The sequence below is a fragment of the Photorhabdus thracensis genome (genome assembly GCF_001010285.1).
GTDB classification, from domain to species: domain Bacteria; phylum Pseudomonadota; class Gammaproteobacteria; order Enterobacterales; family Enterobacteriaceae; genus Photorhabdus; species Photorhabdus temperata.
In genome coordinates, this window is the sequence record NZ_CP011104.1 from 2,879,310 (window position 1) to 3,109,995 (window position 230,686).

The following is a 230,686-nucleotide window of genomic DNA, read 5'->3' on the forward strand; positions in this document are numbered from 1 at the left end:
GCTTCAATGGTATTTTTAATCAGCGCACTTAATTCACCGGCCATTAAAATAAAGTCAGCATCAAACCGTTGGGCATAATCTTCCCGATCGATATCGTCATTTTGTTCGCGCAGGGTATCACTGAATTTTATCCGTTTGAAAGCACCATCATCTGACAACATAAACTGAATACGCTCTTCCCAGTCGAGAGCCAGCTTGGTAACACATTTTCCGGCTTCAATATGGGTGGCGATTTCATCAGAAACCAGATCTTGTTTTTTACAGCGAATTACCCCACCTTCTTCCAAAATAGCTTTTAGTTCGGCTTCATCCATTAAAGCAAAGCCCGCCGGCAGATCACCGGAACGTACCCATTCTGTCAGGGTTAATTCTATTGGATCTTTAAATGTCAGAGGAACAACAGGTAAAGAACCGAGGCTTTTTCTCAGTAATGCCAAATTATCTTCGGCCCGTTTAGCACTGGCGGCGTCAACAATGATCAGATTATTGGCTATATCGATCCAGATATAAGTTTGGCTAAAACGGCTAAATGCCCGTGGCAGCAGGGTGTGCAATATCTCATCTTTCAGAGAGTCTTTCTCTGTTTTTTTAAGTTTGCGATGCTGCTCTCCTTCCAATTTTTCAATTTTTGCTTGTAGCGCTTGCTTGATAACTGGTGAAGGCAACATCTTCTCTTCTTTACGGGCACAAATCAGGATTTGATTATTCGCAACATGGGTGAAAGCGTCGCTGTGAGAACCCATTGGCGGTACCCAGCCTGTTTTCGCCATATCCTGACTGCCACATGGGGTGAACGCTAACGGACTTAATTGTTTTTCCAGTTCATCCGCAGAAAGTGAAATTTCCCGGTTTAAACGGTAAATCATTAAATTTTTGAACCACAACATTGAAGTTACCCCATATTTTTGCTCATTTAATCGGTGAGCATCTCAAACATAAGTCCGCATGATAACGAATCACAGAGGTAAGCCCTAGTCTCTTGTGTCAATTTATCCTGAATATAATCCAGGTAATCCAGCCTTGATTGTCTGTTTAACTCAGGCAATGATGCGGGTAATGAATTGTTTCAGCCAAAATATCAGAATAAAAGGTGAGTTAATGCGTATAGGTGTAGATTTGGGTGGCACGAAGATTGAAGTGATTGCTCTTGGCAAGCAGGGGAAAGAGCTTTTTCGAAAACGAGTTGATACCCCCAGAGATAATTATCAGAAAACATTACAAACTATTGCGGGTCTGGTGACTGATGCAGAGCAGGCAACCGGGCAGAAAGGTTCGGTTGGTATTGGCATTCCAGGCGTGATTTCTCCTTTTAATCAAAAAGTGAAGAATGCCAATTCTGTCTGGTTGGACGGGCAGGTTTTGGATAAGGATATTGCCGCTCTGCTTGGACGGGAAGTGCGGGTGGCGAATGATGCGAATTGTCTCGCAGTATCAGAAGCAACAGATGGCGCAGGGGCGGGATGAATAATGTGGATCGTCTCTATCAGACATTGCCGGATTTACTGAAAAAATGGGTGTTTGGTGATGAATGTGCTACTCCGATCAGGAAAGCGGTTCTTGACATCCTCCCCCACTTTCGCACTTCGTGACTCAAGAGGGGGATCCCCGTTAGTGGGCGACGGCTGATCGCTCTGCGTCTGGTTCCTGCTTCAACGGGCGGCCTGATTGCTCCGTCCCTCCACAGGCAAGCACGGCATGCCCTGCCGCTAAAATGTTACGAGCGCCGTTTACATCTGCGTTCGCGGTATATCCACACACCTGGCACACGAATTTACTCTGTGACAAGCGGTTCTCTTTTGCTGTATGACCGCAACATGCGCACCGCTGGCTGGTGTATGCCGGAGGGACTGCCAGTACCTGACCGCCGCGCCAAAGCTGCTTATATTCTAGCTGACGGCGCATTTCATACCAGCCCTGATCCCGTATCGCGCGATTTAAGCCTGATTTAGCCCGAACGTTCCTTCCGGGCTGTTCTGCCGTGCCTTTCGCTGACTTCGACAGGTTACTGACCTTCAAATCTTCAATCACGATCATCGCGTGGTTTTTGCTTATTTTCGTGGTGGTCTTATGAAGGTAATCGCGGCGAATATTGGCAATATGCGAGTGCAGACGCTGAATTTTTCGCTTCTGTTTCTGCCAGTTGGCGCTGAACTTAACTTTGCGGCTTAACTGTCTCTGGAGCGTCGCCAGCTTGTGCTGGCGGGTTTTAAAACTGTTGACCGGTTCATATATCGTACCGTCTGAGAGCGTCGCCAGTTTCGATATCCCGGCATCCAGACCCACCATTGTTGTTGATTCGTGGTGGGGCTCAGAGGCTTCTATCTCGACTTGAAACGACACATACCACTTACCCGCTGACTGGCTGATCGTGGCATTTTTGATTTTGCCGTTCACCTCCTGCGATTGCCGGAACTTTATCCATCCGAGCCCGGAAGGAAGCCTGACTCGGCGATTTTCAAGGAGACAATATTTTTCAAAATTGACGAACCGGATTGAATCCCTGCCGTCATTTTTTCGTTTCCATACAGGCGCTTTCGCTGCCAGTGTTTTATCGAAGCAACGCCGCCATGCCCCATGTAAGTCTTTAAGTTTTTGCTGAAGGTTATCGGTGTAAGCTTCCTGTAAGAAGGCGTATTCCGGTGTTTTTTTCCACCCCGTGAGCATGCGGTTTAGTTCAAACGCGGAGGGAAGTTTTCCGCCAGAATCCAGAATGTGTTTTGTTACCTGAAGTCCGTGATCCCAGACAAAACGAGCACACCCGCATAACTGCTGCAAACGCGGCGACTGTTCTTCAGTTGGCTCTAGTCTGAACTTGTAGGCCTTCAGTATTAGCATTATCATTCAGTATGTAGTAGGTTTGTTCTCTATTTTACTGTGCTTTCGGCTAACTTCAATGCAAAAATACAAAATTAATCGTTCACGACATGCCACCTTTCTTTTACATGTACATCTTGTGCTTGTGATCAAATACCGTAGAAAGATTCTTGGCGAGCGACACTCTGCCGCCTTTCATCAGTATGCAGGTGAAATCTGCCGTGACTTCGGCGCAGAACTTAAAGAGAGTCACAGCGATTTAGATCATGTTCATATGCTGATTGAGTATCCACCGACCGTTCAGCTATCGGTATGGGTTAACTCGCTGAAAGCAGTCACCTCCCGTCGCTTACGTAATGAGTTTCTGGACTTACGCGAAGCATACGGAAAGGCAGTTCTCTGGTCTCGCTCCTACTTTGCGGGTTCATGCGGTGGAGCACCGCTGGAAGTGGTGAAACAATACATTCAACATCAGCGTGGCTGATGATTCTACGGGCTTTTCAAACCCGTCCAAATTCCCCTCCCGCCTGATGTCGGCGGGAATACCCTTTGGAGGTAAAGATGGGGATTCGAGTGGTGTTCGAGGTGCTGCTTGGTTGTGGCCGCAAAAATAGCATCAAACTAGCTATTCTTTATAGCCGCAGAATAAAAAATCTCTGCGGCTTTATTCATAAATTAATATGATAGTTTATTGTGTTTAATTCTTATATTGGTATTTATTTAATTTAAATTTATTTAAATAATTCCAATTAATATTGTTGTAGATGATTTTTTATTAATTGTTATTTTCTTATAAAAAACATGAAATCTTTAGCCACTTTGATTGATTTACTAATCGTTTCAGGAACAGCGAATACAGTATTGGCCGCAGTCACTTTTGTCATGTTTTTTTAAACCAGAGAAAGCTGCACGATTTTCATGGCACTGAAATGGCATCGAAATTAGTGTGTGTGCGGGTTACTATCTGCGTGATAGAAATGCAAATACCTTTAACTATAAAAAACAGGCTTACGCCATTGGTTTAGATAAACGTTTTGCAGTCTAATAGCCGGCGTTTGTTCGTTGAAGTTGCATATGATGGCGCACACAGCGACAACCCAGCTTATGAGAATAAAAAACAGACTATTCTGGAAACAGGAGTTCGTCTGTACTTCTAAGTTGAAAGTGATAAGGAGAGCTGAAGTTCTCCTTAACTAGCCTAAAAAGGGGTGTGAAATGGTTAAGCATGTGTTGAAAATCTCCACATTAGCCTCATTGGTCGCATTTAATGTCAATGCTGCAACGGTTGACTTGCGGGTAATGGAAACATCTGATGTTCACAGTAATCTGATTGACTTTGATTACTTCAAAGATAAATCCACAGAGCAATTTGGTTTGGTACGTACTGCGAATTTAATTAAAGCGGCCAAAGCAGAAGCCTCCAACACTATCCTGGTCGATAATGGTGACCTGATCCAAGGTAGCCCGCTGGCAGATTACATGGCGGCAAAGGGACTTAAAAAAGGGGAATCTCATCCAGCACATCAATTAATGAACACAATGGGTTATACCGTGGGTAATTTCGGTAACCACGAATTTAACTTTGGTTTGGATTATCTGAAAAAAGTCATTGCTGGTGCGAAATTCCCTTATATCAATGCCAACATAATGGATGCTAAAACCGGTAAGAACTATTTCACGCCTTATATTATCGTTGATACGCCAGTGAAAGATCGGGAGGGTAAAGATCACACCATTAAAATCGGCTATATCGGTTTTGTACCGCCACAGATTGCTATTTGGGATAAGCCCAATCTGGATGGCAAAGTTGTCGTTAACGATATTACTGAAACTGCGAAAAAATTTGTTCCTCAAATGAAAAAACAGGGCGCAGATTTGATTATCGCTATTCCTCACTCTGGTTTTTCCAAAGAGCCTTATAAGGCAATGGCTGAAAATTCGGTTTATTACCTCAGTGAGGTTGAAGGCATTGATGCCATTATGTTTGGTCATGCGCACGGTGTGTTCCCAAGCGAGGAATTTGCAGACATTAAAGGTGTTGATGTCGCCAGAGGTACGGTTAATGGTATTCCGGCCGTTATGCCCGGTCAGTGGGGCGATCATTTGGGCGTTGTTGATATGGTTATCAACAATGATGGCGGGATCTGGAAGGTGGCGGAAGCAAAAGCGGAAGCACGTCCGATTTATGACAAAGTGGGTAAAAAGGCACTGGTTGGGCGCGATAGCGAGTTAGTGAAAATTATCGAGAAAGCCCATCAGGGAACCCGGGGTTTTGTCGGTAAATTGATTGGTAAAGCTTCTGCCAATATGTACAGCTATCTTGCCCTGATCCAAAGCGACCCGACAGTACAGATCGTGAATGATGCTCAGGCAGATTATACGCGGCGTTTCATTCAGGGGGATCCGGATTTAGCGGATATTCCTGTTTTGGCAGCGGCGGCACCTTTCAAAGTCGGTGGTCGTAAGAATGCCCCCGCAGATTTCGTTGAAGTTGAAAAAGGTGATTTGACGTTCCGTAACGCGGCGGATCTCTATCTATATCCAAACACACTGGCTGTTGTGAAGGTAACCGGTGCTGATGTGATTGAATGGCTGGAGTGTTCTGCCGGCATGTATAACCAGATCGATCCAAATTCAACCCAGCCTCAGTATTTGCTGAACTGGAGTGGTTTTCGTACTTATAACTTCGACACGATTAGCGGCGTGAATTATAAGATTGATCTGACTCAGCCCGCTAAATATGACGTTGATTGTCAGGTCATCAATCAAAGGGCGAACCGTATCAAGGAGGTGACTTATCAGGGTAAGCCTATCGATACTCAAGCTAAGTTTCTAATTGCTACCAATAATTATCGTGCATATGGCGGTAAATTTGCCGGTACAGGCGAAGGTAATATCGCATTCGCCTCACCGGATGAGAACCGCGCTATCCTGGCTTCTTATATTGTCAACGTGTCTAAAGAGAGGGGGATGGTCGTGACTAGGGCCGATAATAATTGGTCGATTATGCCAATCAAAACTGACAAGAAATTGGATATTCGTTTCGAAACCTCTCCAAGTGAGAAAGCGGCGAAATTCATTAAAGAGTTATCTCAGTATCCAGTGAAATATCTGCAAAACGATGATATCGGTTTTGCAGTGTATCAAATTGATTTGACTGGAAAAAAATAATTTTAATAGTCGCCTGCCCTTGTTTGGGCAGGTTTTTGTTTGCCATTCAACAGGGAAATATTTTCCCATGAGGAACGATGATGCGCTTTTCTAACTTATTACCGGCAGTATTTGTTTTATTGGTTATCAGCTGTGCGAAGCAACCAGAAGTGATTGATTCTTTTGAACCACAACCGGAAGACGCTATTTCCTGTTTATTGCCCGCTAATCCACCAGCAAATTATGACTACGTTGCTAAAAATGACCGTTATGGTCAGAACGCTAAAGCCTCTACAGATTACTTCAAACTGGCGATTAATTATTCTCCGGCATTTTGTAAAAACAAAGAGAATGAGATTAACAAACTGAAAAAAAATAACAAAATTGCCAAAGCGCAGAGGGAATATGAAAAGTCTGCATTACAATGTTTCTCAGAAAACAAATTTGGCTGGATAATTCATGGCCTGTGGGCGCAAACCTGTGATGGTAAATCAATGGATCAGTGTCGTGATTGGTCTGATATCCGTAAACATCCACGTTTGTGTAAGGGGGATTTGCCATCACTGGATTATCAGGTGATTAAACCTTATCTGTGTACTTCTCCAGGTGTAGATCTGCTGCAAGCCGAGTGGGAAAAGCATGGCGTCTGTGCGTTTGAAACTCCAGATCAATTTTTCAGTAAACAGCAAGAATTGTTTAATGGTTTGGTATTGCCGAATAGCCGTCCATCTAACGAACAGTTGATTAAGTTTCTCCAGGAAAATAACCCATCATTAAAAGGGAAAACTATTCAGATCAATCGGGATGAATTTTACATTTGCTACAGCAAAAATTTCGACGTGATTGACTGTCCGAAACGTGAGTTATAAACAAGCTCGTATTGTCGATATGAGTGAAAAATAATCAACAACCTGTTTCGTCGGGTTATTTTGTTAATAATGCCCAATGAGATAGATCTTAAATGAATTGCCTTTCTGGCTTATTGAGCGGGATGTGGAAACGGGGAGTCAATGTTCTACCGTACCACATCCCGATTCTCCCCGTTTTATCCGCAGATCCCTAAAATAAAAACATTAAAGTCACTTAAGCAACGAATTGATAAATAGTTTCAAGATCTGATGTTATAGAATATCACCAAATTTAAATTTTAAATTTAGCTGGAACCGACTTAACTAATTCAAACGTAGATCTATTATGACAGATAGAAATGTTATATGGTTAGTGAGACCTGTAAGTTATCAGGCCATTTTGAAACGTTGCCCTGGCTGTGAAATGAAAAAGGAGTTTTATCCAGCAGGTAAATAGCTTTCCATAATACTGATACACCTATGCCTTTTGTTTTCTTTTTGAACAACATTGGTTCTGTAGCCTATCTCATTGATTCTACAGACCACTTGGATGAAAAGGCTGTATATCTTGGTACACAAGGGCTGGTTGGAAGTGGAGCATAATTATGAAAACTTATTTACATTCAGGGTTAATGCGCAAAAAAAAGTGTTGGATGTGTGGAGCATCTATAAATGCGAAAAGTGCGATTACACTTGGAATATTGATATTTTTTCGAGGATTAATGTCAATAAATTGGATGGCGACTTGTATGAACGATTTTTACATAATGATCAAGATGAAATTCGACGATATGCCTTTGATTATCGGATATTGGCAAAAAACAGAGCTGAACTCGGCGGTTCCCCTGACTTTATTATAGAAGGTAAAGAACTTCAGGATATGGCTCAAACGCTAGCGGCACAAATCACAGTACAGCTTGAATATCCCATTCCTGTCAGACTTATTTCGATCCTGACCAAAAAGCTTTCGTTGTCACGTAGTCGAGTAACTAATCTTGTTAATCAAGGCGCTATTCAGGGGGTAACTACAATTGAATTAAATAAAAAGCTAAAGCGAAATATCATTCTTAGCATTAATGTTAACGATTTATTTTAGCATCAACGTTAACGATTTATTGTAAAAGTCTGATAGTAATTTTGTCTGAATTAATCTGGTTTCCCAGAGATGGCATATTAAAGTAAGAATGGATGAGTGAAATGAATATTATAAAGAAATGGTGGGTGCTCTCTACTGTTTCAGCTGCGTTATTACTGGTTGCTGTCGATATGACAGTGTTGTATACCGCGCTTCCGAGTTTGACCCACAGTTTGGGTGCGAGCACAACGGAAAAGTTGTGGATAGTGAATATTTACCCTCTTGTCGTCTCTGGGCTGTTATTGGGGGCGGGTACTTTGGGAGATCGCGTTGGGCATAAACGGCTGCTTGTTTATGGTCTCATGATATTTGGATGCTCGTCCTTGATGGCAGCCTACTCTTATTCATCGGAAATGTTGATTGTTTCCCGGGCATTACTGGGAATCGGTGCGGCAACGATGATGCCTGCCACATTGTCGATTATCGCTTTAATATTCGATGATGAAGACGAGAGATCATTCGCAATTGGAATCTGGGCAGCCGTTGCCTCTGGAGGTGCGGCAGTAGGACCACTTATTGGAGGCGTATTGCTTGAATATTTTTGGTGGGGATCGGTGTTCCTCATCAATGTTCCTATTGTGATTTTGGCATTAATTCTGTCGTGGTTGTTTGTCCCAACCTCTAAGACAGATTCGTCTCATCCGTGGGATCTTGTCGGCTCATTGCAGATCATGGTTGTATTGATCAGTTTTGCCTATGCCATCAAGGAGTTCGCCAAGAGAGAGCCTTCCTATATCGGGGTACTTGTGACTTTCACTTTGACGGTGGGGTTTCTGCTGTTATTCATTCGACGCCAGAAACGAAGTGTACATCCGCTGATTGATTTTGATCTTTTCAAAAGCCCGGCTTTTTCGTCTTCAGTCATCGCTGGATTAGTGGCTTCCGCCTGTTTGATGGGAATTAATCTGGTTTTAAGCCAGCGTTTGCAACTTGTATTGTCATTAACACCCTTGCAATCGGGGCTCTATTTCTTGCCATTCTCATTGGGCGCAATTGTTGCGAGTCCTGTGAGTGGTTGGGTTCTTCCTCGTTTGGGTAGTGCTCGATTGCTCATTACCTCTTTGTTGATATATGCCTTTGCCATACTTGCACTCATGGCTAGTTTTTCAGCTCCCTTGCCTTTGCAGGTAATTTGCTTCTTTGTGCTGGGAACATGTCTCGGGGCAACAATGACTGCCGCGTCCAGTACTATCATGCAGGCTACACCGCCAAATCGGGCAGGTATGGCCGCGTCAGTTGAAGAGGTTTCCTATGAGTTGGGTGGTGGACTGGGAATTGCAATAATGGGGAGTATCATGTCGGCTGTCTATAGTTATACCCTTGAGCTTCCGGCTGATTCTCCAGTTAATGATGCTGCCAGAGAGGGTATTGATGGCGCTTTGATAGCCGCGGAAGGAATGGCGCCTGATGCTGGTTTGGCTTTTGCAAACCTTGCCAGGTCAGCGTTCGACGGTGCAGTTTTTTCTGTGATGGGGGTTGCATCCCTGTTTCTTCTGGTGGTGGCTGCGTTGGTATGGTTCAATTTTCGCCGGTCCTCCTGAGTGACTCCTCTCATTCTTCGGTTTCGTAGTCGGTGTAATCGAATCAAAGCAGAGGGTGTGTAACTTGGTGAAATAGGTGCATAGATTGATTTCGCAGGTGCTTTTTAATGGGAAGCCACATTTTTGTGGCTTCTTCTCTTTTGATCGGTAAGTGCGCTTCGATGTATATGGGGTTTCTGACCGGCTGATTGGCTTATCACTCGTTTTTATTAATAAGAATACTTATTTGATAGTAATAATATTTTAATTATTTTGGCTCAGTTCAAATATCTGGATTGATTCGTGGAGGTTTCTTTTTTTATTGCTACTTTTAAAATCGTCACTATGTTGTTTATTATTGTAGCAAATGGCGCTAATTATCATTCCATACAGGGTAGGCAAGCTATCGCTTCTCATTTTTTTACTCTGCATGTTTGCTTTCTCCATTCCCTACCGTTTTCTGCCTGCTCTATTGGGGATTGGTTAATAGCTAGTTTGCTTGAATTGAGTTAATTCATGGAGTTGCGATGAAAAATCAAGTTTTCGAACAAACCTATGATGTTTTAGGCATGAAGATAAAAAATCCAATTATCGTTGGGTCGGGTCTGCTTTCTGATGAGGAGAAATATATTCGCCAGTTTATCGTTCACGGCGCAGGGGCGGTCGTGACAAAGACCATTTACCCGAATTCGGAAAAATTGCATACAGAAAAGACCCATTCCATCAGTACAGGGATGTTGAACAATACGACTTACTCGAAGAAAACAGTTGAACATTGGTTGACCATTCTCAGTGAGTTTAAGAGAGAACAGCTTCCGGTGATAGTCTCTGTCCATGCAGAATCGCCTGGGGAGCTGGGTTCATTGGCTGCTCGTATCTCAGAGGTAACCGATGCACCCTTGGAATTGGGCATTTCGTGCTTACATGCAGATGACTTTATAGAAGATACACCAGAACGTGTATTCAACTACGCGAAAGCGGTGAAAGAGCGAGTGGATACCTCTTTTTCTGTCAAACTCGCGCTTGGAGACAATTTGTATGGGCGTGTTCAAGCTGCCATAGAAGGTGGTGCTCATTCGATAACGTTGAGTGATACCATTTCGGGGATCGTATTTGACGGAGTGAGTGGCAAGGCTTTGCTTAATGGGGTTTGCGGATACTCAGGGCCAGGGATAAAACCGTTGGTGCTTGCTGCAATCTATAACCTGCGCAAGCGGGGGCTGACGATCCCGATACTTGGATCGGGAGGTGTACAGGATGGTAATGACGTTCATGAGTACATGCTTGCAGGTGCGAATACTGTGCAAGTTTACACTGCACTCCATCGGCATATGTACAAAACACTACGGCGTATCGTTCTTGAACATGCCCAAATCACGATGTCAAAATAAGGTATTAAAAAAGGGACAGTATCATGAGCAATCAAGTAAGAGAATTTGCAGAACTGACCAGTGAGCAGGTTTTAACTGCGGTTGAAGGTAAGACTTTGATATGGCCGATTGGCGGTATTGAGCAGCATGGGCCTCATCTGCCGTTGAATGTGGATGCCGTGATCCCGGAAGCATTTGCTCGCGTGTTGGCAAATGATATTGCTGGGTTCACATTGCCGGTACAGCCATTATCGGTAAGATCATTGCCACAGAGTGGGGGTGGACTTGAATTCCCTGGTACGATTTACATTGATGGACCAACATTTACAACTTATATGGGCCGGGCAATTAAGAGCTTATGTTCATTACCTTTCAAGCAACTTGTGATTATTAATGGTCATTATGAGAATGAAGGTTTTATTTTCGAGGCGGTAGATGAATTACGGACAGAGGGTCACTTTAAAGATCGTTCCGTTATCGTGTTTAGTTGGTGGAGTTTGGTATCTGATGCCTGGACTCGTGAACATTTGACCGATTTTCCCGGCTGGCACGCTGAGCATGCTGGGATAACAGAAACAAGTTTGATGCTTCATTTGCGTCCAGATTTGGTTAGAGCTGAGCGGGTTGACCATGATAAACCTCCGCGCGCAGGGGTTTATCAGATACCGATTAAAGAAGAATTTTCAACGAGAGGAGTTCTTTCTAAAACATCCGGTGCGAGTGCAGAGATCGGCTCACTCATTTTTGAACATGTCAGGCAACAAATATTGGAACTTGTTACTGCGGATTAACCCGCTGAATATTACTGCATTTTTTCGGTTTTACCCTGTCTGCCTGGAAAAGAGCTTACCGTTTTCATCAATGGGGGCTTTTTCCAGTAACAGCTACATATAACGGTATTCGTAGGTGGTGGAAACCCAGTCTGAATACTTTGATTTGCTTCATATCTTTCTTGACTCACTACATTAGCCAGTGCGGGATTCCACTTTGCTCATAATTCTGGTACCTCTGGGACATAAACCAAAAACAAATTTCCTGATACTTTTTGGGGTTCCGAATCACATTGATAATGCCTGTGACAATAGAATCACGGGCATTATCAAACATCTCTTAATCGATATTTTTTGTAGCTATCAGCTATATCTATGTTTAGGTTGATAGTTATCCCATTTAGTTTTAGAAAAGACTTCGCTATGGGCTACAGGCTTTCCTTCTTTCCAAAATTTTAGGTTTTGTTGAACTTCTGCTACGTCCTTATGCCGATATAACCAACGTAGCTCACTGGATGTTATACTTGCTCCATGACCACTTTTTGATATAACTGTCTTGATATCATCACCAATAGTATCAATCAGAAAATGAACAGGCGCTTTCCTCTGAAGTAGCTGATACTCTAATCCAGCTTTACTTGTTTTTTTCCAAAGAAGTTTTCCTAATTCCTCTATTCTCTTATTTTCGTATGGTTTTTCTTTCAATTCGGATGCTAATTCATCTGCCAGATTATCACCTGCAACATTATATTTATCATGTTTTGATAAAAACTTCTTAAACTCAATAACACGTTCGTGGTCATGTGTTTCTTTTTTTATATTTTCGTCATTAGAATAGACTTTGGGATTTAAATTATCCCAAACGGCATTTGTTATGTCATTTTGTATCAATATATTCCTTTTGATTTCATTCCTTCTGCCAAAAACTCTAGTTAATTTAGAAAGAAATCCCCCTGAAGCGGTTTTACGCTTATATCCTTTTTTTTCTAATTTCTCCAATGCATCTTTTCTGGGTTCGTCCAAACCATATAAAATATCCCCCTTTTTAAATACTTTTATCAGAGATTGATTTTCTTTCCGAGATTCAGAAGACAGACCTTTTGAGTCATTAAGTAGTACAGGGTTATTCCTCACCATCTGATACAAATTTAGCCCATCTACTGTCCCTGCTGGGTCGGCACCTAGCCACCGTCCTACCCACGGTTGATAATATCGATATCCGTAATAATACAACCCTGTAGCATCCCGTTCTTTGCCTGAGTAGCGGATAGTTTTGTAATTAGCTTCTGTTTGGCTGTTTGCCGCCCACAGCGCTGTACCGCCAAATGGATAGTACTCTTCCTCACTGATAATCTGTCCTTCGCTATCTAATTCAAGTTGACTGGAACCGATAAGATTATCGTAGCTGTAACGCAGCTGATTGTTGCTGATATCTTTTGGTTGACCGCTCTTCCAGTGTAACACCCGCACCTGTGCGCGGCCTGCTTCACCGACTGTAATGACTTGTAGATCCTCTGCTGTTTTACTGGTTGAGCCAGTAGTACGTAGCTCCAGACCCGGCAGATAAGTTACTCGTTGCTGTTGTGTACTGTTTCCGGTCTTCTGTTCACTGATTTTTAGCCTCCTCATGCCATCGCTGCCATAGTGATACCATTCCTGGTCATTATTGGTGCTACTGTCCCATGTCTCCTGTTGCGATTTTTCTGGTGGTTTTTTGCTTCTTGTTACCAGTGTCGCTTGTTGTAACTCACCCCGTGTATTCCAATTCAGGTTTTGTTCCCGTCCCCATATTGATGTATCTACTTGTGCCGGGTCACCAGCCGGTGAATTCAGTACTGCCGGGTTCAACGTCTTCTGATGACTGTCTGTATCGAACCAAGAATCCATTTCTGCCGGCTTATCAGTTAGTTTATTCCTTACCGCCCGGTGCAACGTCTTCTGATGGCCGCCCGCATCGAACCATGAATCCACTTCTTCCGGCTTATCAGTCAGTGTACTCAGCACCGCCCGGTTGCTGCGATTTGATACTGTGATAACTCTGGTGTGCCTGTTTTGGTTGGTAGATGAATGATGCTGGATTTTGGTCAGATTACCGCCATCGTCGTAAGTGTAATTGCGGGTATATTTGGCATAGGTGTTGTTATCAGAAGTAAGGGGGAGTATCGGAGAGGAGATGCTTTGCTGACGGATATTAGCCATTTCACGCCCAGTTGCACTGATAAGCTGATACAGGGAATCGTAGGTATAAGTGTTTTCCGGCACCACTTTCTGATTGTGCCAAAAGCGGGTAGCTTCTGCATCGTTACGGATACTGATGACATTGCCTACCGGGTCATATTCATAACGTAAGTCTTGTAACACTTTGGTGTCTGATGGCCGGTGGGTTTTGATACCGATCAGCCGTTGGGTTTCCGGTTCATAGCGATATTCAGTGATGACACCATTACCGTGCTCTTCACGTAATTTTTGCCCGGCGGCGGAATAGGTCAAGGATTTAACAATAATCTGCTCATACTGGTCTTTCACGGTCAGCCAGCTTGCTTTTAATTGCCCGGCCACATCATAGGCTAGACGCTGCTTGTTGCCTTTCGCATCGGTTTGAGTTAGTAGAGCGCCGGTGGCGTCACAGGTACTCTGGGTAGTATAGATTTCATTGGTTAGTGCGTTCTGCCAAGTGGTTTCGTTATCACCTGCCCAGTTAGCTTCTCCCTTGCTATACTTATCATCCAGTAATTGTTGGGACTGTGATAAAACGGTACCGGTCAGCGACAGGCTTTCTGGTCGGGTGACTCCTGCCGTATCGTAGTGGCGTACACATTGCCCGGCAAGGTTATGAGATTTTACCGTTGGCGTATTCTCGGCCCAGATAAGGTGTTCGGTGATGCGGGATGTTTTTTCCTCCGGTGCTTGTTCGGTCACTGATAACAGACGACCAGGCAGAGAAGGGGATTCATATTGTCGGGTTTGTCTGACGCCTGTTGCGGTTACGGTCAGTATTGGACGGCTTTCAATATCATTTAGTGTGACAGTGCGACCGGCATCGGTGCTTTCTGTACACAAAATATTACCGGTCAAATCATACTGCCAGAGAAAGTTAGGTTTTATCGTGTTGTCTTTCTGTCTGGCTTCATACAGGCGCGGGTCAATACTCTGGATCAGGTGCCCGCGGGTGTCATATAGATGGCGAGTGATAAGGGTATCGGTAGTACCGCTTGCGGTGGAACGGCGAAAGTTGATGTCACGAATAGTCAGGCCACGATTATCTTGGACGTTGACTGTAGGGGTATGTTGATAAAATTTGGGGTCAAAGTTTTCCATGATTTACCTCTTTTGTTGTGTTGTTGTGATATTCCCGTTATAGCGGGAGACAGAGGACTTCTTGTTGCAGCGAAAATCCTCCATTATTTTCCTCCCTGATGCATAAAAAGGCGACGCCAGAGCCAGTTCAGCCCGGTACTTCCCGTTGTGCCGAATAGCCCGGCAATTGCAAAAGTCATATAGATGCTGCTGCCGCTTTCAAAACTCAGTAATCCTCCCAGGATACCGGTAAAACAGGAGATGATGAGTTGGCATAGGACGTTAATCCAACTCCATTTGTATTGTTTGTTCTGTATATCAATGAGGTATCTTACTAATCCGCCCCAGGCCGCAATAAAACCAATGATCAACCAGATAACAAGTTGAGTATCTGACGGCATTTTTAACGACACTTTTCACCTCTATCTATGCTTCCCGCCCGTTAGCCGGGCGGGGCTTATCAAGTTATATTTTCACCTCAGCAGCTGTATCGTTTTCATCCTCACTGACAGTCAACCAAGGAGTAAACAAGGTTCGACGAAACCAGCCTTTTGCGGTGATAACCTTGATTTCCCGACCAACGGGATCATAAACGTGGGTATCTGCATAAGCTTCTTTTGCCTGCCGCGCGCTGTCATCACTGACATAACGCCAATCGTTGAGGAAATAGGGCTGATAGGTTCGTATTGGTTGTCCTTTATTGTCATACTCTGTTCGTCCAGTCACTGCCCAGCGGGTCTCCGTATGTTTGACATTTATGCTCAGGGAGCCGTCTTCATTACGTTGCCAGGCCATGCCTGCCTCATGCCGGGCGGCTGCTTGCAGCAAGCGGCCAAAGCCATCACTGAATACCACTTGTTGACGGATTTGTTGCTCAGGATCGTGGTCATAACGATCCGTGATCAGCGTGAGGCGATGAGGGGGTAAACGGGTGCTGTGGTTTAGCGGGCTGACCAACTGGGTGGCTGCATTTTGGCGTTGTACCCCGCGGCGATGGCCCAATGTGCAGATGTATCCGTCTTCAGTGATGATTCCGGACTTGTACAGTGTTTGCCGGTCTTGCTCTGTCAGCTTATTGAAGGTTAGCTGACTTAATACCGGCATCCAGCTTTCCGGTGCATAGACCTGACATTGTGCTACAGGAAGCGGTTTTTGCAGAGCAATAGCTATGTCTACTTCGGATGGTGGCGAAAATGATGTTTTTTCCGGTGATGAGTAACCAGTCGTCTTGCCGTTTTCAGTTCCCCAAAAGCGCTGTGCTATTGGGCGGCCCAGAGCATCCAGCGTGATAAGATGCTCATTGTCATTGATATCAGTGAGCTGCACGGGAGCCAGAAAACGCCAGTCATATTTGGCTGATGTTGTCAGGCCGGCCGCATCCTGCGTTTTTGTCACGACACAATAGTGTGCATCCCAGGTGAGTGTGATTTTTCCTGTAAGTTGTGTGTTGTTCTGCGTTTGTGGACGCCAGAACTGTGCGGCAGTTCCGTAATCGGTGTAGCCGTGACGGGCTGTCCAGACTTTGCCTTCCCCAGTGCGAGGGAACAGGTAATCCGTCTGTTGATATCCGGCTTTTGCCAGCGTTGTTGGCAAAGTATCAGATGTGATACTTCCATCAAACGCTGACAATGTGGACTCATCAAATATTGTTGTCTCTGTAAAGGCAACTAATGCCTGTCGTGTCGGTGCATTATTTTGCCCACCGGTATAAAACGTTCGCTGTTGGCCGAAGTATTTACGCAGTTTGTCATATGCAATCAGGATGTCTTTGTCACACAGGATTTCCAGGTTTAAACCGCGGTTAACTTCATCGTGTTTGATCTCATAAGTATCAGTGCGCGTGCCATCCGGTAATCCCAGTACCCGAACGGTGTCGCTGGTCAGATGGTGCCAACTGAACTGTTGATAGGTCAGTCGTAATTTGTGTTGCTGGTCATCATAGCTGTTGTCAAACAGCGTATCAGGTAATATATCCGGATACGGGCTGGTGTCAGGCTTCTTGCGGCGTGGGTACTGTACCGAAACTTGTTTTAGTGGCTGGCCGAATAGGTCACTGGATAGCGTGATATTTTGGCTGCACTGTGGGTCACTGGCGATACGTTCGTAGTGATAGTTACGACTTTCCGCTACCGATGGCCAAAGTACAGGATATTCGCTCTCTGTATTCTGTAATCGGCGTACCTGTGGACGGAATTCAGTGACTGTATAGGGAACCTCTTTTTGTGCGCTGTTATCCCGTCCGTACAGTTCACTACGCAGTGGCTGACCTTTCAGCGCCCGGTTGAACCAGTACCGATTGTTGTCATCTTCCGGCGTCAGCAGAACATCCTCGTTATTTGTCCAGACGGTAAAGCGCGGTGTAAAACCGGCAAAAGCCTGATTATCGCCACGCCAATATTCTGCCGATAATGCATCGTCTACTACGGGCAGTCCGGTGGCATACCAGTTTTTGGTCAAAGCGGGTGGTGTGTGTTCTGGTGCGCTGCCCTCAGATAATTTATGGCTATCTGTTTGTTCTACATAACCAAACCCACGAAATTCGCGTTCACGTCCGTCCCAAGCACCGTGGGCATAACGCAGGGTTGTCACTAATTTATTGCCACTGATTTCATCCGTTGTTTGCGTTTGCCAGAGGGTGTGTACTGGGAAGGGCAGATAGCCTACCGGTTTTGGTCTATCGGCTGGTGTTGAGGCTTTTTCATCCAGCCAGAACTGAGCAGAGCTGCGGTAACGCAGGGTGTGATGGGTGCCCATATTGTTATTCATTTCATTGAGCAGCCACGGTTTTGCGTTGGTCAGATCGCAGCGCCAGTGATGGGGGGCCATATGTGGCACGCTCAGTATCAAGCTAGCTACCCCCAATCCCTGCACATCGGCCACCTGTAATTGACAAGTATCATCAAAACGCAAACCATCTGGAAAGGTTAGTGTTACTGGTGCTGAAAAACCGTTGCCACTGTTATTCAGGAAGATATCCAGGCGGTTTTTGTGAACATAAATCAGGTCGGTTGGACCGCTGCCATCCAGGTCTGCCAGATAAACCTGAGTGGGATTAAACTCAATTGTTGGTTGGCTGAATCCCGGCAGGGTGATTGGCTGACCAAATCGTCCGTGCCCCAGATTCGGCCAGCAAGTGACTTTAGTCGCACTGACTTCAACCAGATGTGCTTGACCGGAACCCAATACATCACTAAAAGCCACTAACTTACGGGCGTCGGCACCCGGTACCGGCAGTGTTATGTCACCGGATTGCACCACATCCTGCCCTTTGGCAAAGCCGTCGCGGGTATTGGCATACAAGCGCACACTTTTAGGACCGATCAGTACCAAATCAGACAGCCCGGCTCCCATTAAATCCGCCAGTTGCGCACGGGGATGAGTGTATTCTACCGGCAGGGCGTTGAGCGGGGTAAAATGTGTCCAGCTGCCATCCGGGCGTTGGCTGTGGTATCCCCGTAACCCCGATCCGGTGATAACCCAGTCAAGTTGTCCATCGCCGTTGATGTCTACCAGTGATGCGTTGTTTTGTAAGGAAGGGATGACAGACAAAGGTTGTATTTTCCCCCAAATGACAGCATTTGGCTTATCTCCTATCTGACGCTGTGGCGCGCGGTACCACCAAGCGCTTTTATCTTGATATAGCAGACCAGGTAAGCCTTCGCCTTTCAGGTCAACTAACTGCCAGCGCTGGACGGTATTGAAGTTTGCCAGTACATCCATCGGTTCCCATTTATTGTTATGCGTCGGTGAAAAATCCTGATATGCCAGTTCCAGTGGTGGCAAGGTGACGGCAGTACCGTCTTGTTCGTGTCCCACCCGACGAACAAATACCAGCGTGCTGGCTATTGCGCTTTCGTCATAATTCAATATTAGGCGTGAAACCAGCGAAGGTTCATCGTGCTCTTCTGTCTGGTTATCCAACGCTTGCAGGTGATGATACATCAGTACCTGACGGCATAAGCGGCGGGTACGAATCTCAAAGCCATATTCATAACGAGAAAAACGGTCCTGACGACAAAGCCAGTTACCCGTTGCTGTAAATGCTGGTGGCATTTTCAGGTTGTTACTGCGTTCGCCATAATCAAATACCAGATAGAACAACCAGTTTTTTTGTGAGGGAACGCTGCCATCCAGACAGGGGAACGTTTCGCTGGCTGTCAGGTTGCCGTAATACACCATGTGTAGATAACGTTGCGCTGTGGCCTGTGGATGGGCTGTCATTTCATCTGCTTCGCAACTTGTGTCATCTTCGGCACGATATTGATAATAAATTTGTTCACCACGTGGTGACACGGAAGCTTCCAGTAACCATTGTGCTGTTTGTAAGATTTTTGATGGGTTGCTGATCCGCGCCTGAGGCGATTTACCCAGTAGATGTACCTGTCCATCTGGGCTATATATCAACCAAAAGTCTGTTTCGTTTTTTGTCTTAGGTTGCCAATACTCCAATCGGCTGAAATGGCTTTCCAAACGGGAACGGTAGCCGGTAACAGTAAAAGTGGCATCCAAGCTGGTATTTTTTAAGTAGGGATTTTTTAATATGGACTCATCGCGAGGTTGATCCGCGATGACCAGTACTTCACCTTCTGGCCCCAGAAAGGTATCGGTTTTGTCATAGTGAGGAACCCCAAAATGGGTACGGCGGCGGATAGTCATAACTCCACAATCCCAGCCCAGACCAAACGTGCTATTACCGGCGCCACTGTTGTAATTCAGCGTGAGTGAGGGGGCATAGCCACGTCCGGCTGAGATAGGTAATGGCAGAGACAGTGCAGCCATACCATCCGGTCCAGTGGGTGTTAATGCTTCACCCATACCTGTGATAGCACCTCCCCCTTTAGGCAATGATAGTTCCGTAATACTGAATTCTTGTGAATTTTGCATGAAAGACTCCTTGCAGGCCCCACTTAGGGGCCTGTTTTAGCACTGAGTTGAAATCGTTATTGGCGAATGGTGTAGCGAATATGCAGAATTATGTCGCTTAGACTCTCCAGCATGGTTTTTTGTTTACCGGTTGCATTCGGGAAACTCAGCGTTAATGTGCCTTGATCAACGTCAATCCCTTCAAACGGCAGGAATTTGCCATCATTGAAATCCAGTTGGAATTGGCCGCTGTCATTCATACCGTGGGAAACCGCCAGTGCTTCACAGCCTTTGGCTAACCCGGCTTCCTTGCAAGACAAGACTGCCTGAACATCCTGATATGGCCCTAACAAAGCGGGCAGGGTGACGCTGATCTGTTTAATACGCCGAACGTTGCCCACACCACTGTCCTCCGGGTAGTCTTTACAGATTTGCAAATCTGCTAACGAAATGGATGCTTCCAGGGAGGTTTTGGTATTGGCACCAAACTCCAGCTTATTATTGCCCTTGCCGGCACTGCCTGAACCTTTACTCACCAACTTCTCTATTTCCTGAGTCAGGGTAAATTTATCTTGCGGTAATTTGGCATAGATTTCGGCTAGCGAAATGGTTCGTTCCACTTCCAGCACGCGTTGATCCTGTCTCAAATGGGCATCTTCCATCTGTGCCAGATTCAACATCAAGGTTTCACCCGCGAGCAGACCAGCATGTGTTCCCTGCCAGGCACCAGGCTTAATGAAGCTTGTGTTGGTTTCATTCGTCTCCCAGCGATAGGCCATTTCAGCCATCAGACAACGCGATACGGCCAGGTCATAGAACTGAAAGTAAATGGCGGCTAGTCGGCCACGTAACCAGTTGAACAGAGCCTGATTACTGAACTTACGTTGCAGGAAGGTCAGTTGTGCATGGGTTTGTTCCTGCTGGGTTTTCAGGCTGGTTTTCTGCAATACTGCGGCTTCACGGCGCACTGTCAGAGAACCAAGTTGAGCGTCGATTTGTTTCAGCTCGGCTTGTGCATTATTACGCTGGATTTCCCATTCCTGACGGCGGCGGCGCCATATTTCAGATTGTGAGACTTTATCGGCTTCAATCAATAAACCGTCGGCGGCAATGCCTCCACCAATAGCAATCGCATTGGCGATAGCACCATAGTGTGATCCCCCGACGGCCATACCGTAGATATTCGGTACCATATCCAGTGCGGCAGCAGCCATATGCAGACCTTTCAATCCGGCGGTAATACTTTGGGAAGCTACTCTCATATCCAGCGCTTGACGTTCACCAGAGTTGATATTTTCATCATATAATTTGCTGTAGCTGTTAAAGCGTGATTGTGCTCCCAGGCGTGTTTTTTCCAGCACAGTTTCTTCAGCATCCAACTCTTCAATGGTTTTGTCTTGTACGCTGAGATTGGTCAATATCAGTTCTACCGCCTGATTTTGTAATAGCGTATTTAATGCCTCAGCATCCTGACGTTCGATAATATTTTGTAACGTGGAGCCGAATTGAATGAGCTGGCTTACCATGCCGCGTGCATTTTCCAGCATGTGTGGGAAACGCCACAGTGACATAAATTCCGGTGGCAGACTGCTTCCACCCTGTGAGCTGGCAACAGCAGCGCTGAGTAACGCTTTTGGGTCTGCCGGGGTGGCGTAAATAGGCAGGTGCAAGGGCTGACCGTCGATAGAGAGATTATGACGCAGGTTGTACAGCCGTTGTTCCAGTGTTTGCCAGTAGTTCAGCATCACTTCATTCGCTTGTGGCAGGAAAAGATCTGTCGGCTTGTCATGCTGCCCAAAATCATTTTTTTGCAGAGCGGCTATTGCGCGGGAGTGCTCCTTTTGTCTCTCAGGATTAGCGGCATCACTCAAACTTTGATCATCCCATGTTGAATTGAGTGACAGATGGGGTTTGTCGCCTAACAGATGCAGTGCCTGCATGTACCACATTTTGGCTTCGTTGAGGGTGTCCCGCTCCAACTGACGATAGGCGTAGTCTCCACGCGCCATCAGTAGGTCAAGGGTGCGCATAAACGTGGCGACTTTATAGTGCATTGGGTCGTGTTGCGCTATGGCATCAGGATCGACCGAATCTAGAGGATCATCGTTCCAGCTGGTGTCTTCCTGTAATGGGCGAACATTCCAGTGGTAATCCTGAATCTGATCATGCTTAATATAACCGGATGGGTTCCAGACATATTTCAGCCAACGATTAGCTTCATCGAAATTTTGCTCGTGTAGCAAACGTTGAGCAATTAACATCGGGGTATAGTAGAACAGTTCCCAGAAATAGAGGCTGTTAGCGCCGCTGAAATCCGTGGGTTCCATAGCATTAGGAGAGCTTTCCCCTAATTTGGGCTCCTGAATATTCTGGGTGTCCATACTTAAAATAGTATCGATCCCAGCATTGGCGCGACTAATTAATTTACGGGCAAACAGGGTATTAAGGCGAGTACGATAAACTCCCCATTGCATATATTGTGCTCCGTTTGCATCATGGTGAAGGGTCAGGACATCATCAACATTCGCCTTTTTGATAATACGAATACTGAAATGTTCTTCGCCTAGATGACGCTCCTTTTTATCCGATTCAGATGCCTCAGTATCAGTAGATGTCTTAAATGCCTCGGCAGATGCCGTAAAGGTGACATCAATGCTTGCCTCATTATTATGAAATGCCAGTTTGGAGATATCTATTTCAAGCTCTTTAAACTGATAATTCATTTCTTCAAAGCTAAGAGGCGGATTGGTGGGCACATTGTTGTTTTGGTCTGCTACAAAAGTTTCCTCTGTGATACCAGCTGCCTTCACTATTACTTTAACTTTTGAATGCTTAATGTCCGTATTGATAGACAATATCCCTGAAACATCGGTGTCAATACCACCGTGGTCATCCATATAGAAATATGCTTTAAATGGATCGTCGTTGCTATGTTTATTCTCAATATAACCATAATTACCACTAATGTTATCGCCAGTGGTTGTGGACATTTCTTGCGAACCAGAGGGAAGGTTAGGGAACCAGGCTCTTACAAAGTTAGTGGTACTTTCCCGATAAAATAGTAATCTTCCTTGACTAAGTTTGCTAGCCTCTCCTCCACTATATTGATAAACAGGGTAGATGAATTTTTTATTTGACAAGTTATTCGAGTTAATACCCAGCGTGGTGTAAATAATAAATTTATCACCTAGCTTACCGTATTTCTTCATCAGATTGCACTGATTACGTTGTCGGCCTACAAGTCCATTATGGATAATTCTTAACCTTGGTGAGAATTTGATTTTTAAATTGGATGATTGGGATTCGAGGTTAATAGCCGAAATATTTCCACCGTATACCATACTCAAGTAGTCCTTTCCCCAGTCATAACCATTATTACTGTTTACTGATGAAGGGATTTCGTAGTTTTCTGCATAGCGGTTATTTACTCTTATGACATTATTGGTATCAAACTGCTTATGAGAATTAGGTCTGTAATTTTCAGGTGTCATTTCCTCAGGAGACATATTGGAAGTGATATATAGCCCTTTTATTGGTGCTGTGTATCTTTTTTTTTCGTCTTTTTCTGTGTAGTTATTTAATTCCTCCTGTTTTTTATAAAACATAACCAGCAATTTATCTTTGCCTTGAAAGCTTGCACAATAGAGTCCTGGTGCTTCATTTTTTCCCAGTGTTAAATCAGATATTTTGCTATGCACATCTACTTTGCTATTCGCATCAAAGGTGATTGGTGTATTCCAAGTACCATCATAACGAATATGCGCCAGTTTCATTTCATAACGGAAACTCTCGGTCGTTTTACCGCCTTCATGTGTAGCAATCCTTTTTTCTTCCAGCCAGATTATATATAAACGGGATTGGTAGATTACCGGACGGATAGTGTCTTTGTATGGGTTAATTGGGCAGTCAATTTTGTGCCATTCACTCCAGGCATTAGCGGGGAATTTACTTTCGCTGAATTTATTGTGATCCACACTGCGCCAATAATATTGATTAACGTCTGTTTTACTGTGTCCGATAAAATAGGTTAATCCTTGGTCGTTATTAATGTTGTCATGATAGGCGCTGATAACTTCCAGATTAGCGACCTGTTCGAATGATGTTAGGTAAGACTTAAAGGCATCTTCTACTGTGTCGGTATTTAATTGACTCTGACTGATGGATTGCAACAGTGCATCCATCATTTTTGTCTGTCCGATACGCATCGTCGGATCGATGTAATTTTCAGGATAGTAAGCGAGCTTAGATATGCCGGCCCAGGTACTGTAGTGTTTGTTGTATTTATCCCAGTCTTTAAAGAATGGGCGGCTGGTGACACTCGTGACGATGCCCCCTTCCATGTTTTTTAATGCTCGGTTCACATACAGTTGAATACTGGCGATGGCTTCGGCAATCTCTGTGGTTTTGATAGCGGCGGAAACTTGGTTATCAATTAATAAGTATTGATATAGCTCATCACGGTTTTTAATTACAGCATCTTTTCTATCTTGTAGATCTTTTTGGTTATGAGCATAAATATAGTATGTACTTAATGCGGTGCTGCGAGACTCATCCAGAAACGCATGCAGGGCGTTGGCCTTTTGGGTGTCGAGCCCGGCGGTTAATATCGCCGCGACGTTTTCCCATTGGGTATAGTCAACGGGGGATTCTGCGGTCAGTACTTGCGCTAGTGTGGAAACGCCTTGTGGCGAGATGTTCAATTGATGCGTGATATTAACCCATTGCAGGATGGTGCTGAGAGATGTCCAGTTGGAGAAAGCATTCTCGTTGATAATCTGCGAGTCATGGGCTTGCGCTTGTGTCTTAGCTTGCTCCAGTAGCTTTTTATCAAGATTCATGACATCAGCCAGCTGTTTTACCTCTAATGTTCCCTTTTCAAATTCGGTTAGTATAGAAGAGGCTTTTTCACCCAGAGAATTAACCCAGTCAGCAAAACGTGTCAGCGTTATCAAGGTGGCATGCGTTGGCGCTGTTTCCGCTTTAATGCCAAAGAGTTGTGGTTTTGTTACAAACAAATGGAACATGTTTTCGCTAAGGCCGGTGAAACGGTAGATCAGTGCCAGTTGTGCTAGGTTCTGGCAATACTGGATGGCTGGTGCTGCCTGTGTCTGGAATTCAGGTTGAGCTGTAACGGGATTTTTCCGTAGCCATTGCCAGAATTTTTCCACTGTCATCTTTTCTTCACCAGCTAGCTTATCTGTCCAGATGAGCACAGAATATGCTACATTCTCAGACGGTAATTGCAGAGCGGCGGCGATATAAGGAGATATGGCTTTTGGCAGGTTTTCCTTGATTTTTAGCAAATTCTCTTTGATGGCCGGCAGATTTTCTCCGGCTTTCAGCAGATATTTCTCGTGTTCTTTCAGATTTTTTTCGTATTCCCCCTGATTTTTCTCGTATTCTTCCAGATTCTTCTTGACTTCCAGCGGATTTTTCTTGGATTCCAGCAGATATTTCTCGGCCGCTAGCAGATGTTTCTCGGCTTCCAGCAGATATTTCTCGGCTCCCGGCAAATTATCTTTGTCTTCCGGTAAACTTTCTTTGGCTTTCAGTAGATTATCTTTGATTTTTAGCAGATTATCCTTGTAAAAATTCTGCAAGCCATTGTAGATGGTATCCAGAAGGTTGTGTATTTCCGGGGTTAGGGTTTCGTTATATTTGTCGGTCGTCATCACAAACAACTGATATACACTCCATTTCTGTGTACGTAGCCAACTGGTGATGTCATAGAGTTTATCAATCAGAGTTGCCAGAGCAGTATTATTGATTATAGATAAATTGGTTTCTTTTTCACCTATGGCAACCAGCAGTAAACCTAACTCATCAATAGTTAACTGATGGATATCTGCTAGTAATTTTGTTCGATAGAGGTGAGAGAGATTCTCTATATCATTAGTTATTATTCCGGTAGTATCGACCGGATTGGTAATCTTTAGTAGTCGATTTAATGAGATATCATCAACATTGAAAGCACGTTTAAGCACTGCCTTACGCCAATCAGCAGGGCTGTCCGGATTCAAATTGATGTTGTTGCTCCCTATAGCAAAGTTTTGACCATTTAGTTTTGGGGAATTAAATAAACGATCAAACTGACTTGGATGGTTGTCATTGCTAGGTTGTGGTTGTGAAATTGGTGCCTTGCATAGTGTTAATGCAGTTTCAGCATCAATACCGTAGCGTTGCATATAGTATTTAACACGGAAGACTTTCTCTAATACCTCTGCGTCGATGTTTAATTCTGGATTAATACTGAGGAAGAGTGTTGGTGACAAGCCTGTAGCTTTGGATAGGAGGATCACTTTATTGAGTTTTAGTAGAAAAGGGTAGTCATATTCTTCGAAAGTAAATTTCGTGGAAGAAGTATGTTGATGAAAACTACCACTCTGAGGCGCTATAACTTCTATTTCTAGGGAGAATTCAATAGGAAGTTTAACAATAGTTGTACTTAATTTGATATTAGTAGTGTATTCTTCATTTTCCTCAAATGGATTACCTTCCCCTCTAAGCTTTTCTCCGTTCAATTTAATTAACAGACGAGAAATATTGAGAGGTACATTTTTTTTACAACTTAACTTATAATTCTCCCCGCCGAGAGGGAATAAACTAATATTCAGAACAGGCGTTTTAGGCTGTCTGGTAATCCGATAAGTTTTGATTTGGCCGTTGCTGTTGACTACCGAAGCGATGAGTTTATGGTTACTATATTCCTGTTGACTTATCTTACTACTAATAGTAAATAGACTAACTTCTTGATCCGTCAGGTTATAATAACTTTTCAGTTTTTCCGGCGTTGCCATCAGAGAAGGTTCAATATCACCAAAACTCTCCCTATAGAGCCTCTTAATTTCCATTTCGTCATCTGTAATCTTTTCCATCAGAATATTAAACAACTCAGGAGAAACAGAAGCATTAATTCCCAATAGAGAGGTTTGATACATTAGCTTAGCGATTTCTGGTGATTCACTGGATTGTTCAAACACCGGAGCCTGTAATTGAATAATCTTACGCATGCTTTCATAAGCATCGTGATACGGAATTGAACCAGAAGGGCGGAAGGCTGATAGCGTTTTCATCACGTCAGTATGGCTGTCTAGCTTGGGCGGGGTTTTAGTACCTTCCAGCAGCTTGTTCTTGGACAGAGTTTGAATACCCTCCAGCAACACCTTATTGGACAGAGAAAGTGCGGAAATCTCTGTATTCATATTCTCTTGGCGGAGCTTCAGTAATTTTAGATCAGGACGGCGTGTATCCAGATGATAATCGGAGTTTTCCTCATCATGTAAATCCCGTGCCTGACGATAAAGTTCGGTCAGATAAGCGGCGGGAGAGAACATGGAAGAGACTGCGCCTGGAGCTGCATATTTGCTGGCGCGATTGCCAAATTTACTGTTATAACTTTCCTGATCCTGTTCATCTTTCTCTTTCTTAGCTTGATCATTCTGAGACGTTTTCAGGGCACTATGTATCGCATTTTGTAACTGAGGATTGGCACGTTTCAGAATACGGGCTTCATGCAGGCGATTATCCTTTTGCACCTGTTGTGCTTCAAGATATAAGCTTTGGGTCTGTGACCACGAGAGTTTGTCCTTTACTTTTTTGCGAAGTTCCTCAAAAGAGAGGTGGCAAATATCAGTCAGATTATTAAAATCTTCTCCTAACGCTTGTTGATATTCGGGCTTGAGTGTGTTCATGTTTATTCCTTTTAAATGTTAAGTAAATAAAACACTTATGCTGCCCTGTATCGCTTGGATATATAGAAAGGTTATTTATATCCATAAAAGTAAAGGCAACACATATAACGTCCGATAGTGAGTTGAAAATAAACAACGAATAAAAAGGCATCATTCAACTATCAACTATTTCATAACGTTATTATCTATTATTTCTTTAAATGGCAGTGGTAATGCAATAACAAAATTTATAATTGCATAAGAAGTAATATATTTTATTGACAATAACAATATGAAATAATTGCATTTGTTGCGTATGGTGTATTATGAAAAATAAGGTGATGAATAAATAGCTTTCCATAATACTGATACACCTATGCCTTTTGTTTTCTTTTTGAACAACATTGGTTCTGTAGCCTATCTCATTGATTCTACCAGGGTGAGATCTCACATTTTTAATAAGGTTATTTTGGTTAAATAAAAATCAGAATATGACTTTTTATAGGCATTTCTCTCATTAAAACGTTAAGATCTCTCTCTTCCATAAAAAAGCGATCCTAATAATGAGTATTTTTAATTTTATCAGCAAGATAGAAGACCCCCGTTCTGACATCAATAAAAAACATGAGCTAATGGATGTGATTTTTTTAGCCTTCTCCGCTGTATTATGCGGCGCTTCTGGCTGGAAATCGATTCAGGAATTTGGGGAGTTACAGAGCGAGTGGCTTAAACAATACACGCATTTTACTCACGGTATTCCCCGTCGTCACTGTATTGCTAATATTATCAAAATGATAGAGCAAGATGCACTGGTTGAAGCCTTTTATGCCTGGATCAACCAGCGTCGGATCAGGGCAGGAAAAAGTCCAGGGCTAACGCATCAAAGCTCATTATATAAACAAACTCAAGGATTCGAATAAATAATCATCATTTAAACAACAGAGCCTGCGTTTATTTTCCATGCTTAACTTACGGGATTTATTCTGTTTCAGCATATTCAAAATCCATTTTCTGAGTACAGCTAAATTTTCACCGGCAAATCCTATCCGGGCCTGGAGTTTATCCTCTCGAAACGCAACATCAAGTGACCAGTGTAAATGATTCTCCACCGACCAGTGAGAGCGTGTTGCTTGCAAGGCTTTCTCCGCATTCATTGGCTGGCTACTGATATAAAATCGGACAAAATCATGCCCACGTCCTTTTTCTGTCCGTTCAGATTGGACTGCTATTATCGTCTTTGCTTTCCATTTCTGACAAATGGGCATCTGCTCACCAACAGGGAATTGCCAGCATCGGCGATGTTCCTGGCGACCATGCTGATTATCAAATTGTTCGTAGAAAGAGGGGCCGGCAAGATCTTTTGGCGTATTCGCCCAAAAAGCGTGAAATTGCGCGCTGACTTCAGCGGCCAGTGTCGGCTGATTATCTTTGACTGCCAGCAAATAATCCGCGGATTTTTCCAGAATAATCTCGGCGATTTTTGTTTGCGTTCCCGCAGCATCAATGCTCACAAGACATCCTTCCAGCGCCAATAATTGGAGAAGTTCAGGAATGGCTTTTATTTCATTGGATTTTTTCTCCACTTTTTGTTGCCCAAGGCAGAGTCCCAGTTCAGTTGACCAGACATTGACGGTATGGATACGATTAGCTCCCCGACCTTTTGCTGTTGCCCTTAACGCCTTACCGTCAACCGCCAGTTGCCCTGAAAGACCTTCCTTTTTCAAAATATGATCCACCCATTCCTGAAACAATGATTGCAGGGTACTGGCTGGCATAATGGCAAAAATCCGGTTAAAAGTGTCATGTGAGGGAACCCCATTTGCCAGGGTTAACCAACGCTTAAACCATTTTTCGCGTTCCTGAGCAAAGAGCGCAATTTCGGACCAGGTATCAAAACCACACATCATGGCACAAAGTGCCATAAAAATGACCTCAGATAGCACATGAGAACATTTTGCTTGTTGACGTGGGTCAGGTAAGGCTTCGAGGTAGTCAAACAGGGCTTTCTGAGTCATAAATAAGGCCATTATTACGGGAAGTTGTGGATAAATAACGGTAAACAGATAAGATTGCAACAAGAATAAAGCGTGGCTTATTTTGTACGGTTAATTCGTCATCTTATGGATAAAAAATGATCATGCGTTAGCCCTGGGAAAAAGTCTTATCGCCATTGATGGAAAAACCCTGAGAGGAACCTGTAAGGGGACATTATTTGAAGCCCTGCATGTGGTCAGTGCTTATGATGTTGAATCCGGTGTAGCCCTATACCATCAGGCAGCCGAAAGCAAAGGTCAGGAAGGTCCGGTTGCCAGACAATTGATTGAATTACTGGCGCTTGATGGCGCGATTGTCACTATGGATGCCCTGCATTGCCAGAAAGAAACCCTTGCGTTAATTACTCAGCGCGGCGGTGATTTTATTGTCGGTCTCAAAGGCAATCAAAAGACCCTCCATGAATGGGTCAAATCGTATTTTGCTTCGCATTATGAGAGTGATGAGCTTGTTGACTTTACGCAGAAAAATAGCGGTCATGGACGGACAGAATTTCGGCATGTCATGCAAATTCGTGCCGTATTGCCGGAGGTCCTTCGGCGGCAATGGCCTTCAATACAAAGTGTTATTGAAGTAGTCAGTGAACGAAGCGTAAAAGGTCAGCCTCCCCATCGTGATTCACGCTGGTATGTCAGCTCGCTACCGTTGGAGGCGGAAATCGTGGCTAAGGCAATAAGAAGGCACTGGTCGGTGGAAAACGAGCTGCATTGGGTATTAGATGTCACTTTTCGAGAAGATGCTATCTCACTCAAAGATCCTGATGGGGCTGCACAAATGGCGCTTTTTAACCGAATTGCATTAAATGTGATTAAACAGAATACCAGTATAAAAGACAGTCAGGCGGCTAAACGTCGAAGAGCCATTTGGTCAGGGGAATTCCGTAGTCAACTTATCTTTGATTAAATTAAATACAAAGTGGAATCCCGCCCTGTTGATTCTACAGACCACTTGGATGAAAAGGCTGTATATCTTGGTACACAAGGGCTGGTTGGAAGTGGAGCATAATTATGAAAACTTATTTATCACTAAATTCTCGTTTGAGATTTTGAAGCATTATGCTTGTGTCCTCTACTGTATCATGTAGCTAAGCTGCGGCAAGCGTTTCTTCTGTATGTGGCAAAAAAATGGCCAGCCTAGCTACTTCAGTTAGATGTAAAATATAAAGTTTGTTAGTATATTTTTGCCTTTTTATTTAGCGTTAAAAGGCCGTTATTATTTTCTTCTAACATTTTTTGCAACCCATGTGCTACTTGTATTGTCTGGCTCGAAATTCACGTTAATACCTATTTCGTGAGGTAAGTTCTTTTCATGATTTCCATGGGCATCGAGAACAAATAGATTACTTGGATGTTTAAATGCTTTTATTGAAACCACCTTACCTTCAACCTTTACAATTACACCATCCAATCTTGTTTCTGTAATGTTTGTATTATACCAAGCCTCTATATCTACTGGATGTACTTGATCAAAATCTTTGGCTGCCTGTTTGAATCTCTCAATAGTTTCCTTTTTACACAGTTGTGTTATTTGCTCTATACTTTCCATAATAACAATTGTTTTGAGATTAGAGGGGTTAATATATTTAATTAAGTTCAAACACATCTTAAAACTATTGAGTACTGTATTAATGTGACCTTCAACTGAAAAACTTTTCTTATTATGCCATATAGGCTCATGATGAGCGATTCTATTACGAAGAAAATTAAGTTTTTTTATGTCGTTGGTTATATGCTTGAAAGTCACTTTTTCACCTGGGAATGAAAAATCTATCATTTCCGGCCATATTTTAAGGGACCCTTGTTTATCAGATTTATGATGATTGGAGCAAATGTTACTCCATACACCAAATGTAAGCTTTGCAATCAATTCATCCGGAGTTACTTCTCTTTTTTCTTCTTGGATAGAAGAAAGGGCATTTTCCACTGCCTCACGGCTTTTTATAAATTTGTTGTCTTCTGTATTTAAATAGAAATGTTGAATCCAGTTTCTGTCTATTGCCATTTCAGCAGCGGCAGGGGGAAGCCCACTATCTATAAGTTTTTGCCGTTGATATGCTAAGTGACCATAGTATAAACTGTTTCTTAGCGAAACTTCTAAAAGTTGTAATACAGGAAAAAAAGTGGCGCAGAGCCTTTTATTCCATATATAGAGTCCTAAACATTCAGCTTCATCTTCTGTGTTAAAACCTCTTTTGTAAGTTGATATACGTCTTTCTGATATCGACATTAGAACACTTTTGACGGTCATTGTAATTCATATCCTTTTCTCACATGATTTAAAATAATATAATAATGATTGTGATATTTCACCTATACTTTTCACTTGCCTCTTTTCCATTCTTTGTGATTCATTACAGGCTGTTGTTTTAGCAGCAGGATGCTTGACGCTATCTGTTTGTTGCTGTAGTATTCCCCCTGCTGATCGCGGCTATTGCCGCTAGCAACGTGCTAGGGTCACAGATGATGGAAATCATGCTGCTGATGCCGAAAGATATTCGGGATAAACCCCTGTTGAGAAATCAACAGGGGTTTTCTCGTTTTTTTAATTAGAAAGGCAAAAATTAATATACGGAAATCCTAGCATGACCACGCGATTTTGTTCAGGGAAGCCCTCGGGGGGCTGAGGAATCCCCAGAAAATAGACAAGCATAGCGTTGTGTGATCTACTGATTGTTCCACCAAGTCAATAAGGTCACTGCTATGCCTGCACGTAAAGTATGTCACAACTTCTTCAAAGATGCCTTAGCACCGTTTCATAAATATCGCCAGAATGCATTAATCGATGCCACTATGGCTTTGATTAATGGCGCTTCTCTTACGCTAACCAGTATTGGACGTTTTTTGCCCGGACAGGCTCAGGTCAAAAACAAGATAAAAAGGGTTGATCGCCTGTTAGGAAACACCGCTCCTCACAACGATATTCCTGCGATTTTTAATAATATTACTGCCATGATAACTCGTCAGTTGCCTCTTTGCGTTATTGCTGTGGACTGGAGCGGTTATCCATCGCAGGAGTATCATGTGCTTCGTGCCAGCCTTCTTTGCGACGGTCGGGCAATGCCGTTATTGAGTTGGGTTGTATCCTCGGAAAAACAAAATAACACCTTAATACAAAATCAGTTTCTTGATTCCCTCGCTAAAGCCGTCTCTTCCGATGCCAGAGTCATCATCGTCACAGACGCAGGATTTAAGAGTCCATGGTTTCGACATATTACCTCATTAGGCTGGGATTTTATTGGGCGGATCAGGAATAACGTTCAATTTCACCTAGCAGATAGTCCTGAAATATGGCTGAAAATCTCTGACTGTCCCGGAACAATAACGCCGAAATACATGGGGGCGGGAACGCTGGTCAAAGAAAAGAAAAACCGTATTAATGGTCATTTTTATACATACAAGAAATTACCTAAAGGGCGGAAAAGTAAACGTTCAAAAGGCAGGCCAATGTATACTAAAACAGACAACGAGTATCGGCAATCAGCAAAAGAAGCCTGGCTTATTTTCAGTAGTATAGATGATTTAAAGCCACGGGAGATCATCAAGTTATACAGTCGTCGCATGCAGATAGAGCAAAACTTCCGCGATGAAAAAAGTGAGCGTTTCGGATTTGGTCTTCGTGCCAGCCACAGTCGCTCTGCGGGTAGAATGCGGGTACTGAGCTTACTGGCAACCCTGAGCACAATCGTCCTGTGGCTGATTGGTTATCACGTGGAGAATAAGGGATTACATCTGAGATATCAGGCCAACAGTATCAAATCACGGCGGGTCATCTCATATCTGACGTTAGCGGAGAACGTCTTACGACACTCCCCACTGATTTTAAAACAAATATCACTGAATGATGCTCTTAACCACTTAACAAGAGTCTACCGAAATATGGTGCTGGTTTATTAGCACCGATTTGTGGGGATCCCTCAGCCCAGCTTCCAGCCCGCGGTTTCCCGGCGCTGAACATCGATTTCAGTGTTATCAATAAAATTACGGGACGCCCGACGATAAATTTCACCGTTAAGCAAGGTTTTCTGGTCAGCATTACGGTGCAGCACCCGGCTAAGCTGGACCGCCAGGTTTTGGCTTTTGCCCCGGTATTGGATCGCCTGATTCAGCCCGGCTATTGTCTGGGTATAATCGTAATGACTGGCCGTCACGCTCGTCATCCAGTAGCCGAAGGGCACGGAGTAATAGAGCGTGTCGTTTTGGCTGCCTTTCCCGGCAGATGCGTGAATATCGCGTCCCCCGGAGAGATAGAACAGGTCGCTTAACGCCAGCGGGTTATCCAGAAAGAAGGTGAGTCCGCCCTGATAACGCCCGGTGCTCTTAGAGCCGGTATCATCCAGATACGTGGCGACTCGCCAGTGCCGTGACTGACGCCAGTTCAGCACAATATCGCTCTCCCCCGGCTGCTCTGCCGGGACAATGTTCATCTCCGCCTGCACGGTCGGGAAACGTTGCAAGTTTTATAATCCCTGCTCAATGTCCCGTAAATCCAGCAATTTGCCTTCACGCGCGGGAAAGGGGGTTATCCGCTGGATATCTTTCCCGCTGTCCGGGGTATAGCGGATATGCCGGATTTTTCCCGGTATCATCACCAGTTTTAAGGTGTGGGTACGTAAATCCTGGCGAGGAGCCAGAACCCGGCTGGTGACATAGCCGTGATTGATGAGCTGATTTTGCAATTGGGTCATCAGCCGGCTAATGCCTTTATCGCCCAGGCAATGGTTTTCGCCCTGTTGGGCGACACGCCTGAACGGCAACCAGTGCGGGAAATTTTCGGTGCCTGCCAGTCTGACGCGGGTGATAGGAAAACACGGGGTTTCCACCGGAAAGGCGGATGACGCCCCCGTTTCCGGTACAGACAGGCGAACCTCCGCAGGCGGCGGGGCTAATTGCGCCTCCAGGGCTTGCTGGCGGGCCTGTTGATGAATGAGTTGTTGTTCTGCGATGTCGGCGGCCTGACTGCCTGAAGCCACGCTACAAAAAACCACAAATACTAAAATACTTCTTTTCATTGACTTTCTATTCCACAATGCCGAAGCAGCATTAACCACAAATTTAGCTTAGCGATCAATATTTAGGGTTGATTATCAACTGGGCAACTAAAATAGGGGGTTGGTTAAGATAGCAGCAAAAACAAGGGGTTATATTGAAAAGCAAAAAACAGGCCAATGTGATTATTTTGTGACAATATTGTATAAAAAATAGATTAATATTAATCATTTAATAACCAGCATTAATAATTTCAAATAAATTTTATTGTTTTATTTTAATTATGTGATGAATATCACATTTATGATGATTTATTTCGGTATGAAATGACTTTAACTGTGACAGATGTTGTTAATGTGTGATGAAGTATGACCCTTTTTGATTAGGTTGGATGATGATTTTTAGCTCAGTTGGCAGAACTGACGCTATGCTATTTCGGATTGGGAGATAACCATCAGAAGCAGGTGTTCGTCATTAATTCACAGAGTGGAAAAAATCATGAATTCTAGGGAGACAAAGATCGCCAGTGCAGATTTATCTATGCCCGTCTTGCTTTTTGTCAACGGTTCGGCTTGTCATTTTGCTCACTTTTTGAAAAGCATAAATGATTATTCTATGCGGTATGAAAAGCTTTCTTGACGTTGAAATGGACCTTGATTAATTTAAGGTAGTATTCGTTGTCGCGTAAGCGATCGTTAATGTTCCCGCAGTCTGAGAGGAACGCCTTCGGGTGGCTGATCTCAATGCCATCATCGCCTGAGAGATGGCGTCTTCGGACGGCAAATCCGTTTATCCTTTGAAAACGGGTATCACTAACAAAGTGATGAAGGTGCAATTTCACAGACACTTTTCTGACTTGCCAGTATCCTCAGACAACAACCTGCGGGTTGATTTTGCTTTCTACGATTGGCTTGCCTGGGTGGTTTCGTTCAGCAGTCTGGATGACTGTTGCCAGATTGGACAGGTTATTGGCTATTTTGCGGACAACGCATGGGGTCCAGAAGAAACGGGCAGCGTCACTTGTTGGCGTGATAACGAAAACCAAGTGACGCTGCCAGCGTACAACCTGCCAAGCCACGTAATACAAGCTTTCCCCACGTCTTCTACCGTCTGATCGACACGTAGTACATTGGTCAGGATAGTTTGAAGACTGCCACTTACCCTAACGTCTTGAGTGAAAAACAATCATGTTGACGTTTTATATTCAGAAGAAGGAGAACAATCGACTCGATATTGATGGCGACGTCAGTGAAAACTGGCGTTGGAGGTAGTCTGACAACGGTCAGGACGGTGTAAACCGCGAACAGCTCAGAGAGCTGGGGTGCCTCGTAAGAACTCAACATTTCGCCACCCCGATGCACAGATATCAGTCGAGCCGCAGGAAGCGCAAATCAAACCGTGCCGTTGGGGTTGAGAGATGACATTCAGAATACCGTTTTGTATTGCTTGCCTCCGTCAGGTTACAAGCGGTGGTGTCGTGTGGGTTAAAAAGGAAATCGTTTGCATGTCAAAGTTGAGTAAACAGTTAGTCACATTGGCCCGTCAGGCTGGCGGCAGTTTTAAAACCGTTTCAGACAGAATGAAAATCGCCAAACGTCTGGCAGAAAGCATGGCGATATTAAATATTCAAATCCGTGATATTAAGAATATGAAAATGAATCATATTGAAAAATATATTGATAGCCGAAAGTCAGAGAATATTTCAAAGCGCACGTTACAAAATGAGATGGCGGCTGTTCGGGCGATATTCGCTATGGCGGGAAGATCTCAATTAGCTAACCCTCATCACAAACGGTTAAGTAATCATGCGCTCGGATTATCTGGCGCCAGCCGGGAGGGGACTAAGATGGCGATTTCGGATGAGCGTTATCACACGACGCTTGTTTTGGTCCGGGGGAAAGATGAAGGGGTAGCTGCGGCTATGCAACTTTCTCGTTATCTGGGACTGCGAACGGAAGAAGCGGTTCAGGCGGCAAAGTCATTAAGAACGTGGGAAAAAGCCTTATTGCGTGGGGATGAAAGAGTGAGGGTGGTGTTTGGTACAAAAGGGGGACGTCCCCGTGACACGACGGTGGTTGATCGGGATAAAGTGATCCAGGCAGTCAGAACGGCAATAAAGTATGCCAATAAAAATCAGGGTCGTTTGATTGATAAACCGAATTTACATTCGGCCATTGATCGTTACCGGAATATCGTCAGGGAAGCGGGATTAACCGGAAAGTCTTCGCCACACAGTTTGCGTTATGCTTATGCTGTTGAGGCCATAAATTATCATCTGTCGAAAGGATTCAGTCGAAAAGAAGCGGAAGCGATGGTTTCGATGGATTTAGGGCATGGTGACGGGCGAGGGCATTATGTTGCCCGTGTGTATAATAGACAGGGTGGCCATGATTAATCTGTTTTTGGATTTAGCTTGAATAAGAAAAGTATTCTGTTTAGCATAGATTGGCTTATTTGTTGTTTTTGAACAACTGTCAATGTTCTTGCAGTTTGAGAGGAACGCTTTCGGGTGACTGCTCTTAATGTCAGGGGGTCTGAGACTGACGCTTTCGAGTGACCTGTAATGCCACTGTAGCCTGCAAAGTGGCGCCTTTGGGCGGTACACCCGTTTATCCTTTGAAAACGGGTATCACTCATCAGTGATGAAGGTGCAATTTTACTGACCCAGTGGAGGCGTTTAGTTTCCCGATGGGTGACAATCTTCCTCAGTCATCAGGAGGATTGCTAATAGGAAATATAAAATGCGGCTTTGAGACTCACGAGTCTGCCCGGACAAGCGAACCACGTATAGGAAACCTGTTTGACCCCTGTTGACAGCAGTGATGATGATGACTGCGGTGACTGGCGTCATGAAATTTTCTACCTGCCGGATAAGCGGTTAATACCGTGATACCCATTCTGACTACCACCCTGACGGGGAAGACTTTTCCCTGATACAGGGAGAGTGTTCCTCGTTTTTTTCATTCGAGGAAATATGATGCAAACTTTATCGTTATCAACGGAAATATCGGTGAAATCTGTCCGGTTTGAAGAACTGTTTTCGACACAAAGCTGGCTTGAGGCGTTGTTAAAGAAAATGTTTTTTCGCCGGGCCATTCGGTTATGTCCCGGGTATCAGGGCGATTTCTGGGAGGGCCGTGTTTTGTCAAATGGCATTTTTTATGCCGTTCCGACGTTTCAACAACAATACCGTGTGTTTGTTGAGGATAATGGTTTTGAGGGGATCATGTCAGCGGAGGCTTTTGGCATCACGGTGACGCTATTCTCTCTGTATGAACTGGCAGATTTCAGTGAGCAGGACGACGATATTAAAGCCTTTCATGCTTTGTATGGTTATGCTCGTGGGCATTCAGAAGCTGAAAAAATACTCGCGGCTATTGATTAAATATTATCTGCTTATTCGAACTGAATTTTTATTTAATCCAAGTGAGGCGTGTTTCCCGGGTTGGCGATAACAGGGCCAGTTCCCGTATCTTAAAGGCGTCCTGATAAGGATTGACCTGACGGATTTATTCACTTTGTATGATGTTCTTGACGGACATCTTTTTTCACTTCCCGGGGCTTGTCCCCGTCAGGGGCGGGTTTCCGGTAACAGGAGCTGTTAATGCCTGCTTTTCATTCACCTTCTGATCCGATAATCCTGCCGGCTTCAGAGACATTAACCCCGAAACAACAATCCCTCATCCGCGATTTGATCCGTGATGAATGTGACTACCGTGATCGTGACGCATTCTTCAAACTTTTGAGCGTGATAACGCTGCTTAAATTTGCAGGGATCTTAACGCTGGGTGTGTTGTTACTGGTTTTCCGGTTGTTATGGGGATAAAAGGAGACGAACCATGCTAATGATCTTTGTGACAGTGCTTTGGGGCGTGATTCGCTGGATTTCGTTGTCGTTTTACCATGTGCTGTCCTGGTTGTTACGGCGAAGACCGGTGAGGTTACCGGCAGCTCATGCGCGAAGACACACGGTGTATGCCGGTAAATGGCAACTTTCTGATGACGCGAAGTTGTGCGGGAGACCGGTGGTGGTCAGAGATAGACACAGCTATAAACCGGGTGTGGAGTTGCTGTATTTCGGTTATGAGAGTCCGGAGCCGTTTTATGGCGAGCGGTACCTTATCGACGAGACGGAAGCGGTGGATTCGGCGCAACAGATGCTCACGCGTCTGCTGAGACAGCGTAGTTTATCGAAGGCTTATGATGAGGCCGCATAATGGTCAATAAGACGTTGACTGCCGTTACCCGGGCGGTGATGCCGGCCGTGGCGATTGAGGAGCCTGTCTGGCTGCGAATGGTAAGTTATCCGTCTGCGCCAGAATATGAAACAGAACGGTTTCATCAACTGATTTACCAGGCATTCAAAGCCTGGTCGGCAGCCAAGCCGGGAGTCTGTGAGGTGACGTTTGGTTTTTTCTGTTTGCCGCACGACGGCGACATGAAGGCTCCTTTGTGGCAAGTGCTGCGGCTTAAACATGAATCTGATCGGTTGCTGATTGCGTTGGACGCTTAATTTATTGATCACCCTGACGGGGAAACCCGTGAGGGTTAACTCCGTCAGTCATTTTTTTACAACAGGAGTTAACCCTATGAGTACAATGACGACTAAAGAACACATTCGGGAACCGTCTCAGTCTCTGTCAGTGCAGGCGCTGGCTGAACCGGAGATATTCAGAAAAACCCGTAGCCGGTTTAATCAGTGGCTGCAGGCGCAATTCGACAATCACTATCACACGCTGAGAAATCATGGTTACCGCTGTTTTCTTGCTCGCCATCATCCGACCGAGCTTGAGCGTTACGATGAGGCTTGTGAAGCCTTACGGCGTGAGGAATTTCACCGGTTCAGTGAGTTGCAGACGCTGGGGCTGTTCCTGTATCAACAGGTTCAGCTAAAGGAGAGAAAACTCAGGCAGCGTCGTCGCTGGCTGTTGACCGGGATAGCATTGACGTCGCTGGTGACAGGCGTGTGTTTGATGCTTCACGTTTACGAAGTTGACTGGTCAGCAGTTTATCACGGGCTGACCGCGTTACCGGCCAAAATAGCTCATTATTTCATGCGCTAATTATTTATCCCCCGGGGAGAGACGACTCCCTGTGGACGGGTCTCTTCCTTGATTTTAGACAGGAAAGATGATGACCCTTTCTTACCTACCGGATGATATCTGCCGGTTAATAACCCGACGTCTTACAGACAGCCTGGAAAGTGGATGGGCACCCTGGCAGCAGCCCTGGCAAGCGGCCAGTGAGTACGGTTTGCCGCAGCATGCGCTGACCGGACAACCGTTTAGCGGTATCAATGTGCTGTTGCTCTGGCAAACTATGTTGCAGCGGCAGTTGATATCTAACCGCTGGTTAACCGGTGATGAGTTAAGAGCGTTAGGCGGATGGGTGGTCAACGGTGAAAAACCGACAACCATCGTCCGTTACCAGCCTTCAATGTCGCTGATACGTGTCATTAATCTGGAACAATGTGAAGGACTGCCGACAGAACTTCAACCCGGTTGTCCTTTACCTCCCCGTCCGGCTCCCGGTTTTACTGCTGTTCAGCAACTGGTGACGGCCAGTGGGATCCCGGTGGTTCATCGGTCGGGCATCATGCCCGTTTACCGACCATGGCATGATCGTATTGAGCTGCCTGTCCGGCGGGACTACGTTGAAGATTCACAATACTGGCATGACTTGTTGCATCAACTGGTTTATGCCACTGGCCATCCGTCCCGGTTAAACCGCTTTGGCCTGACAACCCAAAGTGAGTTAGATGAAGCCCGGGAACAATGGGTGACAGCATTGGGCGCGGCGTTTGTGGCGGCATTAACCGGTGTTCGGGGTAACCCAGTATATCCTGATAATACAGTACCCTGGGAACACGCTTTGGGTTCAGATCCGTGGTGGTTATTTCAAGTGGCTAATGATGCCCGCCGTGCTATGGATTATTTGCAAGACCGCAGACAGCAGTTACCGACCCAGGTGGAATTGTGGCAGCAGATGGCTGCCGTGTTGCTCAGTGAACACTATGGTTTGCCGCTGAATGACACCATGCTGGAATATGATGAGGTGGTTCAGCGCCATATTGATCAGGGTATCACGCCGCTGATGGCTGTCAGTGCTTTAGCCCGAATATATCACTGGGAACGACATGACCAGCCAGAAGGCAGGTTGTTTCCGGAAGAGTTGGGGCAGGCCAGCGAGGCACTGGCGTTATTCGCCAGCCAGCCATCGTATCTGAACTATGCTCGGATCCCGGTGACAGAACCCGCTGATACTGGCGAACCGGACAGATCATCACATTCTGAATGGTTGTTGTTACCGCCGGTGGCGTCTGACCGTGGTTATGCGGATGAAGATAATGATCCAATTGACGATAACGTTGTGGAACTGCCATTGGCGGCAACTTACCGGGAACCGAATCCACATAAACAGGCTTTTATCAGACTGTTTAACCAGATTGCACCCCATGAAAATCGCTGGCAGGTGTTCTGTGATTTTGTGCATATGGCAGCCTGTTCATTGTATAACGCGCTGTTGCAAAATGAGGAATTTGAAGCGGACTATATGCAGCGGGTTAAACGTTATTCCCGTGAAGATGCATTCCGGCTGAGTCGTTTGCTGAGTGAAGTTATTATGGGTCTGGAGTATGAGGTCGGTGATTTTTTGGGGTCTATTTTCATGGCGCTGGAATTAGGTCATGACCAAGCCGGTCAGTATTTTACGCCGTTTCCTGTCAGCCATATGATGGCCAGAATGCAGTTCACTGAAGGCTTGACGAAGTTGGGATCCGGAGAGCATGAATATATCACGGTGTCTGACCCGGCTTGTGGTGCCGGCGGGATGATTATTGCGATGCATCAGACCCTGCTGGAAGCGGGGTTTAATCCTCAGCAGCAGATGTTGGCGTTTTGTGTCGATATCGACCCGGTTGCCGCGATGATGACGTATATCCAACTGTCGTTGCTGGGTATCCCGGCCGTGGTCACGGTAGGCAATTCACTCACTCATGTCATGTCTCAGCAAATGGTGACGCCAATGTACCATTTAGGCTTCTGGCAGTTCAAACGTCAGCGTCAGGAAGTTGAAGACGAAATAGTGATGCGCAAGGCTGGCTGACATACCTCTTTAATTCAAAGTCACCATTGGGTGGCATCACATTAACCCGATAGGGGATATCCCCTACAGGGCTGAGGGATCCCCACAAATCGGTGCTAATAAACCAGCACCATATTTCGGTAGACTCTTGTTAAGTGGTTAAGAGCATCATTCAGTGATATTTGTTTTAAAATCAGTGGGGAGTGTCGTAAGACGTTCTCCGCTAACGTCAGATATGAGATGACCCGCCGTGATTTGATACTGTTGGCCTGATATCTCAGATGTAATCCCTTATTCTCCACGTGATAACCAATCAGCCACAGGACGATTGTGCTCAGGGTTGCCAGTAAGCTCAGTACCCGCATTCTACCCGCAGAGCGACTGTGGCTGGCACGAAGACCAAATCCGAAACGCTCACTTTTTTCATCGCGGAAGTTTTGCTCTATCTGCATGCGACGACTGTATAACTTGATGATCTCCCGTGGCTTTAAATCATCTATACTACTGAAAATAAGCCAGGCTTCTTTTGCTGACTGCCGATACTCGTTGTCTGTTTTAGTATACATTGGCCTGCCTTTTGAACGTTTACTTTTCCGCCCTTTAGGTAATTTCTTGTATGTATAAAAATGACCATTAATACGGTTTTTCTTTTCTTTGACCAGCGTTCCCGCCCCCATGTATTTCGGCGTTATTGTTCCGGGACAGTCAGAGATTTTCAGCCATATTTCAGGACTATCTGCTAGGTGAAATTGAACGTTATTCCTGATCCGCCCAATAAAATCCCAGCCTAATGAGGTAATATGTCGAAACCATGGACTCTTAAATCCTGCGTCTGTGACGATGATGACTCTGGCATCGGAAGAGACGGCTTTAGCGAGGGAATCAAGAAACTGATTTTGTATTAAGGTGTTATTTTGTTTTTCCGAGGATACAACCCAACTCAATAACGGCATTGCCCGACCGTCGCAAAGAAGGCTGGCACGAAGCACATGATACTCCTGCGATGGATAACCGCTCCAGTCCACAGCAATAACGCAAAGAGGCAACTGACGAGTTATCATGGCAGTAATATTATTAAAAATCGCAGGAATATCGTTGTGAAGAGCGGTGTTTCCTAACAGGCGATCAACCCTTTTTATCTTGTTTTTGACCTGAGCCTGTCCGGGCAAAAAACGTCCAATACTGGTTAGCGTAAGAGAAGCGCCATTAATCAAAGCCATAGTGGCATCGATTAATGCATTCTGGCGATATTTATGAAACGGTGCTAAGGCATCTTTGAAGAAGTTGTGACATACTTTACGTGCAGGCATAGCAGTGACCTTATTGACTTGGTGGAACAATCAGTAGATCACACAACGCTATGCTTGTCTATTTTCTGGGGATTCCTCAGCCCTACAGGGGGAACCCCGTCAATCACGAGATTTCCCTTATGTCTTTATTACATTTTTATATCCGGCATCAATTCGCAGAGCGAATGGGGCTGGAGCTGGATGACGACGCTATTTTCTGTCTGTTTCATGAGAGCCAGGGAGATTACGTCAATACCCATATAAAGTTTACCAAAGAGTTACTTTTGCCCATCATGACTCATCTTTTGGACAGTTTGTCTGAGGATCCGGCAAACCGGGCCAGATGCAGAAATAGTGAGCGTATCCTGACGTTATGGATACGGGGAATGGATGCGATATCTCATGTTTATCAGGATCCGATGCTGATGCCTTATACCCATCCGGAAAGCAGTGGTCGTGTGGATGCGCTTATCCGGCCGGATACCGCCGTGTTACTGAATCTGACGGCAGAGCAGTTTTTGCATCTGACGGCGCAGGACAGCCTGCCGGAAGATGAGCAAATTGGGCTGGAACAGTTCAGAAAAACACGACAGTACTGGACACGTTTTATGGACTATTTGGATAAGCAGTTGACAGAAACGTGTCTGTATTGTTTTGAACGTTTGGGTCAATTTCTTCGTTACTTACAGGTTGAACCCCGTTTAATCCGGCGTTTTTCCTTCGCTATCGGTTACATCGATGTATTAATGGGGCCTCAGGATTTGCACAATATTGAGGCAGAGGAATTTGAGTCAGGGTATCTCGAAGACTATATCGATGCGGTCTCCGATGGATTTATGACACCCGTCCAGTTTCGGGTTGATGTGGTATACAAAAATGATCGTGTGATAGAGAGTTTTCGATCAGATGTAGACATTGAAGATGTTAACAACCCAACAGTCAGAGATTATCGGGATGTGGTGGATGAGGCAATCACCTGGGTAGATGAGCAGTTTGTGCTGAAAACCCGTTCAGTGAGCCTGTCTTTGCCAGTACAGAGGCTGGCAGCATAACTAAAATTTAACCCATTGGGGGAAATGTTCCCTCAAGGGGAACGTTTCTCCTCAGGAGAACGACGATGTTACTTTTTAAGGCTAAAGACCTGAAACCCGTGTTGCGGGAAGCGATAGCCCATCAGTGTGACGTGTTGCTGGTCAAAGATCAGGGCATTTATATCATGTCTGATATGGGTACGATGCAAAACGGCAGGTATCTTGTCGCTTATGCGTGCGGTTATCATCCAGAGAAGGACGAAGGCTGGTATGAACGTGCCCGGGAGGCGGTGGGCGGAGATGATTTTGCGGAAAAGCTGGGTTTCTCCGTATTGACACTCAACCGGTTACTGAATGACAAATGTGATCTGAAGGTGACGCTGACAGCCACACAAATTATCACACAATTTTATCCCTGATTGCCGGGATGCCGGCAGTCATTTTCACCCTGACGGGCGTTATTTCCCGTCAGGGGATAACGCCCGTTTTTATTTCGGAGCGTTACTGATGAAAAAGATTAAGACCAAAACAGCCCCAAAAACTGTCCGCAAGAATAAAGTCGCCCGTCGTCATGGCAGGCATTTCCGGCCTGATTTGTACCGGGTGATGACGGGCAGGATTATCGCGGCGTTTGGAAAAAGAAGGCGCCCTGATGTACAGGCCACAAAATTGTGGAGACCGGCTGTCCGGCTATAAATAATTCGGATAGGTCTATCCGAAAGCGGGATAGCCTTTTTTCACATCGCTGAACTTATCACTTGCCTGTGGGGGCATTACCTCCACAGGGTAAGCCCTGTTTCAGGTAAAAAAAGAGGATTTTTTACTATGCCGAAGGGGTACGCTAATCGTTTGCATATCACGGGTCAGCCTGACCAACTGGAGGCTCTGCAACAATGGGGATTGGGAGACGTCATTCCCTATTACGGGCAGGCTATCCATCAAAGTATTAAGCTGTTTGTCGCGGGCTGTGCCGGTCTCCTGCAACCCACTGAAACGACAGATTACCCACTTTATCCGGCGCTGGTAGCGAAAGGAACAGGGGTAGACTCACCGGAAAACCGGGCGTTTGAGCAATGGCTGGCCTTGTTAAAAGAGAATGTTGCGCTTGATGAAGTCACCAGCCAACAGATTGACAGGCTATACCAACAAAGTGGTCTGGCCGCGCGAAAATGGGAGACGTTGCTCCCGGTAGCGCAGGAAACCATCATAGCGTTGTTTAACCAAAAGTCCTGCGACTGGTTCGGTCTGGTTGACTGGAACGCAGAACGTGACACGGAAATGCTGTGGTCTCATCTTGATGACCGGCTGACAGAGACAGTTCCTTGTGACTTGTTTCTGCTGATACCGACCCGTCTTGCGAGTGAAATCAATGGATTTTGCGGTGGATTGTTAAAGGGTCATGAGACGACTCGCGAGTTGTATATCCGATTGTACGGTATGGCGCAGCCGCGAGGTTATGACATAGCCTGGAAGCACCATGATGATGGCAGTCTGACCGGGCATTTTGACAAAACACCCAGGGAGCCGTGGTATGAAAAAATCATAGTTCCTTTATCCACGCAATATCACTGCCGTATCACCCATTATTTTAAGGAGGTCTGTGGCTGTTGTGGTTACGACAAATACCGGAATGGGCAGTGGGAAGCGGGTATTATTGATGAACTGGAATTTGGTGAGGAAGATGAGGACGGTACCCGTAAAGTGGTCGGACCGGACTACATTCTCGGCAATATTTCACCTGACGGTTAGTGCACTGACAATGTTATCCCGCAGGGAAATTCCTTATGGTGAATTGACATAAAAAAACAGGTTCAGGTTTGCCTGAGCATCTGATAACACTGCTGCCGGCGGATATTACGCCGGCGATTTACCCACAAGGGGAATATATCCCTTAGTGGGACATGTTCCCCGTTTTCCAGGAGCATGTTTTGTCTGTCTTTATTGATCATAAAAAAGCGTTTATTACCTTGTTTAATGAAACTGCCCGTTATTATTATCGTAACCGAGTATTCGATGATTTTGTACAATGTGCGGCAATTAGTCTGCATAATGCAGTTTGCCCGGACAGTAAGCTGGAACAAGGATATCTGCAAATCATCAAACACTATAAGCCGGAAGATGCTAGCCGGTTTTCTCAACTGCTTGAACATGTCATGATGGGATTGGAATTTGAACCTCATGATTTTCTTGGCGGTGTTTTTATGCAATTGAATCTCGGCAACAAACATCTGAAGCAATTCTTTACTCCCTGGCCCATCAGCTTGGTAATGGCGAAAATGCAGTTGAGTGACGTCGAGCAACGCTTAACGAAGCAGCCCTTTTTCACCTTATATGAGCCAGCTTGTGGTGCGGGTTGTATGGTTATTGCGGCAGCGGAAGTGTTGAAAATGTCAGGTTATAATCCTGCTCAGCATATGTGGGTATCCTGTGTGGATATTGATGTCGTGGCGGCTTCGATGGCCTATATCCAGCTTTCTCTATTGGGGATACCTGGGGAGGTGGTGATAGGTGATGCCCTGACGAATGAACGTCATCGGGTCATGTATACTCCGGTACATTGGCTGGGAAACTGGCCTTGTCGTCTCAGGAAAAATCGTCAGCAGTATGAGGTTCAAACGGTTTGAGACACTGGATTAAGCCAATTCCGGCTCTTGGGCCGGAGTTTTTATCCAACAGGACGGAGAGGCAAAATAAACCAACTGAGGTTATTGGGTTCATCCCTGACGTGTTTTAGTCGGAATCGATAGTGCTTCCCAGATCCACTGGACACATTCTATTTTCCTCTTTAATCCTTTCTTGCATGATCCATCATTGAATAAAGTTCTTGCCTTTTGTACTTATCGTAGCGAATTCAACGAAATAACCGGATACACGCTTCGTTTACCCGTGACTGAATTGGAAACGTTTGAATCATTGCGTGCTGTTTTCATCGATTAATTTTTATTCCCGGAAAAAGAGTTTTGCCTTGTCCCTGTCAGAGGATGTATTAGGGTTTTAGGAAAAATAGGGGAGATTAATCGTGTTGAAAAAAATTAAAATCCTGCTGGCAGGAGCATCCACAGGAAAAAAGCCACTTCCACAATCCACCGCCATCCCACAAACGGTCAAAGCAGGCTACTTTTTGCCGTCTGAGTCCAGGCTATTGCTGGATACTTCCCGGCGACGACAGTATTTACAGTGTCTGTGGGACAATAGCACATTATCCAAAACACGCTATCAGACGCTGTGGCTGGCCCCATTACATGAGTGTGTGGCATTGATGCAACAACTTCCGGCGGCACCGCAGGGACCTTATGCCCGTTTGGGCGGATTAATTGATGTGACGTTGCAATGTACTGCATTTGCCGTACGTCTGGCGAAAGGGCAGATGTTACCGCCGGGTGTGGCACCTGAGACGCAGGCAGCACAAAGTGTGATATGGAACACGGTGGTGTTTTACGCTGCGTTATTTCATTTTTTACCTGTTTTGGCAAAGTTTGACGGAGAACTGGATGAAGGCCAACCTTGGTACCCAGGGCTGGCTGTGCCGCAGGGGTCGTATCGTTTCCGGTTCAAAACTTCCTCAGTGGAGACGATGGTTGCCTGTCATTTTGGGGTGTTACTTGCCGGGCGATTGCTGCCGGCTAAGGCATTGACCTGGCTGGCGTCGGTACCTGATGCCTTGCCTTCGCTGTTTTGTATTCTATCTGGTGAGATGAAGAAAGATAACGCAATAAATCAGATAATGACAGAAGCTTTGAATAAAGCCGGTGCACCGACAATATCAGAAGTATTATCTGTTATGGCTGCATCACCGCAAGTTATTGTTTCAGGAAATCCCGATGTTTCTGCTACGCCTTTATCAACCGCAATGGAAAATGTTCTGCCCTCTCAGATACGGCAGGAAGATAACACGATGACTAAAATTGTTTCATCAGCCGTGAAGTCTGTTGATGAGCCTCTCTTTACTGCTATGACAGTCACGCCGGAGAAGGGGAGGCAACCGGATGGAAGCACGCAGCAGCTATTGTCATTAATGGGGATGAATGTTGTCACCACAGTCACAGAACAAGTTATGGTGAGTGAAGCGGAAATCGTACCTCCAGACACGCCGGTGCCTTCACAACACTCGGTTCAGGCAACATTGCAGAACGAAAATGCGATTGAGACATCCTGTATTGGAGAGCAATTTTGGGACTGGCTGTCCGCTGGATTAAGGCATGGGGTGATGACCATTAATACGCCGAAAGCCCGGATACATCTGGTCAGTGGTTTTGTGTTTGTGAGTGCGCCGGCCATTTTCTTCCAGTTTCTCAGTGAGAAGAAGCAGGTGGATGGCAAAGAGGTTAGCGAAAAATGGAAACGGGTACAAACCGCATTTGAGCGGTTGGGACGACATCGAGTCAGTGGTGGAAAGTGTTTTTGTTGTTGTCATCTTTATGATTCGGCTGATCGGACTGGCTCCTATCAACGTATTCATGGCTACTTAATCAAAAACACGTTGCTTTATCGTGACCGTTCTGTACCAGAGGATAGCCCTTTTCTCATGATTTCATGAGAAAGCATCTTTAATAACAATATGTTATTTTCTGCGCCCCGCAATGGGTTTTTAAATTGATGAAGTGAGGAAGTAGAGATGGACAGTATGACCTGGGATAACCTGCTGGATGAGTATTTCTTTGCCAATAATGTTGCGGCCGGATACGGAGTCAAGTTATCGCAAGGTGGTGAATACCTTCCAGGTGTTTGCAGGTGTGGACAATCGGCCTGCTCAAGTGACCCGACAACAGGTGCTGGCGTGGCGCAGATATGTGTTGCATCAGTCCGGACGGAAAGGTGTGACCTGGAACAGTAAGATTGCGCATATGCGGGCGTTGTTTAATTTTGCGATAAAAGAAAAAATACTGCCTCAAACGGAAAACCCATTTAATGGTGTCGTGGTTAATGCAAACAAGAAGAAAAAGAAAACATTAACCAAAAAACAGCTGACAGCCCTGTATCTCACGATGGGGCAATTTGAAGAGCGGGAGCGACAGGCAGGGGATAACCATCGTGCCCGCTGTGCATTATATCCGACCTGGTATTGGCTGACGGTACTGGATACATTGCGTTATACCGGGATGCGGCAAAATCAGCTATTACATATTCGGCTTGGAGATGTTGATCTGAAAGAACGCCGGATTATTCTTTGCTCCGAGGGGAGTAAGAACCATTATGAACACTTGGTGCCGGTGGTGAAATGGTTGTATCCGCGACTGGAAGTTTTGCTGGAACGTGCCCTGGCGGCTGGGGCAAAACTGAGTGATCCTCTGTTCTGTGTGAACTATTTTACCGCCAAAATAGACAGAGGAAGTGAAACCGACCAGTTACAGACGATAAAATCATTCTTTCGGCGCTTATCAAAAGAGTGTGGATTTGATGTGGGTCCACACCGTTTCCGGCATACCCTAGCAACTGAACTGATGAAAGCGCCTGATCGTAATTTGCAAATGGTGCGCGGATTACTGGGGCATCGCAGTATTGCCACGACGATGGAATATATTGATATCAATCTGGATACTGCCGGGCGTGCGCTGGAGCGTGAGTTAATGCTGTATATCGATGTTGAACCAGAGAGAGGAGAAATGTTAATTGGATAAAGCAGAATATGCCTGCTATTGATTGAACTTGTCTTAATCTATTACAAATTCCCTGTTGCAAGATAGGGAATTTTTTTGAACTGATACCATCACCCATAATTAACTTTCTTCTGATCAATGAGGAAAGTTGAGTAACCAACATACAACATCGTGTTAATTAATTCATTGATTTTGGTTTGGATGGCTTGACAGCTGCAATAGAACTTGTAAGTATTGCACTCAAGCAAAAAATGGACGCCTAAGTTCTTAGGCATCCTAGCTTTGTAACCCTTATGTTCAGTTCAATATCGAAATACTGAAAAGCTAAACTAACCAAAGTCATACATTCGGGTTCTTGTATTGGTCGCCCGTTAAGTTTTTATCTCCCAACAAGCGCACTTTGAATTGGTGCCCGGAGGCGGAATCGAACCACCGACACGAGGATTTTCAATCCTCTGCTCTACCGACTGAGCTATCCGGGCAACGGGGCGCATTAAACCGTATTCAGCCTAAGTCGTCAATGCCTTTCTGATAAAAAATGATAAAAGACGATTGATTGCTGACTTTTTGCCCTAAATTTGTGTGGTTATTCATCTTAGGCTGATTTTTATTAGCTTAACGCACCATTTTTGCGGCATTTAGCGATAGCCAAAACATCTTCTGCCAGCAGTTTTGCTGTCGCTATATCATCAATATCCCGTTTGATCAGTAGCTTACTCAGGCAACCTTCCAGAATCAGTTCCATCTGTTTGGCAATCAGTTCACAATCTTCGATATCCAGTTGATGTAATAGCTCGGTGGTGTAATGGGAAGAACTCTGTTTTTGCAATTCAGCTAATTGATGGATAGGGTGGTCAGATTCAGGGAATGCACTACAGGCCGCGATAAACAGGCAGCCTGGATAGCGTTTCTCTTTTACTTTTTCACCAAGTGCTGCATAACGAGCCAGTAGCTTTTGCTCTGGTGTCAGATTTTCATCCAATAACATCTGTCGTTGCCAGACTTCAATCTGTTGACCGTGATAACGTAGGCTGTCATAAAGCAGTGCTTCCCGATCGGGCCAGAACTGCTTTAGATATTCCATATCTATGTTAAGTGAACCAAGGAGCATCTCAGTTGTGGCGGATAAGCCATGTTGCTCCAGCAAGTTTAAGACATGACTAAGAACTTGTTCTCGTTGCACGGTGTTCTCCTTCAGATCATTTTTGCAGATGTTGCAAATGCTTGTTAAAGCGGGTTGCGCTCATAAAACCATTTACCCGTGAATTAGTGATCTCTTTTCCTTGAGCGTCAAAAAACAGAATAGTCGGTAATCCCCGAACATTCAGTTTTTCCAAAAGCTGTTTTTGCTGTGGGCTGTTATTTGTGACATTTGCCTGTAACAGCAAGGTATCACGTAGTTGTGATTGGACCTGTGGATCACTGAAAGTATATTTTTCAAATTCTTTACAAGCGGTACACCAGTCAGCATAGAAATCAAGCATGACGGTTTTATGATTGTTTTGTGCCATTAGGTGTTCCAATTCTTGCCAGTTATTTATCTGGCGGAAATTGAGGCTGTGTTGTGATTGTTGTGTAACTGGCGTACCCCAAAACCAATCCTGCAATGGGCGGGTGGCTACCAGCATCAGAACTAACAATATCAGTTGCATGACTCTTATCCAGCCATTTTGGCTTCTGAGTGTCAGAGCAAATCCCCATCCCAGGAAACTGACCGTCAGCAGGCTCCATAACCGTATTCCCCATATATCACCGATAACTCTTTCCAGCAGGAAAACAGGCAGTGCAAGAATAATGAAGCCAAAAGCTTCTTTGACATATTGCATCCAAGGACCGCTGCGTGGCAGGAGTTTATGACCAAACAGGGTAACGGCAATAAGCGGTAATCCCATTCCCAAAGCATAAAGATAAAGGGTTACTCCCCCTGCCACTGTATTACCACTTTGGGCAATGTAGAGCAGAATGGCGCTTAAAGGCGCGGTAGTACAAGGGGAGCAAATTAATCCCGCTAATGCACCCATAGCGAATACACCGAAGAATGAGCCACTTTTTTGCTGATTACTCCAGCTGACCAGCCGGGTCTGTACAGAGGAAGGCAGTTGCAGGGAATAAAGGCCGAACATCGACAGTGCCAGTAGAATAAACAGTACTGATAAACCAATCAGCACATACGGATGTTGCAGTGCGGCCTGAAATTGTAAACCCGCAGCTGCGACAATCAATCCAAGTAAGGTGTAGGTGATTGCCATTCCCTGAACATAGCTTAGTGTCAACCAGAAGATCTGTTTCAGGTTTTTAGGGTGTTGGCTACCAAGAATAATGCCGGAAATCAATGGATACATTGGCAGTACACAAGGTGTAAACGCGATACCAATGCCAATCAAAAGCGCCCAAAGTGGTGAAAAAGGTAAATTTTTCTGGTCATTTGATGCGCTTTCTGGCGCTTTCTGAACAAGTTCGGTGGGTATTGCGTTAGCTCTTTTTGATGGGATAACCGTACTTAATGGAACAAGGCGGGTTTCCGGTGGGTAGCAGTATCCTGCCGCGGCACAGCCCTGATAAGTGACGACGATATTGGATTTATTATTCGCCTCTGTAATAGGAACATTGACCGTGAGTTGTTGGAAATAGACTTCAGTTTCACCGAAAAATTCATCCTGATGAGCCGTACCTTGTGGCAACGTAATTTTACCTAGTGTGGCCTGCTGTGGCTCAATACGAAGTTGTTTGCGGTAGAGGTAATAACCCGGTTTGATCTGCCAATTTAGTGTCAGTTTGTTGCCTTTTTGCTGAAAATCAAACATGAATGCCTGATCTGCCGGCAAATACAGGTTTTGCCCCGGTTGTTCAAACAGCGCATTCGCTGCCAGTGGGGTAAACATCGTACTGCAAAGCAGTAAAAACAATATCAGAGTACGTTTAATCATAAGGTTAATGATCGCTAATAGAATAGAAATATTCAGCACTATAACCGAAGGCTGTCAGACCAGAAAGTGTTCTGGTTAAGATTAAGACAATAATCAAGGGCTTTCAGAGAAGAGTTCAGGGGCGGTATACGCCCCTGAATTAGGTTGTTATTGACGGGATTAGAGGATCATACCGCCGAACAGGAAGCCGAAGGCGACAGCCAGAGCAACCCCGATGGTGCCGGGAATAAAGAACGGGTGGTTGAAGACGAAACGGCCGATACGGGTAGTTCCGGTGTCATCCATCTGAACTGCAGCAACCAGGGTTGGATAGGTAGGCAGAATAAACAACCCGGAAACCGCGGAGAAAGAAGCGATTGCCGTCAGTGGTGTGACGTTCAGAACCAGAGCCATCGGCATCAGTGCTTTTGCGGTTGCAGCCTGTGAATAGAGCAGGGCGGAACAGAAGAAGAAAATAACCGCCAGCAACCAGGGTTGAGATTGGATTAAGCCGCCGGCAGTGCCTTTGATCCAATCAATATTCGCCTGTACAAAAGTGTCACCTAGCCATGCAACACCCAGAATACAGATACATGCGCTCATTCCTGCTTTAAAGGTACTGGAATTCAGGATGGCGTCAGTATCAACTGAGCAGGACATCGTAGTGATAGTTGCGACACTCAGCATAATGATCAGAATAGCGTGAGTAGTGTTCATCAGTGGCTCTTCAACCAGACCGATACTTGGGCTATTGACGATAGCGTAAATAACAACACTGATAACGCCAGCTAAGAACAACAGGACAGAAGCCTTAGCCCTTGGTTTAACTTCAATCTGTTTGCTGCCACGCAGAGTCACCAGGTTGTCTGCCAGACGTTTCAGATAAACAGGATCATCAGACAGTTTGGAATTAAACATCCAGGAGACGATGAAGGACATCAGAACGATAGCCGCGAAAGTCGATGGTAATAGGACCATCAGCAGATGAATATAGCTGACACCGTGGCCTTCCATCAGAGAAGACATATAAACGACCGCAGCGGAGATTGGCGAGGCGGTGATACCAATCTGGGCTGCGACAACCGCAGTGGAAAGTGGACGGCATGGTTTAATGCCTTGTTCTTTTGCAACTTCAGCAATTACCGGCAGTGCTGACAGAGAGATGTTACCTGTACCTGCAAACAGTGTCAGGAAATAGGTAACGATAGGTGCGAGGATTGTGATGTATTTTGGGTTCTTACGCAGTAATTTTTCAGTTTGTTGAACCAAATAGTCCAGACCACCGGCAACTTGCATGGCAGAGATTGCCGCGATAACCGCCATAATGATGGAAATAACATCGAATGGAATATGCCCCGGTTTAACACCAATTGCTGACAGCACCAGAACGCCAAGACCACCGGCAAATCCAATGCCGATCCCCCCCAATCTTGCACCCAGGAAGATGGCCAGCAGAACGATAACCAATTCTACGGCTAACATAATATTTACTCCTTGAAATAATTAAAAATTTGAAAATTTTAGGTTAATACTTTGTGCATGTAGGGAAGTAAAAAGGCACGCTATCCGGTTGGAGTTGCGTGCCTTAATCGCTAAGAGCTATTTTTTATTATATTCAACAACTTAATCTTCAAAACGTTTTGCCTTATAAGCCGGGCGTTTTAGGTTTTCTACACAGAAGATATCATCCAGCTCGGTTTCGGTCAGTAAGCCACGTTCCAGCACAACTTCACGAACACTCTTACCAGTTTCAGCGCAGATCTTACCGACAATATCACCATTGTGGTGACCAATGAATGGGTTCAGATAAGTGACGATACCGATCGAGTTGAATACGAAACTTTCGCAAACTTCTTTGTTCGCCGTGATGCCGTTAATGCATTTTTCTACCAGGTTGCAACAAGCGTTGTTTAACAGGGAGATAGATTCAAACATGGCCTGACCAATAGCAGGTTCCATTACGTTTAATTGTAACTGACCCGCTTCGGATGCCATAGTAACACAAATATCGTTGCCGATAACCTTGAAGCAAACCTGATTCACAACTTCTGGAATAACAGGGTTAACTTTTGCCGGCATGATAGAAGAACCTGCCTGCAATTCGGGCAGGTTAATTTCGTTCAGACCGGCACGAGGACCGGAAGAGAGCAAACGCAAATCATTACAGATTTTAGACAGTTTAACAGCCAGACGTTTCAGCGCGCCGTGAACCATAACATAAGCGCCGCAGTCGGAGGTTGCTTCAATCAGGTCCTCGGCGGGTATGCAAGGTAAACCAGTGACTTCGGCCAGTTTTTCAACAGCCAATCTTTGATAACCTGGTGCGGTGTTCAGACCGGTGCCGATAGCAGTAGCACCAAGGTTAACTTCCAACAACAGTTGAGAAGTCCGATTCAGGTTTTTAACTTCTTCTTTCAGCAGGATTGAGAATGCGTTGAATTCCTGTCCCAGCGTCATAGGAACTGCGTCCTGTAACTGGGTGCGACCCATTTTCAGAATGTCATCAAATTCTTTGGCTTTTTTATCGAAGCCGGCGATCAATAGTTCAAGAGACTCGATCAGTTTCGTGATGGCATTATAAACTGCGATACGGAAACCGGTTGGGTAGGCGTCGTTGGTTGACTGGCTTTTATTCAGATGGTCATTAGGGTTCAGGTGCTCATATTCACCTTTTTTATGGCCTAACAATTCCAAACCGATGTTTGCCAGAACCTCGTTGGTATTCATGTTGAGTGAAGTACCGGCACCGCCTTGAAATACGTCAACTGGGAACTGGTCCATACATTTGCCAGTATTGAGCACTTCGTCGCAGGCTTTGATAATGATATCCGCAATTTTTTTAGGAATGGTTTGCAATTCCTTGTTAGCTAAGGCGGCGGCTTTTTTTACCATCACCATGCCACGGATAAATTCGGGTACATCATTAATGGTGTTGTTACTGATGTAGAAGTTTTCAATCGCACGTAAGGTGTGAATACCGTAATAGGCTTCAGCGGGGACTTCTCGTTTACCTAACAGGTCTTCTTCGATACGAATGTTGTTTGACATGAGAACCTTCTTATTAGATTACGTTTTTACTGTCTAATTATGCGCTTTTAAATAATTATGTTGCCAACAGCAATAGTTATGATAAACCCTTCATCACCAGATTGCTGGCGTGATCATATGCTGGTTAGCAATAAATGCATTGAAGCTGGATCACTTTATAGTGGTATTTGTTTAACGTGATTTGATATATGTGATATTCATCACAATTATGGGCCTGATCAGTAAGATTTTCAAAAGATTGAAAACGATGGCTGTGACCCCAATCAAATCTCTAATAAACTGAGAAAATGTTAATTTGGTTGTTCCTTGGATTCTGTTGATATGATTTATTCAGGACATAACCTTTTCATCCCAATCAATTGAAGGAGCACCAAGTGCGTTGGTTGCCATTGATCCTGATATTTTTGCTTGTCTACATTGAGTCAACCTTATTTGTACGTGTTGCCTCTGAATTAGGTGTGTTGTTAACTCTGCTACTGGTGCTGTTTACTTCTTGTGTTGGTATTTCTCTGGTACGTAATCAGGGAATAAAGAATTTTATCCAGATTCAGCAAAAGCTGGTTGCCGGGGAGAGTCCGGCGGCAGAAATGGTAAAAAGCGTCTCTCTTTTGCTGGCGGGTTTCCTATTACTATGCCCTGGCTTTTTTACTGATTTCCTGGGCTTGCTGCTGTTACTGCCGCCGGTTCAAAAAACATTAATGATGAAACTGATGCCACATATCAATTTCTATCGTCCTCATAATAGCGGTGGGTTCAGACGGGATAATAATACCTTTGAAGGGGAATACGAGCGCAAGCAAGATGATCCCTCCCGTAAATTGAACGATGCCAAACCTGATGATGACGAGCATAAGCCCTCTCGTTGACAAGAGGTTATCTTCTGAATGTTTTGTTAAATCATCGGTTTTTTTCTGTAGGTAAGAAAAAAGTAAAATATTTTTTTGCCTGCCCTTGAAGTATCATAAATAAGTCCCCATTTAATTTATTATGATACTGGTTTGATGAAAGCATACTGGTATCAATCCTCTTACCTGATATGGACTTTCTTATAGGAGAGCTATCAATGAATATTCGTCCATTGCATGATCGTGTAATCGTCAAGCGCAAAGAAGTTGAATCAAAATCTGCTGGCGGTATTGTGCTGACTGGCACTGCTGCGGGTAAATCTACTCGTGGTGAAGTTTTGGCTGTGGGCAATGGCCGCATCCTTGAAAGCGGTGATGTAAAAGCACTGTGTGTGAAAGTTGGAGATATTGTTATTTTTAACGATGGTTACGGTGTTAAGTCAGAGAAGATCGACAACGAAGAAGTGTTGATCATGTCTGAAAGCGACATTCTGGCAATTGTTGAAGCGTAATTGTTGCGCTTAGATCTTCTTAACTGAACGAATTTAAAGGAAAGAAACAATGGCAGCTAAAGACGTAAAATTTGGTAGCGACGCTCGCGTTAAGATGTTACGTGGTGTGAATATCCTTGCTGATGCAGTAAAAGTAACCCTGGGCCCTAAAGGCCGTAACGTTGTTTTGGATAAATCTTTTGGTGCGCCTTCAATCACTAAAGACGGTGTTTCTGTTGCCCGTGAAATTGAACTGGAAGACAAGTTCGAAAACATGGGGGCTCAGATGGTGAAAGAAGTTGCCTCTAAAGCGAATGATGCTGCGGGTGACGGTACAACCACTGCAACTGTATTGGCTCAATCTATTGTTACTGAAGGTCTGAAAGCCGTAGCCGCTGGCATGAACCCAATGGATTTGAAACGCGGTATTGATAAAGCAGTGATTGCCGCAGTTGCAGAACTGAAAAAGCTGTCCGAACCCTGCTCAGATTCCATCTCTATTGCTCAGGTAGGTACTATCTCCGCTAATTCCGACGAAACTGTAGGTAAATTGATCGCAGAAGCGATGAAGAAAGTCGGTAAAGAAGGTGTAATCACTGTTGAAGAAGGTACAGGCCTGGAAGATGAACTGGATGTCGTTGAAGGTATGCAGTTCGACCGTGGCTACCTCTCTCCTTATTTCATCAACAAACCAGAAAACGGTTCTGTTGAGTTAGAAAACCCATATGTTCTTCTGGTAGATAAAAAAATCTCCAATATCCGTGAACTGTTACCAGTTCTGGAAGGCGTAGCTAAGGCAAGTAAGCCTTTGCTGATTGTTGCTGAAGATGTTGAAGGCGAAGCATTGGCAACTCTGGTTGTTAACACTATGCGTGGCATCGTAAAAGTTGCTGCGGTTAAAGCGCCTGGCTTCGGTGACCGCCGTAAAGCTATGTTGCAGGATATCGCTGTTCTGACTAGCGGTATCGTTATCTCTGAGGAGATCGGTCTGGAACTGGAAAAAGCCACTCTGGAAGATCTGGGTCAGGCAAAACGTATCGTTATCAACAAAGATACCACAACTATCATTGATGGTGTTGGCGAAAAAGTTGCAATTGATGGCCGTGTTTCTCAGATTCGTCAGCAGATCGGAGAATCCACTTCTGATTACGACCGCGAAAAACTGCAAGAGCGTTTGGCTAAACTGGCTGGCGGTGTTGCAGTTATCAAAGTGGGCGCTGCAACGGAAGTTGAGATGAAAGAAAAACGTGCCCGTGTTGACGATGCTCTGCATGCAACCCGTGCAGCAGTGGAAGAAGGCGTAGTAGCTGGTGGTGGTGTTGCACTGGTTCGCGTTGCTGCTGCTATTGCTGGCCTGAAAGGCGACAATGAAGATCAAAACGTAGGTATCCGTGTTGCGATGCGCGCAATGGAAGCACCTTTGCGTCAGATCGTTGACAACGCAGGTGAAGAACCATCTGTTATCGCAAACAACGTGAAAGCAGGTGAAGGTAACTATGGTTATAATGCGACTACTGAACAGTATGGCAATATGATTGAAATGGGTATTCTGGACCCAACCAAAGTAACCCGTTCTGCACTGCAATTCGCAGCATCTATCGCTGGTCTGATGATCACTACTGAATGTATGGTGACTGACTTGCCTAAAGATGATAAAGCTGATTTAGGTGCAGCAGGCGGTATGGGTGGCATGGGCGGTATGGGCGGCATGATGTAATGTGACGAAAGTCGCACTGCTTTGATGTAGCTATACGTCTTGTGTGAGCAGGTTAATCCTGCTCACACGTCTTTTTATAGAAAACATGCCGCAACAAGCTGAATAGTTGTGTGATTCAAACTCAAAATAAGTCACTGGCTGTGACAATAGCGATTTTCCCCACCACGAAGTTGCAATCCACGATTTCGGTAAATTCTTGTGATCCGTCCCGTGTCAGATATATTGATACTTTTTTCTGGATCAGATGCTAAATTCAGATAGTAGTCGCTTTTCTCACTATGCCTCGTACAAATAATCCACCGATTCCCGCAGAGAATTTTCTCTTTTCTCAAAGCTAACTCCTATAGGAGGAAACTTAACAGGTCGATTTCCGGTGGTGAACCCCAAAATTAGACGTCTTTTGGAAAGAGTAAACACTGAAGTTGCCGAGCTGTCGTAGTAAAAATATATCTTTAACTTTAGAAAAAACGAGCTTATTAGACTAGAATTCATTTATTCATAGGATTTTGGAAAAAAATTCAAATATCTATGCACAAATTCAATAGATCTACAGAAATGGCTGTATTCGTTCAGGTAATTGAGTCGGAAAGCCTCTCTGCTGCTGCTCGCAAGCTCGGCATGACGCCATCAGCAGTCAGTAAGCTTATCAATCGACTAGAGATACGACTCGGTGTACGGTTGCTCAATAGAACAACACGTAAGCTTCAGTTAACACCTGAGGGTTCTGTTTTCTATGAGCGCAGTATTAGGATTTTGGAGGACATCGTAGTCGCTGAACAAGAAGCAAATCAGGGGGCGGTGCCTCGTGGACGAATACGCGTGCATTGCCATGTTGCGTTTGGAAAACACTGCTTGATGCCTTTGTTGCCGGATTTTCTGCAACGCTACCCGGAGATCACACTCGATATCTCATTGTGCGACTTGGTAGTGGATTTACTTGATGATCGCAGTGATGTGGCGATTCGCGTTGGTCCTCTGGACGACTCGCGTCTTATGGTGCGGTGGTTGGGTTCAAGCCGAATGGTTGTGGTAGGGGCTCCTTCATATCTTGAAAGGATGGGGATACCTTCTATGCCTGGAGACCTTGGTCGCTACAATCGGCTCGGTTTTGGCTTTACTCGTCATGTGAAAGCTTGGCCTTTCATCGATTCAGAAGAGCGGGTGCAACAACTGCCTTCAGGAAATTTGTTGCTGGGTGATGGAGAAACCATGCGTAAAGCTGCGATAGCCGGCCTTGGTTTAGCACGTCTGGCACGTTTCCATGTGAATGCCGATATTCAGGCTGGTTTGCTGCTACCTGTACTTGAAAATTATAATCCTGGTGATGAGGAAAAAATATATGCAGTTTTTGTTGGCTCAGGCCGCCAATTCCCATCACGAGTTCGAGTATTTCTGGACTATCTGACAGAGAATATCCACATTGGTGATGGGGAGTGATAATTGCTAAATATGACATCATGAAAATGCTTGGTTGAGTGTTATTATGGTGTCAATGGATACTATTTTCAATATTTCTACTGAAGGGGACAGCTCTTCTTTAGCTCATGTTTCTTGTTTGCGAGCGGCTGTTAATGATCACTTTTTCACTCGCTGTCGATAGTCCCTTTATAATAGTGTATCTAATATTTTCTATTGATTCAGTGATGTATCATCCCCGATATGTCAGTTGTTAGTGTGACAATTTAAAAATATAAAGTCTTCAGATAATTAATATAAAAAATACCATTATATTTAATCTCTTAGAGTAGTAATTAAAAAATTCGTAATTATTTAAATATAATAAAATCCATGTGAAATTTAGATGAATATAATATCTAAATTTTTTAATAGGTGAATTTCCATAAGAGGTAATATCATATATTTTCTCTATAGAAAAATGAAATAGAGTTAATTAAATTGGCACGATTTATGGTTTTTTTAACATTTTTATTAAGTTTTTGTGCTTACACTATTAATGGAACGTAACGGGTATCACTTATTTTCTCTATTTTTCGCTGAATTCATACTGGTGCAGAAAGTTTCTGGCTTAAATACTTCACCTTAAGGAGGGATTTTATAAATTATTTGTTTTGCGATATTGGTGTACAACAAGGTATATTGATGATTAGTTGTGAAATTTCCAACGATAAATGGGGAAAGACATGCGAATTAAAGTTTTGCTCAGTGCTTCAGCATTGTTACTATTAGCAGGGTGTACAGCCACAAATCAATTAACTTCCGGCGGTTCACAGGTTCGTTTTGTTGATACTAAGCCAGGCAGTGAGTGCCAGTTATTAGGTGAAGTGGCAGGTACTCAAAGTAACTGGATGACTGGCGTAAGTAATGAGAGTAGCTCAATGCGTGGTGCGGCTAATGATTTACGCAATAAAGCCGCAGCTATGGGCGGAAATGTGATCTATGGTGTAACCAGTCCAAGTGAAAGTTTGTTATCGAGCTTTGTTCCACTGGACAGTAAAATGATTGGTCAAGTCTATAAATGTCAGTAATTGTATTCTAGGTTTGAATGACATGCCCGGCTGAAAAGCATCCGGGCATGGATTTTCTGTTAATTTTGCCTGAGTCCCAAATCTAATGGCGTTTTACTCGGTTCTCCGCCGATCTCCCTTGCCAGACGTGGCACCAGATAACCTGAAACTTTTGTCAGTAATTCCCGGATAAGCCCTCTGGCTTCCTCATCACTGACCATAAAATGAGCGGCTCCTTGTACCTTATCCAGTACATGAATGTAATAGGGCAGAATACCCGCATCAAACAGAGCGTTGCTCAGATCAGCCAAAATAGCCGAGTGATTATTGACACCGCGTAATAGCACACTTTGGTTTAGTAACGTGACGCCTGTTTGTTTTAGCATCATCATACTATTCCGTAAGGGTGGGTCGATCTCATTGGCATGATTGATATGCGTCACCATGATCACTTGTAATCTCGATTGTGACAGCCGATCGCAAAGCGTTGTTGTGATCCGGGCAGGGATAACCACAGGCAGACGGGTGTGAATGCGTAGTCGTCTGATATGGGAAATTTTCTCCAGGTTGCTGATCAACCAGTCCAATTCATGATCTTTTGCCATTAACGGATCGCCGCCAGAGAAGATAATCTCATCAAGTTCAGGATGCTGTTGAATATAATTTAACGCTTGCTGCCAGTTGCGCTTATTACCTTTGTTATCCTCGTATGGGAAATGACGGCGGAAACAGTAACGACAGTTAACCGCGCATCCTCCTTTAACCAGCAGTAGTGCGCGGTTACGGTATTTATGCAATAAACCGGGAACGGCACTTCGCTGTTCATCCAGAGGATCGGTGGAAAAACCAGCTGTAAGCGTAAATTCCTCTGGTGTCGTTATGACCTGAAGTAGCAATGGATCATTAGGATCGTTTGCTTGCATACGGGCAGCAAAGGCTCTGGGTACTCGCAGTGGAAACAGGCGACGAGCGCCACTCCCTTTGGTTAATCCCGGGTGTTCATGTAACGACAGCAATTGTAATAGTTCGTCAGGATCGGTAATAACGTCTGTAAGTTGTTTCAACCAGTCTTCTCTGATGAGGATCTTTGGGGTTATAATATGCGCCATTTTTTGGCTAAGCCATTTTGTTTAAATTAGAGGGTCTCATGGCTACTTATAGTACCAACGAATTCCGTTCAGGTCTTAAAATCATGTTAGATGGCGAGCCATGCTCTGTTATTGAGAGTGAATTTGTTAAGCCGGGCAAAGGCCAGGCATTTGCCCGTACTCGTATTCGTAAGCTGATTTCAGGCAAACTATTGGAAAAAACGTTCAAGTCTACTGATTCTGTAGATGCTGCAGACGTAATGGATATGAACCTGACTTACCTGTATAACGATGGTGAGTTTTGGCACTTTATGAACAACGAAACCTTCGAGCAGTTAGCTGCTGATGAAAAAGCCGTTGGAGAGAATGCGAAATGGTTGGTTGAGCAGGCTGAGTGTATCCTGACTTTGTGGAATGGTCAGCCTATCTCTGTAACGCCACCAAACTTTGTTGAACTGGAAATCATTGAGACTGATCCAGGTCTGAAAGGTGACACCGCGGGTACAGGTGGTAAACCAGCAACTCTGAGCACTGGTGCTGTGGTAAAAGTGCCTCTGTTTGTACAAATCGGTGAAGTGATTAAAGTGGATACTCGTTCTGGCGAATATGTTTCCCGTGTAAAATAACCGCTGGTTGTATTCGGTAAAAACCGCTGTTTTGGCAACAGACTGCGGTTTTTCTTTAATTGATGTGGAAGGCAATAAGCTATTTTGTTTTCAGATCGCCGTAATATTATTCTATTGATACCACAATTTTACACGATTATAATCCGCCTTCATTTCTAATAAGTTATTCGGGACGACCTGGATATACTTTGGTCTTTCGGGGACGACCCCACAACTCTATGGGTGTTGATATGTCCTGGTTTATTCTTATTATCGCTGGTTTATTTGAAGTCATCTGGGCGGTTGGCCTGAAATACACTCACGGTTTTACCCGTTTGACACCAAGCCTTATTACTGCTGGTGCTATGGCTATCAGTGTAGGGATGCTCGCTTATGCAATGAAAGGCTTACCAGTAGGAACAGCCTATGCTGTTTGGACAGGAGTAGGCGCAGTGGGTACCGCCATTTTTGGTATTATGGTGTTGGGTGAGTCAGCAAGCCTTGCTAGAGTATTGAGCCTCGCCCTGATTGTTGCTGGTATTATCGGTCTGAAACTGTCAAGTTAATTTTAAACCGCACTCCAAAGGTCAAATATAGCGTCTTACCGGTTGGCAGTGCGGTTAATGAGATGGTCACTCCTCCTGTGAGCGGTACACTGGCCTTATAACCTTAAGCTCGTTACTGCTTGATTACAGGGTGAAAACAGCGATGATAGCGACAACACTCAGGATCGCTGCTAGGCCGTAGAAAACCCATTTACCTGCCGGGACATGAATTTTCAAGTCATGCATACCGTGATGAATACGGTGTAAACCGCACCATAGCGGCAGAGTAATCATTAGTAATAAGAAAGCACGACCAATCAAGCTCTGACAGAAAATCAGAATCCGTTCATAGCTTAACGCTTCCGGTGCGACTCCCAGTGGTAAAAGGATGGCTACCAGTAAGATAATGGCTGGAGCCACAATTGCGCCCCACATACCCCCGGCACCAAATAATCCCCAGAAAATCGGTTCATCGGAACGTTTAGGTATTTGATTCATCAGATCCTCCTTATTGGGGTTAAAGTAAGGCTATGCCTAAGATAATGGCGGTGACAATAATGGTGACGGTCCATAACAGCTTGATCACGGGTTCAGGCCCCATTTTTTCACCTTTTATCACTATGTTTGCTGCCTTTGGTGCCAGTTCAAACCACGTTTTGGTGTGTAGCAGAGCGCCCAGTAAAGTGACGATGTTAATCAGCAGAATAACTGGGTTTTGCAAAAACGTGACAAATCCATCCCAGCTTTGTGTACCACCTTTTAGAGCGAATACACCGTATATCAGCAAGATACTGAACCACACAGTGGTAACCGCAGTACTTTCACGCAGAATATAGAAGCGATAAAAGCCCAGTTTCTGCCACCAGTTGGGAGCCATGCTGCGAACATAAGGTTTACGTTTGGTCGTCATTGCGCTATTTCTCCCCTTATTGTGGTTTCAGCATGGCGATCATGAAGTCTTTTGCACTTTCGATCTTGCCTTGTTGAATAGCGGCAGCCGGATCGACATGTTTTGGGCAGACTTCAGAACAATAGCCGACGAAAGTACAGCTCCATACCCCATTCTGGCTGTTAAGTTGTGGCATACGTTCCTTCTTACCGTGGTCACGGTTGTCGAGATTGTAACGGTGAGCCAGAGTAATTGCTGCTGGTCCGATAAACTCGGGGTTTAAACCGAACTGAGGGCAAGCGGCATAGCAAAGGCCGCAGTTGATACAACCAGAAAACTGATGATATTTTGCCATCTGTGCCGGGGTTTGAATGTTCGGACCTTCAGAAGGTTTACGACCATTCCCGATAATGTATGGTTTGATAGCTTCTAGGCTTTCAATAAAGTGGGTCATATCTACTACCAGGTCACGCTCAATAGGAAAGTTAGCCAGTGCTTCAACTTTCATACCTTGTGAATAGTCACGCAGGAAGGTTTTACAGGCCAGTTTCGGCACACGGTTAACCATCATGCCACAAGAGCCACAGATAGCCATCCGGCAGGACCAGCGGTAAGAGAGGTCGGGGGCCAGATTGTCTTTAATGTAACCTAATGCATCAAGCAACGAGGTCTGTTCATCATAAGGAACCTCATAGGTTGTAGAATGGGGTTCAGCATCATTTTCCGGGTTGTAACGCATGACCTCCATTCTCAGCATTTTCATATCAGCCATTCGCCTGCTCCTTTTTTTCTTGTGCCGCCGCTTCACCGCCGTATACGCGTTTCGCTGGAGTGGACTTGGTGATTTTTACGTCACTGTATTCCAGACGAGGTGCACCTTCAGAGTTATAGAAAGCCAGCGTATGTTTAAGGAAATTTTCATCATCGCGTTCGGTACAACCTTTATCCAGACGTTGATGTGCCCCCCGGGACTCTTTACGGTTTATCGCAGAGTGAATCATACATTCGGCTACATCCAGACCAAAGCCAAGCTCAATGGTGTACAGCAGGTCAGTGTTGAAAACACTGGTGTTATCAGTGATCTTCACGTGTTTGAAGCGATCTTTCAGCTCAGCAATCTTATCAACCGTTTTCTGCATGAATTCAGGGGTACGGTAGATACCGCAACCTTCCTCCATAGAGGTACCCATTTCATCACGGATCTTCGACCAACTTTCCGTTCCTTCTTGTTTCAGTAAGTTGTTCAAACGTGCTGCTATATCACTTGCTTGGGCATCCAGTGCGCGGTTCTTGACAGGTTTGACTTGTTGAGCGTACTTAACTGCTTCTTCACCAGCCATACGGCCAAAGACCACCAGTTCAGCCAGAGAATTGGAACCAAGACGGTTTGCACCATGCAGACCAACAGAAGAACATTCACCGACAGCGAACAGACCTCTAATGCGGGTTTCACATTTCTGGTCAGTTTCAATACCGCCCATAGTGTAGTGTGCGGTAGGCCGGACCGGAATTGGCTCTTTAACCGGATCAACGCCAACATAGGCTTTTGCCAGTTCGCAGATAAAGGGCAGACGCTCAAGTAATTTATTCTCACCCAGATGGCGCAGATCCAGATAAACCACATCGCCACGCTGAGTGGAAATAGTACGACCGGCACGCCATTCATGCCAAAAAGCCTGAGAAACTTTGTCTCGGGGACCCAGTTCCATATATTTGTTTTCAGGTTTGCCCAGTGGGGTTTCAGGGCCGAGGCCATAATCTTGTAAATAGCGGTAACCATCCTTGTTGACCAGAATCCCACCTTCACCACGACAACCTTCGGTCATCAGGATACCGGAACCTGGCAGGCCGGTTGGATGATACTGAACAAATTCCATATCACGCAGTGGGACGCCATGACGGAATGCCATGCCCATACCATCACCTGTTACGATACCGCCGTTCGTGTTGTAACGGTATACACGGCCTGCACCACCGGTCGCCATAATAACGGCATTAGCCCGGATCTGAATTTTGGTGCCTTCCATCATATTCAGTGCAACCAAGCCACGTGCCTGACCTTCATCTACCAAAATGTCGAGGACAAAATGTTCATCAAAACGTTGGATTTGGGGGTATTTCAGAGAGGTCTGGAATAGGGTATGCAGCATATGGAAGCCGGTTTTATCCGCAGCGAACCAAGTGCGTTCTATCTTCATACCACCGAAACGACGCACGTTGACGGAACCATCTTCTCTACGGCTCCACGGACAGCCCCATTGCTCCAGTTGGATCATTTCTGTCGGACAATGTTCGACAAAGTATTCAACAACATCTTGTTCACACAGCCAGTCACCACCGGATACAGTGTCATTGAAATGGAAATCGTAGGAGTCGTGAGCTTGAGTGACTGCTGCTGATCCGCCTTCTGCTGCCACAGTATGGCTACGCATTGGGTAGACTTTTGAGATCAAAGCAATCTTCATTTGAGGATTGGCCTCAGCTGCGGCAATTGCGGCACGTAGACCTGCCCCCCCGGCTCCGATAATAGCGAGATCGGTATTAAAGGTTTGCACTGTGCTTCTCCATTGTTTAAGTGAAATGAGTCAGTAAGTAAAAGAGTCGTAACTTTCCTGAATGTTGTTGTTATTGTTTCTCATATAGCAGGATTCTATAGGTAAAATCCGGTACTTTAACGATTAAGGATAGTTATTTGCTACTTTTTGTATAGTATTAAGTATAGCGAATTGCAAGTGAGGGGAATTTGATATGAAAGGGGGTTTTGTCAGATTTGTTCGCTAAAACATGATCTGGGACAGGAATTAGTTGTTTTTTTATTCTTTTTGTGGAGTGATTGTTTAGATATTTTAATTGATACTGCTGTCGGAAATTAGTGGCAGAACCACTGCAGCGGGGAAATGGTATTATATTGTGGCACTTGATTGGCTATTTATTACATAATAAAAAAGTCTAATTGTTTTTTAATTTAAACATGATAATAACCTATGGTTATTGAATAAATGTAAATGAGAATTAAATTATAATTGGTTATATTATCCAGAATAAAGATAAAATATGTTTCATTGTTTAGTGATAATAGTATATATTCAACAAGGGCATTTTTTCAGCCATAGAGAATAGAGATGGTATTTAAATAATATTCTATAAATAATTAATTTAAGAAATTAAATATATTTAAACAGGAGGATATGATGGCACTACCAGATCACACTATCGCATTGCAGGCAGATAATGGAAAATATCTGAGCCGGATTAATATAAGTGGTCTTAATTATATTAAGCCGGATAAGACCGATATAGACGTTTTTTGCCAATTTAAATTGATAACATTGTTCGAGTAAATAGTGATTTTGGTTAGCATTAGTTTTGTCGTGATTAAGTAAAATCGACCATAACTTTAGTATTTATACCCGTAATCATTGAAACTGCTTGATTTTCGCCCAAATGAGGTTCATGGTATCTGTCATGAAAATATTCATTACCGATGAACAAAAAGCCGAACTTGAACATCTCCATCACACCTGCCGTGATAAGTGAGAGTGTGATCGCATCAAAGCGGTCCTCCTGGCCTCTGAGGGCTGGAGTTCTGTCATGATCGCTCAGGCCCTGCGTCTTCATGAAACGACCGTTCATCGTCATATCAGCGATTACCTTAATCACCGTAAAATCAAGCCCGAAAATGGCGGCTCTCAGAGCCATCTCAGCGAAACACAGACTCAGGAACTTATCGCCTATCTGACCGCAAATCTTCTGCCCACCACACAGGCGGTTATCCGCCTTGTCAAAGAAGCGTGGGATATCCGTTACACCGTTCCCGGCATGAATAAATGGCTGCACCACCAGGGATTCAGTTATAAAAAGCCGACCGGCGTGCCACACAAGTTCAACGCGGAACAGCAGCGGGCCTTTATAGAAACCTACGGGAAACTCAAGCAGGAAGCCGGAGACCATGAGCCCATCCTGTTCATTGATGGCGTCCATCCCACGCAGGGGACGAAACTGGCTTATGGCTGGATGCGAAAAGGCCAGAAAACCGCGGTGAAAACCACGGGAAGCCGTACCCGTCTGAACCTGATGGGGGCCCTTAATCTGGCTGATATTAGTAAAACGGTAGTACGCGAGTATGACCGTATCGACAGTTATCACATCGCAGAGTTTTTCATTGCTCTGCGTGAAACCTATCCGGTCAGTCAGAAGGTTCATATTATCCTTGACGGAGCTGGTTACCACCGAAGCAGGCTGGTGAAAGACTGGGCTTATGTGATGAATATTGAGCTTCATTACCTGCCACCGTACAGCCCGAATCTGAACCCGATAGAAAGGCTGTGGAAGGTGATGAATGAACAAGTCAGGAATAACCATTATTTCGCCTCGACGACCTTGTTCAAGCAGGCAATACATCGCTTTTTTACGGAAATATTACCGGAACTGGCCGGGAACCTGTCGTGCCGTATTAATGACAACTTCCAGGTTATGAATACTGCATCTTCAAGTTAAGCGGGTATATTTGACGGTAATATTTCGGCAGATAGCTAATAATGATATATCCGGTTGTAGCAAGTTTACTGTAGTCTTGAGGTAGGACAAGCTAAGTTGTTCTGGGATGATCAGACGGTAATAGTTTGTCTGATATGTGTGATGCAGGTAGACTGCATGTTTTGTTTTATTTTGGAGTCATTTACATGAGCGAAACAGCAAACTGGCAGCCAAGTGCACCTATCGCCAACTTGTTGAAACGGGCGGCTATTTTAGCAGAAATACGGCGCTTTTTCGCAGAACGCGGGGTACTGGAAGTTGAAACGCCTGCGATGGGCAAGTCTACAGTGACTGATATTCAATTGTTTTCTTTTCAGACAGAGTTTGTTGGTCCAGGCGTCGCAGATGGCATGACTCTATATCTGATGACAAGTGCGGAATTTCACATGAAACGCCTGCTGGCAGCAGGAAGTGGCCCTATTTATCAGATCAGCCGCTGCTTCCGTAACGAAGAAGCGGGTCGTTATCATAATCCTGAATTTACCATGCTGGAATGGTATCGGCCTCACTATGATATGTATCGTTTGATAAATGAGGTTGACGACTTACTTCAGCAGATTTTGGACTGTGAAAGTGCAGAGTCACTCTCTTATCAGCAGGCTTTTCTGCGTTATCTGGATATTGACCCGTTGTCCGCAGAGAAAGAAAAATTGCGTGAAGTAGCCGCTAAACTGGATCTGAGCAATATTGCTGATACAGAGGAAGATCGGGATATTTTGTTGCAACTTTTGTTTGCCGTCGGTGTTGAACCGCATATTGGTACTGAAAGGCCAACTTTTATCTACCATTTTCCCGCTTCTCAGGCTTCTCTGGCAGAAATCAGTAAAGAAGATCATCGGGTTGCGGAGCGTTTTGAAGTCTATTTCAAAGGTGTTGAACTGGCAAATGGTTTCCGTGAACTCACTGATGGTGATGAACAACGTCAGCGTTTTGAACAGGATAACCGTAAACGTGCGGAACTGGGTTTACCTGTCCGGCCGATTGATGAAAACTTGATTGGCGCCCTGAAGCAGGGGATACCTGAATGTGCAGGTGTGGCACTTGGTATTGATCGTTTGGTGATGCTGGCTTTAGGCGCAGAAAGACTCAGTGATGTCATTGCTTTTTCGGTAAATAAGGCATAAAACAACAGGGCGTTGATTAAGACGCCCTGCTTGCATCTATCTCACTTATGTTGATGCTGTTTTTGTAGGAATTTCACACCCAAATCAGGAAAATCGGTAAATACGCCGTCTACACCCGCCTGGTTATAAAGAATATCGAAAAGCTGATCGCTGTTGGTGGCATATTTAGGCAGTGCATCAACCTGAATGGTGTATGGATGGACTTTCATATTGTTAGCGTGAGCATCTTTCACCATACTGGTTAACTTAATATTGGTTGGTGTGGAATCTTCCGACACAATCATATGGTAATCAGGGCTAATGCCATCGGCATACTGCGCCACTTTTTTCATTGCACCTGGTTTGAACATCCAATCGTAGCTGTAATTTACCCATTCGCCGTTTGGTTTTTGTTCATAGGTTTCATTCCAGTCGGTATAGGCGATAAGTTGAACCAGTTTCAGATCCATGCCCAGCTTAGGTTCAAGCTTGTTTTTAATGCGTTTGAGTTCGTTGACATCAAAACATTGCAGATAAACTTTATCGCTTTTCTTGGTGTAACCATATTCTTTCAATACCTTCAGCACTTGAGTGGAAATATCTTTGCCCTCTTGCTGATGGAACCACGGTGCTTTGATTTCAGGATAGATGCCGATATTTTTACCCGTTGATTTATTCAACCCTTGAACAAACTCAATTTCTTCCTGAAAAGTGTGGATCCGGAAATCAGATTTCCACATCGGGAAACGGTTGGCGTATCTTTGTACCTGCCGGTTATTTTTGATATCAAAACCTTCCGTGAATTTCAGTGATTTAATTTCAGGCAGGGTAAAATCAATAGCATAATAGCGTCCGTCCTGACGGGCTCGATCGGGAAACTTATTTGCAACGTCAGTCACACGATCAAGGTAATGATCATGTAATACCACCAGCTCGTTATCTTTAGTCATAACTAAGTCTTGTTCCAGATAATCGGAACCCTCGGCATAAGCCATAGCTTTAGCAGGAAGGGTGTGTTCAGGCAAGTATCCGCTTGTACCGCGATGAGCGATAATAATCTTATCTGCCGCTTGCGCTATGCCTGATAGAGATGATGCTAAAATCATGCCAGTGGCTATTGTTTTTATTGGAGTTTGCATATGTGTTTTTTCTCCGTTTTAGCAATGAGATAAAAATCAATTTTACTAAGCTGCTTGTCTTATTATGTTAAAAAGGCTTACTGGTAACCTCTTAGCTTAGTTTAAAAATTAAAAAAGCCACGGCATAAATATAAGTAATGTCGTGGCTTATTATATTATCAGTGATATATCACAGTTTAGTGACAATGATTAATCATACTGACGAGCTAATTCTTGTTTATGTTTGTTTTCTGTGATCATGACAATCAGTAATAGAATAACGGCCAGGATACTACCGCCAATCATCACTATAAAACCGCTGTCCCAGCCGAAGAATTCAACGGTGTAGCCGACGATAGCACTTGCCGCAACGGAGCCACCTAAGTAACCGAATAAGCCGGTGAAACCGGCGGCTGTACCGGCCGCTTTTTTCGGTGCCAGCTCAAGGGCGTGTAAGCCCGTCAGCATAACTGGGCCGTAGATAAGGAAGCCGATAATCAACATACAAGCCATGTCTACAGTTGGATTACCGGCTGGGTTCAGCCAGAATACGACAGTTGCGATGGTGACTAGTGTCATAAAGAATACGCCTGTTGCACCACGGTTACCTTTAAATACTTTGTCTGACATCCAGCCACACAGTAGTGTACCTGGGATACCAGCATATTCGTACAGGAAGTAAGCCCATGAAGATTTATCCAGTGCGAAATGCTTGGCCTCACGTAGATAGGTTGGTGACCAATCAAGAATACCGTAACGTAGCAGATAAACGAACACGTTAGCTATAGCGACCATCCACAATAGTTTGTTCGGTAATACATACTGCATGAAGATCTGCTTAGCTGTTAATTCTTCTTCATTTTTCTCTGTGTAATCAGATGGGTAGTCGTTTTTATACTCTTCAATTGATGGCAAGCCACAGGATTGTGGTGTGTCACGCATTAAAGCAAAAGCGATCAGTGCAACGAGAATTGCAGCGAAAGCTGGCATATAAAGTGCGGCTTTCCAGTCATTAAACCACGCCATGCCTAGCAGGAACAGCAGCGGAGGTAAACCACCACCGACATTATGCGCACAGTTCCAGATAGAGACGATCCCGCCACGTTCTTTCTGTGACCACCAATGCACCATAGTACGGCCGCAGGGAGGCCAACCCATACCCTGGAACCAACCACACATGAACAGCAGCACAAACATAACAGTGATACTGGAAGTCGCCCAGGGTACGAAGCCCATAAACAGCATGACAGCCGCCGCGAGAATCAGACCAGCAGGCAAAAAGACCCGCGGGTTAGAACGGTCGGATATGGAGCCCATGATGAATTTGGAGAAGCCATATGCGATAGAGATCCCTGATAGCGCGAGACCGAGCTCACCCTTGGAAAAACCTTGTTCAACCAGATAAGGCATTGCGAGTGCAAAGTTCTTTCTCACCAAATAGTAAGCGGCATAACCAAGGAAAATCCCCATAAAAATTTGCCAGCGTAGGCGGAGATAGAGTGGATCTATCTGTTTTGCTGGCAACCGGGGCTTATGAAGCGCCGGCTTGAAAATACTTAACATATTTTGCCTCCGATGGCTTTTTTGGTTATGTAAACAGCTCACCGGTTGACTAATGCCACCGGATGGAAAAGTGAGAGGTTTTATAAGTGATTATTTTCCATAACGAAAATTATGATAGTCGAAATAACCCAACCTATCTGTGAGACAAGACTCAGTTGTTAAAATCGTTTTGCCCTGGCGATAATTTTGAGTGATTTGTTAACTTTTTAAAACGTACTTTACCAATGAAATTGTGACTACTGTCACAATAACGAGCTTTACTTAATTATTGGTGAGCGTTTTTAGTTCGTTTTTATTCCTTATTAAACAAAAAACCAGTTTTTGCACATATTCTATTTAGGATAAGAGCATTATTAGTAATCGATTTTAACGATGATATACGGCTTTGACGATGTGGCTGTAATTTGACAGACTAATCAGTTATGCAATTGTATATCTGATATGCCAATGGAGGAACCATGACAACACGTTATGACCGTGACTTTTATGGCTGGACGCAGGAGCAGGCAAGTTTGCTTCGTTCCGGCAACTTGAGCCAATTGGACATGAAAAACCTTTCGGAGGAAATAGAAAGTATGGGAAATAGCCAAAGAAACGAGCTGGAATCTCGTCTTGAGGTGCTGTTTCTTCACCTTCTAAAATGGCAATTCCAATCCGAACGGCAAGGTCGAAGCTGGAAACTGACGATTGAAGAGCAGCGAAGGAAAATAGCTCGCCGCCTTAAAAAAAATCCTAGCTTAAAGTCAGAACTCAGCGAAATTTTCTCTGATGCTTATGGTGATGCTATTATTGCCGCAGAGAGGGAGACTAATATTAGACGCAGTGTATTCCCTGAAACTTGTCCTTGGACGTTTGAGCAAATAATGGATGAGAATTTTTGGCCTGAATAACGCCGACGAATTTGTCTATCTTGACGCACTGGCTTTGGTCAGTGCATTTTGTTGTAGTCCAAAAAACCGGTCAATTTATTTTCACCTCGCCACGAGCGGCATTAACGTAAACGATTTGCCCTTCACCGACTTCTGCCAATGCTTCACCCACTCCGACAATCATTGGGATTACCATTGCATTAGCCAGCATAGCACTGTGAGATAAAGCACTTCCTTCACCCAGCACAATGGCTTTGATAACCCGCTTATTCAGGCTGATGACAGTGGGGGCTATCAGTTCGTGAGCTAACAGAGAGCCGCCGGGTGTTCAGGAAGTTGCTGCTCAGCCCTACGAGCTGCTCTTGTAAAACAGTTTCGACATTATTTATCAGCTTTTTCATTCTGAACTCCGGTTGTCCGAACAAAAAATAAGAGCGGGAAGTTTCCCCGCTCTTTTCCGGTTTAATACAGCCAGTCGCGCCCCATCCGGTCAGCAGTAAGAATAGCGGCATACACTTTTTCCGGTGTCACTTCAAAAGGCATGTTGTGAATGGTTTCGCCTTCAGCACAACTGGCTTCCGCCACTGCCATCACTTTTTCTTTCAGTTTTTCACCGTCTTTCACGCCAAGTTGATCTAACGTAATCGGTAGCCCGATCTGCACGCAGAAATCAAGTAAAGTATCCAATTCTTCATTTGGGCTATTTTCCAGCACTAGCTGAACCAATACCCCGAAGGCGACTTTTTCACCGTGATACATATGGTGGCATTCTTCCAATACGGTAAGGCCGTTGTGTACGGAATGAGCGCCAGCGATACCCGTATTTTCAAAGCCCAGGCCACTCAAATAAGTAATGGCTTCGATAACATTTTCCACCGCGGGTGTACTGACTCCTACCTCAACAGCCAGTTTTGCTTTATAACCTTCTTCCAATAAAGTTTCGTAACAGAGATGGCAAAGAGCCATCGCTATGCGGGATATTCCACCACCTGTCGTTCTAGGCTTATGGCCGGCATGACAGACGCGTGCTTCGAAGTAAGTTGCCAGTGCGTCGCCAATTCCGGCAATCAGGAAGCGGGTTGGGGCTTTAGCAATAATACTGGTATCAATCAGTACAATATCTGGGTTGGTTGGGAAAAACAGATAATCCTCATATTCGCCGTCATCGGTATAAACAACAGAGAGAGCACTGGTTGGGGCGTTAGTAGAGGCGATAGTTGGTGCAATCAGAATAGGTAATTTGGATTCGTGAGCAACTGCTTTTGCAGTATCTTGTACTTTACCGCCACCGATACCAATAACAGCCTGGCATTCGTGCTTTTTAAGCATGTCAGACAGGCGCTGAATTTCATTACGGCTACATTCACCGCCAAACACTTCGAAATGGCTGGTAACATCAAATTCTTCCAGGCTGCTATGAACAGTATTTCCTACTAATTTCATAGCAGAGTTACCGATAATAACAAAAACATGGTCGGCGATGGTTTTTGTATATTTACCAATATGACACAGGGCATCAGGTCCCTGAATATATTTGGCTGGGGATTGAATAACTTTCAGCATAAAAATACTCCTTTTGTGGAAACTCAATGTCTGTTTGCCGTATAGATCTTCCTGACAAACAGGGAGCAGAATGTGACAGACCAGAAAATTGGCTTCGGATGAAAAAAGTACTTAATTACTTAACAGACTAACACCGTATGATAAAAAGTAATGGTTGATTATGGATAAATAAAGTTGTTATACCCGTTTTATCGCGGGAAATATGCATTTTTTTGATCTATGCCCGGTATCTGCCGGGCAGATGAAAATCAGCGAATCTGGATATGAGCATTGCCAGCCGGGTAAGCGAAAAAACACTTCAGAATCAGGTTCAGTGAAATGCCGTAAGCTGGCAGGAAAAAGAGCAAGCATATTAATAGCTTAAAACAGTAATCCACTAACCCAATCTCGACCCAGTTAGCGGCCATGAAGGCATCGGTACTGCGGTAGAAGGCGATAAAGAAGAAGACCAAAGTATCAAGCAGATTGCCAAAGAACATAGCGGCAGCGGGAGCGACCCACCAGTTACGTTTTTGTCGCAGGCGGTTAAAGACGTATACATCCAGTATTTGCCCAAGTGAATAGGCCATAAAGCTGGCACAAGCGATACGGGCAACAAATAGATTGAATTCAGACAGCGCGGTAAACTTTTGCCACGTTCCCTGGAAGAAGAGAGCTGAAATAATATAAGAGATCAGTAATGCAGGGATCATAACAGTAGTGATGATTTGCCTTGCCAGTGGTGCGCCATAGATACGAACAGTCAAATCTGTTGCAAGAAAGATAAATGGGAAAGTAAAAGCTCCCCAAGTGGTATGAAAACCAAAAATAGAGACAGGTAATTGCACCAGATAATTACTGGAAATAATAACCAGGATATGAAATAACGAAAGCCAAATCAAAGCAGTAGTTCGCTGTCGCGTAGTTGTGGTGAATAAAAGCATATTGTACCTTTTTGGATAATGGGGTGAGGGAACCCAATGAAATAGCTGCCGCGTTAGCCGACGGCGCTTCGTATGATACGTCTGTTGCCTGAAAAATCAAAATGTCTGCCTGTAAAGTTAATTTTTGATAGTTTTTTTATAATATAATCCACCGTCATAAATTGCCTGAAATTACAGAGATAGTTATGCCAGATGTTTTTGCCAATCCAGATAAGACTCTTGATACACAAGGACTTCGTTGTCCTGAACCTGTGATGATGGTACGGAAAACCGTACGTCATATGGAGGCAGGGCAGATGTTATTAATTCTTGCTGATGATCCGGCAACCACGCGTGATATTCCCGGTTTCTGCCGTTTTATGGAACACCAGCTTGTTGCGCAAGAAACGGAACAGACACCTTATCGCTATCTGGTGCGGAAAAAAGAGAGTCAACTCTGAACATGCCTATAGATGTAAAAAGAGATTCCTATTGTGTGAATTATTCACCATGCTTTTCGCGGGAAGCCCCTTCCTTCCAGGTAGGGAGGCAGAGCGAAGCGCTTGCAAGGGCGCTCAATGAGGGCGGCTCTGCTGCTCAATATATTGCTTAACAGCTTCAAGAGGAGCACCGCCCACACTGATTTTATGATTAATTTTTGTATATAATAACACATTATGATAATGCAGACCAAAACACTCTCTGTCCGGGTTAAGGACAAACATGTGAAGCTCCTGCGCCAGATGGCGTTTTAGGCCTGAAAGAAACCGCCATGCCAACAGAAGGGGAACCACTGGCAGCAGGCCGGTTCTACCGCGAGCTGAAATACACAACAGCACTGGTGAACACGCATGCGGCGATATTCGTAGGCAACGTGAGCAGCAGCCAGTTAGCCAAAACCAGAATGGCAAAGAGCGTGTTAGACGCGGGCTGGGCGATGCTCAAAACACAACTGAAATATAAAGCGATTGCGCGGTCAGTGGTGTTTGATGTTGTAAACGAAAGCTACTCCACCCAGACCTGTTCGTGCTGCGGAGCTATCTCCGACAGCAGTCCGAAAGGTAGAGCAGGTTTGCGAATAAGAGAATGGACATGTGTTGAGTGCGGAGCAACACACAACCGCGACAGAAATGCGGCAATGAACATTCTCGCGGCGGGGCATCGCCGTCTGGTTGCAGGAATCGCCTTCCTTTAGGAAGGGGAGGATGTCAAACAAAGTGTGGCGTTATAGACAACATCAAAACAAATACGTTCTTGCAGGGATAGGTTTTATTAGTACAGGATATGGGTCGGCTTTTGGAATAAGACCCACATCCTTATTGATATTACAGAAATCACTCACTGTATAGCTAAACAGATTGCATTATTTTGTTTTAATTCTCAGTAGCCTGACAGCGTTTGCAGTCACAAGGGCGGTAGCACCAGAATCCGCCAGTACTGCCATCCACAGGCCAGTAATACCCAACAGACTGGTGACAAGGAAAATCCCTTTTAACCCCAGCGCAATAGCAATGTTCTGGCGGATATTATTGTGAGTGGCGCGGGAAAGAGCGATTATTTCTGACAAACCGGTCAGACGGTTGTGAGTCAATGCTGCATCTGCGGTTTCCAGCGCAACATCAGTACCACTTCCCATTGCCACACCGATACTGGAAGCTTTCATTGCAGGTGCGTCATTAATGCCGTCACCGACCATCATTGTGCTGTGATCTTTATTCAGCTTCATAACCGCTTTGACTTTATCTTCCGGCATTAATCCAGCGCGGAAATCTATTCCTAACTGACTCGCAATTGCGGTCGCAGCACGCGGGTTATCACCTGTCAGCATCACTGATTTTATACCCTGATCTTTCAGTAAATGAATGGCATCTATCGCATCCTGACGCAATGTATCTTGCATAGCGATAAGGCCGGTAAATTGCCCATCATGCATCACGGTAACAACGGTTTTACCGTGATCTTCCAATTGAGCAATTTTCTGTTTCCAATGATCGGATAAAGTGCTCTCTGGCAGTTTTCCGGGCGCACTGACTAGAATGCGTTTGCCGTCTAATTGACCTTCAACACCAATACCTGCCAGCGCCTTACGATGATCAGCTTCAGTAACATGAATGTTTTTACTTTCCGTATGTTGCAGGATAGCTTTGGCCAGCGGGTGATGGGAGCCACTTTCTACTGCGGAGGCCAGTGCTAATAGCTGAGATTCGTTGATATTTTCTACTGGTTGCACATCAGTGACTTGTGGTTTACCGGCTGTCAGTGTACCTGTCTTATCAAAGGCGATGGTTGTGATTCGGCCCAGTTGTTCCAGTGCTGCACCACCTTTAATCAGTGCACCCCGGCGGGTTGCGGCTGCAAGTGCTGAGGTGATTGCGGCTGGTGTGGAAATCACCAGAGCACAAGGGCAACCAATCAGTAGTAAAGTAAGGCCTCGGTAAATCCAGGTTTCCCACGGTTGGCTGAATACAGTGGGTGGAACTATAATAACCAACGCAGAGAATAGCATAATCAGCGGCGTGTAAATTTGGCTGAAACGATCAATAAAGCGCTCAATCGGTGCGCGGCGTTCTTCTGCTTCTTCAATCAGTTGTAGGATGCGGTCAATGGCATTGTTACCCTGTTCGGACAGCACTTTCATCTGTACTGAACGATCTACAGACAGACAACCCGCCGGGACTTTTTCTCCCTGCATTCGTTCAACGGGAATGGATTCACCTGTCAGAGCACTTTCATCAAAGCTGGCGAATGAACTGAGTAATTCAGCATCAGTCGGTAAACGCCCACCTGGTGCAACCTCAATAATATCTCCGGGGCGTAGATCTGCGACCGGGACAGTTTTCTTCTCACCATTTCTTACCAGCAGCGCTTCTTCCGGGACCAATGCCATCAATGCACTTACTCCCCGACGTGCACGGCCGGCGGCGTAGGATTCCAGCATTTCACCAAGCATAAACAGCAGCAGAACCATTGCCGCTTCGGCGGTGGCATCAATAAATAGCGCACCGATTGCTGCAACGCTCATCAGTGTTTCAATAGCGAATGGTGTGCCTGACCGTATTAGCTGCCACGCTTTGCTGGCAATAGGCACCAATCCAATTACGGTGGTGATAATAAAAGCAATGCGGCCAAGTGGGGCATTGACACTGGAGATTCCCCAGCTTGTCAGCATCATCAGTGAAAGAATGATGATTGGTGCAAATTCTTTCCAGCGACTGCTTTTTGGCGCCTTCTGTTTTGAATCTGGGTTATGTAGATTAAATCCAGCCTGATTAACAGCTTGGATAACTGCCGAACGTATATCTGTATCGGCATCCACGACCAGTTTTTCAGTTGCAAATAGAACCTTGGCTTGCTTCACTTCTGGAATTTTACTGACTGCCGTTTCAATTTTGCGTGCACAGCTTGGGCAATCCATGCCATTAACAATCCAACTAAAACGCTGGTTTGCCAAAAGCTCAGGCGTTTGTGTCTCTTGTACATCATGGGAATGGTTGTGCTCATGTGAATAAGACTCATCATGTTCATGGTGATGTGAATGCTCACTAACGGTTTTTGCCTGATCTGTGCAGGCAGTAGAACCACAACAGCTTCCATGCTGGTGGTTATGTTGGTGAGTGTTATTTTTGTTTGAGTGCATGGGCTCCCCCCTTAGCAGAGTCAATTCAACGATAATGACTAAACTCTACACTTTGGAGCCCACTCCAGAGTCAAACAAATAATAGAGAAAATAAATTGGTAAATTGTGCGACTGAGTGTTGACTCTGATTTTCATCTGCAATCTGATTTTCATCTGCAATATTGGCTTCATGATGCAAAGTTCTTTTGTGAGTGTATTTTTACGTTGAAAAGGTAAATACAGTTATAGTTAATATCCTTGATAATATTTTTGTTGATTTATTTTTTATTATGTGAAATAAGTAAATTGTTGTGAATTTGTTAATGAAATTTATCAACATTCTTATTTCGGGAGGGGAAAAATGATCAGTATAGCTTCTAACTAATTGCGTCAATAATGATTATGTCTTATGCCGTGGAAGATTATTTCTACGGCATAGTACTGAACATGTAAATAGAGGGGTGTTTATGGTTAAGATTGCTAGATATATTCAAGCTGGAAGGTTTGAATCTGGTGGGGTTTTTGGCGTAGGTTCTAATCAAGTACTCATACCACAGAAGAAGCGATTTGAATCTTTAGTTAAAATCGCTTCTTTTTTAAAAAGAGAAACGGATAGTGATAACCTCTATGAATACATAAAGAATAACGTTAGTGGTGTAAGTGAGGATGATATAAATTTCTCCCTTTCTCTTTTTAGGGAGAAAAATTCACTGATGAGTTCTTCATATTTTAACTCTGATGATAGGTATAGTAGAAACGTACTCTATTATCATTACTTAGGTGCATAGAAGAATTGGAATTCACTCTCGTAAAATAAAAATAGAAACACAAGAAATACCTAAAAATGAAAGGTGTAATATATGTGGTCTTCAACCAAAATAATAATAACATATTCTGTTATTTTTAATTCTTTGAGGATGCTCATTGGCGCTACTTCATCGATTTATCTTTTAAGCAAAGGCGTATCTCTTGTCGATCTTGGTTTAATGAAGACCATGCAGGCCAGCGTTTTTTTTATATTGGATATACCAACGTCTTATCTTGCTGACAGGATCAGCCGGAAATATGCGATATCTCTTTCTGTCTTCTTTGGTGGAGCTTGGCTTGTTTTAACGGGGGTTTCATCCAATTTATATGGTTTTTATCTGGCCGAATTTTTTAACGCAATTTCTTTGACGATAATAGGTGGAACATATAATTCATACTTGATTGATGTATATAAATCAGAGGGTGGTAAAGACACTCATCGGATACTGGGAATTAACGGTAAATATCATTATATGTCTATGGCTATTGCCGCTATGATTGGTGCCGCAATAGGTGATGTAGGTTCACGATGGATATGGATTCTTGCTGGAACAGGTAGTTTTATATTGATGTTTTTTTCCTTTTTTCTTCCTGAATCAAAGGTTAAATTAGTCAATGGGAAAAAATCAGGGTTAATGAATGATATAAAGGAGATATATTCTCTTTTAATTAAAGGAAGTAAAGACTTCTTATTCGTATTTTTCGCTGTTGTTTCAAATATAGTGTATTTTCAAATATTACTCCAATATTGGCAACCTTATGCTTTTTATGGGTTTTCTGGTGGAGTTAAAGGTTCTTTGTCATATGGAATATTATTTGTTTTTATTCTTATGGCTCAATCTGTCGCAGGATGGATCATCAGTAAAATCAGTGACAATATAAAACTGATTTGGTTTGGCTTACTTTTGATGTTTGTTTCCACAGGAATATGCCTGTTAGGCGGGGAGAGTTATCCATACTTAATACCTGTAGCCTTAATTTTTATGTTTGGTAGTAATCAATATCTAACAATGGGGCTGAGAGCCATTTATCATGGCTATTTTGATGCCAGTTTGAGGTCAACATTTGACTCTTTATTATCGACATTTGCACGCTTAATCGTTTTGATACTTTTTCCAGTGGTTGCATATCTTACGGAAACTTTTGGATGGCAAATAATGTCATATTCACTCATTATTTTGTCTTCAATGGTTATTTATCTTTATGTGTTTAGCCTGAAATTATCGCTCAGATAAACACACTAAGGATCTCTTCCAACGCAGAATTAAGATAAGCGGGTGGCTATAAACGAATGGTGGCATCTATTATGCTTATTTTCGTTTTCTCCAGTTTGCTTGTGACTACAAGTGAGCATTTCCCGCTAATTGGTTTATTTTTTTAGCTGTTTTTTCTGCATTGACAGCAGTTCAAAAACACCAAAAAAGAAAATTTTGGTTTGCATCAGGCCAGAGAGTTTTTGGTCTTTGGGCTGACCCGTTTTCAGAAGCAGCATTTGAAATGCATGCATTACCACCATGAAAATCATGGCGACATCCATAAAATACTTCAACGGTTTGGGAAATGGGTGGATTAAGTTAAATACCAAAAATCCCCAAACACAGATCATTAACAGTTTGCCCAGTTGAATAAACATCAGAGTGTGCTCCAAGATAATAATTATGCGGGTAAGTAGCGGATATAGAGCCGGTATGCCGCTTGCCCGGCAATTTTTTCGCGATGAAGTTGCCAGTTAACAGGCACATCAGTCGCCGCTGATTCAGATTCAGACTCAACATAAATCCAGCTTTCATCTGCCAGCCAATTCCGTTCTTCCAACAATTTTATTGTTTCGGCAAGCATTCCTTTACGGAAAGGTGGATCAAGGAAAACGACATTATAGGGTGTTCCCGGTGGAGATAAATAGTTTAACGCACTGTCGTTAATGACTTCGGCATTTTGAGCGCCGAGCAGAGCCAGATTCGTGGAAAGTTGTTTTGCTACATTACGTTCATATTCGATAAGTGTAGCCTGTGCTGCATAACGGGAAAGTGCCTCTAATCCAAGCGCTCCGCTTCCTGCATAGCAATCCAGGCAACGTGCTTCCTGAATAACCGGAGCTAGCCAGTTAAACAGAGTTTCTCTGACGCGATCGGTGGTTGGACGTAACCCGGGGCTGTCCGGTACAGGTAATTTTCGGCCTCGCCATTTTCCACCAATAATGCGGATTTGTCCCATAGATTGCCGTTGTGGTTTTTTTGCCATAATTTACATAACTTAATAATTAGTCATCAGATAGTGCTGCATAACCGATGACATATTTTTGAAAATGCCAGATATAAGGAAATACGAGTTAGGACTTGCTGGCATTAATTTACCATGAAATCCATGATTGATATGTGTTGCGCTACTACGAAAATGTTAGACTGCGTCTAATTTCGTGATTATTCATTGTTATAACGCCATGATTTAACCTTGAGGAGTGCAGTGGCTAATGGCAAAAGAGAAAAAAAGAGGCTTTTTCTCCTGGTTCGGGCGTGGCCGTCAGGAAGAACAGCAAAAAGAAGAACAATTGGTGGCAGAACAGGTAGAGCAACAACATCTTGTTGAAGAGTCTGCAAGATTAGCCGCGGAACAGGCAGAACAAAAACGTCTTGTTGAAGAAGCGGCAAGATTGGCAGCTGAGCAAGCAGAACAGCAGCGTCTTGCTGAAGAGGCTGCAAGATTAGCCGCGGAACAGGCGGAACAAAAACGCCTTGTTGAAGAAGCGGCAAGATTGGCGGCAGAGCAAGCAGAACAACAGCGTCTTGCTGAAGAGGCTGCAAGATTAGCCGCGGAACAGGCGGAACAAAAACGCCTTGTTGAAGAAGCGGCAAGATTGGCGGCAGAGCAAGCAGAACAACAGCGTCTTGCTGAAGAGGCTGCAAGATTAGCCGCGGAACAGGCGGAACAACAACGTCTTGTTGAAGAAGCCGCAAGATTGGCAGCAGAGCAGGCAGAACAACAGCGTCTTGCTGAAGAGGCTGCAAGATTAGCCGCAGAACGGGCAGAACAACAGCGTCTTGTTGAAGAAGCCGCAAGATTAGCTGTACAACAGGTACAAACTGAACAATCAAAGCCAGCTGTATCAAAAGAGCAAGAGCGTCCTACTAAAGAGGGTTTTTTCACTCGCTTGAAACGCAGTCTGGTTAAAACTCGTCAGAATCTGGGTTCCGGCTTTCTCAGCCTGTTCAGTGGTAAAAAGATCGACGATGATCTGTTTGATGAATTGGAAGAGCAGTTATTGATTGCTGATGTTGGTGTTGATACTACCCGCAAAATCATTGGCAGCCTGACGGAGCATGCCAGCCGTAAAGAGCTGAAAGATGCGGAAGCATTGTATGCCAAATTGAAAGAAGAGATGTCTGGCATTCTGGTTAAAGTTGATAAGCCGCTGGACATCGAAGGAAAAACACCGTATGTCATTCTAATGGTTGGTGTTAATGGTGTTGGTAAAACGACAACAATTGGTAAGTTGGCTCGCCAGTTTCAGGCACAAGGTAAATCTGTCATGCTGGCGGCCGGGGATACTTTCCGTGCAGCCGCAGTTGAACAGTTACAGGTATGGGGGGATCGCAACCATATTTCGGTGGTGGCGCAGCATACTGGCGCTGATCCCGCTTCCGTGATTTTCGATGCTATTCAGTCAGCTAAAGCTAAAGGTGTAGATGTACTGATTGCCGATACCGCAGGTCGTTTGCAAAATAAATCTCACCTAATGGAAGAGTTGAAGAAGATTGTCCGGGTGATGAAAAAACTGGACGAAGATGCGCCACATGAAATTATGCTGACATTGGATGCCAGCACCGGCCAGAATGCGATAAGTCAGGCTAAATTGTTCAATGAAGCTGTTGGGCTGACAGGTATCTCACTGACAAAACTGGATGGGACTGCCAAAGGCGGGGTGATTTTCGCCATTGCTGATCAGTTTGAAATTCCTATCCGTTATATTGGTGTCGGTGAAGGAATTGAAGATCTGCGACCATTTAAGGCAGATGATTTTATAGAGGCACTTTTTGCCCGAGAGGATTAATTACCATGATTCGCTTTGAACAGGTCAGTAAAGCTTATCTGGGGGGACGGCAAGCCCTGCAAGGGGTGAATTTTCATTTGCGCCCTGCGGAAATGGCATTTCTCATTGGTCACTCAGGGGCAGGTAAAAGTACCTTGCTGAAACTCATCTGTGGCATTGAGCGACCTAGTGCCGGACATATCTGGTTTTCAGGTCATGATATCAGCCGGTTAAAGAGTCGTGAGGTGCCTTTCCTGCGTCGCCAGATTGGTATGATTTTCCAGGATCACCATCTGCTGTTGGATAGGACGGTATACGATAACGTGGCAATGCCACTGATTATTTCAGGTGCGAGTTCTGAAGATATCCGTCGCCGGACTTCTGCGGCATTGGATAAAGTGGGTCTGCTGGACAAAGCGAAAAATTTTCCGATTCAGCTTTCGGGGGGTGAACAGCAGCGTGTCGGTATTGCCCGGGCAGTTGTGAATAAGCCAACTGTTTTGTTGGCGGATGAACCGACTGGTAATCTTGATGGTGAATTGTCAGAAGGCATTTTACGGCTGTTTGAAGAGTTTAACCGAGTAGGGGTGACGGTGCTGATGGCGACCCATGATATGGCACTGATTGAACGACGGAAATATCGTATTCTGACTCTGAGCCAGGGCCGTATGGCGGGAGAGCATCATGGTTAAAAATGTGCGTAAGGCAGCGGGGAAAGTAACAAGATCGAAAAGTAAAGCTCTGCAAGGGGGATGGCATGGACAGTGGCGTTATGCCTGGATGAATGTGCTGACAGATATGTTGCGTCAGCCACTAGCAACTCTGCTGACGATTATGGTTATTGCGATATCTCTGACATTACCAAGCGTTTGTTACATTGTTTGGAAGAATGTCAGCCAGGCTGCGGAAAAATGGTATCCCACCCCTCAATTGACGGTGTATCTCGATAAATCACTGGATGACAACAGCGCTCAGAAATTAATAAGTGAACTGAAAGCACTTGATGGTGTGGATAATGTTAATTATCTCTCACGTCAGGAAGCGATGACAGAGTTCCGTACTTGGTCTGGTTTTGGCGGTGCGCTGGATATGCTGGAAGAGAACCCACTACCCGCGGTTGCTATCATTACACCGAAAATCGATTTTCAAAGCTCACAGACGCTGACTACGTTGCGTGACCGGGTTTCTCAGGTCAAGGGTATTGAAGAAGTTCGGATGGATGATAGCTGGTTTGCCCGTTTGGCGGCGTTGACGGGGCTTGTCGGGCAGATTGCGGCAGTGATTGGTATTCTGATGGTCGTGGCGTTGTTTTTGGTCGTCGGTAACAGCGTGCGTCTCAGTATTTTCAGCCATCGTGACACGATTAACGTGATGAAGCTGATTGGTGCGACTGATGGTTTCATTTTGCGTCCATTCCTCAATGGCGGCGCTTTGTTAGGGGGGCTTGGTGCGATGTTATCATTGATACTCTCTGCCCTGTTGGTGTGGAAGCTCTCTGATGTTGTCACACAGGTTGCCAGTGTGTTTGGTACCACGTTTAATTTACATGGTCTTTCATGGGATGAATCCCTGTTGTTGGTTTTAATCTCCGCGATGATTGGTTGGGTAGCTGCCTGGTTAGCCACAACCCAGCATTTGCGCCACTTTACGCCAGAATAATTGAATTAATGCTTGTTATGGCTGATACAAATAAAGTTACTTGCATAAATATAAAACAATCTGTTATTTTTTGTTCCGTGATTCCACGGTGGATGTTATCTGTCCTGAAATTATTACAACCTCACGCATCTGTAACTTGAATATGCACATTCTGGTGATAGACTGTACCGCTGTATGTTGAGCATTGGTTTATAAACACTGATGTAATCTGTACTAACGATTTGAGTCTTAATTTGAGAGGATTTGAATGGCCAAAGAAATGCAAACCTTAGCGTTAGTTCCTCAAGGAAGTCTAGAGGGCTATATTCGTGCCTCTAATACCTACCCGATGCTGACAGCGGAGGAAGAGAAGGAACTGGCTGAAAGGCTGCATTACCAGGGAGATCTGGATGCAGCTAAGAAGCTGATTCTGTCTCATCTGCGCTTCGTTGTTCATGTCGCTCGCAGTTATGCTGGTTATGGCCTGCCCCAGGCGGATTTAATTCAGGAAGGGAACATTGGCTTGATGAAAGCAGTACGTCGTTTCAACCCGGAAGTGGGGGTGCGTCTGGTTTCTTTTGCTGTTCACTGGATTAAAGCTGAAATCCACGAATATGTACTGCGTAATTGGCGTATTGTTAAAGTTGCGACAACTAAAGCACAACGCAAGCTGTTTTTTAATCTGCGCAAAACTAAACAGCGTTTAGGTTGGTTTAATCAGGACGAAGTGGAAATGGTCGCCAAAGAACTTGGTGTGACCAGTAAAGATGTGCGTGAGATGGAATCTCGTATGTCAGCGCAGGATATGGCGTTTGATATGTCTGCTGATGATGATAGTCAGGAAGGCTTGCCGATTGCCCCAGTTCTGTATCTTCAGGATAAAGCTTCTGATTTTGCAGACGGCATTGAAGAGGACAATTGGGAAAACCATGCTGCTGATAAATTATCGGTAGCGATAGAAGGCTTAGATGAGCGCAGTCAGGATATTATCCGTTGCCGCTGGTTGGATGATGATAACAAATCTACCCTGCAAGAGCTGGCTGATAAGTATGGTGTTTCTGCGGAGCGTGTACGTCAGCTTGAAAAGAATGCCATGAAAAAACTGCGTGTAGCAATTGAAGCATAAATAAAGTGATTTTGCGTTAACGCATTCACGATTAATAAGTTAAAAGGGCGATAATGATTTATCGCCTTTTTTATTCCTTCTTTCAGAGTCCTACAACCAAACTAATCCGATGAAAATTGTTATTGCACCTGATTCATTTAAAGAGAGCCTTGGTGCCTTGCAGGTTGCTGAAGCGATAGAACAAGGATTTCGTGAAATCTATCCACGAGCTGAATACATTAAGTTGCCGATGGCAGATGGTGGTGAAGGTACGGTTGAATCAATGGTAGCCGCCACCGATGGGCAAATTATCCACTTGCCTGTTACCGGCCCGTTAAATCAGCCGGTGGATAGTTTTTTTGGCGTGTTGGGTGATGGAAAAACCGCTGTTATTGAAATGGCGGCGGCTTCTGGCTTACATCTGGTTTCGATGGAAAAGCGTAATCCGCTGATAACCACAACGTATGGTACCGGTGAGCTGATGCTGGCTGCTTTAGATAAAGGTGTCAGTAAGATAATCCTCGGTATCGGTGGTAGTGCGACTAATGATGGTGGTGCTGGTATGATGCAGGCACTGGGTGCTCGTCTGCTTGATGATTGTGGTGAAGAGTTGAGGGCAGGTGGAGCCGCGTTAAGTCAGCTCGCTGAAATCGATCTCTCTGGTTTGGATTCGCGTTTGAGTCAGACTGAAATTATCGTCGCCTGTGATGTGTCTAACCCGTTATGTGGTGAGTTTGGCGCATCTGCTGTTTTCGGACCACAAAAAGGGGCGACCCCAGAGATGGTGAAAGAATTGGATGCTGCTTTGCGTCATTACGGTGAAAAAATTGAATTCCTGACAAAAGTGAAGGTCATGGATGTACCGGGTACGGGAGCCGCAGGTGGTATGGGGGCACCTTTACTTGGTTGTCTTAAAGCGAAATTACAACCGGGAATTGATATTGTTATCTCCACGTTGGAATTGGAGAAAGTGGTACAAGGTGCTGATTTGGTTATTACTGGGGAAGGCCGGATGGATAGGCAGACTATTTACGGTAAAACACCAATCGGCGTTGCCCGTATCGCCAAAAAGTATGCTATTCCAACCATTGCATTAGTTGGTGGTATGAGTCAGGACTATAACGTCGTTCATGAGCATGGATTGGATGCCGTTTTCTCAATTATGCCCGGTGTTTGTTCTCTTTCTGATGCTCTTGCTTGCGGGCATGAGAATTTGCGGGTGACAGCCCGCAATGTGGCTGCCGTCTGGAAGATGAGTCAGCCCAAATAGTAGTTTGAAGTGGTATCATAACGAAAACCACAGGCGTTCATAAAACCTTTTAACGCCGGTTCGTTGGCATCTGGGAACCCCTTGAGACTGAGCTTCCACTGTTTAACCGTAGGATGTCGGGCCTTTATTTCATTTACCAGATATAAACCCACACCCCGGCGGCGTGTTATTTCACGAACACATAAATCTTCAAGTAGGCCGAATTGATTACTGAGAGTGATTTTTACTGCGGCCAACAATCTGTCATTAAAACGGGCAGCAAACAGTTTATTACCGTTTTTTAGATGGATTTGCCACTGTTCTGGCGTTTGCTGAGGCCAGATTTTCCCCAAATCAATCATATCTTGTGCTGATAAAACAGTCAGTTGTTCAATAGTTAACTTCATGGTTTTTCCATATCCATTGTAGATGAGTAAACAGTCAGAATGTTGTGTGACTATTTTTATACGTTACTGGAAAAAATGTTTTTAACACAATCGATCTTTCGAGTTAAAGATTGCTTTACTAATATTTAACCAGAATATCACACTATGATTTGCCTAAATTACAATCAATTTTGGCGGTATTTTATGCTGTAATTAATGCTTTTTGCTACCTTGTTAATTTGATTTTAAGCATGAAATGCTATTTTAATAACATGAAAAATAAAATTTTATTAGCATAAATCACTTTATCTAATCATTAATCACAAAAGGTCATGATTGTCAGCCAGATAATGAAAGATCTTAATGGCAAACACAATCATCCAGACCAATAACAATACGGGGATAAATAAAATGAAAATCGTAACAGGTAAAGCATTATTAGCCGGTTGTATTGCCATGATGATGAGTTCTTCTCTGTGGGCAAAAGAGATTAAAGTAGCGATTGTGGGGGCGATGTCCGGTCCGGTTGCTCAGTATGGAGATATGGAATTTACTGGCGCACGTCAGGCTATTGCGGATATTAATGCCAAAGGTGGCATCAATGGCGATAAGCTGGTGGGCGTTGAATATGATGATGCTTGTGATCCAAAACAGGCTGTTGCAGTTGCTAACAAAGTGATTAATGACAACATTCGTTATGTTATCGGTCATCTCTGCTCTTCATCGACTCAACCAGCATCTGATATCTATGAAGATGAAGGTGTCATTATGATTACGCCCGCGGCAACTAATGCTGATCTGACAACTCGTGGCTATCAAATGATTCTGCGTACTACTGGGCTGGACTCTGATCAGGGTCCAACGGCAGCGAAATATATTGTTGAAAGGCTCAAACCTCAGCGGCTGGCAATTGTTCACGATAAACAGCAGTACGGTGAAGGGTTGGCACGTTCCGTTCTTGATAAACTGAAAAAAATGGGCGTCAATACGGTATTGTTTGAAGGTGTTACTGCCGGTGATAAAGACTTCTCAGCGCTGGTTGCCCGTCTGAAAAAAGAAAATGTGGATTTTGTCTATTTTGGCGGCTATTACCCTGAAATGGGACAAATTCTGCGCCAGGCTAAACAAGCGGGTTTGAATATCCGTTTTATGGGGCCGGAGGGTGTCGGTAACTCTTCGTTGTCTAATATTGCCGGTTCTGCTTCTGAAGGAATGTTTGTAACATTGCCTAAACGATACGATCAAGCTCCGGCAAACAAAGCTATCGTTGATGCAATCAAAGCTAAGAAAGAGGATCCAACGGGCCCATTCGTCTGGACAACCTATGCCGCCCTGCAATCTCTGGCAACGGCAATGAGCCGTACAGGTAGCATGGAACCTGCTGATTTGGTGAAAGACTTGAAAACTAATCCAGTCGATACCGTGATGGGAACACTGAGCTGGAATCAGGCTGGCGACCTGAAAGGGTTTGAGTTCGGCATTTTTGAATGGCATGCAGACGGTTCTTCTACTTCTGTGAAGTAAAGCCATCCGAATGGCTGTCAGCCCCTGTTTGACAGGGGCTACTATTCCAGAGGTACAAGGTATGTCAGAACAATTTCTCTATTTTTTACAACAGATGTTAAACGGGGTTACCTTGGGTAGCACTTATGCATTGATTGCCATTGGCTATACGATGGTTTACGGCATTATCGGGATGATTAACTTTGCTCATGGTGAAGTTTATATGATTGGCAGCTATGTCTCCTTTATTGTGATTGCTGCTCTGATGATGATGGGAATTGATCTGGGCTGGTTGCTGATTACTGCTGCTTTCTTAACATCAATTGTGATTGCCAGCGCTTATGGCTGGAGTATTGAACGGGTGGCTTACAAACCCGTTCGCCATTCCAAACGCCTGATTGCGCTGATTTCTGCCATTGGGATGTCTATTTTCCTGCAAAATTATGTCAGCTTGTCACAGGGTTCCCGTGATCTGGCCTTGCCGGGGTTGATTACCGGGCAGTGGGTATTGAGCGAAAGTGATGGATTTTCTGCCAGTATTACTGCTATGCAACTGATTATCTGGGTAGTGACATTCCTTGCCATGCTGGTACTGACGATGTTTATCCGCTATTCCCGTATGGGCCGTGCTTGCCGTGCCTGTGCGGAGGATCTGAAAATGGCCGGTTTGCTGGGGATCAATACTGACAAAGTTATTTCTTTGACCTTTGTTATCGGCGCTGCAATGGCAGCGGTAGCCGGTGTTTTACTGGGGCAGTTTTACGGTGTGATAAATCCATATATCGGTTTTATGGCAGGCATGAAAGCGTTCACCGCAGCTGTATTGGGAGGCATTGGCAGCATTCCGGGAGCAATGATTGGTGGCTTGATTCTGGGTGTTTCTGAAGCCCTGACTTCTGCTTATTTGAGCACAGAATATAAAGATGCGGTTTCCTTTGCTCTGCTTATCGTTGTGTTGTTGTTTATGCCTACCGGGATTTTAGGCCGTCCAGAGGTAGAAAAAGTATGAAACATGCCAATTGGATTAATGCCATTATTGCCTCAGTCGCTTTACTTGTTCTAGCTGTTTTTATGATGGGGATGCAGTTGTCACTGGATGGTACGAAGTTGGTCGTTTACCGTGCCGATGAAGTCCGATGGCTATGGATTGGCGTCGGCTGTACGGTTGTTTTCCTGTTCCAGCTACTGCGTCCAATTGTTCAACAGACGATGAAGAAAGTATCAGTTAAAAGCTGGACATTGCCGGATTTCGATGGTTCAACCAAGGGACAAAAACTACTGGCGGCATTGATTATTGTTGCCGCGATTGTTTGGCCATTTATTGTCTCCCGTGGCAGTGTCGATATCGCTACGCTGACATTAATTTATATCATGTTGGGGCTGGGATTGAATGTAGTTGTTGGTTTGTCGGGGTTGCTGGTGCTTGGATATGCAGGTTTTTATGCTATCGGCGCTTATACCTATGCCTTACTAAGTCACTATTACGGATTGGGATTTTGGCAGAGCTTGCCGTTGGCGGGATTAACGGCTGCTTTATCGGGGCTGTTGTTAGGTTTTCCGGTATTGCGATTGAGAGGTGACTATCTGGCAATTGTCACACTCGGTTTTGGCGAGATTGTTCGCATTCTGCTATTGAATAATACCGGAATAACGGGGGGCCCGAATGGTATCAGCCAGATTCCGAAACCCACTTTCTTCGGGCTGGAATTTAACCGCAGCGTGAAAGAGGGCGGTTGGGATACTTTCCATAACTTCTTTGGTCTGAAATACGATCCAAGTGACCGGGTTATTTTCCTCTATCTGGTCGTATTGTTGTTGGTGATACTGACCGTATTGATTATCAATCGGTTACTGCGTATGCCATTAGGTCGCGCGTGGGAAGCATTGCGTGAAGATGAGATTGCTTGTCGTTCTCTTGGGCTGAGTCCAACCCGTATTAAACTGGCCGCGTTTACTATCAGTGCTGCATTTGCCGGTTTTGCCGGAGCCCTGTTTGCTGCCCGGCAGGGTTTCATCAGCCCGGAATCCTTCACTTTTGCTGAATCCGCTTTCGTGCTGGCTATTGTGGTACTGGGTGGAATGGGTTCGCAGACAGCGGTAATTCTCGCGGCCATTCTGCTGGTGGTTTCCCGTGAGATGATGCGTGATTTAAATGCCTATAGCATGTTGCTGCTGGGGGCCATGATGGTGCTGATGATGGTTTGGCGTCCGCAAGGATTGTTACCGATGAAACGCCATAATGTTAAATTGAAACGGCAGGAAAGCCAACCTCAGGGAGGAGAACAGGCATGAGTGCAACACCATTATTGCAGGTTTCCGATCTGACCATGCGCTTCGGTGGTTTGCTGGCGGTTAACAATGTTGCCTTGATATTAAATCAAAGCGAAATTGTCTCTCTTATTGGGCCTAATGGCGCAGGGAAAACGACGATCTTTAATTGCCTGACAGGATTTTACCGTCCGACCAGCGGCACAATAAAATTGCGGGAAAAACATCTGGAAGGGTTATCCGGGCAGGCTATTGCCCGTATGGGCGTTGTCAGAACATTTCAGCATGTGCGATTATTCCGTGAGATGACAGTGATTGAAAATCTCTTAGTAGCGCAGCATCAGCATTTGAAAAGTGGTCTTTTTTCCGGGCTTTTCAAAATGCCGGCATTCCGCCGTGCAGAATCTGAGGCTGTAGATCGGGCCGTCGTTTGGCTAGAGCGGATTGGCTTGTTGCCACTGGCAAACAGACAGGCGGGTAATTTGGCTTATGGTCAACAACGTCGTCTGGAGATTGCCCGCTGTATGGTAACATGCCCGGAAGCTTTGATGCTGGATGAGCCCGCTGCGGGCTTGAATCCGAAAGAGACAGCAGAACTTAATGTCTTAATTGCTGAACTGAGAAAACATCATCAGGTTTCTGTGTTGCTGATTGAGCACGATATGAAACTGGTGATGGGGATTTCTGATCGTATTTATGTGGTTAATCAGGGAACACCTTTGGCACAAGGGCGACCGGAAGAGATTCGTAACAACCCGGACGTTATTCGGGCATATTTGGGAGAGGTGTATTAATGATGTTGGAATTCAAACAGGTATCTGCCCACTATGGCGAAATTCAGGCGCTGCATCAGGTGAGTCTGAATATTCAACAAGGAGAAATTGTCACTCTGATCGGTGCAAACGGCGCAGGAAAAACGACGTTGCTCAATACGTTATGTAGTGAACCCAGAGCGGCTGAGGGCGCTATTATTTTTCGCGGCAAAGATATCACGCAATGGCCGACTGCACGTATTATGCGTGAGGCCATTGCGATTGTTCCTGAAGGGCGCAGAGTCTTTGCCCGTATGACAGTCGAAGAAAATTTGGCAATGGGCGGTTTTTTTGCTGACAAAACTCAGTATCAGCAGCGTATTGAACGGGTTTATGATTTATTTCCCCGATTACAGGAAAGGCGAAATCAGCGGGCTGGAACGATGTCCGGTGGTGAACAGCAAATGCTGGCAATTGGCCGCGCTTTGATGAGCCAGCCACAGTTATTGTTGCTGGATGAACCTTCACTGGGGCTGGCGCCGATAATTATCATACAGATTTTCGATACTATTCAGCAGTTGCGGGAAGAAGGGATGACAATCTTTCTGGTTGAACAGAATGCAAATCAGGCATTGAAACTGGCTGACCGTGGATATGTATTGGAAAACGGCAAGATCGTACTGGAAGACAGCGGTGCGGCGTTATTGGTTAATGAGGCAGTGAGGAGTGCGTATTTGGGTAGTTAGTATTTTTCTCTGCTTGAATTGTATGTGATATAATTTTTCTGTAAGAGCGTGACTTTTCGACCAATAAATTATTTGATTCTTGGCTTAGGTGTCAGTTAATTATTAAATAATATAGCCAGAAGAACTATTCTCTTTTGGCTTTAAAGTTAAATTTGTTATTTTAATAAAATGATTATTTATTGATTAATTTATTTGTTCTTTTGTTTTTCCATCGATTTATATATTTATGAATAAAGAAAGTTTTCAGCCAGCGATTAATGAGTAATACACCCAATATTAAAATAACAATACCAGACCATGAAATAGTATAATTAATTACCCAATTGATCAACAAAAGGATAATACTGGTAATAATAAACCTCACTAAATGGCGATAAAATTTTGCTTCCAATGCAATTTGTTGCTGAATTTCATCTCGCTTTTTATCAATGGATTTAGCTTGTTCCCGGGTGATTTTATCAGTTTCTGGGGAATAGAGGTCTGTCACTTTTATATTAAACGCGGAAGCTATTGCGGCCAGCGTTTCTAAACTTGCTTTTTCGCCATTTTCCAGACGTTGTATGGTCCTGACACTTAAATATGATAATTCAGCAAGTTGCTCCTGTGACCAGGCTCTGGATTGCCGTAATTCTTTGATTCGATATCCACTCATTTTTAATACCTTCTTTAGCATTCAAAAGTGAACCCATCATAAAAGAAGCATAACAACAGGAACACGACAGATACCTGACAGGAAGCTGACATTTGGCTGCCAGATGCCTATTTAGCATTATGGGTTTTACCTCAATCATTACCTTCCTTAATAAGCAGACATATATTCTCTTGGTGGTTGCCCGGTCATTTTCTTGAAAAAGATTATAAAAGCGCTGTCACTGGAAAATTCTAACTCATCAGCGACAGATGATAAATTACCCTGTTTCGCCAGTAATTCTATAGATTTGATCAAACGCCACTGTTGTCGCCATTGTTGATAATTTAGACCTGTTTCCCGGCGAAATATACGGCTGATAGTTTTCTCACTGGCGCCGATATTCATTGCCAGTATTTTGAGTGGTGGTGGAAGTGTTGCCATAGGGATGCAGGTCAAACGACGATCGAAAGGGAGTGGCAATAATGTTGGCTCTCTCTTTGCCTGGCGGATTTCGTCAAGACAAACCGCTAATAGGTTAGCAGCAGGCCCATGTAACCAATCTGTGTTAAAAGGTGATTGCGCTATTCGTTCCAATACTGCACGCAGCAAAGGTGTAACGTCCAGTACTTCAATGTGTTCTGCCAGACACCCGATCTGATTGATATCCAGATAAATCGAGCGATATCCGACGGATTCTTTTATCTCTGCTCTATGAGAGATACGCGGTGGGATCCAGGCAACCCGGGTTGGTGGAAGTATGCATAAGTGATCCGCCAGGGTGATACTGATACACCCTTGCTGGGTAAATAATAATTGCCCCATCTCATGTTGATGAAATCCTGAATCATGCTGGCCTAGTTCAGCGGCGATCCCAACAACCGGTACTCCAAGGCTATCAGGATCAAAACTATCATTGTGGGAAAGCCATGCCATATTTATGTCCTATTTAATAAATAAATTGTCTTTATTATTGTAATGCGACAATTGAGATCATGCTAATTTATGTTTATCGTCTAATTGAACCAGGTAAAATCACAATGCAACGTAAACTTGGGCTTACGCTGGCAACAGCGTTAATGATGTTTCCACAAGTTGTAGAGACCATCTATAGCCCAGCATTAACCGATATTGCAAAGGGATTTAAGGTGAGTGCTGAACAGGCTGCTCAAACTTTATCTTTATATTTTTTCGCTTTTGCTATCGGCGTGGTTATTTGGGGTCGCATGTGTGATCTCATAGGCAGACGTCCAACGATATTGAGTGGGCTGCTGCTCTATAGTGGTGCTTCATTAATGGCATTATTCAGTAGCCAATTTGAGTTATTACTGGTTGCCAGAATGTTATCCGCATTTGGTGCCGCAGTCGGTTCGATAGGAACTCAAACAATGATGAGAGATTCTTATCAGGGGAGCGAATTAGCACGGGTGTTTTCCGTCATGGGCATAGCTTTAGCGGTAAGTCCGGCAGTTGGCATGATGAGTGGTGCTGTTTTAGTGTATTTAGGGGGATATAAAGTCGTCTTTTTCGGCTTGTCTCTGCTTGCGGTATTACTATCAGGTTGGTCTGCTATTTATCTGCCTGAAACCCGCCCGGCAACAGTGGTGATAATGCCGCTAACAAGTACTTTAATTATGATGTTCAAGGATGTGGCAATTTGGCGTAATGCTCTGTTGATAGCACTCTTTAACTTATGTTTGTTTAGCTATTATCAATTAGCTCCGTTCAATTTTGAACGGTTGGGATTCTCTTCTGAGATGTTTGGTTATACCGGATTGCTTTTGGCACTAGGGTCAGGCGCCGGTGCTTGGTCAAATAAATTCTTGTTAAACAAAAAATGGCGTTCATCAAATTCAGTATTACTTGCTGCTATTATCCTCCTGATAGGGGGAGGAATGATCATGGCTCTGGAAGCCACCTGGTTTTTTATCCTGCCGATGATTTTGATTGTTGTGGCCTACGGAATCGCTATTCCTAATATCTTGGCTTCTGCATTGATTGATTATACCGATAGATTGGGAACCGCAGGAGCATTGTTTGGTTTGCTGTATTACTTGATCTTGGGTGGGGGATTGGCGTTAGCAGGCTGGAGCCAACGTCTTAGTGTTGTCTTGGTATTTTGTGGTTGTTTTATTCTATTGTTGGCGGTAATTAATTGTCTAATATTAATAAAATCAGTGATTAATACATCAATTACGGAATAATCTGATATTGGAATAATTCTGCATGATCGGAAATTAGTTGACAGGTTAATAATATCTGAAAATTACAGCTACGAAGTATATTTATAATAAGATCTTATTTAAACAAATAGTCGTATTTAAAAAATACTGCAAAATATCCTATTTGCAACAATGCATTCCTGCAATAGGATGGTAAAATTATATGAAAGTATTAAGAGATTAATATATGAAAAAACGTGGTTAAAAGAAAGTTTTGCTATAAAATCTGATTGAAAATAACAAATTAATCTCTTTCTGAAAGAAAAATATAGCTTGATTTGCGGTTTTCAAGTGAAAAAACATTTAAATATATTGTGCTATACTTTCTAAGTGACAAATTGAAGTGAGAAAACTACTTAGCTTACTCATTAACAGTCTGGTCATTGTCCTGAATTATTTGAATATTTAATCGATATTCTGCTAAATAAGAATTATGGAGAACTGATTATGTCACGTTCTAAAGATGTGTGTATAGCAAGTCGTGATTCAGATTCAAAAAATATCTTTCCGAAATGTTTATCTGGAAAGCACATCACGCCAATACCGCTAGGGAATTTGGACTCTTCATCAGAATCTATCCTTTTTTTTAGAGAATTACAGTTTAACATGCAGCGGCAAATTCAGAGTAATTGGTGCTGGGCAGCTGTGTCTGTATCTGTTGGGCTTTATTTCAGTACCGGTTTCTGGGCGCAGTGTGATGTAGTTGACAAGCAACTTGGAAGGACGACATGTTGTAGTTTGCCAGGTCCATGTAATGTTTATGGCTATTTGGATCAGGCTCTTATGTATACAAGAAGTCTGGCAAGTTTTTATACCAATTCGATGAATATGCCAGAAATTAGAGCCCAAATTGGTGCTGGGTGTCCGATCGGTTTGCGTTGTGCCTGGTATGGAGGAGGTGCTCATTTTCTGGCTATTATAGGGTACAACTCTGTGACTGGAAATATATCCGTTACTGATTCTATATATGGTAACTCTATCCAATCATTTAGTTTATTTCCTTTCTCATACAATGGTGGTGGGAACTGGACTCATACTTATCTCACTCGAAGAAACTAGGGATGCATCATGAAAATTTTATATCCTGAAGCGCCTCTGGGTGGAGTAGAAGTTATCATTCCTGTGCTTCAAGAGGCATTACAAACGGCCCGGAATAGGCCAACAAGTCCTTTTTCAAATGTAGATCCGGACAGCCTGATTATTTCAGATCCTTATCGTTGCTATTCGCTGGGTATTGAAAACCTGGTCAATGGTGAAGTTTTGAATAATGCCATCCCAGGTAATTGGCGCTACTTTATTTTATCGGATGGTAAAACAATTGCCGATCTGGAGTTAACGGAGGTTGACGGTGAAGTTAAATTTTCGTCTTTAAACGAAGGTCCTATTGCCTCATCTGCGGTTAATGCTCTACGTTTGGCAGAACGCTCTACCAGACATGAGGGAAAAATGTATGAACTCAGAATGCTGTTAGTTTCTGGGTTACACTTTGTATCAATGTGGCTTCATGCAATAGATAAAGGGCTTAGTGATGCGGTTATTCCAACAGAACCAACACCAGCGGATCTGGCCGGTATGAGATTGTATGATGAAGTGGAAATAATAAAGCTGCTTCATATTGCCGCAAAACAGGCAAAAGAGAGGATTGATGCAGATGATTCAGGATTGCTGGGCAACTAAATAATCTGCATTGTCGCGTAAGGCCGCTAAATGTGGCATTACTTTTCTTGATTCGGCAAAAAAGGTACTTTACCAAAAGGTAAAGTGCCTTTTTTAATGAACTAATTGATAGCGATTAGTTCATGCCATATTTTTTCAATTTCTTACGCAGTGTGCCACGGTTGATGCCCATCATCAGGGCAGCACGTGTTTGGTTGCCACGGGTGTATTGCATCACCATGTCCAACAATGGCTGCTCCACCTCAGCCAGTACCAACTCATACAGGTCATTAACATCCTGACCATTTAGTTGAGCAAAATAGTTCTTCAGTGCTTGTTTAACTGAGTCACGCAAAGGTTTTTGAGTAACCTGATCTTGTGAGTTTACAGTAGCAACGGTTAGTACGTCAGAATTTACGCGTTGTTCGAACATAGTTCTGTCAGCTCTTTTCTTTATATTACGCAAAATTTTCGAAATATGCCTTCAACACCTCCAGCTGTTCGCTGGCATCCTCTATGGTGTTGAATGTGCGCCGGAACTGGTCATCAGGAGCATGCTCCCGGAGATACCAAGATACATGCTTACGTGCGATACGGGCTCCCTTGCCTGGACCATAAAAGTCGTGCAATTCCCGTACATGCTCGTTCATTAAATGCTGCACTTTGCCAATCGGCATCGGTGGCAGCAATTCCCCTGTTTCCAGATAATGCTGGATTTCCCGGAAGATCCAGGGTCTTCCCTGAGCAGCGCGGCCTATCATCAGGGCATCAGCCCCGGTGTATTCAAGCACTGCTCTGGCCTTAAGCGGGTCAGATATGTCACCATTGGCAATAACCGGGATGGCAACAGTCTGCTTAACTGTCCGAATATTGTCGTACTCTGCTTCTCCGTTAAACAAACAGGAGCGCGTCCTGCCGTGAATCGTCAGAGCCTGAATACCACAATGCTCGGCCAATTGGGCAATCTTTACACAATTTCGTTCTTCTGGCGACCATCCAGTGCGAATTTTTAGCGTAACAGGAACATTTACTGCATTTACAACCGCGGACAGGATCTTTTCGACCAATTCCGGGTAACGCAGTAAAGCCGAACCTGCCAGCTTACGATTCACTTTCTTGGCTGGGCACCCCATGTTGATATCAATGATCTGAGCACCATTAGCGACGTTAATCTTCGCTGCCGCTGCCATTTCATCAGGATCATTGCCGGCAATTTGCACGGAACGAATTCCCGGTTCGTCACTGTGAACCATACGTAGCCGGGATTTGTCTGTCTTCCAGACCTGTGGGTTGGAAGATAGCATTTCCGATACTGTCATACCTGCACCCATTTCGTAACATAGTGACCGAAACGGACGGTCAGTTATGCCAGCCATTGGGGCCGCAATAAGACAGTTTTTCAGCTGGTATTGTCCGATACGCATAGACGAAGAAAGAGTGGCCATACTGTGACTGCAAGGGCGCGTATATTACGCATTTTTCGCAAAATATGAAAGGCCAAACTTTGAACAAATCGACATTTGTTACAACTTTTTTCCAGCTATCTTTCTGGGATAAATATAATTTTTCATAAATAACATGGTGTTATATGTTATCGGTAAAATTTATCACTCGGGATTTTTCTATCGGCTAGTTTGCCGATAGCACGGATTATCATCAGTGAGTGATCAAAAATTACTCTCTTCATCATAACAAAATAAAATAATCTTAATTTGTTGCTATTTTTACCCCAGATATCCGACACCATTCTTCCTGCTCCGCAACAGGATCGATCACGAATTTATCAGTATAGGCTTGAATAACACTTTCTGCCTGACTTGCTAAAATACCCGATAAACCTAACAGGCCACCCGATTTTGGTAATGCACCGATTATAGGCGCGAGTTCACGCAGAGGGCCTGCCAGAATATTAGCAATTACTACATCAGATTCAAGATCATTTGGCTGATCTTTCGCCAAATATAGCGTTAAACGCCCCAGAACGCCGTTACGCTTTGCGTTATCGCGGCTGGCCTGAATAGCCTGTGGATCGATATCGATGCCAATAGCGTGTGCGGCACCGAGTTTTAGCGCTGCAATTGCCAGTATGCCGGAGCCACAACCAAAATCGATGATGGTTTTGCCTTCCAGATTGAGGCTATCCAGCCATTGCAGGCATAACGATGTGGTTGGGTGGGTGCCTGTACCAAAAGCCAACCCAGGGTCCAGCATGACGTTAACGGCATCGGGATCAGGAACGTCACGCCAGCTTGGGCAGACCCACAAACGTTGACCAAAACGCATTGGGTGGAAGTTATCCATCCATTCACGTTCCCAGTCTTTGTCTTCCAATTGCTCGATCTTATGAATAAATCCTTGACCTAACTGAGGAACTTGTTCGAGCTGGCTGATAACGGCTTTCATATTCGTTTCAGCATCATAAAGTCCGATGACATCGGTATCTCCCCATAAACGGGTTTCGCCTGGCAGAGGCTCGAATACAGGATTATCGTGGCTGTCCTGAAAGGTGACTGATACTGCCCCACTTTCCATTAGATTATCCCCCAGGGATTCTGCCAGCTGTCCTGTGGTATTTAATCGAAGTTGTATCCAAGGCATAAAAATTCTCTTTAATTAAAAATAGGTTAAAACGACCCGTTTAATGAAGCTTGACTACCCGTTGCGGCAACCGGTGGCCGATGGTATTACCAATCCCGAAAGCCAACAGGCTGAGTAGCAGTGATGGTACGATCGGATGAAAGTCTAATAGATAAATATCGAAACTGGCGAGCAGAGTGTAACTTGCTGCCCCTGTCATCATCGAGCTGACAGCGCCATATGCATTGGCTTTTTCCCAGTACAGTCCCAGTACTAATGGCCATAAGAATACGGCCTGTAAGCCACCGAAAGCCAGTAGATTCAACCAGATAATCATCTCTGGTGGGTGCCAGGCGGCTAACAGCAGTAACAAACCAAGAATCAGGGTTGAGAAACTGGAAATCCGGGCCAGTTTTTTCTCCTGTACGATTTGTTGTGGAAACAGGTTTAGATAGAGATCTTTCACGATTGTCGCAGAAGATTGCAACAGTTGCGCATTAATTGTTGACATAATTGCTGCCATCGGTGCGGCCAGAAAAATTCCGGCAGCGAATGGCGGCAAGACGGTGATCATCAATGTTGGGATGACTTGATCGGGAATGGCTAAATCAGGAATAATCGCCCGACCGAGTGCTCCTGCCAGGTGCATACCAAACATGAGGATTGCCATGACAATGGTGCCGATGATAATCCCACGATGGACAGCTTTGCTATCGCGGTAGGAGATACAACGAACAGCGGTATGAGGCAGCCCAATGACACCAAAACAGACTAATATCCAGAATGATGCCATGAAAGGTGCGCTGAGGATATGGTCCGCCCCTTGTGGGGAAACGAGTTCAGGATTGATCGTCCGTAATGTGGCGACTGCTTCCGCCAGACCACCTGTTTTATAGATAATCGCTACCAACAACAAAACGGTGCCTAACAGCATGACCAGCCCTTGCAGGGCATCATTGAGGACACTCGCTCTAAAGCCGCCAAATGCGGTATAGAGCGCGATAGAGACACCGAAAATCATTAATCCGGTGCCATAAGGGATACCCGCGGCAGTTTCCAGCAGGCGTGCACCGCCAATAAACTGAACGGTCATCGCTCCAACAAAAGCGACTAAAAGACTCAGGCTGGCAAACCAAACCAGGAGGCGACTGCCATAACGGGCATACAACATATCATTGAGGGTGACGGCATTATAGCGACGAGCAAGAATGGCAAATTTCTTACCCAGTACACCAAGGGAAAGCCATATTGCCGGTAACTGAATCAGCGACAGCAATACCCATCCCAGACCATATTTATAGGCTGCTCCTGGCCCACCAATAAATGAGCTGGCACTGATATAGGTGGCGGTAATGGTCATTGCCAGTACAAAGCCGCCCATTGAACGGTTACCAAGGAAATACTCAGTCAGGAAGGCACCTTTCTGACGGCGCCGGTAAGCGTAGATTGACAGAAGAAATACCAGCGCAAGGTAGCCTAGCAGAGGTAAGATAACGTCACTTTGCATTCTCATCCTCCAGCGGGACTTCTTTGAAAATAAACTTCACCATTAACCAGCAGAGGATGATAAAGACTACGGGTAGTAACAAACATGCCATTTCAAACCAACGAGGTAAGCCCGTGACACCCGGGGCATCACTGGGTAAATAGGCTGTCAGCAGCCAGCCAATAAGATAAGCAAGAGTCAAGAATACAGCCCAACGTGCTTCTTTATGGGATTGAACAAATCGTCTGTCCATTCGTTCTTCCGGTAATTAAATAAATGAGATGGGAAAGGAGGAATTGTACGGCAAGATGCGGATTTGTTCAGGAAAAATGTGATATGTAGTTAATAGCCTGAGTTTTGTTTAAAAATAGCAACGGACAAAAGAAAGAGAGAATCTGTTTACACAGACTCTCTTGGTTGATGAGTTAAAAACCGGTGAAGGCTAAATGTCGCGTTTTATAGCTTCTCTTTCACTGGACTTGATACGCAAGCATATTAATATGCAAGAACATTATTGAGGGTTGAGTTGATGTAGACCTACCCAATCACTCCGTATTGACTATTCGCCATGTCGATCTCAAATTCTGGATGTCTCGGTTCTACCCCGACCAGAAGCTCGAGAATCACTTCTTGTTCAGCTTTTGCCAGCGCTGCTACAGCCTTGCATGTGTCTCAGCCAGCACTGTCCCAGCAGCTTGAGGAAACCCTTGGGGCGCAGTTGTTTGATCGGACTGGACGTACTTCGCGGTTGACGGATGCTGGCGAGGTCTATTTCCGCTACGCACGACGGGCATTGCAGGACTTGGAGGAAGGAAAGCGGGCGATCCACGATGTTGGTGACCTGAGTCGTGGTTCTCTGCGCGTTGCTGTTACGCCGACGTTCACGACTTACCTTATCGGCCCCTTGGTCGAGTCGTTCCACAATCTCTATCCCAACGTCACGTTGACGGTTCGGGAGATGTCGCAGGAGCGCATTGAAGAGCTTCTGGTCGATGATGAACTTGATGTCGGGGTTGCGTTTGATGAGATCCACTCGCCTGACATCACGGAAGCAGATCGATCATTATTGCAGGCAGAACGACATTCGTCCCCGCGTTTTGATGGAGGCCAATTCGCTGAGTGCTGTCATTGAGATCATCCGACATACAAGCCTTGCCACGTTGCTGCCGGCAAAGATTGCCAGTGACCGGGAGGAATTGGTTTCGATTGTTCTAACCCCCTCACTGCTACAAAGAACGGCGGTTCTCATGCAGCGAAAAGGAGCGTACCAGACGGCTGCGGCGCAGGCATTTATCGAGCTTGCACTGGAATAAAGTTTCAGGTACTACTCCGCACTGACTACAGATGTGAAACTGCGCTGTGCCTGTTTCAAAAGAGTATTTATGTAGAAGCTTTTGTTCTCTGATACTCAGCCGAGGCCAGCCCTGCTGGGAATGATGTTCAGACTGCATTGTGCTTGGTACAAAAAGGGCAAGTACATGTTCGTGCTGGAATCTCAAAATGACTTTTTTAGTATTATATGTTGTGCTTTATGTTTTTTTATTCATTTTTGAACTTAAACTCTGTGTTTTTTTGTTTGCTAAAAGTGATGTTGATGTTATTATTTTTCAATTGATATTTACATGAGTTTATTTTTGTAAAAGTTAATTATTGAATAAGTTGTGTAAAAGTATCTCACTATTTATAGGGGTTATTTATAGAGTAAAAAATTATTAATCTAAAGTGTGGGTGGGATTTTGTCTTTATGTTGTTATAAAGAGCCCTTAATTCTCGCAGCACAAGATAATATGCAAAGTAATTTGTTGTTTCTACATGCAAGGTGTTAATTTTTTCATTAAATAAGTGATTGTGTGCATTTAATGTAAATTTAACTGGCGCGTGGTTTTTTATTTTATACGGAATTTATTTTTGGATAATATTTATTATATTGATTGGTTAATGGCCCATGAACAATAAATCTTCATCTTTATTATTTATCGTTTTAATGGCTTTTCTTTCTATGGGGGGACTGGTTTCGTCGGATATATTCCTACCCGCCTTACCTTGCTTCGCTAATAGGAATGAAAAATGGTTAATAATATAGATGTCACATTACGTGATGGTGGATACCTGAATAATTTCAACTTTACAACAGAATACGCTATAAAGCATGTTGAAGCATTTGGTAGTTTGTTCCCTGAACAGGTAGCGCAGATGTTTTATAGGTTAGCGAATATCTCACGGAGCAGGGATATAAAGTGAAGCAACATCAGGTTTGCGCTGATGATATTAACCAGATTGTTACCGCAGTGGTTCGTAGGCTAGGGCAGGATACTCTCATTGTTGTGTGTGGCGGCCTTGGCCCGACACCGGATGATAAAACCCGTGAGGCGATAGCAAAAGCGGTAGGAAGTCCTTTGGAAATAGGTGATAACGTCTGGGTGGAAATACAGAAACAACTGGAAAAACTGGGAGTATATTGTGATCACTCGAATCGATTCCAAGCCATGTTTCCGTCCGGAGCAAAGGTTATTTCCAATGTTACAGGTACAGCCCCTGGTTTCAGTCTTAATATTGATGGTAGCAAAATAGTTGTGTTGCCAGGGCCTCCGTCCCAAATGCGATTAATGTTGTCGGAAGAACATTCTATCCCTCCAGTAGCTGGCATGAGAGAGCGAAACTACCATTGGACACTAATCGGCGTTAGTGAAAGTAAAGTCGGTACGATGGTGAACGCATTCTTTGATGGTGTTGAGTGTGATATTCACTATTTGTGGAAAGCACCTTATGTAGTAGTACAAGTTATTACGCCTGCTGATGCCCCTCTTTCCGTACAGCAATTGGTTAACTTTGGTGCCATTAAGCCTACTTCTTGAGGTCACCGCAGGGTACTTTCCAACCCAAAAAACTGAGTCTTAATCTAACACCCACTGAGATGAATTGTCTTATACAAATCTGAGGTTAATTATTGAGAATAGGTTGTTTTTAAAATAATTTACAACCAATATTCATTCAAAAAAGAAGTTATCTTTGTGGAGAATAACGGATTGGCGAATGCAGGGCGAGATCTCATTTTGCGAAAAATGGAATCCTATCCTGCATTTTTTATCTTCATAAATCAGCCTCTTATATAAAAGCTTTAATCTCTCTGTATTCGCGTTTTTAAATGGTCAGTAAATAAAATAAGCGAAGGAGAGTATTGTCGATAAATAAATTAAACATAGCAGAGAATAGGCCGTTTTTAGTCACTCTGTACCTTTTTTAAATCGGGCATTAATGGGGGGTATTGTTTTAACCCTATAGCTGACGAATAGCGAAGTTAATTGAGTTTTTTCGTTTTTCATTTTCTTGTATTTAATTTTCCAGGTTTAAAATCAGAGAGGGTAACAGGTATGTGAATGATATAAAGATTAACACCCATTTCTTTAACTGTTTTTAATGTGACTAAATAAATTTTTTTATTCTTCTTTTTCGTTGTTAATCCAGTTAGCCTAAAAGTTTATCGGTTTTCTTTAATGGTTGTCTATGATTTTACGTGAAATTTTTACAGCCATGCTAAATCGCTTATTTGAAAAAGTTTGCTTAATATGGTTAATCCTGTTAAATGTTTTGATATAATCTCATACCCTTGTTATTGGATTAACGCTGTTGTTCTGTCATCTAAAACCCATTTTTACGGTGTTTTCCTATACCGAGTTTTCGAGTGTGATGATTTAATTGGTTTATGACAAAGTGTATGTTTGGTTGAAAACGTTATTAAAGCTATTTCCTTTTGGTAAATATATTACCTGATTAAATAAGATTCCAAAATAGCGCTACATCTTATACTACTCATAATTCTATATATAACAATGGGTTGAAGAAGGCCATGTGTAGCAAAATTATGAAATGTTATTTAACCTGTTTATATTATTATTTATCCTTTTTTAGGGATGTATAATATCAATAAAACCAATTTTTATTTATCATTTTTCATTGATAATTTTATGAAAGCAGGTTTTAAACTATTATTAAAAGTCATTGTTTTAACTCCTGATTATCTCGCCATTATCGGATGCCGATTAAATTAATATTGTATTTTTATTTTACGGTATTAAGTGAATTAAACCGGCGATCACCTTCTCAAGATACTGACGAGGGCAACCCAAATTTACCCGGATAAACCCTTTTCCCCTATCGCCAAAATTCCATGCCATTGAAACAACTAAGCTGTGTCCCGCAATAGACTGAGATAGAATAATCCCCTGGTTCTGACTTTCGGAAAAAACCTGTTATGGCTCGTTACGACCTTCCTGATGAAGCATGGGAGTTACTGCTCCCCTTATTGCCCCCTGAACATTCTCAACGGCCGGGACATCCTTATGTTGAACACCGCCGGGTTATCAACGGCATGTTTTGGGTACTATGTTCCGGTGCCCCCTGGCGGGATTTACCCGAACGTTATGGTTCCTGGAAAACCGTCTATAACCGCTTTAATCGGTGGTCAAAATCGGGGATCATTAATCTCATTTTCAATAAGTTATTGTCAATACTGGATGAACAAGATTTGGTTGATTGGTCAGCCATATCACTGGATGGCAGTAACATTCGTGCGGCACATTGTGCGGCTGGCGCCCAAAAAAACATCCCGATGTCACCGCAGACCATGGCCTGGGTCGCTCTCAGGGTGGTTATGGTTCCAAAATCCATCTGGCTGTCGATGGAAAAGGTCATCCACTGAATGTGGTACTCAGTGCAGGTCAATGTCACGAAAGTCAATATGCAGTACGCCTGCTGGATGGTCTGGGTATTCAGCGTAAAAATGGTTTTATGAAACGTCGTTCAAAAGCGGTGATTGCTGATAAAGGTTACTCCAGCCACGTATTACGTAACCGGTTAAAAAGTCAGGGAATAAAAGTGATTATTCCCTATAAATCAAACGAAAAAGCGCGGTCAGATGGACGGGTTAAATTCGACCATAAAACGTATCGAAGAAGAAATGTTGTAGAAAGATGTTTTGGTCGACTCAAAGAGCATCGTCGCATCGCCACCCGTTATGAAAAGACAGCAAGAAATTATATTGCTATGGTGAAATTAGGTTGTATCCGCTTATTTCTTAAGGTCATTATTTAATTGAGGGACACAACCTAGCACCAAGAAGCCGTTCACATCCTTGATAATTCGAATTATCCATCAACGGTTACGTTACAGAGATAACAAAAATCAGAGTCTTTTAGGTGTCTTTTTGCGCAGTCAAATTAATTTATGTGATTTAAATCACAAAAATAAACAAAAAACAAAACTATTTTGAAATTATTACCATTAATTATTAAATGATTAATATTAATCTATTTTTTATATGATTAGTAACATTTTAATAACATGGGTTTATTTTTTGTATAAAAATATAATGCCTTGTTTTTGTTATTATCTTATTTAATCAACCCCCAATTTAGTTGCCCAGTTGATTATTAGCCACAAATATTGATCACTAAGTGCAATGGGTGGTTAATACTGCTTCGAAATGGTGGGATAGAAAGACAATGAAAAGCAGTAGTTGGGTGTTTACGGTTTTTTGTAGCGTGATTACAGGCAACCAAGCCGCAGACCGGTTAGAACAACAGTCAGAACAACAACTGATCCATCAACAGGCACGTCAGCAAGCGCTGGAGGCTCAATTAGCCCCACCCCCTGCGGATGTTCGCTTGTCTGTACCCGAAAAAGCGGTGTCATCCGCCTTTCCGGTGGAAACCCCGTGTTTTCCTCTCTCCCACGTCAGACTGGCAGGCACCGAAAATTTCCCGCACTGGTTACCGTTCAGGCGTGTCGCTCAACAGGGCGAAAACCATTGCCTTGGCGATAAAGGCATTAGCCGGCTGATGACCCAATTGCAAGATCAGCTCATCAATCATGGCTATGTCACCAGCCGAGTTCTGGCTCCTCGTCAGGATCTGCATACCCAAACCTTAAAACTGGTGATGATACCGGGCCGAGTCCGGCATATCCGCTATACCCCGGACAGCGGCCATTACATTCAACGCTTCACGCCATTCCCCGCGCGTGAAGGCAAGCTGCTGGATTTACGGGACATTGAGCAGGGATTGGAAAATCTGCAACGTTTCCCGACCGTGCAGGCGGAGATGAACATTGTCCCGGCAGAGCAACCGGGGGAAAGCGATATTGTGCTGGACTGGCGTCAGTCACGGCACTGGCGAGTCGCCACGTATCTGGATGATACCGGTTCCAAAAGCACCGGACGTTATCAAGGTGGGTTAACCTTTTTTCTGGATAACCCCCTGGCGTTAAGCGACCTGTTCTATCTCTCCGCTGGACGCGATATTCACGCGTCTGCCGGGAAAGGCAGCCAAAACGACACGCTCTATTACTCCCTGCCCTTTGGCTACTGGATGGCGAGCGTGACGGCCAGTCATTACGATTATACCCAGACGATAGCCGGGCTGAATCAGGCGATTCAATACCGGGGCAAAAGCAAAAACCTGTCTGTCCAGTTCAGCCGGGTTCTGCACCGTAACGCGGACCAGAAAACCGGGCTTAACGGTGAAATTTATCGTCGGGCATCCCGCCATTTTATTGATAACACGGAAATCGACGTTCAGCGCCGGGAAACGGCGGGCTGGAAGCTCGGGCTATCCCATCATCACGTTATTGGCAGTGCGACGCTGGATGCCAGGGTGACTTACCAACAGGGTATGCGTTGGTTTGGCGCGCAACCTGCGCCGGAAGAGTATCGCAATGAAGGGACCGCTTTACCCAAAATCACCCAATTCTCGGCGACGCTTGCCGGGCCGTTAACGCTGTTTTCCCAGCCCTTTTCTTATCAGACCCAGTATCTGCGCCAGATAAGCGCCAGCCCATTGACGCCCCAGGATCGATTTTCAATCGGCGGCCGCTGGACGGTACGCGGCTTTGATGGCGAGTTGACCTTATCCGCTGATCGGGGTTGGTACAGCCGTAATGAACTGGACTGGCAAACCCCGCTGAAAGGGCAATCGCTGTATCTGGCAATGGATTATGGCGAAGTGGGCGGTCGGGGCAGTGACGCTCTGCTCGGAAAACACCTGGCGGGGAGTGCCCTGGGCTGGCGCGGCAGCCTGAAAGGCGTGAGCTACGACTTGTTTGTCGGTGTCCCGCTGTCCAAACCCGCCGGTTTCCAAACTTCCCCCGTCACGGCCGGATTCAACCTGTATTGGCAGTACTAATCAGAATAACAACGCTGCCCGTGTGTAGCGTGTGAGTGGAGCAAACGTCATGAACAAGCAGTTGTATCGTATTATCTTTAATCAGGCCCGCCAGATGTGGATGGTGGTAGCAGAGATTGCACGTGCCGGACGGGGACAAACAGCACACCGCGCTCGTTGCCCGTCTTCACCACGGTGTCGTTGCCGGCTTACTGTGCTACGATTCAATCTTTTGTTAGCCCTTGGCGGAATTTCGCTCACCGCACAGGCGAACATTGTGGCGGATGGGCAGGCACCGGGCCATCAGCAACCGACGATTATCCACAGCGCCAACGGCACGCCGCAGGTCAATATCCAGACGCCCAGTGCTGATGGCGTTTCCCACAATACCTACCGTCAGTTTGATGTGGATAAACAAGGCGTTATCCTCAATAACAGCGCTAACACCACTCAGACGCAACTCGGTGGGATGGTGGCCGGTAACCCGTGGCTGGCGAAAGGGGAAGCCAACATTATCCTCAATGAAGTCAACAGTCGCGACCCCAGTCATTTGAATGGCTGGATTGAAGTGGCTGGCCGCAAAGCGGAGGTGGTTATCGCTAACCCCGCCGGTATCACCTGCAACGGCTGTGGGTTTATCAACGCGCATCGCACCACGCTGACCACCGGTGAGGCGCTGATGGAACAGGGCCGGTTAAAAGGCTTTGATGTCAATCAGGGGGAAGTGCGGATTGACGGGCATGGCATGGACAGCACACAGCAAAGTTACACCGATATTATTGCCCGCTCCGTCGCGATTAACGCCAAATTACATGCGCAAGACCTGAAAGTGACCACCGGACGCAATATTGTGGATGCCGCGCACCAGCAGATTGAAAAAAAATCGGCTGACACTGAAAAGTCCCCGGAGTTTGCGTTGGATGTGGCGGCCCTGGGCGGCATGTATGCCCATAAAATTAGGTTGATAGGCACTGAAGCGGGTGTGGGGGTGCATAACGCCGGTAACATCGGTGCGACGGCGGGTGAAGTGCATATTACCGCGGAGGGCCTGATTGAGAACCGCGGCACCCTCAGCAGCCGTGATGCGTTGCAATTGACTTCTTCCTCCGATGTCACTAACGCAGGCAAATTGCTGTCACAATCGACGGTGAATTTACATACCAAAGGGGGGCTGGATAATCAGGGCCGGGTAGAGGCGCGTAGTGATGCCACTGTCACCGCGGGCACGATACACAGCAGCCATGACAGTGTATGGGCGGCGGGGTTGGATGATAACGGCAACACCACCCGGCCCGGTTCACTGACGTTGACCGCGCAGCACGTTCAGGCTAATGGTAAAAATCTGGCAACCGATACGCTGGCTATCCACAGTCAACAGATTGACCTGAGCGACAGCCAGACTGCGGCCGGACAGATTCAACTCACCGCCGATCAATCGGGGATAAGTACCGCTCATGCTACCGTCAACGCCAACCGTCTGACGGCGAAAACCCCCGGCCAGTTTAACAACGACGGCGGCCAGTTAGTGGCGCGGGAAATCCACCTCACGGCGCCTGATATCTCTAACTTGAAGGGAAAAATTAACCAGACCGGTAGTGGTGAACTAGCGCTCAATACCCGCACTCTGAATAACCGTGAGGGGATGGTATTCAATCAGGGGAAACTGACTCTCACCACTGACCGGCTCGACAACCATCAGGGCACTATTGCCAGTCAGGGCGAGGACCTGCATCTCACAGCACATCAGGCAGATAACACTCAGGGCACCGTGCAACTGGCGGGCAACGGGAAACTGTCACTCAATACCCAACGGTGGCTTGGCAATCAGGGCAAGCTGCTCACCCATGGCGCCCTGACGATACAGGCCGGTGAACTGCAACTGAACGAGGCCGAAACTCAGGCCGGGCAGATTACCGTCAACGCTGACACCCTGAGCCATCAACGCGGTGTGATGCAACAACAGGGCAAAGACACCCTGTCCCTTACCACCCGGATGCTGGATAACCAGCACGGCACTATTGCGGGCAACGGTCACCTGAACCTTAAGGCGACGACCGTCGATAATTATCACGGCAACATCGTGGCCGCCGACCAAGGTTCGTTGAAACTGACCGTCAGTGACACCCTGAACAATCAGTCGGGCAGACTGGAAGCGGGCCACGCGCTCCGGCTTAGCGCTGCCGAACTGAATAATAGTCAGGGGAGCATGGTTGCCGCCGGGGACAGCGCCACGCTCACTATCGGCAAAACCATTCAAAACGCTAACGGTCATCTTGAAGCCAAAACCCGACTGACTACGACCAGCCAGACACTGGATAACACCCAGGGCGTGTTGCTAGCGCAAAACATTGACAGCCAGACTAAGGGACATCCCTTCACCAATATCGCCGGACAGGTGATAGCCGAGGACACCCTGACGGTCAACAGTGGGAAACTGGATAACACGGCGGGACTGTTACAGGCCGGTCGTGAGATGGCCGTTGATACCCACGGCCACGGACTCACCAATATCCACCATGCCGACCAAAAACAAAAAGCGGGTCGGTTGTTAAGTGGCGGGCAGCTAACCCTGCGTACCGGCGATATCAATAACACCGGCGGCATAATCGCGGCGGACGGCAAAACCACGCTGACCAGCACCGCGCTCACTAATACGCAGGGCCAGATAGCCGGAAATGGCGGGCTGGACATTCACAGCCGGCAACTGATAAACCGCGAAGGCACCTTACAATCCGCAGACGCCCTGACTTTGGATACTGACGGGCAGTTACTGGATAATCAGCAGGGCCAGATTATGGGTGAGGGCAAAATGACCGTCACCAGCGGCCCGCTGGATAATACGGCGGGACGGTTACAATCTGGTCGCGAGATGGTCATTGACACCCACGGCCACAGACTCACCAATACCCGCAATACCGACCAAAAAGCGGGCCAGTTGTTGAGTGGCGGGCAGTTAACCCTGCGCGCCGGCGACACCGATAACACCGGCGGCATGATAGCGGGTAATGGCGGACTGGACATTCACAGCCGACAACTCACCAACCGCGAGGGGACCTTACAATCCGCCGACGCCCTGAATCTGGACACCGACGGGCAGTTACTGGATAACCAACAGGGCCAGATTATAGGTGAGGGCAAAATGACCGTCACCAGCGGCTCACTGAACAATCGTCACGGTCACCTTCAAGGCGGACAGGTGGTTATCGACACCCGACAGGCAGCGCTGGATAATCGGGAGGGTAAACTGTTATCCACGGACACCTTAACTCTGAACACTCACCAACTCGACAATCGTCACGGACAGGTGCAGGCGGTGGGCGACACTCAGCTTCATGTTGACACCGAAACCGATAACACCGGCGGTCTTATCCGTGGCGGTCAGCAATTGACCCTGAACACCACTCACCTGATTAACCGCGAGACGGCGCAGACAGATAACGGGCTGGAAGCGCAAAACCTGACGGTAAACGCCCAACAGGTAGACAACACCCAGGGTGCCTTACGGGCAGCCAATCACCTGCAAGCTCAGGTGAGTCACAAGCTGGATAATGCGCAGGGGTTAATCTCTGCGGGCAAACAGCTTACCGTAGACGACAAGAGCGGGCACCCCTCGCTGGTGATTGACAACCGGCAAGGCACGCTAATTGCCGGGGAACACGCTGCTATCACCGCACACGCCTTGAGCGGTGACGGCCAACTGTTATCGCAGGGCGATATGGCGGTCACCTTAACCGGGGATTTTCACCATACCGGCAACACGGCAGCTAATGGCAATCTGACCCTGAACACGACCGGCAATATCCTCAATGACCGCCAGATAAAAGCCGGTCAGGCGCTGCATCTTGACGCACAGACTCTCACCAATAGCGCGTCAGGCGAAATCAGCGCCGGACAAACACAAATCAAGGCTCACGATACGCTGAACAATACCGGATTGATTGACGGCGGCCTGACCCACTTGACAGCTAACACCCTGAACAACACAGGCACCGGCCGCCTTTACGGTGACCAGCTCGCGCTACAGATGGAGACCCTGAATAACACCGCAAAGGGTGGCAAAGCTGCCGTGATTGCCGCGCGTGACCGGCTGGATATTGGGGCCGGAACACTGAACAACAGTGACCATGCCCAGATTTACAGCGTGGGCGACATGCACATCGGCGGCCGGTTGGATAATACCCTGACGGCCCCCGGTCAGGCGCGTGAGCTCAATAACCACGCGGCGACGATTGAAGCCGGGCGCCACTTGAAGATTAATGCTGACCGGATTAACAACACCAACGCCGGGTTGGTGACTCAGGTCGTCGAAACGGAAAAGTCTCAGCATCACGATGCCGTACTGAGCGGCCAGACCACCCGCTATGACTGGTCGCAGGTGGACACTTCTCGCCGCAATAAATACGGCGTGCACGATGCCATCATGCCGGACGGCAGCCGCAGTAATGACTTTTATGAATATCAGTACACCCGCACCGTCAGGGAAACTCAAGTCAAACAAAGTGACCCCGGTAAAATTCTGTCTGGCGGCAATATGACGCTCAACAGCGCGCAGGTCACCAATCACGACAGCCAGATTGTTGCCGGCGGCGCGTTAGGCGGTGAAATTGGCGAGCTGCGCAATATTGCCACTCAGGGCGAACGCGTGACCACGGATATTGGCAGTCGGACCCACTGGTATGCCAAAAAGACCAAACGCTGGCACCGAATAGGCACCAAAACCTCACAGGGGAAAAGCCGCAGTCGTTATGCCCCCGCGCCAGTGATAGAAACTATCGACCTGAAAACGCTGGCCTGGCAGGAGCATACCCGTCCACAGGGTACCGATATCACGATTACGGACCGACAAACCGGCCAGATACACTCGGCCCCCACGGCGGTCACACCCGTGACCGGCATTAACGACCAACCGCTGGTGCTGCCTCCCGGTCAGCCTTTAGTCCTGCCACCCGGTCAGCCGTTTGAACTGTCCCTGCCCCCGGAGACCGTCAAAGGGCAAACAGTCGACCCGGTGATACGCGTTATCACGCCCGATACCCGCTTGCCGAATAACAGCCTGTATACCGTGCAACCGGGCAGTGACAGCCACTATCTGGTCGAGACCGACCCGAAATTTACCCAGTATAAACAGTGGCTCGGCTCGGACTACATGCGGCAACAACTTACTCACGACCCGGCGCTGGTCCACAAACGCCTGGGCGATGGGTTCTACGAACAGCGGTTGGTGCGCGACCAAATCACCCAACTGACCGGCCGGCGCTATCTGCCCGGTTACAACAACGATGAAGCGCAGTTTAAGGCGTTGATGGATGCCGGTATCGTCTTTGGCAAACAGCAACAGTTAACGCCGGGCGTGGCTTTAAGCCCAGCGCAGATGGCGCTGCTGACCTCGGACATTATCTGGCTGACTAACCAAACCGTGACGCTGCCGGATGGCACTACCGAGGTGGTGACTGTGCCACAGGTTTATGCACGCGTCCGTCAGGGCGACCTGAGCAGTGACGGCACCTTGCTGGCCGGGAATACCGTGGCGCTCAACAGTCAGGGCGATATCACTAACAGCGGCACGATTAGCGGGCGTGACGTCACCCAACTGACGGCCAACAACCTGACCAACAGCGGCTTTATTCGCGGCGGCAAAGTGGATTTGACGGCCCAACAAACGCTCACTAACCGGGGCGGCCAGATTCAGGGAGATGACCGGGTGACCCTGAAAGGCCGGGATATCACCAGTACGTCTACGCTACGCGGGGATGAAGCTAACCGCTGGCTGGACCGCCCGGCAGGCATCTATGTGCAAAATGATAAGGGCACCTTATCGCTGAGCGCCATCAACAATGTGCAATTAACCGCCAGTGACGTCAAAAACGCCGGGAAAGACAGTCACACCGAGATAACCGCAGGCCATAATCTGACGCTGGACACCTTAAGCACGCGCCGCACAGAGCAGGGCGACTGGGGGAAAGAGAACTACCGCCATCTGACCCAACAACAAGATATCGGCAGCCAGATAACCGGCGCAGGTAGTGTGACCCTGCAAGCCGGGCAGGATTTGCAGGCCACAGCCGCCCATGTCAACGCCGGTCAACAACTGACGGCGCAGGCCGGAAATAACCTGACGCTGACCACCGGTACGGCCTCATCCGACTTAGTGGAGCACAGTAAACAGACCAGCAAAGGCTGGCTGTCGAAATCGTCAGTGGAAACTCACGACGAAGTGCATGACCGGCAGGCACTCAGCACCACATTCAGTGGCGATAAGGTCAACATACAGGCCGGTAAAGACCTCAATATCCGCGGCAGTAATGTCGCGGGTACGCAGGATGTCAGCCTGAACGCCGGTCATCAGCTCACCGTCACCACCGCAGCGGAAGCGCACGATGAAACCCATTTACGGCAGGAGAAAAAATCGGGCCTGATGGGGACTGGCGGGATTGGTTTTACCGTTGGTAAAGCCAGCCAGAAAGTCACCACCGACAGTGACAGCCAGCTGAGTAAAGGCAGCACGGTCGGCAGCAGCCAGGGCAATGTCACCCTCAACGCGGGAGAACAGCTCCGGGTTCACGGCAGTGAGGTGATTGCCGGTAAAGACCTGATGCTGACCGGTCAACAGGTCGATATCACCAGTGCGGAAAACCGCGATAACACCACGACAAAAACCGAACAAAAACAGCGCGGCTTAACCGTGGCGCTGAGTGGTGCCGCAGGCGGGGCCGTCAACAGCGCGGTGCAGACAGCCAGAACCGCCCGCAATGAAAGTGACCCGCGAGTGAAAGCCCTGCAAAACACCCAAGCCGCGCTGAGCGGGGTACAGGCCGTGCAGGCTGGCCGACTGGCGGAAGCTCAGGGCAGTGACGACAAAGGCAATAACACTCTGGCCGGGGTTAGCCTGTCCTATGGGCGTCAATCTTCCCGTTCAGAACAGCAGCACCGCCAGACCACCCAACAGGGCAGCCATCTCACTGCCGGGGATAACCTGACCGTAACCGCCAAAGGGGATGGCAAAGGCGCATCAGGCCCGAACGGCGATATCCGCATTCAGGGCAGCCAGTTACAGGCGGGTAAAGACCTGCAACTCCATGCCAATCGGGATATTCAGCTCTCATCCAGCCAGAACACCGAACAGACGACCGGCAAAAACAGCAGCCACGGCAGCTCGCTGGGCGTGGGCCTGACCGCCGGACCGGGGGGCACCGGCCTGAACGTCTCAGCCAATGTCAATCGGGGCAACGGCCGTGAAAACGGTAACGGTGTCAGCCACAATAACACCACGTTACAGGCGGGACAGACCGTCGGGCTGAACAGTGGCCGGGATACCACGCTGAAAGGGGCACAAGTCAGCGGCGAGCAGATGACTACCGACGTGAAACGTCATTTGACATTAAGCAGCGAGCAGGACAGTCAGCGCTATGACAGCCAGCAACACAACGCCAACGCGGGCGTCAGTGCCACCGTGGGCCCCCTCACCCACGGTACCGCGAGCCTCAATGCCAGCCGCAATAAACTGCACAGCAACTATGACAGCGTGCAGGAGCAGACCGGGCTGTTTGCTGGCAAAGGCGGCTATCAGGTTAACGTCGGTGACCACACCCAACTGGACGGCGCGGTGATAGCGAGTCACGCTGACAAAACCAAAAACACCCTGAACACCGGGACGCTGGGCTTTAAAGATATTAAAAATCAAGCGGATTTTACTGTTGAGCAGCAAAGTGCGGGCGTCAGCCTGGGCCAACCGACCGCCGGTCAGGTCCTGAATAATCTGGCGGTCAATGGGCTAACGGGGACTCATAACTCAGGCCATGACAGCAGCACCACGCACGCGGCGGTCAGTGACGGCAACCTGATTATCCGGGATAAGGCGCACCAGACGCAGGATGTCGCGAACTTAAGTCGCGATACCGATAATGCCGCCAATGTCCTCAGTCCAATATTTGATAAGGAAAAAGAACAGCAACGACTGAAACAGGCGCAACTGATTGGCGAAATCAGCGCCCAGATGACCGAGATAGCCAGTACCGAAGGGAAAATTATCGCCACCAAAGCGGCGAAAGCGAAGCTGGACCATATCAGTGAGCCGGACAAAGCGGCAGCCAGAAAAAAACTGGTCGACAGTGGCAATCCACACCCGACTGCGGCGGATATTAATAAGCAAGTTTATGACACCGCTTACACACAGGCGCTGAATGACTCGGGCTTTGGGACCGGCGGCACCTATCAGAAAGCCCTACAGGCGGCCACCGCAGCGATTCAGGGCTTAGCGGGCAACAATCTCGGTCAGGCGCTGGCCGGGGGCGCTTCACCGTATCTGGCGGGCGTGATAAAAGAGCTGACCACCGACCCGAAAACCCATCAGGTGGATATCGCCACTAACACGCTGGCCCATGCGATTTTAGGCGCGGTGGCGGCGGAAGTCAGCGGTAACAATGCCCTGTCGGGTGCCGCGGGTGCGGCGTCGGGGGAACTGGCGGCTCAGGTACTGATTAAGCAGCTTTACGGCGACGGGGCCAAAGTCAGTGAGTTAACGGAGGAGCAGAAGCAAACTATCAGCACCCTGTCCACCCTGGCGGCAGGGCTGGCAGGCGGCATTGCCGGTGACTCTACCGGCAGCGCCGTCACCGGGGCTCAGGCCGGGAAGAATGCGATTGAGAATAACTATCTGAGCGTGAATGAGCTGGACAGTTTTGCGCACCAAGCCCGCACCTGTGAAGGCGAAAGCTGCAAACAAGTGATCAAGGATATGGTAGAGACTAATATCCGCAATCAGCAGGACATGATGGATTTTTGCAACAGCAACCCGAACCAGTGCGCACAGAAGTATGGTTATCTGGTTGATCAGTGGCCGGTGTTTGAGCGGACCCTCAAAAATATGGACCGGGATGGCACATTGCCAGTTGAGTTCAGAAATTACCTGTCGGCGGTGAATACGTTAGGTCAGGCGGCTACAGGCAAGGTAGGCGAACTCGGCTGGACAAAACGCTTTGAAGCAATGGGCATGAGTCAGGAGACTGCCGCGGCGATGGCGATGACGTTGCCTGTTATTGTTGAGGGCAGCAAAGGGCCGAAATCATCGCCAACAACAAAAGGAAGCACAGGCGCGGTTGTTAATACAGAGAAAGCGGCGCTGGAAAAGATTGGGAAAAACAGTCAAGGCACAACGAATCTGGGTGATAAATCGGCTAATACTATTTATCATCAACAGCTTATCAAAAATGCTGAAAAGATATCTACCGCGAAACCGGGGCAACAAGTTGCAGCGCCAAGGGATCTGAATGAGCAGATTTTATGGAACCAAGTTAAAGCTAACCCATCTTCAGGTGATCCACTTAGAGGAATGAATAAAGATCCTCGTTTCCCTACTGATGCAGGATTCCAGAAAATGCAAGTTACACATGAGTTACCAGACGGTTCAAATATCACCATCCATTATCAATATAACTCAACTACTGGTAAGGCTTATGATATGAAGATTACAACTCCTAAACGGCCTGAAATCCAACCTAAGCCTTCAATCACGGATAAAAAATGATGAAAATAAAAAAGTTCAAATCAGAAAAAATTATTGAAGTTTTTGCCATATATTGGTTCGGAGAAAAAACATACTTTTACGGTTTTGCTAAAGGTTATGACGGGCTGCTTAGTTATAACGCAGAGGAAGTAGAAATTATAGAGTCATCGTTATCTGGTGATTTTGTTTTCTTTGAAAATGGCATATTTTACAAGCCACTCATTGAAAAAAATATATTAGATGACCTGTTAGAAGCAGATCCAGTTGCTTATCAATGTTTTTTAGAAACATTGAAATCGGAAGGCAGAATAGAACAAGATTTTTGCTAACCCCAGATCCCAGCCCAAGCGCTGGGATCTCCCCTTTAGCGGTTAGCCGTTCTCGACGAGCCGGATAATCAACTGTCCGTGCTCAACACTGACCTGCACCGGCTGCCCGGTGGAAAAGCCCGCTTCTTCCAGCCAGTTGCCTTTAAGATGCAAGCTGGGATGCTGACTGTAATAACGGGTCATGCCCGTGCTGCGGTCTTCGTGGCGGGTACTGGTATACCCCACCTTATAGCTGCGCCGGGCTTTTGAAATCGCTAAATCTGCATTACAATCGCGGTTAGCCATGGTAACTACTCCTGTTAGTTGCCTACGGTTAGCAGCGTTACCGGATGGCCGTCTGGTAATGCTGCACTAAATAAAAATCGTCTTTCCTGTAGCAAATTCTTTCTACGATGTCAGTAACTGCGTCATCTTCGAACGTTTAAGCAAACTGTCCATCAACACAATCAGCGCCTGCTGATCTTCATCTGATAATGAATCCATCTGCATCACAAGCGCCTGTAAACGCGGATTATGTATCTGTGGCGGTGTCATGGGTTCCAGTCCGACAAGTGAATCCAGACTACTTTGTAATACCTGAGCGATCCTGACCACGGCATCCAGTTGAGGAACGGAAGCGCCGCGTTCCCAACGGTTATAAACCCGGCGATCAACGTTGAGCAGCTCAGCTAATCTTGCTTGTGTCATCTTGCGGGCTTCTCTGGCTTCCTTTAGCCGTGTAGCAAACAGTTGCATATCTTCCTCACAAATCCAGTGTGGTAATGAGATGTGCATTGTAAGCCCTCCTTTTAAACTGCTTGACTCAATGGCTATATTATAGTCTCATATTTATGCTACTACAATGTCTATTGACAGGTTTTTACAGGAGGTAATCCATGGCCCGCATTCCCGATACCGATTTAGCCCACTTAAAGCAAACCGTCTCGTTGCTGGGGCTGGCGCGTAAGCAAGGCCGTTCGATGAAAAAACGCGGTGAGGATTATGTGCTGCGCTGTCCGTTCCATAACGAGAAAACGCCCTCAATGGTGATATCGCCGGCTAAGAACCTGTATCACTGCTTTGGCTGTGGCGCAGCGGGGTCGGTGCTGGACTGGGTGATACAAACGGAAGGCGTGACGTTGAAAATCGGTATCCGCCGGCTGCGGGAGCTGGCCGGGCTGCCGGACATGGACAATGCGGTTGTGGCCGCTTCTTCTTTAGCCGCCCCGCCGGAATTACAGGCTGCACCCCTGCCGCGCCCGAAACTGGCCGACCTGGACGATGACGGGCAGGCGCTGTTGCATCAGGTGATTGATTTTTATCATCAGAACTTACTGGCGTCACCGGAAGCCAAAGCCTGGCTGGAAAAACGCGGGCTGCATCATCCTGAACTGGTGAGTCACTTTAAGCTGGGGTGCGCGGGCCATCACGGGATCGGCGGTTCAGCGGGCTTATTACCGTCCAAGAGCAGTCAGGAAGGCCAGCAACTGCGCGACAAGCTGTCGGGGCTGGGCGTGTTGCGTACGACCACCCGGCAGGACCACTTCCGGGGCTGCGTCGTTGTACCGGTGATCGGCTGGGCCGAATCGGCCAGCGTGGCCAGCCGCGGGCGGGTGCTGCAACTGTATGGCCGCCGAACCCAGCCGGATTACAAAGTGCTGAAAGACAGCCCGAAGCATCTGTATCTGCCGTCACCGCTAGCCGGGGTCTGGAATGAATCGGCGATGCAGGCGTCAAATGAAATTATCCTGTGCGAAGCGCTGATCGATGCCATGACGTTCTGGTGTGCCGGGTTCCGCAACGTGATCGCCGCGTTCGGGGTGAACGGGTTTAACCGTGAGCATCTCGACGCTTTGCAGTATCACGGCGTGAAACGGGTGCTGATTGCCTTTGACCGCGATGAGGCCGGAGACCGTGGCGCGGCTAATGTAGCCGCTGATTTACTGGAAGCCGGTATCGAGGCGTGGCGGGTGCAGTTCCCGCCGGGCATGGATGTCAATGACTATGCCGTCAAAAGTGGCAACGCCGAACATGCGCTGGGGCTGGCTCTGCAACAGGCGGTCTGGCTGGGACAGGGAACGGCACCAGGTGCGGTGTTCAGTCATGAGCGGCCCGTCTCGTCAGATATGACGGAAAAACCCCAAAGTGCCGGTGTGGCTGAATCCTCTTCTTTAGCCGCCCCGCCAGAGCTGACCGTTGCACAAGTGCCCTGCGAGCGCACGGCGTCCGGTGAACTGCTGATGAAAAGCGGACCCCGGGTCTGGCGGATACGGGGGATGAAAAAATCGCCGGTGCCCGATGTAATGAAAGTCAATGTGCAGGTGCGGGATGAAACGTCCGGCCTGTTCCATGTGGATACGCTGGACATGTATCACGCGCGGCATCGTCAGAACTACATCAGCACGGCGGCGCGAGAGCTGGAATGCGAGCTGTCGGTCATCAAACGCGAAGCCGGGCGGGTCTTGCTGATGCTGGAGCAGCAACAGGATGCGCAACAGCAGGCCGATGCCGAAGCCGCAGGGACAACGGCCGTCACGGTCAGCGCAGAAGATGAAGCCGCCGCGCTGGCGTTGCTGACATCACCGAACTTAACAGAACAAATTATCCACGACATGGCCGCCTGCGGGGTGGTCGGCGAATCCACCAATCTGCTGACCGGGTATCTGGCGGCAGTCTCGCGCAAACTCGATAAACCGCTGGCCGTGCTGATACAAAGCAGCTCGGCGGCAGGGAAATCTTCCCTGATGGAGGCGGTGCTGAACCTGATGCCGGAAGAGGAGCGTATCCAGTACTCGGCAATGACCGGGCAGAGCCTCTACTATCTGGGAGAAACCAGCCTGCAACACAAAATACTGGCGATAGCCGAAGAAGAAGGCGTGCGGCAGGCGGCCTATGCCCTGAAACTGTTACAGTCCGACGGCGAGCTAAAAATCGCCAGTACCGGCAAGAACGAACAGAGCGGCGAACTGGTGACGCGGGAATACAAGGTGCAGGGACCGGTGATGCTGATGTTAACGACGACGGCCATTGATGTGGATGAAGAGCTGCTGAACCGCTGTCTGGTGCTGACGGTCAACGAATCGCGCGAGCAGACGCAGGCTATCCACGCCATGCAGCGACACCGCCAGACGCTGGCCGGGTTGCTGGCTGACTCGGAGAAAGGCTATCTGACGCAGTTACACCAGAACGCCCAGCGCCTGTTAAGGCCGCTGAAAGTGGTCAATCCTTACGCCCATCAACTGACGTTCCTGTCAGACAAAACCCGGATGCGGCGCGACCATATGAAATACCTGACGCTGATACAGGCCATTGCCTTACTGCACCAGTATCAACGTGAAGTGAAGAAAACCACCCACCGCGGGCAAGTCATCGAATATCTCGAAGTCACCCAAGACGACATTGCCCTGGCTAACCAGCTGGCGCATGACGTGCTGGGGCGCACGCTGGATGAAATGCCGCCGCAGACGCGTAAGCTGTTACTGCTGATACAGGCGATGGTGAACGAACAGGCGCAAATCCAGCACTGCCAGCCAAACGAAGTGCGCTTTACCCGGCGGGATATCCGCGCCTTTACCCACTGGAGCGACAGCCAGCTTAAGAATCATTGCCAGCGTCTCACCGAAATGGAATACCTGCTGTCGCATGGCGGCAGCCGGGGGCACCTGTTGCATTATGAACTGCTGTGGGACGGGGAAGACAACGGCGCGGCGCACTTGTGCGGCCTGCTGGATGTCGGAGAACCGGACTCAGAAACCGCCGGCAGTGAACGCAAGTCTGACCCGGAAGGTGGCAAGTCTTCCCTAAGTCTGGGGCAAGTCTGGTCTAAGTCTGGGGAAGAAAAACCCGCGTCAGCCCAGACAGCACAAGGTTCTGCGGGTGCACAAGTCCGGGCAGATGAAAACGCAGTTATCAGGGAAAATAATCACGGAGACGCATTGCCCGTGCCCGACAGGGATAAAACGCCGGCAGCCGTCCCGACAGGTCAGGAGAGCAAGTCTGACTTAAATGAACGCAAGTCTGGGTCAAGTTAGGGTCAAGTCTGGGGTAAAAAAATCCCCATCCGGGCAGGCAGAACACGGGTTCAACGTGCCGCAAGTCGGGGTAACGGAAGACCCAGTGATAAAAGGAAAAAAGAAAACGCGCCCCTTGTCTGCGCCCGCCCCTCAATCTCAACCGGAGGTCAATCATGGCAAACCGTAAACCGCGCAAAGGAAGTCTTCTGACCGTCGATGACGTCTACCGCCAGCCTGTGGGGCCGGCACATGACCCGAAGAGCCTGTATGCGTTGCTGCTGCGCTTTGTGGCCTGGCGGCAGGAGCGGAACTGGTCGGAAACCACGCTGAAAGTACAGACTCATCACACCTATCGCTTTATCCTGTGGGCCACGGAACGGGGCCTGTACTATGCCGCGGATATCACGCGGCCAATACTGGAGCGTTACCAGCGTTATCTGTATCAATACCGTAAGACCAACGGAGAGCCGCTAAGCATCCGCACCCAGCGCACGCAGTTGCAGCCGTTACAGGTGTGGTTCAAATGGCTGACGAAACAGAACCTGATACTGGCGAACCCGGCAGCGGACATTGAGTTGCCGCGGGAAGAAAAACGGCTGCCAAAGTATATCCTGAGCATTGATGAAATCGAGCATATCCTGTCGCTGCCTGACCCAAATACGTTGCAGGGCGCACGCGACCGGGCCCTGATGGAGCTGCTCTGGTCAACGGGAATACGGCGCAGTGAAGTGGCCCGGCTCGATATCTACAGCATTGACGGGTCACGCAAAACGGTGACCATCCGGCAGGGCAAGGGGAATAAAGACCGGGTATTGCCCCTCGGCGAACGGGCCTTAAACTGGCTCCAGTTCTATCAGCAGCAGGTTCGCCCGCAACTGCTGGTCACCCCGGACATCCAGTCGCTGTTCGTGGCAATGGACGGTCTCGACGGGTTGCAGCCGAACGGTATCACGAATGCCGTGAGCGGTTATATCCGGGCCGCCGGCATCGAGAAAAAAGGTGCCTGCCACCTGTTCCGGCACGCGATGGCGACGCAGATGCTGGAGAACGGAGCGGACCTGCGCTGGATACAGGCCATGTTAGGCCATGCCAGCGTGGAATCCACCCAGGTGTATACGCAGGTCTCTATCCGGGCCTTGCAGGCGGTGCACGCCAGCACCCACCCGGCGGAGCAAATGGCCGACGAAAAAGTCAGCGACGCCGATGAAGTGGGTTTACTGGCCGACCTGTACGCCGACGATAACGCCGACACGGACACGCCGCCGGACAGTTCAGAGCCGACCTCAACCCCCGATAGCCGCTGACCGTCCGTACGCCCCCGTTGAGTTGGGCGGGTTCGGTGTGGGGGCAGACCGTGGCCGGACTGCCCGTCAGCATCGGCGCACGCGGGGGTAAATAGTCGTCAGGCGGCTCAACCACGAGCGTCCCCGTTAAGCCGGTCCAGGCCGCCCAACGCCTATTCAACATAATGCGGGGGAATTATACGCACTGCGCCGGTGAGCCCGGGCAACCGCCTGAGCATTGATGAGCGGCTTAATGCGTATAATTGGCATTATGTCTTGCGCCCCCGCGGGTCAGCATTGGCGGGTGTGGCGCACAAGGCTGCGCCTTCTGCTGTCAGCGTCTGAGCCGGCCATCGGCAACCCCAAGTTCTTCTTTAGCTGCCCTGCAACCGTTGGCCCCCCCTGAAGGCAGGTCGGCCTGCGGCCTCCGCTAATTTACGTCCCCCGCCCCAACCCTGCTGCACTGGCTGCGCGCGGCTCGCACTGCGCTGCGCTCCGTTGCTCGTTCCCGTGCTCGCCATCTCCGCCCCGTGCAGCCCCCGGGGGCTTCCCTGAACCCAGCGAGGTCATGCAAAGCCGAGCCTGGTCTGAAACGCCCATGCCTCAGAGCGTCGCAGGGGCGCCGCTTGCGGGCTCTCTGCCGCCCGCGCCCGCAGAACGGGCACCCGCCGCCCAAACAAGTTGGGCGCCGTTCGCCCGTTGCCGAAAAAGGCGCTACACTGACAATGGCACGGCGGGAAAAACCGGCCTTCGGGTACGAAAAGCGCGTCAGGGAGTTTTGGGTTCGGCGGTGAACGCACATTGGAAAAATGGGGTGTAACTGACTGAGGGCATTAGGAAAATCGGCGTCCGGCGGTCAACTTTACAATGGAATGCGTTGTTATTGAGAATAACTATCTGAGCGTGAATGAGCTGGACAGTTTTGCGCACCAAGCCCGCACCTGTGAAGGCGAAAGCTGCAAACAAGTGATCAAGGATATGGTAGAGACTAATATCCGCAATCAGCAGGACATGATGGATTTTTGCAACAGCAACCCGAACCAGTGCGCACAGAAGTATGGTTATCTGGTTGATCAGTGGCCGGTGTTTGAGCGGACCCTCAAAAATATGGACCGGGATGGCACATTGCCAGTTGAGTTCAGAAATTACCTGTCGGCGGTGAATACGTTAGGTCAGGCGGCTACAGGCAAGGTAGGCGAACTCGGCTGGACAAAACGCTTTGAAGCAATGGGCATGAGTCAGGAGACTGCCGCGGCGATGGCGATGACGTTGCCTGTTATTGTTGAGGGCAGCAAAGGGCCGAAATCATCGCCAACAACAAAAGGAAGCACAGGCGCGGTTGTTAATACAGAGAAAGCGGCGCTGGAAAAGATTGGGAAAAACAGTCAAGGCACAACGAATCTGGGTGATAAATCGGCTAATACTATTTATCATCAACAGCTTATCAAAAATGCTGAAAAGATATCTACCGCGAAACCGGGGCAACAAGTTGCAGCGCCAAGGGATCTGAATGAGCAGATTTTATGGAACCAAGTTAAAGCTAACCCATCTTCAGGTGATCCACTTAGAGGAATGAATAAAGATCCTCGTTTCCCTACTGATGCAGGATTCCAGAAAATGCAAGTTACACATGAGTTACCAGACGGTTCAAATATCACCATCCATTATCAATATAACTCAACTACTGGTAAGGCTTATGATATGAAGATTACAACTCCTAAACGGCCTGAAATCCAACCTAAGCCTTCAATCACGGATAAAAAATGATGAAAATAAAAAAGTTCAAATCAGAAAAAATTATTGAAGTTTTTGCCATATATTGGTTCGGAGAAAAAACATACTTTTACGGTTTTGCTAAAGGTTATGACGGGCTGCTTAGTTATAACGCAGAGGAAGTAGAAATTATAGAGTCATCGTTATCTGGTGATTTTGTTTTCTTTGAAAATGGCATATTTTACAAGCCACTCATTGAAAAAAATATATTAGATGACCTGTTAGAAGCAGATCCAGTTGCTTATCAATGTTTTTTAGAAACATTGAAATCGGAAGGCAGAATAGAACAAGATTTTTGCTAACCCCAGATCCCAGCCCAAGCGCTGGGATCTCCCCTTTAGCGGTTAGCCGTTCTCGACGAGCCGGATAATCAACTGTCCGTGCTCAACACTGACCTGCACCGGCTGCCCGGTGGAAAAGCCCGCTTCTTCCAGCCAGTTGCCTTTAAGATGCAAGCTGGGATGCTGACTGTAATAACGGGTCATGCCCGTGCTGCGGTCTTCGTGGCGGGTACTGGTATACCCCACCTTATAGCTGCGCCGGGCTTTTGAAATCGCTAAATCTGCATTACAATCGCGGTTAGCCATGGTAACTACTCCTGTTAGTTGCCTACGGTTAGCAGCGTTACCGGATGGCCGTCTGGTAATGCTGCACTAAATAAAAATCGTCTTTCCTGTAGCAAATTCTTTCTACGATGTCAGTAACTGCGTCATCTTCGAACGTTTAAGCAAACTGTCCATCAACACAATCAGCGCCTGCTGATCTTCATCTGATAATGAATCCATCTGCATCACAAGCGCCTGTAAACGCGGATTATGTATCTGTGGCGGTGTCATGGGTTCCAGTCCGACAAGTGAATCCAGACTACTTTGTAATACCTGAGCGATCCTGACCACGGCATCCAGTTGAGGAACGGAAGCGCCGCGTTCCCAACGGTTATAAACCCGGCGATCAACGTTGAGCAGCTCAGCTAATCTTGCTTGTGTCATCTTGCGGGCTTCTCTGGCTTCCTTTAGCCGTGTAGCAAACAGTTGCATATCTTCCTCACAAATCCAGTGTGGTAATGAGATGTGCATTGTAAGCCCTCCTTTTAAACTGCTTGACTCAATGGCTATATTATAGTCTCATATTTATGCTACTACAATGTCTATTGACAGGTTTTTACAGGAGGTAATCCATGGCCCGCATTCCCGATACCGATTTAGCCCACTTAAAGCAAACCGTCTCGTTGCTGGGGCTGGCGCGTAAGCAAGGCCGTTCGATGAAAAAACGCGGTGAGGATTATGTGCTGCGCTGTCCGTTCCATAACGAGAAAACGCCCTCAATGGTGATATCGCCGGCTAAGAACCTGTATCACTGCTTTGGCTGTGGCGCAGCGGGGTCGGTGCTGGACTGGGTGATACAAACGGAAGGCGTGACGTTGAAAATCGGTATCCGCCGGCTGCGGGAGCTGGCCGGGCTGCCGGACATGGACAATGCGGTTGTGGCCGCTTCTTCTTTAGCCGCCCCGCCGGAATTACAGGCTGCACCCCTGCCGCGCCCGAAACTGGCCGACCTGGACGATGACGGGCAGGCGCTGTTGCATCAGGTGATTGATTTTTATCATCAGAACTTACTGGCGTCACCGGAAGCCAAAGCCTGGCTGGAAAAACGCGGGCTGCATCATCCTGAACTGGTGAGTCACTTTAAGCTGGGGTGCGCGGGCCATCACGGGATCGGCGGTTCAGCGGGCTTATTACCGTCCAAGAGCAGTCAGGAAGGCCAGCAACTGCGCGACAAGCTGTCGGGGCTGGGCGTGTTGCGTACGACCACCCGGCAGGACCACTTCCGGGGCTGCGTCGTTGTACCGGTGATCGGCTGGGCCGAATCGGCCAGCGTGGCCAGCCGCGGGCGGGTGCTGCAACTGTATGGCCGCCGAACCCAGCCGGATTACAAAGTGCTGAAAGACAGCCCGAAGCATCTGTATCTGCCGTCACCGCTAGCCGGGGTCTGGAATGAATCGGCGATGCAGGCGTCAAATGAAATTATCCTGTGCGAAGCGCTGATCGATGCCATGACGTTCTGGTGTGCCGGGTTCCGCAACGTGATCGCCGCGTTCGGGGTGAACGGGTTTAACCGTGAGCATCTCGACGCTTTGCAGTATCACGGCGTGAAACGGGTGCTGATTGCCTTTGACCGCGATGAGGCCGGAGACCGTGGCGCGGCTAATGTAGCCGCTGATTTACTGGAAGCCGGTATCGAGGCGTGGCGGGTGCAGTTCCCGCCGGGCATGGATGTCAATGACTATGCCGTCAAAAGTGGCAACGCCGAACATGCGCTGGGGCTGGCTCTGCAACAGGCGGTCTGGCTGGGACAGGGAACGGCACCAGGTGCGGTGTTCAGTCATGAGCGGCCCGTCTCGTCAGATATGACGGAAAAACCCCAAAGTGCCGGTGTGGCTGAATCCTCTTCTTTAGCCGCCCCGCCAGAGCTGACCGTTGCACAAGTGCCCTGCGAGCGCACGGCGTCCGGTGAACTGCTGATGAAAAGCGGACCCCGGGTCTGGCGGATACGGGGGATGAAAAAATCGCCGGTGCCCGATGTAATGAAAGTCAATGTGCAGGTGCGGGATGAAACGTCCGGCCTGTTCCATGTGGATACGCTGGACATGTATCACGCGCGGCATCGTCAGAACTACATCAGCACGGCGGCGCGAGAGCTGGAATGCGAGCTGTCGGTCATCAAACGCGAAGCCGGGCGGGTCTTGCTGATGCTGGAGCAGCAACAGGATGCGCAACAGCAGGCCGATGCCGAAGCCGCAGGGACAACGGCCGTCACGGTCAGCGCAGAAGATGAAGCCGCCGCGCTGGCGTTGCTGACATCACCGAACTTAACAGAACAAATTATCCACGACATGGCCGCCTGCGGGGTGGTCGGCGAATCCACCAATCTGCTGACCGGGTATCTGGCGGCAGTCTCGCGCAAACTCGATAAACCGCTGGCCGTGCTGATACAAAGCAGCTCGGCGGCAGGGAAATCTTCCCTGATGGAGGCGGTGCTGAACCTGATGCCGGAAGAGGAGCGTATCCAGTACTCGGCAATGACCGGGCAGAGCCTCTACTATCTGGGAGAAACCAGCCTGCAACACAAAATACTGGCGATAGCCGAAGAAGAAGGCGTGCGGCAGGCGGCCTATGCCCTGAAACTGTTACAGTCCGACGGCGAGCTAAAAATCGCCAGTACCGGCAAGAACGAACAGAGCGGCGAACTGGTGACGCGGGAATACAAGGTGCAGGGACCGGTGATGCTGATGTTAACGACGACGGCCATTGATGTGGATGAAGAGCTGCTGAACCGCTGTCTGGTGCTGACGGTCAACGAATCGCGCGAGCAGACGCAGGCTATCCACGCCATGCAGCGACACCGCCAGACGCTGGCCGGGTTGCTGGCTGACTCGGAGAAAGGCTATCTGACGCAGTTACACCAGAACGCCCAGCGCCTGTTAAGGCCGCTGAAAGTGGTCAATCCTTACGCCCATCAACTGACGTTCCTGTCAGACAAAACCCGGATGCGGCGCGACCATATGAAATACCTGACGCTGATACAGGCCATTGCCTTACTGCACCAGTATCAACGTGAAGTGAAGAAAACCACCCACCGCGGGCAAGTCATCGAATATCTCGAAGTCACCCAAGACGACATTGCCCTGGCTAACCAGCTGGCGCATGACGTGCTGGGGCGCACGCTGGATGAAATGCCGCCGCAGACGCGTAAGCTGTTACTGCTGATACAGGCGATGGTGAACGAACAGGCGCAAATCCAGCACTGCCAGCCAAACGAAGTGCGCTTTACCCGGCGGGATATCCGCGCCTTTACCCACTGGAGCGACAGCCAGCTTAAGAATCATTGCCAGCGTCTCACCGAAATGGAATACCTGCTGTCGCATGGCGGCAGCCGGGGGCACCTGTTGCATTATGAACTGCTGTGGGACGGGGAAGACAACGGCGCGGCGCACTTGTGCGGCCTGCTGGATGTCGGAGAACCGGACTCAGAAACCGCCGGCAGTGAACGCAAGTCTGACCCGGAAGGTGGCAAGTCTTCCCTAAGTCTGGGGCAAGTCTGGTCTAAGTCTGGGGAAGAAAAACCCGCGTCAGCCCAGACAGCACAAGGTTCTGCGGGTGCACAAGTCCGGGCAGATGAAAACGCAGTTATCAGGGAAAATAATCACGGAGACGCATTGCCCGTGCCCGACAGGGATAAAACGCCGGCAGCCGTCCCGACAGGTCAGGAGAGCAAGTCTGACTTAAATGAACGCAAGTCTGGGTCAAGTTAGGGTCAAGTCTGGGGTAAAAAAATCCCCATCCGGGCAGGCAGAACACGGGTTCAACGTGCCGCAAGTCGGGGTAACGGAAGACCCAGTGATAAAAGGAAAAAAGAAAACGCGCCCCTTGTCTGCGCCCGCCCCTCAATCTCAACCGGAGGTCAATCATGGCAAACCGTAAACCGCGCAAAGGAAGTCTTCTGACCGTCGATGACGTCTACCGCCAGCCTGTGGGGCCGGCACATGACCCGAAGAGCCTGTATGCGTTGCTGCTGCGCTTTGTGGCCTGGCGGCAGGAGCGGAACTGGTCGGAAACCACGCTGAAAGTACAGACTCATCACACCTATCGCTTTATCCTGTGGGCCACGGAACGGGGCCTGTACTATGCCGCGGATATCACGCGGCCAATACTGGAGCGTTACCAGCGTTATCTGTATCAATACCGTAAGACCAACGGAGAGCCGCTAAGCATCCGCACCCAGCGCACGCAGTTGCAGCCGTTACAGGTGTGGTTCAAATGGCTGACGAAACAGAACCTGATACTGGCGAACCCGGCAGCGGACATTGAGTTGCCGCGGGAAGAAAAACGGCTGCCAAAGTATATCCTGAGCATTGATGAAATCGAGCATATCCTGTCGCTGCCTGACCCAAATACGTTGCAGGGCGCACGCGACCGGGCCCTGATGGAGCTGCTCTGGTCAACGGGAATACGGCGCAGTGAAGTGGCCCGGCTCGATATCTACAGCATTGACGGGTCACGCAAAACGGTGACCATCCGGCAGGGCAAGGGGAATAAAGACCGGGTATTGCCCCTCGGCGAACGGGCCTTAAACTGGCTCCAGTTCTATCAGCAGCAGGTTCGCCCGCAACTGCTGGTCACCCCGGACATCCAGTCGCTGTTCGTGGCAATGGACGGTCTCGACGGGTTGCAGCCGAACGGTATCACGAATGCCGTGAGCGGTTATATCCGGGCCGCCGGCATCGAGAAAAAAGGTGCCTGCCACCTGTTCCGGCACGCGATGGCGACGCAGATGCTGGAGAACGGAGCGGACCTGCGCTGGATACAGGCCATGTTAGGCCATGCCAGCGTGGAATCCACCCAGGTGTATACGCAGGTCTCTATCCGGGCCTTGCAGGCGGTGCACGCCAGCACCCACCCGGCGGAGCAAATGGCCGACGAAAAAGTCAGCGACGCCGATGAAGTGGGTTTACTGGCCGACCTGTACGCCGACGATAACGCCGACACGGACACGCCGCCGGACAGTTCAGAGCCGACCTCAACCCCCGATAGCCGCTGACCGTCCGTACGCCCCCGTTGAGTTGGGCGGGTTCGGTGTGGGGGCAGACCGTGGCCGGACTGCCCGTCAGCATCGGCGCACGCGGGGGTAAATAGTCGTCAGGCGGCTCAACCACGAGCGTCCCCGTTAAGCCGGTCCAGGCCGCCCAACGCCTATTCAACATAATGCGGGGGAATTATACGCACTGCGCCGGTGAGCCCGGGCAACCGCCTGAGCATTGATGAGCGGCTTAATGCGTATAATTGGCATTATGTCTTGCGCCCCCGCGGGTCAGCATTGGCGGGTGTGGCGCACAAGGCTGCGCCTTCTGCTGTCAGCGTCTGAGCCGGCCATCGGCAACCCCAAGTTCTTCTTTAGCTGCCCTGCAACCGTTGGCCCCCCCTGAAGGCAGGTCGGCCTGCGGCCTCCGCTAATTTACGTCCCCCGCCCCAACCCTGCTGCACTGGCTGCGCGCGGCTCGCACTGCGCTGCGCTCCGTTGCTCGTTCCCGTGCTCGCCATCTCCGCCCCGTGCAGCCCCCGGGGGCTTCCCTGAACCCAGCGAGGTCATGCAAAGCCGAGCCTGGTCTGAAACGCCCATGCCTCAGAGCGTCGCAGGGGCGCCGCTTGCGGGCTCTCTGCCGCCCGCGCCCGCAGAACGGGCACCCGCCGCCCAAACAAGTTGGGCGCCGTTCGCCCGTTGCCGAAAAAGGCGCTACACTGACAATGGCACGGCGGGAAAAACCGGCCTTCGGGTACGAAAAGCGCGTCAGGGAGTTTTGGGTTCGGCGGTGAACGCACATTGGAAAAATGGGGTGTAACTGACTGAGGGCATTAGGAAAATCGGCGTCCGGCGGTCAACTTTACAATGGAATGCGTTGTTATTGAAAATAACTCAATGGCAAATATACTTGCGGCGACGGAAGAGAATAAGAAAGGCACCCTTAATGAATGGCGAACGGATAAGTAATCTGAAATTCAGAAAGCCTGTAGCGGTAATACACTTATTTCCTACCAGACAATGGTGGCCGCAGTGGGGAGCGCTCTTGTATGGCTTTTATTCTCCGAAGCTGCAATGACAACCAGCTTGATTGGCGCAGGTAAATATATTACCTCTAGTACAGATACTATAGGTAAATGAATAACTGGCAACTGGAGCCCGAAATTAATCTTGGTTTACTTAAATATACAGAGGTCAAAGGAGATTTTGCTTTTATTCAAGAAGATTTCTTGCTTTGTTTAAAAGTAGGAACGATGGGAGTGACTATTGGTGGTATAGAATTCTGGTTTATATACTACCGCCAGTACAACTCACGTAAATGAAATTAATATCCAGTCTTTGGATTGCTATTTGGAGAAATTTTATGAAATGTATTCAGTGTGAAAACCCGGCATTACATGAATCAGATTTTTGTGCCAGATGTGAAGAGAAAGAGCTGAAAAAGAAAAAACACCTTTACTTTACATTATCCTTTTAGTTTTTACTTTGTTATTTGTAATCACTGACTTAATGTTGGGTTATTAAATATATGGGATAAAACTGGATTATAATAATCTTTCTCTACTTTTTAGAAATGTGTTTTGTGCATGCATATGGATACCTTACTTTATTGTATCTATTCGGGTTAAAAGAACATTTATAAGATAATTATTGGGAATAGGTTGTTTTTTAAATAATTTATAACCAATATTCATTCAAAAAAGAAGTTATCTTTGTGGAGAATAACGGATTGGCGAATGCAGGGCGAGATCTCATTTTTCGAAAAATGGAATCCTGTCCTGCATTTTTTATCTTCATAAATCAGCCTCTTATATAAAAGCTTTAATCTCTCTGTATTCGCGTTTTTAAATGGTCAGTAAATAAAATAAGCGAAGGAGAGTATTGCCGATAAATATAAATGAATTAAACATAGCAGAGAATAGGCCGTTTTTAGTCATTCTGTACCTTTTTCAAATCTGGCATTAAAGGGGGGATTATTTTAACCCTATAGCTGACGAATAGCGAAGTTAATCACCGATAAAAAGGCGCTTTCGATTGCCCAAAAAGGGAAATACAAGTGAAAAGAAAGAATGAACTATGTTAAAAAGGTGATCATAAGTAAAACAATTCTCATTTAATAAATAGTTTTCACTGAGCAGTTTTTTTAAATCTAATGGTTTTTTCTATTTTCTAATCTATAGTTAATTTCACCATTTTCATTAAACTGACACTGAGTTTTTTCCTTTTCTTGTATTTGATTTTCTAGATTTAAAACCAGAGGGGATAACCGGTATGCTAATGACTTTAAGATTAACACCTATTTATTTAATTGTTTTTAATGCGATTAAATAAATTTTTTTATTCTTTTTTCGTTGTTAATCCAATTAGTTTAAAGGTTTATCGGTTTTATTTAATGGTTGTCTATGATTTTACGTAAAATTTCTACAGTCATGTAAAATCGTTTATTTGAGAAAACTTGCTTAATGCGGTTAATCCTGTTAAATGTTTTGATATAATCTCATACCCTTTTGGATTAACGCTGTTGTTCTGTTATCTAAAACCCGTTTTTACGGGGGTTTTCTCTTCCAATGTTAATAATAGCATCAAGTTTTTTACCCGCTTTAAAAAATCCTTAATCACTTGTTTTTATCTTTATTGATTAAAGTTTTTACCTGTTTTTTCATGATACGCTTGCCATTTTTTCCAGATTTTAAAACCAAGCAGACAAACAAAAATGGCTTTTTTTAACTGCTGTTTTATCATTTTTCAGATAAAGCATATTTAATTTCTACTTGAGTGAGTGAAAGTTTCTATAATCCTTTGCTTTTAAATGGCACGAAAAAGGATAATCCACATGATTTAACTTGAGAGAATCGGGCTCTGCGGAGTTAATAAAAAGCAATAAACCGCAAGGTTAAAGACAGTAAAAACAACGTTAAAATCCATCTGACAATGATAATCAAGACGTTAAAAATCAGCAATTTAAGGAGCGTTTAAACGCTCCTTAAAGATATGTTGATGTTATTAAACCAGTTTTACGTTTCCTGTAATCCCAGTTTTTTCTCCAGATAGTGAATATTGGTGCCACCATTCTGGAAGTTTTCATCATTCATAATCGTCTGTTGCAGCTCGATATTTGTCTTGATGCCATCAATGATCAGTTCTGCCAATGCATTTTTCATGCGGGCAATGGCGTTATCACGATTTTCACCGTAAGTAATCAGCTTACCAATCATGGAATCATAGTAAGGTGGTACGGTGTAGCCGGCATAAATATGCGATTCCCAACGTACGCCAAATCCACCCGCTGAGTGGAAGCGGGTAATTTTACCTGGGCTTGGCAGGAAAGTGTGCGGATCTTCGGCGTTGATGCGACACTCAATGGCGTGACCACGAACAACAACGTCTTTCTGCTTAATTGAAAGTGGCATACCGGCGGCAATCCGCAATTGTTCTTTAATCAGATCAACACCGGTAATCATTTCTGTCACTGGATGCTCAACCTGAATACGGGTGTTCATTTCAATGAAATAGAATTCGCCGTTTTCATACAGGAATTCGAAAGTACCGGCGCCGCGATAGCCAATTTCAATACATGCGTTGGAGCAGCGTTCACCAATGCTGCGGCGCATTTCTGGCGTGATGCCTGGTGCAGGAGCTTCTTCAACCACTTTCTGGTGACGGCGTTGCATAGAGCAATCACGTTCAGCCAAATAAATTGCTTGACCCTGACCATCGGCCAGTACCTGGATTTCAATATGACGCGGGTTTTCAAGGAATTTTTCCATGTAAACCATATCGTTGTTGAAAGCAGCTTTTGCTTCCGCACGGGTCATATTGATTGATTGTTCCAGATCTTTATCACTGCGGACGACGCGCATACCGCGACCACCGCCGCCACCGGATGCTTTAATGATCACTGGATAGCCGATGCGTTTAACAATGGCTTTGTTTTTCTCTGTATCATCAGATAACGGACCATCAGAGCCAGGTACACAAGGAACGCCTGCTTTTTTCATCGCATTAATAGCGGAAACTTTATCACCCATCAGGCGGATCGTTTCTGCTCTTGGGCCAATAAAAATAAAGCCGGAACGTTCAACTTGTTCAGCAAAATCTGCGTTTTCAGACAAGAAACCGTAGCCGGGGTGAATGGCTACTGCACCGGTGATTTCTGCCGCAGAAATAATCGCTGGGATATTCAGATAGCTTTTTGCAGAAGCTGCCGGGCCAATACAGATAGTTTCGTCTGCCAACAGCACGTGTTTTAAGTCACGATCCGCAGATGAATGTACCGCAACGGTTTTAATCCCCAACTCTTTACAAGCTCGCAGGATACGCAGGGCGATTTCACCACGGTTAGCAATTACAATTTTATCAAGCATGGGAACGCCTCGTTATTCGATGACGACCAATGGCTCGTCAAATTCAACGGCTTGACCGTTTTCCATAAGAATGGCTTTAACTACACCCGCTTTGTCGGCTTCAATCTGGTTCATCATTTTCATGGCTTCAACGATGCAGAGGGTGTCACCTACATTGACAGGTTGACCGACTTCGACAAATGGTTTCGCATCTGGGCTGGGTGTACGGTAGAAGGTCCCCACCATTGGAGAACGAACAATGTGACCGCTGATTGCTGCTGATCTTTCGCTGATTGTTTCCGGCAGAGCCTGAGAAGGAGCAACAGCGTTAGCCAGAGCAGGTTGTTGAGCTTGAACGGGAATATATTGTTGAGCTGCCGGAAAACTCTGGGGGGCTAATGCGCGGCTGATGCGCACTGACTCTTCCCCTTCAGAAATTTCCAGTTCAGAAATGCCAGATTCTTCAACCAGCTCGATCAGTTTTTTTATCTTACGAATATCCATGAGTGTGATTCCGTACTCTTCTGTTTCATTTAGTTGAGTTTTGCAAGCGGTTTACCGCTGCCTGTAATGCAAAGCTATAGCCATCTACCCCTAAACCGCAGATTACACCAACAGCAAGATCTGAAAGATATGAGTGATGACGAAATGGCTCGCGCGCGTGAACATTGGAGAGGTGGATCTCAATAAATGGGATCTTTACCGTCAACAGTGCATCACGCAGTGCCACGCTGGTATGCGTGAATGCAGCAGGGTTAATTAAAATAAAATCAGTATTACCCTGTGCAGAATGAATTCTATTTATCAGCTCAAACTCTGCATTGGATTGCAGGTGACTGAATTTAACTCCTAATTGATAGGCCTCTTCAGACAATTTGCTGACGATATCGTCGAGCGTTAAGTTGCCATAGATATCAGGCTCCCTGGTTCCTAACATATTCAGGTTAGGGCCGTTAAGGAGTAAAATGTGAAATTTGTCTGCCATTGTGCTGGTATCTCCGGCAATTTGTCAACAATTGCCCAACATAATCCTATATTAATGATTTGTCATCTTTTTAAAACAGCCACAAGTTCATTTCGGCGATAAAGCCCGACATTATAATGATATCGTAGCATTTAGCAGCTAAATACTGGTCTTATCAGAGAAAATGTCAAGAATAAAGCCATTGTACTTTAGAGGCTAGTCACAATTCTTAACTAATTCTTACCAATGTACGTCCTGTAACCTGGTTAGCTATCAATTTATTTGCGTATTCCACGGTTTGGTCCAGTGTTATCTCAGTCGTTGCCTGTTGGTAAAAATAAGCGGGCAGTAGTTTTTGTAAGCGTTGCCACACCGCAGATCGCTTGGTGGATGGAACCGTGACAGATTCTACGCCTTGCAAACGTATGTTCCGTAAAATAAATGGCATGACTGTTGTTGGCAGATCTGCACTACCGGCAAGCCCACAGGCTGCAACGGTACCGTTATAGTGAGTTTGAGCTAGTATTGTTGCCAGTAAATTACCGCCTACAGTATCAATTGCTCCAGCCCAAAGCTGTTTTTCTAATGGGCGGGGTGGTTGGCTAAATTCATTACGTGGCAAAACTTTTTTTGCTCCAAGGGATAACAAATATTCGTGATTTTCCTGTCTGCCGCTAACGGCAACAACAGAATAGCCAAGTTGTGAAAGAAGCATTATCGCAGTACTTCCTACACCGCCGCTGGCGCCGGTTACAATAACATCACCACTTTCTGGTTTAACTCCGCCTTGTTCCAGCGCGATAACACACAGCATTGCGGTAAAGCCGGCAGTACCAATGATCATTGCCTGCCTGCTATTCAAACCGGTTGGTAAAGGTGTCAGCCATTCTCCTGAAACTCTGGCTTGTTCTGCCAGGCCACCCCAATGATTTTCTCCTACTCCCCAGCCGGTTAACAGTACATGCTGGCCGATATGAAAACGAGGATCTTCTGTACTGTGCACAATCCCAGAGAAATCAATACCCGGTATCATTGGGAATTGGCGGACAATTTTCCCTTTGCCTGTGATTGCTAATGCATCTTTATAGTTTAGGGTTGACCAGTGAATATCAACGGTAACGTCTCCCACGGGAAGGTGAGAAGCATCAACTTCTTCTATGGATGCTGATAGTTGATTCTGTTGTTGCTTAAGTAGCAGAGCTTTCATTAGATTGTTCCGTTCTCTGTAAGAAATTTTGTTATTAAATAAGAATAGATAAAAATTGGCAGTTTACATAAAAGAAGATAAGAAAAAATAAAGTATTGATGGATTATAAAACAGAATCTGTTCGCATTTTTCCTGTGATGTCAGTGTTAGGTTTCAGTATCAGTATATAGCAAGCTATTTTAGAAAGTTCTGTTTTTTATTATTTCTTAGCAGGAAATACTGTGTTTTGGTCGCAATTTATTACATCATTAGTTTGTTCGCTACACAGACTGATACTGACAGTTAACTATCGGAAATAGTGAGCAGAAGAGTCGATGATATGTGAACTTACAGCAATAGCGACTGGTCAAAATAGAGATAGGTGGATCGGCTGTGACGGTAACGGTAGCGCTATAACGCTGAATTATGCAAAACCGGGTGGTTCCTGCACTTTGTTATGGAACAATTGGTAAAATTAACCCATTTTTATGCAGTTTTTTTCTGCTCCGTTTGGAAAAAGTAACGTAGAATATTACGTTGTTGATATGAATAACGTAGCCACTTTTTTATTGAAGCAGGTGTTTATGCGCCTTGTCCCTGCTTCATGTGGTTGGTAGAGTAGACGGGTTTTGTTCCGTCCCCAGCTTGCAGGATTATCCTTTCGCTATGTTTAAAAAATTTCGTGGCATGTTTTCCAACGACTTGTCTATTGACTTGGGTACCGCCAATACCCTTATTTATGTCAAAGGTCAGGGTATTGTATTGAATGAACCTTCTGTAGTCGCAATCCGTCAGGATCGTGCAGGTTCATCGAAAAGTGTTGCTGCCGTTGGGCAGGAAGCAAAGCAAATGCTGGGTCGTACACCGGGTAATATCGCGGCGATTCGTCCGATGAAAGATGGCGTGATTGCTGATTTTTATGTTACAGAGAAAATGCTGCAACACTTTATTAAACAAGTTCATAGCAACAGTTTTATGCGCCCAAGTCCGCGAGTTTTGGTTTGTGTGCCAGTTGGTGCAACTCAGGTTGAACGCCGTGCAATCCGTGAATCCGCGCTCAGCGCCGGAGCCCGCGAAGTGTTTTTGATTGAAGAGCCTATGGCGGCGGCTATCGGTGCCGGCCTGCCTGTTTCTGAAGCAACAGGTTCTATGGTTGTGGATATCGGCGGCGGTACTACAGAAGTCGCGGTTATCTCTCTGAATGGCGTTGTTTATTCATCATCTGTACGCATTGGTGGTGACCGGTTTGATGAGGCTATTATCAACTATGTCCGCCGTAATTATGGTGCGCTAATTGGTGAAGCGACTGCTGAACGTATTAAACATACTATCGGTTCAGCCTATCCTGGCGATGAAATGCTGGAGATTGAAGTTCGTGGCCGTAATTTGGCTGAAGGCGTACCGCGTGGTTTTACTCTTAACTCCAACGAAATTCTTGAAGCTTTGCAAGAACCGTTAACGGGTATTGTCAGCGCTGTCATGGTCGCTCTTGAACAGTGCCCGCCAGAATTGGCTTCCGATATTTCAGAACGTGGCATGATCCTGACTGGTGGTGGCGCACTACTGCGTAATCTTGATCGCTTACTGATAGAAGAAACCGGTATTCCGGTCATTGTTGCGGAGGATCCGTTGACATGTGTCGCCCGTGGTGGTGGAAAAGCGCTTGAAATGATCGACATGCATGGTGGTGAGCTCTTCAGCGAGGAGTGAGTATTAACTTGCAAGTGAGGGAGGAATGACGGGTAGATCAGACCTCCTTGCTATTGCTGTCTGGGAATTCCATTGTTTATGAAACAGCACAGTTTGGAATAGCGCAGCTTATGAAGCCAATTTTTAGCAGGGGGCCTTCCCTGCAATTACGACTTTTCTTCGCTGTTATTGTTGCCATTACTCTGGTTGTGGCAGACAGCCGCCTTGATGCTCTCAATAAAGTCCGTAACTATATGGATACGGTGGTCAGTCCATTTTATTTTCTTGCCAATGGCCCGCGTCAAGTACTTGATGGTGTATCAGAAACGCTTGCCTCCCGCGAACAACTGCAATTGGAAAATCGTGCCTTACGCCAAGAATTATTGATTAAAAACAGTGATATGCTGCTATTAGGGCAACTTAAACAGGAAAATTCCCGCTTGCGTGAACTGTTGGGATCACCTTTGCGTCAGGATGAACACATGATGGTGACACAGGTGATTTCCGGTAAGGCTAATCCTTATAGTGATCAGGTGGTTATTGATAAGGGATCAAGAGAAGGCGTTTATGAAGGGCAACCTGTTATCAGTGATAAAGGCATTGTTGGTCAGGTTGTTGCTGTCAGCCAGTTTACCAGCCGGGTATTACTGATTTGTGATACGACCCATGCTTTGCCAATCCAGGTTTTACGTAATGACATCAGGGCTATTGTTGCGGGTGCAGGCTGTGCTGATGATTTGCAATTTGAGTCATTACCCAGTAATACCGATATTCGGGTTGGTGATGTACTGGTCACTTCTGGGTTAGGTGGCCGTTTCCCGGAGGGGTATCCGGTAGCTGTGGTATCGTCAGTTAAAGTCGATAATCAGCGGGCCTATACTGTGATTCAGGCTCGGCCAACCGCAGAATTACAGCGTTTGCGTTATTTGCTGTTATTGTGGGGGGCAGATAATAACCCATCCGAACCATTGCCTCCATCAGAAGTTTATCGTGTAGCTAACGAGCGTTTAATGCAGATGATGCCTCAGGTATTGCCGCATGCAAATGAAATGGGGCCGCCAGCGCCGTCTTCTGTTTCTAATGAAATAACCAAAACGACAGGAAGAGTGGAAAATTCTGAACCAGCAGTAACGTCTGCTAAATTTATAAATGCGGGAAATCGTTAATGAATCAATACCGGAGTCATGGGCGTTGGATCATTTGGTTATCTTTCTTGATTGCGATGGTGCTGCAAATTATGCCGTGGCCGGAGCAAATTTATATGTACCGGCCTACCTGGTCGGCACTGTTACTTATTTACTGGGTGATGGCATTACCTCACAGGGTCAGTGTTGGTACGGGCTTTATATTGGGGATTATCATAGATCTGATTCAGGGAGCAACACTGGGTGTCAACGCCTTAGCTTACAGTCTTGTTAGCTATTTGGTGTCATTTAAGTTTCAATTATTCCGTAATATGGCACTTTGGCAGCAGGCTTTGGTCGTCGTTGCTTTATCGGTGCTGATGGATATCAGTGTTTTTTGGGCCGAATTTTTGTTATCAAATGTTGCTTTTCATCCAGAAATATTCTGGAACAGTTTGGTCAATGGTATTCTTTGGCCGTGGTTATTCCTGTTAATGCGAAAAATCCGTCGTCAATTTAATGTACATTAGTGGTTGGAGCGCGGTTTTTTAATGTCCTGACTAAGCGCTTATTCCGGTAAACGTTATTGCAGAGGCAACTCTTGCCGATAAAATCGTGGATATGGACAGCGTACATAACCTGGAGCGTACATATAGATATGTGGGGATGATTCGTTTCGCTTTTCCTTAGGGCCGCACTGAAATGCGTTCAAAAGCGACGGCTTTTGTTTGAGTTTTGCTTTGGTGCGCTCTTTATTACAAAAATGGCAAATAAAAAGCCCTAATGAGATAAGTAGTAAGGACAATATCATCATGAAAACCCTCTATCTGGCTTCCGGCTCACCAAGGCGGCGTGAGCTGGTTGAATTATTGGACTTTAAATTTGAAATTCTTTCTCCTCAGGTAAAGGAGCAATGGCAAGAGGGTGAAACTCCGCGTCAATATGTCAGCCGATTAGCAAAAGATAAATCTCTGGCGGGGGTTGTTATTGCGCCAGAGGATTTTCCCGTGTTGGGAGCGGATACTATTGTTATATTGAATGATAGGATTTTGGAAAAACCCCGTAGTGAACAACATGCCGTTGAAATGCTCAGTGTACTTTCCGGTCAGTGTCATCAGGTAATTACAGCTATTGCTTTATCAGATAGTCAGAGTACTTTAAGTGATATAGTCGTTACAGATGTGACCTTTCGCCAATTATCCACGCAGGAAATTTTGGATTATGTAGCGACCGGTGAGCCAATGGATAAAGCGGGTGCTTATGGTATTCAGGGAAAAGCAGGTTGCTTTGTCAAAACGCTGAATGGGAGTTATCACTCAGTCGTTGGTCTGCCATTAGTGGAAACGCATGAATTAATCACAAAGTTTTTTGCGTTAGTTGATGGAAAGAGGAACACATGACAGCAGAGTTATTAGTCAATATAACACCATCAGAAACGCGCGTTGCCTACATTGATGGTGGGATTTTGCAGGAAATCCATGTCGAAAGGGAAGCCAAAAGGGGAATTGTCGGTAATATTTACAAAGGTCGTGTAAGCCGGGTGTTACCAGGGATGCAGGCGGCCTTTGTTGATATTGGGCTGGAAAAAGCGGCTTTTCTTCACGCCTCAGACATTGTGCCTCACACGGAATGTATTGCCGGTGAAGAACAAAAGAACTTCCATGTCAGAGATATTGCTGAATTGGTTCGCCAGGGGCAGGATTTGATGGTTCAGGTAGTGAAAGATCCACTTGGTACCAAAGGAGCTCGGTTAACTACGGATATTACGTTACCTTCCCGCTATCTGGTATTTATGCCCGGTGCTTCTCATGTTGGGGTTTCACAACGTATCGAAAGTGAAGAAGAGCGTAATCGCCTGAAAAATATTGTTGCTGACTATTGTGATGAGCACGGTGGTTTCATTATCAGAACTGCTGCTGAGGGCGTTGGCGACGAAGAGTTAGCTCAGGATGCGGCTTTCTTGAAACGATTGTGGAGCAAGGTGATCGAGCGTAAAAAGCGTAATGTCACTAAAAATAAACTTTATGGCGAATTGGCTCTGGCTCATCGTATTTTGCGCGATTTCGCCGGAGCTGCTCTTGATCGTATTCGTGTGGATTCTCGTCTGACGTTTAATCAGTTACAGGAATTTATTAGTGAATATATTCCTAAAATGACAGCCAGATTGGAACTTTATAGTGGCAATCAACCTATTTTTGATCTGTTTGATGTAGAAAATGAGATCCAACGGGCACTCGATCGTAAAGTTGAATTGAAATCAGGTGGTTATCTGATTATTGACCAAACAGAAGCGATGACCACAATTGATATTAATACTGGCGCATTTGTTGGGCACCGTAATCTGGAAGAGACTATCTTTAATACTAATATCGAAGCGACGCAGGCTATTGCCAGACAATTAAGGTTACGTAATTTGGGGGGTATTATCATTATTGATTTTATTGATATGAATAGTGAAGATCACCGCCGACGGGTACTGGCTTCTCTTGAACAGGCTCTGAGTAAAGATCGTGTTAAAACAACGATTAATGGTTTTTCACAACTCGGGCTGGTGGAGATGACGCGTAAGCGAACCCGTGAAAGTATCGAGCATATACTCTGCGACGACTGTCCTACCTGCCATGGAAGAGGGACCGTAAAATCTGTTGAAACTGTCTGTTATGAAATTATGCGTGAAATTGTGCGTGTTCACCGGGCAGTTGATGCAGATCGCTTCCTTATTTATGCCTCACCGGCCGTGGTCGAAGCACTGAGAGGAGAAGAATCTCATGCACTGGCAGAAGTGGAAATTTTTGTTGGTAAGCAGGTAAAAGTTCAGACAGAGCAGCTCTACAGTCAGGAGCAGTTTGACGTCGTTATGATGTAATTATCTGGTTTGCTTGCTTAACAGCGCTGGCAACCAAGGAGATGCGTGTGAGGCGACTGCCGGGAGTATTATTAGCGACAGCCGCAATAGTCATTATTATTATGGCTTTGCTTGTCAGTGGGTTACGTTTTCTACTGCCGCATATTAATGGCTATCGCCCGCAATTGCTCGCTACAGTTGAGTCAATTGCGGGTGTACCTGTTGATGTTGGATATATTGATGGAAAATGGGAATCTTTTGGGCCTGTTCTTGAATTACGTGATATCAATGTGAAAACTGCCAGTGCAGATGTGAAGGCAAAAAAAATCACGGTTGCATTGGATGTCTGGTTATCTTTGCTGAGAATGCGCTGGGATTTTCGCGATCTGACTTTTTATCAATTACAGGTGGATTACCATCAACCGTTGTTTAATGATCAACGCGGTAATATGTTTTCCCAATCAGATACGTTTTCTAATCTGTTTCTCGAACAATTTGATCATTTTAATCTGCAAGATAGCCGCCTTACTTTTCTTACCCCCTCTGGTGAACGGGTTGATCTGTTGTTACCACAATTAACCTGGCTGAATAAAAATAACTATCATCGTGCTCAAGGGGAAGTCAGCCTTTCTTCTATTAATAATCAGCATGGGAATGTACAGGTTAAATTTGATTTGCGTGACACTAACGGTGTATTGGATAACGGCACTGTTTATTTGCAGGCAGATAATGTTGATATGCATCCGTGGTTGAGTCGTTGGTTGCAGGATAATACTGGGCTGAAAGATGCTGAATTTAGTTTGTCTAGCTGGATTACGCTCAAAGATGGGCGAATTGATGGTGGTCAACTGCAATTACGTCAGGGAGAAGCTAACTGGAAAGTTGCTGACAAATCTCACCGTCTTTCTGTCAGTGATCTGGTATTACGGATGCGCCGTCAGGATAATGGTTGGTTGTTTGATGCGCCTGAATTGGCAAGCTTGGCTACTGACGGTCAGCAATGGCCGTCAGGCAAGGCGTCTGTGCTCTATCTGCCGGAAGCTAAGAAGTATGATGGTAAAGATCATTGGCGTATCCGGGCGAAGAATATTCAACTTGAACGGTTGAACAGTATTTTACCCACTTTCTCTTTTTTAACCCCTGATGTTGTCAGAGATTGGGAACGTCGCCAGCCGCAAGGATTGGTAAATCATCTCGCTCTCGATATAACACCGGAAATTGCAGATGATTTCCGAATGAGTATGCAATGGCAGGATGTGAGTTGGCAGCGCTGGCAGGGGCTGCCTTCTATTGATAATTTCTCTGGTTCTCTCAACGGTAGCTTGCAGCAAGGCGAACTTAATTTTGCTTTGAAAGATAGTGTAGCTGATTATCGCGATATGTTTCTGGCACCGTTTGAGATATCCCAAAGTCATGGAGAAATATTCTGGCGGCAGGATAAGCGAGGTTTACAACTTTGGAGTCAGGGGTTGGATTTGCAGGCGAAATCATTGTGGGTCAGTGGTGATTTTCGTTATCAACAGCCAAAAGAGCAGCCTCCGGCGCTGAGTATTCTGGCGGGAGTACGGGTTTATGATGCGAGTGATGCCTGGAGATATTTTCCTGAGCCTTTGATGGGGACATCTCTGACTGACTATCTGACCGCTTCAATTATTAAAGGGCAAATAGAAAACGCAACGTTTGTTTTTCAAGGCAATCCCAAAGATTTCCCATTTGTAAAGAATGAGGGTCAGTTTCAGGTTTTCGCCCCACTGCGTCATGCTACTTTCCAGTATCAACCAGATTGGCCTGCGCTGCTGGATCTTAATATTGATCTTAATTTCCATAATAACGGTTTGTGGATGCTGGCTGCGCAAGCTGAGCTTGGTAAAGTGAAAGCGAATAATGTTTCGGCGGTAATTTCTGATTATAGTAGAAAGAAATTGTTAATCGATGCTGATATTCTGGGGGATGGTAAAGATATTCATGAATATTTTACCCATAGCCCGTTAGCGGATTCTGTTGGTGAAACGCTTAATACATTACAGATTGGTGGTCAGGTTGCGGGTAATTTGCATTTGGATATTCCGCTCAATGGCGGCAATGTGGATGCCAGTGGTGAGGTCACTTTAAAAAATAACCATTTGTTGATTAAGCCGCTGGGCAGTGAAATGAAAAATGTCAGTGGCCGGTTCCGTTTTGATAATGGTAATTTACAAAGTGACAAATTATCAGTGCAATGGCTTGGACAGCCTGTTACTGTTGATTTCTCTACCAAGAACTTATCAAAAAACTATCGGGTAGATGTTGGTCTGAATGCTCATTGGGCTGCTGCGAAATTACCTGAACTACCTCCAGCGGTTGCCAAAACGCTTTCTGGTTCTGTTGACTGGGAAGGGAACGTGGGTATTAGTTTACCGTTTCAGGGTAAGGCTCAATATGATGTGAAAATCGACGCTGACTTGTCACAAGTAGACAGCCATTTATCTGTCTTGAAAGCAGATGAACTGCGTAAACTGAAAGTGCTTCATATTCTGGCTGATGGTGATATGGATCAGCTGCGGGTAAAAGGGACGTTAGGTAAGCAGTATGCGTTTAATACTCAATGGAGTTTGGCAGAGAAAAGGACTCAACTGTCACGGGGAATTTTACAAAGTAACAGTGACAAAATTCCTGACTTACCTGAAAAATCGTTATTGGAATTGAATCTTCCGGCAATTGAGGGTGAAGAGTGGCTAGGGCTAATTGCGCCTCTGACTTCAAGTTCTTCATTGGCAGGGAGAGCACTGTTGCCACAACATCTGCGAGTGTCGCTTCCGTCATTGGATGTGGGGGGACAACGTTGGAATCAGTTATCGTTAGATGTAGAACAACAGCCCTGGGGAACGCAGATTAGTGCTGATAGTCAGGAAATCAACGGTAAGCTTAATATTCGTAATAGTGGCCCGTGGCAGCTGAATTTGAGCCATCTTTACTATAACCCTCTGCAATATAGCCCTCAGCAACCTGAATCAGATTTATCTAAGCAATCTCAAACAGGTACAACTCAGCGTTATTCACTGAACCAATGGCCTTCATTAGATATTGTCTGCTCTGAGTGCTGGATTATGGGGTTGAAACTTGGGAAGGTGTCTGGTTCCCTGATACCGGAAGGTAATTCGCTTGTATTAAGAGATGGAATGGTGGACAACAGCGTCAGTAAACTAAATTTGACGGGTCGTTGGCAAGAAAGTGCTGGAGAGAATAATACTCATCTTATGGGACAATTCTCCGGTAAAAAGTTTGATGAGATGGCATCTTACCTTGGTATTGTCGTGCCAATTGTTAAGTCGCCGTTTAACTTCCGTTTTGATTTTAACTGGTTGGATACACCGTGGAAACCCGATTTACAGACACTGAATGGCAATCTTAAAAGCGATTTAGGCAAAGGTGCTATCGAGAAATTGGGCGGGGGAAGTGCCGGTCAGTTACTAAAACTGGTCAGTTTTGATGCTTTGTTGCGTAAATTGCAGCTCGATTTTAGTGATACTTTTAGCCAGGATTTTGAATTTGATTCAATCCGTGGTGATATTTCAGTAAATAATGGGATACTCAAGACTAAGAATTTACGGATCGATGGACTGATTGCTGATGTGATAACGAAAGGAGAGGTTGATCTTGTTCGCCAACAGATCAATATAGAAGCCATCGTCACGCCGGAAATTTCTGCTACTGTCGGTGTAGCAACGGCTTTTGTTATCAATCCGGTAGCAGGTGCTGCATTATTTGCGGCAACCAAGGTCTTGGGGCCGTTATGGAATAAGATATCGGTTATTCGTTACCGGATTACCGGTAATCTTGAACAACCGAAAATTGATGAAGTCCTGCGTCAACTTAAGGAGAATAGAGGAACATGAGAAACGTCAATGTTGCACTCTTACAGTTATGTAGCGGTGAGAATATCAAACATAATTTGGCGCAAATTGAACAACAAATTAAGCCGTTGCCGGATACGATCAAGCTTGTGATGACCCCGGAAAATGCATTGTTGTTTGCTAATGCTGTCAGTTATCGTCATCATGCAGAACCGCAGGGAAAAGGGCCTTTGCAGCAAGCTGTCAGTGAGATCGCACGTCGTTATGGTGTCTGGTTATTAATTGGTTCTATGCCGCTTATCAGCCGTGAAAATCCTGAACGGATCACCAGCAGCAGTCTGTTGTTTGATGATCAGGGTGAGATCCGCGCACGTTACGATAAAATCCATATGTTTGACGTCAATATTGATGATGAACATGGATCATATAACGAATCGTCTGTTTTCCAGCGTGGGGAACATATTACCGTCGTGGATACACCTGTTGGTCGTCTTGGTATGACCATATGCTATGATCTGCGTTTCCCTGGGCTGTTTCAGACATTGCGTGAGCAAGGCGCTGAGTTGATATCTGTTCCTGCGGCATTTACCCGTTTAACAGGAAAAGCGCATTGGGAGCCACTGTTACGGGCCCGCGCTATTGAAAATCAGTGTATTCTGTTGGCACCCGCTCAGGTTGGTGTACATGGAACCCGTCAAACATGGGGCCACTCAATGGTTGTAGACGGCTGGGGGAAAGTGATTAAGAAAAATCCAGATGCAGTCAGTGCATTACAACTGAATGTCAGGGCGGATAGCCTGAAGATTATGCGTGAGCAGATGAAAGTGGTGGAACATAACTGCTTCCGGCCGCAGTTGACTTCCCTGATTGAAAAGAATACAGCAAATTAAAGAGTATCAATTATGAGTTTAACTTTTGTCAGTGAACATTTACTGGCTGCAAATAAATTAAGCCATCAAGATCTGTTTTCAGTACTTGGTCAACTGGCTGAACGTCGGCTGGATTATGCCGACCTCTATTTTCAGTCCAGCTATCATGAATCTTGGGTGCTGGAAGATCGGATTATTAAGGATGGTTCCTATAATATTGATCAGGGCGTTGGTGTTAGGGCTATCAGTGGTGAAAAAACCGGTTTTGCTTATGCAGACCAGATCACATTGAATGCATTGCAACAAAGCGCACAGGCTGCCCGTAGCATTGTCCATGAAACAGGAAATGGTAACATCCATACCTTCGGAGAAGTGGCTTACTCTCAACTTTATGCGGCAATCGATCCGTTGCGAAGTTTCTCCCGTGAAGAGAAGATTGCGTTATTGCACCGGGTGGATCAGGTCGCTCGTGCCGAAGATCCGAGAGTGCAGGAAGTGAATGCCAGCCTGACAGGGGTCTACGAACAGGTATTGGTTGCGGCGACCGATGGGACTTTAGCGGCTGATATTCGTCCTCTGGTTCGCTTATCTGTCACGGTGCTGGTGGAAGATAACGGCAAACGTGAACATGGTACTAGCGGCGGTGGCGGTCGTTATGGTTATGAATATTTTCTGGAAATGATAAGTGGTCAGATCCGTGCGGAACAATTTGCGCGTGAAGCTGTTCGTATGGCGCTGGTAAATCTTTCCGCTGTTGCTGCACCTGCGGGTACTATGCCAGTTGTTTTGGGAGCAGGTTGGCCGGGTGTGTTACTGCATGAAGCTGTTGGTCATGGGCTGGAAGGCGATTTTAACCGCCGTGGTACCTCCGTATTCTCGGGTCAGATTGGTGAGAAAGTCGCTTCTGAACTTTGTACGGTGGTTGACGATGGCACGATAAAAGGTCGCCGTGGCTCATTGGCAATTGATGATGAAGGTGTTCCTGGGCAATACAATGTATTGATTGAGAATGGTATTCTCAAAGGTTACATGCAGGACAAAATGAATGCACGTCTGATGGGGGTTGCGCCGACGGGCAATGGCCGCCGTGAATCGTATGCCCATCTGCCTATGCCTCGTATGACTAACACCTATTTGCTGGCGGGTCATTCCACACCGGAAGAGATCATCGGTAGTGTAGAAAATGGTTTATATGCGCCAAATTTTGGTGGCGGCCAAGTGGATATCACTTCCGGTAAATTCGTGTTCTCGACATCTGAAGCTTATCTGATTGAGAACGGCAAGATTACCAAGCCAGTGAAAGGTGCGACCCTTATCGGTTCCGGTATTGAGGCTATGCAGCAGGTCTCTATGGTAGGCAACGATCTTGAGCTGGATAAAGGTATTGGGATTTGTGGCAAAGAGGGCCAGAGTGTACCTGTTGGTGTTGGTCAGCCTACTTTGAAACTGGACAACCTGACCGTTGGCGGAACAGCCTGATTTTTAGTCCTCTTGTTTGAAGAAGCGGCAGAGGAGCTGGAAGGGGAACTTAGTTTTAAAATTTTCCCCTAACAAAATTAGCACCTTGTATATTTTAGGTGGCTAGGTTGATTCAGCCATATCCTTAAGATACTGGAAAATCTGACGATAAGATTTAGGTGGCTTATTAGCCGCCTTTTCTTTTTTAGCATTGCGGATCAGCGTGCGCAATTGCTGGCGATCAGTTTGTGGGAATAATGCCACAACTTCATCAATAACATCATCATTGCCATCAATCAATTTATCACGTAATTGTTCCAACTTATGGAACAGAACGATTTGCTGATTGTGACGATTTTTCAGTTTATCAATTGCAGTGGTAATGGGTTCAACATCCCGGGCACGCAGCATTTTACCAATTAATTGTAACTGGCGACGGCGCCCTTCTTTTTTTATCTTCTGTGCAAGTTCAATGGCTGCCAGCAGGTCCTCATCCAACGGAATGCGTTCAAGCGCATTTTTGCTGAGATCAACCAATTCTGCACCCAGCTTTTTCAATGCCTCTGCATCACGTTTAATTTCGCTTTTACTGACCCAAATTATCTCTTCTTCTTCCTCTTCAGTAGGATAATCATTGAGCCAATCTTCAGGCTGCTTTGCCATGGTGGTTTTCCTTTTAAAAAGGCCGGATCTGACAGGTTGATTTTTGGAGCATGACCTGTAGCCCAGTGGGTGTTAACATCCTAATATTGGGTATTGTAACTGGGAAAAACGCCTGATTACCACTCGGCATTACTTTTGTGGATAAAATGGTTCTGTTTTCCTGACAGATTTTCCCTTTATTCATCAAATTACGGGTAATTAATGAAAATCACTGATCAAATCGCGGAACAACGCAAGCAACTGGAAAATGCAGTTTCACAGGCATTAGAATTGGCAACAGCGGGTTGTGATGCCGCGGAAGTTGCTGTTAATAAAACAACGGGTATTGGTGTCAGTACCCGCTTTGGTGAAATAGAAAATGTAGAATTTAATAGTGATGGTGCGCTAGGGATCACCGTATACCATCAGCAACGTAAAGGGAGTGCATCATCAACAGATTTAAGTCCGGATGCTATTGCCCGTACTGTTCAGGCTGCGATCGATATTGCCCGTTATACTTCTCAGGATCCCTGTGCCGGTCCGGCGGATAAAGAGTTACTGGCGTTTGATGCGCCGGATCTTGATTTGTTCCACCCAACAGAATTGGATACTGATAAAGCAATTGAACTGGCTGCCCGCGCGGAACAAACGGCATTACAGGTAGATAAACGTATTACCAATACTGAGGGCGGGAGTTTTAGCAGCCATTATGGTATCCGGGTGTTTGGCAACAGTCACGGTATGTTGCAAAGTTATTGCTCTAGCCGTCATTCGATGTCGAGTTGTGTGATTGCTGAATTTAATGGCGATATGGAACGGGATTATGCGTATACCATTAGTCGTCGTATTGAAGATTTAAAATCGCCGGAGTGGGTTGGGCATGAGTGTGCCCGCCGTGTGCTATCCCGTTTATCTCCACGTAAATTACCGACTATGAGAGCACCTGTGCTGTTTGCTGCGGAAGTTGCAACGGGTCTTTTCGGTCATTTAGTTGGTGCTATTAGTGGTAGCAGTATTTACCGTAAATCTTCTTTCCTGCTTGATCATCTGGGCAAACAAATCCTGCCATCATGGCTGACGATTGAAGAGCGTCCACATTTGCTGGCAGGGCTGGCATCTTCTCCGTTTGATAGCGAAGGTGTGTGCACCAGTAACAGGGATATTATTAAAGATGGCGTATTACAGACCTGGCTTCTGACAAATTATTCTGCCCGTAAATTGGGGATGACAAGTACAGGCCATGCTGGTGGGATCCATAACTGGTGCATTGCAGGGCAAGGTGAGGATTTTGCTGGTTTACTGCGTCAGATGGGAACGGGATTAGTGGTTACTGAATTGATGGGGCAGGGAGTCAGTGCAGTAACCGGTGACTATTCCCGTGGTGCTGCTGGTTTCTGGGTAGAAAATGGTGAGATTCAGTATCCTGTTAGCGAGATCACTATTGCGGCCAATCTGAAAGATATGTGGGCCAATATGGTCACTATTGGGAATGATATTGAAACTCGCAGTAATATCCAATGTGGTTCAGTATTACTGCCGGAAATGAGTATCGCTGGTCAATAAGAGATACTCAGATTCGGTTACAGTGGCCAGCCCTGTTGAAATGGGCTGGCTGAATTAACGGTGGAGTTCACCGGCAGCTTCTGGTTGGTAAAGTAATTCTAATACTTTGACCCGGGTTTCTTCGCCGTTTGGCAATTTCCAACTGATTTCGTCGCCAATACGAAGGCCCAATAATGCCGCTCCCAGAGGAGCCATAACAGAAAGCTGGTCTGAACTGTCTTGCAGTGACGCAGGATAAACCAGAGTGCGCACCCGCTCTTCACTGCTTGTCAGATCAAGGAAGCGAACCCGACTATTCATAGTCACAATATCGGATGGAATTTCTGCTGGAGGTACAATCTCTGCACGATCCAGCTCCTCATTCAAAGCGTCAGCGATACTAGTATCTGCAAACGCTGGCTGTTCCAACAGGGAATCTAAACGTTCTGCGTCTAATTCGTTGATGATAATTGCTGGTTTAGTCATACCACACTCCAAATGGAATCCAACACAAAATAACACCCCGCACCGTGAGGAGGGGGGTGTTATTTAAAATAATTAACCTGATAGTAGGCTGTTCTTACTGGAAAAGAAAGAGATCATGATCACGAACTGTTTTGTGTTGCTAATGAAAGCAGTTAAGAACATGATAAGCCAGAGGAGTGGAAGGCGTTATTCTTCGTCAAATCCTGCATCAAATAGATTAATGATAGCGGCAAGAGCCTGTTCTTCATCTGGGCCATTGGCTTCAACTTCAATATAGCTGCCTTTTTCTGAATCCAGCATCAGCATGGCTATCACGCTGCTGGCTTCAGCTTCAACATGGCTATCATTGCGCAAGACAACATGAGACTCAAAGAGCTGTACCAGATCATACAGCTTCATTGCTGGCCGGGCGTGCATTCCCAGCCGGTTTTTGATTTCAAGTTTCTGCTTGACAGTCATTATTTCCGCTTTTCGAGAGTACGGTGGCGTGACTGTACGTTTTTGCCACGGGAGCGGAAATAGTCAGCCAGCTGCTCTGCCACATAAACAGAACGGTGTTTACCGCCGGTGCAGCCAATCGCCACGGTCAGATAACTGCGGTTATTGGTTTCAAGCATGGGCAGCCAAAGTTCAAGATAACTGCGGGTCTGATAGATGAAGTTATGCACTTCTGTATGGCGGTCGAGAAAAGCGGCTACGGGACGATCAAGACCAGTCATTGGCCGTAGCTTTGGGTCCCAGTGTGGGTTTGGCAGGAAACGTACATCAAAAACATAGTCGGCATCAATTGGAATGCCATGCTTGAAGCCGAAGGACTCAAAGACCATTGTCAGCTCACGTTCCCGTTTGCCCAGCAGACGGGTCCTTAGCATTTCGGCCAGTTCATGGACTGACATTTCGGAAGTGTCGATAATCAGATCTGCTCTTGAACGAAGTGGCTCCAGCAGATCGCTTTCTTGATCAATCGCGCTTTCCAGAGAAAGGTTTTTGCTTGATAGTGGATGGAGACGGCGGGTATCGCTGTAACGGCGGATTAGCGTATTACGGTCAGCATCAAGAAACAGTAATTGCGGTGAGAAACTGGCTGGTAGTTTAGTCAGGGCTTCTTCGAAAACTTCGGGGGATTCCGGCATGTTTCTTACATCAATACTGACAGCAGCGGAAATATCTCTGTCAGCCAGCGTATCGGCTAATTCCGGCAGCAACACTACCGGCAAGTTGTCTACACAATAAAAACCCATATCTTCCAGTGCGCGCAAGGCAACGGATTTACCCGAACCGGAACGGCCACTGACTATCATCAGCACCATGAGACGACTCCCCTTAATTTCTCAGTGGTTATTATTATGAGCCACTGTTATCTGTTGCTCTCCATTCATTGCAACAGCTATTCAGTGATAATTGCGTAAAGTTCTTCATCACTTTGTGCCGATCTTAAACGACGGCAGAGATTTTTGTCTGCAAGGCGTTTGGCAATTAATGACAATGTGTGTAAGTGTGTCTGGCATTGATCGTTTGGAACCAGTAAAGCAAACAGCAAATCGACTGGTTGATTATCAATGGCATCGAAAGCAATGGGTTGTTCCAGATTGAGGAAAACGCCAACAGCTTGATCTGAGCTTTCTTCATCCAGTTTACCGTGAGGGATAGCAATACCACTGCCAATTCCAGTAGTGCCTACTTTTTCTCTGGTCAATATTGCTTCGAATACGATATTCTCGGGTAGTTTAAGCCGTTTAGATGCCAGCTCACTGATAATCTCTAAAGCCCGTTTTTTGCTCGAACAATGTACGTTATTACGCGTACATTCGAGGGAAAGTACAGAGCTTAGTAGTAAATCTGCTTGGTTATTCATTTTTCTATTCGCTTAGGTGCTTAATTGATACCGGATGCCATAGATTAGCTGTGGCATCCGGTATTTGTGCACTGTTTTACAGCAAGACTCCGCTGTTTTTACTACAGCTATTGTTAAATAACTGTTAATGTTGTCTCAGTTTATCTTTATGTTTGGTTAACTGACGAGCCAGTTTATCGACCAGTCCATCAATTGCTGCATACATATCTTCATGTTCTGAGGATGCGTGCAACTCGCCTCCATTAATATGTACCGTGGCTTCAGCGATTTGTTGTACCTTTTCCACTCGGAGGATTACCTGAGTCAGGTTGATCCTGTCGAAATATTGATCCAGCTTGCTGCATTTTGCAGTGATAATGTCGCGTAATGCATCAGTAATTTCAATATTGTGGCCAGTTATTTTGAGTTGCATATTGTCTTCCTTCTCTTGTTCATTTCAAACCAGACGTTTACGCTGGTTTGATGGCGGAATGGATAACGACTCTCGATATTTTGCGACAGTCCGTCGGGCAACCATAATGCCTTGATCGGCTAGCATACTCGTCAGTTTGCTGTCACTTAATGGTTTGGCGGAGTTCTCCGCTGCTACCAGTTTTTTCACCAAAGCCCGTATTGCAGTTGAAGAGGCTTCGCCTCCACTTTCTGTATTAACATGGCTGGAGAAAAAATACTTCAATTCAAAAATGCCACGTGGGCTGTGCAGGAATTTTTGGGTAGTCACCCTGGAAATGGTAGATTCATGCATATCGACCTGGAAGGCAATATCTGCCAAAACCATGGGTTTCATATATTCTTCGCCATGCTCAAAAAATTCCTGTTGCTGCTCTACAATGCAGCGCGTAACTTTCAGCAGAGTATCATTTCGGCTTTCCAGGCTTTTGATAAGCCATTTAGCTTCCTGTAGGTTATTGCGGATAAACTGGCTGTCACTTTCATTGTGTGTATGTTGCCCAAGCTCCGCATAATGCTGATTAATGTGTAAACGCGGAATACTATCTGTATTCAATTCTACTTGCCAATGTTCACTCTCTTTTCGAACCAGCACATCAGGGATGACATACTCTGATTCACCTGTGTTTACTGCCAAACCAGGTCTTGGCTCAAGTGACTGAATTAAATCAATCACTTCTTTCAGTGTATCTTCTTTCAAGCGACTTAAACGGATTAAGTTGCGGAAATCCCGATTACCCAGTAATTCCAGATGCTCGCAGACGATCAATTTTGCTTCTTTCAGATAAGGTGTTTCTGGTGGAAACATTGATAGCTGGATCAGTAGACAATCTTTCAGATCACGGGCAGCGACACCGATAGGATCAAAATGTTGTACCCGTTTGAGCACGGCTTCCACTTCTGCCAGAGTCAGTTGATCGTCGCCAATGCTAGCAAGGATATCCTCCAATGGTACAGTAAGGTAGCCTGTATCATCTACGGCATCAATGATTGATGTAGCAATTGCTGCATCTGTTTCCGTGAAAGGGGTCAGCCCTGCCTGCCACATTAAATAGTCTTGCAGGGTTTGGACTGTTTCACCTTGGTAAAGTGGCAGGTCGTCATCATTATAGTCATTACGTGTACCGGAAGGTGTACCAGCTGTATAAATTTCATCCCAGCTGGCATCCAGTGGCAACTCATCTGGCATATCCTTTTGTTGCAGGGCATCAAGCGTATCCATAACGTCAGTTTCGTTGTCGGGAGATTCCTGATTACTGATTTCTTGATGATCTTCATCCTGCTCAAGCAAAGGGTTCATTTCTAACGCTTGCTGTATTTCCTGTTGAAGTTCAAGCGTAGAAAGTTGCAACAAACGAATGGCTTGTTGGAGCTGTGGTGTCATAGCCAGTTGCTGACTGAGCCTGAGTTGCAAACTTTGCTTCATAGCGTTAAATCAATTCTCCTGGCTGAATTAGAGCCGGAAACCTTCGCCTAAATAAACGCGCTTCACCTGTTCATTATTAAGGATATCATTCGGTGTGCCGTGAGCAATCAGCTGCCCTTGGCTGACAATATAAGCACGCTCACATACATCTAATGTTTCACGGACGTTATGGTCTGTGATCAGGACGCCTAGCCCGTAATCTCTCAAATGCTGAATAATTTTTTTGATATCGATTACTGAGATTGGATCTACGCCGGCGAAAGGTTCATCCAGCAAAATAAATTTAGGATTGGCTGCCAGCGCGCGGGCAATCTCTACGCGGCGACGCTCACCACCGGAAAGTGATTGACCCAGATTGTCCCGCAGGTGGCTGATATGGAACTCCTCCATCAGCTCTTCGGCACGTTCCTTCCGTTGTTCTTGTGTCAGATCCTGACGGATCTCCAATACGGCCATCAGATTGTCGAAGACGCTCAGACGGCGGAAAATAGAAGCTTCCTGAGGCAAGTAGCCAATACCACGGCGCGCCCGTTCGTGAAGTGGCAGCAGGCTGATATCTTCGCCATCAATGGTAATTGTCCCGGCATCCCGTGAAACAATGCCTACAACCATATAAAAAGTCGTGGTTTTCCCTGCACCGTTAGGGCCAAGCAGGCCAACAATTTCACCGGAGTTCACGTTTAAGCTGACATTTTCAACGACCTTACGGCCTTTGTAAGCTTTTGCCAGGTTTTCTGCGTTTAGTATTGCCATATCTCGTTATTTACTCTTGTTGTTAACCGCAGGGCTTTCTTCTTGTAACTGAGAAGGTAACAAAACAGTTGTCACTCGTTTACCTTTGTCACTGAACGCTTCCATTTGCTGGGTTGGGACCAGGTAAGTGATCCGGTCGCCTTTTATATTACTGTCTAACTGTTCCAGATAGGCGTTGCCAGTCAGTGTAACCAGCTCCTTATCCATTTCGTAACGCATTTTGGCGCCGCGACCTTTGATTGGCTTGCCGTTGTCCTGTAGCTGATAGAAAGTTACCGGATTACCAAATGCCTCAACAACCATTTTTTTAGAATCGCCATCCGGGCGGGTCACAACAACTTTGTCAGCGTGGATATCAATAGAGCCCTGTTTAACGATCACGTTTTCTGTAAATGTGGCAGTGTTCCCGGTCATGTCAAGGGATTGTTTAACGGAATCAATAGAAATTGGCTTCTGGGTGTCATCTTTCAGTGCCAGAGCGGGAAGGCTGACTGTAAAAATGGCACTGGCAATAAGAGCATTACGGATTCTGTTGTTCATGTTGGATTTCATAGTAGGTGTTAACCTTTTCAATCAGTTCAGCGGTTTTGTTCCGCAGATTGCCACGCATTTTCATACCGACGGACTTCAATCCTACGCCAATCAGTGTGACTTGATCGTCGGATGAAACATCCTGAGTTACCAGATTGACGATAGCATTTTCTGTGGTAATGCGCTGTAATTGTGTCGTATCAGTCAGGCTGTCAACCTGCACATCTCCGTAAAGATAGAGCATTCTGTCGTTGGTCAGTTTGGCTTTGTTTGCACGAACTGTCCATGTAGCAATGGCATTTGAATCATATGTCGTTAATACCGGCTTGGTAAACCAGGTAAGTTTTGACTCAGCATAATTCTGGACGTCATCAGCGACCAGTTTGTACGTCAGCTTACCCGTAGGATCATAAACAAAGGTTATGGTTTCCTGGCTTTGGTATGTTGGCTGACTGTTATCTGTATCAGAAGATGAGTTAGTCTCGTCTGAATCAGATAAGTTCCAGCCAATTAACGCCAGGGTGATTAACGTCAGTATTATCGCCAGCCAGGATTTGATTTTATCCATTCTCGTTTCGCTTCAACCTACTATATTGATAATCCTTTGGCCTCTTCCAGTTTATTCTGAGCGAAAAGCACCAAATCACAAAGTTCTCTTACCGCACCGCGACCCCCAGCAATCCGGGTGACATAATGTGCTTTTGGTAATAGCAGTGGATGCGCGTCTGCCACAGCGACAGATAAGCCCACTTGTTCCATGACCGGCCAGTCAATCAGATCATCACCGATGTAAGCAACCTGTTCTGGTGTTAGTCCCAGTTTATCTAACAGTTCTCTATACGCCAAAACCTTATCACTTTGTCCTTGGTAAAGATGTGTAATGCCCAGTGTGTTTGCTCGATCTTCCAGCAATTTTGCCCGACGGCCGGTAATAATAGCGACTTCGATGCCTGAAGTGATCAGGCAGCGAATCCCGTAGCCATCACGAACGTTAAACGTTTTCAATTCTTCGCCGTTATTGCCCATATATATCAGGCCATCAGACATCACACCGTCAACGTCGCAAATCAGCAGACGGATTCTACCGGCTTTTTCAATAATGTCTTTATTAACTGGACCATAACAGGTATCCAGATAAACTAATTGGCTCATTAAGACGTTCTCAGGTTAAACTACGCCAGCTTGTAGCAGGTCATGCATATGTAATACACCAAGTAATTTATTTTCCTCGGTAACCAGTAAGGAAGTGATATGGTGTGACTGCATTAAGTTCAATGCATCAACAGCAAGGGCATTCGGTTTGATACGGATACCGCCAGCTGTCATAACAGCTGAAATTTTGACATTGTACAAATCAATTCCCATATCAAACACTCGTCGCAAGTCACCATCGGTAAAAATACCGTCAATATACATATTTTCATCGCAAACGACGGTCATACCCAGTTTTTGGCGGGTGATTTCGACAAGAGCTTCACGTAAAGAGGCATCGCGATTCACTCTTGGGATATCATCACCTGTGTTCATTAAATCACTGACCAGCAGCAGAAGTTTGCGCCCAAGTGTGCCGCCTGGATGTGATAGTGCGAAGTCTTCAGCGGTAAAACCACGGGCCTGAAGCAATGCAACCGCTAAAGCATCACCCATAACCAATGTTGCCGTAGTGCTGGTTGTTGGCGCTAAACCTAACGGACAGGCTTCCTGTGGGACTTTGATACACAAGTGAATGTCCGCGGCTTTTCCCATACTACTGTTGTAATTGTTAGTCATGCAGATAAGCGGAATTTTTTGGCGTTTCAATGCGGGGATCAATGACAGAATTTCATTGGATTCACCCGAGTTTGAGATGGCCAAAACGATATCTTTAGGTGTCACCATACCGAGATCGCCGTGGCTGGCTTCTCCCGGATGAACGAAAAAGGAGGGTGTACCAGTACTGGCGAAAGTTGCAGCAATTTTACACCCGATGTGGCCGGATTTGCCCATCCCCATGACAATAACCTTACCTTCACAGTTGAACATCAGTTCACAGGTGCGGGCAAAATCTTCATTGATATATTGTTCAAGTTCTGCCAACCCATCACGCTCTATCTGTAAAACTTTCTTACCCGCTTGCTGAAAATCAATTTTAGGCATTTCTTTTTCCTACTAATTTGTGTTTATTCAATACTGTAATTGCAAATAAACAGCACGATAAAATAAGCGATAAAGCAGCTTAATAACAGGACACCTTTAAATCGGTTTAACCGGTGTTTACGACCCAGACAAAATGCAGCAAATATTGTGCTGGCTACCATCATTACCCAAAAATCACGGTGGAAAGATTCAGGTGAAATGGCTGCTGGTGAGAGTAATGCGGGAAGGCCCAAAACAATTGATATATTGAATATATTCGAACCTATAATATTCCCGAATGCAATATCATCTTCCCCTTTGAACGCGGCTGCAATAGAGGTCGCTAATTCTGGCAGACTGGTGCCGACTGCAAGCACAGTAAGCCCGATAACTAATTCACTAATACCATAAATGCGGGCAATAACCGTTGCATTATCAATAACCATGCGGGTTGCCATAGGTAAAATAATCAACCCTAAGAGTATCCAAAGCAGGGCAATGCGTTTATTGCCTTCCAGCGGTAATTCAGAAACCTGCTCTTGTGTGTAAATATCAGCTTCGGTACAGCGTGGCAGAGCAGCCATTTTTATCATCAGTAATATATACGCAATGGCAGAAGCCAGTAATACTAACCCGTCCATCCGGCTGAGATAGTTATCACTCATCAAATAACCACAGAAAGCAGTGATCAGCAGCATTAAAGGCAGTTCCTGCCGCAGCATTTCTGATTTTACTTCCAGTGGGCGAATAAATGCAGCAGCGCCGGTTATCAGCAGCAGATTGGTAATGTTGGAGCCAATAACATTACCAACAGCCATATCAGGTTGGTTATCCAGCATGGCAGTAACTGAAACCATTAATTCGGGCAGAGACGTTCCGATGCCAACAATGGTAGTACCAATAATAAAGGGAGGCAGTCCCAGAGTACGGGCAAAAATTGCAGCACCATATACTAATCTATCGGAACCATATACCAGTAAAATCAACCCGGTAATTAAGAGTAAAAAGGTCAGAAGCATGGAGCGTCCCTTGTAAGGTATATTCCGAATTTAATATTAACGTTGGTTGATTTCTTAAACAAAAATTGTTTGTTCAGTTAGATGGGGTATATTCTGACGGCGGAGGATGGAAAAGTAAAATTTGTCACAACTTTGGTAGCGAAAATTCTCAAGTTTTTTTGTAGTATATGTGATTAATATATGAACCAAATATAAAGCCAATTTATTAACCGTTAAGGTCTATCAATAATGAGTCAACAAACAGCAAATCTCATCGAGATCCGTGGCATGTATTTTACCCGTGGTAACCGTCCGATTTTTGCTGATATTAATCTGGCGGTGCCCAAAGGAAAAGTCACTGCAATTATGGGGCCTTCTGGGATAGGGAAAACAACACTATTACGGTTGATTGGCGGTCAGTTGCGTCCTGAGCGGGGAGAGATCTGGTTTGATGGCGATAATATTCCTGTTTTATCCCGTTCTCGTTTGTATGCTGCCCGTAAGAAGATGAGTATGTTGTTTCAGTCTGGGGCATTATTCACTGATCTGAATGTTTTTGAGAACGTCGCTTTTCCGCTGCGTGAACATACGAATCTGCCTGAAGAAATTATACAGACGACTGTCATGATGAAATTGGAGGCTGTTGGGTTACGTGGCGCCGCGAATTTGATGCCTTCTGAACTTTCCGGTGGTATGGCAAGGCGTGCTGCTCTGGCTCGCGCCATTGCACTTGATCCTGATCTGATTATGTTTGATGAGCCTTTTGTTGGTCAGGACCCGATTACGATGGGGGTTTTGGTGAAACTCATTGATGAACTGAATAAGGCGCTGGGTGTGACCTGTGTGGTTGTTTCCCACGATGTGCCGGAAGTTCTGAGCATTGCAGATTATGCTTATATTATGGCTGAACAACAGATTATTGCAGAGGGTACCGCTCAACAGTTGCAGTCTAATTCTGATCAGCGGGTACGGCAATTTCTCGATGGCATTGCTGATGGGCCGGTCCCTTTCCGTTTCCCGGCAGGGGATTATAAAACTGAGTTATTAGGATAATGTCATGTTGATGTTAACACAGGCGCTGGCGGCACTTGGCAGGCGGGTCATTGAGGTATTCGCCTCTTTTGGTCGTGCAGGTTTTATGCTGTTTAGCGCGGTAATTGGCAAGCCAGAACCTGCCAGACAATGGCCATTACTTCGACAACAGCTTTACAGCGTGGGTGTTCGGTCATTGTTGATTATCATGGTTTCAGGATTATTTATTGGCATGGTGCTCGGCTTACAGGGATATCTGATACTGACAACCTACAGCGCGGAAGCCAGTCTTGGCATGATGGTGGCGCTGTCTCTGTTACGTGAATTGGGGCCGGTTGTCACTGCATTGTTGTTTGCCGGCCGTGCAGGATCAGCGTTAACCGCAGAAATAGGTTTAATGAAAGCCACGGAACAAATTTCCAGTCTGGAGATGATGGCGGTAGATCCATTACGGCGTGTGATAGCACCCCGTTTCTGGGCTGGGTTTATCAGTATGCCGTTATTATCCTTGATTTTTGTGGCTGTAGGCATTTGGGGTGGCGCAGTGGTTGGTGTTGATTGGAAGGGGATCGACAGCGGTTTCTTCTGGTCTGCAATGCAGTCTGCTATAGAGTGGCAGAAAGATTTGCTTAACTGTTTTATTAAAAGCGTCGTTTTCGCCATTACCGTGACCTGGATTGCTTTATTTAATGGTTATGATGCGATCCCCACCTCAGAAGGGATCAGCCGGGCAACAACCAGAACGGTGGTTCATGCGTCGTTAGCCGTTTTAGGTTTGGATTTTGTGCTGACAGCACTCATGTTTGGGAATTAAGTCAATGCAAAGCAAGAAAATTGAAATTTGGGTTGGGTTTTTTGTCTTGATTGCACTGGCTGCAATCGTCTTTTTATGCCTGAAAGTGGCAGATATTAAATCGGTCGGTAACCAACCGACTTACCGTTTATACGCAACTTTTGACAATATCGGCGGTCTTAAAGTGCGCTCACCGGTAAAAATTGGTGGTGTGGTGATTGGTCGTGTTGCAACTATCTCTCTTGATGAAAAAACTTATACACCGCAGGTGGCGCTGGATATCATGAAGCAATATGACCGTATCCCTGATACCAGTTCTCTTTCCATCCGCACTTCTGGTCTATTGGGTGAACAATATATTGCCCTGAATATGGGGTTTGAAGATCCAGACATGGGAACCGGCATCCTGAAAGAGGGGGACCGCGTGCAGGATACCAAATCAGCAATGGTACTTGAGGATCTGATTGGTCAATTCTTGTATAAGGGGGGCGATAACGTCCAGAGTGGCGCAGTACATACTCCAGCACCAATCCGCAATTAAATATCATTAAGAGGAACCAATTATGTTGAAGAGATTATTAATGGTGGCACTGTTGGTGGTAGCGCCATTCGCTAGCGCAGTTGATCAGACGAACCCTTACAAGTTGATGCAGGATGCGGCAGAAAAGACGTTTACCCGTTTGAAGAATAGTCAATCACAAATTCGTCAAAATCCAGATTATTTGCGCCAGGTGGTGAAAGAAGAATTACTGCCCTATGTACATATTAAATATGCTGGGGCATTAGTTCTGGGGAGCTATTATAAAGATTCGACGCCAGCACAGCGCGAGGCTTATTTTACCGCATTTGAATCTTACCTTGAGCAGGTTTATGGGCAGGCCCTGGCAATGTATCACAATCAAACTTATCAGATTGATCCTGAAAAACCATTAGGAGACAACAATATCGTTGCGATTCGTGTCACTATCATTGATTCGAATGGTCGCCCGCCCGTTCGCCTTGATTTTCAGTGGCGTAAAAACAGCAAAACAGGTCATTGGCAGGCATACGATATGATTGCTGAAGGCGTCAGTATGATTACAACTAAACAGAGTGAATGGGCTTCTATCTTACGTCAGCAAGGTATTGATGGTTTGACTAAGCAACTTGAAATCAGTGCCCGGCAGCCCATTACGCTGGAAGAGAAAAAGTAACATGAATGAGAGTCTGAGCTGGGAAAGAACAGGGCAAACATTGATCCTCAAAGGTATTTTGGATCGTGACACTTTGCTGCCTCTCTGGCAGCAAAAAGAAAAATTACTGGCCGGTATCAACGGTATCAATGTGTCACAGCTTGAGCATGTGGATTCTACTGGGTTGGCTCTTTTAATCCGTTTTAAACATCATATGCGAAAGGAAGGGGTTAAACTGCTCTTTTCCGGCGTCAGTGAACGGCTTGGCACCTTGATTACGCTTTACGATTTGCAAGAAATTATCATGGATAGCTAGCCGAAAATCTCAGTAATTATCTGTATAATAAGCGCCCTTGTAAGCAAAAATGTTACAAGGGCGTTTTCATTGTTTAAGAGTAAGTCGGATTCTATTAGGATAGACGACGGTCTATTATTTCTAACTACAGAATTGAGCAATTATGGATACCAATGAGATTAAACAAGTGCTGGTGGATAAATTAGCACTGGATGAAGTCATCGTTAACGGAGATGGCAGCCATTTCCAGGTTATTGTGGTTGGTGAAATGTTTGCTGGCATGAGCCGGGTAAAACAGCAGCAAGCCGTTTATGCGCCTTTGATGGAATACATTGCTGATAATCGTATTCATGCCCTGTCAATTAAAGCTTATACACCGGATGATTGGAAACGGGATCGTAAGCTCAACGGTTTTTAATGTTGTTTGCCTCGCCGCGAACAGCAAATTATATAAAGAGAGTCATCACAGATGGATAAATTTCGTGTGAAGGGACCAACTCGTCTGTCGGGTGAGGTTTCTATTTCCGGGGCAAAAAATGCTGCACTGCCAATCCTGTTCGCCACGTTATTGGCTGAAGAGCCTGTTGAATTGCAAAATGTTCCAGAACTGAAAGATATTGATACCACTATCAAATTATTGAATCGCCTTGGGACCAAAATTGAGCGTAATGGTTCTGTCTTTGTGGATGCTAGCAGTGTGAATCAATATTGCGCGCCTTACGATCTGGTAAAAACGATGCGTGCCTCTATTTGGGCGTTAGGTCCTTTGGTCGCGCGTTTTGGTCAGGGGCAAGTTTCTTTGCCAGGTGGTTGTGCTATCGGCGCACGCCCGGTTGATCTGCATATCAGTGGTCTGGAACAGTTAGGTGCTGAAATTGTGCTGGAAGAGGGCTATGTTAAAGCTTCCGTTAATGGACGTCTGAAAGGGGCTTGCATTGTGATGGATAAAGTCAGTGTCGGGGCGACAGTCACGATTATGACTGCGGCAACACTGGCGGAAGGGACAACGGTTATTGAGAATGCGGCACGCGAACCTGAAATTGAAGATACCGCCAATTTCCTCAATACTTTGGGCGCAAAAATTACAGGGGCAGGTACTGACCATATCATCATTGAAGGCGTAGAACGTCTTGGTGGTGGTGTATACCGGGTATTACCCGATCGTATTGAGACAGGTACATTCCTGATTGCGGCTGCGATATCCGGCGGTAAGGTTATTTGCCGTCATGCTCAACCTGATACACTGGATGCAGTATTGGCTAAATTGCGTGAGGCGGGTGCTGATATTGAAATTGGTAAGGACTGGATAAGCCTTGATATGCACGGTAAACGGCCCAAAGCTGTGACATTACGTACTGCTCCACATCCCGGTTTCCCGACAGATATGCAAGCCCAGTTCAGCTTACTGAATTTGGTTGCTGAAGGGGTTGGTATGATCACCGAAACTATTTTCGAAAACCGTTTCATGCATATCCCTGAATTAATTCGTATGGGGGCTCATGCGGAAATTGAAAGTAATACAGTGCTTTGTCATGGTGTCAAAAAGTTGTCTGGTGCTCAGGTAATGGCGACTGATTTACGTGCATCTGCGAGTCTGGTTCTGGCGGGTTGTGTTGCGGAAGGTGTGACTGTTGTTGACCGTATCTATCATATTGACCGCGGTTATGAACATATCGAAGATAAACTGCGCGGGCTTGGTGCGGATATTGAACGATTGAAATAAGCGAGAAGTGATTTTGTTTCTTTATTTGGCAACAGGAAGCGATGTAGTTTAAAAAAACCAGGTTGATGATGGGTGGAGAAGTAAGGTGTATTCGCAGGGTGCATGGCTCAAGCCGATAAAAAATATTTATGTGCTATTACGATCTACCCATCATTACGACTTTGATTGAGAAATTTTCACTGGGTAATTATTCATCAAATTCTGCAATCGTCACTTGCAGTGACAGCACTTTCCCATTACGCAATAAAGTCACAGGAACAACGCTGCCGGGGTGTATTTCAGCCACTTGATCCATTGTTTCAGCCGCAGAAATAGCAGGCTTGTTATTTACACTGGTAATGATATCACCGACCTTAATACCGGCTGTTTGGGCGGGTCCATTTGGGGTAACCTGGAATACCCGTAGTCCCTGAATCTGATTAATATTGCCGTTATAAGAGCGAATATATGGGAGTTCTTGTGACGCTATGCCGATAAAGCCCCGGATAACCCGTCCGTCACGAATAAGTTTCTGCATAATCTTTGTGGCGAGTTCAGTAGGAATAGCAAAACCCAACCCTTCTGGTGTTTCACCGTTTTCACTTTTATCAAATGATAATGTATTGATGCCCACCAATTCACCAAGGGTATTAATTAACGCACCACCAGAGTTACCTTGATTAATGGAAGCATCTGTCTGGAGAAAGTTTTGGCGTCGGGTAGGGCTTAATCCAACGCGACCGGTAGCACTAATAATCCCTTGGGTAATGGTTTGTCCTAAATTGTAAGGGTTACCAATAGCCAGAACGATATCTCCCACATGGGCTACTCTATTTGGATTGATAGTAATAACAGGCAGATTCTCGGCGTCAATTTTCAGAACTGCAAGATCCGTTAAACTGTCAGAGCCGATGACCAAGGCTTCATAAAAATGACCATCTTGTAGTGCAACAATAATTTGCCCTGCATTATTAATGACGTGTTTATTAGTAAGAATATAGCCCTTATCACTCATGATGACGCCAGAGCCCAGAGTATGATTTTCCCTGCCTTCATGAGAAAAACTCCCCATGTTGCTGCTGTAGACGTTAACCACTGCGGGGGCTGCCCTGCGGACACCTTTATTAAAGCTGAATGGAACTTCATCACTATTGTTGCTGGTGATTGCAGAAACCAGCCCGCTAGGGCGCAGTGATGGAATGGTAATCAGCAAAATTATAGCTACAAGTAATCCTAAAAAAGCAGAGCGCAGTAACTTGGCAATCATGGGTATTATTCAGTATGAGTTAATGAGTCATTGCAGGATAACATAGAAATTAACAAACACAGCATTGCACTGTATCCCAGATTGCTGACTTTTAGCATCCGACTATCACTGTTGAGTTTTTAGTGAATGTCATTTTGAAAAGGCTTTGGTTGTCAAAATAAAATCGTTTATTTATTAAAATAGGATCTTCATATGATTTTCATTTAACGTCATCCAACTATATATGTTTAAATTATGTTTAAATCGATCGGTAAATTAACTCGGCGTTGCATGATAAATGCAACATAATAACGCTGAAAATAATCTAGTTCGTATTCAGTTAAATCATTTATTTGTGTATTTTGTTATTCATGGGCAATTATTTAACTGGCTTATGGGAAAGTTTATTCCTTGGTTGAAAACATTATTAAAGTTGGTTCCTTTTTTAAAATATATTGTCTGATTAATCTATTTAATATTCTTATTTTTTCTTTTCTACGGGGTATAAATAACGTTTCATAATTCTGCTACATGGCCTTCTTCAACCCATTGTTATACATAGAATTATGAGTAGTATAAGATGTAGCGCTATTTTGGAATCTTATTTATAAGCATTAATAAAACCAATTCTTTTTCTCATTTTTCATTGATGGCTTTATGATGGTCAGGTTTTAAACTGTTATTAAAAATCATGTTTTAAACTCTGGTTTTAATCGGTATAATAAGGTTTTAACCGTTGTTTTCACTACCTTTAACATCTGTTTTTTCTTGAGTTTAATCATCATGGTATATTGTGTTTTACGTTTTATCAACGTTAATTATGCTCACTTTTTATCTTCACTGACACTGTTTTACTGGTAATTCTGAGCAGTTTTTATAAATCGTAATCTTTTATTTTATCTTCATAAATCAACCTGTAAATAGTCTGATGGTATAAAGACACCCTTTTATGTTTTTTAGGATAATATTTTTTCTCGCTGATTTATTTTCAATTTTATGTTAATGGTTGATGGGTTTGATTAAATTTAATTAACGTATTTTAAAAAATCTGCACTTATAGTTAAAACCGTCTTTTATATAAAAGCTTTAATATCTCTATTTTGTGCTTTTAAATGGTTATGGCAGGACAGATAAATGTAAAATAAGTGAGGATAATATTGTCGATGAATACATTAAATATGACAGGGAATAAGACGTTTTTAGTCACTCTGTACCTTTTAAAAATCTGGCATTAATGGATGTCTGTTTTTTTTACCCTTAGCTAACTAATCGCCAAAAAAAGCAACTTGCCGATCGCAAACTCCTTTTGCATAAGACACTGCATTACGCCGTGCCTTATGCTGGAATTAGATCGCGTTTTTCAACCTAAACGTATTAATTTCTCAGTAACAGATAGATACTTTCGTCACCGCGAAGAATGTTCAGCGCTATTACCGGAGGTTTAGAATCAATAACTTTGCGCAGTTCGTTAATGTTCTGTACCCGTTCATTATTGATCCCAACAATCAGGTCACTTTTCTGTAAACCAGACATCGCCGCAGGTGAGTTTTGCATGACACTATCGATTTTCACACCGAGATTCCCTTTCACTTCACCATTGCTCAGAGTTGCGCCTTGCAGGGCAAGCGTTAGGTTTCCAGCTTTGGTAGTTTGACCTTCACTATTTTCCAGAATAACGGAAACTTCCATTGGTTTGCCTTTACGCAATAAGCCAATTTTAATTTCTTTACCTGGTACAGTCGTACCAATTTTGGCTTTCAGTTCAGCAAAGCTATTGATCTTCTTACCATCAACAGAAACCAGAATATCACCGGATTTAATGCCTGCTTTCGCTGCCGCGGATTTTGGCAATACTTCACTGACAAATGCACCGCGCTGGGCATCAATATTGAATGCCTTGGCGATATCGGCATTCATTTCAGTACCTTTGATACCGAGAATACCGCGTTTGACTTCACCATGAGCGATAAGCTGCTCACTTAGGGTTTTTGCCATATTACTTGGGATGGCAAAGCCGATACCGATGTTACCGCCACCTGGAGCCAGAATTGCTGTGTTGATACCAATTAATTCGCCGTTTAGATTAACCAGTGCACCACCGGAGTTACCACGGTTTATAGAGGCATCGGTTTGGATAAAGTTTTCTAACCCTTCCAGATTCAGACCGCTGCGTCCTAACGCCGAGATAATTCCCGAGGTTGCAGTTTGACCAAGACCAAATGGATTACCCACCGCGACAGCAAAATCACCAACCCGGAGCTTATCGGAATCGGCTATTGTGATTGCCGTTAAATTCTTGGCATCTTTCAGTTGCAGCAAGGCGATATCAGTTTGAGCGTCGCGACCTAACAGTTTAGCTTCATATTCACGCCCATCGTTCAGTTGCACACGGATTTTATCCGCATTCTCAATAACGTGGTTGTTGGTCAATATATAACCTTTGGCGGCGTCAATGATGACACCTGAGCCAAGCCCCTGAAATGGGCGGGTACTTTCACGGCCCATTGGCAGATTCGGGCCAAAGAAGAACCTGAACTCTTCAGGTATACTCTGCTCCTGTTGTACCTGAGTACCGGAAACATGCACGCTGACAACTGCCGGCAATACTTTTTCAAGCATCGGTGCAAGGCTTGGCAACTCCTGACCGGCAATAGCAGCGGGCAACGCAGCGCTACTGATAGCAGGAACGGAAGCTATGGATAACCCAATACTGATTGCTAACGCACTAAGGAATAAGTTTTTTCTTTTCATCTCATTTCGTTCTCTTGTATACCTAAGCCAGAAGGCTAATAAGTTAATTCAGGCAAGTTGCCATGATTACTCTATGACTGTTAATTATTAAGTAAAGTTCATCTGGCAAACAGACTTTGCACGATTTTTTACAGGGATTTACATGATTGAAGAATAAAAAAACAAAACTTTTTGCAGGTGAAAGAACAGATCTTGCATTTGGAATTAATGCTGTGGCACAAAACATGCCACAGCAGAAATATTTACTGGTTTTTTTCATTAACCGGGCGGAACAGGCCGGAGGCACCATCAGAGTAATCTCTTGGTGGCATTTTAACTGGAGCCTGATCATTATCTGCTTCTGATTCAGTTAGTCGATAATTGAATGGATTTTCTTGTACTGGCATATTCGGCATCAGCTCGTGGGAGCTTTTGGCCATATGCTGATACAACTGACGATAATCGCGGGCCATATTATCGAGTAATTCTGCACTGTGGGCAAAATGGCCGACTAATTCTTTACGATACTCTTCCAGTTCTGATCTATTATTCTCCAGTTCAGTTTGTAAGGCTCCCTGCTGGCGCAGCTTAGTGTTACTAAAGCGCATGACCAGCGCTCCAATAACAAAACCAACTACTAATCCAATCAGTGCATACTCCCAAGTCATAGCTACTCCTTCATCAACATCGTTGTTCAGCAGAATGTTTCACTTAATTATCGTCACTATAACCGTTAATCTAGTTAGAGTGGAATATTGATCATGATTTACATATTGTTTGTAGACCTTATTCTGAACCTTATTGTAGACAATTGATCCGGTGATAAGGTCAATCTGAATCATAAAAACGATAAAAAACGGGCAATTATTTTTTAAGGATTTTTTTGTCATGCCATCATTGATTATCCCTTCGTCATTCTATCAGAAAGCCCTTTCTAAGGGGGAATACCAGCCAGATGATATCCAACGTCGTGTCGTCGCTCAATTGGATGTTATTCACTACGCCCTGATTAATACTTCTCCCGGCAATCCAGCGAAGCGAAAAAGCTTGAAAGAGCGCCTGAATAAACTATTAGGCAAGCAGACTTCAACGACCTGTACACCTGTTCAAGGGCTCTATATGTGGGGGGGGGTTGGCAGAGGGAAAACGTGGTTAATGGATATGTTTTACCAGAGTTTGCCGGGTGAAAGAAAACTGCGTTTGCATTTTCATCGCTTTATGCTGCGGGTGCATGAAGAATTAAAGGCGTTACAGGGGCATGAGGATCCGCTGGATATTGTGGCGGATGGTTTTAAAGCAGAAACCGATGTGCTCTGTTTTGATGAATTCTTTGTTTCTGATATTACGGATGCCATGATCCTTGGTACATTGTTGGAAGCTCTGTTTGTCAGGGGGATCACGTTGATTGCTACGTCCAATATTCCTCCTGATGAGCTCTACCGTAATGGTTTACAGCGAGCTCGTTTTTTACCTGCTATTGAGCAGATTAAAAAATATTGTGACGTAATGAATGTGGATTCAGGTATTGATTACCGGCTGCGTACTTTGACACAGGCTCATCTCTATTTCACACCGCTGAATGAAAATAATGAACAGGCTATGGATCGAATATTTATCCGTTTGGTTGGTAAAAGCAGTGAGCAAGCCCCGGTGTTGGAAATTAATCATCGGCAGATGCCGGCCATTCGCAGCGCCGATGGTGTATTGGCAATTGGATTTAAAGTCTTGTGTGAAGATGCCCGTAGTCAGGTGGACTATATTGTTTTATCAAAACTTTATCACACTGTTTTGTTATATCAGGTTCCGGCGATAATGCCTGGTAATGAAAATGCTGCCCGACGTTTCCTGGCGCTGGTTGATGAATTCTACGAGCGTCGGGTAAAACTGATAATTAATGCCGCGGTGCCGATGGAACAGATTTACCAAGGGGTTTTGCTGACTTTCGAATACCGGCGTTGCTTGTCTCGTTTGCAGGAAATGCAAAGCGAAGAATACCTGAAATTACCTCATTTGCCTTAATCTTGTGCTTATTCTGTATATTTCGGACTAAAGTTGATTTTAAATAATTCAAATTGGGGTCGATTTTTATTTGTGACTTCTCTATAATCTTGCGACCCCACGTTACAGCAATGTTTTTTTTCCCAAAAACTTGCATAGTGCCGGCATAGGCTATTCGAAGGGGTAGGTTTGCTGGACAAGTGTCGTGTGAACCTCAGCAGTTTTTGAACCTTGAGTGTTCACCAACGTGTAACTTATTTATTGGGTAAGCTTTAATGAAAACTTTTACAGCTAAACCAGAAACCGTGAAACGCGACTGGTATGTTGTTGACGCAGATGGCAAAACTTTGGGCCGTCTTGCAACTGAAGTGGCTCGTCGTCTACGCGGCAAGCATAAAGCGGAATACACTCCGCACGTTGATACCGGTGATTACATCATCATTGTTAACGCAGAAAAAGTTGCTGTAACCGGTAACAAGCGTTCTGATAAGATCTATTATCACCACACTGGTCACATCGGTGGTATCAAGCAAGCGACCTTTGAAGAGATGATTGCCCGCCGTCCTGAGCGTGTAATTGAAATCGCGGTTAAAGGCATGCTGCCAAAAGGGCCACTGGGCCGTGCAATGTACCGTAAACTGAAAGTTTACGCAGGTAGCGAGCACAACCATGCGGCACAGCAACCGCAAGTTCTGGACATTTAATCGGGATTATAGGCAATGGCTGAAAATCAATACTACGGCACTGGTCGCCGCAAAAGCTCTTCCGCACGTGTCTTTATTAAGCCAGGTAGCGGTAACATCGTAATCAACCAACGTAGCCTCGAAGTTTACTTTGGCCGCGAAACAGCACGCATGGTTGTTCGTCAGCCACTCGAGCTGGTTGATATGTTGGGTAAACTGGATCTGTACATCACCGTTAAAGGTGGTGGTATTTCTGGTCAGGCAGGCGCAATCCGTCACGGTATTACCCGTGCACTGATGGCATACGACGAAACTCTGCGTTCTGATCTTCGTAAAGCTGGCTTCGTTACCCGCGATGCTCGTGAAGTTGAACGTAAGAAAGTTGGTCTGCGTAAAGCACGTCGCCGCCCACAATTCTCCAAACGTTAATTTTTTGTCTTTATGGCAATTACTTAATGTTCAAACCCGTCTTTGATGGCGGGTTTTTTACTTAATTATCCATACACTTCCCCCAAAATGTACAAAATCTGGTAAACTAGTGCCAATTTTTGCCTCATCCATTTATCTGCCTACTATCTGAACGATAGTCATTGTGTCGAGTAGCGCATTCCGTATTCACCGTTGTGGCGCAGAAACATAAGGGGTGAGAATGAATGAGTAGGAATAGTCGTTATAGCGTGAGACTATTCATTCCTTTTTTAGATAAACTTGGAGGTTTTCATGGCTGTCGCTGCCAACAAACGTTCGGTAATGACTCTGTTTTCAGGCCCGGCCGACATTTTTAGCCATCAAGTGCGAATTGTACTGGCGGAAAAAGGTGTCAGTGTTGAAGTTGAACAGGTTGAGGCAGGTAATTTGCCACAGGACCTTATCGATCTGAACCCTTATCAGACAGTTCCGACTTTGGTTGACCGTGAGCTGACGCTGTATGACTCCCGCATCATTATGGAATATCTCGATGAGCGCTTTCCTCATCCGCCATTAATGCCAGTGTATCCGGTTGCCCGTGGTTCCAGTCGTTTGATGATGCACCGCATTGAGAAAGACTGGTATTCCCTGATGCACACTATTGAGAAAGGTAATTCTCAGGAAGCCAATGCTGCCCGTAAACGATTAGCAGAAGAATTGCTGGCAGTAGCGCCAATATTTAAAGAGATGCCATTCTTTATGAGTGAAGAATTCAGTTTGGTTGATTGCTATCTTGCCCCTTTACTATGGCGTTTACCTGAACTGGGTATAGAGTTGCCGAGTTCTGGTACCAAAGATTTACAAATTTACATGCAGCGTGTCTTTGAGCGTGATGCATTCCTGGCTTCATTAACCGAAGCTGAACGTGAAATGCGCTTGCAATCCAGGAACTGATTTTATGGAGCTGTCTCAAATGTCTCCTCGTCGCCCTTATTTGTTGCGTGCTCATTATGAGTGGTTACTCGATAATGATATGACTCCATATCTGGTTGTAGACGTGACTTTACGTGGAGTAAATGTACCAATGGAATATGCCCGTGATGGGCAAATTGTGCTGAATATCGCGCCGAGAGCTGTTGGTAATCTTGAGTTAACCAATGATGAAGTACGCTTCAATGCCCGTTTTGGCGGTATGCCCCGTCAAATTAATGTACCAATGGTGGCGGTTATCGCTATTTATAGCCGTGAAAATGGGGCAGGAATGATGTTTGAGCCTGAAGCAGCTTATAAAGATGAATATCTTTTTGAGCCTACTTCAGGGCATGATAAAGCCGGCGCTTTTGCGGCAGATAACCTGGTATTAGTTACGGATACCCTCCGCGATGCTGAAGATAATAGTGGAGCTTCACCCGAGGATGAGCCACCAAAACCGACAAAAGGGCGTCCTGCTTTACGGGTAGTAAAGTAGTAAAACAAGCGCTAAAAAGGGGGCAATTTGCCTCCTTATTTTTTCAAATTTATTGATTAAAATTCCACATTGTAGGTTTTCTCTAGCTCCCAGAAACATTCTTCTGCTCTGTTTTTAGCTTCGTAGTCTGTGATAGACCCTAAGCTATTTTTAACTTTATTGAAAAACTCTATTTTATTCTCTCTAGTTTCAAGTTCTGGTGGGATTGTACAGATATCAGCCAATGATATGTTGTTTTCTTTATCGGCAGTAGCAAGGACATCAACGGGATTATTAATTAATGCCATAGAGAGTGCGTAACGTATCTCTTTGGAAAAATCCAGATGTATACTTTGAGTTAATTTAAAAGCCAGTTTTATCCAGTCACGGTCACCAGTCGTAATTTTGTGAGTGATTTCTTGTCTGGCTCCCGTTTCCCCTAATTCTGCAACGACAGAGTTGATACCTCTATTTATAATCTCTTTATTGATATTATCGGGTGTAACGTTTCGTGACAACGCAAGCACCGGAAGACTAGTACCAGTAAGTAATGCCAAAGACAACAAAATTAGAGACTTAATTAATTTCATTAATGTTTCCAGAGTTTATAGTTGAATAAGTATAGTGCTATCTGAATCAGGGTAGTGGTAAAATCCACTATAACAAGATGAAATGCACATAAATGTTAATTATGACAGCAGTAAGTACGGAATGTTCATTAAATACATTCACTCTTTATATAAAGATAGTCCAGCTAATATAAATTATCGAGATGATAATAGGAAGGTTTGGGAGCTGGAAAGCTCCCTTTGTTTATTAGATATTGAGGTGGTCGAGAATGCCTTGTGCAGCTTTACGCCCTTCGGCAATTGCGGTTACAACCAGATCTGAACCGCGAACGGCGTCTCCGCCAGCAAATATCTGAGGATTGCTGGTCTGGAACGGTATGTCTGAGAACTCAGGTGCAACGATACGCCCCTGTTTATCCAGCGCTATTTGATGATCATTTAACCAGCTCATTGTATGTGGTTTAAAACCAAATGCCATAATCACGGCGTCAGCTTTGAGCAGATGTTCGGAGCCGGTGATAATTTCAGCCTGGCGGCGTCCATTTTCATCAGGTTTACCTAATTGGGTCCGTACCATTTTTATGCCACAAACTTGACCTGAACTGTTGATTTCAATGCTGAGAGGTTGCAGATTAAACAGAAATTCCACACCTTCTTCCCTGGCATTTTTCACCTCGCGGCGGGAGCCTGGCATGTTAACTTCGTCACGGCGGTAAGCACAGGTAACTGAAGCTGCTTTTTGGCGAATAGACGTTCTGACGCAATCCATCGCCGTATCTCCACCACCGAGAACTACGACCCGTTTACCCTGCATATCAATGAAAGGCTGTGATTGCAGGGGGGGATACCCCATCAAGTGCCGGGTATTGGCAATCAGAAATGGCAGTGCATCATAAACGCCATCAGCATCTTCGTTTGCCAGTCCCCCGTGCATTGACTGATAGGTTCCTACACCAAGAAATACTGCATCAAATTGCTCTGTCAGTTCAGATAGGGCGATATCTTTGCCTATTTCAGTATTGAGCCGGAACTCAATTCCCATCTCAGAGAAAATTTTACGTCGGCGTACCATCACCTCTTTTTCCAGTTTAAATGCAGGTATGCCAAAAGTGAGTAATCCGCCTATTTCCGGGTGGCGATCAAAAACGACTGCTTGTACGCCATTACGGGCTAATACATCAGCACAGGCCAGCCCTGCGGGGCCTGCACCAATAATCGCAACTTGTTTGCCTGTTGGCTGAACTTGTGACATATCGGGCTTCCAGCCCATAGCAATCGCTTTATCGTTAATGTAACGTTCGATATTACCAATAGTGACTGCACCAAACTCATCATTCAGAGTACAGGCGCCTTCGCAAAGGCGATCCTGTGGACAAACGCGTCCGCAAACTTCCGGCAGGCTGTTTGTCTGATGGGATAAATCAGCGGCTTCCATGATGCGCCCTTCATTGGCAAGTTTAAGCCAATTGGGAATGTAATTATGGACAGGACATTTCCATTCGCAATAAGGATTACCACAGGAAAGGCAGCGATCTGCCTGGGTTTGTGCCTGAATTGCTGAAAATGACTCATAGATTTCCACAAATTCTATTTTGCGGATCTTCAGCGGTTTTTTAGGCGGATCGACGCGTTGTAAGTCGATAAACTGATATACATTCTGGCTCATCTGGACTCCTTATTGCGCTTGAATTCGCAACTCTGCGGAAGAACGACTGCGATGTCCCAGCAGAGCTTTAACATCACTGGATTTAGGTTTCACAAGTGCAAATTTGCTCAACCACTGTTGCCAGTTAGCAAGAATATCTTCACCGCGCTGGGAACCGGTCAGGAGAACGTGTTCAGTGATAAGTCCTCTCAAATGTTCTTCGTGGATAGCTAAGGCCTCTACTGCCAGTACTTCTACCAGCTCTGGGTTAACCCGTTTGCGGAAATCACTATTTTCATCCAGAACATAGGCAAAGCCGCCGGTCATTCCTGCACCAAAGTTTATTCCGGTGCGTCCGAGAATACAGACGATACCGCCTGTCATATATTCACAGCCATTATCTCCGATACCTTCTACAACGGTAATAGCGCCTGAATTGCGAACAGCGAAACGTTCTCCGGCGCGTCCAGCGGCGTACAGCTTGCCTCCGGTCGCTCCATACAGACATGTGTTGCCAATGATGGTTGCCTGATGGCTTTTGAAGGCAGAACCGACAGGAGGGTGTATTACGATGCGACCACCGGCCATACCTTTACCAACATAATCATTGGCATCACCGATAAGTGTCAGCTCTAGACCGCCAGCATTCCAGACACCAAAACTTTGACCGGCAGTACCATTGAAATGAATTTTTATTGGAGTAGCCGCGACGCCCTGATTACCGTAGCGGGCAGCGATAAAGCCGGAAAGAGAAGCCCCGACTGAACGATCGGTATTACGGATATCAAAATAGAAGGTTTTACTTTGTTGGCTCTCAATATAACTGGAGGCTTGAGCCAATAAGTTTTTATTCAATGTGCCATTATCAAATGGTGGGTTATTTTCAGTGCAATATAACGTTTTGCCCTGATGGGGTTCAGCCGTTGCCAAGAGCGGCTCAAGATTTAATTTGCTCTGTTTTGCTGAAACACCTTCCAATACTTCCAGCAATTCAGTTCGGCCTATTAGGTCAGTCAGATTTTTGACCCCTAATTCCGCCATGATCTCTCTGGTTTCACGGGCGATAAAACGGAAGTAATTCATTACCCGCTCAGGCAATCCGTGGTAATGGTCGCGGCGTAATTTCTCATCTTGCGTTGCAACACCGGTCGCACAGTTATTCAGATGGCAGATACGCAGATATTTGCACCCAAGGGCAACCATGGGGCCAGTGCCGAAACCGAAACTTTCAGCGCCAAGAATGGCAGCTTTGATTATGTCCACGCCTGTTTTCAATCCGCCATCTACCTGTAAGCGGATCTTATGGCGCAACCCATTGGCAACCAGAGCTTGCTGGGTTTCCACTAATCCCAATTCCCAGGGGCATCCGGCATATTTCACCGATGACAATGGACTGGCACCAGTACCGCCATCATAACCTGCGATAGTAATTAAATCGGCATAAGCTTTGGCAACACCCGTTGCAACAGTACCAACACCTGGCTCTGAAACCAGTTTTACTGAGATCAGCGCATTGGGATTGATCTGTTTTAGATCGAAAATCAACTGAGCCAGATCTTCAATAGAGTAAATGTCGTGATGCGGTGGTGGAGAAATCAGTGTTACGCCTGGTACGGAATAACGTAGTTTTGCAATATACGGTGTGACCTTATCACCCGGTAATTGTCCGCCTTCTCCAGGTTTAGCGCCTTGGGCCACTTTAACCTGAATCACATCAGCGTTGACCAGATAAGCGGGTGTCACACCGAATCGGCCGGAAGCAACTTGCTTGATACGGGAGACTTTTTTTGTACCATAACGTGCGGGATCTTCTCCTCCTTCACCGGAGTTGGAAAAGCCGCCTAATGTATTCATTGCTTCAGCCAGAGCTTCGTGTGCTTCAGGGCTTAATGCGCCAATCGACATTGCGGCAGTATCAAAGCGTTTAAACAGCGCTTCGGCGGGCTCCACTTCTTCAATGGGGATAGATTCATCTTTTGTCTTTATCGCCAGTAAATCACGGATTGTGGTTACTGGGCGCTGATTAACCAAACGGCTATATTTCAAATAATCGTTGTATTCGCCACTGTGAACCGCAGATTGTAGCGTGCTGATGACATCCGGGTTATAAGCGTGGTATTCGCCTTTATGTACATATTTCAATAACCCTCCCTGATCAACTGGATGGCGGGGAAGCCATGCTCGTTTGGATAAGTTTCGCAGATCCTGTTCAAAATCGCTGAAGTTGGCACCACCAATCCGGCTGACAACCCCATTGAAGCAAAGCTCAGTTAATTCGGAATGTAAGCCGACAGCTTCAAACAGTTTAGAGCAACGATAGGAGGCGATAGTTGAGATGCCCATTTTCGACATGATTTTATATAGTCCTTTATTGATGCCATTGCGGTAGTTGAGCATGACATCAGCATAGGGTTTATTAATCGTGCCATTATCGACCATTTTGGCCAGTGATTCGTAAGCCAGATAGGGATAGATAGCGGTTGCACCAAACCCCAGCAGCACAGTGAAGTGATGCGGATCACGGGCACTCGCGGTTTCTACTATCAGGTTGGTATCACAGCGCAGGCTTTTTTCTACCAAACGGTGCTGAATGGCCCCGATAGCCATAGGAGCCGGTATGGGTAACTTCTCCGGCGTAATATTGCGGTCAGATAATACCAGCAATACTGCACCATCTCTGGCGAGTTGTTCAGCCTGGTTACACAATACAAACAGCGCATTTTGCAGATGAGTTTCCTGCGGATTGAAAGTTAAGTCTAAACGTTCTGCACGATAGTGCGGGCTCTGTTGTGTTGTTAATTGATGAAAATCAGAGTAGAGCAGAATAGGGGATTTAAAACTTAACCGATGTGCTTGTCCTTCAGCTTCACAAAATACATTCATCTCCCGTCCAATGCAGGTGGTGAGAGACATAACGTGTGCTTCGCGTAGTGGATCAATTGGTGGATTAGTGACTTGAGCGAATTGCTGACGGAAATAGTCATAAATAATCCGTGGGCGGCTGGAAAGTACAGCAAACGGAGTATCATCACCCATTGACCCCGTCGCTTCCTGACCATTCTCTCCCAGGACCCGGATAATTTGATCCAGTTCTTCATTACTGTAGGCAAATTGTTTTTGATAAACCGCCAGTGATTGATCGTTCAGATCCCGGTGACCCGCCCGATCTTCCAGTAATTCTTCAAATGGGATCAGGCGCTTGACGTTTTTGTCCATCCATTCTTTATAGGGATGGCGGCTTTTCAGGTCATTGTCTGTTTCTTCTGCATGCAGGATACGGCCTTGGCGGGTATCAATCACCATCAGTTCGCCGGGGCCGACTCGCCCCTTTTCTACTACTTCGTCGGGCTGATAATCCCAGATGCCGACTTCGGAAGCACAAGTGATCAGTTTGTCTTTAGTGATGACATAACGTGCCGGGCGTAAGCCATTACGATCCAGATTACAGGCAGCATAGCGGCCATCTGACATGACGATACCGGCAGGACCATCCCAGGGCTCCATGTGCATAGAGTTGAAATCAAAGAAAGCGCGCAGATCTTCATCCATATCAGGATTGTTCTGCCATGCAGGTGGGACCAGCAACCGCATAGCACGGATTAAATCCATTCCGCCATTGAGAAACAGCTCTAGCATATTATCCAGCGAGCTGGAGTCTGATCCTGTTTCGTTGACAAAAGGAGCGGCGGATTGCAGATCAGGGATAAGCGGGGTTTTGAATTTATAGGCTCTTGCCCGTGCCCACTGGCGGTTACCGGTGATGGTATTTATTTCACCATTATGAGCGAGATAGCGGAAAGGCTGCGCCAATGGCCAACGTGGGACGGTATTGGTTGAGAAACGCTGGTGGAACAGGCAGATTGCTGATTCCAATCGTAAATCAGCCAGATCAGGATAGAAGCGGGGCAAATCTGCCGCCATGCACAGCCCTTTATAGATAGTTACCAGATTGGATAAACTACAAACATAAAAATCACTGTCGCTGATGCGTTTTTCTATCCGGCGGCGGGCAACGAATAAACGGCGTTCTAAATCACGGGCACGCCAGCCAGCAGGAGCATTAACAAAAATCTGTTCGATACGGGGGAGGCTGGAAAGGGCTATTTCGCCCAGAATATCACTGTTGGTCGGTACTTCACGCCAGCCAACGACTGACAGCGTTTCATTTTGCAGCTCCTGTTCGACTATTTCCCGGCAGTTTTGAGCAATCTGAGGGTCCTGGCTGAGAAATAGCATACCGACTGCATAATTGCGGGCTAGACGCCATTCGTACTCCTGTGCAACCATCCGAAAAAAACGGTCGGGTTTTTGCAGCAATAAACCGCAACCATCGCCGGTTTTACCATCTGCCAGGATTGCGCCGCGATGTTGCATTCGTGCCAGTGCATGGATAGCGGTACGTACTACTTTGTGGCTTGGCTCCCCTTCAATATGGGCTATCAGTCCAAAGCCACAGTTATCCTTTTCTTGAGATTTGTTATATAGCATAGTGTGAACCTCCCCAGGTTCTGTTCGACTCTCACAGAAACTCACAGAAATTTGTGAGATTAATATTTTTACAGGCGTCTGAATTGCGCCCTCAATCAACCGCCACCTGTCTATTTGCTATGAACAGGCGGTACTGAAATGGTATTGTGTCACTGCATAATTATGGTTCAGATGAGGATCTGACGGATGATTTCTAGTGACTTCCCAAGTTAACGAGAAATGCAGATCAGGTCAAATATAGCTGGGATAAGATAAATACAGGCAAAAAATAGAGTTAATTCCATGATTCATAAATAAAAAGATTAATACGAAAGTTGTGTGATATAGATCATGTTAGGATTTTAATGTGAGTTATATCACTAATATTAGGGTAATATCTGTTTTATATATACTGTTAAATGTTTGTTTGTTGGATTTAAATTCTGATAAATATAAACTAAATAGAATTAATATATATTTTTGTTTCTTTATAAGAATAAAGTTTTATCTTTTTGTGGTTATCAACCGGGTGAAAAAGAATTTTATGCTTATTTTGTCAATGGATTAGATTATTTATTCATGCTTGGATTGTGCGAAAAGACCGGCAGGGGTAAAAAGCCAGAATAATGTTTGGGAAGTCATAATCAAAACCATTAAATAATACTATTGTTTTATCCGATCAACAATTTCTGTATTCCTTCAACGAAGCAGCGGGTTTTTTACGGTATGATTTGGATTGGTCATATTTAACGGGAGTCTTTATGAAATGAAGCTGCTTAGGGGCCTGGCCCAATATTATGTTGATTTAATGATGAAATTGGGGTTAGTACGCTTCTCATTACTGCTTGCATCTGCGTTAGTTATTCTTGCTATGGGTGTGCAGATGGTCGTCACTTTTCTGCTTCAGGGAGGAGTGCAAAGTATTGATTTAGTTCGCTCAATTTTTTTTGGTTTGTTGATTACTCCCTGGGCGGTCTATTTTCTTTCGGTTGTTGTTGAACAGCTTGAAGAATCCCGCCAACGATTATCCAAATTAGTTGAAAAATTAGAAGTGATGCGTCAGCGTGATCGGGAACTTAATCAGCAACTAAAAGACAACATCATCAAGCTGAATCAGGAGATCTCAGAAAGAGAAAAAGCTGAACAGGCGCATCTGATATTGCTGGATAAACTAAAAGAGGAGATGAAGCACCGTGAGCAGGCTCAGATTGAATTGGAACAGCAATCTGTATTGCTGAAGTCTTTTCTTGATGCCTCTCCTGATTTGGTCTATTACCGTAATGAAGATAATGAGTTCTCTGGTTGTAACCGGGCGATGGAATTGCTGACGGGTAAAAGCCAGAAACAACTTGTCGGGTTAACGCCAAATGATGTTTATGACAAAGAAATTGCCCGCAAGGTGATGAAAACGGATGAAAAAGTGTTCCGCCATAATGTTGCCCTGACTTATGAACAATGGCTGGTTTATCCCGATGGCCGAAAAGCCTGTTTTGAACTTCGGAAAGTTCCTTTTTATGATCGGGTAGGGAAAAGACATGGGCTTATGGGGTTTGGGCGCGATATAACGGAGCGTAAGCGTTATCAGGACGCTTTGGAGAATGCGAGTAGGGATAAGACAACTTTTATCTCAACGATTAGTCATGAGCTTCGTACGCCTTTAAATGGCATTGTTGGTTTGAGTCGTATTCTGCTCGATACTGAACTGACCTCTGAACAAAATAACTATCTGAAAACGATTTATGTCAGTGCTATCACGCTTGGCAATATTTTTAATGACATTATTGAAATGGACAAAATTGAGCGGCGTAAAGTACAGCTTGATAATCAGCCCATTGATTTTACCGGTTTTATGTCCGATCTGGAAAACCTCTCCGGGCTGCTGGTGCAGCCGAAAGGGATTAAATTTGTGATGGACCCCGAACTGCCATTACCTGCCAGAATCATGACAGATGGTACCCGCTTGCGCCAAATTCTGTGGAACTTAATTGGCAATGCAGTGAAATTTACTCAAAAAGGCGAGATTAATGTTCGAATCTGGTATGAAAAGGGTGAACGCTTGTTGTTTGAAGTCACGGATACGGGGATTGGTATTCCACTTGATGAACAAGATAAGATCTTTGCGATGTATTATCAGGTGAAAGGCAGTCATGGCGGTTGTCCGGCAACGGGAACCGGTATTGGGCTGGCTGTATCCAAACGTTTAGCTCAAAGTATGGGAGGCGATATTTTGGTGGAAAGTGAGCCGGGACAAGGTTCTCGATTTACACTCTCTATTATTGCTCCTGCTATGGAAGAGAGTCTGCCATGCAAAGAAGAGACAGAAGATTGCCCACTTCCAGCTTTGCATATTTTGCTGGTAGAAGATATTGAGCTGAATGTGATCGTTGCTCGTTCAGTATTGGAAAAACTGGGTAACAGCGTAGAAGTCGTGATGAATGGTAAGGATGCTCTGGAGGTGTTCAAGCCAGGGGAGTTCGATCTGGTACTGCTTGATATTCAGTTGCCTGATATGACCGGATTAGACATCTCCCGGGAATTACGTAAGCGATACGCCAAAAAGGATCTGCCCCCACTTATTGCACTGACGGCAAATGTCTTAAAGGACAAAAAAGAATATCTGGATGCAGGCATGAATGGCGTGTTGAGTAAGCCGCTGTCTGTGAATGCCTTAACTGCCATTATTGAACAATTCTGGGGAGAACAGTCTGTGCATCATATGAAGCCGGAAGAAGAGGAGTCAGGATTGATGAAAGATGAAGATTTACTTGATACAGAAATGCTTAATCAGTACATCGAGCTGGTTGGACCTCAATTAATTCGCGATAGCCTGAATGTGTTTGAGAAGATGATGCCGGGATACCTGTCTGTGCTGGAGTCGAATATGACAGCTAAAGACCAGAAAGGCATCACCGAGGAAGCACATAAGATAAAAGGTGCGGCGGGGTCGGTTGGATTACGTCATTTACAACAATTGGCTCAACAGATTCAATCACCTGATTTACCTGCATGGTGGGACAATGTTCAGGAATGGGTTGATGAGTTAAAGCAAGAATGGAGAAACGATACGGAAATTTTAAGGGAATGGTTGGCAGTCGCTGAAAAAAAATAACCCCAACCGAGGTTGGGGTGCGCGAATACTGCGCCAACACCAGGGAAAACTTTTTACTCGCCTTTCTGATGCATCTTTGTTGCGGCGAGTAAATGGGGAATTCTCCGTACATCATACAAGTACCAACATAGCAAAGATAAGATTTTTTGTTACAAGATTCATTAAAATCTGTGATGAAGATTGGTGTTTAACCCCCTAAAGGGTTAAGCAATAATCTACTACAAATGGAGTGAGCTATGAAATCAGTTGCGGTTGTCTTAAGTGGATGTGGTGTATTCGATGGTAGTGAAATTCATGAATCAGTATTAACTATGCTTTCTTTAGACCGTTTAGGTGTTAAAGCGAGCTTTTTGGCGCCTGATGAGCCACAACTTCATGTTATTAACCATATTAACGGTGAAGAAACTGGCGAAGAACGCAACGTTTTACAGGAGTCAGCCCGTATTTCAAGGGGAAAAATCAAGTCTTTGTCACAAGCAAATGCAGATGAGTTTGATGCCCTGATAATTCCTGGGGGATTTGGTGTTGCAAAGAATTTATGTGACTTTGCTGTTAAGACAATTGACTACAAAATAAATAAAGATTTATTAAGTTTAGTGAAGGCTATGCATAAACAACATAAACCGATGGGATTTATGTGTATTGCACCGGTTATGTTGCCAAAACTACTTAATACACCGGTGAAACTAACTATTGGCAATGATCCTGAAACGGCTGCTCAAGTGGAGGCAATGGGAGGCGTTCATATAGTTTGCCAGGTAAATGATATTGTTATTGATTTGGAAAACAAAATTGTTACAACTCCAGCTTACATGCTTGCTGAATCTATTTCTCAGGCTGAGGAGGGAATTGATAAACTGGTCAGAAAAGTATTGGAAATGACTGAGTAACTGGATGAGAAATCCTTTGCAATTTTTATGGTACTGGCTTAAAAAAATCGTAATCTCAGTTATTATCTTATGGATAGTTTCTGTTGTTGCGTTTTCATTTTTGCCAGTGCCATTTTCTATGATTATGGTTGAGCGCCAAATTAACGCTTGGTTATCAGTTAATTTTTCTTACGTATCTCGTTCTGACTGGGTAGGGCATGAACAAATATCGCCAAATATCGCATTGGCTGTTATTGCTGCTGAAGATCAAAAATTTCCACAGCATTGGGGATTTGACTTTGATGCTATTGAAAATGCCCTTGAGCATAATCAAAATAACTCTGGCAGGTTGAGGGGGGCTTCAACGATTTCTCAGCAAACGGCCAAAAATTTATTTTTGTGGGATGGACGTAGTTGGTTGAGAAAAGGATTGGAAGCTGGAATGACCTTTGCCATTGAATTGGCATGGTCAAAAAGTCGAATTCTGACGGTTTATCTTAATATTGTAGAATTTGGTGATGGTATTTTTGGTGTTGAAGAGGCATCCAGACACTATTTTCATAAATCAGCCAGTCAATTGACTGCATCAGAAGCTGCTTTACTCGCTGCTGTATTGCCTAACCCGCACCGTTATAAAGTTAACGCACCTTCGGCGTATGTTTTACAGCGTCAACAATGGATTTTGCGACAAATGCGGTTGTTGGGCGGGGTGAATTATCTTAAGAAAAACGAGTTATTGAAAAATAATTGAGGGAAGAATGGCAGGTTACCCAGTTTTACGTTGGATATTTGACGTCAGATAGTAAAAAAGGGAAAGCGCCCGCGTCAAAGAATGACGCGGCTTAATATATCCAGGGTAGATTTTTGGTGCTATCCCCCTCAGTAATATGCTTAATTCAGATAAGTAAACGCAGTTGTTACCCGCTTAACACCATCAGTTTCGCTGGCAATTTTCGCTGCGGCGTTACCTTCTTGTTTAGTCAGAATGCCCAGCAAAAAGACCTCACCGTTTTCTGTAACGACTTTTATGTTGGAAGACTTAACAGAATCACTGGCCAGAATTTTTGAGCGTACTTTAGTAGTAATCCAGGTATCTTTAGAAGCCGTACTTAATTCAACAGGTTTCCCCTGACGAATTTCATTGTACACAACATGAGCACCATCAACCCGCGACGCTATCTGTTTTGCTCGGTCTGAAAGGCTTGAATCTGGGCTTTGGCCTGTCAGCAAAACTTTCCCTTGATAGGCGGTGGTAATAACACGGATACGCTCTTTGATCTGCTTATCTTTGTTAAGTGCATTACTGACACGAGCTTCCAGCGTACCATCGTCAACCTGTTGACCAATAGTACGGGGATCGGTTGCGGTTTTAGTTGCTACAGCGGCAGAACCTACAACAGCTGCACCAATACATCCTTGTAACATGACTACGGCACAAACCGTAGCTAATAGGGAGAGAAATCGCATTATTGGCTCCTTAGTCATCCTGATGGGGAAAGAGTGTATTGTCGATTAAGTCACACAGGCAGTTAACTGTCAGCATATGCACTTCCTGAATTCGGGTGCTGCGATGAGATGGAATACGAATCTCCACATCTTGTGGTCCTAACAAGCCAGCAAGTTCACCGCCATCATAGCCGGTAAGGGCGACAATCGTCATATCGCGGGTTACAGCCGCTTCAACGGCTTTAATAATATCCCGGCTATTTCCATGAGTGGAAATAGCCAATAACGCATCGCCTGGTTGACCTAATGCCCGTACCTGTTTAGCGTAAATTTCATCATGTTGTTTACTGCTTGAAATCGCTGTTATTACCACATTGTCTGCGTTAAGTGATAATGCTGGCAGACTCGGGCGTTCAGTTTCAAACCGGTTGATCATATTGGCAGCAAACCGCTGGGCAGTGGCAGCAGAGCCACCATTACCACAGCAAAGGATTTTGTTACCGTTCAGCAATGACTGAACCATCATTATTGCAGCCCGGGAGATAGCATCAGGTAATGCCTCTGCGGCTGCAATCTGAGTTTGAATACTTTCTGTAAAACAGACTTTAATTCTATCCAGCACGTTTATAACCTACCTAGTATCATTTTAGTGAGCGAACTCATTTTGATTGAAAGCATTTGGCAACCATACAAATTGTTGACCAGTAATAGCACAAATATCAAAGCGACAAGAAGTGGTTTCAAAACATTCACCTCGTTGAAACAGCCATACTGCGGCAGCGTGTAATAATTTTTTACGCTTGCTGCGGGTCACTGTCGCCAGTGCATCACCATATTGCTCTTGTTTGCGAAAACGGACTTCAATAAAAACCCAGGTCTGTTTGTCTTTCATAATCAGGTCAATTTCACCGCCATGCACTTTCACATTCGCCGCGATAAAAGTTAGCCCCTGTTTTTGTAAAAACAATTTTGCCTGTGTTTCATAGTGACGTCCCAGCAAATAACTTGTTGGCTTTTTTATTTTCATCCTGAAAAGAGTTATTTGAATTTAATTGCCGCCTGGTGACAAGCGGCAATTAATGCTTAATTAAATGGCAGTGATTTGTCCCTGATGATATTGCATCCAGGAGAGTTGCCTGAAAATCGCGCAATTATCCTGAACAGACAACATCCCTGAAGCGCCATTGAGGTGGAAATCACTTTGAAGTTGAACCTGACTGAACTGATTTGCTAATGACCAGGCATCAATACCCATAGCGTAAAGGCGCATCAAAGAGTAATCATTGGCAAATTTACCGGCTGCTTGTTGCATCAGTGGCAAGTTAGCGCCAGCGATTAATGGAATATCGCTGAATTGCATTCCTTCCATTTCCAGACGGAAATCAGGACCGGCACCCGCCTGATTACTGCGGGAACTTGCATAAAGGGCGGGTTTATTCCGAGAGCTGATTGCCATATCAATCATTGGCTTAATCAGCGTCAATTCATCTAAAGTGGAAACAATATAAACCGCGTCCACTGAGCCGCTGGCAGAAGTAGGAATGACATCTGTATTTATCTGGGGAATTTCCAGATCACCAATAGTGGTTGATACAGGTTGATTGTTTGTTGCATTAATGGCTGTTCCGGTCAGGCGAATACCTGTACCTCTGTTAATTAACTGTTTCAGTTCGGTGGAAGAGCCAAAGGTTTGTTGCAGAACGGTATGCCCACCTTGTTTTTGCCATTCCTGTGCAAATGCCTTGGCAATCCGGTCACCAAAAGTACCCCGGGGAACGAGAATCAGAGGATTCTGTTTCTGTTGCTGCCAAATATGCTCCGCGGCATTTTTCGCTTCATCTTCTGGTGATAAAGAGAAATAACAGACATTGGGCCGGGGCTGTGCATTATCTAACTCGTTCAGCACCAGCATGTTTAATGAAGTATTCATCTGAACCAGTTTAACCACATCTGGTTTCAGTAACGGCCCGACAACTAAATTCACGCCATCCTGTTCAGCCTGAATCAATAAATTTTCCAGTGGTTGGCTTGCCGTATCATAGATTTTGACCTGTTGTGTGTTAACCGGCACATTGGCTATAACCGGCGTTGACTGAACGGCTGGTGTTGTTGATTCAACGGGAATCTCTGCATTTGGCTGGGCATCGGCAGAGACCACTGCATCTGACGTATTATCGTTGATTGCTGTGGATAAATTTGCCGGGTTTTCTGTTGGCAGTAGTAGGGTTGGCAAACCAGCCTGAGCATCAAGAAAACCCTGACGGATTGCTTCGCCGAATACTTTTGCCTGACCGCTTAATGGCAGGAACAGCGCAATATGGATGTCAGTGCCTTGCGACTGGATGGCGGCTGGTTGTAGCTGGGCTGGGAGTGACTGCGCGGCGGGGTTTTGTGGGTAACGAATTTTCCAGTCGCGGACAGCTGCTTGTAGTTTGTCAGAGTCCTGTTTGTTATCCTGATAGGTACTGAGTAAGTCCAGCCAGCCTTGCAGAATATTTTCATCAGCGTTGATGACCAACTCACTGCGATTTTGTGGTGAAAGACGGGTCAGCATTTGCCAGGTATCATCAATATTTTTTTGATGAGCGGCATTGTCTTTCAGAAGTGGCTCCTGAGCGATATAAGCACGGATGACATCCAGAGAAGGTTCGCCATTAGCGGCATCAATGATGGATTGATAACGGGCGATTTCTGTACTGACTTTATCCTGAGTTTGCAAAGGTTGTTGTCCCTGTTGGTCAGGTATGGAACACCCTGCGATGATCATAACTGCCAGCATAGCTGAACAGACTAAACCAGTTTTGATACGCACAAAAATTGAGGAAAGCATACTGTATCCAGCGATGTTTTTTTCAAAGATGCTCAATTTTAAATCGGTCATTCGGATGAAACAATGAATCAACCCAATCGAGCAGTGGTTACGACATCCACGCTATATGTTGTGCCAACCCCCATTGGAAACCTGGGTGATATCACTCAGCGTGCGCTTGAAGTTCTTGAGCATGTCGATCTGATTGCGGCCGAAGATACGCGACATACCGGCTTGTTGCTTCAACATTTTGCCATTAATGCGCGCATGTTCGCACTTCATGATCATAATGAACAGCAGAAAGCAGATCAATTAATTACAAAACTTCAGCAGGGGCAGAGTATTGCATTAGTCTCTGACGCGGGAACGCCACTGATTAATGATCCTGGTTATCATGTGGTTCGCCGTTGCCGTGAAGCCGGTATTCATGTTGTCCCTCTGCCTGGGCCTTGTGCGGCTATAACCGCATTGTCTGCTGCTGGCCTGCCATCAGATCGTTTCTGTTATGAAGGATTTTTGCCGGCTAAGAGTAAAGGCCGGAAAGATACCTTACGGGCTTTGGAGCAGGAGCCGCGCACTTTAATTTTTTATGAATCCACCCATCGTCTTATCGATAGTTTAGAAGATATGGTTGACGTATGGGGAGCCGAACGTTACGTCGTTCTGGCGCGGGAATTGACAAAAACCTGGGAATCAATTCAAGGGATGCCGGTCGGTGAACTTCTGGCATGGGTTAAGGAAGATGAAACCCGTCGCCGTGGTGAAATGGTATTAATCGTTGAAGGTTATAAAAAACCAGATGACGATGTCTTACCTCCAGAGTCATTAAGAACGTTGGCGCTTCTTCAGCAAGAACTGCCGTTGAAAAAAGCGGCTGCTCTGGCGGCAGAGATCCATGGTGTGAAGAAAAATGCGCTTTATCGCCATGCCTTGGGACAGCATGAAGAGTAACAACCATTGTTGATAAACAAGGCAGATAATGAGTAAACGCCTATACATCGTTTGTTAAACCTCTTATAATCCGCCGCGGAGTTGACTAGACAGTCGCTGCTTTACCATCGTCCTTTTGGGCGATAGGTAGAGGAGAGGAAAGTCCGGGCTCCACAGGGCAGGGTGCCAGATAACGTCTGGGGGGTGAAAACCCACGACCAGTGCAACAGAGAGCAAACCGCCGATGGCCTGCTTATGCAGGATCAGGTAAGGGTGAAAGGGTGCGGTAAGAGCGCACCGCGCGGCTGGTAACAGTCCGTGGCACGGTAAACTCCACCCGGAGCAAGGCCAAATAGGGGTTCACTAGGTACGGCCCGTATCGAACCCGGGTAGGCTGCTTGAGCCAGTGCGCAAGTGCTGGCCTAGATGAATGATTGTCCACGACAGAACCCGGCTTATCGGTCAACTTCACCAATTTAGCCCCATCAGGTTTAGCCTTGATGGGGTTTTCACTTTCTCAGGCGGCCAGATCAATTAACAACCCCTGGAACTCAGTATCTGCTTTTAAAACCAGATAATTTTCTTCATGAATAAAAGCGCCATCTCCACATTTAATCAAAGCGTTATCCTTCGAATTGCCTTTTATTTTTATATTGCCGTTCAAGGATTGCAGATAAGCATTTTTTCCTTTCAATTGCAGATGGTGAGATTGGCTCTTATTAAGAGAAATATGATTTATCCACACTTGCTGGCGTAATTGCATACTGCCATCCTCTGCGGTTGGAGAGGCAAGCATAGTCAATGGTTGCTCTGGTAACGCCATCCGTTGCAACGGTAAGCTTTCCTGCTGAGGGAAGGCATTTAGCCAAAGTTGTAAGCGGGTCAGTGGCTTATTCGCACTGATATTATGTTCACTGTAGCTGATGCCTTGACGGGTAGAAAACAGTAAACATTCTCCCTTGCAGGCTCTGACATGATTGCCTTCACTGTCACGATATTCTGCTTCACCTCGCAGAATAATGTTTAGTATATCCACATGTGGATAAGATTTAGGCTGGAAAGCGGCTTTTGGTGCGATAACTTCCTGATTCAGTACACGTAGAGCGCCATAACCTAAAAACTTTGGATCAAAATAGTGACCAAATGAAAATGTATAACGGGCCTGTAGCCAACCATAGTCAGCTTTTCCACATTGCTTTGCTGTTCTATTTATAATCATGATGGCGGTTACCTTCAAAAAACACACACTAACGATAGTAATTATCTGGACGGCGAAATGTTAGCCAGTTAATCTGGTCACCATATTCAAATTTCCTGATTGAGAAAAATATGAGCAAAGAACGAGCGCTTACACTGGAATCTCTACGGGTCATGGATGCGATTGACCGGCGGGGAAGTTTTGCTGCGGCAGCTGATGAGCTTGGACGTGTTCCTTCTGCACTTAGCTACACGATGCAAAAGCTGGAAGAGGAGCTGGATGTGGTGCTGTTTGACCGTTCGGGTCACAGGACTAAATTCACCAATGTTGGCCGTATGTTGCTTGAGCGTGGACGTCAATTGCTTGAAGCTGCGGATAAATTAACCGCCGACGCAGAGGCATTAGCGCGGGGTTGGGAAACTCACCTGACAATCGTTTGTGAGGCACTGGTCCCTGCTTCTTCATTGTTCCCATTGGTGGGCAAACTTGCTCAGAAATCGAATACCCAGCTCTCTTTATTGACTGAGGTCTTGGCTGGTGCATGGGAGCGGTTGGAAACGGGTCGGGCGGATATTGTTATTGCGCCAGATATGCATTTCCGTGCATCGGCAGAAGTGAATTCACGTCAGCTTTACAGCATTACCAATGTCTATGTTGCCAGCCCTGATCATCCTATTCATCAAGAACCGGAGCCTTTGTCTGATGTAACGAGGGTGAAGTACCGTGGTATTGCTGTGGCAGATACAGCAAGGGAGCGCCCGGTATTGACGGTTCAGTTATTAGATAAGCAACAGCGTTTAACGGTGAGTTCGCTGGAAGATAAACGTCGGGCTCTTTTGGCCGGGTTAGGAGTTGCCACGATGCCTTATCCTATGGTGGAACAAGATATTGCGGCGGGTCGTTTACGGGTGATTAGCTCTGAATACAGCCACGAGACGAATGTCATTATGGCATGGCGACGAGACAGTATGGGGGAAGCTAAATCCTGGTGTTTGCGGGAAATCCCTAAATTGTTTACTAACCGCTAAGATAGATGAAAAAGCCGGAAAAATCCGCCATGATCTTCCGGCTTTGTTATCTACTGTGAGAATATTCTTGTCAGGTCAGAATGATATTATTTTACTATTAGTATTATATGGGGTGTTTTGAATATAGTGGTTATAATAGAAACCTAAAGTAAATAATCCATGTTTTTATAAGCGATTTATTTGATGGTTTTACTCTTTACTTAAAACTGTTATTTCTCAGATTCAGAACAACAACAGTATATTACCAGTTTTTATTCATCAAGCGATCAATACTGAATTTACCTGGACCGATGATAGCTAGTAACAGGTAGCCACCGCCGATAGTCAGGTTTTTTAGAAACATAGTTTGGTTCATGCCTTCAGCAAAATTGCTGTGGAAAAGCAAGGCAGTCAGAATACAGAAACCAAAGGTAAATAGTGCTGTTGTACGGGTTAAAAAACCGAACAGAATAGCCAGGCCGCCACCCAGTTCAAGTAAGATAGTCAGCGGTAATAAAAAGCCAGGAACCCTCATCGCTTCCATATATTGTTGAGTGCCAACATAGGCGTCGCCTAATTTTCCATAACCTGCAACGATAAACAGGATTGACATTAAAATACGGGCTAATAGCAAGGTTCTATCTTCAAATTTTTTCATTAATAACTCCAAGGGATACAGGTAAAAATAGTGATGATTAGTCGGTGCTAACTTGAAATAGCACAATTTGCTAATCATTAACGAATGGAATGTATATTAAAGAGAGGAGAGCTTAGTTGTAAGCAAGGATTATTAACAATTTTATACAAAGTTTTTGAATGTAAGCAATGTGGTTGATAATCAATAAGATATATTATGAAGAATTATTACTTCTTCCTTTTCAGTATCTTCAATGCACCAATGACTCGGCGGGTCCAGCGATAGAATTTCACTGGGTGACGAAGACCATATAAAGAGATGGTACTGGCTCCGAGTAGCAGATAAGGTTTTAATGACAAAAGCTTTTGCCAGCCTTTGTCATAAGGCTCGGTGATATTTCGCCAGTGCTGAGTATCGTTAGAAAGTAGCAGCCGTTGTAACAGGATACTTTTGAGTAATTGCTGTTTTTTCAGTTTTCTTTTTTGGCTCTGTTTACTCATTACTGTGATCCTCCAGCATCTCTCTATCAATCTTTAATTGCTCGCGGGTTGCGTTAAGTAATGTTGAATTACGGGATTTCCTGATAGTCCATATCAGGCCAATGAGCGCCAGGGTCAGCAAAGTACCTGTGGTGACGGCTAATGCAGTAAGACGCCAGGCTGGATCGACAGCCCAAAAAATCAGAGCGAGCAGGCACATCAGGCCAAAAGCGGTAAACAGCAATGTCAGACCGATCATTAATATCAGTTGTATCAGCGTTGCCTTTTCCTTTTCCAATTCGACAACGATCAATTGTAAGCGGGTTTCTACCATCCCGATAATGATGGTGGCAATGCGTTGAAGAGAATCAAGGACCCCTTTACCGGGGCCTTGAGATTTGGATGGGGGGTTCATATTAGCGTTTAGCCAACAATACACCTAATACGACAGCCACGGCGGCACCAATGCCAATACTTGTCCACGGTTTGTTGTGAACGTAGTCATCAACATGACGTGCCATCTCTTTTGTTTGCATGACGACTTTGTCACTGACAGTACCAAGTTTCATGCGAGTTTCTTGAAGTACGGCTTCTATTTTGCCGCGAATTTTTTCCAGTTCGATATCGGATTTATCACCGGAATTTTTGATCACTTCCTCCAGTGTTTTCGAGAGGGATTTTAATTCAATGCGTAAGTCTTCAGCGGTTTTGTTCTGTACCATGTAAATTACTCCTTATGTAGGTGTGTATATTTGACTTAGTTAGTCGATTTTCCAGATGCTGGAAAAGACTATCCTTAAATATAGCTTATATTTTGGAAGGTGAATGAAAAACATTAGCGTTATTTTACTATTCTGCCGCAAACGATACTTTTGTCTGCGGCAGAGAGGAATTTAAGAGATTTTCAGAAGGAACTACTTTTTTTGAGGGGATTGGCACGTTTTTTTACGTAATACAACTAACAAACTGCCGCTAAAACCAATAATTAGTAAAGCAAGTGGCAGTAATATCAGGAAATTCATAACCAGATCTTCATACTGACGGAAAATGGGGGTTTTACCGAGTGCATAGCCTAAAGAGGTCAGGATAACGACCCACAGGAAGCCACTGAGCCAGTTAAAAAACTGGAAACGACTATTTTGCAGACCTGTCAGGCCCGCGAGTGTTGGTAGCAGGGTTCTTATAAAGGCGAGGAAACGACCGATAAGTAAAGCAGACAGGCCGTGGCGGTGAAAAAGATTGTAAGCTCTCTGATGATAATGAGCTGGGAGGTGGGAGAGCCAACCTTGTACTACCCTGGTATTTCCTAACCATTTCCCCTGAAGATAACCGACCCAGCAACCTAAGCTTGCTCCGGTGGTCAATATAACAAGCGTTACAGGGAAACTCATTGTACCTTTGGCAATTAATACGCCAACCAATATAAGCAAGCTGTCTCCCGGTAAAAATGCAGCGGGAAGCAAGCCATTTTCAAGAAAGAGGATCAAGAATAGCATGATATAAATGGCCCATAGTAGGGATGGATTGGCCAGAGTTTCATAATCCTGGTGCCAAAGTGCATATATAAGTTCTTTTACTATTTCCATCAGGTGTTCCTAAAATGCCTTTGTTCGTTCATCCTGAAAGCACGGGGCTAAACTGATTAAACTGTATCCTGTTTTAGTTATTTGGCCGGTTATAACGCCTTTTCAATCCGTTGAAAGAGGTAAATGGCGCGGCCTGCGACACTGTAACAAAATCAAGGGTGACTAAACAGAAAATTTTGGTGATCAATTGAACATTGATTGAAATGGAATAATAAATTGATTTAATCAGATTAGTTTATTAGATTTTTTATTTAAATTAATTACTATTTTTTCATTATCTTAACTATTTTCTTTGCGGCTTATCGGTTATTGGCGCATTCTGCTAATGAGTCAATATTTTCTCAGTGATATACCCTTCATCTTTCAAGTTGCTGCTTTGTTGGCTGCGTTCACTTACCCCAGTCACATCGTTATCTATGCTCCTGGGGATGCGTTCACTTGCCGCCGCGCTGCAACTTGAAATCTATTGGGTATAGATTGATTCTTGCGTGGATTTGATTTACTTTTCACCACAGCAAAGGGGAGTAACTTCCTTGCCGGTTTATCGTCATTACGATGCAATAGCATCCGGTAGCCGGGCAACCTTGAACTGATACCTGGTGGTACATTTTCTGTGTTGTAAGTGAGACCTTGCCAGAAGGCGAGGGTTGCTTGCAATACATTCATCTCCATTGCGTGGGGAAGAGATATAGCAACGGCTGGCGTCTTCTGAGATTTCAGCTGTTTTTGTTTATGTAGAGAAAGAAAATGAACTCAGTGGGTAGTCCTGTTTTATGGGGAAGTTTTGCCGTTTTAATTACGATTATGCTGTTGCTGGATCTGCTCTTACAAGGGCGTAAGAAAGAGCAGACAATGTCATTTCGTCAAGCTGCTGTCTGGAGCGTAATTTGGGTAAGTTTGTCGCTCTTATTTGCATTAGGATTATGGTGGTATTTCAGAGAAACTGTAGGGGAAGCTGTTGCCAATAGTCAGGCAATGGCTTTTCTTACGGGTTATTTACTTGAAAAAGCACTTGCTGTTGATAACGTATTTGTCTGGCTGATGCTGTTCAGTTATTTTGCCATTCCGGCAAATTTGCAACGCCGGGTGCTTATTTACGGTGTCTTAGGCGCAATTGTGCTGCGTACTGTGATGATCTTTGCAGGGAGCTGGCTGGTTTCTCAATTCAGTTGGATACTCTATCTGTTTGGCATCTTTCTGCTGGTTACCGGCGTTAAGATGGCGTTGGCAAAAGAGGATAATGCTCCGGTAGGTGATAAACCTTTTGTTCGTTGGTTAAGATCGCATATTCGTATGACGGATAATCTGCACGGAGAGCGTTTCTTTGTTAAAGAAAATGGTTTGTTATATGCGACGCCATTGATCCTGGTTTTGATTATGGTTGAAATCAGCGACGTTATTTTTGCTGTAGACAGTATTCCAGCTATTTTTGCAGTAACAACAGATCCTTTTATTGTTTTGACCTCTAATCTTTTCGCTATTTTAGGATTACGTGCAATGTATTTCCTGCTGGCAGGTGTAGCAGAGAAATTCACAATGCTGAAATATGGTTTATCAGTCATTCTGGTATTTATCGGTATTAAGATGCTGTTAATGGATGTTTATCATATTCCTATGGGTGTTTCTCTGGGAACTATTGCGAGTATTTTAACAATAACAATGATTATTAATGTTTGGTTAAATAAGTCTAAAGCTAAAGAGATCCAGTAATCAGGTAACTATTTTTTAACAGATAACCTTATTTTCCTGAACAGGAATATAGGGTTTTTTCTGGTCTTAAGTTACTGAAAAATGGTTAAACATAAAAACAAATAATTGTGCTTTGTAAATGTGTAAATTGCTGTTTTGATCACACAAATGTGAATGTATTGTTAATAAGTGCTGGCAGGGTTGTATATTTTAACTGTTTCTGCTTTTCACCCTTCTTGGTTTCCCTATACTGAGGCAGCAAACACAGAACATACAAGTTTAGTAGAACAGTTAATAAAATGGGTCAGTTATGGAAAAACAAAAGCGTGGCTTCGTGCATTACATTGCACAAGGGAGCCTGGTTAAACAAATTTTGGTCGGTTTAATTGCAGGAATACTGTTAGCGTGGTTGGTGCCTTCGGCTGCTAAATCAGTCAGTTTGCTTGGCACGTTGTTCGTTGGTGCCTTGAAAGCGATAGCCCCGGTATTAGTATGGGTTTTGGTTATGTCTTCTATTGCTAACCATAAAGAAGGCCAGAAAACCAATATACGTCCAATTCTTGTTCTCTATATTCTGGGTACTTTTTCCGCCGCTTTAGTTGCCGTGGTCGGTAGCTCTATGTTTCCGTCACAACTGGTGCTGGTTGTAAATAATGCTCAGATGTCTCCTCCTGAAAACATTATGGAGGTGATGAAAGGGATATTGGTTAATGTTGTCGATAATCCGGTGAATGCGTTACTGAATGGTAATTATGTCGGTATTCTTGCCTGGGCGATTGGTTTGGGTATCGTACTGCGTCACGCGAAAGATTCAACTAAGTCTCTGATTCATGATATGTCAGAAGCGGTTACTCAGGTTGTTCGGGTAGTCATCCGTTGTGCGCCTGTTGGTATCTTCGGCCTGGTGTCTTCAACTATCGCAGAAACCGGTTTTAATACTTTGCTGGGATATGCCCAACTGCTGGTTGTGTTACTGGGTTGCATGCTGGTTATTGCATTCGTTGTAAACCCGCTGATCGTTTACTGGAAAATTCGTCGTAACCCTTATCCACTGGTATTTGCTTGCTTGCGTGAAAGTGGTGTGACAGCATTTTTCACCCGTAGTTCGGCTGCGAATATTCCGGTGAATATGGCTATGTGCCGCCGTATGAATCTGCATGAAGATACTTATTCGGTTTCCATCCCGTTGGGGGCAACGATCAATATGGAGGGCGCTGCGGTGACTGTCCCGGTGTTGACTTTGGCTGCGGTAAATACGCTTGGGATACCTGTTGACTTGCCTACGGCATTGTTGTTAAGCGTGGTTTCTGCCATTTGTGCATGTGGTTCTTCTGGTATAGCGGGCGGTTCCTTACTGTTGATCCCTCTGGCCTGTAGTATGTTCGGTATTTCCAATGAAATTGCTATGCAGGTTGTGGCAGTAGGTTTGGTTATCGGTGTATTGCAGGATTCGGCAGAAACTAGCTTGAATTCTTCTACCGATGTATTGTTCACCGCCGCGGTTTGTCAGGCTGAGGATGACCGTCTGGCATCGGATCAGCTAACTCGGCGTAATTGATTGACTGAGGTTTTACAGTTGAAGTTAAAAAGGTAGTAATAGGTAAGAAGAATAAAACGTCCGCGCCAGGAATGGCGCGGTTTAAGCGTTTACTGCATCTTTACGGTCTACTTGTGACTGCCATTACTTATTATTGTCAGATTTTAAGCCCCAATCGGGTGCCCTGATTGATAGCCCGTCGGGCATCCAGTTCAGCAGCAACATCTGCGCCACCAATAAGATGCACGGTTTTTCCCGCTTGTTGTAACGGCTGATACAATTCTTTCAGCGGCTCTTGTCCGGCACAAATAACGACGTTATCCACGGCAAGACAGCTCTGTTCCCCATTACAGCTGATATGTAATCCCTGATCATCTATTTTCAGATATTGCATATTGTTGAGCATTTTCACGCCACGCATATGCAGACTAGTTCTGTGTACCCAACCTGTTGTTTTACCTAATCCTTCACCCACTTTGGTCGGTTTACGTTGTAACAGATAAATTTTTCGGGGGGAGGGTTCTGGCTTCGGGCCTTCAGGCGATAAACCACCACGATGTGTCAGATTCTGGTCAATGCCCCACTCTTCGCTGAAAGCGGTACGATCAAGGCTGGTACTCTTTTCTGGTTGACTCAGATATTCTGCGGTATCAAAACCAATTCCACCTGCGCCAATGATAGCCACACGCTGACCGACATTTTTCTTATCCCTGAGTACATCTAAGTAACTCAGTACTTTTTCGTGATGAATACCATCAATAGTGAGTTGGCGGGGCATAATGCCACTGGCGATGATCACTTCATCGAAATCGGAGAGTATTTCTGTCGTTGCGGTTTGGTTCAACCGCACATCAACATGATGGATTTCTAATTGACGCTGAAAATAACGTAATGTTTCATGAAACTCTTCTTTACCGGGGATCTGTTTGGCAATATTGAATTGCCCGCCAATCTGCCCATTACGTTCAAACAGAGTGACGTGATGACCACGGCTGGCAGCCGTCACGGCAAATGACAATCCAGCAGGCCCTGCACCGACAACAGCCAGTTTTTTAGGCAGGGTAACCGGTTCGGCTGTCATTTCTGTTTCGTGACAAGCACGGGGATTAACCAGGCAAGAGGCTATTTCACCGACAAAAATCTGATCCAAACATGCCTGATTACAGCCAATACAGGTGTTTATCTCATCAGCTCGTCCTTGTTGGGCTTTCAGAACGAATTCAGCGTCCGCCAGAAAAGGCCGCGCCATAGAAACCATATCCGCACAACCTTGTGCCAGCGCTTGTTCTGCAATTTCTGGATCATTAATCCTGTTTGTTGTGATCAATGGGATTGAAACTTTTCCCATCAGCTTTTGGGTTACCCAACTAAATCCGGCGCGGGGAACCATAGTGGCAATAGTTGGAATTCGTGCCTCATGCCAGCCGATACCCGTATTGATAATAGATGTTCCCGCTTGTTCAATGGCGACGGCTAATTGCTCGATTTCCTGCCAATCAGAACCCTCTTCGACTAAATCCAGCATTGAAAGCCGGTAAATCAGAATAAATTTCCGTCCGGTTGCTCGACGGACAGCTTTGACAATCTCCACGGCAAAGCGCATTCGATTTTCAAAACTTCCACCCCATTGATCCTGGCGGTGGTTGGTGCGGGTAGTCAGAAATTGGTTAATCAGATAACCCTCAGAGCCCATGATTTCCACACCATCATAACCTGCTTGCTGTGCCAGTTGCGCACAGTGAGCGAAGTCAGCAATGGTTTGCTGAATGTCTTCTTCTGTCATTTCACGGGGCATAAATGGGTTAATCGGCGCCTGAATGGCAGTAGGGGCGACAAGATTCGGCTGATAGCTGTAACGGCCGGTGTGCAGGATTTGCATTGCAATTTTTCCACCCGCCTGATGAACTGCGTCTGTGATAACTTTATGATGGATAAGGTCTTTTTCATCTACCAGAAATGCTGCGCCTTTTCCTATAACACCTTGTTTATTTGGGGAAATACCGCCTGTGACAATCAATGCTACGCCTCCGGCTGCCCGTTCAGCATAAAAGCGGGCAAGTCTCTGGGCGCGATCGGGATGTTCCTCTAATCCGGTGTGCATTGATCCCATCAGAATGCGGTTTTTCAATGTGGTGAACCCCAGGTCTAAAGGGGTGAACAGGTGAGGATAGTGGCTCATTGCAATCTCCGTCGGGTGTTTGTCAATCATAACCAGATTATTGTTATTGTGTCCGAAACCACGAGGCAAAAACATCAGGTGGTCGGATGAGATAGTGGTTCAAATCTAGACGGAATAAGGTTAATTGGGAAAAAAATGTTAAACGAATGTGATGTGTATCATAAAATCTCGTTTTGCTATAGATTTGATTAAAGAGAGTCTGCATTCATAGGTTGCCGATTGCTTTACTAAAAAATTAATTTTTCATATATTGGCTCTATTCCGGCTTTGATTTTGGAATGGGGTGATGTCTTCTATTCTTAACTTATTTATTAATACCAACGGTTATTATGAAAAAACAAATGACTGAATGGGTAACTCTGGAAGGGAAAGGGGTTATTCTTGAACCTTTGACGCACCAACGGCATGATGAATTTGTACAGGCAATTGAGGAAGGTGAGTTACATATATTGTGGTACACCAACATTCCTTCACCGGCTGATTTGAGCAAAGAGATTGATCGCCGTTTATTTTTGTATGAGAGAGGCACCATGCTGCCTTTTGCTGTTGTTGACCACCGGACAGGCAAAGCAGTTGGAATGACCACTTATATGAATATTGATTCTCATGCCCGCCGGGTAGAAATCGGTTCTACCTGGTATGCGCGTTCTGTCCAGCGGACACATATCAATACAGAAGCGAAGTATCTGCTATTGAAATATGCTTTTGAAGAATTGGGTTGCATCGCCGTAGAATTTCGTACTCATTTTCTTAATCATCAGAGCCGGGAAGCGATAGAACGGCTGGGGGCGAAACTTGATGGAGTTTTGCGGAGTCATACTTTATCTAAAGATGGCAGTGTCAGGGATACTTGTGCTTACAGCATTATTAATGGTGAATGGCCTGCGGTTAAAAGCCATCTTGAATGGCAGATGGTTAAACCAAGATAGAGGCTATTTTAAGATCAGGCTATGCCACACTGGGTGGCGGCCTGATTCTGAATTCTGATTTAATTTGCAGGCAGAGAGTCCCACATTCCATTATCCAGCTCATCCAGTAATTGATAACGGCGGCGATATTCAGCTCGCTTCTTACTGGCGATATCTTCAAGAGATTTTCTTTCAATGGCTAATGGCAGATGGAAATCTTTATTTTTTCCCCTTACTCCACCTAATGATTCCCAGAAAGAATCGTAATCAGCAACTAATTTGTCTTTCTTTTTATGCCAATAGCGCAGGCTTTTATAGATGTGTGTATCATTGCTGGCAGCCAGAATTTGCTGACAACCAAAATGGGCAGCAAAACGGCAAACAGATTCAAGCAGTAAGCGTTTTGGAAATAATCCATAACAATCTTTCGTGGCATTGCGGATAATTTCAAGGGTTGTATCTTCTTTAGAACCTTGTAGCCCACCAATAAATAGTGTTTTTTTGCCAGCAATTGTCAGTAGTGTAAAGGCACATCTTGCCAGAGTTTTATTATCTTCTGTCCCAATAAATAAGGTAAGCTCACCCTCTTTGTTAAAACAGTCCATGGAATCTACAAAAATGGTATAAGCTCCACTCTTACCATTGATAACCGCTAATGGATATGCATTAGAACAAAATATTTTATTAATAATAGACTTATTTAGCCCGGTAAATAACAACTGATAGTGTTCATTTATTGCGCGCAACGTTTGCCCTTTGTTGAAGTTAATACTTAGGTAAGGGCGATGTAGCTTAGAAGGCAAACAAGGTTGTTTCTTCAAAATATCCAGATAAAACGGCGTATTAACTATCTGGTTTAATAATTTTAGCGTCGATATTGGCATCAGAGCGCTACGCAAAGCGAATTTAGTGCGATTCTGTGCAGAATACCAGTGAGGACTGGGACTGATTTTTTTTCCGACTAAATCTGTGAACAGTCGAATGCCTGAGCTGGCGGGTTGATACATATATTCCATTTCTTTAATCTGGTTCTAAAAAATACAGGAGGGAAGATGATTTAAACCTGCTGAGTATACTCTTTTAGTATTAAACAGTACTTCAACAGATGTCTCTTTGTGTTTTTTGAGATAAAAAACAATGATTTTTTAATAAATTTTTAGCAATTAATGATATTTTTCTTGTTTGTTTATTATTTGTTTAGTTTTCTGTAACGTTTTTTGGTTGTAAAAGTATGCCAAAGAATATGGAGGAGCGGTTATGACCTGATGTGATACATGCTTTGTAACAAATTCAGCAAGCCAGTATTGGTTGTAAATAAATCATATTGGATATGTTCGTTTTGGAATTAGTTTGATTTAATTATTAGTAAAATTAATATTAATTATTTAATGCTTGTTATTAACATCATAATGAAATAGCCGGATGATTTCATGTTTTATTCGTTATATCATTTTATTATGAAATTAATTTGACACTTGCAGGGTATGTATTTCGATTTTATTATTGATTAATATTTATGTGTTAGCTCACTTCACAGAAAGGCCATTAATAATGGATGAGATGCTTATTCTTGTTGATAAATATGACAATCCCATTGGTTCAGCGGGAAAAATGGATGTTCACCAGAAAGGTATGTTACACCGGGCCTTTTCTATATTTATTTTTGATAAAAAAGGAAATTTACTACTACAAAAACGGGCAGCGAAAAAATATCATTCGGCCGGGCTTTGGACCAATAGCTGTTGCGGCCACCCTCGGGTTGGCGAAGCTCTGGATACCGCAGCACACCGGCGTCTTGGTGAGGAGATGGGCTTTGATTGTCCATTGAAAAAAGTTTTGTCATTTATTTATCATGCCACACTCCCTAATACTTTGATTGAATACGAATACGATCATGTTTTTATCGGGCAATTTGATAAAGAACCGATAATTAATTATGACGAGGTATCCGATTACAAATGGGTTAATCTACTGAAATTGAGGGGTTTAATTAATAAGGCTCTTGGGGAATATACAGTTTGGTTTAAAAAAATCATTGATGGCCTTTCGAATCGAGACATTAAAGATTGGCAAAGGCAACTCTGATGGCAATGTAATTTATCGGTAATCACAGAATTAAATTATTAAATATGAATGCCTCATTGAAATTCACCAATACGCCGCAAATCCTGACAAATAAGGTTGTGGCACCTTTTAAAACCATTTAATAAGGAAAACCTCATGAGTAGCTTTAATAATGTGTTTTACACTGATGTTGAGTCTGTTCCGCCTTATCACATCATTCGGGGGGAAAACACCAACGACTACGAAAACAAAGTGGTACAGGCTTATGGCGAAGATCCTGAACGCTGGCGTAAAGCGATTGGTGATACGCTGTTATTCCAGTCTGGTGTTTACGATGATCCTGCCTCAAGGCCACCTATTTCGTTGGGTGAAGCAGGTATTCGTTATTTTGATCGTCAACTGCTGTTGGCTGGTTTAGAGGCAAGGATCGAGAGGCCAGCGGTTCGGCGAATATTGGATATCGGTTGTGGCTGGGGCTATATCCTGAAATATTTGGCTGAATATTTTCCTGAATGCGCGTGCTTGGACGGAGTGAATATCAGCGATCAACAGTTGAGGTATTGTGCCAAGTTTCATGCAGAACATGGATTGGCTGAACGTATTAATCTGTACCTGTGTAATGCGCAGGATATTGATCTGTTGCCTGACCCACAGGAACTTTATGACCTGGTGATTATCCGTGGTGTTATTTCGCATTTTCCTAACTCATTGTATGAGAAGGCCATGAACGCGCTGTTCAAACGTGTGCGGGTTGGTGGACGGGTGATTATTTCTGACAACCTCTATAATGTGGAACTGGATAGCTATAAATCGAATATTCCCGACATCATCGATCGCCTTGCCTGTAGTAATCGCAAAACACCTGCCTATTTCAGACAAGTGCTGGAGAGAAGTGGTTTCATTATCAAGGATATGAGGGTGTTGCCGTCCAATATTGATACAGCGCATTGGTTTCTGGATATCAAGGCTAACATCGAACGGAACTTTCCTGAAGGTGTGAGTGGTACTTTGGAGGAGCTGCGTGTGATGGCTGAGAATTTTTCGATCGCGCTGGTGAAAAACTATGTGTCGGTTTATAGCGTTATCGCACAAAAACTTTAACAAGCAGCTTGTTTGCTTTTTGGGTTGAATAGCAAATTTGCTGGTCCCTACTGGATTTGAACCAGTGACCAAACGATTGGGTATAGCCACGTTGTTGCCAGTATTGGTAAAAATGCAACGGTAGGAATTGGTCTGCACTTGATTGAAAAGATTGATCAACGTAGGAGCAGTGTTGCTGGGGCACGGCAAGATATCGTCGTGGGTGGGCAGCCAGCAAATTAACGTCATGACCTTGATGTTAGAGACACTGGATGTGGTTGAGGAATTGGCTGAACTGACAGCCAGCCATACACACCATAATACAGGTACACTGGAAAACGCCAGTGCCATCAAGGAACACGGCCTATAAATCGGATGGGCTGAAACAGAAGTATTCTCCTGTGATTGGGTGAATATCATTCCATTTATGTGAGGTTTTTACTCTGCACCCTAGGTTGATATTTTATGCTATAGGCATTAGACTAGTTATGTCAGTTAAGGAATATCGCGCTAGGACTGAGGCTATCAATCTCGGTAATAGCACAAAAGATACCCTGCCCTGTATGGGTAAAACAAAAAAGCCAACCTCACCAGTTGGTTTTTTTGTTTTTATCTATCTATTAATTCATTGAATCATATCTAAATAAACTTACAATCAGCGGCTGTTAGTTGAGGCGCGTTTTGGCCTGTGTATCTCTGACGCAAGTTTTCGTAAGTCCTGGCTGAATACAGGTGGTGCTGATTCGGAGCGCGATCCACTTCAACTAACATTGATGAGAACCAGCCGGACAGGCAATGTAAAGGCAATGGCTGGGTAAATCGTGCTCCTCAACTGGAGCAAACGGATGAAAGCATTCAAAGCCTTTATTGACACTGCTATCATCGTTCTCAAAGCGTTAATCGCGCTTTTAGAGCTGATCCGTGCATTTCTGAAATAGATAACGGAAACGTAGCTAAGGCCATCGGGGTAACCTCCCGGTGGCCTTTAACATTTACCGCTTTTGATCAAGCAAGCCACTCTTGTTTAAGTGGCCCAATATATTGATCTAACAGCTTAAATTTGGTAATCCCGACTGGACTTGAACCTGTGTTCAAGCGGTTATTGCTCCGGAAGTATGGGAGGATAGCCAACAGATTAGTGTAGTTTACCGCGAGTCATACACATAATAACATTGGGACGCCTTTTTAAATGCGGTATCAATCAACGCTACGGGTTCGTGTTCTGATGGTCTGAAATACAATTATCTCGCCCGCAACATGCGCTGAGGGATCCCCAGAAAATAGACAGGCATAGCGTTGTGTGATCTACTGATTGTTCCACCAAGTCAATAAGGTCACTGCTATGCCTGTACGTGAAGTATGTCATAACTTCTTTAAAGATGCTTTATCACCATTTCATAAATATCGTCAGAATGCATTAATCGATGCCACTATCGCTTTGATTAATGGTGCTTCTCTTACGTTAACCAGCATTGGGCGCTTTTTACCAGGAAACGCTCACGTCAAACATAAAATTAAACGTATTGACCGGCTACTCGGTAATGAAGCTCTTCATAGGGATCTTCCTGATATCTTTCGTAATATTATTGCTATGCTGACTGAGTCACTCTCATTGTGTGTCATTGCTGTTGATTGGAGTGGATATCCCTCACAAGGACATCATGTACTCCGTGCGAGTTTAATTTGTGATGGACGCTCAATTCCTTTGTTAAGTCAAATAGTTCCCTCATGTAAGACTTGAAAAATATGGTGAGCTTTGGTTTAAACGGCAAGCTTTAAAAGCAACTACAACCCCACAGTTTTTGGGGTTTGGTACATTATCAAAAGCAGAATATGCACGTTGCGATGGTTATTTTTATCTTCATAAAAGACCGAATAAAGGTAGAAAATTCAAAAAATCACGATATCGAATGGTGCGAAAATCTCAGGTCAAAGATGGGCGTTCGGCAGCAATGGAGCCTTGGCTTATTTTTACTAGTATGGATGATTTTAAACCTCGTCAGGTTATGAAAATTTACAGCCGAAGAATGCAAATAGAGCAAAATTTTAGGGATGAAAAGAGTGAACGTTTTGGATTGGGTCTTAGAGCAAGTTATAGCCACGGGGCTGGTCGTTTATCAGTATTGAGTCTGCTTGCTACACTGAGTTCGGTTGTACTTTGGCTGATTGGTTTTTATGCCGAAAATAAAGGAATACATCTTAATTATCAGGCAAATAGAATTAAATCAAGAAGAGTTATCTCTCATCTGACATTAGCAGAGAATGTCTTACGCCATTCCCCGCTAATATTATTTGAAATCGTACTTAATAAAACACTCAAATACCTCGCCAGAATCTACCAAAATATGGTTTTGATTTATTAGCGCTGATTTCTGGGGAGCCCTCAGCGCAACATGCGGGCTTTTTTATACTTTCATAAAGTATTTGCTAATGTTGAAGAGTTTAAGCCGTGCTCTCTGGATAATGATGCCAGCGTTTTTATTCTTCTTGCGTATCGCTGCGATAATATCGGCGGTATGCCAGTCTTTTTTCATATTCCTGCTTACCTCTTTGATAAGGTAAACAGCCAGACTGCGCCAGTACTAGCAATGTAAGAAAAATTGCAAACTGAAAGGGTTGAAAAGATTTTCAGGAAATTTCAGTTTTTGGATCAAAAGAGGATCACGAAAAAACCTCAATGCATTGATATTAAAGTAAAATTGTATTTTGCGTGAAAAATAAGCTCACAAAGAAAAGCCGTGCTTTATCATAGAAATCAGATAGAGCGCGGCTTTACAGGATATACAGAACTGAAATTATTTTCTCCTTTTACATTATGACAAGGAAGAAAGTGAAAGTATTAGTTAACGTACTTTTAATTCATTAATAAGCGTAAGGCTACGTTCAAGCATCTTAAGTAGTTTCAGTGATGAACCAGAAGGAATGCGGTGTTGTTGTTCCCAGCTTTGAATTAGAGACGCAGAAAACGCCAATAACTTCGGCGAATTCACTTTGTTTTAAACCAAAGGTTTCACGTAAGTTTTTTACATCAGGCAGGCGATGGTAATGGATATTTTCATCAGGAACAGAAAGTCCGCCTTTTTCAATGGCTACCATCTGATTCATGCTTTCAACCAGATCGTTAAAAAGTTTTTTGTCCATAGTCTCTCCGTTGTATGAACATTATCACATATCTACACGGTGTTGATTACTGTAATTTGCGCCCAGAAATTGAAGCTGGCTAATACTACAGCCGTACTTATCCTGAGGGTGGGCTCCCCCCTCTGCGACGGTAGTGACACTGCTGAGCACGGTACTGGTGCCTCCGCCTCCAGAGAGACCAATGCAGAATGTGTTCAACGACATCTTGGGTTTTCCACATCAGTCGTGATAGTAGCCTGCGCAACTCCGGGACGCTCAACGCAATCAGCCCCGGCACCGTTTTTTTTCTCCTGCACCCGCAAGGCTACCAGCACCGCGTGGGCTAACAAGGACAGCGTGATGTGGCGATACCAGCCCTGCCAGCGCCGCACTTCGTATTGCGCCAGACCGCACTCCCCCTTGGTGGCTTCGAAACCCGTCTCTATCTCCCAACGCCGGCCCGCCACCTGCGCCAGCGTCTTGAGCTTCGCCTTCTTTCGTGGGGCATACACCACGTAGTAGGCTAATTCCTGTTTCTCATCACGGCTGCGACGCACGAGCAGGTAGTGACCGAAACGCCGTTCTTCCCGCGTTAATTGCAGGCGCCACAGCGGGGTAAACGCCCAGTCGTATCGACGTTCGCCTTTGGCGCCGGTTCCCGCAGACCGGCACTTCCAGGCTCGGGGCGTCAGCGATTTGGCGATGGCCTGCGCACTCATGAACACCGGTCCCTTCCACCACAGCGGCTCATTCCGGGCGACGCCCAGTACAAAGGGCTGTTGGCGCGACTCCAGCCAGACCCGCAGGCGGCGGTCACCGCCATAGACACTGTCGCCCGCGACCCAGCCACAGGGGACGCCGGCATCCAGTGCCCGCTCAAGCATCCGGCGGGCCAGCTGGGGTTTCGTGGCAAACTTCACTTCCGTGGGGATACCCGCCGCCTCACGCCGTGGCGGGTCATCAACCCACTGACGGGGCAGATATAACTCCCGGTCAATGAAGGCACTGCCCCCACCGCCGGCATAGCACAGGAAGACGCCAATCTGGCTGTTCTCCACCCGTCCGGCGGTGCCGCTGTACTGGCGCTGTACGCCGGCGGAGTACTGCCCTTTCTTGATGAATCCGGTCTCATCGACAATCAGCACGCTGTTGTCATCCCTCAGGTGGCCGACAACGTAGTCACACAAGATATCGCGGGCCGCGTCGGCATCCCACAAGGCACGTTCAAGCAGATGCTGTACCCCGTCAGGCGTGGCTTCGCCCATCCACTCAGCCAGTTGCCAGCCGTTCTTGCGTTCGACGTTGCTGAGGAGTCCCTTAAGGTAGGCCAGACTGCGCTGTCGGGGTTCGGAGCGTTTGAACAGGGGAGCTAAACGGGCGTGTAATGTATCCAGCTCCTGTGTCCACAGGGTCAACGGTGTTTGCATCGAATCTTTCGCTATGTTGGCATGAGAACTTGGCGCATTATGACACAATATCTATCTACGGCTGTAGTACTAAGCTGTGTCCCGCAATAGACTGAGATAGAATAATCCCCTGGTTCTGACTTTCGGAAAAAACCTGTTATGGCTCGTTACGACCTTCCTGATGAAGCATGGGAGTTACTGCTCCCCTTATTGCCCCCTGAACATTCTCAACGGCCGGGACATCCTTATGTTGAACACCGCCGGGTTATCAACGGCATGTTTTGGGTACTATGTTCCGGTGCCCCCTGGCGGGATTTACCCGAACGTTATGGTTCCTGGAAAACCGTCTATAACCGCTTTAATCGGTGGTCAAAATCGGGGATCATTAATCTCATTTTCAATAAGTTATTGTCAATACTGGATGAACAAGATTTGGTTGATTGGTCAGCCATATCACTGGATGGCAGTAACATTCGTGCGGCACATTGTGCGGCTGGCGCCCAAAAAAACATCCCGATGTCACCGCAGACCATGGCCTGGGTCGCTCTCAGGGTGGTTATGGTTCCAAAATCCATCTGGCTGTCGATGGAAAAGGTCATCCACTGAATGTGGTACTCAGTGCAGGTCAATGTCACGAAAGTCAATATGCAGTACGCCTGCTGGATGGTCTGGGTATTCAGCGTAAAAATGGTTTTATGAAACGTCGTTCAAAAGCGGTGATTGCTGATAAAGGTTACTCCAGCCACGTATTACGTAACCGGTTAAAAAGTCAGGGAATAAAAGTGATTATTCCCTATAAATCAAACGAAAAAGCGCGGTCAGATGGACGGGTTAAATTCGACCATAAAACGTATCGAAGAAGAAATGTTGTAGAAAGATGTTTTGGTCGACTCAAAGAGCATCGTCGCATCGCCACCCGTTATGAAAAGACAGCAAGAAATTATATTGCTATGGTGAAATTAGGTTGTATCCGCTTATTTCTTAAGGTCATTATTTAATTGAGGGACACAACCTAGTGTGTTTTCATCTAGGCAATGGCTTTATGAAAAAATCTCTGTCGCCATTTTGTCGCCACTGACTACCAGAAACAAAAAAGCCACTCTTGTTTGAGTGGCCTAATTTACTGATTTAACAGCTAAAATCTGGTGGCCCCTACTGGACTTGAACCAGTGACCAAGCGATTATGAGTCGCCTGCTCTAACCAACTGAGCTAAGGGGCCGTTGGATGGGAAGGATTATACGTACAGTTTTGCTCGCGGTCTAGCTTTGTAAACTCGTATGATCACTTTGTATACAAAATTAAGTTTTTATTAAGTAGTAGAAGGGGATAGCGGTATATATTGGTTGTTTTTATGGCTTATTTATCGTTTTTATAAATCATTGGATTAATTTTTAATAAGATCTTTGATGTTATCGGGTCATATTATTATCCCGATGATCAATATATTTTTATATATGATTATATTAATACTAATCATCTCCTTTGATAAAAAAACAAAAGCGTCCGCCGAAGCAGACGCTTTTCAGTTAACATGACTTAAAATTACTGATTATTCATCAAGGAAGCTGCGCAGCACTTCAGAACGGCTTGGGTGACGCAGTTTACGCAGTGCTTTCGCTTCGATCTGGCGGATACGTTCACGGGTGACATCGAACTGTTTACCGACTTCTTCCAGTGTATGGTCAGTATTCATATCGATACCAAAACGCATACGCAGTACTTTGGCTTCACGGGCGGTCAGGCCAGCCAGAACATCGTGGGTTGCTGAACGCAGGCTTTCTGAGGTTGCAGAATCCAGCGGCAGTTCCAGCGTTGTATCTTCAATAAAATCACCTAAATGTGAATCTTCATCATCACCAATCGGGGTTTCCATTGAGATAGGTTCTTTGGCGATTTTCAGTACCTTACGGATCTTATCTTCCGGCATTAACATCCGTTCCGCCAGTTCTTCCGGTGTTGGTTCACGTCCCATTTCCTGCAACATCTGGCGGGAAATACGATTGAGTTTGTTGATTGTCTCAATCATATGAACGGGAATACGAATGGTACGAGCCTGATCGGCGATCGAACGTGTAATTGCCTGACGTATCCACCATGTAGCGTAAGTTGAGAACTTGTAACCACGACGATATTCAAATTTATCAACCGCTTTCATCAGACCAATATTACCTTCCTGAATCAGATCCAAGAATTGCAGACCACGGTTGGTATATTTTTTGGCGATTGAAATAACCAAACGTAAGTTGGCTTCAACCATCTCTTTTTTCGCACGGCGAGCTTTTGCTTCACCGATAGACATCCGACGGTTGATATCTTTCACCTGTTCAATGGTTAAACCGGTTTCTTCTTCAATCTGACGAAGTCTGTTCAGACTACGTTGTACTTCTTCTTCAACTTCAAGTAATTTTTCAGACCACGGTTTGTTCATTGCTTTTGCCGCGGTGAACCAAATGTCACTGGTTTCATTACCGGAGAACAGAGTGATGAAGTTCTTCTTCGGCATTTTGCACTGCTCAACACACATTTTCATGATTTGACGTTCTTGAAGACGAACGCGATCCATCATAGAACGCATGTTGTTGACCAGATAATCAAACTGTTTTGGCACCAGGCGGAACTGTTTGAAAACTTCTGAGAGCATTAAGATTTCAGCAGCCGTATTTGGATGGTTACGGCCATTTTTCTTAATTTCCTGACGAGTGACCTCATACTGTTCTTGCAGTTCCTGGAATTTCTGGCGAGCTAATTCCGGATCGATGCTGTTGTCATCATCACTATCGCTATCTTCATCACTGTCTTCATCTTCGTCGTCTTCATCATCAAGTTCTTCCTGTGGGAGCTCAGAACCAACGTGAGTGGCGGTAGGTGCGAGGTCTTCTTCTGCGTTCGGGTCAACAAAACCGGTAATAAGATCTGACAGGCGGGCTTCACCTGCTTCTACACGGTCATATTGTTCCAGTAAATAGGTGATTGCCTCAGGGTATTCAGCAACAGAGCACTGTACCTGATTGATGCCATCTTCAATGCGTTTAGCAATGTCAATTTCACCTTCCCGGGTCAATAACTCAACGGTACCCATTTCACGCATGTACATACGTACCGGGTCGGTGGTACGACCGATTTCAGATTCAACGCTAGACAGGACTTGCGCAGCAGCTTCCACAGCGTCTTCATCTGTGTCGTTAGTGGTTTCTGCTAGCATCAGATCATCGGCATCAGGTGCTTCTTCCATTACCTGAATGCCCATGTCATTGATCATCTGGATGATATCTTCGATCTGATCGGAATCGACGATATCTTCCGGCAGATGGTCATTGACCTCAGCATAGGTCAGATAGCCCTGCTCCTTACCACGGGTGACAAGTAGCTTTAGCTGTGACTGCGGGTTTTGCTCCATAAGACGGTATCCACACTTCAGAGTATTTGGGTTGGTGTCGGTCGGCGAAACTAATCTGCCAACAATAACTTTTAGGGGCGTTTTCGTTGTATTGCCGCTGCCCACTTATAGCGGCAAAATGTAGGGTTGCTTCCCTACCTAATGCGGCACTTAAGCCGTGAATTCAGTATTTACTTTCTGGCACGGGATTCATTAATCAAGCGAACTTCTTCGCGTTCTTCCGGTGTCAGGCCTTCGGTTCTTGCTCTGGCGATAAGAATATCTAAACGTTCTTCCAACGCTGAATCAACGAGATGATCCAACGCGTCACGAAATGTATTTTCTGCTATTTCTTCTATTTGTATATCGTTCCATGCAGCTAATTTTTCAAGTTGTTTACTAAATTTATTGTCACGATATTGTTCTAGCAACTGCCCAGTTGTCAGCCCTGGCTGAGTAAGACAAACCTCTACAAGCTCCATAAACAATGGCAAGCCTGCAATTTTGGCCTGCATAATTCCCTGTAGCGGGGGAACTAAAGCGGCTAAGTGTGGGTTTTGTACCAACAGTCCTATAAGTATACGCATAGTTGTCGGTTTTAGCTGCGGCATCTGATAATTATTCCCACTTTCCAGACGCTGTGGTAATAAACGTTCCAACTGTACTGCATCGGGGATACCTAACATATTGCCAAGTTCTTGCCTCATATAGAGACGCAGAGTTTCTCCCGGGATCTGGTTAATCAATGGTACAGAAAGTGAACTGAGTTTTGTTTTCCCTTCAGGATTACTCAAGTCAACTTGTGGCAGTAACGATTCGAACAGAAATTCAGACAACGTGTGAGATTGTTCCATTCTTTGTTCAAATGCTTCACGGCCTTCTTTACGAACTAGTGAATCAGGATCTTCGCCATCAGGCAGAAACATAAAACGTAACTGCCTACCATCATTAAGATAAGGCAGCGCTGTTTCCAAGGCCCGCCATGCTGCGTCACGCCCCGCTCTGTCGCCATCGTAACAACAGATAATGTTGTCAGTAGCACGGAAAAGTAACTGAATATGTTCCGATGTCGTCGAAGTACCTAACGAGGCAACGGCATAATTAATACCAAACTGTGCCAGAGCCACCACATCCATATAACCTTCAACCACTAATAACCGTGAAAGGTCACTGTGATTTTGTTGCGCTTCATAGAGGCCGTATAGCTGGCGACCTTTGTGGAAAATTTCAGTTTCTGGTGAGTTGAGATATTTTGGGAGAGCATCTCCCAGAACCCGTCCACCAAATGCAATCACGCGCCCCCGGCGGTCACGGATTGGAAACATGACTCGTTCACGGAAACGGTCGTAAGTACGGCCATTATCATTTGACACCAGCATACCGGCGTCATGTAACTGTTGACGATCTTCCGTGCTGCGGGCAAACCGTTTCAAAGCGTTATCCCAGCCAGCGGGAGCGAAGCCAATCGAGAAACGGTGGATAATCTCTTCACTAAGTCCACGTTGAGCCAGATATTGCCGGGCTTGTTGTGCAGCGGAGCTATTTAGTGAATTCTGATAGAAGCTGTTGAGCTTATCCATCAGCTGATAAAGATTTTGTCTTTGGTGGCGTTCTATCTGACTGCTGCCGGAACCTGCTTCATAAGGGACTTCCAGCCCATGCATAGCGGCCAATTCTTCAATAGATTCGACAAACTCAAGTCTATCGTAATTCATCAGAAAATCGATAGCGTTGCCGTGAGCGCCACAACCAAAGCAATGATAAAACTGCTTATCGCCATTAACAGTAAACGAAGGGGTCTTTTCATTATGAAACGGACAGCACGCGTGGTGATTCTTACCCTGTTTTTTCAGTGGCACACGAACATCGATCAGGTCGATAATATCGGTACGAGCTAATAAATCATTGATAAATGCGCGCGGAATTCGTCCAGCCATAAGCCCTTTTTACGCCTGTTGATGAACGACACAATAAGCCGCGCTCCCTTTCGGAAAGCACGGCCTTTATCTGCAACTACTGTTGTCTGCAAATTCAATCACTATGCGGGTCAACCGCAAGGATTAGTACAGACGAGTGCGGCGTGCGTTTTCACGAGCCAGCTTTTTAGCGTGACGTTTTACAGCAGAAGCTTTAGCGCGTTTACGTTCAGTCGTTGGTTTTTCATAGAATTCACGACGGCGAACTTCTGCTAACACACCTGCTTTTTCGCAGGAACGCTTAAAGCGACGCAGTGCTACGTCGAATGGCTCGTTTTCACGTACTTTAATTACCGGCATGTGCCTCTCACCTCAATAGAAATCGGTCTTGCTGGCGTGGGATGCCAGCCATCTTAAAATGGTGCGGAATTTTACTTCAATGAACACGGCTTTGTAAAGCGCCGCAGCAAATTGAAACAACAACATTACAATGGTGACTTGCAGCGAAATTTGTCAGTCAGTTCCGTAATATTGATGATAACCACACAGGGATTTTACGTAGGGCGCTGATTATAGACTAAACAGTAAAAATAGTCAGCATGTAAACCGCGCAAATTATCTTATTAATGATAAACTGACTTTCTTCTGTGGAATATAGGTAGTGTAATGCGAGTTTTAGGTATAGAAACGTCTTGCGATGAAACCGGAATCGCAATTTATGACGATCAAGCCGGTTTATTAGCAAATCAATTATACAGTCAGATTAAATTGCATGCTGATTACGGCGGTGTTGTGCCTGAACTGGCTTCACGTGACCATATCCGCAAAACCGTTCCCTTGATTCAGGCTGCTTTGAAAGAGGCAGGATTAACCCGTAAAGATATTGATGCAGTGGCTTATACTGCGGGTCCTGGTCTGGTTGGCGCATTATTGGTGGGGGCGACTATTGGCCGTTCTCTGGCATTTGCTTGGGATGTTCCTGCGATTCCTGTCCATCATATGGAAGGGCATTTATTGGCTCCGATGCTGGAAGATAATAGCCCTGAATTTCCGTTTGTCGCTTTGCTTGTGTCCGGTGGTCACACACAACTTATTAGCGTAACCGGGATCGGTGAATATGAGCTGCTTGGTGAATCGATAGATGATGCCGCGGGTGAAGCATTTGATAAAACAGCTAAATTACTGGGCCTGGATTATCCGGGAGGTCCGTTGCTCTCTAATATGGCTCAGAAAGGAGAAACCGGGCGTTTTATGTTTCCTCGTCCGATGACAGATCGCCCTGGGCTGGATTTCAGTTTCTCAGGATTGAAAACTTTTGCGTCTAATACGATTCGCAGCAACAGTGATGATGAGCAGACCAGAGCAGATATTGCCCGCGCTTTTGAAGATGCGGTTGTTGATACATTAGCGATTAAATGTAAAAGGGCGCTTGAACAGACCGGGTTCAAGCGGCTGGTAATGGCCGGTGGTGTCAGCGCTAACCTCACGTTGCGTACCAGAATGAAAGAGGTCATGGCAAAATTGGGCGGCGAGGTATTTTACGCGCGTCCTGAATTTTGTACAGATAACGGCGCTATGATTGCGCTTGCCGGTATGATCCGCCTGAAAGGCGGAGTAAGTGACGCTCTTGGCGTGACGGTTAAAGCCCGCTGGCCACTGTCTGAATTACCCGCACTGTAAATCTTCATAATATAGTGAAAATAAAAAACCAGTCACTCAATCAGTAGCTGGTTTTTTATTTGGCAATGTTGTTAATCTTCTTTTCCTTGCTCTTTCTCTGCCTGAATTTTTTCTTCTTCAGTCATCTCTTTTTTCTTTTTGAGTTTGTTCCAGATACGACTTTCCTGGCCGCGCCACAGGCGCTGGATATTATCATGGTGACGGAGCAGTACCAGACAGCAGAGCATGGCAACCGGAAAAGTAAATTCAGGTTTAAACCACCAGACATAGAAAGGTGCTATCAAGGCGCTGACAATTGCGCCTAGAGAGGAATAACCACTCAGTAATACTGTCAACAGCCAGGTACCTGTCATCAAACCCATCAGATCCCAGCCAATTGCGGCAATGGCACCAAAAGCAGTTGCGACTCCCTTACCGCCTTTAAAATGGAAAAAGATCGGATAAATATGGCCGAGACAAGCAGCTATTGCTGTAATTCCCAGATAGAGGGGGGGAACACTAAGCTGATAAGCCAGCCAGACTGGGACCATGCCTTTCAGAACATCACAAATCAGTACCACTGCCGCAGTACTGCGGCCACCAATCCGTAATACATTTGTCGCTCCTGGGTTACCTGAGCCATGCTGGCGGGGATCCGGCAGTCCAGCCAGACGACAGATAAGTATTGCGCTGGAGATTGAACCGCAAAGATACGCGAAGATAATCATACCAAGCGCGATAGCACTCATAATGTCTCTCCAATAATAATGGTCGTTTTCTTAGCCTAGTCATGGATAATACGCATATTTAGTCGGAAGTGGTATCCGACAAGTTGAAAAACAGGAAAGTGACGTGATGGATATCGTATTTATTGAGGAGTTAGCTGTCATCACCACCATTGGTGTTTACGATTGGGAACAGACCATTAAACAGAAGTTAGTGTTCGATATCGAAATGGGATGGGATAATAAACGCGCATCTTCCAGCGATAATGTCGAGTATTGCCTGGATTACGCTAAAGTTAGCGAAGCGATTATCAACCACGTAGAAAATCAGAATTTTGCTCTGGTTGAAAGAGTGGCTGAAGAGGTGGCCGATCTGCTATTAAACCGCTTTAATTCGCCGTGGGTACGGATAAAAGTCAGTAAGCCGAGGGCGGTGGCGCAGGCTCGTCAGGTTGGTATTATTATTGAGAGAAAAAAATAATCCGATCAGCAGTGAATTCAGTTGTCATATTATTGCATAGGCTGGCATGCATCATTGCCAAGTGTGATAATTATGTCAATTGATTAATGGCAATGGAAAAATGGTAGCCGGATTCATCTATGCTACCTGTTTTGGAGATTTGTTTAATGGGGTGCGATCTCTCTATATGACTGACCTTTCTACCTTGTTTCATGCATTTATTCTTGGTGTTGTTGAAGGGCTGACTGAGTTTCTTCCTGTTTCCTCAACTGGTCATATGATCATCGTGGGTCATTTGCTGGGATTTACCGGCGATAAAGCTGAAACATTCGAAGTTATTATCCAGCTTGGATCGATTCTTGCCGTGGTAGTGGTATTTTGGCGTCGTTTGTTTGGGTTAATTGGTCTTCACTTTGGTGAAGTTCCTCACGAAGGTAAAACCAACGGTAAGCTGAAACTGAGCCACATTCTTTTGGCGATGCTACCTGCGGTGACGCTTGGATTGCTGTTCCACGATACTATTAAATCGCTGTTTAACCCACAGAGTGTTATGTACGCCTTGATTATTGGCGGCGTGTTACTGATTACCGCAGAAATTCTGAAGCCTAAGACACCGAGAGCAGAGGGGCTGGATGATATTACTTATCGCCAGGCTTTTATGATTGGTTGTTTCCAGTGTCTGGCATTGTGGCCGGGATTCTCCCGTTCAGGAGCGACAATTTCTGGTGGAATGCTGATGGGGGTTAACCGTTATACCGCATCAGAGTTCTCGTTTATTCTGGCTGTACCGATGATGATGGGGGCGAGCGGGCTGGATTTATATAAGAGCCTGCATTTTTTGACTGCTTCTGATATCCCAATGTTTGCTGTCGGTTTTATTACTGCATTTATTGTCGCATTGATCGCAATTAAAACCTTCCTGGCATTGATTAAGCGTATGTCTTTCATCCCATTTGCTATCTACCGCTTTATTATCGCCGCCGTTGTTTACTGGGTATTTATGTAGTGAATGATTCCCCTGATATCGATTTAGTTTAGATATCAGGGGATGTACAGCGTATTTGATCTTTCAGACAACAGTATTAATCCTGTTGTTGCTTCCATTCAGCCAATGCCTGCTGACGTTGGCGTCGTAGCTCTTCACCAATATCCGCGCCACGCAAGCCGCTGTCTACAATACTTTTCACTTGGACCTGGCTGGCAACCTTAAATGCTTGTCGCAGATAATGACCTTGTGGATAAGGGGTACCTTCAAAACCGGTACGACCCCGCGCATCTGCTTCACTGGTGATAATCAACTGATCTATTCGCTGAGGTTTACGCCATGCATCAACAGAATCAAATAATTTGAGCAATGTTTTTGGCCGCAATTGATCGACGGTATGCACTAAGTCATGATATTGAGCGACCAGTTTTGCCAGATCACGGGCAGAATTAGGCACACGCAGACGTTTGCACAATTGATCGACTAACTTCACGCCTGCCGGACCATGTCCATAATGATGAGGCCACTGTTCTGGCGGTGTTAGTCCTTTGCCAAGATCATGGCACAGAGCCGCAAAGCGGCTATCTACTTCATCTGTCAGTTCCGCGACAACTTTCAGCACCATCAACGTATGAATACCGGTATCAACCTCAGGATGCCACTTCTCCGGTGCGGGAACGCCAAACAGATTATCCATTTCAGGAAACAGTACCGCTAATGCACCACAATCACGTAAAACCTGAAAAAAAACCTGCGGTGAATGAGTGGAAAGGGCTTTTTCTGTCTCTTTCCAGACACGCTCCGGTGTGAGTGCTGATAACTCTCCGTTAGTTGCCATTTTTGACATTAACGTTAATGTTTCTGGGGCGATGGTAAATCCCAAATGGGCGAAACGGGCGGCAAAACGGGCTACCCGTAATACCCTCAGTGGATCTTCAGAGAAAGCGTCGGAAACATGGCGCAAAATACGATTACTTAAATCATCAACCCCACGGTAAGGATCGACAAGTTCGCCTTCGGATGTTTGAGCAATGGCGTTAATGGTCAGATCACGGCGCAGCAAATCATCTTCCAGTGTGACATCCGGTGCGGCGTAACAGGTAAAACCCGTATACCCCAAGCCGGATTTTCTCTCAGTGCGCGCTAGCGCGTACTCTTCATGGTTTTTGGGATGCAGGAACACCGGGAAATCTCTGCCAACTTGCTGATATCCCTGAGACAATAGTTCTTCCGGTGTCCCACCAACAACAACCCAATCCCGTTCTTTTACAGGAAAATTTAGCAGGCGGTCACGTACTGCACCGCCAACCAGATAGATTCTCACCTGAATATTCCTTAATCAACTCATCCAACGGTCATTACGCTTGCGACGCGGAACCATGTGTGGCAGTAACAGCCCTAAAATTAAACCTGCACCTGCAACCCCACCGCCGTACATAAACCATTGCAGAATGATATTGCGTTGTTTGTCATCAAGTTGCAGATTCGCAGCATCAAGTTTTTTCTCTGCCACAATCAGTTTATTTTTCAAATGCTCATTTTCTTTTTTCAGCCCTACAATAATGTCACTGCTGTTTGAAACGTTTTGTTGCATGTCAGCAGTGCGCTGATTCCAGCTATTGTCTATATTGGCTAACTTATCCGTCAGTATTTTGATTTCCTGCTCCATCTCAGGGAGGCGGGTGCGCAAGCTCGGTTTATCACTGAGCTGGTTAACGGGTAGCCAGACAACACGGTCTTTATCATCCTTCACCTCAGCGTAATTACTGTCCCGGTTGATGCTTATCAATGTGACTTCATCACCGGCATTCAGTGTGCCGGCGATACGATATTTGTTACCCGGTCCAGCGTGTGTGTAGGTAGATAACTCATCAGATACATAGCGCTTTTCTTCCGCGTGGGTAGTAAGCGAAAAGCTTAGGCTCAATAGCGCCGTAAGAAGTAAAGGTAATTTTCGCATTGTGATTTCAACTATTCTTTATCTATGGTGAGTTTAGAATTTGATAGTAAAGAGTTAAGTTTGCCAGAGCAAACAGTAAACCAAAATAGGAACTATCTTAACGGGTCGAATACGGAGTTTACTGGTTGTTTGTTTAATTTTTTCATGCGGTCGTAGAAAAAAGTGAAATCAGGGTAAGATAATAACCAAAAATTGCCACCAATGGTGCAGATAATGAGTGTAGAAATTGAATTAAAACTTATTGCCAGACCGCTGGCTATTCCTGTAGTTCGTCAGCAATTATTGTTATTTCCTCATCGCTACTTTGCGCCGCAAAAGTTGACCAATATCTATTTTGAAACGGCGGATAACCAACTGCGCGGTCTTGATATGGGATTGCGTATCCGTGGTTTTGACGACCAGTATGAGATGACAATCAAAACAGCCGGGGAAGTGATCGGCGGGTTGCATCAGCGTCCGGAATATAATCTGTCATTGTTAAAGCCGGAACTGGCGTTGACACTGTTTCCTCCTCATATCTGGCCTGAAAACTGTGATGTGGAAGCGCTGCAATCCCGTTTAAATGCGTTATTCAGCACTGACTTTATACGGGAGAAGTGGGTGGTTACTTACGGGCAAAGTGAGATTGAAGTTGTGCTCGATCAGGGAGAAATCATCGGGGCAGGCCGCAAAGAACCCATTTGTGAATTTGAATTGGAACTGAAACAAGGAACTGTTGTGGATGTATTAGCGTTGGCCGCTGAGTTGGCAAAGTCAGATGGCTTGCGACAGGGAAATAAAAGTAAAGCTGCCCGTGGTTATCAGTTAGCCCAAGGAAAGCCAAAAACGATTTTGCCTCAAGTTTCGGTAGAAATTGATATGCAGCAGTCATTGCCTTCTGTACTTTCGTCAATATTGGCCCATTGGCAAGAGCAGGAAGAGAGCTGGCTGACTGGCTTGTCAGAAAGTCGGGATGGTTTGAAGCAAGTATTGACTTTAGTTCAGCGGGTGCTTGAATATTGCAATGAATCGGCAGGCAGGCCGGAACAGTTGGATGATCAATTAGCGGCGATCAACCAGAAATTATCAGCAGCGGAAACAACGGCTGAAACGCTGTGTTACAGCTCGGGCTATTTGCAATGTAAGTTGGCGCTGACTATGTGGTTAGTCAATCTCTCTGCTTGAATAACAGGAATTCTCTATGTTGCCACTTTCAACCCCGCTTTTGGCTCAGTTATCGAGTGTGACTAAGTATTTTCAGGAACAGGCTTTGTGTGTTGAAGCTTTTGCTCCTCATGAACAGATTGTGTTGTCACTGAGTGATTTTGTTGCTGAAAACCTTAAAATTCACCCTGAATGGTTAGCCGAAATCCGCCAGAACCCACCGCAAGCGCGGGAGTGGCATCAATACGCTGAATGGCTGCAACAGGGACTTTCATCAACAGAGGATGAAAATACCCTGATGCGGGTTTTACGTCAGTTCCGTAACAAAATTCTGGTCAGAATTGCCTGGTCACAGGCGCTGCACAGCAGTACGACTCAGGAGACGTTGCAACAGCTCAGTATGTTGGCTGAAACGCTGATTATTGCTGCTCGCGACTGGTTGTATCCGCGTTGTTGTCAGGATTGGGGAACCCCTTGCAATAATCAGGGCGAACCACAACCCCTGTTAATTCTGGGCATGGGGAAACTGGGTGGTGGCGAGTTGAATTTCTCTTCCGATATTGATCTAATTTTTGCCTATCCTGAAAACGGTATTACCCGCGGTGGCCGCCGTGAAATGGACAACGCTCAGTTTTTTACCCGTCTGGGGCAGCGTCTTATCAAAGTGCTCGATCAGCAAACGGTGGATGGTTTTGTTTATCGGGTTGATATGCGTTTGCGCCCATTTGGTGACAGTGGTCCACTGGTATTCAGTTTTGCCGCATTGGAGGATTATTATCAGGAACAGGGGCGTGATTGGGAGCGTTATGCGATGGTTAAAGCGCGAATTATGGGCGCTGACAGCGAATCGTATTGCGAAGAATTACGCCGGATGTTGAGGCCGTTTATTTTCCGCCGTTATATTGATTTCAGTGTGATTCAGTCCCTGAGAAACATGAAAGGGATGATTGAACGTGAAGTTCGTCGCCGTGGTTTGCAAGACAATATCAAATTGGGTGCCGGAGGTATCCGTGAAATTGAATTTATCACTCAAGTATTCCAGCTTATTCGTGGTGGGCGTGAATTGTGTCTGCAATCTCAGGCTCTGTTACCCACACTTCAAGTAATAGAAAAACTGGAACTTTTGCCGTCATCACAGGTAGAACAACTTGCTGACAGTTACCTCTTTTTGCGGCGGCTGGAAAATCTTTTACAGTCAATTGACGATCAGCAAACTCAGACGTTGCCGGAAGATGAACTGAACCGTTCACGGTTAACGTGGGGAATGGGGTTTGAACGTTGGGATAAGTTGATGATTGCATTGAACAGCAAGATGGGCGCTGTTCGGGTTATTTTCACGCAATTAATTGGTGATAACAGTGATAACAATGAAGAAGAAGCGGGTCATGTACCATTTAAGAGTTTATGGCTGGAAAATCTCGAAAAAGAAGAGTTAATCATACTGGCTCCGCATCTGCATGAATCGGTTGCACAGCAGATATTACACGTCATTGCTATATTCCGTCAGGATGTGGGAAAAAGAACCATTGGCCCTCGCGGACGTGATGTACTTGATCATCTAATGCCACGTTTGTTGGCAAAAGTCTGCTTGCGACAAGATACCAATACGGTGCTGGAACGGGTTATTCCGCTGTTGTTGAGCATTGTCAGCCGTACAACTTATCTGGAACTGATGTTGGAATCAGAAGCCGTACTGACACACGTTATCCGGCTGTGTGCGGCTTCACCGATGATTGCCACTCAACTTACCCGTCACCCCTTGTTGCTGGATGAGCTGCTTGATCCCCAATTTCTGTATAGACCCCTGCCGCTGAATGCCTATAAAGATGAACTGCGGCAATATTTGTTGCGAATACCTGAAGATGATGAAGAGCAGCAACTGGAGGCTCTTCGCCAGTTTAAACAGGCGCAATTACTGCGGATTGCGGCGGAGGATATCACTGGGGTGTTGCCGGTGATGAAAGTGAGTGATCATCTCACTTATTTGGCAGAGGCAATTATTGAGGCGGTGGTTCAACAGGCGTGGGGACAAATGGCAAAACGCTATGGTGTTCCATCACATCTGAATCAGCGGCAAGGGTTGGGATTTGCTGTAATTGGTTATGGCAAACTGGGGGGATGGGAACTGGGTTATGGCTCCGATCTTGACTTAGTTTTCCTGTTGGATTGCCCGATGGATGTCATGACCGATGGTGATCGGTCAATTGATGCCCGGCAATTTTATTTGCGTCTTGCCCAACGCATTATGCACCTGTTCAGTGCTCGAACTTCCTCTGGTGTGTTGTATGACGTAGATGTCCGCCTGCGACCTTCGGGTGAATCAGGAATGTTAGTCAGTACCATCGGAGCGTTTGCTGATTATCAGCGGAATGGAGCGTGGACTTGGGAACATCAGGCATTAGTACGCGCCCGTATGGTATTTGGCGATGAAAATTTGCATCAGGATTTTGAGCGGATACGCCATCAGACGTTATGCACACGACGAGAACCCGATTTATTACGTCAGCAAGTTAGGGAAATGCGGGAGAAAATGCATAAACATTTAGGCAGCGTTCATTCAGATCAATTTGATATTAAAGCTGATCCGGGCGGGATCACGGATATCGAATTTATTGCACAGTATCTGGTGCTGCGTTACGCCCCTGAAAATGAGCGCCTGACGCGCTGGTCGGATAATGTACGGATTTTTAAGTTAATGGCGGCTTATGGAATTATGGATGAAGGTGAAGCTGCTGCATTGACTCAGGCTTATATTTCCATGCGTGATGAATTACATCATCTGGCGTTACAGGAGCTTTCCAGCCGGGTATCAGCCAATTGTTTCCAAAAGCAGCAGGAGCGGATAGGCCATAGCTGGCAACAGTGGTTGGGTGAACAATAACGGGTTATAGCGGTTTGGTGCATGGATTTTACTGGCTTATGGTAACATTTGGCCCCAGTTGATATCTGATATTTGGAGTAAGGAATGAAAGTGACACTCCCGGATTTTCACCGTGCAGAGGTTTTAGTCGTCGGTGATGTTATGTTAGACCGCTATTGGTATGGACCAACCAGCCGGATTTCACCGGAAGCCCCGGTACCTGTCGTCAAAGTAAATACCATTGAGGAACGTCCGGGAGGGGCGGCCAACGTTGCTATGAATATTGCTGCTCTTGGGGCGAATTCACATTTGGTTGGTTTGACAGGGGTTGATGACGCGGCGCGTGTGCTGGATGAAAAACTGACTAGTTTTAAAGTGCGCTGTGATTTTGTTGCTGTGCCGACTCATCCGACAATTACCAAACTGCGGGTACTTTCCCGTAACCAGCAGTTAATCCGTCTGGATTTTGAAGAAGGTTTCGATAACGTCGATGCGCAACCGATACTTGAGCGCATTAAACTGGCGTTACCTCATATCGGCGCATTGATTTTATCTGACTACGCCAAAGGCGCGTTGAGCCAGGTTCAGCAGATGATCAAACTGGCAAACGATGCCAACGTACCGGTGTTAATCGATCCGAAAGGGAGTGATTTTGAACGTTATCGTGGCGCAACTTTGCTAACGCCGAATTTGTCTGAATTTGAAGCGGTGGTCGGCCACTGCAAAGATAACGACGAACTGGTTGAGAAGGGCACTAAACTGGTCAAAGACTTGGATCTTCAGGCATTACTGGTCACCCGTTCTGAACAGGGAATGAGTTTGCTGAGTGTTGATCATCCACCCCTGCATTTGCCGACATTGGCGCAGGAAGTGTTTGATGTTACTGGTGCCGGCGATACGGTGATTGGTGTGCTGGCAACGGCGATTGCGGCTGGAAAGCCACTGAATGAAGCCTGTTTCCTGGCGAACGCCGCCGCGGGTGTTGTGGTTGGCAAATTGGGAACTTCAACGGTTTCGCCGGTTGAACTGGAGAATGCTATTCGTGGCCGTTCTGAAACCGGTTTCGGTGTTATGAGTGAATTTCAGCTTAAACAGGCAGTAGCTCATGCTCGCCAGCGTGGCGAAAAGATTGTGATGACCAATGGTTGTTTCGACATTTTACATGCTGGTCATGTCTCTTATCTGGAGAATGCTCGAAAATTGGGTGATCGATTGATTGTCGCCGTTAACAGTGATGCATCAACTAAACGGTTGAAAGGTGAAACCCGTCCTGTCAATCCACTGGAACAACGAATGATAGTGCTATCTGCACTGGGGGCTGTGGATTGGGTTGTTCCATTTGAAGAAGATACGCCACGTCGTTTGATTACGGATATTCTGCCGGATGTATTGGTGAAAGGTGGAGACTATAAGCCTGGAGAGATTGCCGGTAGTGAAGAAGTTTGGGCTGCTGGTGGTGAAGTCAAAGTGCTGAACTTTGAAGATGGTATTTCAACAACCAATATCATTAAAGCGATTAAAAAACAGTGAATAATGCTTTATAAAACAGAGCTTGCTGGGAAATAAGGTACTGGCAGGGGGATGCCGATTGGAGTGAAGAACTATCGACACTCCAGCGGCATGATTTTGTGAGCAGGGCTGTGGGGGGATTCCATTTTGTTTACCCTGCCGTGTTTAATTCATTTATTTTACATTTACCTAACCTGCTATAATCATTTGAAAATGAAAATGAAAATGAAAATGAAAATGAAAGTGAAGAAGTATTAAAGTTTTTTGCTTTTATATCAAGGGCGGATTTAACTGAATAAATACAACTTCTTAGCGGGGGATTTAATTACATTTAATCGAAAAATTATTAACTGTTAAAAGAGAGCTGAAAAGGAATCCACACGTAAAAGAATATTATCCGAATAGACGGGTATTTAAGTGCTTTCTCGCCGGTTATTTTATGAATAAAACCCTAAAAATAATGCAATAAAAAAGGGATAAAACGGTTAATCTGGCAGGATTTAAGTCCTGAAACAGGAGGTGATTATCGGAAAAACAGAAAGGGGTGTTTTTATATCATCAGGTTATTTATTTGCTGATTTATGAAGAAAAAACAAAGGGGGATGACTTATTAAAACTGCGGGTAAGACAGCGTTAGTAAAGATAAAAAATGGGTATGATGAGTATTCGTTAGACGTAAAACATGATAAGCCAATGATGATTAAACTTAATAAAAAGCAGGCGTTAAAAGGGGTAAAAAAACGGTTAAAACTTTATACCGATTAACATTATCAGTTAAAAAAATGAATGTTAATCACAGCTTAAAACCTGCCTTAGTTTTGTGGGTATTTCAATTAAGGGCCCTGGAGTTTGATATTTATGACCGTACCTTTAATCGACAAGCTCCGGTCTGGCAACCACACTTAACAAGGTGTCCCTCCAATGCAACAGGTATTCCCTGGATATTGAATAAGTTGGAGCCTTCCGCAATAGCGCCGGTTTGTTTACAGGCGGGACAAAATACCGAATCACCTTTACGGGCAACCTCCAGTTGTTGGTTTACCAAACCGGAACCATTGAGAACATTTCCGCCGGTTGTTGTGGTATCACCTTTAAGGATAATTTTTTTTCTTTCCACTACACTTCGCATTATTTACTCCGTTATATTTTCCGCTTCTCGTATTAAATGCCAGATTGTTGTGCCCGGTTCCGCGCCCTGAATATCAAAAGCCATCGCGCCCTGCGCAAAGAAATACTGCTTGCCAGGGATGCTATCGGTTCGCCAGAATCCGCTGACAAGAGCCGGATGGCTTCCCTTCAAAGGGGTCACGTGCAGAGGCCCACGGTCATAGCGGGCATACCAGGCCAGGGTGGAAATATCATCAAAATGACCCGCACCATAAAAGTGAAGAGAATGGCCTTCACGGGGGATCACCCGTATCGGGCGTATCAGCTGGTTAATGGCAAAATAACTCTCCGGCATGTTGCCCGGCAGTGGTGTCAGATCTGGGTATTGACCGGCCCGGATAATCAGACCATTTCGGTAAGGGCTAATCGCCACATCCGGGTAGCGTGCTAGCATTGTGCGTATCCAGACTTCCCCACCCAGTCGCCCTACAAAGCGTTTAGACAGTAGGGTGATCCAATTAATGCCCCGGATAGAATGTCCATACTGTAATACCGCAGTATGAACCGCAGAATTGACTTGCAGGGAGGGATAACGTTGCGCTAGCTGGTACTCTAAGGGAAAGTAGTCATGGTAATCTCTGGGGATGACCAGGCTGTAGCCACAGTCCCCACTATCCGGTTCGAGTTGTTCGCACAGAAAATCCAGCCAGGCCATAAATTTGGTCATGCCGTCTTGCTCTTTCAGATAATCCCAAGGAAGTGTCAGGCTTAGGTAAGAACTGCCGTTATCACCGCTTATTTCCCGGGAATCCAGATAACGCATCAGATAGCGAGGGGCTTCATAGAGATTTTTGGCGTCACTGACTACCCAACTAGAAAGCTGGTTTTTTTTTCGATTAAGAATACCTTCTTCGACTTTGGCAATATTTTCTGGGGAATATTTTTTTAATCCCTTTAGTGAATGACGATGAAAACGTAGGTGGGTACCAAATTCTTCGCGAAAGCGGCGATAACAGGCCAGAATGCGTTGCTTTTTCTCTTGGGTGTAACCCTGTTTAAAAAACAGGGTAATCGAGATACCCAGACGGGAAACAGTCAGCCCATCACCATTGGTAAAAGTAAAACCAACCAGTTGTGATTTTAACCGGGAAAGATAATCCGAAGTTTCCATATTCTCTCCGTTCATGATGAGATAGTGGATAATCTGTTATTCCCACATATTTGCTGCTTCCCGTATCAGATGCCATACGGTTGTACCCGATTCTGCTCCCTGAATATCAAAGGTTGTCGCCCCCTGAGCAAAGAAGTACTGCTTGCCAGGCAGACTATCAGTTCGCCAGATCCCGCTAACCAGGGCTGGTTCGCCGCCTCTAATCGGAGTTATATGCAGAGGTCCACGGTCATAACGGGCATACCAGGTTTGTGTGGAAATATCATCAAAATGACCCTCTCCATAAAAATGCAGTGAATCACCTTCTCCCGGAACAAAACGTATTGGGCGTATCAGTTGGTTAATGGCAAAGTAACTCGCCGGGACACTGCCCGGCAGTGGCGTTAAGTTCGGGTATTGACCGGCTCGGATCATCAGACCATTGGAGTAAGGGCTAATCACCACATCCGTGTAACGAGCCAGCGTTTTGCGTATCCAGATTTCCCCACCCAGTCGTCTTACAAAGCGTTTGGACAGCAGGGTGATCCAGTTGATGCTCCGGATGGCATGGGCATAATCTCTCAGTGTTGTATGAACCGTAGAGTTGACTTGCAAGGCAGGATAACGTTGGGCTAGTTGATACTCTAAAGGAAAGTAGTCATGGTAATCTCTGGGCAGGACCAGACAATAACCACAGTCTCCCCAGTCGGGTTCAAGCTGTTCACACAGAAAATCCAGCCAGGCCATAAATTTGGTCATGCCGTCTTGCTCTTTCAGATAATCCCAAGGAAGTGTCAGGCTTAGGTAGGAGCTACTGTTATCACCGCTTATTTCCCGGGAATCCATATAACGCATCAGATAATGAGGGGCTTCATAGAGATTTTTGGCATCACTGACTACCCAACTAGAAGGCTGGTTTTTTTGTTGGTTAAGAATGCTCTCTTCGACTTTGGTAATATTTTCCGGTGAATATTTTTTTAGCCCTTTCAGCTCATGACGGTGAAAACGCAGGTGAGTGCTGAACTCTTCGCGAAAACGGCGATAACAGGCCAGAATATGCTGTTTTTTCTCCTGGGTGTAGCCCTGTTTAAAAAACAGGGTAATCGAGATACCCAGACGAGAAACAGTCAGCCCATCGCCATTGAGGAAGGTAAACGCGGCCAGTTGTGATTTCAACTGGGAAAAATAATCCAAAGTTTCCATATTTATCTCCTTTCATTATGAGGCGGTGGCGAATGTCACACTCGCCAATATTGCCAGGACAGCCGCTAATGCTGCGGCGCTGACTGCTGCTGCGGCAGCTAAAATTTCCACCAGTGCAATCAGCGCGGCAGCGACGGCAAGGGTGACGAGAATAACAACGGCAACGCCGGTAATAATTACAACCACTTCCAGCATGCCTTCCCCCACCTCTTTCAATATTTGCATCCAGCTAATGTTTTTCAGCTCTTCCAGGGTGATATCTGAGCCCTGTTGCACGGTTTGCCACCGGGCTTTTATCTCATTCTCAGTCCAGGTCACGATTTTCCCGGTTTGTTCATTAACCCAGGAAAACGCGTAGCTGACTTGATGAGTGACCGGATCAATAATCTCTTCGCACACCCACTTTCCAGTTTTACTAAACCATTCCCCAAACTGAGCAAGGAGCTCCCGGGTACTGTCGCGGACATAATTCAATCCATTTTCGGCCAGACCAGCCACCTCCTGCCCGAGGACAACCCAGTCTTCATAGCTGGGTAAAAAAGACCAGGGAGAAGTGCTGAGAAGCGGGAGTTTTTTTGTCAGCGGCTGAGGAATGGTCCCCGGCACACCCTCTTCGGGCGGGATGGGTAAAGCTTCATCATCAGGAGGAGAACCGGGCCGCAGCGGGGCCAGCGGTATCGGATTTTTATAGTGTTGTGAGCCGGGTTGGTAATGTTTTCGCCATGCCTCATCATACTGTTTTTGCTCTTCTGTGCGGCTATCATCGACACGCATCACACCAAAACGGTCTTCGGTTGCAATCTGAATGTAATCAGTTTGTTGCCCTTTACTGAGGGAATCCCCCGGAAATTTAACCTCAATCAACATTTTCAGATTATCAGGGTGCACAGAACCATCGAAGTAGGTGGCATTTCTGCCCGGCCAACGGAGTGCTTCATCCTTAACCAGAATAATATCGGGGCGGCGAATACGTTTAACACCAAATTTCTCCCCGTCGTCGACAGAAGGCCGGGCAAACGGATTACTGGATTGTGGTAAATTATCACCATAATGTTGCTTCGAGACTTGACTGGTTGCCAGCATGGGGAGAGGAACATCCTTCTTCCCTCGGATAGCAAACACCACTTCCGCTTTATAGGGCCACAGGAAGTCATGTTTAAGCTCCTCAACCTTAATCAATCCACTCATAATGACTTGATTAAGAAAGCGAATAGCCCCCAGTTTGGTGATAATCATTGCCGGCAGACGCAGGGCGTATTCAGCTTTTCTCGCCAGAT

Annotated in this window: 192 protein-coding genes, 2 tRNA genes, 1 other RNA gene and 11 pseudogenes (2 of these 206 only partly in view); 112 read left to right on the top strand and 94 right to left on the bottom strand. The window is 45.5% G+C overall.

The window, feature by feature from the left end:
• Positions 1-887, bottom strand: the 5' portion of a protein-coding gene (rdgC, locus tag VY86_RS12600; RefSeq protein WP_046975194.1) for a recombination-associated protein RdgC. 25 nt of this gene lie to the left of the window's left edge; only the first 887 of its 912 coding nucleotides appear in the window; the start codon lies at positions 885-887; the stop codon falls past the left edge of the window.
• Between the two features lie 211 nt (positions 888-1,098).
• On the opposite strand from rdgC, the pseudogene VY86_RS12605 reads away from it, so the two are divergent.
• A pseudogene (locus VY86_RS12605) lies at positions 1,099-1,461 on the top strand (ROK family protein); the annotation flags it as partial.
• Positions 1,461-1,589, top strand: coding sequence for a hypothetical protein (locus VY86_RS26220; protein WP_267481884.1), 129 nt, complete (start codon positions 1,461-1,463; stop codon positions 1,587-1,589). The pseudogene VY86_RS12605 and the gene VY86_RS26220, both read left to right, overlap by 1 nt.
• 19 nt (positions 1,590-1,608) lie before the next feature.
• Here VY86_RS26220 and VY86_RS12610 read toward each other — a convergent pair whose 3' ends face one another.
• Entirely contained in the window at positions 1,609-2,835 is a 1,227-nt protein-coding gene (locus VY86_RS12610; RefSeq protein ID WP_046975195.1) for an RNA-guided endonuclease InsQ/TnpB family protein, read from the bottom strand.
• A gap of 58 nt (positions 2,836-2,893) precedes the next feature.
• Here VY86_RS12610 and tnpA point away from each other — a divergent pair, with 58 nt between their 5' ends.
• The 7 genes from tnpA to VY86_RS12645 all read left to right on the top strand — a co-directional run bounded on the left by tnpA (position 2,894) and on the right by VY86_RS12645 (position 11,628).
• Positions 2,894-3,298, top strand: a complete 405-nt coding sequence (gene tnpA / locus VY86_RS12615) for an IS200/IS605 family transposase (RefSeq protein WP_046975196.1) — start codon at positions 2,894-2,896, stop codon at positions 3,296-3,298.
• Between the two features lie 731 nt (positions 3,299-4,029).
• Entirely contained in the window at positions 4,030-5,985 is a 1,956-nt protein-coding gene (locus tag VY86_RS12620) for a bifunctional 2',3'-cyclic-nucleotide 2'-phosphodiesterase/3'-nucleotidase (protein WP_046975197.1), read from the top strand.
• An 80-nt stretch (positions 5,986-6,065) separates the two neighbouring features.
• Positions 6,066-6,833, top strand: a complete 768-nt coding sequence (locus VY86_RS12625) for a ribonuclease T2 family protein (RefSeq protein ID WP_046975198.1) — start codon at positions 6,066-6,068, stop codon at positions 6,831-6,833.
• Between the two features lie 571 nt (positions 6,834-7,404).
• Entirely contained in the window at positions 7,405-7,908 is a 504-nt protein-coding gene (locus VY86_RS12630; RefSeq protein WP_238591467.1) for a DUF1062 domain-containing protein, read from the top strand.
• Between the two features lie 101 nt (positions 7,909-8,009).
• A complete protein-coding gene (locus VY86_RS12635; protein ID WP_046975199.1) occupies positions 8,010-9,488 on the top strand; it encodes an MFS transporter in 1,479 nt (492 codons plus the stop codon).
• 548 nt (positions 9,489-10,036) lie between these two features.
• Positions 10,037-10,858 carry a beta/alpha barrel domain-containing protein gene (locus tag VY86_RS12640; RefSeq protein WP_238591672.1) on the top strand — a complete coding sequence of 274 codons (822 nt, stop codon included), beginning with the start codon at positions 10,037-10,039 and terminating at the stop codon, positions 10,856-10,858.
• Between the two features lie 23 nt (positions 10,859-10,881).
• On the top strand, positions 10,882-11,628 hold the full coding sequence (locus VY86_RS12645; protein WP_228939600.1) for a creatininase family protein: 747 nt from the start codon (positions 10,882-10,884) through the stop codon (positions 11,626-11,628).
• Between the two features lie 342 nt (positions 11,629-11,970).
• On the opposite strand, the gene VY86_RS23485 is transcribed toward VY86_RS12645, so the two are convergent.
• The 4 genes from VY86_RS23485 to VY86_RS12670 all read right to left on the bottom strand — a co-directional run bounded on the left by VY86_RS23485 (position 11,971) and on the right by VY86_RS12670 (position 27,458).
• On the bottom strand, positions 11,971-14,925 hold the full coding sequence (locus VY86_RS23485; RefSeq protein ID WP_071881023.1) for an RHS repeat-associated core domain-containing protein: 2,955 nt from the start codon (positions 14,923-14,925) through the stop codon (positions 11,971-11,973).
• A gap of 83 nt (positions 14,926-15,008) precedes the next feature.
• On the bottom strand, positions 15,009-15,305 hold the full coding sequence (locus tag VY86_RS12660) for a phage holin family protein (protein WP_071881024.1): 297 nt from the start codon (positions 15,303-15,305) through the stop codon (positions 15,009-15,011).
• A gap of 64 nt (positions 15,306-15,369) precedes the next feature.
• Positions 15,370-19,788 carry a SpvB/TcaC N-terminal domain-containing protein gene (locus VY86_RS12665; protein WP_046975203.1) on the bottom strand — a complete coding sequence of 1,473 codons (4,419 nt, stop codon included), beginning with the start codon at positions 19,786-19,788 and terminating at the stop codon, positions 15,370-15,372.
• 56 nt (positions 19,789-19,844) lie between these two features.
• Positions 19,845-27,458, bottom strand: coding sequence for a Tc toxin subunit A-related protein (locus tag VY86_RS12670; protein WP_052760836.1), 7,614 nt, complete (start codon positions 27,456-27,458; stop codon positions 19,845-19,847).
• Between the two features lie 542 nt (positions 27,459-28,000).
• On the opposite strand from VY86_RS12670, the pseudogene VY86_RS12675 reads away from it, so the two are divergent.
• A pseudogene (locus VY86_RS12675) lies at positions 28,001-28,303 on the top strand (ISAs1 family transposase); the annotation flags it as partial.
• A gap of 24 nt (positions 28,304-28,327) precedes the next feature.
• Here VY86_RS12675 and VY86_RS12680 read toward each other — a convergent pair.
• Complete coding sequence (locus VY86_RS12680; RefSeq protein ID WP_046973730.1) at positions 28,328-29,452, bottom strand: ISAs1 family transposase; 1,125 nt, start codon at positions 29,450-29,452, stop codon at positions 28,328-28,330.
• 133 nt (positions 29,453-29,585) lie between these two features.
• Between VY86_RS12680 and VY86_RS12685 the strand changes: the two are divergent.
• Positions 29,586-30,392 (top strand): annotated as a pseudogene (locus VY86_RS12685) (ISAs1-like element ISPlu18 family transposase); the annotation flags it as partial.
• Positions 30,393-30,701: 309 nt separating this feature from the next.
• On the opposite strand, the gene VY86_RS12690 reads toward VY86_RS12685, so the two are convergent.
• The gene (locus VY86_RS12690; protein WP_046975205.1) at positions 30,702-31,736 is read right to left on the bottom strand and encodes an Abi family protein; all 1,035 of its coding nucleotides are present in this window, start codon (positions 31,734-31,736) and stop codon (positions 30,702-30,704) included.
• 452 nt (positions 31,737-32,188) lie between these two features.
• Between VY86_RS12690 and VY86_RS12695 the strand changes: the two genes are divergently transcribed.
• Positions 32,189-33,382 (top strand): IS4 family transposase, encoded by a 1,194-nt coding sequence (locus tag VY86_RS12695; protein ID WP_046975206.1) that lies wholly within the window; start codon positions 32,189-32,191, stop codon positions 33,380-33,382.
• 20 nt (positions 33,383-33,402) lie between these two features.
• Here the strand turns inward: VY86_RS12695 and VY86_RS25905 are convergent, their stop codons facing one another.
• Both VY86_RS25905 and VY86_RS25910 read right to left on the bottom strand, forming a co-directional pair.
• Entirely contained in the window at positions 33,403-33,942 is a 540-nt protein-coding gene (locus tag VY86_RS25905; RefSeq protein WP_238591468.1) for a ShlB/FhaC/HecB family hemolysin secretion/activation protein, read from the bottom strand.
• Positions 33,943-33,945: 3 nt separating this feature from the next.
• Positions 33,946-34,497 (bottom strand): POTRA domain-containing protein, encoded by a 552-nt coding sequence (locus tag VY86_RS25910; RefSeq protein ID WP_238591469.1) that lies wholly within the window; start codon positions 34,495-34,497, stop codon positions 33,946-33,948.
• A 740-nt stretch (positions 34,498-35,237) separates the two neighbouring features.
• On the opposite strand from VY86_RS25910, the gene VY86_RS12705 reads away from it, so the two are divergent.
• The 8 genes from VY86_RS12705 (at position 35,238) to VY86_RS12740 (ending at position 41,578) form a co-directional block, all read left to right on the top strand.
• The gene (locus VY86_RS12705; protein WP_046975207.1) at positions 35,238-35,588 is read left to right on the top strand and encodes a hypothetical protein; all 351 of its coding nucleotides are present in this window, start codon (positions 35,238-35,240) and stop codon (positions 35,586-35,588) included.
• A gap of 390 nt (positions 35,589-35,978) precedes the next feature.
• Complete coding sequence (locus tag VY86_RS12710) at positions 35,979-36,869, top strand: integrase domain-containing protein (protein WP_046975208.1); 891 nt, start codon at positions 35,979-35,981, stop codon at positions 36,867-36,869.
• Between the two features lie 582 nt (positions 36,870-37,451).
• Positions 37,452-37,859 carry an antirestriction protein gene (locus VY86_RS12715; protein WP_051560679.1) on the top strand — a complete coding sequence of 136 codons (408 nt, stop codon included), beginning with the start codon at positions 37,452-37,454 and terminating at the stop codon, positions 37,857-37,859.
• Between the two features lie 219 nt (positions 37,860-38,078).
• The gene (locus tag VY86_RS12720) at positions 38,079-38,300 is read left to right on the top strand and encodes a hypothetical protein (RefSeq protein ID WP_046975209.1); all 222 of its coding nucleotides are present in this window, start codon (positions 38,079-38,081) and stop codon (positions 38,298-38,300) included.
• A gap of 91 nt (positions 38,301-38,391) precedes the next feature.
• Positions 38,392-38,691 carry a hypothetical protein gene (locus VY86_RS12725; protein WP_238591470.1) on the top strand — a complete coding sequence of 100 codons (300 nt, stop codon included), beginning with the start codon at positions 38,392-38,394 and terminating at the stop codon, positions 38,689-38,691.
• Positions 38,691-38,987 carry a hypothetical protein gene (locus VY86_RS12730; RefSeq protein ID WP_046975211.1) on the top strand — a complete coding sequence of 99 codons (297 nt, stop codon included), beginning with the start codon at positions 38,691-38,693 and terminating at the stop codon, positions 38,985-38,987. Before VY86_RS12725 ends, VY86_RS12730 begins: the two co-directional genes overlap by 1 nt.
• Positions 38,988-39,063: 76 nt before the next feature.
• A complete protein-coding gene (locus VY86_RS12735; RefSeq protein WP_046975212.1) occupies positions 39,064-39,537 on the top strand; it encodes a hypothetical protein in 474 nt (157 codons plus the stop codon).
• A gap of 70 nt (positions 39,538-39,607) precedes the next feature.
• Complete coding sequence (locus VY86_RS12740; RefSeq protein ID WP_046975213.1) at positions 39,608-41,578, top strand: TA system toxin CbtA family protein; 1,971 nt, start codon at positions 39,608-39,610, stop codon at positions 41,576-41,578.
• Positions 41,579-41,673: 95 nt separating this feature from the next.
• On the opposite strand, the gene VY86_RS12745 is transcribed toward VY86_RS12740, so the two are convergent.
• Positions 41,674-42,867, bottom strand: coding sequence for an IS4 family transposase (locus VY86_RS12745; protein WP_046975214.1), 1,194 nt, complete (start codon positions 42,865-42,867; stop codon positions 41,674-41,676).
• Between the two features lie 119 nt (positions 42,868-42,986).
• Here VY86_RS12745 and VY86_RS12750 point away from each other — a divergent pair, with 119 nt between their 5' ends.
• From VY86_RS12750 to VY86_RS12780, 7 genes and pseudogenes are all read left to right on the top strand, one after another.
• Complete coding sequence (locus VY86_RS12750) at positions 42,987-43,898, top strand: hypothetical protein (protein ID WP_046975215.1); 912 nt, start codon at positions 42,987-42,989, stop codon at positions 43,896-43,898.
• Between the two features lie 65 nt (positions 43,899-43,963).
• Complete coding sequence (locus VY86_RS12755; RefSeq protein WP_046975216.1) at positions 43,964-44,296, top strand: DUF3085 domain-containing protein; 333 nt, start codon at positions 43,964-43,966, stop codon at positions 44,294-44,296.
• A gap of 88 nt (positions 44,297-44,384) precedes the next feature.
• Positions 44,385-44,573: a hypothetical protein gene (locus tag VY86_RS12760; protein ID WP_046975217.1), complete on the top strand. Its 189-nt coding sequence runs from the start codon at positions 44,385-44,387 to the stop codon at positions 44,571-44,573.
• Positions 44,574-44,702: 129 nt separating this feature from the next.
• Positions 44,703-45,626 carry a DUF1281 domain-containing protein gene (locus VY86_RS12765; RefSeq protein ID WP_046975218.1) on the top strand — a complete coding sequence of 308 codons (924 nt, stop codon included), beginning with the start codon at positions 44,703-44,705 and terminating at the stop codon, positions 45,624-45,626.
• Positions 45,627-45,778: 152 nt separating this feature from the next.
• Complete coding sequence (locus VY86_RS12770; protein WP_011145490.1) at positions 45,779-46,501, top strand: N-6 DNA methylase; 723 nt, start codon at positions 45,779-45,781, stop codon at positions 46,499-46,501.
• Between the two features lie 395 nt (positions 46,502-46,896).
• On the top strand, positions 46,897-48,414 hold the full coding sequence (locus VY86_RS12775) for a conjugal transfer nickase/helicase domain-containing protein (RefSeq protein ID WP_046975219.1): 1,518 nt from the start codon (positions 46,897-46,899) through the stop codon (positions 48,412-48,414).
• A 78-nt stretch (positions 48,415-48,492) separates the two neighbouring features.
• Positions 48,493-49,495 (top strand): annotated as a pseudogene (locus VY86_RS12780) (tyrosine-type recombinase/integrase).
• Between the two features lie 385 nt (positions 49,496-49,880).
• Here VY86_RS12780 and VY86_RS12785 read toward each other — a convergent pair.
• The 5 genes from VY86_RS12785 to aspA all read right to left on the bottom strand — a co-directional run bounded on the left by VY86_RS12785 (position 49,881) and on the right by aspA (position 55,428).
• Positions 49,881-49,956, bottom strand: a tRNA-Phe gene (locus VY86_RS12785).
• Positions 49,957-50,084: 128 nt separating this feature from the next.
• Entirely contained in the window at positions 50,085-50,657 is a 573-nt protein-coding gene (gene dicD / locus VY86_RS12790; RefSeq protein ID WP_046975220.1) for a division control transcriptional repressor DicD, read from the bottom strand.
• A 16-nt stretch (positions 50,658-50,673) separates the two neighbouring features.
• Complete coding sequence (locus tag VY86_RS12795; RefSeq protein ID WP_046975221.1) at positions 50,674-52,401, bottom strand: protein-disulfide reductase DsbD; 1,728 nt, start codon at positions 52,399-52,401, stop codon at positions 50,674-50,676.
• A gap of 159 nt (positions 52,402-52,560) precedes the next feature.
• Positions 52,561-53,862, bottom strand: a complete 1,302-nt coding sequence (locus VY86_RS12800; RefSeq protein ID WP_046975222.1) for an anaerobic C4-dicarboxylate transporter — start codon at positions 53,860-53,862, stop codon at positions 52,561-52,563.
• A gap of 141 nt (positions 53,863-54,003) precedes the next feature.
• Positions 54,004-55,428, bottom strand: a complete 1,425-nt coding sequence (gene aspA / locus VY86_RS12805; protein WP_046975223.1) for an aspartate ammonia-lyase — start codon at positions 55,426-55,428, stop codon at positions 54,004-54,006.
• A 374-nt stretch (positions 55,429-55,802) separates the two neighbouring features.
• Between aspA and VY86_RS12810 the strand changes: the two genes are divergently transcribed.
• From VY86_RS12810 to VY86_RS12830, 5 genes are all read left to right on the top strand, one after another.
• On the top strand, positions 55,803-56,294 hold the full coding sequence (locus VY86_RS12810; RefSeq protein WP_046975224.1) for an FxsA family protein: 492 nt from the start codon (positions 55,803-55,805) through the stop codon (positions 56,292-56,294).
• A 197-nt stretch (positions 56,295-56,491) separates the two neighbouring features.
• On the top strand, positions 56,492-56,785 hold the full coding sequence (locus VY86_RS12815) for a co-chaperone GroES (RefSeq protein ID WP_011148251.1): 294 nt from the start codon (positions 56,492-56,494) through the stop codon (positions 56,783-56,785).
• A 49-nt stretch (positions 56,786-56,834) separates the two neighbouring features.
• Entirely contained in the window at positions 56,835-58,481 is a 1,647-nt protein-coding gene (groL, locus tag VY86_RS12820; RefSeq protein WP_046975225.1) for a chaperonin GroEL, read from the top strand.
• A gap of 555 nt (positions 58,482-59,036) precedes the next feature.
• The gene (locus VY86_RS12825) at positions 59,037-59,918 is read left to right on the top strand and encodes a LysR family transcriptional regulator (RefSeq protein WP_228940360.1); all 882 of its coding nucleotides are present in this window, start codon (positions 59,037-59,039) and stop codon (positions 59,916-59,918) included.
• A 704-nt stretch (positions 59,919-60,622) separates the two neighbouring features.
• Positions 60,623-60,967, top strand: coding sequence for a DUF4156 domain-containing protein (locus tag VY86_RS12830; protein ID WP_021324342.1), 345 nt, complete (start codon positions 60,623-60,625; stop codon positions 60,965-60,967).
• A 59-nt stretch (positions 60,968-61,026) separates the two neighbouring features.
• On the opposite strand, the gene epmB is transcribed toward VY86_RS12830, so the two are convergent.
• Positions 61,027-62,055, bottom strand: a complete 1,029-nt coding sequence (gene epmB, locus VY86_RS12835; RefSeq protein WP_046975227.1) for an EF-P beta-lysylation protein EpmB — start codon at positions 62,053-62,055, stop codon at positions 61,027-61,029.
• A gap of 38 nt (positions 62,056-62,093) precedes the next feature.
• On the opposite strand from epmB, the gene efp reads away from it, so the two are divergent.
• Both efp and sugE read left to right on the top strand, forming a co-directional pair.
• Positions 62,094-62,660, top strand: a complete 567-nt coding sequence (efp, locus tag VY86_RS12840; protein ID WP_021324340.1) for an elongation factor P — start codon at positions 62,094-62,096, stop codon at positions 62,658-62,660.
• Positions 62,661-62,890: 230 nt separating this feature from the next.
• Positions 62,891-63,205, top strand: a complete 315-nt coding sequence (sugE, locus tag VY86_RS12845) for a quaternary ammonium compound efflux SMR transporter SugE (RefSeq protein ID WP_021324339.1) — start codon at positions 62,891-62,893, stop codon at positions 63,203-63,205.
• 123 nt (positions 63,206-63,328) lie between these two features.
• Here sugE and frdD read toward each other — a convergent pair whose 3' ends face one another.
• The 4 genes from frdD to frdA are packed head-to-tail and all read right to left on the bottom strand — an operon-like array spanning position 63,329 to position 66,628.
• Complete coding sequence (gene frdD, locus VY86_RS12850) at positions 63,329-63,682, bottom strand: fumarate reductase subunit FrdD (RefSeq protein ID WP_046975228.1); 354 nt, start codon at positions 63,680-63,682, stop codon at positions 63,329-63,331.
• A gap of 19 nt (positions 63,683-63,701) precedes the next feature.
• Positions 63,702-64,094, bottom strand: a complete 393-nt coding sequence (frdC, locus tag VY86_RS12855) for a fumarate reductase subunit FrdC (protein WP_046975229.1) — start codon at positions 64,092-64,094, stop codon at positions 63,702-63,704.
• 16 nt (positions 64,095-64,110) lie between these two features.
• On the bottom strand, positions 64,111-64,845 hold the full coding sequence (locus tag VY86_RS12860; protein WP_046975230.1) for a succinate dehydrogenase/fumarate reductase iron-sulfur subunit: 735 nt from the start codon (positions 64,843-64,845) through the stop codon (positions 64,111-64,113).
• Positions 64,838-66,628 (bottom strand): fumarate reductase (quinol) flavoprotein subunit, encoded by a 1,791-nt coding sequence (gene frdA, locus VY86_RS12865; protein ID WP_046975231.1) that lies wholly within the window; start codon positions 66,626-66,628, stop codon positions 64,838-64,840. Before frdA ends, VY86_RS12860 begins: the two co-directional genes overlap by 8 nt.
• Positions 66,629-67,538: 910 nt before the next feature.
• Between frdA and VY86_RS12870 the strand changes: the two are divergent.
• Positions 67,539-68,570, top strand: a pseudogene (locus VY86_RS12870) (IS630 family transposase).
• A 185-nt stretch (positions 68,571-68,755) separates the two neighbouring features.
• Positions 68,756-69,733 (top strand): elongation factor P--(R)-beta-lysine ligase, encoded by a 978-nt coding sequence (gene epmA, locus VY86_RS12875; RefSeq protein ID WP_046975232.1) that lies wholly within the window; start codon positions 68,756-68,758, stop codon positions 69,731-69,733.
• 41 nt (positions 69,734-69,774) lie between these two features.
• Here the strand turns inward: epmA and glpQ are convergent, their stop codons facing one another.
• Both glpQ and glpT read right to left on the bottom strand, forming a co-directional pair.
• Positions 69,775-70,851, bottom strand: coding sequence for a glycerophosphodiester phosphodiesterase (gene glpQ, locus VY86_RS12880; RefSeq protein WP_046975233.1), 1,077 nt, complete (start codon positions 70,849-70,851; stop codon positions 69,775-69,777).
• A 189-nt stretch (positions 70,852-71,040) separates the two neighbouring features.
• Positions 71,041-72,393, bottom strand: coding sequence for a glycerol-3-phosphate transporter (gene glpT, locus VY86_RS12885; protein ID WP_046975234.1), 1,353 nt, complete (start codon positions 72,391-72,393; stop codon positions 71,041-71,043).
• 458 nt (positions 72,394-72,851) lie between these two features.
• On the opposite strand from glpT, the gene VY86_RS12890 reads away from it, so the two are divergent.
• Positions 72,852-73,283 carry a DUF29 domain-containing protein gene (locus VY86_RS12890; protein WP_046975235.1) on the top strand — a complete coding sequence of 144 codons (432 nt, stop codon included), beginning with the start codon at positions 72,852-72,854 and terminating at the stop codon, positions 73,281-73,283.
• 70 nt (positions 73,284-73,353) lie between these two features.
• Here VY86_RS12890 and VY86_RS23490 read toward each other — a convergent pair whose 3' ends face one another.
• The 4 genes from VY86_RS23490 to VY86_RS12900 all read right to left on the bottom strand — a co-directional run bounded on the left by VY86_RS23490 (position 73,354) and on the right by VY86_RS12900 (position 75,748).
• Positions 73,354-73,575 carry a PEP-utilizing enzyme gene (locus VY86_RS23490; RefSeq protein ID WP_082111234.1) on the bottom strand — a complete coding sequence of 74 codons (222 nt, stop codon included), beginning with the start codon at positions 73,573-73,575 and terminating at the stop codon, positions 73,354-73,356.
• Positions 73,529-73,774 (bottom strand): hypothetical protein, encoded by a 246-nt coding sequence (locus tag VY86_RS24800; protein ID WP_158019955.1) that lies wholly within the window; start codon positions 73,772-73,774, stop codon positions 73,529-73,531. The genes VY86_RS23490 and VY86_RS24800 overlap by 47 nt, the downstream gene beginning before the upstream one ends.
• Positions 73,725-74,825 carry a glycerol dehydrogenase gene (locus VY86_RS12895; protein WP_046975236.1) on the bottom strand — a complete coding sequence of 367 codons (1,101 nt, stop codon included), beginning with the start codon at positions 74,823-74,825 and terminating at the stop codon, positions 73,725-73,727. Before VY86_RS12895 ends, VY86_RS24800 begins: the two co-directional genes overlap by 50 nt.
• A gap of 248 nt (positions 74,826-75,073) precedes the next feature.
• On the bottom strand, positions 75,074-75,748 hold the full coding sequence (locus tag VY86_RS12900) for a 7-cyano-7-deazaguanine/7-aminomethyl-7-deazaguanine transporter (RefSeq protein WP_046975237.1): 675 nt from the start codon (positions 75,746-75,748) through the stop codon (positions 75,074-75,076).
• A 185-nt stretch (positions 75,749-75,933) separates the two neighbouring features.
• Here VY86_RS12900 and tusA point away from each other — a divergent pair, with 185 nt between their 5' ends.
• Entirely contained in the window at positions 75,934-76,188 is a 255-nt protein-coding gene (gene tusA / locus VY86_RS12905; protein WP_021324325.1) for a sulfurtransferase TusA, read from the top strand.
• Between the two features lie 114 nt (positions 76,189-76,302).
• Here tusA and VY86_RS24805 read toward each other — a convergent pair whose 3' ends face one another.
• Positions 76,303-76,452: a hypothetical protein gene (locus VY86_RS24805; RefSeq protein ID WP_158019956.1), complete on the bottom strand. Its 150-nt coding sequence runs from the start codon at positions 76,450-76,452 to the stop codon at positions 76,303-76,305.
• Positions 76,453-76,499: 47 nt separating this feature from the next.
• Here VY86_RS24805 and VY86_RS12910 point away from each other — a divergent pair, with 47 nt between their 5' ends.
• The gene (locus VY86_RS12910) at positions 76,500-76,922 is read left to right on the top strand and encodes an RNA-guided endonuclease InsQ/TnpB family protein (protein ID WP_052760837.1); all 423 of its coding nucleotides are present in this window, start codon (positions 76,500-76,502) and stop codon (positions 76,920-76,922) included.
• 168 nt (positions 76,923-77,090) lie between these two features.
• On the opposite strand, the gene VY86_RS12915 is transcribed toward VY86_RS12910, so the two are convergent.
• Positions 77,091-79,364: a zinc/cadmium/mercury/lead-transporting ATPase gene (locus VY86_RS12915; protein ID WP_046975238.1), complete on the bottom strand. Its 2,274-nt coding sequence runs from the start codon at positions 79,362-79,364 to the stop codon at positions 77,091-77,093.
• 446 nt (positions 79,365-79,810) lie between these two features.
• On the opposite strand from VY86_RS12915, the gene VY86_RS12920 reads away from it, so the two are divergent.
• Both VY86_RS12920 and VY86_RS12925 read left to right on the top strand, forming a co-directional pair.
• Positions 79,811-80,131, top strand: coding sequence for a hypothetical protein (locus tag VY86_RS12920; RefSeq protein ID WP_046975239.1), 321 nt, complete (start codon positions 79,811-79,813; stop codon positions 80,129-80,131).
• Positions 80,132-80,203: 72 nt separating this feature from the next.
• Positions 80,204-81,385 carry an MFS transporter gene (locus tag VY86_RS12925; protein WP_046975240.1) on the top strand — a complete coding sequence of 394 codons (1,182 nt, stop codon included), beginning with the start codon at positions 80,204-80,206 and terminating at the stop codon, positions 81,383-81,385.
• A 134-nt stretch (positions 81,386-81,519) separates the two neighbouring features.
• Here VY86_RS12925 and VY86_RS12930 read toward each other — a convergent pair whose 3' ends face one another.
• On the bottom strand, positions 81,520-81,783 hold the full coding sequence (locus VY86_RS12930; protein WP_046975241.1) for a DUF1145 family protein: 264 nt from the start codon (positions 81,781-81,783) through the stop codon (positions 81,520-81,522).
• 23 nt (positions 81,784-81,806) lie between these two features.
• Entirely contained in the window at positions 81,807-82,391 is a 585-nt protein-coding gene (gene rsmD, locus VY86_RS12935; RefSeq protein ID WP_046975242.1) for a 16S rRNA (guanine(966)-N(2))-methyltransferase, read from the bottom strand.
• A 229-nt stretch (positions 82,392-82,620) separates the two neighbouring features.
• Between rsmD and ftsY the strand changes: the two genes are divergently transcribed.
• The 5 genes from ftsY to VY86_RS12960 all read left to right on the top strand — a co-directional run bounded on the left by ftsY (position 82,621) and on the right by VY86_RS12960 (position 88,190).
• A complete protein-coding gene (gene ftsY / locus VY86_RS12940) occupies positions 82,621-84,198 on the top strand; it encodes a signal recognition particle-docking protein FtsY (protein WP_046975243.1) in 1,578 nt (525 codons plus the stop codon).
• Positions 84,199-84,203: 5 nt separating this feature from the next.
• Positions 84,204-84,869, top strand: a complete 666-nt coding sequence (gene ftsE / locus VY86_RS12945) for a cell division ATP-binding protein FtsE (RefSeq protein ID WP_046975244.1) — start codon at positions 84,204-84,206, stop codon at positions 84,867-84,869.
• Positions 84,862-85,836: a permease-like cell division protein FtsX gene (gene ftsX, locus VY86_RS12950; protein WP_046975245.1), complete on the top strand. Its 975-nt coding sequence runs from the start codon at positions 84,862-84,864 to the stop codon at positions 85,834-85,836. The genes ftsE and ftsX overlap by 8 nt, the downstream gene beginning before the upstream one ends.
• Positions 85,837-86,083: 247 nt before the next feature.
• Positions 86,084-86,941, top strand: coding sequence for an RNA polymerase sigma factor RpoH (gene rpoH, locus VY86_RS12955; RefSeq protein WP_021324317.1), 858 nt, complete (start codon positions 86,084-86,086; stop codon positions 86,939-86,941).
• A gap of 109 nt (positions 86,942-87,050) precedes the next feature.
• Positions 87,051-88,190 carry a glycerate kinase gene (locus VY86_RS12960; RefSeq protein WP_046975246.1) on the top strand — a complete coding sequence of 380 codons (1,140 nt, stop codon included), beginning with the start codon at positions 87,051-87,053 and terminating at the stop codon, positions 88,188-88,190.
• Here VY86_RS12960 and panM read toward each other — a convergent pair.
• Positions 88,178-88,576, bottom strand: coding sequence for an aspartate 1-decarboxylase autocleavage activator PanM (gene panM, locus VY86_RS12965; RefSeq protein ID WP_046975247.1), 399 nt, complete (start codon positions 88,574-88,576; stop codon positions 88,178-88,180). The two genes, VY86_RS12960 and panM, sit on opposite strands and share 13 nt — an antisense overlap.
• 390 nt (positions 88,577-88,966) lie before the next feature.
• On the opposite strand from panM, the gene VY86_RS12970 reads away from it, so the two are divergent.
• The 5 genes from VY86_RS12970 to livF all read left to right on the top strand — a co-directional run bounded on the left by VY86_RS12970 (position 88,967) and on the right by livF (position 93,824).
• Positions 88,967-90,079: a branched-chain amino acid ABC transporter substrate-binding protein gene (locus VY86_RS12970; RefSeq protein ID WP_046976865.1), complete on the top strand. Its 1,113-nt coding sequence runs from the start codon at positions 88,967-88,969 to the stop codon at positions 90,077-90,079.
• A gap of 61 nt (positions 90,080-90,140) precedes the next feature.
• Positions 90,141-91,067, top strand: a complete 927-nt coding sequence (gene livH, locus VY86_RS12975) for a high-affinity branched-chain amino acid ABC transporter permease LivH (RefSeq protein WP_046975248.1) — start codon at positions 90,141-90,143, stop codon at positions 91,065-91,067.
• A complete protein-coding gene (locus VY86_RS12980) occupies positions 91,064-92,350 on the top strand; it encodes a high-affinity branched-chain amino acid ABC transporter permease LivM (RefSeq protein WP_046975249.1) in 1,287 nt (428 codons plus the stop codon). Before livH ends, VY86_RS12980 begins: the two co-directional genes overlap by 4 nt.
• Entirely contained in the window at positions 92,347-93,120 is a 774-nt protein-coding gene (livG, locus tag VY86_RS12985; protein ID WP_046975250.1) for a high-affinity branched-chain amino acid ABC transporter ATP-binding protein LivG, read from the top strand. Before VY86_RS12980 ends, livG begins: the two co-directional genes overlap by 4 nt.
• Before the next feature lie 2 nt (positions 93,121-93,122).
• Positions 93,123-93,824, top strand: a complete 702-nt coding sequence (gene livF, locus VY86_RS12990; RefSeq protein WP_046976866.1) for a high-affinity branched-chain amino acid ABC transporter ATP-binding protein LivF — start codon at positions 93,123-93,125, stop codon at positions 93,822-93,824.
• A 172-nt stretch (positions 93,825-93,996) separates the two neighbouring features.
• On the opposite strand, the gene VY86_RS12995 is transcribed toward livF, so the two are convergent.
• Complete coding sequence (locus VY86_RS12995; protein ID WP_082111235.1) at positions 93,997-94,497, bottom strand: helix-turn-helix domain-containing protein; 501 nt, start codon at positions 94,495-94,497, stop codon at positions 93,997-93,999.
• A 126-nt stretch (positions 94,498-94,623) separates the two neighbouring features.
• Positions 94,624-95,388, bottom strand: a complete 765-nt coding sequence (locus tag VY86_RS13000) for an AraC family transcriptional regulator (RefSeq protein ID WP_046975252.1) — start codon at positions 95,386-95,388, stop codon at positions 94,624-94,626.
• Positions 95,389-95,492: 104 nt separating this feature from the next.
• Between VY86_RS13000 and VY86_RS13005 the strand changes: the two genes are divergently transcribed.
• From VY86_RS13005 to VY86_RS13015, 3 genes are all read left to right on the top strand, one after another.
• The gene (locus VY86_RS13005; protein ID WP_046975253.1) at positions 95,493-96,656 is read left to right on the top strand and encodes a multidrug effflux MFS transporter; all 1,164 of its coding nucleotides are present in this window, start codon (positions 95,493-95,495) and stop codon (positions 96,654-96,656) included.
• Positions 96,657-97,121: 465 nt separating this feature from the next.
• A complete protein-coding gene (locus VY86_RS13010; RefSeq protein WP_046975254.1) occupies positions 97,122-97,733 on the top strand; it encodes a papain-like cysteine protease family protein in 612 nt (203 codons plus the stop codon).
• A gap of 9 nt (positions 97,734-97,742) precedes the next feature.
• Positions 97,743-98,351, top strand: coding sequence for a hypothetical protein (locus VY86_RS13015; RefSeq protein WP_046975255.1), 609 nt, complete (start codon positions 97,743-97,745; stop codon positions 98,349-98,351).
• 115 nt (positions 98,352-98,466) lie between these two features.
• Here the strand turns inward: VY86_RS13015 and fis are convergent, their stop codons facing one another.
• From fis to VY86_RS13040, 5 genes are all read right to left on the bottom strand, one after another.
• A complete protein-coding gene (gene fis, locus VY86_RS13020; protein ID WP_010847912.1) occupies positions 98,467-98,763 on the bottom strand; it encodes a DNA-binding transcriptional regulator Fis in 297 nt (98 codons plus the stop codon).
• 25 nt (positions 98,764-98,788) lie between these two features.
• Positions 98,789-99,754, bottom strand: a complete 966-nt coding sequence (gene dusB / locus VY86_RS13025; RefSeq protein WP_046975256.1) for a tRNA dihydrouridine synthase DusB — start codon at positions 99,752-99,754, stop codon at positions 98,789-98,791.
• A 283-nt stretch (positions 99,755-100,037) separates the two neighbouring features.
• A complete protein-coding gene (gene prmA, locus VY86_RS13030; RefSeq protein ID WP_046975257.1) occupies positions 100,038-100,928 on the bottom strand; it encodes a 50S ribosomal protein L11 methyltransferase in 891 nt (296 codons plus the stop codon).
• 40 nt (positions 100,929-100,968) lie between these two features.
• A complete protein-coding gene (gene panF / locus VY86_RS13035) occupies positions 100,969-102,414 on the bottom strand; it encodes a sodium/pantothenate symporter (RefSeq protein ID WP_046975258.1) in 1,446 nt (481 codons plus the stop codon).
• Positions 102,404-102,646 (bottom strand): YhdT family protein, encoded by a 243-nt coding sequence (locus VY86_RS13040; RefSeq protein ID WP_046975259.1) that lies wholly within the window; start codon positions 102,644-102,646, stop codon positions 102,404-102,406. Before VY86_RS13040 ends, panF begins: the two co-directional genes overlap by 11 nt.
• 315 nt (positions 102,647-102,961) lie before the next feature.
• Here VY86_RS13040 and VY86_RS13045 point away from each other — a divergent pair.
• The 6 genes and pseudogenes from VY86_RS13045 to VY86_RS13070 all read left to right on the top strand — a co-directional run bounded on the left by VY86_RS13045 (position 102,962) and on the right by VY86_RS13070 (position 119,381).
• Positions 102,962-103,706: pseudogene (locus VY86_RS13045) on the top strand (LysR substrate-binding domain-containing protein).
• 924 nt (positions 103,707-104,630) lie between these two features.
• Positions 104,631-105,248 carry a competence/damage-inducible protein A gene (locus VY86_RS13050; RefSeq protein WP_046975260.1) on the top strand — a complete coding sequence of 206 codons (618 nt, stop codon included), beginning with the start codon at positions 104,631-104,633 and terminating at the stop codon, positions 105,246-105,248.
• A gap of 1,397 nt (positions 105,249-106,645) precedes the next feature.
• Positions 106,646-107,484 (top strand): IS5 family transposase gene (locus VY86_RS24165; protein WP_254361410.1). Its coding sequence is split into 2 segments (ribosomal slippage): positions 106,646-106,988 and positions 106,988-107,484, totalling 840 coding nucleotides; the frame shifts between segments, so codons are not numbered across the junction.
• A gap of 410 nt (positions 107,485-107,894) precedes the next feature.
• Positions 107,895-109,571 (top strand): ShlB/FhaC/HecB family hemolysin secretion/activation protein, encoded by a 1,677-nt coding sequence (locus VY86_RS13060; RefSeq protein ID WP_046975262.1) that lies wholly within the window; start codon positions 107,895-107,897, stop codon positions 109,569-109,571.
• A gap of 49 nt (positions 109,572-109,620) precedes the next feature.
• Positions 109,621-119,073, top strand: a complete 9,453-nt coding sequence (locus VY86_RS13065; protein WP_046975263.1) for a two-partner secretion domain-containing protein — start codon at positions 109,621-109,623, stop codon at positions 119,071-119,073.
• On the top strand, positions 119,070-119,381 hold the full coding sequence (locus tag VY86_RS13070) for a hypothetical protein (RefSeq protein WP_011147757.1): 312 nt from the start codon (positions 119,070-119,072) through the stop codon (positions 119,379-119,381). Before VY86_RS13065 ends, VY86_RS13070 begins: the two co-directional genes overlap by 4 nt.
• Positions 119,382-119,423: 42 nt before the next feature.
• Here the strand turns inward: VY86_RS13070 and VY86_RS13075 are convergent, their stop codons facing one another.
• Together VY86_RS13075 and VY86_RS13080 are read right to left on the bottom strand one after the other, a co-directional pair.
• Complete coding sequence (locus VY86_RS13075) at positions 119,424-119,666, bottom strand: SymE family type I addiction module toxin (protein ID WP_046975264.1); 243 nt, start codon at positions 119,664-119,666, stop codon at positions 119,424-119,426.
• Between the two features lie 102 nt (positions 119,667-119,768).
• Positions 119,769-120,155, bottom strand: a complete 387-nt coding sequence (locus tag VY86_RS13080; protein WP_011147755.1) for a helix-turn-helix transcriptional regulator — start codon at positions 120,153-120,155, stop codon at positions 119,769-119,771.
• Positions 120,156-120,256: 101 nt separating this feature from the next.
• Between VY86_RS13080 and VY86_RS13085 the strand changes: the two are divergent.
• The 5 genes and pseudogenes from VY86_RS13085 to VY86_RS13110 all read left to right on the top strand — a co-directional run bounded on the left by VY86_RS13085 (position 120,257) and on the right by VY86_RS13110 (position 126,731).
• A pseudogene (locus VY86_RS13085) lies at positions 120,257-123,560 on the top strand (CHC2 zinc finger domain-containing protein).
• On the top strand, positions 123,547-124,677 hold the full coding sequence (gene xerC / locus VY86_RS13090) for a site-specific tyrosine recombinase XerC (protein ID WP_046975265.1): 1,131 nt from the start codon (positions 123,547-123,549) through the stop codon (positions 124,675-124,677). The pseudogene VY86_RS13085 and the gene xerC (VY86_RS13090) overlap by 14 nt, the downstream one beginning before the upstream one ends.
• 192 nt (positions 124,678-124,869) lie before the next feature.
• A complete protein-coding gene (locus VY86_RS26225) occupies positions 124,870-125,001 on the top strand; it encodes a hypothetical protein (protein ID WP_274521076.1) in 132 nt (43 codons plus the stop codon).
• A 522-nt stretch (positions 125,002-125,523) separates the two neighbouring features.
• The gene (locus VY86_RS23500) at positions 125,524-126,423 is read left to right on the top strand and encodes a hypothetical protein (protein WP_071881027.1); all 900 of its coding nucleotides are present in this window, start codon (positions 125,524-125,526) and stop codon (positions 126,421-126,423) included.
• Complete coding sequence (locus tag VY86_RS13110; RefSeq protein ID WP_011147757.1) at positions 126,420-126,731, top strand: hypothetical protein; 312 nt, start codon at positions 126,420-126,422, stop codon at positions 126,729-126,731. The genes VY86_RS23500 and VY86_RS13110 overlap by 4 nt, the downstream gene beginning before the upstream one ends.
• 42 nt (positions 126,732-126,773) lie before the next feature.
• Here the strand turns inward: VY86_RS13110 and VY86_RS13115 are convergent, their stop codons facing one another.
• Both VY86_RS13115 and VY86_RS13120 read right to left on the bottom strand, forming a co-directional pair.
• Entirely contained in the window at positions 126,774-127,016 is a 243-nt protein-coding gene (locus VY86_RS13115) for a SymE family type I addiction module toxin (RefSeq protein ID WP_046975264.1), read from the bottom strand.
• A gap of 102 nt (positions 127,017-127,118) precedes the next feature.
• Positions 127,119-127,505 carry a helix-turn-helix transcriptional regulator gene (locus tag VY86_RS13120; protein WP_011147755.1) on the bottom strand — a complete coding sequence of 129 codons (387 nt, stop codon included), beginning with the start codon at positions 127,503-127,505 and terminating at the stop codon, positions 127,119-127,121.
• Positions 127,506-127,606: 101 nt separating this feature from the next.
• Here VY86_RS13120 and VY86_RS13125 point away from each other — a divergent pair.
• The 5 genes and pseudogenes from VY86_RS13125 to VY86_RS25915 all read left to right on the top strand — a co-directional run bounded on the left by VY86_RS13125 (position 127,607) and on the right by VY86_RS25915 (position 133,653).
• A pseudogene (locus tag VY86_RS13125) lies at positions 127,607-130,910 on the top strand (CHC2 zinc finger domain-containing protein).
• Positions 130,897-132,027, top strand: coding sequence for a site-specific tyrosine recombinase XerC (gene xerC / locus VY86_RS13130; protein WP_046975265.1), 1,131 nt, complete (start codon positions 130,897-130,899; stop codon positions 132,025-132,027). The pseudogene VY86_RS13125 and the gene xerC (VY86_RS13130) overlap by 14 nt, the downstream one beginning before the upstream one ends.
• Before the next feature lie 192 nt (positions 132,028-132,219).
• The gene (locus tag VY86_RS26230; RefSeq protein ID WP_274521076.1) at positions 132,220-132,351 is read left to right on the top strand and encodes a hypothetical protein; all 132 of its coding nucleotides are present in this window, start codon (positions 132,220-132,222) and stop codon (positions 132,349-132,351) included.
• A gap of 791 nt (positions 132,352-133,142) precedes the next feature.
• A complete protein-coding gene (locus VY86_RS13140; RefSeq protein ID WP_046975267.1) occupies positions 133,143-133,328 on the top strand; it encodes a hypothetical protein in 186 nt (61 codons plus the stop codon).
• 253 nt (positions 133,329-133,581) lie between these two features.
• The gene (locus tag VY86_RS25915; RefSeq protein ID WP_238591673.1) at positions 133,582-133,653 is read left to right on the top strand and encodes a DUF2569 family protein; all 72 of its coding nucleotides are present in this window, start codon (positions 133,582-133,584) and stop codon (positions 133,651-133,653) included.
• 1,367 nt (positions 133,654-135,020) lie between these two features.
• Here VY86_RS25915 and accC read toward each other — a convergent pair.
• From accC to acuI, 4 genes are all read right to left on the bottom strand, one after another.
• On the bottom strand, positions 135,021-136,370 hold the full coding sequence (accC, locus tag VY86_RS13145; protein WP_046975268.1) for an acetyl-CoA carboxylase biotin carboxylase subunit: 1,350 nt from the start codon (positions 136,368-136,370) through the stop codon (positions 135,021-135,023).
• A 12-nt stretch (positions 136,371-136,382) separates the two neighbouring features.
• Positions 136,383-136,853, bottom strand: coding sequence for an acetyl-CoA carboxylase biotin carboxyl carrier protein (accB, locus tag VY86_RS13150; RefSeq protein WP_046975269.1), 471 nt, complete (start codon positions 136,851-136,853; stop codon positions 136,383-136,385).
• A gap of 25 nt (positions 136,854-136,878) precedes the next feature.
• On the bottom strand, positions 136,879-137,334 hold the full coding sequence (aroQ, locus tag VY86_RS13155) for a type II 3-dehydroquinate dehydratase (RefSeq protein ID WP_046975270.1): 456 nt from the start codon (positions 137,332-137,334) through the stop codon (positions 136,879-136,881).
• 208 nt (positions 137,335-137,542) lie between these two features.
• The gene (acuI, locus tag VY86_RS13160; protein WP_046975271.1) at positions 137,543-138,520 is read right to left on the bottom strand and encodes an acrylyl-CoA reductase (NADPH); all 978 of its coding nucleotides are present in this window, start codon (positions 138,518-138,520) and stop codon (positions 137,543-137,545) included.
• 645 nt (positions 138,521-139,165) lie between these two features.
• On the opposite strand from acuI, the gene mreB reads away from it, so the two are divergent.
• The 8 genes from mreB to tldD all read left to right on the top strand — a co-directional run bounded on the left by mreB (position 139,166) and on the right by tldD (position 150,338).
• Complete coding sequence (gene mreB / locus VY86_RS13165) at positions 139,166-140,209, top strand: rod shape-determining protein MreB (RefSeq protein WP_021323550.1); 1,044 nt, start codon at positions 139,166-139,168, stop codon at positions 140,207-140,209.
• Positions 140,210-140,319: 110 nt separating this feature from the next.
• Positions 140,320-141,354 carry a rod shape-determining protein MreC gene (mreC, locus tag VY86_RS13170; protein ID WP_046976868.1) on the top strand — a complete coding sequence of 345 codons (1,035 nt, stop codon included), beginning with the start codon at positions 140,320-140,322 and terminating at the stop codon, positions 141,352-141,354.
• Positions 141,354-141,842, top strand: coding sequence for a rod shape-determining protein MreD (mreD, locus tag VY86_RS13175; RefSeq protein ID WP_046975272.1), 489 nt, complete (start codon positions 141,354-141,356; stop codon positions 141,840-141,842). Before mreC ends, mreD begins: the two co-directional genes overlap by 1 nt.
• Before the next feature lie 282 nt (positions 141,843-142,124).
• Complete coding sequence (locus tag VY86_RS13180; protein ID WP_046975273.1) at positions 142,125-142,712, top strand: Maf family protein; 588 nt, start codon at positions 142,125-142,127, stop codon at positions 142,710-142,712.
• Positions 142,709-144,178 (top strand): ribonuclease G, encoded by a 1,470-nt coding sequence (gene rng / locus VY86_RS13185; RefSeq protein ID WP_046975274.1) that lies wholly within the window; start codon positions 142,709-142,711, stop codon positions 144,176-144,178. Before VY86_RS13180 ends, rng begins: the two co-directional genes overlap by 4 nt.
• Positions 144,179-144,219: 41 nt before the next feature.
• On the top strand, positions 144,220-148,032 hold the full coding sequence (yhdP, locus tag VY86_RS13190; protein ID WP_158019958.1) for an AsmA2 domain-containing protein YhdP: 3,813 nt from the start codon (positions 144,220-144,222) through the stop codon (positions 148,030-148,032).
• Positions 148,029-148,880 (top strand): deaminated glutathione amidase, encoded by an 852-nt coding sequence (nit1, locus tag VY86_RS13195; protein WP_046975276.1) that lies wholly within the window; start codon positions 148,029-148,031, stop codon positions 148,878-148,880. The genes yhdP and nit1 overlap by 4 nt, the downstream gene beginning before the upstream one ends.
• 12 nt (positions 148,881-148,892) lie before the next feature.
• Positions 148,893-150,338 carry a metalloprotease TldD gene (gene tldD, locus VY86_RS13200; protein WP_046975277.1) on the top strand — a complete coding sequence of 482 codons (1,446 nt, stop codon included), beginning with the start codon at positions 148,893-148,895 and terminating at the stop codon, positions 150,336-150,338.
• A gap of 102 nt (positions 150,339-150,440) precedes the next feature.
• Here tldD and yjgA read toward each other — a convergent pair whose 3' ends face one another.
• Positions 150,441-150,980 carry a ribosome biogenesis factor YjgA gene (gene yjgA / locus VY86_RS13205; RefSeq protein WP_046975278.1) on the bottom strand — a complete coding sequence of 180 codons (540 nt, stop codon included), beginning with the start codon at positions 150,978-150,980 and terminating at the stop codon, positions 150,441-150,443.
• A 201-nt stretch (positions 150,981-151,181) separates the two neighbouring features.
• On the opposite strand from yjgA, the gene pmbA reads away from it, so the two are divergent.
• Positions 151,182-152,522 carry a metalloprotease PmbA gene (pmbA, locus tag VY86_RS13210; RefSeq protein WP_046975279.1) on the top strand — a complete coding sequence of 447 codons (1,341 nt, stop codon included), beginning with the start codon at positions 151,182-151,184 and terminating at the stop codon, positions 152,520-152,522.
• Between the two features lie 54 nt (positions 152,523-152,576).
• On the opposite strand, the gene rnk is transcribed toward pmbA, so the two are convergent.
• The 12 genes from rnk to VY86_RS13270 all read right to left on the bottom strand — a co-directional run bounded on the left by rnk (position 152,577) and on the right by VY86_RS13270 (position 161,136).
• A complete protein-coding gene (gene rnk, locus VY86_RS13215; RefSeq protein ID WP_046975280.1) occupies positions 152,577-152,987 on the bottom strand; it encodes a nucleoside diphosphate kinase regulator in 411 nt (136 codons plus the stop codon).
• A 186-nt stretch (positions 152,988-153,173) separates the two neighbouring features.
• Positions 153,174-153,446: a PTS phosphocarrier protein NPr gene (gene npr / locus VY86_RS13220; protein WP_046975281.1), complete on the bottom strand. Its 273-nt coding sequence runs from the start codon at positions 153,444-153,446 to the stop codon at positions 153,174-153,176.
• A complete protein-coding gene (gene rapZ / locus VY86_RS13225; protein ID WP_046975282.1) occupies positions 153,446-154,297 on the bottom strand; it encodes an RNase adapter RapZ in 852 nt (283 codons plus the stop codon). Before rapZ ends, npr begins: the two co-directional genes overlap by 1 nt.
• 77 nt (positions 154,298-154,374) lie before the next feature.
• A complete protein-coding gene (gene ptsN, locus VY86_RS13230) occupies positions 154,375-154,842 on the bottom strand; it encodes a PTS IIA-like nitrogen regulatory protein PtsN (protein WP_036837490.1) in 468 nt (155 codons plus the stop codon).
• 124 nt (positions 154,843-154,966) lie between these two features.
• A complete protein-coding gene (hpf, locus tag VY86_RS13235) occupies positions 154,967-155,254 on the bottom strand; it encodes a ribosome hibernation promoting factor (protein ID WP_015835763.1) in 288 nt (95 codons plus the stop codon).
• Positions 155,255-155,278: 24 nt separating this feature from the next.
• Positions 155,279-156,718 (bottom strand): RNA polymerase factor sigma-54, encoded by a 1,440-nt coding sequence (gene rpoN / locus VY86_RS13240; RefSeq protein WP_046975283.1) that lies wholly within the window; start codon positions 156,716-156,718, stop codon positions 155,279-155,281.
• A 27-nt stretch (positions 156,719-156,745) separates the two neighbouring features.
• A complete protein-coding gene (gene lptB, locus VY86_RS13245; RefSeq protein ID WP_046975284.1) occupies positions 156,746-157,471 on the bottom strand; it encodes an LPS export ABC transporter ATP-binding protein in 726 nt (241 codons plus the stop codon).
• A gap of 6 nt (positions 157,472-157,477) precedes the next feature.
• A complete protein-coding gene (gene lptA, locus VY86_RS13250; protein WP_046975285.1) occupies positions 157,478-158,011 on the bottom strand; it encodes a lipopolysaccharide ABC transporter substrate-binding protein LptA in 534 nt (177 codons plus the stop codon).
• Complete coding sequence (gene lptC / locus VY86_RS13255) at positions 157,992-158,570, bottom strand: LPS export ABC transporter periplasmic protein LptC (RefSeq protein ID WP_046975286.1); 579 nt, start codon at positions 158,568-158,570, stop codon at positions 157,992-157,994. The genes lptA and lptC overlap by 20 nt, the downstream gene beginning before the upstream one ends.
• A gap of 20 nt (positions 158,571-158,590) precedes the next feature.
• Entirely contained in the window at positions 158,591-159,154 is a 564-nt protein-coding gene (kdsC, locus tag VY86_RS13260; RefSeq protein WP_021323566.1) for a 3-deoxy-manno-octulosonate-8-phosphatase KdsC, read from the bottom strand.
• Positions 159,155-159,169: 15 nt separating this feature from the next.
• The gene (gene kdsD, locus VY86_RS13265; RefSeq protein ID WP_046975287.1) at positions 159,170-160,138 is read right to left on the bottom strand and encodes an arabinose-5-phosphate isomerase KdsD; all 969 of its coding nucleotides are present in this window, start codon (positions 160,136-160,138) and stop codon (positions 159,170-159,172) included.
• A gap of 23 nt (positions 160,139-160,161) precedes the next feature.
• Positions 160,162-161,136: a calcium/sodium antiporter gene (locus VY86_RS13270; RefSeq protein WP_046975288.1), complete on the bottom strand. Its 975-nt coding sequence runs from the start codon at positions 161,134-161,136 to the stop codon at positions 160,162-160,164.
• A 228-nt stretch (positions 161,137-161,364) separates the two neighbouring features.
• Between VY86_RS13270 and mlaF the strand changes: the two genes are divergently transcribed.
• From mlaF to murA, 7 genes are all read left to right on the top strand, one after another.
• Positions 161,365-162,168: a phospholipid ABC transporter ATP-binding protein MlaF gene (gene mlaF, locus VY86_RS13275; protein WP_046975289.1), complete on the top strand. Its 804-nt coding sequence runs from the start codon at positions 161,365-161,367 to the stop codon at positions 162,166-162,168.
• Between the two features lie 10 nt (positions 162,169-162,178).
• Positions 162,179-162,961, top strand: a complete 783-nt coding sequence (gene mlaE / locus VY86_RS13280) for a lipid asymmetry maintenance ABC transporter permease subunit MlaE (RefSeq protein ID WP_046976869.1) — start codon at positions 162,179-162,181, stop codon at positions 162,959-162,961.
• A gap of 4 nt (positions 162,962-162,965) precedes the next feature.
• The gene (gene mlaD / locus VY86_RS13285; protein ID WP_046975290.1) at positions 162,966-163,481 is read left to right on the top strand and encodes an outer membrane lipid asymmetry maintenance protein MlaD; all 516 of its coding nucleotides are present in this window, start codon (positions 162,966-162,968) and stop codon (positions 163,479-163,481) included.
• 22 nt (positions 163,482-163,503) lie between these two features.
• Positions 163,504-164,133: a phospholipid-binding protein MlaC gene (gene mlaC, locus VY86_RS13290; protein ID WP_046975291.1), complete on the top strand. Its 630-nt coding sequence runs from the start codon at positions 163,504-163,506 to the stop codon at positions 164,131-164,133.
• A 1-nt stretch (position 164,134) separates the two neighbouring features.
• Entirely contained in the window at positions 164,135-164,428 is a 294-nt protein-coding gene (gene mlaB, locus VY86_RS13295) for a lipid asymmetry maintenance protein MlaB (protein ID WP_046975292.1), read from the top strand.
• A 142-nt stretch (positions 164,429-164,570) separates the two neighbouring features.
• A complete protein-coding gene (gene ibaG, locus VY86_RS13300; protein WP_046975293.1) occupies positions 164,571-164,825 on the top strand; it encodes a BolA family iron metabolism protein IbaG in 255 nt (84 codons plus the stop codon).
• A gap of 51 nt (positions 164,826-164,876) precedes the next feature.
• The gene (murA, locus tag VY86_RS13305; protein WP_046975294.1) at positions 164,877-166,130 is read left to right on the top strand and encodes a UDP-N-acetylglucosamine 1-carboxyvinyltransferase; all 1,254 of its coding nucleotides are present in this window, start codon (positions 164,877-164,879) and stop codon (positions 166,128-166,130) included.
• A gap of 187 nt (positions 166,131-166,317) precedes the next feature.
• Here the strand turns inward: murA and degS are convergent, their stop codons facing one another.
• The 3 genes from degS to zapG all read right to left on the bottom strand — a co-directional run bounded on the left by degS (position 166,318) and on the right by zapG (position 170,753).
• Positions 166,318-167,376 carry an outer membrane-stress sensor serine endopeptidase DegS gene (gene degS, locus VY86_RS13310; protein WP_046975295.1) on the bottom strand — a complete coding sequence of 353 codons (1,059 nt, stop codon included), beginning with the start codon at positions 167,374-167,376 and terminating at the stop codon, positions 166,318-166,320.
• 1,353 nt (positions 167,377-168,729) lie between these two features.
• Positions 168,730-170,106: a serine endoprotease DegQ gene (degQ, locus tag VY86_RS13315; RefSeq protein ID WP_046975296.1), complete on the bottom strand. Its 1,377-nt coding sequence runs from the start codon at positions 170,104-170,106 to the stop codon at positions 168,730-168,732.
• Positions 170,107-170,348: 242 nt separating this feature from the next.
• Positions 170,349-170,753 (bottom strand): Z-ring associated protein ZapG, encoded by a 405-nt coding sequence (gene zapG, locus VY86_RS13320; RefSeq protein ID WP_046975297.1) that lies wholly within the window; start codon positions 170,751-170,753, stop codon positions 170,349-170,351.
• Between the two features lie 220 nt (positions 170,754-170,973).
• On the opposite strand from zapG, the gene zapE reads away from it, so the two are divergent.
• The 5 genes from zapE to sspB all read left to right on the top strand — a co-directional run bounded on the left by zapE (position 170,974) and on the right by sspB (position 174,642).
• Entirely contained in the window at positions 170,974-172,104 is a 1,131-nt protein-coding gene (gene zapE / locus VY86_RS13330; protein WP_046975299.1) for a cell division protein ZapE, read from the top strand.
• 254 nt (positions 172,105-172,358) lie between these two features.
• Positions 172,359-172,787, top strand: coding sequence for a 50S ribosomal protein L13 (rplM, locus tag VY86_RS13335; protein WP_011148147.1), 429 nt, complete (start codon positions 172,359-172,361; stop codon positions 172,785-172,787).
• 15 nt (positions 172,788-172,802) lie between these two features.
• Positions 172,803-173,195: a 30S ribosomal protein S9 gene (gene rpsI, locus VY86_RS13340; protein WP_012990148.1), complete on the top strand. Its 393-nt coding sequence runs from the start codon at positions 172,803-172,805 to the stop codon at positions 173,193-173,195.
• A gap of 291 nt (positions 173,196-173,486) precedes the next feature.
• Positions 173,487-174,128, top strand: coding sequence for a stringent starvation protein SspA (gene sspA / locus VY86_RS13345; protein WP_021323579.1), 642 nt, complete (start codon positions 173,487-173,489; stop codon positions 174,126-174,128).
• Positions 174,129-174,132: 4 nt separating this feature from the next.
• The gene (gene sspB / locus VY86_RS13350; protein ID WP_046975300.1) at positions 174,133-174,642 is read left to right on the top strand and encodes a ClpXP protease specificity-enhancing factor; all 510 of its coding nucleotides are present in this window, start codon (positions 174,133-174,135) and stop codon (positions 174,640-174,642) included.
• A 56-nt stretch (positions 174,643-174,698) separates the two neighbouring features.
• Here sspB and VY86_RS13355 read toward each other — a convergent pair whose 3' ends face one another.
• The 3 genes from VY86_RS13355 to gltB all read right to left on the bottom strand — a co-directional run bounded on the left by VY86_RS13355 (position 174,699) and on the right by gltB (position 181,323).
• Entirely contained in the window at positions 174,699-175,211 is a 513-nt protein-coding gene (locus VY86_RS13355) for a hypothetical protein (RefSeq protein ID WP_046975301.1), read from the bottom strand.
• 226 nt (positions 175,212-175,437) lie between these two features.
• Entirely contained in the window at positions 175,438-176,856 is a 1,419-nt protein-coding gene (locus tag VY86_RS13360; RefSeq protein WP_046975302.1) for a glutamate synthase small subunit, read from the bottom strand.
• Between the two features lie 9 nt (positions 176,857-176,865).
• Positions 176,866-181,323: a glutamate synthase large subunit gene (gene gltB / locus VY86_RS13365; protein WP_046975303.1), complete on the bottom strand. Its 4,458-nt coding sequence runs from the start codon at positions 181,321-181,323 to the stop codon at positions 176,866-176,868.
• Positions 181,324-182,068: 745 nt separating this feature from the next.
• Between gltB and arcB the strand changes: the two genes are divergently transcribed.
• The 3 genes from arcB (at position 182,069) to mtgA (ending at position 186,031) form a co-directional block, all read left to right on the top strand.
• The gene (arcB, locus tag VY86_RS13370; RefSeq protein WP_046975304.1) at positions 182,069-184,411 is read left to right on the top strand and encodes an aerobic respiration two-component sensor histidine kinase ArcB; all 2,343 of its coding nucleotides are present in this window, start codon (positions 182,069-182,071) and stop codon (positions 184,409-184,411) included.
• Positions 184,412-184,647: 236 nt separating this feature from the next.
• Entirely contained in the window at positions 184,648-185,301 is a 654-nt protein-coding gene (gene elbB / locus VY86_RS13375) for an isoprenoid biosynthesis glyoxalase ElbB (protein WP_046975305.1), read from the top strand.
• A gap of 4 nt (positions 185,302-185,305) precedes the next feature.
• On the top strand, positions 185,306-186,031 hold the full coding sequence (gene mtgA / locus VY86_RS13380) for a monofunctional biosynthetic peptidoglycan transglycosylase (protein ID WP_046975306.1): 726 nt from the start codon (positions 185,306-185,308) through the stop codon (positions 186,029-186,031).
• A gap of 140 nt (positions 186,032-186,171) precedes the next feature.
• On the opposite strand, the gene dolP is transcribed toward mtgA, so the two are convergent.
• The 4 genes from dolP to VY86_RS13400 are packed head-to-tail and all read right to left on the bottom strand — an operon-like array spanning position 186,172 to position 189,556.
• Positions 186,172-186,747 (bottom strand): division/outer membrane stress-associated lipid-binding lipoprotein, encoded by a 576-nt coding sequence (dolP, locus tag VY86_RS13385; RefSeq protein WP_046975307.1) that lies wholly within the window; start codon positions 186,745-186,747, stop codon positions 186,172-186,174.
• Positions 186,748-186,757: 10 nt separating this feature from the next.
• Positions 186,758-187,348, bottom strand: a complete 591-nt coding sequence (gene diaA, locus VY86_RS13390; protein WP_021323587.1) for a DnaA initiator-associating protein DiaA — start codon at positions 187,346-187,348, stop codon at positions 186,758-186,760.
• 24 nt (positions 187,349-187,372) lie between these two features.
• Positions 187,373-187,753 carry a YraN family protein gene (locus VY86_RS13395; RefSeq protein WP_046975308.1) on the bottom strand — a complete coding sequence of 127 codons (381 nt, stop codon included), beginning with the start codon at positions 187,751-187,753 and terminating at the stop codon, positions 187,373-187,375.
• Positions 187,754-187,813: 60 nt separating this feature from the next.
• A complete protein-coding gene (locus VY86_RS13400; RefSeq protein WP_046976870.1) occupies positions 187,814-189,556 on the bottom strand; it encodes a penicillin-binding protein activator in 1,743 nt (580 codons plus the stop codon).
• A gap of 63 nt (positions 189,557-189,619) precedes the next feature.
• Here VY86_RS13400 and rsmI point away from each other — a divergent pair, with 63 nt between their 5' ends.
• Both rsmI and rnpB read left to right on the top strand, forming a co-directional pair.
• On the top strand, positions 189,620-190,486 hold the full coding sequence (rsmI, locus tag VY86_RS13405) for a 16S rRNA (cytidine(1402)-2'-O)-methyltransferase (protein WP_046975309.1): 867 nt from the start codon (positions 189,620-189,622) through the stop codon (positions 190,484-190,486).
• Between the two features lie 77 nt (positions 190,487-190,563).
• Positions 190,564-190,939: RNase P RNA component class A (gene rnpB, locus VY86_RS22765), an RNA gene on the top strand.
• 43 nt (positions 190,940-190,982) lie between these two features.
• Here rnpB and VY86_RS13410 read toward each other — a convergent pair.
• A complete protein-coding gene (locus VY86_RS13410) occupies positions 190,983-191,684 on the bottom strand; it encodes a pirin family protein (RefSeq protein WP_021323589.1) in 702 nt (233 codons plus the stop codon).
• A gap of 110 nt (positions 191,685-191,794) precedes the next feature.
• Here VY86_RS13410 and VY86_RS13415 point away from each other — a divergent pair, with 110 nt between their 5' ends.
• Positions 191,795-192,691, top strand: coding sequence for a LysR family transcriptional regulator (locus VY86_RS13415; protein ID WP_046975310.1), 897 nt, complete (start codon positions 191,795-191,797; stop codon positions 192,689-192,691).
• 241 nt (positions 192,692-192,932) lie between these two features.
• Here the strand turns inward: VY86_RS13415 and VY86_RS13420 are convergent, their stop codons facing one another.
• From VY86_RS13420 to VY86_RS24815, 6 genes are all read right to left on the bottom strand, one after another.
• Complete coding sequence (locus VY86_RS13420) at positions 192,933-193,328, bottom strand: DoxX family protein (RefSeq protein WP_046975311.1); 396 nt, start codon at positions 193,326-193,328, stop codon at positions 192,933-192,935.
• 206 nt (positions 193,329-193,534) lie between these two features.
• Complete coding sequence (locus VY86_RS13425) at positions 193,535-193,807, bottom strand: YqjK-like family protein (protein WP_046975312.1); 273 nt, start codon at positions 193,805-193,807, stop codon at positions 193,535-193,537.
• The gene (locus tag VY86_RS13430) at positions 193,800-194,201 is read right to left on the bottom strand and encodes a phage holin family protein (RefSeq protein ID WP_046975313.1); all 402 of its coding nucleotides are present in this window, start codon (positions 194,199-194,201) and stop codon (positions 193,800-193,802) included. Before VY86_RS13430 ends, VY86_RS13425 begins: the two co-directional genes overlap by 8 nt.
• Before the next feature lies 1 nt (position 194,202).
• Complete coding sequence (locus VY86_RS13435; protein ID WP_046975314.1) at positions 194,203-194,508, bottom strand: ElaB/YgaM/YqjD family protein; 306 nt, start codon at positions 194,506-194,508, stop codon at positions 194,203-194,205.
• Between the two features lie 192 nt (positions 194,509-194,700).
• Complete coding sequence (locus tag VY86_RS13440; RefSeq protein ID WP_046975315.1) at positions 194,701-195,372, bottom strand: DedA family protein; 672 nt, start codon at positions 195,370-195,372, stop codon at positions 194,701-194,703.
• A 414-nt stretch (positions 195,373-195,786) separates the two neighbouring features.
• The gene (locus tag VY86_RS24815; protein WP_162200374.1) at positions 195,787-196,038 is read right to left on the bottom strand and encodes a hypothetical protein; all 252 of its coding nucleotides are present in this window, start codon (positions 196,036-196,038) and stop codon (positions 195,787-195,789) included.
• 81 nt (positions 196,039-196,119) lie between these two features.
• Between VY86_RS24815 and VY86_RS13445 the strand changes: the two genes are divergently transcribed.
• The gene (locus VY86_RS13445) at positions 196,120-197,082 is read left to right on the top strand and encodes a TerC family protein (RefSeq protein ID WP_046975316.1); all 963 of its coding nucleotides are present in this window, start codon (positions 196,120-196,122) and stop codon (positions 197,080-197,082) included.
• Between the two features lie 289 nt (positions 197,083-197,371).
• On the top strand, positions 197,372-198,619 hold the full coding sequence (gene sstT, locus VY86_RS13450; protein WP_046975317.1) for a serine/threonine transporter SstT: 1,248 nt from the start codon (positions 197,372-197,374) through the stop codon (positions 198,617-198,619).
• Positions 198,620-198,755: 136 nt separating this feature from the next.
• Here the strand turns inward: sstT and VY86_RS13455 are convergent, their stop codons facing one another.
• Positions 198,756-200,777 carry an oxidoreductase gene (locus tag VY86_RS13455; RefSeq protein WP_046975318.1) on the bottom strand — a complete coding sequence of 674 codons (2,022 nt, stop codon included), beginning with the start codon at positions 200,775-200,777 and terminating at the stop codon, positions 198,756-198,758.
• A 329-nt stretch (positions 200,778-201,106) separates the two neighbouring features.
• On the opposite strand from VY86_RS13455, the gene VY86_RS13460 reads away from it, so the two are divergent.
• Positions 201,107-201,706, top strand: a complete 600-nt coding sequence (locus VY86_RS13460) for a GNAT family N-acetyltransferase (protein WP_046975319.1) — start codon at positions 201,107-201,109, stop codon at positions 201,704-201,706.
• 59 nt (positions 201,707-201,765) lie between these two features.
• Here the strand turns inward: VY86_RS13460 and VY86_RS13465 are convergent, their stop codons facing one another.
• Positions 201,766-202,701 (bottom strand): VirK/YbjX family protein, encoded by a 936-nt coding sequence (locus tag VY86_RS13465; RefSeq protein WP_046975320.1) that lies wholly within the window; start codon positions 202,699-202,701, stop codon positions 201,766-201,768.
• A gap of 535 nt (positions 202,702-203,236) precedes the next feature.
• Here VY86_RS13465 and idi point away from each other — a divergent pair.
• From idi to VY86_RS13480, 5 genes and pseudogenes are all read left to right on the top strand, one after another.
• Positions 203,237-203,770: an isopentenyl-diphosphate Delta-isomerase gene (gene idi, locus VY86_RS13470; RefSeq protein WP_046975321.1), complete on the top strand. Its 534-nt coding sequence runs from the start codon at positions 203,237-203,239 to the stop codon at positions 203,768-203,770.
• 135 nt (positions 203,771-203,905) lie between these two features.
• Entirely contained in the window at positions 203,906-204,850 is a 945-nt protein-coding gene (locus tag VY86_RS13475; RefSeq protein WP_046975322.1) for an SAM-dependent methyltransferase, read from the top strand.
• A 142-nt stretch (positions 204,851-204,992) separates the two neighbouring features.
• Positions 204,993-205,199 (top strand): hypothetical protein, encoded by a 207-nt coding sequence (locus tag VY86_RS25170; protein WP_162200363.1) that lies wholly within the window; start codon positions 204,993-204,995, stop codon positions 205,197-205,199.
• 475 nt (positions 205,200-205,674) lie between these two features.
• On the top strand, positions 205,675-205,767 hold the full coding sequence (gene dinQ / locus VY86_RS26235) for a damage-inducible type I toxin DinQ (protein ID WP_274521077.1): 93 nt from the start codon (positions 205,675-205,677) through the stop codon (positions 205,765-205,767).
• A gap of 404 nt (positions 205,768-206,171) precedes the next feature.
• A pseudogene (locus tag VY86_RS13480) lies at positions 206,172-207,192 on the top strand (transposase).
• Between the two features lie 53 nt (positions 207,193-207,245).
• On the opposite strand, the pseudogene VY86_RS25920 reads toward VY86_RS13480, so the two are convergent.
• The 4 genes and pseudogenes from VY86_RS25920 to VY86_RS13495 form a co-directional block, all read right to left on the bottom strand.
• Positions 207,246-207,363: pseudogene (locus VY86_RS25920) on the bottom strand (helix-turn-helix domain-containing protein); the annotation flags it as partial.
• Between the two features lie 309 nt (positions 207,364-207,672).
• Positions 207,673-207,970: pseudogene (locus VY86_RS13485) on the bottom strand (helix-turn-helix domain-containing protein).
• 24 nt (positions 207,971-207,994) lie between these two features.
• Positions 207,995-208,174, bottom strand: a complete 180-nt coding sequence (locus tag VY86_RS25395) for a hypothetical protein (protein WP_046975323.1) — start codon at positions 208,172-208,174, stop codon at positions 207,995-207,997.
• Positions 208,165-209,376: an IS701 family transposase gene (locus tag VY86_RS13495; RefSeq protein ID WP_238591457.1), complete on the bottom strand. Its 1,212-nt coding sequence runs from the start codon at positions 209,374-209,376 to the stop codon at positions 208,165-208,167. The genes VY86_RS25395 and VY86_RS13495 overlap by 10 nt, the downstream gene beginning before the upstream one ends.
• Positions 209,377-209,514: 138 nt before the next feature.
• Between VY86_RS13495 and VY86_RS24175 the strand changes: the two genes are divergently transcribed.
• Positions 209,515-210,353 (top strand): IS5 family transposase gene (locus tag VY86_RS24175; RefSeq protein ID WP_254361410.1). Its coding sequence is split into 2 segments (ribosomal slippage): positions 209,515-209,857 and positions 209,857-210,353, totalling 840 coding nucleotides; the frame shifts between segments, so codons are not numbered across the junction.
• Between the two features lie 145 nt (positions 210,354-210,498).
• On the opposite strand, the gene VY86_RS13505 is transcribed toward VY86_RS24175, so the two are convergent.
• The 4 genes from VY86_RS13505 to rpsU form a co-directional block, all read right to left on the bottom strand.
• Positions 210,499-210,575: transfer RNA gene (locus VY86_RS13505), tRNA-Ile, on the bottom strand.
• A 330-nt stretch (positions 210,576-210,905) separates the two neighbouring features.
• Positions 210,906-212,753: an RNA polymerase sigma factor RpoD gene (rpoD, locus tag VY86_RS13510; RefSeq protein ID WP_046975324.1), complete on the bottom strand. Its 1,848-nt coding sequence runs from the start codon at positions 212,751-212,753 to the stop codon at positions 210,906-210,908.
• Positions 212,754-212,923: 170 nt separating this feature from the next.
• Entirely contained in the window at positions 212,924-214,669 is a 1,746-nt protein-coding gene (dnaG, locus tag VY86_RS13515; protein ID WP_046975325.1) for a DNA primase, read from the bottom strand.
• A gap of 123 nt (positions 214,670-214,792) precedes the next feature.
• Positions 214,793-215,008: a 30S ribosomal protein S21 gene (rpsU, locus tag VY86_RS13520; protein WP_001144069.1), complete on the bottom strand. Its 216-nt coding sequence runs from the start codon at positions 215,006-215,008 to the stop codon at positions 214,793-214,795.
• A gap of 306 nt (positions 215,009-215,314) precedes the next feature.
• Here rpsU and tsaD point away from each other — a divergent pair, with 306 nt between their 5' ends.
• Entirely contained in the window at positions 215,315-216,328 is a 1,014-nt protein-coding gene (gene tsaD, locus VY86_RS13525; RefSeq protein ID WP_046975326.1) for a tRNA (adenosine(37)-N6)-threonylcarbamoyltransferase complex transferase subunit TsaD, read from the top strand.
• A 71-nt stretch (positions 216,329-216,399) separates the two neighbouring features.
• On the opposite strand, the gene plsY is transcribed toward tsaD, so the two are convergent.
• Complete coding sequence (gene plsY, locus VY86_RS13530; RefSeq protein ID WP_046975327.1) at positions 216,400-217,056, bottom strand: glycerol-3-phosphate 1-O-acyltransferase PlsY; 657 nt, start codon at positions 217,054-217,056, stop codon at positions 216,400-216,402.
• A 106-nt stretch (positions 217,057-217,162) separates the two neighbouring features.
• Between plsY and folB the strand changes: the two genes are divergently transcribed.
• Positions 217,163-217,513 (top strand): bifunctional dihydroneopterin aldolase/7,8-dihydroneopterin epimerase, encoded by a 351-nt coding sequence (gene folB / locus VY86_RS13535; protein WP_046975328.1) that lies wholly within the window; start codon positions 217,163-217,165, stop codon positions 217,511-217,513.
• A 166-nt stretch (positions 217,514-217,679) separates the two neighbouring features.
• The gene (gene bacA / locus VY86_RS13540; RefSeq protein ID WP_046976871.1) at positions 217,680-218,498 is read left to right on the top strand and encodes an undecaprenyl-diphosphate phosphatase; all 819 of its coding nucleotides are present in this window, start codon (positions 217,680-217,682) and stop codon (positions 218,496-218,498) included.
• Between the two features lie 76 nt (positions 218,499-218,574).
• Here bacA and VY86_RS13545 read toward each other — a convergent pair whose 3' ends face one another.
• Together VY86_RS13545 and VY86_RS13550 are read right to left on the bottom strand one after the other, a co-directional pair.
• Positions 218,575-219,801 carry a multifunctional CCA addition/repair protein gene (locus VY86_RS13545; RefSeq protein ID WP_046975329.1) on the bottom strand — a complete coding sequence of 409 codons (1,227 nt, stop codon included), beginning with the start codon at positions 219,799-219,801 and terminating at the stop codon, positions 218,575-218,577.
• Positions 219,802-219,816: 15 nt separating this feature from the next.
• Positions 219,817-220,437, bottom strand: coding sequence for a TIGR04211 family SH3 domain-containing protein (locus VY86_RS13550; RefSeq protein WP_046975330.1), 621 nt, complete (start codon positions 220,435-220,437; stop codon positions 219,817-219,819).
• Between the two features lie 213 nt (positions 220,438-220,650).
• Between VY86_RS13550 and VY86_RS13555 the strand changes: the two genes are divergently transcribed.
• The 3 genes from VY86_RS13555 (at position 220,651) to hldE (ending at position 225,970) form a co-directional block, all read left to right on the top strand.
• Positions 220,651-221,601 carry a CYTH domain-containing protein gene (locus VY86_RS13555; RefSeq protein WP_046975331.1) on the top strand — a complete coding sequence of 317 codons (951 nt, stop codon included), beginning with the start codon at positions 220,651-220,653 and terminating at the stop codon, positions 221,599-221,601.
• Positions 221,602-221,617: 16 nt separating this feature from the next.
• Positions 221,618-224,461 carry a bifunctional [glutamate--ammonia ligase]-adenylyl-L-tyrosine phosphorylase/[glutamate--ammonia-ligase] adenylyltransferase gene (glnE, locus tag VY86_RS13560; protein WP_046975332.1) on the top strand — a complete coding sequence of 948 codons (2,844 nt, stop codon included), beginning with the start codon at positions 221,618-221,620 and terminating at the stop codon, positions 224,459-224,461.
• A gap of 84 nt (positions 224,462-224,545) precedes the next feature.
• Entirely contained in the window at positions 224,546-225,970 is a 1,425-nt protein-coding gene (gene hldE / locus VY86_RS13565; protein WP_046975333.1) for a bifunctional D-glycero-beta-D-manno-heptose-7-phosphate kinase/D-glycero-beta-D-manno-heptose 1-phosphate adenylyltransferase HldE, read from the top strand.
• Positions 225,971-226,805: 835 nt separating this feature from the next.
• Here hldE and VY86_RS13570 read toward each other — a convergent pair.
• The 4 genes in view from VY86_RS13570 to VY86_RS13585 are tightly spaced (at most 36 nt apart) and all read right to left on the bottom strand, a layout consistent with a single transcriptional unit that may run on beyond the window.
• Positions 226,806-227,078, bottom strand: a complete 273-nt coding sequence (locus tag VY86_RS13570; protein WP_046975334.1) for a PAAR domain-containing protein — start codon at positions 227,076-227,078, stop codon at positions 226,806-226,808.
• A 3-nt stretch (positions 227,079-227,081) separates the two neighbouring features.
• Complete coding sequence (locus tag VY86_RS13575; RefSeq protein ID WP_046975335.1) at positions 227,082-228,227, bottom strand: DUF3396 domain-containing protein; 1,146 nt, start codon at positions 228,225-228,227, stop codon at positions 227,082-227,084.
• Between the two features lie 36 nt (positions 228,228-228,263).
• On the bottom strand, positions 228,264-229,409 hold the full coding sequence (locus tag VY86_RS13580; protein ID WP_036836781.1) for a DUF3396 domain-containing protein: 1,146 nt from the start codon (positions 229,407-229,409) through the stop codon (positions 228,264-228,266).
• Between the two features lie 15 nt (positions 229,410-229,424).
• A protein-coding gene (locus tag VY86_RS13585; protein WP_046975336.1) for a VRR-NUC domain-containing protein crosses the window boundary here: on the bottom strand, positions 229,425-230,686 show its 3' portion. 97 nt of this gene lie beyond the right edge of the window; 1,262 of the gene's 1,359 nt are visible here — the last part of the coding sequence; its start codon lies beyond the right edge, outside the window; its stop codon occupies positions 229,425-229,427.

What these genes read in the sequence shown, in the direction of transcription:
- yhdP (WP_158019958.1), top strand. Translation starts at nt 144,220, where the DNA reads ATGCGTGTGAGGCGACTGCCGGGAGTATTATTAGCGACAGCCGCAATA.
- degS (WP_046975295.1), bottom strand. Translation starts at nt 167,376, where the DNA reads ATGATTGCCAAGTTACTGCGCTCTGCTTTTTTAGGATTACTTGTAGCT.
- sspA (WP_021323579.1), top strand. Translation starts at nt 173,487, where the DNA reads ATGGCTGTCGCTGCCAACAAACGTTCGGTAATGACTCTGTTTTCAGGC.
- VY86_RS12720 (WP_046975209.1), top strand. Translation starts at nt 38,079, where the DNA reads ATGCCTGCTTTTCATTCACCTTCTGATCCGATAATCCTGCCGGCTTCA.
- arcB (WP_046975304.1), top strand. Translation starts at nt 182,069, where the DNA reads ATGAAGCTGCTTAGGGGCCTGGCCCAATATTATGTTGATTTAATGATG.
- frdC (WP_046975229.1), bottom strand. Translation starts at nt 64,094, where the DNA reads ATGACGACCAAACGTAAACCTTATGTTCGCAGCATGGCTCCCAACTGG.
- VY86_RS12795 (WP_046975221.1), bottom strand. Translation starts at nt 52,401, where the DNA reads ATGATTAAACGTACTCTGATATTGTTTTTACTGCTTTGCAGTACGATG.
- VY86_RS13580 (WP_036836781.1), bottom strand. Translation starts at nt 229,409, where the DNA reads ATGGAAACTTTGGATTATTTTTCCCAGTTGAAATCACAACTGGCCGCG.
- lptC (WP_046975286.1), bottom strand. Translation starts at nt 158,570, where the DNA reads ATGGATAAAATCAAATCCTGGCTGGCGATAATACTGACGTTAATCACC.
- rapZ (WP_046975282.1), bottom strand. Translation starts at nt 154,297, where the DNA reads ATGGTGCTGATGATAGTCAGTGGCCGTTCCGGTTCGGGTAAATCCGTT.
- fis (WP_010847912.1), bottom strand. Translation starts at nt 98,763, where the DNA reads ATGTTCGAACAACGCGTAAATTCTGACGTACTAACCGTTGCTACTGTA.
- VY86_RS12745 (WP_046975214.1), bottom strand. Translation starts at nt 42,867, where the DNA reads ATGCCTGCACGTAAAGTATGTCACAACTTCTTCAAAGATGCCTTAGCA.
- VY86_RS12910 (WP_052760837.1), top strand. Translation starts at nt 76,500, where the DNA reads ATGCCAACAGAAGGGGAACCACTGGCAGCAGGCCGGTTCTACCGCGAG.
- idi (WP_046975321.1), top strand. Translation starts at nt 203,237, where the DNA reads ATGGATGAGATGCTTATTCTTGTTGATAAATATGACAATCCCATTGGT.
- efp (WP_021324340.1), top strand. Translation starts at nt 62,094, where the DNA reads ATGGCTACTTATAGTACCAACGAATTCCGTTCAGGTCTTAAAATCATG.
- VY86_RS13465 (WP_046975320.1), bottom strand. Translation starts at nt 202,701, where the DNA reads ATGGAATATATGTATCAACCCGCCAGCTCAGGCATTCGACTGTTCACA.
- hpf (WP_015835763.1), bottom strand. Translation starts at nt 155,254, where the DNA reads ATGCAACTCAAAATAACTGGCCACAATATTGAAATTACTGATGCATTA.
- VY86_RS13455 (WP_046975318.1), bottom strand. Translation starts at nt 200,777, where the DNA reads ATGAGCCACTATCCTCACCTGTTCACCCCTTTAGACCTGGGGTTCACC.
- sstT (WP_046975317.1), top strand. Translation starts at nt 197,372, where the DNA reads ATGGAAAAACAAAAGCGTGGCTTCGTGCATTACATTGCACAAGGGAGC.
- VY86_RS13015 (WP_046975255.1), top strand. Translation starts at nt 97,743, where the DNA reads ATGAAAATTTTATATCCTGAAGCGCCTCTGGGTGGAGTAGAAGTTATC.
- dolP (WP_046975307.1), bottom strand. Translation starts at nt 186,747, where the DNA reads ATGCGATTTCTCTCCCTATTAGCTACGGTTTGTGCCGTAGTCATGTTA.
- mlaB (WP_046975292.1), top strand. Translation starts at nt 164,135, where the DNA reads ATGAATGAGAGTCTGAGCTGGGAAAGAACAGGGCAAACATTGATCCTC.
- mlaE (WP_046976869.1), top strand. Translation starts at nt 162,179, where the DNA reads ATGTTAACACAGGCGCTGGCGGCACTTGGCAGGCGGGTCATTGAGGTA.
- VY86_RS12625 (WP_046975198.1), top strand. Translation starts at nt 6,066, where the DNA reads ATGCGCTTTTCTAACTTATTACCGGCAGTATTTGTTTTATTGGTTATC.
- tsaD (WP_046975326.1), top strand. Translation starts at nt 215,315, where the DNA reads ATGCGAGTTTTAGGTATAGAAACGTCTTGCGATGAAACCGGAATCGCA.
- VY86_RS12815 (WP_011148251.1), top strand. Translation starts at nt 56,492, where the DNA reads ATGAATATTCGTCCATTGCATGATCGTGTAATCGTCAAGCGCAAAGAA.
- VY86_RS12680 (WP_046973730.1), bottom strand. Translation starts at nt 29,452, where the DNA reads ATGACTCAGAAAGCCCTGTTTGACTACCTCGAAGCCTTACCTGACCCA.
- VY86_RS13110 (WP_011147757.1), top strand. Translation starts at nt 126,420, where the DNA reads ATGATGAAAATAAAAAAGTTCAAATCAGAAAAAATTATTGAAGTTTTT.
- VY86_RS13270 (WP_046975288.1), bottom strand. Translation starts at nt 161,136, where the DNA reads ATGCTTCTGACCTTTTTACTCTTAATTACCGGGTTGATTTTACTGGTA.
- VY86_RS12715 (WP_051560679.1), top strand. Translation starts at nt 37,452, where the DNA reads ATGCAAACTTTATCGTTATCAACGGAAATATCGGTGAAATCTGTCCGG.
- panM (WP_046975247.1), bottom strand. Translation starts at nt 88,576, where the DNA reads ATGAAGTTAACTATTGAACAACTGACTGTTTTATCAGCACAAGATATG.
- VY86_RS13420 (WP_046975311.1), bottom strand. Translation starts at nt 193,328, where the DNA reads ATGAAAAAATTTGAAGATAGAACCTTGCTATTAGCCCGTATTTTAATG.
- VY86_RS12925 (WP_046975240.1), top strand. Translation starts at nt 80,204, where the DNA reads ATGTGGTCTTCAACCAAAATAATAATAACATATTCTGTTATTTTTAAT.
- VY86_RS23485 (WP_071881023.1), bottom strand. Translation starts at nt 14,925, where the DNA reads ATGGAAAACTTTGACCCCAAATTTTATCAACATACCCCTACAGTCAAC.
- VY86_RS12825 (WP_228940360.1), top strand. Translation starts at nt 59,037, where the DNA reads ATGGCTGTATTCGTTCAGGTAATTGAGTCGGAAAGCCTCTCTGCTGCT.
- VY86_RS25395 (WP_046975323.1), bottom strand. Translation starts at nt 208,174, where the DNA reads ATGTCGTTGAACACATTCTGCATTGGTCTCTCTGGAGGCGGAGGCACC.
- mlaD (WP_046975290.1), top strand. Translation starts at nt 162,966, where the DNA reads ATGCAAAGCAAGAAAATTGAAATTTGGGTTGGGTTTTTTGTCTTGATT.
- livF (WP_046976866.1), top strand. Translation starts at nt 93,123, where the DNA reads ATGTTGGAATTCAAACAGGTATCTGCCCACTATGGCGAAATTCAGGCG.
- VY86_RS12750 (WP_046975215.1), top strand. Translation starts at nt 42,987, where the DNA reads ATGTCTTTATTACATTTTTATATCCGGCATCAATTCGCAGAGCGAATG.
- mreC (WP_046976868.1), top strand. Translation starts at nt 140,320, where the DNA reads ATGAAGCCAATTTTTAGCAGGGGGCCTTCCCTGCAATTACGACTTTTC.
- VY86_RS13495 (WP_238591457.1), bottom strand. Translation starts at nt 209,376, where the DNA reads ATGCAAACACCGTTGACCCTGTGGACACAGGAGCTGGATACATTACAC.
- VY86_RS12970 (WP_046976865.1), top strand. Translation starts at nt 88,967, where the DNA reads ATGAAAATCGTAACAGGTAAAGCATTATTAGCCGGTTGTATTGCCATG.
- VY86_RS13005 (WP_046975253.1), top strand. Translation starts at nt 95,493, where the DNA reads ATGCAACGTAAACTTGGGCTTACGCTGGCAACAGCGTTAATGATGTTT.
- tnpA (WP_046975196.1), top strand. Translation starts at nt 2,894, where the DNA reads ATGCAAAAATACAAAATTAATCGTTCACGACATGCCACCTTTCTTTTA.
- ptsN (WP_036837490.1), bottom strand. Translation starts at nt 154,842, where the DNA reads ATGAATAACCAAGCAGATTTACTACTAAGCTCTGTACTTTCCCTCGAA.
- VY86_RS13080 (WP_011147755.1), bottom strand. Translation starts at nt 120,155, where the DNA reads ATGCACATCTCATTACCACACTGGATTTGTGAGGAAGATATGCAACTG.
- ftsE (WP_046975244.1), top strand. Translation starts at nt 84,204, where the DNA reads ATGATTCGCTTTGAACAGGTCAGTAAAGCTTATCTGGGGGGACGGCAA.
- VY86_RS13445 (WP_046975316.1), top strand. Translation starts at nt 196,120, where the DNA reads ATGAACTCAGTGGGTAGTCCTGTTTTATGGGGAAGTTTTGCCGTTTTA.
- VY86_RS23500 (WP_071881027.1), top strand. Translation starts at nt 125,524, where the DNA reads ATGGAATGCGTTGTTATTGAGAATAACTATCTGAGCGTGAATGAGCTG.
- VY86_RS13120 (WP_011147755.1), bottom strand. Translation starts at nt 127,505, where the DNA reads ATGCACATCTCATTACCACACTGGATTTGTGAGGAAGATATGCAACTG.
- accB (WP_046975269.1), bottom strand. Translation starts at nt 136,853, where the DNA reads ATGGATATTCGTAAGATAAAAAAACTGATCGAGCTGGTTGAAGAATCT.
- acuI (WP_046975271.1), bottom strand. Translation starts at nt 138,520, where the DNA reads ATGAAAGCTCTGCTACTTAAGCAACAACAGAATCAACTATCAGCATCC.
- hldE (WP_046975333.1), top strand. Translation starts at nt 224,546, where the DNA reads ATGAAAGTGACACTCCCGGATTTTCACCGTGCAGAGGTTTTAGTCGTC.
- VY86_RS12765 (WP_046975218.1), top strand. Translation starts at nt 44,703, where the DNA reads ATGCCGAAGGGGTACGCTAATCGTTTGCATATCACGGGTCAGCCTGAC.
- frdD (WP_046975228.1), bottom strand. Translation starts at nt 63,682, where the DNA reads ATGAATCAAATACCTAAACGTTCCGATGAACCGATTTTCTGGGGATTA.
- rpoN (WP_046975283.1), bottom strand. Translation starts at nt 156,718, where the DNA reads ATGAAGCAAAGTTTGCAACTCAGGCTCAGTCAGCAACTGGCTATGACA.
- ftsY (WP_046975243.1), top strand. Translation starts at nt 82,621, where the DNA reads ATGGCAAAAGAGAAAAAAAGAGGCTTTTTCTCCTGGTTCGGGCGTGGC.
- VY86_RS13550 (WP_046975330.1), bottom strand. Translation starts at nt 220,437, where the DNA reads ATGCGAAAATTACCTTTACTTCTTACGGCGCTATTGAGCCTAAGCTTT.
- VY86_RS12695 (WP_046975206.1), top strand. Translation starts at nt 32,189, where the DNA reads ATGCCTGCACGTAAAGTATGTCACAACTTCTTCAAAGATGCCTTAGCA.
- VY86_RS13140 (WP_046975267.1), top strand. Translation starts at nt 133,143, where the DNA reads ATGAATAACTGGCAACTGGAGCCCGAAATTAATCTTGGTTTACTTAAA.
- kdsD (WP_046975287.1), bottom strand. Translation starts at nt 160,138, where the DNA reads ATGCCTAAAATTGATTTTCAGCAAGCGGGTAAGAAAGTTTTACAGATA.
- kdsC (WP_021323566.1), bottom strand. Translation starts at nt 159,154, where the DNA reads ATGAGCCAATTAGTTTATCTGGATACCTGTTATGGTCCAGTTAATAAA.
- VY86_RS25910 (WP_238591469.1), bottom strand. Translation starts at nt 34,497, where the DNA reads ATGAAAAGAAGTATTTTAGTATTTGTGGTTTTTTGTAGCGTGGCTTCA.
- mlaC (WP_046975291.1), top strand. Translation starts at nt 163,504, where the DNA reads ATGTTGAAGAGATTATTAATGGTGGCACTGTTGGTGGTAGCGCCATTC.
- rpsU (WP_001144069.1), bottom strand. Translation starts at nt 215,008, where the DNA reads ATGCCGGTAATTAAAGTACGTGAAAACGAGCCATTCGACGTAGCACTG.
- bacA (WP_046976871.1), top strand. Translation starts at nt 217,680, where the DNA reads ATGACTGACCTTTCTACCTTGTTTCATGCATTTATTCTTGGTGTTGTT.
- VY86_RS13400 (WP_046976870.1), bottom strand. Translation starts at nt 189,556, where the DNA reads ATGCTTTCCTCAATTTTTGTGCGTATCAAAACTGGTTTAGTCTGTTCA.
- VY86_RS12960 (WP_046975246.1), top strand. Translation starts at nt 87,051, where the DNA reads ATGAAAATTGTTATTGCACCTGATTCATTTAAAGAGAGCCTTGGTGCC.
- VY86_RS12755 (WP_046975216.1), top strand. Translation starts at nt 43,964, where the DNA reads ATGTTACTTTTTAAGGCTAAAGACCTGAAACCCGTGTTGCGGGAAGCG.
- VY86_RS13060 (WP_046975262.1), top strand. Translation starts at nt 107,895, where the DNA reads ATGAAAAGCAGTAGTTGGGTGTTTACGGTTTTTTGTAGCGTGATTACA.
- VY86_RS12660 (WP_071881024.1), bottom strand. Translation starts at nt 15,305, where the DNA reads ATGCCGTCAGATACTCAACTTGTTATCTGGTTGATCATTGGTTTTATT.
- ftsX (WP_046975245.1), top strand. Translation starts at nt 84,862, where the DNA reads ATGGTTAAAAATGTGCGTAAGGCAGCGGGGAAAGTAACAAGATCGAAA.
- VY86_RS12980 (WP_046975249.1), top strand. Translation starts at nt 91,064, where the DNA reads ATGAAACATGCCAATTGGATTAATGCCATTATTGCCTCAGTCGCTTTA.
- VY86_RS12760 (WP_046975217.1), top strand. Translation starts at nt 44,385, where the DNA reads ATGAAAAAGATTAAGACCAAAACAGCCCCAAAAACTGTCCGCAAGAAT.
- VY86_RS12640 (WP_238591672.1), top strand. Translation starts at nt 10,037, where the DNA reads ATGAAGATAAAAAATCCAATTATCGTTGGGTCGGGTCTGCTTTCTGAT.
- dusB (WP_046975256.1), bottom strand. Translation starts at nt 99,754, where the DNA reads ATGCGTATCGGACAATACCAGCTGAAAAACTGTCTTATTGCGGCCCCA.
- VY86_RS13070 (WP_011147757.1), top strand. Translation starts at nt 119,070, where the DNA reads ATGATGAAAATAAAAAAGTTCAAATCAGAAAAAATTATTGAAGTTTTT.
- zapE (WP_046975299.1), top strand. Translation starts at nt 170,974, where the DNA reads ATGCCATCATTGATTATCCCTTCGTCATTCTATCAGAAAGCCCTTTCT.
- VY86_RS13000 (WP_046975252.1), bottom strand. Translation starts at nt 95,388, where the DNA reads ATGGCATGGCTTTCCCACAATGATAGTTTTGATCCTGATAGCCTTGGA.
- VY86_RS12620 (WP_046975197.1), top strand. Translation starts at nt 4,030, where the DNA reads ATGGTTAAGCATGTGTTGAAAATCTCCACATTAGCCTCATTGGTCGCA.
- aspA (WP_046975223.1), bottom strand. Translation starts at nt 55,428, where the DNA reads ATGTCAAACAACATTCGTATCGAAGAAGACCTGTTAGGTAAACGAGAA.
- mreB (WP_021323550.1), top strand. Translation starts at nt 139,166, where the DNA reads ATGTTTAAAAAATTTCGTGGCATGTTTTCCAACGACTTGTCTATTGAC.
- rsmI (WP_046975309.1), top strand. Translation starts at nt 189,620, where the DNA reads ATGAATCAACCCAATCGAGCAGTGGTTACGACATCCACGCTATATGTT.
- aroQ (WP_046975270.1), bottom strand. Translation starts at nt 137,334, where the DNA reads ATGGCAGACAAATTTCACATTTTACTCCTTAACGGCCCTAACCTGAAT.
- dnaG (WP_046975325.1), bottom strand. Translation starts at nt 214,669, where the DNA reads ATGGCTGGACGAATTCCGCGCGCATTTATCAATGATTTATTAGCTCGT.
- livG (WP_046975250.1), top strand. Translation starts at nt 92,347, where the DNA reads ATGAGTGCAACACCATTATTGCAGGTTTCCGATCTGACCATGCGCTTC.
- rsmD (WP_046975242.1), bottom strand. Translation starts at nt 82,391, where the DNA reads ATGGCAAAAAAACCACAACGGCAATCTATGGGACAAATCCGCATTATT.
- VY86_RS13475 (WP_046975322.1), top strand. Translation starts at nt 203,906, where the DNA reads ATGAGTAGCTTTAATAATGTGTTTTACACTGATGTTGAGTCTGTTCCG.
- ibaG (WP_046975293.1), top strand. Translation starts at nt 164,571, where the DNA reads ATGGATACCAATGAGATTAAACAAGTGCTGGTGGATAAATTAGCACTG.
- VY86_RS12770 (WP_011145490.1), top strand. Translation starts at nt 45,779, where the DNA reads ATGTTCCCCGTTTTCCAGGAGCATGTTTTGTCTGTCTTTATTGATCAT.
- lptA (WP_046975285.1), bottom strand. Translation starts at nt 158,011, where the DNA reads ATGAACAACAGAATCCGTAATGCTCTTATTGCCAGTGCCATTTTTACA.
- nit1 (WP_046975276.1), top strand. Translation starts at nt 148,029, where the DNA reads ATGAGAAACGTCAATGTTGCACTCTTACAGTTATGTAGCGGTGAGAAT.
- VY86_RS12730 (WP_046975211.1), top strand. Translation starts at nt 38,691, where the DNA reads ATGGTCAATAAGACGTTGACTGCCGTTACCCGGGCGGTGATGCCGGCC.
- VY86_RS13570 (WP_046975334.1), bottom strand. Translation starts at nt 227,078, where the DNA reads ATGCGAAGTGTAGTGGAAAGAAAAAAAATTATCCTTAAAGGTGATACC.
- rpoH (WP_021324317.1), top strand. Translation starts at nt 86,084, where the DNA reads ATGGCCAAAGAAATGCAAACCTTAGCGTTAGTTCCTCAAGGAAGTCTA.
- rplM (WP_011148147.1), top strand. Translation starts at nt 172,359, where the DNA reads ATGAAAACTTTTACAGCTAAACCAGAAACCGTGAAACGCGACTGGTAT.
- VY86_RS13010 (WP_046975254.1), top strand. Translation starts at nt 97,122, where the DNA reads ATGTCACGTTCTAAAGATGTGTGTATAGCAAGTCGTGATTCAGATTCA.
- VY86_RS13425 (WP_046975312.1), bottom strand. Translation starts at nt 193,807, where the DNA reads ATGAGTAAACAGAGCCAAAAAAGAAAACTGAAAAAACAGCAATTACTC.
- VY86_RS12920 (WP_046975239.1), top strand. Translation starts at nt 79,811, where the DNA reads ATGGTTAAGATTGCTAGATATATTCAAGCTGGAAGGTTTGAATCTGGT.
- VY86_RS24800 (WP_158019955.1), bottom strand. Translation starts at nt 73,774, where the DNA reads ATGCCGCTATTCTTACTGCTGACCGGATGGGGCGCGACTGGCTGTATT.
- VY86_RS13065 (WP_046975263.1), top strand. Translation starts at nt 109,621, where the DNA reads ATGAACAAGCAGTTGTATCGTATTATCTTTAATCAGGCCCGCCAGATG.
- mtgA (WP_046975306.1), top strand. Translation starts at nt 185,306, where the DNA reads ATGAGAAATCCTTTGCAATTTTTATGGTACTGGCTTAAAAAAATCGTA.
- VY86_RS12740 (WP_046975213.1), top strand. Translation starts at nt 39,608, where the DNA reads ATGACCCTTTCTTACCTACCGGATGATATCTGCCGGTTAATAACCCGA.
- sspB (WP_046975300.1), top strand. Translation starts at nt 174,133, where the DNA reads ATGGAGCTGTCTCAAATGTCTCCTCGTCGCCCTTATTTGTTGCGTGCT.
- VY86_RS12690 (WP_046975205.1), bottom strand. Translation starts at nt 31,736, where the DNA reads ATGACCGTCAAAAGTGTTCTAATGTCGATATCAGAAAGACGTATATCA.
- VY86_RS13430 (WP_046975313.1), bottom strand. Translation starts at nt 194,201, where the DNA reads ATGAACCCCCCATCCAAATCTCAAGGCCCCGGTAAAGGGGTCCTTGAT.
- VY86_RS13435 (WP_046975314.1), bottom strand. Translation starts at nt 194,508, where the DNA reads ATGGTACAGAACAAAACCGCTGAAGACTTACGCATTGAATTAAAATCC.
- sugE (WP_021324339.1), top strand. Translation starts at nt 62,891, where the DNA reads ATGTCCTGGTTTATTCTTATTATCGCTGGTTTATTTGAAGTCATCTGG.
- lptB (WP_046975284.1), bottom strand. Translation starts at nt 157,471, where the DNA reads ATGGCAATACTAAACGCAGAAAACCTGGCAAAAGCTTACAAAGGCCGT.
- VY86_RS13575 (WP_046975335.1), bottom strand. Translation starts at nt 228,227, where the DNA reads ATGGAAACTTCGGATTATCTTTCCCGGTTAAAATCACAACTGGTTGGT.
- yjgA (WP_046975278.1), bottom strand. Translation starts at nt 150,980, where the DNA reads ATGGCAAAGCAGCCTGAAGATTGGCTCAATGATTATCCTACTGAAGAG.
- rpsI (WP_012990148.1), top strand. Translation starts at nt 172,803, where the DNA reads ATGGCTGAAAATCAATACTACGGCACTGGTCGCCGCAAAAGCTCTTCC.
- panF (WP_046975258.1), bottom strand. Translation starts at nt 102,414, where the DNA reads ATGCAAAGTGACGTTATCTTACCTCTGCTAGGCTACCTTGCGCTGGTA.
- gltB (WP_046975303.1), bottom strand. Translation starts at nt 181,323, where the DNA reads ATGCTATATAACAAATCTCAAGAAAAGGATAACTGTGGCTTTGGACTG.
- VY86_RS12830 (WP_021324342.1), top strand. Translation starts at nt 60,623, where the DNA reads ATGCGAATTAAAGTTTTGCTCAGTGCTTCAGCATTGTTACTATTAGCA.
- VY86_RS12900 (WP_046975237.1), bottom strand. Translation starts at nt 75,748, where the DNA reads ATGCTTTTATTCACCACAACTACGCGACAGCGAACTACTGCTTTGATT.
- VY86_RS12665 (WP_046975203.1), bottom strand. Translation starts at nt 19,788, where the DNA reads ATGCAAAATTCACAAGAATTCAGTATTACGGAACTATCATTGCCTAAA.
- elbB (WP_046975305.1), top strand. Translation starts at nt 184,648, where the DNA reads ATGAAATCAGTTGCGGTTGTCTTAAGTGGATGTGGTGTATTCGATGGT.
- xerC (WP_046975265.1), top strand. Translation starts at nt 123,547, where the DNA reads ATGGCAAACCGTAAACCGCGCAAAGGAAGTCTTCTGACCGTCGATGAC.
- mreD (WP_046975272.1), top strand. Translation starts at nt 141,354, where the DNA reads ATGAATCAATACCGGAGTCATGGGCGTTGGATCATTTGGTTATCTTTC.
- VY86_RS13075 (WP_046975264.1), bottom strand. Translation starts at nt 119,666, where the DNA reads ATGGCTAACCGCGATTGTAATGCAGATTTAGCGATTTCAAAAGCCCGG.
- VY86_RS12710 (WP_046975208.1), top strand. Translation starts at nt 35,979, where the DNA reads ATGTCAAAGTTGAGTAAACAGTTAGTCACATTGGCCCGTCAGGCTGGC.
- VY86_RS13360 (WP_046975302.1), bottom strand. Translation starts at nt 176,856, where the DNA reads ATGAGCCAGAATGTATATCAGTTTATCGACTTACAACGCGTCGATCCG.
- VY86_RS12895 (WP_046975236.1), bottom strand. Translation starts at nt 74,825, where the DNA reads ATGCTGAAAGTTATTCAATCCCCAGCCAAATATATTCAGGGACCTGAT.
- VY86_RS12890 (WP_046975235.1), top strand. Translation starts at nt 72,852, where the DNA reads ATGACAACACGTTATGACCGTGACTTTTATGGCTGGACGCAGGAGCAG.
- VY86_RS13555 (WP_046975331.1), top strand. Translation starts at nt 220,651, where the DNA reads ATGAGTGTAGAAATTGAATTAAAACTTATTGCCAGACCGCTGGCTATT.
- pmbA (WP_046975279.1), top strand. Translation starts at nt 151,182, where the DNA reads ATGAAAATCACTGATCAAATCGCGGAACAACGCAAGCAACTGGAAAAT.
- VY86_RS13040 (WP_046975259.1), bottom strand. Translation starts at nt 102,646, where the DNA reads ATGGACAGACGATTTGTTCAATCCCATAAAGAAGCACGTTGGGCTGTA.
- livH (WP_046975248.1), top strand. Translation starts at nt 90,141, where the DNA reads ATGTCAGAACAATTTCTCTATTTTTTACAACAGATGTTAAACGGGGTT.
- accC (WP_046975268.1), bottom strand. Translation starts at nt 136,370, where the DNA reads ATGCTTGATAAAATTGTAATTGCTAACCGTGGTGAAATCGCCCTGCGT.
- VY86_RS12670 (WP_052760836.1), bottom strand. Translation starts at nt 27,458, where the DNA reads ATGAACACACTCAAGCCCGAATATCAACAAGCGTTAGGAGAAGATTTT.
- groL (WP_046975225.1), top strand. Translation starts at nt 56,835, where the DNA reads ATGGCAGCTAAAGACGTAAAATTTGGTAGCGACGCTCGCGTTAAGATG.
- VY86_RS13355 (WP_046975301.1), bottom strand. Translation starts at nt 175,211, where the DNA reads ATGAAATTAATTAAGTCTCTAATTTTGTTGTCTTTGGCATTACTTACT.
- rpoD (WP_046975324.1), bottom strand. Translation starts at nt 212,753, where the DNA reads ATGGAGCAAAACCCGCAGTCACAGCTAAAGCTACTTGTCACCCGTGGT.
- VY86_RS12995 (WP_082111235.1), bottom strand. Translation starts at nt 94,497, where the DNA reads ATGCTAAAGAAGGTATTAAAAATGAGTGGATATCGAATCAAAGAATTA.
- degQ (WP_046975296.1), bottom strand. Translation starts at nt 170,106, where the DNA reads ATGAAAAGAAAAAACTTATTCCTTAGTGCGTTAGCAATCAGTATTGGG.
- VY86_RS12800 (WP_046975222.1), bottom strand. Translation starts at nt 53,862, where the DNA reads ATGTTAGCCGTAGAATTGGTTATCGTTCTGCTGGCCATCTTCCTGGGT.
- VY86_RS26220 (WP_267481884.1), top strand. Translation starts at nt 1,461, where the DNA reads ATGAATAATGTGGATCGTCTCTATCAGACATTGCCGGATTTACTGAAA.
- tusA (WP_021324325.1), top strand. Translation starts at nt 75,934, where the DNA reads ATGCCAGATGTTTTTGCCAATCCAGATAAGACTCTTGATACACAAGGA.
- VY86_RS12860 (WP_046975230.1), bottom strand. Translation starts at nt 64,845, where the DNA reads ATGGCTGATATGAAAATGCTGAGAATGGAGGTCATGCGTTACAACCCG.
- VY86_RS13460 (WP_046975319.1), top strand. Translation starts at nt 201,107, where the DNA reads ATGAAAAAACAAATGACTGAATGGGTAACTCTGGAAGGGAAAGGGGTT.
- rng (WP_046975274.1), top strand. Translation starts at nt 142,709, where the DNA reads ATGACAGCAGAGTTATTAGTCAATATAACACCATCAGAAACGCGCGTT.
- VY86_RS13180 (WP_046975273.1), top strand. Translation starts at nt 142,125, where the DNA reads ATGAAAACCCTCTATCTGGCTTCCGGCTCACCAAGGCGGCGTGAGCTG.
- VY86_RS24805 (WP_158019956.1), bottom strand. Translation starts at nt 76,452, where the DNA reads ATGTTTGTCCTTAACCCGGACAGAGAGTGTTTTGGTCTGCATTATCAT.
- prmA (WP_046975257.1), bottom strand. Translation starts at nt 100,928, where the DNA reads ATGCCTTGGATACAACTTCGATTAAATACCACAGGACAGCTGGCAGAA.
- VY86_RS13415 (WP_046975310.1), top strand. Translation starts at nt 191,795, where the DNA reads ATGAGCAAAGAACGAGCGCTTACACTGGAATCTCTACGGGTCATGGAT.
- VY86_RS13395 (WP_046975308.1), bottom strand. Translation starts at nt 187,753, where the DNA reads ATGAAAATAAAAAAGCCAACAAGTTATTTGCTGGGACGTCACTATGAA.
- rnk (WP_046975280.1), bottom strand. Translation starts at nt 152,987, where the DNA reads ATGACTAAACCAGCAATTATCATCAACGAATTAGACGCAGAACGTTTA.
- VY86_RS12930 (WP_046975241.1), bottom strand. Translation starts at nt 81,783, where the DNA reads ATGTTTATTCAACTGGGCAAACTGTTAATGATCTGTGTTTGGGGATTT.
- glpT (WP_046975234.1), bottom strand. Translation starts at nt 72,393, where the DNA reads ATGTTAAGTATTTTCAAGCCGGCGCTTCATAAGCCCCGGTTGCCAGCA.
- VY86_RS13410 (WP_021323589.1), bottom strand. Translation starts at nt 191,684, where the DNA reads ATGATTATAAATAGAACAGCAAAGCAATGTGGAAAAGCTGACTATGGT.
- dinQ (WP_274521077.1), top strand. Translation starts at nt 205,675, where the DNA reads ATGAAAGCATTCAAAGCCTTTATTGACACTGCTATCATCGTTCTCAAA.
- VY86_RS12610 (WP_046975195.1), bottom strand. Translation starts at nt 2,835, where the DNA reads ATGCTAATACTGAAGGCCTACAAGTTCAGACTAGAGCCAACTGAAGAA.
- VY86_RS12705 (WP_046975207.1), top strand. Translation starts at nt 35,238, where the DNA reads ATGGCGTCTTCGGACGGCAAATCCGTTTATCCTTTGAAAACGGGTATC.
- glpQ (WP_046975233.1), bottom strand. Translation starts at nt 70,851, where the DNA reads ATGCAAACTCCAATAAAAACAATAGCCACTGGCATGATTTTAGCATCA.
- murA (WP_046975294.1), top strand. Translation starts at nt 164,877, where the DNA reads ATGGATAAATTTCGTGTGAAGGGACCAACTCGTCTGTCGGGTGAGGTT.
- VY86_RS12635 (WP_046975199.1), top strand. Translation starts at nt 8,010, where the DNA reads ATGAATATTATAAAGAAATGGTGGGTGCTCTCTACTGTTTCAGCTGCG.
- epmB (WP_046975227.1), bottom strand. Translation starts at nt 62,055, where the DNA reads ATGGCGCATATTATAACCCCAAAGATCCTCATCAGAGAAGACTGGTTG.
- VY86_RS13440 (WP_046975315.1), bottom strand. Translation starts at nt 195,372, where the DNA reads ATGGAAATAGTAAAAGAACTTATATATGCACTTTGGCACCAGGATTAT.
- zapG (WP_046975297.1), bottom strand. Translation starts at nt 170,753, where the DNA reads ATGACTTGGGAGTATGCACTGATTGGATTAGTAGTTGGTTTTGTTATT.
- epmA (WP_046975232.1), top strand. Translation starts at nt 68,756, where the DNA reads ATGAGCGAAACAGCAAACTGGCAGCCAAGTGCACCTATCGCCAACTTG.
- tldD (WP_046975277.1), top strand. Translation starts at nt 148,893, where the DNA reads ATGAGTTTAACTTTTGTCAGTGAACATTTACTGGCTGCAAATAAATTA.
- glnE (WP_046975332.1), top strand. Translation starts at nt 221,618, where the DNA reads ATGTTGCCACTTTCAACCCCGCTTTTGGCTCAGTTATCGAGTGTGACT.
- VY86_RS12915 (WP_046975238.1), bottom strand. Translation starts at nt 79,364, where the DNA reads ATGCACTCAAACAAAAATAACACTCACCAACATAACCACCAGCATGGA.
- mlaF (WP_046975289.1), top strand. Translation starts at nt 161,365, where the DNA reads ATGAGTCAACAAACAGCAAATCTCATCGAGATCCGTGGCATGTATTTT.
- xerC (WP_046975265.1), top strand. Translation starts at nt 130,897, where the DNA reads ATGGCAAACCGTAAACCGCGCAAAGGAAGTCTTCTGACCGTCGATGAC.
- plsY (WP_046975327.1), bottom strand. Translation starts at nt 217,056, where the DNA reads ATGAGTGCTATCGCGCTTGGTATGATTATCTTCGCGTATCTTTGCGGT.
- VY86_RS12645 (WP_228939600.1), top strand. Translation starts at nt 10,882, where the DNA reads ATGAGCAATCAAGTAAGAGAATTTGCAGAACTGACCAGTGAGCAGGTT.
- VY86_RS12735 (WP_046975212.1), top strand. Translation starts at nt 39,064, where the DNA reads ATGAGTACAATGACGACTAAAGAACACATTCGGGAACCGTCTCAGTCT.
- npr (WP_046975281.1), bottom strand. Translation starts at nt 153,446, where the DNA reads ATGACTGTCAAGCAGAAACTTGAAATCAAAAACCGGCTGGGAATGCAC.
- VY86_RS13115 (WP_046975264.1), bottom strand. Translation starts at nt 127,016, where the DNA reads ATGGCTAACCGCGATTGTAATGCAGATTTAGCGATTTCAAAAGCCCGG.
- VY86_RS24815 (WP_162200374.1), bottom strand. Translation starts at nt 196,038, where the DNA reads ATGAATGTATTGCAAGCAACCCTCGCCTTCTGGCAAGGTCTCACTTAC.
- folB (WP_046975328.1), top strand. Translation starts at nt 217,163, where the DNA reads ATGGATATCGTATTTATTGAGGAGTTAGCTGTCATCACCACCATTGGT.